This window comes from Paracoccus jeotgali (genome assembly GCF_002865605.1).
Taxonomy (GTDB): Bacteria; Pseudomonadota; Alphaproteobacteria; order Rhodobacterales; family Rhodobacteraceae; genus Paracoccus; species Paracoccus jeotgali.
Genome location: NZ_CP025583.1, coordinates 769,776 through 995,763 on the forward strand (window position 1 = coordinate 769,776; position 225,988 = coordinate 995,763).

The following is a 225,988-nucleotide window of genomic DNA, read 5'->3' on the forward strand; positions in this document are numbered from 1 at the left end:
GAGGTGATCGAGGCCGATCTGGTGATCTCGTTCAAGGTCTTCCGCGAGCGGTTCGGCAGCCGCGTGACCCTGTGGCCCGAGGCGCTGAAGATCGACACCGAATATCTGGACGGCCCGTTCCGGCATCTGCATTCCGGCTGGGCCTTTCGTGACCTGCCCGATGACGACCCCGCCGCACCCGGCTGCGAGGTCGATTTCTTCGTCGATTTCGAGTTCCGCAACGCGCTGCTGGCCCGCTTGATCGGCGTCGTCTTCGACGAGGCGATGTCGCGCATCGTCCGCGCCTTCGAAACCCGCGCCCGCAACCTGTACGGGGCGCCCGCCGCCCGCTGACGGGGCGCCGGGCGGGAACCTCAGGCGGTGCGGAACCGCTTGGGCGAGAAGCTGGCCAGCACCTCGTCCGACACCGGCGAGGGCTGACCCAGCACGCCCGCCGCGCTCAGCGCGGCCAGCGCGGGCGCAGTCTGGATGCCGGTGCCACCCTGACCGGCCAGCCACCAGAAACCCGTGGCGTCGGGATCGAAGCCCACCACCGGCGCCAGATCCGGGGCAAAGCTGCGCAGCCCCGCCCATGACCGCTCGACCCGCGTGACCTCATAGGTGACGTCCTGGCTGAAGCGGTCCAGCCCCTCGGCCAGTTCCATGTCGTCCGACCACGCGTCGCAGGGGTCGGACGGCACCGCATCGCTGGGGCTGAACATCAGCTTGCCGGCCTCGGGCTTGATATACCAGCGGTCGGCAGCGTTCACGACCATCGGCCATGTCTCGACATCGTGACCGGCAGGGGCGGGCAGGATTGCGGCGTTGCGGCGACGCGGCACCAGCCCGACCGGCGCCAGACCCGCCAGGCCGGCCACCTGATCGGCCCAGGCGCCGGCGGCGTTGACCAGCACCGGGGCCTCGAATGTGCCTTTCGGCGTCTCGACCCGCCACGTCCCGCCCTGATGGGTGATCGCGGTGACCGGGGCGCCGGTCTCGATCCGGCCGCCGTTGCGGCGCAGCATCTTGGCGTAACCCTGCAACAGCAGATCGGTGTCGATGGCCTGCGCGCCGCGTTCGATGGCGGCGTGGACCGCCGCCTCGGGTCGCAGGATGGGGCACAGTTGCAGCGCCTCTTCGGTGGTGACCCGGTCCATGCCCTCGGCATCGCGCAGATAGCGTTCCAGATGCTCGGCCTCGTCGGCGCGGGCGACATGAAGCTCTCCCCTCGGGGTCAGAAGGGGCTGGTCGGAGATGCCTTCGGGGTTTTCGAACACCGCCTCGGCGATCTCGTTCAGGCGGGCGACGGCGGGGCCGCCGTAATTGCGGATGAACATCGCGGCCGAGCGGCCGGTCGTGTGATGGCCGATCATGCTTTCCGATTCGAGCAGCGTGACCTGCGCCCCCGACGCGATCAGCGCCCCCGCCGATACCCCGGCAATGCCGCCGCCAATGATGATGACATCCGATTTCATCTCGTCCCCGTTCCTGTCCGACCTGTCCGCGCTGTCCATGCGCCGCCACCTGCGGCCCGGCGCCGAGGCGCAGGTTGGCATGACCCAAGGCCGGTCGGCAATAGCTTGCGACAGCCCCGGTTTCCGGCGCGAAAGATGCGATGCAGCGGGCGGAAAACTTGCACTTTTGCGCGGGATGTCGAATGCTGCCCCCATTGAACCAACTGGGAGACAACAGATGAAGATCATCAAGACCTTCACCGCCGCCTTCACCCTGGCCGCGCTCGCCACCGCCGCGCAGGCCGCGGAAGAGCGTTTCATCACCATCGGCACCGGCGGCCAGACCGGCGTCTATTACGTCGTCGGCCAGTCGATCTGCCGCCTCGTGAACCGCGACACCGCCGAAACCGGCATCAAATGCACCGCGCCCTCGACCGGGGGATCGGTGGCCAACGTCAACGCCATTCAGGCCGGCGACATGACCATGGGCGTGGCCCAGTCCGACATCCAGCACCACGCCTATAACGGCTCGTCCGAGGATTTCGCCGGCGACAAGAAGTTCGAGGACATCCGCGCGGTATTCTCGGTCCATCCCGAGCCCTTCACCGTGGTCGCGCGCAAGGATGCCAATATCGGCAGCTTCGACGACCTCAAGGGCAAGCGCGTCAATGTCGGCAACCCCGGCTCCGGCCAGCGTGCCACGATGGAAGTCGTGCTGGACGCCAAGGGCTGGTCGATGAACGATTTTTCGCTGGCATCCGAACTGAAGCCCGCCGAACAATCCGCCGCGCTGGGTGACAACAAGGTGGACGCCATCGTCTATACCGTCGGCCACCCCAACGGCTCGATCCAGGAAGCCACCTCGACGGTCGAGGCCAATCTGGTCCCGGTCAACGGCCCCGAAATCGACAAGCTGGTCGAGGACAACCCCTTCTATGCCAAGGCGATCATCCCCGGCGGCATGTATGCGGGCAATGACGACGACGTCGAGACCTTCGGCGTCAAGGCGACCTTCGTGACCTCGGCCGATGTGCCGGACGATGTGGTCTATGAGGTCGTGAAGGCGGTCTTCGACAATTTCGACCGCTTCAAGGGTCTGCACCCGGCCTTCGCCAACCTCGAACCCGAGGCGATGGTGAATGAAGGCAACTCGGCCCCGCTGCACCCGGGCGCCGAGAAATACTACCGCGAACAGGGCTGGTTGCAGTAAGACGCGGCCCTGCGGATGCGTCGGGGCGTGAGAGCGCCCCGACCTGAAACCGACTGGACGGCTCTGCTCTTGCGGCGGGGCCGTTTTTTGTAAAGACTGAAATAAAACCGCCATGATGCGGTCGCGATGGACCAGCGTCGCAGCACGGCAAGGATGCGAAAACCGAAAACAGGGGGGACGCCAGATGACACAGGACAACGATCCGACCGGCGGCCCGACCGGCGATCCCCAACCCGGCGCCACGCCGCCCCGCAAGCGGCGCGAGGACTGGCAGATGGACGCCGCCGCGGTCGAGAACGCGGCCTCGGGCGCGGGCGGGCTGTCGCAGGCCGAGATCGACGAACTCGTCGCCTCGTCCGACACCGGCGCGCGCACGCCGCCGGGCTGGGTCGGGCGGCTGATCCTGATCGTCGCCTTCTGCTGGTCGCTGTTCCAGATCTGGATCGCCTCGCCCCTGCCCTTCATGGTCAATTGGGGCATCCTGAACGATACCGAGACGCGGTCCATCCACCTCGCCTTCGCGATGTTCCTGGCCTATCTGGCCTATCCCGCCGAACGCTCGCCGGTGCAGATGGTGCTGGCGATCGGCGTGCCGGTGTTTCTGGCACTTTTGTTCATCAACGGCGCACCGCCCGGCAATGCGTGGTGGATCGGCCTTGTCGCCGCCATGCTGGTCGGGGCGATCCTGCTGGGCAGCCCGAAAAGCCGCATCCCGCCATGGGAGTGGGTGCTGGCCATCGCCTCGGTCGGGGCGGCGCTGTATATCTATATCTTCTACCGCGAGATCAGCGGCCGGGTCGGCGCGCCCATCCGGCAGGATTTCGTTTTTGCCGTGATCGGCCTGCTGCTGCTGCTCGAGGCCACGCGCCGCTCGCTTGGCCCGGCGCTGATGATCGTGGCGACGGTGTTTCTGGCCTACAGCTTCCTTGGCCCCTACATGCCCGACATCATCGCGCACAAGGGCAACTCGCTGTCCGAGGTGGTCAACCACCAGTGGATCACGACCGAGGGCGTGTTCGGGATCGCGCTGGGCGTCTCGACCTCCTTCGTGTTCCTGTTCGTGCTGTTCGGCGCGCTGCTGGACAAGGCCGGGGCCGGTAACTACTTCATTCAGGTGGCGTTTTCGCTGATGGGCCACATGCGCGGCGGACCGGCCAAGGCGGCTGTCGTATCCAGCGCCATGACGGGCCTGATTTCCGGCTCGTCCATCGCCAACGTCGTCACCACCGGCACCTTCACCATCCCGCTGATGAAGCGCGTGGGCTTTTCCGCCGAACGCGCCGGTGCGGTCGAGGTGGCGTCATCCGTCAACGGCCAGATCATGCCGCCGGTCATGGGGGCCGCGGCCTTCCTGATGGTCGAATATGTCGGCATCCCCTATTTCGACGTCGTCAAGCACGCGGTGCTGCCGGCCTCGATCAGCTATATCGCCCTGGTCTATATCGTCCATCTCGAGGCCATGAAGGCCGGGATGGAGGGTCTGCCCCGCGCCTATGTGCCGGGGCCGTGGATGCGGCGACTGGTCGGCTTCGTCTTCGGCGTGCTGGTGCTGTCGGCGCTGTCGATGCTGGTCTATTACGGCATGGGCTGGGTGCGGCCGACCGTTGGCGGCGCGGCGGGTTATGTCATCTTTGCCGCGCTGACGGCCGCCTATATCGGGCTGATGTGGGTCGGCTCGCGCGAGATCCCGCTGCGGATCGACGACCCCAACGCCGAAATCACCGAACTGCCGCTGCCCGGACCGACGGTCCGCTCGGGGCTGCACTATATCCTGCCCGTGGTGGTGCTGGTCTGGGCGCTGATGATCGACCGGCTGTCGCCCGGCCTCTCGGCCTTCTGGGCGACCGCGTTCATGATCTTCATCCTGCTGACCCAGCGGCCGCTGATGCTGATGCTGCGCGGGCAGGACCAGATGGGCGAACGCCGCATGGGCGCCGCCCTGCGCGGTGGGGTGAACGATCTGGTCGATGGCATGATCTCGGGCGCGCGCAACATGATCGGCATCGGCATCGCCACCGCGACCGCCGGCATCATCGTGGGCGCGGTCAGCCAGACCGGCGTCGGCTCGGCACTGGCCGATGTGGTCGAGGTGCTGTCGGGCGGCAACCTGCTGGCGATCCTGCTGCTGACGGCGGTGCTGTCGCTGATCCTGGGGATGGGGCTGCCGACGACCGCCAACTATATCGTCGTCTCGGCGCTGCTTGCGCCGGTGATCGTGACGCTGGGGCAGCAGAACGGCCTGCTGGTGCCGCTGATCGCGGTGCATCTGTTCGTCTTCTATTTCGGGATCATGGCCGATGTGACGCCGCCGGTGGGGCTGGCGAGTTTCGCCGCCGCCGCCGTGTCGGGCGGCGACCCGATCAAGACCGGGGTGGTGGCCTTCTTCTACAGTCTGCGGACGGCCGCGCTGCCCTTCCTGTTCATCTTCAACACCGACCTGCTGCTGATCGACGTGACATGGCTGCAGGGCATCTTCGTCTTCATCACCGCCACCATCGCCATGCTGCTGTTCGCGGCGGCGACGCAGGGCTGGTTCCTGACCCGCAGCAACATCCTGGAAAGCGCGCTGCTGCTGCTGATCGCCTTCAGCATCTTCCGGCCCGGCTTCTGGATGGACATGGTCGCGCCGCCCTGGGACGACCGCCCACCCGCCGAACTGGTGCAGGCGCTGGCCGAGGCGCCGGTGGGCGAGCCCTTCCGGCTCGAGGTGGCGGGGCTGAACGATATCGGCAACCCGGTCACCTTCCGCGTCCAGATGCCCGTCCCCGAGGGCGCCACCGGCGAAGAACGGCTGCAGGCGCTTGGCGTCGATGTGATCCAGAACGGGGCCGAGGTGGTGATCGACAACGTCGCCTTCGACAGCCCGGCGCAGAAGGCGGGGCTGGACTGGGATCAGACGGTGACGCTGGTGCGCCTGCCGGCCGAGACGCCGTCGAAATACTGGATGTTCATTCCCGCCTTCCTGCTGCTGGCGGTGGTGGTCTGGCTGCAACGCCGTCGCATCGGTCCCGAAGACGGCGGCACCGGCGCGGTCCGTGACCCCGCACCCATTCAGCCCCGCGCCGCGGGCTGAGGAAAAAGGAAACCCCATGTTCAAGACCATCCTTCTGCCGGTCGACATCCAGCACGAGATCAGCTGGCGCGAGGCGCTGCCCAAGGCGGTGGCGCTGCTCGCGCCCGGCGGTACGCTGCATGTGCTGGGGGTCGTCCACGATGTCGGTAGCGCCTGGGTCGCCAGCTATCTGCCGAGCGGATACGAGAAACGCGCCCTGAACGAGATGAAGTCGCAGCTGAACGCCCTGGTCGCGCGCGAGCTGCCCGACCTGCCCAACGTCGCCACCCATGTCGGCTATGGCCATGTGGCCGAGACCATCATCGAGAACGCGACCAAGGTCGGCGCCGACCTGATCCTGATGTCCTCGCAACGCCCGGACGAGATGCGGACCTTCCGCGTCGGCTCGCAGGGCGACAAGGTCGTGCGCCACTCGCCGATCAGCGTGCTGGTGTTGCGGTAGGGGGGAGAGCGGGCTGCCCGAGCGGCGGCTGCGGCTTGGGCACCCTTGGCTGAGGGGAGAAGGCTGCGCGGTTCCGCTTGAACCTGTCGCGCTGGCGCTGCGCGGAAGGCTACAGATCCGTCTGCGGCACGCCCGGCGTCGGCTGCGGGACCGTCCGCTCCGGCTCGGCGGGCGGCGCGTCGGGGTCTCGTTTCTGCGGCAGGAAGCGCTGCAACTCGTCCATCGGCGGGGGCGGCGGGGCATCGGCGCGGCGGCGGATGATGATGTCGCCATTGGGCAGCCGCTCGGGGCGCTCGTAATTGCCGATATCGTCCATCATCTTGCCGAGTTCATCGAAGGCCGGCGCGAATTCGTTCATGGTCGAGGCAAGCTCGTCCCCGATCCCCTCGATATGCGGTTGCAGGCGGCGGAACATGTCGCTCATCAGCCGGTCGAGGGGGCTGTCGTCCCGATCGCGCGCGGTGGGCGGCAGGGCGAGGCGGTCGCGCGGCTGGGTCTGCTGGCTGTCAGGGGGCGGCGCGTCCTGTTTCGGCATCTGCCAGCCCTGTGCGCCCGCAGCGCTTGCGACAATCACCGCGCCGGCCATCAGCGCCGCGAACAGCAGCCCGTGACTATGCCCGACACGGCTGACCGCCGCGCGGCTGTGAAGAACGATTCTCGACTGACTTCGCTGTGTCATGCTGACCCCGCCATGCTCTGAACAGAACCGCCGCCGCGCGGTTCCGGTTCCGGTCACGCGCCCGAAGGTGGGTCAATGCGCCGTCCGCATCCCGGCCTTGTGGGCGTCGCGCAGGCGCTGCCAGGCGTCGTTGATGGCGCGGGTGCGGGCCTCGGCCAGGCGGATCGCCTCTTTCGGCAGGCCGGCGGCGATGGCGCGGTCGGGGTGATGCTCGCGCAGCAATTCGCGCCAGCGGCTGCGGGCCTGCGCCAAGGGCGCATCCTCGGGCACGCCCAGCACGATATGGGGCGGGATGACCCGCTGCGGATCGTGGCGGGCAAGGATCACCTGCGCCCGGTCCTGCGGAATTGCAAAGATGCGGGCGATGTCGTCCAGCATGGCGCGCTCGGCCTCGTGCAGGGCGGCGTCGGCGCTGGCGACGATGACCAGCCCCTCCAGCACGTTTTCCAGCACCGGATCGCCCGGCGGGAACATCCGCGCCACGCGCCGCGCCCAGGCGTCGAAGCCGGCCACATCCTGCCGCGCCAGATCGAAGACGCGGGCCGCATTCTTTTCCTCGGATCGCGGGATGGTGAAGACGCGCCGGAAGGCCGCGACCTCGGACCGGTCGACGCGGCCATCCGCCTTGGCCATTTTCGCGCCGAGCGCGATGACCGCGATGGTGAAGGCCACCGATTTTTCCGGCGGCACCGCCGCCCGCCGGGCACCGACAAACGCCGCCATGCGGTCGACGATCCGCTGCCAGAAGCTGCGCGGCCTTGGCAGATCGGGCGCCGGTCGGGGCAGCGACGGCAGGACGGGAAGGGACTGGTCGGTCATGGCGGAATGCTAGCGGCTTTCAGACCCGCCCGCCAGCACCCAAGGCGGGCGCAGGGGGGTCCGCAGCGGCAGGTTCACCGCCGCCTCACGCGCTTGTCACCGGGGCGGGATCAGCCGCGATGGGCGCCTTCGGCAAGACTGCGCACGAAGGCCAGCACCTCGTCCACGGGCTGCCCTTCGCCGATGCGCTTGACGATGGCAGAGCCGACGACGCAGCCATCCGCGATGCCCGCAATCGCCTCGGCCGCCTCGGGCGTGGCGATGCCGAAACCGACCACGACCGGCAGGCCGGCGGCCTTGCGGATGCGGGCCACCTCGGGCGCGATGGTCGCGGCATCGGCGGCCGCCCCCCCGGTGATGCCGGTGACCGAGACGTAATACACGAAACCCGACGTGTTCGCGAGCACGGCCGGCAGGCGCTTGTCGTCGGTGGTGGGCGTGGCCAGACGGATGAAGTTCAGCCCGGCTTCCTGCGCGGGCAGGCACAGCTCGGCATCTTCCTCGGGCGGCAGATCGACGATGATCAGCCCGTCGATCCCGGCCTCGACTGCGTCGGTCAGGAATTGCTGCACCCCGCCCGGACGGCCGAAGACGACATTGTAATAGCCCATCAGCACGATCGGCGTGGTGTCGTTCTGCTGGCGGAAGGCGCGCACCAGATCCAGCGTCGCGGTGACACCGCCGCCTGCCGCCAGCGCGCGGTGACCGGCGGCCTCGATGGTGGGGCCGTCGGCCATGGGGTCGGTGAAGGGCAGGCCCAGCTCGATGATGTCCACGCCCGCCTCGGGCAGACCGGCGAGGATCCGGGCCGAGGTCGCCGGATCGGGGTCGCCTGCCATCACATAGCTGACAAAGGCTTTCTGCTGCGCCTGACGCAGGCGGGCAAAGGTGGCGTCGATTCGGCTCATGCTGCTCTCCCGTTCGTTGGGGCGGGGTTAGCCCGCTGGCGGGCCGGGATCAATCCGGGGATTGGCCCGGGCGCCGCGGGGGCCTAGGAATGGCGGGCAGAGGGACACGCGAAAGGGGCCGCCGGTGCTGACACGCAAGGACTTTCCGCCCGGCTTCCGCTTTGGGGTCGCGACCGCCGCCTATCAGATCGAGGGCAGCAGCTTCGGCGGCGCGGGGCCGTGCCACTGGGACAGCTTTGCGGCCACGCCCGGCAACACCGCCGGCGGCAGCGACGGGTCGCGGGCCTGCGACCATTACCACCGCTGGCCGGGCGATCTGGACCTGGTGCGCGACGGCAATTTCGACAGCTACCGATTCTCGACAAGCTGGGCGCGGGTGATGCCGGACGGGGTCAACGTCCATCCCGAGGGGCTCGATTTCTATGACCGGCTGGTCGATGGCATGGTGGCGCGCGGGATCGCGCCGGTGCTGACGCTGTATCACTGGGACCTGCCCTCGGCGCTGTCGCTTCAGGGCGGCTGGTGCCACCGCGACATCGCCGAGCGTTTCGCCGATTATGCCTGCGCCGTCATGGCCCGGCTGGGCGACCGGATCGAGATGACCGCGACCCTGAACGAGCCGTGGTGCATCGCCTGGCTGTCGCATTTCCTGGGCAAGCACGCGCCGGGGCTGCGCGACATCCGCGCCACCGCCCATGCCTCGCATTATTGCCTGCTGGCCCATGCCACGGCCCTGCAGGCGCTGCGCGCCGACGGGCATGGCAATCTGGGCATCGTGCTGAATTTCGAGACCGCGCACCCGGCCAGCCGCAGCACCGCCGACATGGCCGCCGCCGCCCGGCGGGACGCGATCTATAACCGCTGGTTTCTGGACGCGGTGACCGGGGCCGGCTATCCGGCGCTGGCGCTGGACGGGCTGGGGCCGCATATGCCGGCGGGCTGGCAGGACGACATGGCGCTGATCGCCGCGCCGCTGGACTGGCTGGGGGTGAATTACTACACCCGCTCGATCCTGCGTGGGTCGGACGAGCTGTGGCCGTCGTTCAAATTCGTGCCCGGCCCGCTGCCCAAGACCGGCATCGGCTGGGAGATCCGGCCCGAGGGGCTGACCGAGTTCCTGCTGCGCGCCGCCGCCGCCGCCCCGCACCTGCCGTTATATGTGACCGAAAACGGCATGGCCGGGCTGGAGAGCCAGAAATGCGGCATAGTGGACGACACGACGCGGCAGGGTTTCATCCGCGATCACCTGCAGGCGGCGCTGGACGCGATCAAGGCCGGGGTCGATCTGCGCGGTTTCTACCAATGGTCGCTTCTGGACAATTACGAATGGGCGCTGGGTTACGGGCCGCGCTTCGGGCTGGTGCATGTCGATTACACCACCCAGATCCGCACGCCGAAGGTCTCGTATCACATGCTGCGCGAGGCGCTCAGCCGGTAAGCCGCCGGGCCAGCGCGTGAAACAGCGTGACCGACGGCGCGATCAGATCGTCCGGAAAGTCGTAATCCTGCGCGTGCAGCGGGGGGCGGTCGGCGCCCGCGCCCAGAAAGATCATCGCGCAGCGCCCGCGCGATCCAAAGCGGCCGAAATCCTCGGAGGCGCGCAGCGGCAGATCGGCGTCCGAAAGCTGGAACCCCGCCGCGCGGGCGGCCTCGCCCATCAGCGCCGTCGCCTGCGGGTCGTTGACCGAGGCGGCGAAATCGTCCTGCCAGTCGAAATCCACCGCAAGCCCCCGGTCAACGGCGGCGTCGCGGACAATCCCCATGGCCTGCTGCCGCAGATCGGCCATCCCCTCATCGGTGCTGGTCCGCAGCGTGGCCCAGATCTCGGCCTCGCCCGGTGTGATCCCGAAGGCGGGGACGCCCATCGACAGATGGGTGATGGTGACCAGCCGATAGGCTGCCTCGCCCGGCGACCCCCGCGACAGCGCCAGCAGGGCGGGCAGGATCGCGGCTAGGGCCAGCGTCGGCGTGCGCGCCTTTTCCGGCTCGGACGCGTGGGCGGTGGCGCCGGTCAGCCGCGCCCGCATCCCGACCGAGGCGCAGTTCATCACCCCTGCCTGCAACCGCGCCTGTCCCTGCGCGAGGCCCGGATAGTTGTGGATCGCAAAGCCGTAATCAAATGCGGGCAGCTGGGCATCGGCCAGCATGGCGGCGGCCCCGCTGCCATCCTCTTCCGCGGGCTGGAACAGCAGCCAGACCACGCCGCGCTGCGGGCGTTGACGCGACAGCAGCCGCCCCAGCCCCAGCACGCCGCAGATATGCCCGTCATGGCCGCACAGATGCGCCACCCCCGGCACGGTCGAGCGGTGGGGCAGGCCGTCCGCCTCGGTGATCGGCAGGGCGTCAAGTTCGGCCCGGAACATGACCGATGGGCCGGGTTCGGCACCGCGAAACGCCGCCAGAACGCCGGTGCCGCCGATGCCGGTCCACAACTCATCCGCGCCCAGATCGCGCAGCAGGCCCGCCACGCGGGCGGCGGTGCGATGCTCGGACCCGGACAGTTCCGGGTAGCGGTGCAGGTCGCGCCGCAGATCGGTCAGTTCGGCGATGTCGGCATTGGTCAGCATGTTTCCGACATGACATGCGCGCCCGGTCACGGCAAGATGCGGCCATGAACAGCAGACTGACCGATGTATTCGCCCGAATCGATGCGGCCAACGCCGCCGATCCCAACCTGACCGACGGCCAGCCGGTCGAGCTTCTTTACGGTCAACGCATGACCGCCGAGCAGCGCGCCCTGTATCCCGACGCCGGCGAGGCGCTGCAGATCGCCTGCCGCGGCCAGCATATCGAGCGCTGGCGGCTGCCCCGCAGCGAGTTTCCCGAAGGCCGCAAGGGCTATCTGGACTGGCGCCGCGAACAGGCCCGCCGCCATGCCGACCGCGTCGCCGGCTTCATGCGCGAGGCAGGCTATGACGACGACCAGATCGAGACCGCCGGCCGGATGATCCGCAAGGAAGGGATCAAGCGCGATGATGGCGTCCAGGCCCTGCAGGATGTCGCCTGCTTCACCTTCATGCGGCACTATATGGCGCCGTTTGCCCAGACCCAGTCGCCCAAGGACATGGACCGCATCGTCAATCTGACCGCGCGCAAGATGTCGGCCATGGCCCGCGACCGCGCCCTGCAGGAATTCGACATCCCCGAGCCGCTGGCGTCGCATTTCCGCGATCCCGCGCCCGAGGTAACGGGTTGAACATCAGGCCGCGCGGGCCGACATAAGGGGCGGACGGAACGGGACCGATGGTGCAAGGTTAGACGAGGCAAGACAGAACATGGACGATCCCTACAAGGCGCTGGGCCTGACCAGGAACGCGACCCAGGCCGAGATCAAGAAAGCCTATCGCAAGATCGCCAAGACCGATCACCCCGATCTGAACCAGGACCCCGCCGCGGCCGAGCGTTTCAAGGCCGCCGCGACCGCCTATGACCTGCTGAAAGACCCCGAGCAGCGCAAGCGCTTCGACGCGGGCGAGATTGACGCCCATGGCCAAGAGCGGCAGCAGCAGCGCTTTTATCGCGACTTTGCCGAGCGCGGCGACAACCCCTATCGCCAGTATTCGACGGCCGGGCAGGGCGATTTCTCGGACCTGTTCGAGGATCTGTTCGGCGCCCGCGGTGGGATGGGCGGCGGCATGGGTGGCATGGGTGGCGGCGGCGCAGGCGGGTTCGGGCGCGGCGCGGGCGCGCAGGGGTTTGACATGCGCGGGCAGGATCTGCGGTTCGATCTGCAGATCGACTTCATGACCGCGGCCAAGGGCGGCTCGACCCGAATCGTGCTGCCGGGCGGCGACGCGCTCGAGGTCAAGATCCCCGAAGGGGCGCAGGACGGCCAGACCATCCGGCTGCGCGGCAAGGGCGGCCCCGGCCATGGCAAGGGCGGGCCGGGCGACGCCTATCTGACGCTGCATGTGGCCGATGACCCCGACTGGCGCCGCGACGGCAACGACGTGACCATCACCCTGCCCATCGCGCTGGACGAGGCGATCCTGGGCGGCCGCATCGCGGTCCCGACCCTGGGCGGCGAGGTGGCGATGAACCTGCCGCGCGGCTCGACCACGGGGCAGAAGCTGCGCCTGAAGGGCAAGGGGATCAAGGGCGGCGATCAATATGTCGAGCTGAAGGTGGTGATGCCGCGCCAGATCGACGACGAGCTGGCCGAGTTCATCACGAAATGGCGCGCGGACCACGCCTATGATCCGCGCAAGGGGATGGGGAGCTGAGGATGGCCGACTATACCGCAGAAGACCTGATCGCCGTGATCGATGATCTGACCGATGCGCGGCTGACCCATTATATCCGCATCCGCGCCGTGCAGCCGATGATCTCGGCGCAGGGCACCCGGTTTCGCGAGGTCGACCGTGCGCGGGTCGAACTGCTGTGCAACCTGTCCGACTGCTATGGCCTCGACGATGACGCGCTGTCGCTGGTGATGTCGCTGCTGGACGAGATGCACGGGCTGCGGGGCGAGGTGCAGGCGCTGATGCAGGCGCTGGCGCGCGAACCCGACGATGCCCGCCGCCGGATCAGCGCGCGCATCCGCGAGGTCCGCACCCCCGACGGCAGCCCCGACCGACACTGACAGCGGCCAACGGCGGGAACGCTACTGGCTCTGCTTCAGCAGGCGCTGTTTCTGCCGGTTCCAGTCGCGCTGGGCCGAGGTCTCGCGCTTGTCCGCGACCTTCTTGCCCTTGGCGATGCCGATCTTCAGCTTCACCAGCCCGCGATGGTTGAAATACATCACCAGCGGCACCAGCGTCATCCCCTCGCGCCCGACCGCCGCCCAAAGCCGGGCCAGTTCGCGGCGCGAGACCAGCAGCTTGCGCCGGCGACGCTCGTCATGGCCGAAGACGCCGGCCTGCTTATAGGCGGCGATATAGCTGTTGATCAGCCACAGCTCGCCATCCTCGACGCTGGCATAGGATTCGGCGATGTTGGACTGGCCGCTGCGCAGGGATTTCACCTCGGACCCGGTCAGGACGATACCGACCTCAAGATCGCTTTCGATGAAATAATCGAACCGCGCCCGGCGGTTCTCGGCGATGATCTTGTAGTTGGGGTCTGATTTCGGTGCCATGACCGACCCCAGATAAGCGCAGACCCGGCCGAAGTAAAGGCGTCGCCCACGCGGCGCGACAGGGGCGCGGCAGCGCGCTTCAGGGGCGCGACAGGCTGGAAACCGCGCGCGATCCGCGCCACAACAGGCCGGGGGCCGGCCAGCACCGGCGCGGAAGAAAGGGACAGGCGATGGACGGCAGCAACAGCACGCGGCATGGCGGGCAGATCCTGGTCGATGCGCTGCGCCTGAACGGGGTCGAGCGCGTGTTTTCGGTGCCGGGCGAAAGCTTTCTGGCGGTGCTTGACGGGCTTTACGACAGCGGCATCCAGAACATCGTCTGCCGGCAAGAGGGCGGCGCCGCGATGATGGCCGAGGCCCATGGCAAGCTGACCGGGCGGCCCGGCATCGCCATCGTGACGCGCGGGCCGGGCGCCACCAATGCCAGCGCCGGCGTCCATGTCGCGCGGCAGGATTCGACGCCGATGATCCTGCTGGTCGGCCAGATCGCCCGCGCCGACCGCGACCGCGAGGCGTTTCAGGAACTCGATTACCGCCGCGTCTTCGGCGGTCTGGCGAAATGGGTGGCCGAGATCGACGACATCGCCCGCATTCCCGAATACATGGCGCGGGCCTTTCATCTGGCCATGTCCGGCCGCCCCGGCCCGGTGGTTCTGGCCCTGCCCGAGGACATGCTGTCGGCCTCGGCCACCATCGCCGATCTGCCCGCCGCGCGTCCGGTGATGAACGCGCCCTCGGACAGCGCCGTCGATGCCGTCCTGGATGCGCTGGGCAAGGCCGAACGCCCGCTGATCGTGCCCGGCGGCTCGGTCTGGTCGGCGCGGGCGGCGGATGATCTGGCCCGGCTGGCAGAGGCGTGGCAGGCGCCGGTCGCGGTGCCCTTCCGCCGTCAGGACCGGATGGACAACCGCCTGCCGCAATATGTCGGCGATCTGGGGGTGGGGATGAACCCGGCCCTGGGCGCGGCGCTGCGGCAAGCGGATCTGGTGATCTCGCTCGGCTCGCGGCTGGGCGACACGCTGACCGATGGCTATGCGCTGATGAACCCGGCCGAGGGGCAGGGGCGGCGCATCGTCATGGTCCATCCCGACCCCGACCAGATCGGCACGCTGTGGCGCGCCGATCCCGGCATCTGCGCCGATCCGCAGGCGATGCTGGCGGCCCTTGCCAGCCGCAAGGCCACGCGCAGTTTCGCCGACTGGACCGCCGGCCTGCGCGCCGCCTACGAAGACTGGCAGCGCCCCCGCCCGACACCCGGCGCCGTGCGGATGGAGGAGGTGATCGGCTGGCTGTCCGCAAACCTGCCCGACGACGCCGTGCTGACCAATGGCGCGGGCAATTACGCGGCCTTCCTGCACCGCTATTTCCGCTTCAAGCAGGCGTTCACGCAGCTTGCCCCAACCTCGGGCAGCATGGGATACGGCCTGCCCGCCGCCATCGCCGCCAAGTTGCAGATGCCCGACCGGACGGTTATCTGCCTCGCCGGGGACGGGTGCCTGCAGATGACGGTGAACGAGCTGTCCACCGCTGCGCAGCATGGTGCCAACGTCATCGTGATCGTCGCCAATAACGGGCAATACGGCACCATCCGGATGCATCAGGAACGACACTATCCCGGCCGCGTCTCGGGCACCGGACTTGCCGCGCCCGATTTTGCCGCGCTCGCCCGCAGCTATGGCGGGCATGGCGAGACAGTGACGGCGCAGGCCGATTTCCTCGACGCCTTCGCCCGCGCCAGGGCGGCCGAGCGGCTGGCAGTGATCGAGCTGCGCCTCGACCCCGAGGCGCTGACCAGTTCAAGCACGCTCAGCCAGATCCGCGCGCAGGCGATGGCACGCGACTGAGACGGAACCGGCGCGGCCAAGCGATTGTTAACTCTGTTGCCCCCTGCCGGTGCGGGGGTTACAGACATTTCAAACGCATCGCGTGGGGGTTTTCATGCAGGACGATCCGCAGAGCCTGGTCTCGGTCGAGTGGCTGGCAGAGCATCTGAACGACCCGGGGCTGAGGCTGCTGGACGCCAGCTGGCACATGGCCGCCACCTGCCGCGACCCCCGGGCCGAGTTCGACTCGCGCCGGATCCCCGGGGCGCAGTTCTTCGATATCGACGCGGTGTCCGACAGCGGCAGCGACCTGCCGCACATGGCCCCCCCGCCCGAGGTCTTTGCCGCCCATATGCGCCGGCTGGGGATCGGCCCGGACGATCAGGTCGTGGTCTATGACGACGCCGACACCCACAGCGCCGCGCGGGCGTGGTGGACCTTTCGCCTGATGGGGCATGAGCGGGTGGCGATGCTGGATGGCGGGCTGAAGGCGTGGACGGCGGCGGGCCATGACCTCGCCCATGCAGAGCCGCGCCTGCGCGACCCGGTCGACTATACCCCCAGCCCGCGCCCGGCGCTGGTCCGCGATGCGGCGCAGGTCGAGGTCGCATCCCGCGACGGCGGCGAGCAGATCGTCGATGCCCGCTCGCCCGAGCGGTTTCGCGGCGAGGCGCCCGAGCCGCGTCCGGGGCTGCGCGCGGGCCATATCCCGCAGGCGCGCAACGTGCCGGTCGGCCGCCTTTATGACGACAGCGGCCGCATGAAGCCGCTGCCGGAACTGCGCGCGGCGTTCGAGGAGGCGGGCGTCGATCTGTCCCGCCCGGTCATCACCAGCTGCGGTTCCGGCATCACGGCGGCCTCGCTCAGCCTGGCGCTGGAACGGCTGGGACATCGGGCAACTGCGCTGTATGACGGGTCCTGGGCCGAATGGGGCGCCGATTCCAACCTGAAAATCGCTACCGGAGACGCATGAATGCTGGGTAATCTGAAACCGCAAGCCGCCGACAAGATCCTGTCGCTGATGGCCGACTTCAAGGCCGACACCCGTCAGGGCAAGATCGACCTTGGCGTGGGCGTCTACAAGGACCCCAACGGCCTGACCCCGGTCATGCGCGCGGTGAAGGCGGCCGAGCAGCGGATCTGGGAAAACCAGGCCACCAAGGCCTATACCAGCCTCGCGGGCGACCCGGAATATCGAGATGCGATGCAGCAGATGGTGCTGGGCGACACCGCCTCGGGGCGGGTGGCCTCGGTCGCGACGGTGGGCGGCACGGGCGCGATCCGGCAGGCGCTGGAACTGGTGCGGCTGGCCAACCCGGACACGGTGATCCACGTCTCCGACCCGACCTGGCCCAACCACCTTTCGATCCTGAACTTCATGGGTCAAGCCCATGAGATGTATCCCTATTTCGACAACGACACCCGCGGCGTCGCGTTCGAGGCGATGCTGGACGCGCTGGGTCGCGCCAAAAAGGGCGACGTGGTGCTGCTGCATGGCTGCTGCCACAACCCGACCGGCGCCAACCCGACCGCCGCACAGTGGGACGAGATCGCGGGCGTGCTGGAAAAGACCGGGGCGATCCCGCTGATCGACCTGGCCTATCAGGGCTTTGGCGACGGGATCGAGGCCGACGCGCAGCCCACGCGGATGATCGCCGAGCGCCTGCCCGAGGTTCTGATCGCCGCGTCCTGCAGCAAGAATTTCGGCATCTATCGCGAGCGGACCGGCATCCTGATGGCGCTGAGCGACAGCGACAAGACGCGCGATCTGGCGCAGGGGGCGATGGCCTATCTGAACCGCCAGAACTACAGCTTTCCGCCCGATCACGGCGCGCGGATCGTCTCGACCATCCTCACCGATGCCGAGCTGAAGGCCGACTGGCAGCAAGAGGTCGAAGAGATCCGCCAGACCCTGCTGAGCCTGCGCGAGCAACTGGCGCAAGAGCTGCGCGACCTGACCGGCACCGACCGCTTCGACTTCATCGCGCGTCACCGCGGCATGTTCTCGCGCCTCGGCGCCACGCCCGAGCAGGTCGCCGCGATGCGCCAGATGGCGGGCATCTACATGGTCGGCGATTCGCGCCTGAACATCGCCGGCCTGAACCGCGACAGCGTTCCGGTGCTGGCCCGCGCCATCGTCGAAGCGGGCGTCTGAGGGTGTTTGCGAGCTAGGGCGCGCGAGTTTCAGCGTCTGAAGTGTAGAGTTGGCGCCGGTGCGATTGGATCGCGCCGGCGTTTTTCGTTGTAGTGACCGAGCGGACGGCGGTCCCCGCGCCAAGAGTCGTCTGGGCGACAGCGTTTCAGTAAAAGCAGCTAAACTCTGCGTGGAACGACCGCAGCAAATGGCAGCCGACACAGGGATGAGTGGTCAAGGGTCTGGGGCGATCAGTTGCCAGTCGGGCCGCCTGTTTATGACCCAAGAGCTACGGAGCACCGGCATCTCCGAAACTCCACCAAACTGCAATCGCTCACCACGGTTCAGACGCGGCCCGCTGCCAAGGACGGCCAGTCACGCGGTCCCAACCGGTTATGAAACCCGCTCTAGCTCGTCGGCCCCAGATGCCGCTCGATGTAGGCGCGCAACTCCTCGATCTCTTCCGAGGCTTCCTGCATGGCGCTGCGGGCGGTGGCGAGTTCGGTGGCCGAGAAGGCGAGGCGTTCGTGCAGCGCGGCCTCGCGCTGGCCCCAATCGGTCGTCGCCTGTTCGAGCGCGGTCTCGGCCTGATGCAGATCGGCGGCAAGGCGGTCCAGCACCCCCAGCTCGGCGCGGCCGGGGCGGGTCAGGCGGTGGACCAGCCAGCAGGCGAACCAGCCCAGCAGGAAAGCCGCGCCAAGGGTCAGCGCGATGGCCATCGTCAGATTGTCATGGGTCAGGGTCATGGCGCCTCTGTGTCGGTTGCGGCGTCTTCGGGCCGTGCGGCGGGGCGGGGCGTGTCGGGCGTGGCGTTCAGCACGGTCGCGGGCGGCTCGATCACCGGGGGCGGGGCCAGCGTTTCGGCGCCGGGCAGCGGGATCGACAGCGTGCCGGGCAGTGCGGTCAGGCCGGTGGCATCGGCGCCGTCAGACTCGCCATCCGCCGCCGCCCCGTTGCGGCCAGCGGCGGCGCGTTCCAGGCTTGCGGCGGCGGCCTCGGGCGTGGGGGTGTGGCCGCGCAGCTCTGGCGCGGCGGGCAGGGCGGGGGCGACCGGGTCGGGGGCCAGCAGCGTCACCTCGATCCGGCGGTTCGCCTCGCGGCCCTCTTCGGTGTCGTTTTCGGCCACCGGGCGGGTCTCGCCGTAGCCATTGGCGACGATGTTGGCGACCGACAGCCCCTCATCGCGCAGCCGGTCGAGCAGCGCCGTCGCCCGCGCCCGCGACAGCTTGAGGTTCGATTCGTCGCCGCCCTGCGCGTCGGTATGGCCGGCGATCTCAATCCGGTAATCGGCGCAGTCGGCCAGGATCGGCCGCAACTCGTCCAGCATCGGGCCGACATCACCGACAATCCCCGCGCCGCCCGGCTCGAACCCGATCTGTGATTGCAGCAGCACCGCGTTCAGCCGATCCACGCAGAGCGCGCCCGACGGCAGCGTGATCTGAGGGTCGAGCAACCGGTCATAGCTGATCGAGAGGCTGTATTCCGCCCCCGCCCCCAGCCGGTCGGCAAGCGCGGCAATGGCCTTTTCCGGCGCCAGCGCATCGCCGCTGACCCCGCTCAGGCGGATCTCCTCGCCGGTCACGGTCAATTCGCCCCGTTCCAGCAGGCCCATTGCATCCAGCCCGGCCATGACCCGCGGCGCCCAGCCCGCGGGCAGCGAGGGGTCGAGCGTCAGCGTCCCGTCGGTCGCCCCGATCTGGGCGCGGGCGAGCGACTGGACGGTCTGGCGCATCGTCTCGTCGGGCAGAACGCCGGACAGCCTCGCCTCGCCCTGTTCGGTGATCTCGGCGGTGAACAGCGCCGGGCCCTGGGTCTGCATCTCGGACTGCGAGACGTTCAGCACCCAGCCCGCCGGCAGCTTCGCGGACAGCCCGTCCCGCGCGGTGGTGAGGGCCTCCGTCGCCACCTCCGGTCCGGCAGTCAGGCGGATGTTGCGGTCGGTGATTTCCAGCGTCGCGTCGCCCAGATCCTGCGCCGCCTTGATCCCCGCCGTCGCCGCCTGCACCCAGCCTGCGGGCGCGCCGATGCCCAGCGGACACTCGGCCTCGGCCCCTGCCTGCGCGGCGGCGGCAAGGATCTGGTCGCGGGCCTGTTCGGTATCGGCGGCGCAGGGGGTCAGTTCGGCGGGCGCATCCGCCGCGTGCTGAAAGCGCAGCGCATAGGGCGCGATGACGGGCAGGGGCGCGGTCACGGAAATCTCGGGCGTGATTGCGGCGGGCGCGGCGTTGCGCAGCGCGGCCTCGAGCCGGGGCTTGTCGTCGGGGGTGGCGACCACGGCCTCGATCGCGACCCGGCCCGGAGAGACGGCGACGGTTCCCTGCTCGATCAGGGCCGCCGCGCGCAGCCCGTAATCCATCGCCTCGGTCCAGCCCTCGGGGGCGGGAAAGGCCGCCGTGCCGGTCATGTCGGTCAGCGCCAGATCGGGCTGCGACAGGGCCTTGGCAAAGCCCTCACGCCCGCTGGCCGCCGGGATCAGCCCGATCAGCGAGACCTCGTCCCCCTGCCGCAGCAGCTTCAGCGAGAAATCCGGCGCCTGCAGCATGTCGCGTTTCGCCAGCCGGATCTCGTCGCGGATCTGGCGGTCATCGACGACGCTGCCGGCGGCGGTCAGCACCCGGAACCGCGTCACCTCGTCCGGCGCGGTGCCGGTCAGGCGGATCACCAGCCCGTCGGCGCGCACCGTCACCCAGTCAAAGCCCGCATCCGACAGCGTCGCCCGCATCCGCGTGGCGCGGTCGTCCCGCAGCGCATCGGCCAGATATTCCGCCGCCGTCCAGCTTGCCGCCGCGGCCCCGCCGATCATCAGCAGGGACAGCAGCAGCGGGGCCGCGCGGCGGCGCGGGGGGGGGCTGGGCCAGCGAGGCGGCCGGGGGTTCAGCGGGCGTATCGCTCATGCAGACGGGTTAATGTCGACGGGCGAGGTTGTAAATCGAAACTACCGACACGATGCCGTGTCGCGCGTCCCTCATTGCAGCGCCGCCTGCAGGATCGCCGCCAGCGCCAGCCCCACGGCCAGGATCAGCCCGGCATCGCGGTTCGAGCGGAACAGCCGCAGCTGCACCGCGTCGCTGTCCATGTCCAGCTGGTAAAGCTGCCAGACCAGATGCGCCGCGAACCCGGCAAGGGCGGCCAGCGCCACCCACCAGCCCGCGCCCTCGGCCCCGGTGGCGGCAATGGCCACCGCCAGCAGCGTGACCGAGATCGCGCCGAACACCGCCAGCCAGCGCGGCGCGTCCCGACCGAACAGCAGCGCGGTCGAGCGGACGCCGATCAGGGCGTCATCCTCGGCGTCCTGAAGGGCATAGATGGTGTCATAGAACACCGTCCAGGCGATGCCGGCGAACCACGCGATGACCGGCGCCGCGTCCAGCCGGCCCTGATGGGCGGCATAGGCCAGCATCGCGCCCCAGTTGAAGGCGATACCCAGAAACACCTGCGGCCACCAGGTGAAGCGCTTGGCAAAGGGATAGATCGCCACCGGCAGCAGGCTGAGAAAGCCCAGCCAGATCGCCGCCCCGTTCAGCGTCAGCAGGATCACCAGCCCGATCAGGCTTTGCAGCACCAGCCAGCCCACCGCGCCCCGCAGCGTCACCTGACCCGAGGGGATGGGCCGCTTGCGCGTCCGGTCGACCGAGCCGTCGATGTCGCGGTCGGTGATGTCGTTCCAGGTGCAGCCCGCGCCGCGCATGACCAGCGCGCCGATCCCGCAGGCCAGAACGATCCACAGGTCGACCAGCCGCGGCCGGTCGGCCAGCATCGCCAGCCCCACCCCCCACCAGCATGGCAGCAGCACCAGCCATGTGCCGATGGGCCGGTCGATCCGGCTAAGGCGCAGCCAGGGGCGCCAGCTTGCGGGGGCGTTGTGGTCGACCCAGTTTCCGCTGACGGCATCGCGCACGGCATCTGGTCTTTGCAGGGCGGGTTTCATAGGAAGGTCTCATGTCCAGGGTCCGGCTGTTCATAGATCACCCGCTTGGGGCGGGGCAAGCGGTCGGGCTGACCGCGGACCAGGCGCATTACCTGTTCGGGGTGATGCGGCTGGGGCAGGGCGACCGTCTGACCGTCTTCAACGGCCGCGACGGCGCGTGGTCGGCCGAGATCGCGGTCGCCTCGAAACGCGGCGGGCAGGTGACGGTGCTGGCGCAGACCGCGCCGCAGCAGATGCCGCCGGATCTGTGGCTGCTGTTCGCGCCGATCAAGAAGGCGCGGACGGATTTCATCGTCGAGAAGGCGACCGAGATGGGCGCGGCGCGGATCATGCCGGTCCAGACCGAGTTCACCAATGCCGAGCGCATCCGTCAGGACCGCCTGCAGGCCCATGCCGTCGAGGCCGCCGAGCAATGCGGCGGCACCTTTGTCCCCCCGGTCGCGGATCTGGTGCCGCTGCGTCGCGTGCTGGCCGACTGGCCGCCCGAGCGGCGCATCCTGTGGGGGGACGAGGCCCGATATGGCCCAGCCGATACCCTGGCCGGGCTGGCGCGGGGCCCTTGGGCGGTGCTGATCGGCCCCGAGGGCGGCTTTTCGCCGGCTGAGCGCGAGATGCTGGGGGCGCTGGATGTCGTCACACCGATCAGTCTGGGGCCGCGCATCCTGCGGGCCGACACGGCGGCGGTGGCGGCGCTGACGCTGTTTCAGGCGCATCTCGGGGACTGGTGATGCTGCGGTGCAGCATGGATAAGAGCAGTCCCGGTGCCCTTCGGCCCATGGCTTCAATGCGGCAGATCGTCCCACGCACGAGATAATTCCCGCAAATATCGGTTTTTCGGTAGAAAATGCCCCCTCGCATGAGGTTCCTGCATAGCTGGGTTGCGGTTGTGGGGCTGGTTGCAGGTGCAGCATTGGGCTATGTTGAGTGCAAGCCAAACAGAGATGAACGACCGCGCCGTGACCGATGACTGCCCGGCGCCGACGCAAGAAAGGACGATACCATGACGATGATGACCGCATCCGCCACGACCACCCATGCCAAGGCCCCGCTGGGCCGCGACCTGCTGGCCCGCATCGGCGACACGCTCCGCGACTGGGCGCTGCGCCGCGAGACCCGTCTGCAACTCGAGCGGCTGAGCGACCGCGAACTGACCGATATCGGTCTGTGCCGCGCCGACATCGACGGCGTCGTGAACGGCAACTTCTGACCCCGGCGCAGCCTGACGCTGCGTCACCAGATCAAAACCCCGGCCCGCCCCCGTGCGGCCCGGGGTTTTTTCATGCCGTTTTTTCGCTTTCGGGGCAGGGCTTTGCGCGGCTGCCTCTGGTCAATGCGCCGGGCGATGCCATATTCTGCCATGAACGCGCGCCACATGCGAACCTGTCAAAGGTTTCGGACGTTGGGGCGCAGATGCAGAAAAGGTGACACATGGCCAATCACGCGATCTTCGACCGACCGATGGACGCGCCCATCCCCGCCGGATACGAACAGGCGGTCTTCGGCATGGGCTGTTATTGGGGAGTCGAGAAACTGTTCTGGGAACAGCCCGGCGTGTGGATGACGCAGGTCGGATTCGCCGGCGGCACCACCGAAAACCCCACCTATCGTCAGGTCTGCGCCGGTGGCACCGGCCATGGCGAGGTGGTGCGTGTGGTCTATGACCCGGAGCGGATCAGCTATGACCACCTGCTGAAGCTGTTCTGGGAAAACCACGACCCGACGCAGGGCAACCGCCAGCACAACGACGTGGGCGACCAGTACCGCTCGCTGATCATGTATGATAACGAACACCAGAAGGCGCAGGCCGAGGCGTCCAAGATCGACTACGACAACCGCCTCGCCGTTGCGGGCAAGCGCCACATCACCACGCAGATCCTGCCGCTCGACCGCTTCTGGCCCGCGCCGGAAGCCGATCACCAGCAATATCTGCACAAGGTGCCGGATGGCTATTGCAACATGCGCGGCACCGGCGTCGCCGCGGCCATGCCCGAAGGGCACGAGCTGCCCTGATGGCGACTTGGACCGCCCTGACCCATGTCGCGGGCCGCGAGGCCGCCGAGACGCTGTCCGACCTGTGCGAGGGGCTGACCCCGGAACCCGTCGGCACCGGCATCTTCGAGATCGAGGATGGCCGCGACCGCTGGGAGGTCGGCGCCTATTTCACCGAAGAGCCGGACGAGATCTCGCTGGCGCTTCTGGCCGCCGCGCAGGGGGCGAACCCCTTTGTCATCAGCGAGTTGCCTGATGTCGATTGGGTCGCCCATGTCAAGCGCGAGCTGTCCCCGGTCGAGGCCGGGCGGTTCTTCGTCCATGGCAGCCATGACGCCGACCGCGTGCCCGCCCATGCCGAGGGGCTGCTGATCGAGGCGGCGATGGCCTTTGGCACCGGCCACCACGACACCACGCGCGGCTGCCTGCTGGCGCTGGACCGGCTGGCGGAAAGCGGCTGGGTGCCGCATCGCGTGGCCGATATCGGCGCGGGGACGGCGGTGCTGGCGATGGCTGCGGCACGGCTGTGGCCGGTGGTGGTGCTGGCGTCCGACATCGACCCGGTGGCGGTGGATGTGGCGTCGGCGAATGTGCTGGCGAACGGCTTGGACGGGCGGGTGGTCAGCATTCAGGCGGTGGGCTTCGACCATCCGATGCTGGACGAGGCCGCGCCCTTTGATCTGGTGCTGGCGAATATCCTGAAACAGCCGCTGATCGAGTTGGCGCCGGATATGGCCAGCCACATCGCGCCCGAGGGCCGGGCGATCCTGTCGGGCCTGCTGGTCAGTCAGGCGGACGAGGTGATCGAGGCCTATCGCGCCGCCGGTTTCGTGCTGGAATCGCGCGAGGATCTGGGCGAGTGGACCGCCCTTGTCATGCAGCGCTGCTGATCGCGCCCAAGGAGGCCGCCTTGTCCGACCCCGCCCGGCCGATCCCCGCCGAACCTGCTGGGCGCGATCCCGCGCCGCCTGCCGAGACAATCAGGCCGCTCTGGCCCGCACTCTTCGCCCCGACCAGTGCCGAGTCCGGCGAGGTGGGCGCGGTCCTGCCGGCGCCCGATGTTCCGCTGGCCGCGTTTCTGACCGCGACCGTCCCCGGCACGCCGCAGCCGCCCTGGACCCGACGCGCGGCGCGGCTGCATGTGCATTTCCAGCGCTTGCAGCCGGAATTCGCCGGGCGGCCCTATCTGGCGCTGCTCTGCGCCTGCACCATCGTCTGCCTGCGCCGCGACGCGGGCGACCAGCGCGCGCTGACCCTGTTCCGCCGGATGCTGGCCGAGACGGGGCCGGAACTGGCGGCGGCAATGAACAGCCGCTGGCTGGCCTCGATCTGCGACACCGTGGTGGACACCGCCGATAATGACACCGACCGTGCGGCGGGGATGATCGGCAGCGTCTTTGTCAGCACGCTGAAGCTGGCCGAGACCGAGATCCGGCTGTATCACTCGCCGCGCCCCTGGCCGCCGCAGGCCCGGCTGCGGGCGGGGGGCGAGATCGGCGACGGCTTGCAGACCCTGTTCACACCCACATCGGGCGATATCGACAACATCCTGACCCGGATCGAGCGCGGATTGCAGATCGCCTCGCCCTTGCGGCCGATCCTGACGGCGCTGTTCGACCGTGCGCTGGCGCAGGACAGTTTCCTGTCGCGGATGATCTCGCTGTCGGGGCAGGCGCGTCTGCCCATGGCCCCGGCCGAGCGGGTGGACCGCCTGCGCCGGATCATGACCAAGCTGTGACGCCCGCCGCCGTTGGATATTTCGCGCAGCGGTGCTAACACAGCAAGCTGCGCGGCCCGACCGCCGCCCGATAGAGACGGAGCCGATCATGGACAGCATCCACGCCCCCCGCACCGCTGTCGAGGACGCGATACCCGCGCTGGCGCTGACCGGCGTGATGCGCAGCTTCTCGGGCCGGCAAGTGCTGTCCGACATCTCGCTGACCGTGCCGCAGGGGCATATCACCTGCCTTCTCGGCCCCTCGGGCTGCGGCAAATCGACCCTGTTGCGCCTGATCGCGGGGGTGGACCGGCCCGATGGCGGGCGGATCGAGCTGAATGGCGAACCCATCGCCGATGACGGCATCTTCGTGCAGCCCGAGAACCGCCATATCGGCTTCATGTTCCAGGATTACGCGCTGTTTCCGCATCTGAGTGTGCGCGACAATCTCGCCTTTGGGCTGAAGCATCTGGACCGCGCCGCCCGCGCGCAGCGGATCGACGAGATCGCCGGACGCATCGGCATTACCGCGCTGTTGCCGCGTTTTCCGCACTCGCTGTCGGGGGGCGAGCAGCAGCGGGTGGCGCTGGCCCGCGCGCTGGCGCCGCAGCCGGGCATCCTGCTGATGGACGAGCCGTTCTCGAACCTCGACCGGGGCCTGCGCGAACGTGTGCGCCGCGATACGACCGAACTGCTGCACCAGCTTGGCACCACGGCCATCATCGTGACGCACGACCCGGAAGAGGCGCTGGCCATCGGCGACATGATCGTGCTGATGCGCGACGGCAAGATCGAGCAGCAGGGCACGCCCTTCGACATCTATGACCGCCCCCGTTCCGCCTATGCGGCCGAGTTCATGGGCCCCTGCAACCGGCTGGTCGGCATCTGGCGTCATGGCGAGATCGAAACGCCTATCGGCCGCTTTGCCGGCACGCTCGACCTGCCCGAAGGCTCGCCCGCGCTGGCCTGCATCCGACCGCAGGCGCTGTCGGTCGAGGCGGACGGGGCCGGCATCTCGGCCCGGATCGTGTCCAAGACCTTCATCGGCGAAAGTGAGCAGATCGAGGTCAGCGTCCACCCGCTGTTCAAGCCGCTGCGAATGCACAGCCATGAACGCATCCCGATGGGGGTGGGCGAAAAGGTCAGCCTGCGCCTGAACGGCGCGCAGATCCACATTTTTGAAGACGGCGCGCTGCCGCTGGCGGCCAGCGAGGGCGTGCGCGCGGGGCCGCCGAGATCCTGACCATTTTAATGGTTGACTGTTTGGGTCAACCAATTAAACCTGTCCCCGGAACGAAGCCCCGCCCTGACGGCGCGGCCCTTATCGGAGAGACCGGATGACCCGACCCCACAGCCTGACCGCCGCCCTGCTGGGCAGCGCGATGTTGATGACCACCGCCGGCGCGGCGCTCGCCGCGGATGAGCTGAACCTGTATACCTCGCGCGAGCCGGGTCTGGTCGAGCCGCTGCTGAAATCCTTTACCGAGTCGACCGGGATCAAGGTCAACACCGTCTTCCTCAAGGACGGGCTGGCCGAGCGTGTCGAGGCCGAGGGCGACTCTTCGCCTGCCGATGTGCTGATGGCGGTCGATGTCGGCAACATGGCCGATCTGGTCGACAAGGGGCTGACCCAGCCCATCGAGTCCGACGTGCTGGAGGCGAACGTCCCCGAAGAGCTGCGCGACCCCGACAACAACTGGTTCGCGCTGTCGACCCGCGCCCGCGTCGTCTATGCGGCCAAGGATCTGGACATCGACTCGATCACTTACGAGGATCTGGCCGACCCGAAATGGAAGGGCCGCCTGTGCATCCGCTCGGGCCAGCACCCCTATAACACCGGGCTGTTCTCGGCTTTCCTGACCCATCACGACGAGGCCGAGACCGAGGCCTGGCTGACCGGGATGCGCGACAACCTGGCCCGCAAGGCCGGCGGCGGCGACCGCGACGGGGCCAAGGACATTCTGGGCGGCATCTGCGACATCGCGGTGGCGAACTCGTATTACGTCGGCCGGATGCGGTCGGGCGATGGCGGCGAAGAGCAAAAGGCCTGGGGCGACGCGATCAAAGTGCTGCTGCCGACCTTCGAGAATGGCGGCACGCATGTGAACATCAGCGGCGCCGCCGTGGCCAAGCACGCCCCCCACAAGGAAGAGGCGGTGCAGCTGCTGGAATATCTGGTCTCGGACGAGGCGCAGAAGATCTATGCCGAGGCGAATTACGAACACCCGGTCAAGCCGGGCGCGCCGCTTGATCCGCTGGTCGCCGATTTCGGCGAGCTCAAGGTCGACAGCACCCCCCTGACCGAGATCGTCAAGCACCGCAAACAGGCGAGCGAGCTGGTCGACAAGGTCGGCTTCGACAATTGATCCCCGGCCGCGAACGGGGTAGGGGCGCTGCGGGGTGACCGTATGACGTCCACGACCGAGACTTCGCAACGCCGACATGCCAGGTCCGGCCGCATCCGCGGCCGGGCCTGGATTGCGGCCAGCTATGTCATCGCCGCGCTGGTGGCGATGCCGGTGCTGGCGCTGCTGTGGCAGGCCTCGCGCGGGTCGGCCGGGCTGTGGTCGCATCTGGCCGCGCATGTGCTGCCCCACGCGATCAGCCAGACGGTGACGCTGCTTCTGGGCGTGGGCGTGCTGGTCGCGCTGATCGGCACCACCAGCGCGTGGCTGGTCACCGCCTATGATTTCCCCGGCCGGCGGATGCTGGAATGGGCGCTGCTGCTGCCGCTGGCGGTGCCGACCTATATCATCGCCTATGCCTATCTGGACCTGCTGCACCCGCTGGGGCCGGTGCAGGGCGCGGTGCGGGCGGTGCTGGGCTATGACAGCCCGCGCCAGTTCCGGCTGCCGGACATCCGCTCGATGGCCGGGGCGATCCTGCTGCTCAGCTTCGTGCTGTATCCCTATGTCTATCTGCCGGTGCGGGCGATGTTCCAGACCCAGGCCGCGAACCTGATCGAGGCCGCGCGCACCCTTGGCACCAGCCGCAGCGCGATCTTTCGTCAGGTGGCGCTGCCGCTGGCGCGTCCGGCCATCGCCGTGGGCGTCAGCCTGGCGCTGATGGAGACGCTGAACGATATCGGCGCGTCCGAGTTTCTGGGCGTGAGGACGCTGACCATCTCGATCTATACGACATGGGTGACGCGGTCGGACCTGCCCGGCGCGGCGCAGATCTCGCTGGCCATGCTGATCATGGTCGTGCTGCTGGTCTCGCTGGAACGCTGGGCCCGCCGCCGCCAGCGCTACGCCGCCAACGCGCAGCGCGACCGCAGCTTTGCGCCGCAGCAACTGACCGGGCGGTGGGCGCTGCTGGCCCTGCTGCTGGGCGCGACGCCGGTGCTGCTGGGGTTTCTGGTGCCGGGCGGTTATCTGGCCGTCGAGGCGTGGAAGCGGTTCCATTTCGCCGGGCTTTCGGAGTCGCTGTTCACCGAGGCCCGCAACACCTTCCTGCTGTCGGCCATTGCCACCATTGCGGTGCTGGCTTCCGGGCTGGCCGTGGCCTATGCCGCCCGCGCCTTTCCGCGGCGCGGCCTGCTGATCGCGCAGCGCGTGGCGACGCTGGGTTACGCCATGCCGGGTACGGTGCTGGCGCTTGGCATCCTGATCTGGGTCGCCGGCCTCGACCGCTTCATCGATCAGAGCGCGCGCGAGTTTCTGGGCCGCTCGACCGGCTTGCTGCTGATCGGGTCGGGGGTCGCCCTGGGCTATGCCTATCTGGCGCGGTTCCTTGCCATCTCGGTCGGCTCGATCGAGGCCGGGTTCAGCCGCATCCCGCTCAGCTATGACCACGCCGCGCGGACGCTGGGGCAGGGGGTCAGCGGCAGCATGTGGCGCGTGCATCTGCCGCTGTCGCGCGGCGCCGTGGCGGCCGCCGGGCTGCTGGTCTTTGTCGATTGCATGAAAGAGCTGTCGGCCACGCTGCTGCTGCGCCCGCTGAATTTCGAGACGCTGGCGACGCATCTCTATGGCGAGGCCGCCCGCGGCACCTATGAGGACGCCGCAATGGCTGCGCTGGCCATCGTGCTGGTGGGCCTGCTGCCGGTGATCCTGCTGGCCCGCAGCGGCCCCTCGCGCCGCGACAGCGTCTAGGCGGGCAGGGCCTTCACCGGCCGATCTGCGGCGGCATCAGCCGCCGGGATCGACCTCGACCCCCAGATGCTTGGCGACGGTGAAGATATCCTTGTCGCCGCGCCCGGACAGGTTCACCACCATCAGGTGATCCTTGGGCAGGTCGGGCGCGATCTTGCCGACATGGGCCAGCGCATGGCTCGGTTCCAGCGCCGGGATGATCCCCTCGGTCCGGCACAACAGCTGGAACGCCTGCAGCGCCTCGTCATCGGTGACATAGACATATTCCGCCCGGCCCTGATCATGCAGCCAGGCATGTTCCGGCCCGATGCCCGGATAATCCAGCCCCGCGCTGATCGAATGGCCGTCGAGGATCTGCCCCTCGTCATCCTGCAGCAGATAGGTCCGGTTGCCATGCAGCACCCCCGGGCGCCCGCCGGTCAGCGAGGCCGCGTGCTTCATCCGCGTGTCCACACCATGCCCGCCAGCCTCGACCCCGATGATGCGGACGCCGGGATCGTCGAGGAAGGGATGGAACAGCCCCATCGCGTTCGAGCCGCCGCCGATGCAGGCGATGACGCTGTCGGGCAGGCGGCCCTCGGCCTGCATCATCTGCTCGCGCGTCTCGCGGCCGATGATCGACTGGAAATCGCGCACCATCGCCGGATAGGGGTGCGGCCCGGCCACCGTCCCGATGCAATAGAAGGTGTCGCGGACATTCGTGACCCAGTCGCGCAGCGCATCGTTCATCGCGTCCTTCAGCGTGCCCTTGCCCGAGGTCACCGGCACCACCTCGGCCCCCAGCAGGCGCATGCGAAAGACGTTGGGAGCCTGCCGCTCGACATCGGTGGCGCCCATATAGACGATGCATTTCAACCCGAACCGCGCGCAGACCGTCGCCGTCGCGACCCCGTGCTGGCCCGCGCCGGTCTCGGCGATGATCCGCGTTTTGCCCATCCGCCGCGCCAGCAGGATCTGGCCCAGCACGTTGTTGATCTTGTGGCTGCCGGTGTGGTTGAGTTCTTCGCGCTTGAGATAGATCTTCGCCCCGCCCAGCTCCTCGGTCAGCCGCGGCGCGAAATAGAGCGGGCTGGGCCGCCCGACATAATGCGTCCACAGATCCTGCATCTCGGCGGCAAAGGCCGGGTCCTTCTGCGCACGCCCATATTCGGCCTCGAGCTCAAGGATCAGCGGCATCAGCGTCTCGCTGACGAAACGGCCACCGAAAATCCCGAAGCGCCCCTGATCGTCGGGCCCGTGTTGCAGCGAGTTGATACGGTCGGTCATGCGCGTCTCCTGTCGGTCAGAGCCGTGGTAGCGAAGCCCGCCCGCCCGCGCAAGCCGGGCTTGCGAACCCCGCCGCCACAGGCTAGCACCACGCCGTCGGAGGCGTGGCAGAGTGGTTGAATGCACCGGTCTTGAAAACCGACGAGGGGGCAACTCCTCCGTGGGTTCGAATCCCACCGCCTCCGCCACTTGCCCTTGCGAAAGCGTTCTCCCGATCCGGCTGTGGCCGGATTTTTCCGTTGTTTTCGAGGGTTATGCGGGTGGGGCTGTTAACCGGCCCACGTCCCGAAGGGCGCACAAGCGTTCTCTCCGGGCCGATATTCTCCGCACCTGTTAACCGCCGCGCTTCCGGTGAACAGCTTTAAGTCATTGCTTTAAAGTGATCTTTCGAAGTCCGTGATGCACGCGATTTGGAGAATCCATCTGGATGGCGAATGGAACAGAGATCGAACGCCGCCTGTTGCGCCGCGGTTCGGCTGCAGCTGGGACCAATCTCACCCCGGCCGCTGTTCGTGCTTTGTGCTGAGTCAGCCGCGTGTTACCGTTGTGAAAAAGTGTGAGGCGAGCAGTTGGCCCAGAAGTCAGACATCGAATGGACGGACGCGACGTGGAACCCGGTGACGGGCTGCACCAAGGTCGGTCCCGGTTGTGACAACTGCTACGCCGAGCGGTTCGCAGAGCGCTGGCGTGGAATCTCTGGACACCCCTACGAGCAGGGCTTTGACCTGACACTCTGGCCGTCGAGGCTGAAGCAGCCCGTGCTCTGGAAAAAGCCGCGGATGATCTTCGTGAACTCGATGAGCGACCTCTTTCACAAGGACATCGACCGTACATTCATCGACGCGGTGTTCGACGCAATGGAGCAGGCGGACTGGCACGTCTACCAGGTGCTGACCAAGCGCAGCTCGCTCATGCGCAACTACGTTCGGAAGCGGTATCATGGAGGGCCGGTCCCTCGTCACATCTGGCTCGGCGTTTCTGTCGAGGACGCCGCGCACGCGAGCCGGATCGAGCACCTGAAGCAGATCAATTCCGACGCACGCTTCATCTCGTTCGAGCCGCTGCTCGGACCGGTCGGGAATGTCGATCTGCATGGCGTCGCTTGGGCCATCGTCGGGGGGGAAAGCGGGCCTCGGGCTCGGCCCATGGACGAAAGCTGGGTCCGCCAGATCCGGGACATGTGCGGACGTGACGACGTCGCGTTCTTCTTCAAGCAGTGGGGCGGCGCAAGACCGAAATCCGGCGGGCGCCTTCTCGACGGCGAAGAGTGGAATGGCTTTCCCTGGCAGATCGTTCCCGAACCCATCATTCGCGCCCTGCAGCCCGAGGATGCCTGATGCCGCCCAGGATAGAAAACTATCACGGGCGCGAGCAGTCCTTCATCAAGCATCTGTTTCTCAACAAGTATCTCGAGTCCGCAGCCTACAAGCTTTTCCAAGGCAGATCGCCGGTCTTCAACTTCGTGGACGCCTTCGCAGGCCCTTGGCGGGTATCTGACACCAACAGGTATTCCGACGCTTCGTTTTCTCAGGCCATCGAAACACTGGAAACGGTTCGCAGATCTTTGCTCGATATGGGACGTCCCGGCCTCAAGGTCCGTTTTCGGTTCTGCGAACGGAACCCTGTATCCGTCGCGAAATTGCGGGAGTTCGCAGTCGAAAAGCCGGAGTTCGACATTCAGGTGTTCTCAGGCCAGTTCGAAGACAACCTCGACGGCATACGCGCTGCCTGCCGGGACGGCTTCACCTTCACATTCATCGATCCCACCGGCTGGAATGTTGAATCCGCCAAGGTTTTTGAGTTCCTGCGGAGCCTGAACGGCGAATTCCTGTTCAACTTCATGGCTGAAGAGGTGAACAGGCACGCTGGCTGGGATGGAGTTGCGGCATCCGTCGGTCGTTTCCTGGCAGATCCTGCTTGGAAGGATGCCTTCGAGGCGATGCCGGAGGGCTCGAACGAGACCAAGATCCTGCAGCTCCTGAAGGCCAAGATGAAGGAGGCCCGGGTCGCCACCTACCTGACCGATATGGCTATCCGAAAGCCGCGTGAGGATCGGATCAAGATGCGGTTGATACTCGGCACTCATAGCGGGATCGGCGTAGAGGTTTTCCGGACAGTTCAGGAAAAGGTGGAGAAGGAAGCGGTCCGCACGCGCCACGCCATCCAGACCGAGGAAAGCAGGCAGTCGCAGCTGTTTCCAGAGGACCAGATCATCGCGTTCGAGACCGATCGCGACGGGGTCGGATGCTCTGCTCATGTCGGTTGGGCGACCGAACTCCTGTTGCAGACGGTGTCACAGAGACCGGGGATCGCGTTCGGGCCACTTGCCAGTGAGGTGATGGAGCTAGTGCCGGTGCGGACCACACATCTCAACAAGATCGCGACGACTAACCGAAAGGCCGGCTTGCTGCGTTTCGACCTCCCAAATGGCAAACGGACGCCGAGCCCAGATACAAGACTCTGGACCGGAACGGCGTCGGACAAATAGGCCGGCTGATTTTCACGCCGCCTGATGCTGCCTCCCAAATGTCTCGTGCAGCATGGCCGGGATCAGGGCCTCCACATCCTGCGCGGTGTTGGCGCGGATGGTGCGGGCTTCGTGCGCCTTCGTCTGAAGGCGGTCGAACCACTTCTGGGTCTCCACCGGCGGCGTCGGCACGAGGATCGTCGGAAGCTTCTTGGATGACAGGGTCTTGTTGCGGGCAATCGTGCCGGGCGAGTGCCCAACGATGCTCGAGAAGCCTTCGTACGTTCTGAAATAGGCCATCAGGAAGCCCGGCGTCGCCAACTTCGGATTGACCTCGCAAGTCAACATGCGGTGGTTTCCGACTGTGCCCTCGTCATGCGCTTCCGCAACGGCGATAGCTCTTTCCCAAGCCATGAGGTTGCTGAATACTAGATCGCCCTCTTTCACCCAGAACAGGCTCTGCCAGCTGAACTCAGAACCAGGCATCGTCCGGCGGTGGAATATTCCGTTGTAGAAACTGCGGACGCCTATCTCCGTGTATTCCCGGGTAGCTTCGATCTCGACCTCTCGGCGCACCAGCGGCGCGACCTCGGCCATGGGGCGCAGGGGGGCGCCATCGATGGCGCGCTGGAAGGCTTTCAGCAGCAGCGCCTGCGTTTCGCGCTCGGCCGCCTCGATGGCGTTGCGGCGTTCGTCCACCAGTGCCGCGACCCTGTCGAGCTTTTCGACGATGCGGCGCTGCTCGTCGAGGGACGGACGCGGGACCATCATTCTCAGGAACTTGTCTTCCTTCATGCGCACTCGATTCGTCGATCCTTCGCTTGCCCGACGGCACAGGTCGATGAACTCGGGGGTGCGCGAGTACCACTCGAAGTAGTGCGGCATTACTCTTGAGGCGTCGATGTCGAAGCAAGGGAAATCGTTGCTGACCAAGGCGCCGTCCAATTCCTCGGGAACGATCCCATAGGCGCCGTGGCGAGCATCGATCCGCGAAAGCAGAAATTGGCCGGCCTTGGCACAGTACTGTCGCGCAGCGGCGATTGCGCTGCCCGGAACTTCACCACGAAGTGTCAAGCCCTTTCCCCAGAGTCGCGCCGTGATCTGCTTGTACTTACCGTCAGGTTCGACTGGTACCCAGCTTTCGGATTTGGTCAGGAAGTCCGAAATGGCAATCGATCCCCACATCACACGCGCTCCGCAAGCACGGCCTTGATCTCGTCCATGATGCCAATGATCCGCTGCTCCTGTGCGATGATCGCGTCCACGATCTCGGCCGGCGCACGGTGATCGACGACCTCACCGGAATGGGGGTTCTTGATGTCCAGGTTGCAGGCGACGACACGATCCTGATCGTCGCGCTGGATCAGGTCAGCGGCCGAGACCTTCCAAGCGCGCTCGTTCGGCTCGCGCTTCTTCCACCAGGCGAGGCAGTCCGCAAACTCCTCATAGGCCATCGGTGCGGTCTTCGAGTACTTCTTGCGGCCCTCAGGCAGCGGCATCTCGTAGTACCAGATGTCTTTCGTCGGTCCGGTCGTGTCGAAGAAGATCAGGTTGGCCGGGATGTCCGTGTAGGGCGCGAACACCCCTTCACGCAGCCGGACCACCGTGTGCAGGTTGAACTTCTCGAGCAGGTCCGCCTTGATCCGCGCCGAGATGCCATCGCCGAACAGCGTGCCGTGCGGAACGACGACCGCGGCCCGACCGCGCCCGGCCCGCTTCAGCCGCCGCATGATCAGCTGCAGGAACAGCAACGCCGTTTCGGCCGTGCGCCGGTCCTCGGGGAAGTTGTTGAGGATGCCTGCCTCCTCCTCGCCGCCGAATGGCGGATTGGTCAGGATGACATTGACCCGCTGGTCCTCGCCGATCTCCGCCAGGCGGAAGCGAAGGGCGTTGCCGGGGTCGATGCGCGGGGCATGCAAGCCGTGCAGCAGAAGGTTGAGCTGGGACAGCAGGAACGGCAGCGACTTGGCCTCGCCGCCGAAGAAGCTGTCCTCCTGCAGGATGCGCCGCTTCTCGACCGTATCGGCCTGGCGCTCGAGATGCTGAAAGGCCTCGGTCAGAAATCCCCCGGTGCCGCACGCCGGGTCGAGGATGGTCTCGCCCAGCTTGGGATCGGTCACCTCGACCATGAACCGCACAACCGGACGGGGTGTGTAGAACTCGCCTGAGTCCCCCGCCGCGTCGCGCATCTCTCGCAGCAGCGTCTCGTAGAGGCGGCCGAGGGTATGGACTTCCTCCGACGAGTCGAAATGGATGCCGTCGATCAGGTTGACCACGTCGCGCAGCAGGTAGCCACTTTCCATCCGGTTGGCGAAGCCCTGAAAGACGGTCGCGATCACGTCGCGCCGCTCTCGCCGCCCGTTGTCGCCGCGCAGACCGCGAAGATAGGCGAACAGCCCTGGGCCGCGGGTGCCGTCCGGACGCTCGGTCATTTCGGAAACGAGGAAGGACAGGAGATCGGGGCCGGTGATGCCATCCGCATCCGCCGCCCAGTCGCGCCAGCGATAAGGAGCCTCGATGATCGGGCGATAGTCCTTGCCTGCGAGTTCCGCGCGTCCTTCCTCGATCCGCTCCATGTCGTCCAGGAACTTCAGGAACATGATCCAGGTGAGCATCGGCAACCGATCGAGATCGCCATTCAACCCCTTGTCCTTCCGCATGATCTTGCGGGCGGACTTGATAATGCTGTCGAGACGCTGGGCAGTGGTCAGTTGCTTCGGCGCAGCCTTCTTACGGGCGGTTCTGGCCAAGTTGGATCTCCTTCAATTCAAGCGGTGTAGAGCAGACGCTGCAGCTCGGTGACGGCGCTGCGCAGCTCCTTGCCCCCGCCGAAGCGGGCGGCGATTTCGATGACGTTGCCCCACTCGTTGAACGGGGGCACTTCCAGGATGTCGGGTAGCTTGAACTGGGCACTGCCATGTTCGGCATACTTTTCAAGCACGGCATCCAAGACCTCGCGGGCATCCGGCCCGAAGCGGTCCAGAAACTCGTCCTGCTCTCTCAGCAGACGGTCAGCGCGCTCGCGCCGGGTTCGCAGCGGCGCGTTATATGCCAGATGGCAAAGGAGATCGAACGGATCGGCCTCCGGCTTTCCGACTGCATCAGCCAAGGAGTCTAGGTCGATGCCCTTCTCCTCGAGCCGCTCGACGATTTCCGCCCGGCGTTCGGGGTCAAGCCAGTCCGTGCGCAGTTCCGACGCATTGGGATAGAGCGTGCGAACCTTGTCGCCGGTGTAATCGGTAAGCTGGCGGCAGGCGAGCTGCCGCCCATCGGAATCGAGTTCGTACACGAGGTGCCGGACAATCGCTACCTCGCCGCCGTCGACATAGAACTTGCGGGGCCCGTTCTCGCCCTCGTCCCCCAACTCGACGGGTCCATCCGGGATATCGGGCCCTTCAGGAAGATCGTCCGGATCCGGCGCCACGTCTTCGATCTCGCGCTCTTCCACGATGTCGCCGTCGGCATTGATGACCGCTTCGTCCTCGCGGACGGGATCGCCGTCAAAGGCGGGATCGGCGAACATGCGCGTCGCGGTTCCAGTGTAGTCGATGATGTTGAAGGCGAGCTTGCCGTAGTCGGGCCTGAGGCGGGTGCCCCGTCCGATGATCTGCTTGAACTCGGGCATCGAGCCCACGACCCGCGCGAGCACGACATTCTTGCAGGTCGGGGCGTCCACTCCGGTCGTGAGAAGCTGCGACGTGGTGAGAATGACCGGCGTCTGGGTCTCGACATCCTGAAACTTCGCCCTGTGCGCGCTTCCCACATCGCCTTCGTCGGACGTCACACGGCAGACGTAGTCGGGATGGTCCTTCACGAGATCGGTGTTCAGGGCGGCGAGCGCCTGCCGCATCTCGAGCGCGTGTTCCTGGTCGACGCAGAAGACGATGGTCTTGGCGAAGCGGTCGGTCTCGGCCATAAAGCCCGCCAGATGTCTCGCAATGGCCTGCGTTCGTGCACGCAGCGCCACGACCCGCTCGAAGTCCCGCGTCGAGTATTCGGCGTCGGGGATCTCGCGACCATAGCGATCAAGTTCACCCCGCGTTGGACGCCAGCCGGCAGCGTCGTAGTCCGATATGACGCGATGGACGCGATACGGGGCCAGGAAGCCGTCAGCGATGCCCTGCGCGAGGCTGTACTCATAGAGCGGATCGCCGAAATAGTTGTAGGTGTCGACGTTGTCCTCTCGCCGCGGCGTCGCTGTCATCCCGATCTGGGTTGCGGGCTCGAACCACTCGAGAATTTCCCGCCAGTTGCTGTCGTCGCGCGCACTGCCGCGATGGCATTCGTCAATGATGATGAGATCGAAGAAGTCGCGCGCATACTCTCGGTAGAGGCCTGGACGGTTCTCGTCACGCGCGATGGACTGGTAGATCGCGAAATACATGTCGCGGCTCTTGACCGCCACGCCGCCAGCTATCTTGTGACGGGCGTCGCCAAACGGGCTGAAATCCTTTGCCATCGGATCGTCGACCAGGACGTTGCGATCAGCGAGAAACAGGATCTTCGGGTTCCGGTTCACCCCTTTGGAATTCCAGCGTGCCGACCACAGCTTCCAGCAGATCTGGAAGGCGACGGCAGTCTTGCCCGCTCCGGTGCACAGTGTGAGCAATGCCCGCTTCCTGCCCTGAAGCGCCGCCTGTACGGCGCGGTTCACGGCGATCTCCTGATAGTAGCGAAGCGGTTTGGCTCGGTCTGGAAAGGTGGGCGTCAGCAGCCGTTCGGCCACCTGGTCGTCGACAATGCCCTCGGCACGGCGGAGCCGAGCCCAGAGGTCATCAGGCGCTGGGAAATCAGCAATGGTTCGCTCGATGCCGGTCGTGTAGTCGAACTCGACGATCTCGATCCCGTTGGTCGAATACGCGAATTGAAGACCAAGTATTTCGGCATATTCCTTGGCTTGTTGGAGCCCCTCCGCGGCGTGCCGGTAGCGGGATTTGGCCTCAACGACGGCGATCGGGAAATCCGGATTATATCGGAGAAGATAGTCTGAACGCTTCTGTTTTCCGCGGCGAGCCTTGCCACCGACAAACACGACCCGGCCGTCGGTGAAAGTCCTCTGCTCGTTTATCGCGTGCGGGCGATCATCCCAGCCTGCTTCCTGCAGTTTCGGGACGACGAACTTTCTGCAGGTATCGGCTTCGTTCATGCGCAATCTACTTCGCCCGGTTTCGACATGCCATCGCGCAGCAAACGGCTTGTCAAAGAACTCGGCTCAGATCAACGCGCAATTCTTTGGTTTGGCAGCTCTTTCGCCTGACAACGGCTCGGAGAAGCTACAGCGTGGCCGACTGATGCCGCAAGCCTTATTCCGTCCCTGGCAGCAAGGACTCGCGCTGCCTCGACCAGTCATCAGGGATCTGCACTCGCAGCGACTGAAGCGTCAGGCCCGGTGGATGCCGTGCGTCGAGTATCGCCTCGACGAGATCGGGTGCAAGCTGCGTCAGCCGAAGCACGCGCGTGAGGTAGGAGACAGCGATGCCTTCCTGTGCGGCGAGGTCGGCTACCGTGGCAAAGTCACCGTTGTCGAGCATGCTTTTCCAGCGGAACGCGCGCGCAAGCGCCTTGATGAGCGTATCGTCCGGCCTCCCGCGCGCTTGGGTGTCTGAGGGTCGCTGCATCTCCTTGCGCCCGCCGCGCTTCACGATGCGGAATGGCACGTGGATTGTCACCGTCTCGGGGACCGCCGTCGCGCGGGTCATGCCGCTGCTCCGATGCTGCCGGATAGCATCTCGCGCGCGAGCCCTCCGAGGCCATCCATCCGGAGCCGGACGTTTAACCCGCCTGTGCCGATGTCGACACGCTCGACCAGCAATGTCACGATGCGTGCCTGCTCGGCAGGGAAGAGTTCGTCCCACAGCGGGTCGAGCTGCTGCAATGCCGCGCGGGCGTCGGCCTCGGAGACGCCGTCGGCGTGGGCACGTGCCGCCTTCCAAGTCCCCGCAACAATCTCTGGCTGTCGGAACACGACACGGAGTTGGTCGATGACCGCGGCCTCGATCTCCCCCGCCGGCACGCGACCGACCGGGCATGATCCGGCCCCGTGCTTCAGGACGGTCTGGCTGACGTAGTAGCGGTAAAGCCTGTCGCCCTTGCGGGTGTGCGTTGGCGAGAAGGCCGCGCCATCGGGCCCGAACAGCAGCCCCTTCAGCAGCGCGGGTGTGTCGGCGCGAGTTCGGGCAGCGCGCTTGCGGGGGCTTTCGTGCAGAATGGCGTGGACGCGGTCCCACGTCTCGCGGTCGATGATGGCGTCATGCTCGCCGGGATAGCTCTCGCCCTTGTGCACCGCCTCGCCGATGTAGGCGCGGTTGCTGAGCATGCGGTAGATGTATTTCTTGTCGATCCGGTTGCCGCGCTGCGTCCGGATGCCGAGAGTGCCGACCTCCCGCGCAAGCTCCGTGGCGGAGCCGATCTCGACGAACCGGGCGAAGATCCAGCGGACGTGGTCGGCGCGCTCGTCGTCGATGACCAGCTTGCGGTTCTCGACGCGATAGCCGTAGGGCGGCACCCCGCCCATCCACATCCCCTTCTTGCGAGAGGCCGCGACCTTGTCGCGGATGCGCTCGGCGGTAACCTCGCGCTCGAACTGGGCGAACGAGAGCAGGATGTTTAGCGTCAGCCTGCCCATGGAGGTGGTCGTGTTGAAGGACTGCGTCACGGAGACGAATGTCACGCCGTTCCGGTCGAACACCTCGACCAGCTTGGCGAAATCCGCCAGCGAGCGGCTGAGCCGGTCGATCTTGTAGACGACGACCACGTCGACGAGCCCGTCCTCGATATCCTCCAGCAGCCGCTTCAATCCGGGGCGCTCCAGCGTCCCGCCCGAGATGCCGCCATCGTCATACTGATCGCGGACCAGCACCCAGCCCTCGGAGCGCTGGCTGGCGATGTACGCCTCGCAGGCCTCCCTCTGGGCATGGAGGCTGTTGAATTCCTGCTCCAGCCCTTCTTCGGAGGATTTCCGGGTGTAGACCGCACAGCGCAGCTTGCGGACGACCCTCGATTTTTCGGGCGCCTTCGTCATGTCCGCCCCCTGTGGTTCTTGAGCCCGAAGAAGACCCAGCCGTTCCAGCGCGTGCCGGTGATCGCGCGGGCGATCGCGGACAGCGACTTGTACGGCCGCCCCTGCCATTCGAAGCCGTCGGCAGTGACAGTGACGATCTGCTCGACACCCTGCCATTCGCGCAACAGCCGCGTGCCGGTGATCGGGCGGTCACGGTCGAGGCGGACACTGCGCTTGGATCGGTCGCCGCCGTCCAGTTCCTCGCCCAGCCGTTCCAGACGCCGTATCGTTTCGGGCTTCAGCCCGCCATAGGCGAGTTCCTGGATGCGGTAGGCCAGGCGGGACTCGAGGTAGCGGCGGTTGAAGGGCGGCGGCTCGCTGTCGAACAGGTCGCGCCACTGTTGCTTCAGGTCGGGCGTCGGCGTGGTCTTGAGCGCGGCCAGGCGCGCGGGGATGGGATCGGGCTTGTTCATGCATTTCTCCGGTGCGTTGGAGTTGCATGACGGCATTGGTCGGGCGGATAGTGTAGGCAACGTTCTCCAGTATCGTCAGATACTTCGCGGGCCTCCCGCATCCGCAACCGAACCAGCCCGAGCGCCAGCAGGCCGCACAGCTCGGCGCGGCGCTCGGCGGGCGTCATCTGGTCGGGAGGGAGCGGGTTCGGGCGTTTCATGTCTCGGTGGCCATGTTCGGTGGTACTTACCGATCAAAAGCCACTCGGCAGTCAGGAACGGGACATCACCCCATGAACGATCATGTTGGGCGCTCCTGCCGCTTCAGGTTGCGCTTCGGTCTTGTTTTGTTCGATTGAATCGTCAGACTGGCGTTCCGCAAAGTGTAGTGAGGGCAGCAAGTAGGAGGGCCAGGTGGCAAGGGCATTGTTTCGCGGGGCGCCGGAGCTTTCGCGCCTGTTTATTGAATCTCCAATCCAGTTGATCAGCGAATTTCTTTCGCATTCGCAGTTTTCGGTATTCCTAAGCGATGCAATGGCCGCTGTGCCCGCCCATGCTGAAGATCAAGTCCGTACCGAAAGCATGGCGGAAGCTCTGAAGGCTCTGAAGAGCGACAGAATTAACCTGATCGAGATCGAGGCCCGTCGCGTCATGCTGATGACCGACAAGACGCCTGATGCGATGCTGCGTCGGCTTGCCGAAGACCCGCGGTTCGCTGCGAAGGAAGGGTTGAAGGGGCAGCGCGACGCGGTCGCCAGAAGCCTTTGGGCTTACCTCCATGCCATAGCACTGTTCGAAGCCGCTGAGCGTGCGATGCAGGTGCGGGTCTACCGCGAGCACGGAACGCTATACGAGGCGTGGTCAATCGATGCCTCGATTCCCCTCGCCGCCGCGGGGGTCGACCATAATGCGCTCTCTATGGAAATCGCCGAGCGCCTGCAGCATGACGATGGCTGCAAAGTGGAGGCTGTCGACCTACCCGCCGAAAACGGTGAGAGTCAGGATGTCTTGCTGGCTGTCACCTTCTTCGGCGCCTATGCAAGCCAGAAAACTGTCCAGCCCGACAAGTCGACGAAGCTGCTCTATTTCCGCCCACCTGATGAAATGCTGCTGGTCTATTCACATGCCCGGCGACGGATCGAGGTGTGTTCGCGCGACAGGGTGGAACGCAAGATCGTCGCCAATCTGTTCGCCGCGGATACTCTGAAGCACGACATTTCGAACAAGCCCCTGACCCAGAAGACTTACAACCTCTCTCGCTTCCGAAACTCGCTCAAGCTGCCGATACCCGATGAAGAAGCACATCGGGTCAAGAAGGCGGGCGTCATTGAAGTTCAGGTCGCGCTGGGCGACTGGTCTCGGAAGGTGACCCTCAGTGTCGCGCCGGAGGACGACATCGACGCGATTGCGAGGAGCGTCTTCGGGGCGATCATCCCGAAAGCGGGCGGCGGCTATGTCACGAAGGTCCGCTTCCGGATCGAGCATGTGGACGGGCGCGGGCGAAAGGGTGTCCTTCAGTTCGACGTCTTCGGAAGGAACAAGTCGAACATCCAGAGCGAACGGGATCCCGCCAAGCGAGAGCTGGGCTACGATCTCCTCGAAGCCTGGGGAGTACTGGAACGCATCGGCGACCTTTCGAAGCCGCAGCGCAAGGAGAAGCTTCCGCAGCTGTTGACGCTCTACGACCTCGCGTCCGAGAAGGCGTCCGGCCAGAACCTCGATGAACTTGGTGTCGCGGCCGACGAGTTGACCGGCGCCGGTTTCCTGACACGCAAGGGATGGTCGGATGTCATCCTGTTCGAGGACGATGAGCTTGGCGAAGTCGTTCACAACGTCGAGCGCGACGGCACGAGCGACGAGGCCACGCTGACACTGGTCGAAGGCGGAACGGGGTCGACGGTCCCGGCAGAGGATGTCTCCGAGTACGAGATCCGTTTCGATTACCTGCGAGACGCGCTGCGCGACTTGCTCAAGCCGATGGGCCTGAAAGGTCGCGTGCGCGAACTCGCCGATCATCTCCATCAGTTGGGTGTCGCAACCATCGGTCTGGCCGAAGCGCCGATCTACCTCGCTCGGGCGGCATCGGTCGACAAAGTGCTCGAGGCGTCCGACCGCCTCGTCCGGGGTGAAGGCAACCGCATTCGCGGGATCGTCTTCGTGCCGCAGGACGTTCGGTTTCCCTATTTCGGTTGCCATGTCGTCCTGAGCCTCAGGGATCACGTCGATGCCGATACCGGCATGATCGACGCGGATGCGGTCCGTTCCTCTTATGAGGCTGCGATCGATCCGGCTGCGCGGGGTGCCGCTGTACACTTCCGCAGGCAAGACGATGGTGCCGCTCAGATCACCGTGCCCGGTCAGGATCCGTGGATCGTCACCGGCGCGAAAAAAGTGAAGCTGTTCGAGCGTCTCTACATCGCGCACCGTGATCGGGAAGGCGACGTGAAGCTCGCTGTGCTGAAGAATTACGCCGGGTTTTCCCAGCTCCCTCAGTTGTTTGGCGATGAATGGGGTGAGGTGAACAACCGGTACCTGTATTCGCCCCGGCATGGCCACTGGGCCCTGTGCGAGGAACCCATCTCCGTTTGATCTCCCTTTGGGGGGTCTGACCATCTCCGATTCGGGCCGTCACTAGGGGTGCTCACTCAGTCAGAGGAGCACCCCGATGCCGACTCCCTTCCCCTCGCGCCAGGCAGCCCAGACGAGCTGGACCGGCGCCGCGAAGACCAAGCCCACCACCCTCAACTCGGAATGGCGCTGCACGCGCTGTGACAAGCTGCTCGGCGTCTGCCAGGACTGCCGCATGCACCTGCGCTTCGCGCGGGGGCACGAGTATCTCGTGGGCTTCCCGGTGCAGGCCACCTGCCGCGGCTGCGGCACGCTGAACCACGCGACCGCGCCCGCGCGCTGACGCGCGCATTCACCCAACCCCCTGAAATCGCAGAGACGCGCGACGTCCTGACCTGGCCACGAGAAGGCGCCGGACGCCTGGCCGCAAGGCAGGCGTCCGATGTCTATCGCGTGGCACGAGATCCGTGATCACCTCATGCATTCTTCTTCCAACCTTCACTTCCAGCGCAGTTTCGACGCCGTCCGGCGTGAACAGGCCGCCCTCGCGCCGTTCCGGGATCCGGCGGCCCTGCTGGACGGGCTGCATCGCAAGACCGGCGATCCGGCCCGGAAGAACGTGATCCTCTCCGCGCTCGTCAGGGCGGCGCAGGGCGACGGCCTCGTGTCCGACTGCGCGCTGACTATGCTATTGCTGGCGCTCTGGCCCGGCCTCGACGCCATCCGGCGCCGGTCGATCTGGCGCCGGCTCGGCACCGCCGACGAGGTCGCGTCCGACGTTCTGGCGCGCACCACCGAGGCAGTCCGCAGCCTCGACCTCGGGCGCGTCAACTGGATCGCGGCCACGGTGCTGCGCAACGTGGAGCGCGACATGATCCGCGCCCGCCAGCGCGACCAGGCGCGCGAACATCTCGCCGACGGCGCCGACCCCGACGAGGTGGCGGACAGCGGTGACAGCGGGATCGGCGCGGCCGGGTACGCACGGCTGAACGGCACCGTGCGGAAGTTGCTCGGCGATGACGCCCTGCTGGTGATCCGCGTGGCGATCGAGGGTTTCTCGCAAGCCGAGGTCGCCGTGGAACTGGGCCTGACCGAGGCCGCCGCCCGCAAGCGCTACCAGCGCGCCATGCGCCGGCTGCACGACGCCCTCGAGGAAATCCCCTGAACCGATGTCCCGATCCGGTCCCGCCGGTGGCTTTTCCCATTCGAGCGCCCCGAGCGCCTTCCCTCCAACCGAAAGCAGACACGCATGAACCGCACTGCCGATCTGTCGCTCGAGGATTTCAGGCGTCTTCCGGGGCTCTATCGCCGCTGGGAGCTGACCGAGGTCTGCGAGCCCAACCGTAACTATCAGATCGAGGACGCCGGCGCCCATGCCGACGGGACGCCGCTCTTGGCGATCTACGTCGCCGAGCCCGCGCCCGACGTCCGCGAGGCCGCGTGATGCGCCTCCTCGATCACATCATCCCACGGAGAACCGCCATGCCGGACCAGCCGGACGACATCACCCGTCTTCGCAAGGCGAGTTACGCCCTTGAAGACCTCCCCGAAACCATCGTCTTCCCCCAGCGCCCCAGCGACGAGCCCCGCGAGCCGCTGCCGGTCGTCGAGGCCACCGTCGACGAGATCGCCTTCGCGATCGTGGAGGCGGAGCGCGAGAGCTCGGCCGCCTACCGACGCGCCGACGCGCTGAAGCGGCTCTACAAGCTCGCCCGCGAGGCGGGGTGCATCGGCGCAGATCGCGCCGCCACGGCGGTGATGAAGAAGGAGGGCCAGTGATGGCCCTTCCCATCATCGGTGCCGACGAACGGCTCGCGCAACGCAAGGGCATCAAGGGCGTCATCTTCGGCCGGTCCGGCATCGGCAAGACCAGCCTGCTTTGGACGCTGAACGCCTCGACCACGCTCTTCCTCGACCTCGAGGCCGGGGATCTGGCGGTCGAGGGGCTGGAGATCGACACGCTCCGGCCGCGCACCTGGAAGGAATGCCGCGACTTCGCGGTGTTCATCGGCGGGCCGAACCCGGCGCTGCGCGAGGACCAGCCCTACAGCCAGGCGCATTTCGACGAGGTCTGCGGGCGCTACGGCGACCCGGCCGTGATCGGCAAATACGAGACCGTCTTCATCGATTCGATCACCGTGGCCGGGCGGCTCTGTTTCCAGTGGTGCCGCGGCCAGCCCGAGGCATTCTCCGAGAAAACCGGCAAGCCCGACATCCGTGGCGCCTACGGTCTGCATGGCCGCGAGATGATCGGCTGGTTGACCCACCTGCAGCACACGCGCGGCAAGCATGTCTGGTTCGTGGGCATCCTCGACGAGCGGCTCGACGACTTCAATCGCAAGGTCTTCCAGCCGCAGATCGACGGCTCGAAGACCGGGCTCGAACTGCCCGGGATCGTCGACCAGGTCATCACCATGGCCGACATCCCGGACCCGGGCGGCCAGCCGCAGCGCGCCTTCGTCTGCCAGACGCTGAACCCCTGGGGCTATCCGGCCAAGGACCGCTCCGGTCGCCTCGACAGGGTCGAGCCGCCGCATCTCGGCCGGCTGATGGAGAAGATCCAGCGCCCCGCGGCGCCAGCCTCCGAACGCCTGACCTGGCCGCCGGTGACCCCGGCCGATCCCGCGCCCGCGCAGGAGTCTGGCCATGGCTGAGCGCATCTCGCCATGCCCCGTGTCCCGATCCGGTCGCCGGGGTGGCTTTTCTCCTCTGACGCCGCTGCGCGTCCCATCCTCAACCTGAAAGGAGCCGCGCAATGTCCGGACCCTGGAACGACTTCAACTCCGCTCAATCCAACACCAACGTCATCCCGAAAGGCACGCTCGCCAAGGTGCGGCTCACCCTGCGCCCGGGCGGCTTCGACGACCCCTCGCAGGGCTGGACCGGTGGCTGGGCGCGCCGCGCCGCCACAGGCGCCGTCTATCTCGACGCCGAATACACGGTGGTCGAGGGTCCCTATGCCCGGCGCAAGGTCTGGTCGCTGATTGGCCTCTACAGCCCCAAGGGCCCCGACTGGGCGAACATGGGGCGCGGCCTGATCCGCGGCATCCTCAACTCGGCGCGCGGCGTGTCCGACAAGGACAACTCGCCCGAGGCGCAGGCGCGCCGCCGCATCAACGGCTTCGGCGATCTCGACGGGGTCGAGTTCATCGCCCGCATCGACATCGGCACCGACACCAACGGCGAGGACAAGAACGAGATCCGCGCCGCGGTCACGCCCGATCACCGCGACTACGCCGCGCTGATGGGCACGGTCGCGCCTCAGTTCACCGCCGCCCCGGCCCAGGGCCACGCCCCGCAGCAGCCCACCACGGCCACCCAGCCCAGCCAGCCCGCGTCCGCCCCCGGCAACGCCGGTCGGCCGAGCTGGGCGCAGTAAGGGGGAGACCGGCCATGCGCCTGCGCCCCCGCCAGAAGACCTTCGTCGAGCGCAGCGTGGCTGCGCTCGCCTCCCGCGGCAATACGCTGGGTGTGGCGCCCACCGGTGCGGGCAAGACCATCATGCTCTCGGCGGTCACCGGCGAGATGATCGGCGACGGCGCCAAGGCCTGCGTGCTCGCCCATCGCGACGAGCTAACGGCGCAGAACCGCGCCAAGTTCCAGCGCGTGGTGCCGGGCGTCGCCACCTCGGTCATCGACGCCACCGAGAAGTCCTGGGGTGGCCAGGTCGCCTTCGCCATGGTGCCGACGCTGGCGCGCGCCTCTAACCTCGCCGACATGCCGCGCCTTGACCTGCTGGTCGTCGACGAGGCGCACCATGCCGTCGCCGACAGCTACCGCCGCATCATCGACCGGGTGCGCGAGGCCAATCCCGACGCCCGGATCTTCGGGGTCACCGCCACCCCGAACCGGGGCGACAGGAAGGGTCTGCGCGAGGTCTTCGACAATGTCGCCGATCAGGTGCGGCTGGGCGAGCTGATCGCCTCGGGGCACCTAGTGCCGCCACGCACCTTCGTCATCGACGTGGGCGTCCAGGACGAGCTGCGCTCGGTCCGCAAGACCATGTCTGATTTCGACATGGCGGAGGTGGCGGGCATCATGGACCGCGCCCCCGTCACCGACGAGGTGATCCGGCACTGGAAGGAGAAGGCTGGCGACCGGCAGACCGTGGTGTTCTGCTCGACCGTCGCGCATGCCGAACACGTTACCGACGCCTTCAGGGCGGCGGGCGTTTCCGCCGCGCTGATCCACGGCGATCTGGCGGCCGAGACCCGCAAGGCGATCCTCGCCGACTACGCGTCGGGCGGCATCCGCGTTGTGGTCAACGTGGCGGTTCTGACCGAGGGCTGGGATCACCCGCCCACCTCCTGCGTCGTGCTGCTGCGCCCCAGCTCCTACAAGTCCACCATGATCCAGATGGTCGGCCGCGGCCTGCGCACCGTCGACCCCGAGGAACACCCCGGCATCGTCAAGACCGACTGCGTCGTGCTGGATTTCGGCACCTCCAGCCTGATCCACGGCACGCTGGAACAGGATGTCGATCTCGACGGCAAGACCGAGACCGGCGCGGCGCCGACAAAGGCCTGTCCTGCCTGCGAGGCGGAGATCCCGCTGGCCGCCACCGAATGCCCGCTCTGTGGCGAGGCGTTCCCGCGCGAGGATCTGGATGCGGGCGAAGGCGGCGAAGCTGCGCCGCTGTCGGGCTTCATGATGACCGAGATCGACCTGCTGAAGCGGTCCAGCTTCGCGTGGGTCGACCTCTACGGCACGGACGACGCGTTGATGGCCACGGGCTTCGCGGCCTGGGGCGGCATCTTCTGGCTGGACGGGGTTTGGTACGCCATCGGCGGGGCGAAGGGCGAACGCCCCCACCTGTTGGGTGTCGGCGAGCGCACGGTCTGCCTCGCGCAGGCAGACGACTGGCTGAACACCCACGAGACCGACGAGAGCGCCTTCAAGACCCGGTCCTGGCTGCGCCAGCCGCCGACCGAGAAGCAGCTGCAGTACCTGCCGCCCGAGTGCCGGCATGACTTCGGCCTGACGCGCTACCGCGCCTCGGCGCTGATGACCTTCGGCTTCAACAAGCGCGCTATCCGCCAGTTGATCGACAACTCGGCCAGCCCCGAACGGAGGGCGGCATGATCCATGACCTCCTCCACCCCCATCACGGCCGAGGACCGGCGGCGGCTCTGGCATCCGCGTGGAAGGCTCTGTGCTGTCTGCCGGCAACCCACCCGTGGTTTTGGCTGGTTCGATCCGCACCGAATGAGGCGGCCCCGGCCATCGGTCTGGTTCTGCTCGATGCCCTGCCAGTCCTTCTGGACGCGCTTGGCGCGGGAGCGTTTCGCCATGGTTGACCTGACCGAGGAAGAGCGCGCCGCGATCACCGCCACCATGAAGCGCGTCGCCCTGCTGATGGACGAGATCGGCTGGGCCACCCCGCTTGCCGATCTGACCGAGGCGCAGGTGCGCGCGCTGATCGAGGAAGCCGTCGAGGGCTTCCGCGAGGCCATGTCCGACATCGCCCGGGCGCAGACGCCGGAGGTGCCGTTTTGACCAAGCTCTGCACGAAATGCGGCGTCAAGAAGGACGTCTGCGAGTTCGGACGCCGCCGGCTCAGTCCCGATGGTCGGCAGACCTGGTGCCGGGATTGCCGCCGGGAATACCAGCGTGCCTATGCGCAGAACTTCCGCAATCCCGAGAAGCATCGGGAGGCGCAGCGTCGCTATCGCCTGCGCCACGCCGAGAAATATCGGGCCCACAGCATCGTCAGGCGTGCCGTCAAGGCTTGTCGGATCGTCGTGCCGGTCTGGTGTCAGCGATGTGGCTGCGTGACCGACCTCGAAGCGCATCACCACGACTATGACGCGCCGCTCTCGGTCGAATGGCTCTGCTCGACCTGCCACGGGCTCGCCCACCGCAGCTACGAGGGAGGACAGCATGCTGGACTATAACCGCCGCCCCAGCTTCGCTGACCGGGTCAACGCCGCCGTCGATCAGGCGCTCACCGCCGATCAGGCCATGCGGCCGCCCCGCGACTACCTCGGCGGCTCGCGCCTCGGCCATGCCTGCGAGCGGGCGCTGCAGTTCGAGTTCACGGCGACGCCGAAGGACGAGGGCCAGGACTTCTCGGGCCAGTCGCTGCGCATCTTCGCCATCGGCCATGCGCTCGAGGATCTGGCCGTCGCCTGGCTGCGCGGCGCGGGCTTCGACCTCTATACCCGCAAGGGCAACCGGCCCGATGGCGGCCAGTTCGGGTTCTCCGTCGTGGGCGGGCGCATCCGCGGTCATGTCGACGGCATCATCGCTGCGGGGCCCGAAGGCTTCGAGCTGGCCGTTCCCGCTCTCTGGGAATGCAAGACCATGAACGCCAAGAACTGGCGTGCCTGCGTCAAGGACGGCGTGACGAAATCCAAGCCGGTCTACGCCGCCCAGATCGCGCTCTATCAGGCCTACATGGAAGGGACAGTCCCCGGCATCTCGGCCGCGCCTGCCGTGTTCACCGCGATCAACAAGGACACGGCCGAGATGCACCACGAACTGGTGCCCTTCGACGCCGATCTCGCGCAGCGCATGTCCGACCGGGGCGTGCGGATCCTGCAGGCGACCGACGCGGGCGAGTTGCTGCCGCGCATCGCCACCACGCCCGACTTCTTCGAATGCCGCTTCTGCCCGTGGGCCGAGCGCTGCTGGGGGCTGCCGGCATGAGCGACGACGGCATCCTGCACTTCAACCCGTGGATGGACTTCAACGACGGGCCGCCGTCCGAGAACCCCTTCGGCTGCGACCCTGATCCCGAGCAGATCGCCGTGTTCCTCGACACCGTGTTCAGCTGGTGCGAGGGGCTGATCCCGCTACGCGGCTTCGTCGACAAGGGTCAGGGCCGGGACGGCAAGCCGCACAACATCTGGATCCCGGGCGACGACAGCGCGCCCGAGAAACTCGCAACCTTCGCCGGATGGGCGAACCGCGAGGGTGCCGCCGTCTATGTCATCCCCGGCACGGTCGAGGAACAGGGCCAGGCACGCGCCGCCGACGTGCTGCAGATGCAGGCCATCGTCGTCGATCTCGACGCGGGCGATATCCCGGCCAAGCTCGACCATGTCACCCGCCACCTAGGCGCGCCCACGCTGATCATCGAGAGCGGCGGGCGGACGCCCGAGGGTGCGGCCAAGCTCCATGTCTGGTGGAAACTGACCGAACCCGCCGAGGGCGAAGATCTGACCACCCTCTGCCGCCTGCGCGGCGAGATCGCCGTGAAGGTCGGCGGCGACACGCATTTCCGCTCGGCGCACCAGCCGATCCGGGTGCCCGGCACCGTCTATCACAAGCACGGCCACCAGCGCCTCGTGCAGATCCGCGAACAGCGTGACGTCGAAGTCGACCTTGCGGACTTCGCCGAGAAGGTCGCCGAGATGCCGCCGCTGCCCGGTGTGGGCTTCGAGAGCCACGTTGCCGCGCCGACCGCGAAGCCCGGCATCGACGCGGTGCTCACGACGCCGGTGCGCGAAGGCGCGGTTGACGACTGGTCCCGGTTCCAGGGGGCCAGCGCCGCCATCGGCCATTACGTGCGCCTCGTGCACGAGGGTCGCCTCGACCCGTTCGCGGGCTGGGAGGCGATCTGCGGCTACAACGCCGCCATGCTGCGCCCGTCCTGGCCGCTTGATCGGCTGAAGGCCGAGTCCGAACGGCTCTGGGCGCTGCATGTGAAGCGCAACGGTCCGCCGCTCCTGCGCGCAGCCCACATCGATGCTCCGGCCAGCCCGCTGCCGACATTCAGCCTCGGCGCGCTGCTCGACGACACCAGTCCGATGCCGGAGGACATCATCGGCCCCCGCGTGCTGACACCTGGCGGGCTCCTGGTGCTGGGCGGCGCGCCCAAGGTCGGCAAGAGCGACTTCCTGATCTCCTGGCTCGTGCACATGGCGGCAGGCGTGCCCTTCCTCGGCTTCACGCCGCCCCGGCCGCTGCGCGTGTTCTACCTTCAAGCCGAGATCCAGTATCACTATCTGCGCGAGCGCATGCAGCAGATCGCGCTGCCCGCCACCGTGATCGCCGCCGCGCGCGACACCTTCATCGCCACCCCGAAGCTGAAGCTGCTGCTCGACGCCGAGGGCGTCGCCCGCGTGGCCGAGGCGATCCGGGTCGCATTCCCCGACGCGCCGCCCGACATCATCGTCATCGACCCGATCCGGAACCTCTTCGACGGTGGACCAGACGGCGGCGGCGAGAACGACAACACCGCCATGATGTTCTTCCTGAAGGACCGGGTGGAGCTACTGCGCGAGGCGGTCAATCCGGACGCGGGCGTCATCCTCGCTCACCACACCCGCAAGGCCAGCAAGCACCAGGTCAAGGACGATCCCTTCCTCGCGCTCTCCGGCGCTAGCGCGCTGCGCGGCTTCTACACCTCCGGGCTGCTCATGCACCGGCCCGACGAGGACAGCACCGTCCGCAGGCTGGAAATCGAACTGCGGAACGGCCCCGCGCTGCCGGGCAAGCTGATCGACAAGGTGAAGGGCGAATGGGTCGAGCTGAACCCGATGAACGAGCGCCTGGTGCGCAAGGAGGTTGGCGCCAAGCTCGATGCCGAGCGGCTGCGCAAGCACGATGTCATCCTCGGCATGCTGCTGGATGAGGCGGCGAGCGAGCGCCTCTACACCGCCATGCAGTTCGCCGAGACCTTCGAGAACCGTGGCGGTCTGGGCAGCAAGCACACCATCCGCGAGCGCCTCAGCGTGCTGGCGACCAAGGGCTTCGTGAAGTTCCTGCGCGACCCCTCGGGGTTCGGCTTCCCCATCACCCGGTCGCGGTTCGGCTATCTCTGCGTCGAGGGCATGCAGTTCGGCGCGCCTGTCGAGGATGTCGATCCGGACACCGGCGAGGTCACCACAAGCGCCCGTCCGGTCCTGCCCAGCCACTTCAAGTGCCCCCAATCCGGGCTCTGCCTGCAGGTCGAAAACCCCGCCGTCTGGGTCTACCCGGAGGGGCTCGAGGACGACCTAACTCATATGAGTGAGGCCTGACTCATATGACAGCGCCAACTGTGCACTCAACGAAATCAACGGGTTACGGGCAAATAAGAGTTAGGTCCCTCACTCATGCCCGAAGACTTCATGAAGTCTTATTCCGCAATGATTTCAGCCACTTGTTCTCCCCGGAACAGTTAGGTGTCAAACCCCCATACTACGTATGGGAGGGCCACCCCGCAGGGTTGGCCACTCCTCCCATACGTCTGGGCCAGCCGCGCGCGCCGCCGTGACGCTCCCTTGCGCTTCCCGATCCGACGACGGCGGCCCCGTACCGCCAAGCACCAGACCGCCGTCGTCTTCCACCACCACAGGCCACCGGCAAAGGAGACCCATCATGGCTCAGCCGACTCTGATCCCGAATTGCGACGGCGCAAGGTTTGAATCGCTGCCGCTCGACGCCCCCCGCAACCGCTGCATCCTCGCGCTCGACCTCGGCACCTCGACCGGCTGGGCGATCCGCGGCCACGACGGTCTGATCACCAGCGGCACCGTCTCGCTGCGCCCCGGCCGCTTCGACGGCGGCGGCATGCGCTATCTGCGCTTCACCAACTGGCTGACCGAGATCGACCGGCTCTCCGGTCCTGTCGCCGCCATCTGGTTCGAGGAAGTCCGCCGCCACGCTGGCACCGACGCGGCCCACATCTACGGCGGGCTGATGGCAACCCTGACCTCGTGGGCCGAGCTGCGCGGCGTGCCCTACGAGGGCGTCCCGGTCGGCACGATCAAGCGTCATGCCGCAGGCAAGGGCAACGCCGACAAGGCCGCCATGGTCGCCGCCGTCCGCGCCCGCGGCTTCAGCCCGGTCGACGACAACGAGGCCGACGCCATCGCGCTCCTGCTCTGGGCGATCGAGACGAACGGAGGTGTCGCATGAGATGGCATCCCCACGGCTACGGCGGTCGGCGCCGGGATCCCGAGCAAGTCAAGCGCGAGGGCTGGCGGGAACAGGGCGTCCTCGCGGTCTCTGCCGATGACGACCGCCTCACCTGGCCCGAGCGTGAACTGGTACGCCAGCTGGGCGAGAAGCTCTACGGACCGCGCCCGTCCGACAGGGAGGCGCGCCATGGCTGATCGCGAATGGACCGCCGACTGCGTCGCCGATCATTTCGAGGAGGCGTTCCGCACCCTGCGCAAGCTGCCGCCGGTCAAGGCGCAGGGCTACTTCAACACCTGGCCCGACATCGTGCGGACCAGCCGCGAGATCGCGGCGATGGAGCCGCAGCCGATGCGGGTCTGGCCCTCGGCCGCCGCGATCACCCGGCTCGAGCAGACATTCGACTGGGTGCTCTGGATCGAGGAGGCGGAACGCAAGCTGGTCTGGTCGCGCGCGGCCCGCGTGCCGTGGAAGCAGATCAGCGGCGAGCTGGGCTGCGACCGCACGACCGCGTGGCGGCGCTGGCAACTGGCCCTGACCAAGATCGCTGCGCGGCTGAATGCGCAGTGACTCCAATGTGTTGCAACACTTTTTCCTTCGACATCTGCAACAGATCCATGCTATTCCGAAGGCAAGATGGGGAGAGTGCGCTGGAAAGCTCGCTCTCCCCTTTGCGTTGACTGGGGCCTTCTGGACCCCGGTATCCAGCGAGGGTCCGGCCGGGGTCCAGCCCACGGCAGTTTCCGGTTCCTTCTGGGCGATATTCGTATGCTGGCGGGCGAAGCGCGGGACATCGCCAGCGAGTGGCCTCGATTTTTGGGAAGCCACCCGGAAGCCAGCGCCGCCTGAACCCGCCGGAAACACTGCAAATTCAAACCCTTGAAGCTGGACACCCCTAGTGGCCGCTGGACCCCGCGTGGAGTCCAGTCTGGACCCCGGAGTCCGGAAGCCAGGGGTATCCATCCTGATCCGAGGAATGACCCGACGATGACGCTGAGTTTTGCCCCGGATCGGATCGAGATGTGGCCGCTGGCCAAGCTCCAGCCCTATGCCCGCAATGCCAAGGCGCATGGCGCGGACCAGGTCGCGAAGATCGCTGCCAGCATGGCTGAGTTCGGCTGGACCGTGCCGTGCCTGGTGGCCGAGGATGGTGAACTGATTGCGGGTCATGGCCGGGTGCTGGCGGCAACGCAGCTGGGTCTGACCGAAGCACCGGTCATCGTGCTGGGGCACCTAACCGAAGCGCAGCGGCGGGCATACCGGATTGCGGACAACAAGCTGACCGAACTCGGAACGTGGGACGAGGCGCTGCTGTCGGCCGAACTGAACGACCTGCTGGCCGAGGATTTCGACCTGTCGCTGGTCGGTTTCTCCGACGGCGAGTTGGACAAGCTGCTGGCCTACGTCGCGGAAGACGACGGTGAAGAAGGTGGCGCCGGGGGCTCCGTGCCGCCGGTGACCATTCCCGAGCCGCCGCGCAATCCGGCATCGCGAACGGGCGACCTGTGGATCCTCGGCGATCACCGACTGCTTTGCGGCGACAGCACCAGCGTTTCCGATGTGCGCCGCCTGATGAATGGCGAGCGGGCGATCCTGTTCGCCACCGACCCGCCGTATCTTGTGGATTACGACGGCTCGAACCATCCGACCCGCAACAAGGACTGGTCTGCGTCCTACGGCACGACCTGGGATGACAGTTCGCAGGGGGCCGAGCTTTACGACGGCTTCATCGCGGCCGCTGTCGCCGAGGCGATCACCGAGGATGCCGCCTGGTACTGCTGGCACGCTTCGCGCCGCCAGGCGATGCTGGAGGCCTGCTGGGAAAAGGCCGGGGCCTTCGTCCATCAGCAGATCATCTGGGTGAAGGACCGCGGGGTTCTGACCCGCTCGCACTACCTCTGGAAGCACGAGCCCTGCTTCATGGGCTGGCGCCGTCCGAACCGCCCGCCGAAGGTGGCCGAGCAGACGCTGCCCTCGACCTGGGAGATGCCGTCCTTCGCCAAGGACGAGCGCCCCGACCACCCGACGCCGAAGCCGCTCGACGCCTTCGGCATCCCGATGCGCCAACATGTGGCGCGCGGCGGCCTCTGCTACGAACCGTTCTCCGGCTCGGGCTCACAGATCATGGCGGGCGAAGCCAATGGCCGCCGCGTCTTCGCGATGGAAATCAGCCCGGCCTATGTCGATGTCGCGGTGGAACGCTGGCAGGCCGAGACCGGGCGCGACGCGATCCTCGATGGCGATGGACGGACCTTCGCTGAGGTGAGAACCGAGCGGCTGGGCGACGACGCCGATGCCCCGGCCGATGCGCCAGCAAAGGACGCAGCCCCCGAACCCGCGCGAAAGCGCAAGTCCGCCGCATGAAGCAGTCACGCTTCATGTCTCTGGTCGAGTTCGTCGCCAACGTGATCGTCGGCTACGGCGTCGCGGTCATGACGCAGATCCTGATCTTCCCGATCTTCGGCCTGCACACGACGCTGGCGCAGAACCTGAAGATGGGCGCCATCTTCACTATCGTGTCGATAGCGCGTTCCTTCGCCTTGAGGCGGGTGTTCGAGGCGATCCGGATGCGGACCGCCAAATGATCGACCGCCGCCCCGGCGGGACGGCGGCCATCGACTTGTCGGCGTCCGGCGCGTCAGGCAGCGGGGAGTTTGTAAACGCGCCCCCGGCTCTCGACCTTCTCCGAGGTCACCTCGAGCCCGAGTTTCTTCTTCAGCGCCCCGGCCATCGCGCCGCGCACCGTGTGAGACTGCCAGCCCGTCGCGGCCATGATCTCCTCGATGGTCGCGCCGTCCGGCGCGCGCAGCATGGCGATCAGCGTGGCCTGCTTGGTGCCCTCGCGGGGCGTGCGCGCCTTGGGCGCGGGTTTTGGTTCAGTGGGGGTGTTCGGCGCGGGCTGTTCGCTCGGCACGTCCGTCGCGCCCGCAGGCGCGGTGTTCGCGTCCTCGGACTCAATCCCGATGGCGGCGAGGCCTGCGTCGGTGGCGACCAGCGTGACGCCGTGGCCGTCACCGGTCTCGCGCCAGACGGGTTCGCCCTTGCGCATGTCCGCGTCGGCCTCCTGCAGGAAGCCCTTGGCGAGCATCGCGCCGACCACCTTGGCGGCAGCGCCGCCGCGCAGGCTTTCGGGCAGCGGCAGGGCGCTGCGGTCCTCGCGCCGTGCGGCAGAGCTGAGGATGATGGCTTGGGTGTCGGAAAGCTTGGTCATGGGGTCGTCTCCGTATTCGGGTCCGCGTCATGCGGCGCCTTCTACGACCACGAGCCGCGCGGGGCGCGCGGCGGGAGTTCCGGCAGCGCCGGAGATCAGCGGGCGTGTTCGCCCTCGCCGAAGGCGCTGTCGGTGATGCGCTTCAGGAGGCTGGCGTAGTGTTCGAGGGTACCGACCATGGCCCAGCCCGCCTCGTCGGGGGCGCAGTTGAAATGGTCGTCGCTGAGTGCCTGCAGGCGGGCGAGCATCTCGTCGATCTCGGCCTTCTTGCCGATGAAGGCCGCGAGCGCGGCTTCCTTGTTCCGGCGCGCCTTCTCGGCGCGGAGTTCGTGGCGCGGGGTGGTGATCGGGTTCAGGCGCGTGGTCATCGTGGTGGCTCCTTGGTGAGTTGCATCGCTTCGCTGGAGTGACGTTCGCTCTCTCCGCAGCGCTTATCAACTCGACAAGCGCATGATCTTGAATGATAATCGGAGCCGCCGATGCAGGGCATGAGCGAGCGCCAGTACGCCGCCCATGTCGGCCTGTCGCGGGGCGCGATCCAGAAGGCGAAGACGGCCGAGCGCCTGATCCTCTATCCCGACGGCAGCATCAACGCCGCCGCCAGCGACGCCCGGCGCGCCGAGACGACGGACCCGTCGAAAACGAGAAAGCCGCCCATGCCGAAGCTGAAGCGTGTCCCCGAGGCGGCGGTGGCCGCCGTCGGCGACACGCTCCGCGAACAGGGACTGGCGGTCCCGGCGGTCGGCGGCGGCACGACCTTCCTGCAGGCCAAGACGGCGAACGAGGTGCTGAAGGCGCAGGAACGGCGCATCCGGCTCCAGAAGTTGAAGGGGGAGCTGATCGAGCGGGCCCGCGCCCTGGCGCTGGTGTTCCGGCTGGCGCGGGAGGAACGGGACGCATGGGTGAACTGGCCCCCGCGCGCGGCGGCGCTGATGGCGGCAGAACTCTCGGCCTCGTGCAGCGACGCGACGGGTCAACAGATCACCGTGGAGCCAGCCGCGATGCAGAAGGTGCTGGAGAAACATGTACGCGCCCACCTCGACGAACTCGCCGAGGTCCGGCCCGACTTCCGGTGATGATGATGGCCTGACCGATTTCGACGGCGCGGGTGAGATCCCGCGTGCCTGGGGCAACGGGCTGCGGCCCGACCCGGACCTGACCGTCTCGGAATGGGCGGACCGGCACCGGATGCTCTCGGGCCGAGCCTCGGCAGAACCCGGGCGGTATCGCACGGTGCGCACGCCCTACATGCGCGAGATCATGGACCGGCTGTCGCCCGGCGATCCCACGCAGCGGGTGGTGTTCATGAAGGCCGCGCAGGTCGGGGCGACCGAGGCGGGCAACAACTGGATCGGGTTCGCCATCCACCAGGCGCCGGGTCCGATGCTGGCGGTCCAGCCCACGGTCGAGCTGGCCAAGCGCAACTCGCGCCAGCGGATCGACCCGCTGATCGACGAGAGCCCGGAGCTGCGGGAGCGGGTGAAGCCCGCCCGGTCGCGCGACGCGGGCAATACCATGCTGTCGAAGGAATTCGCAGGCGGCATCCTGATCATGACGGGCGCGAACTCGGCGGTCGGGCTGCGGTCCACTCCGGCGCGCTACATCTTCCTCGACGAGGTCGACGCCTATCCGGCCTCGGCCGATGAGGAAGGCGATCCGGTCACGCTGGCCGAGGCGCGGTCGCTGACCTTCGCCCACCGGCGCAAGGTGCTGCTGGTCTCGACGCCCACCATCCGTGGGCTGAGCCGGATCGAGCGCGAGTTCGAGGCGAGCGACCAGCGCCGGTTCTTCGTGCCGTGCCCGCATTGCGGCGCGATGCAGTGGCTGAAGTTTGACCGGCTGCGCTGGCAGAAGGGCCGCCCGGAGACGGCGGAATATCACTGCGAGGGCTGCGACGCGGCAATCGCGGAGCACCACAAGACGGCCATGCTGGAGGGCGGCGAATGGCGGGCGACCGCCACGGCGGCCGATCCGACCACGGTCGGGTATCACCTCTCGGCGCTCTATTCGCCGATCGGCTGGCTGAGTTGGGAGCGGATCGTGCGGGCATGGGACGCGGCTCAGGGGTCGGACGAGGCAATCAAGGCGTTCCGCAACACGATCCTCGGCGAGACATGGGTCGAGACCGGGGAAGCGCCCGACTGGCAGCGGCTCTACGACCGGCGCGAGCGCTGGACATCCGGCACGGTGCCAGCGGGCGGGCTGTTCCTGACGGCCGGGGCCGACGTGCAGAAGGACCGGATCGAGGTCGATGTCTGGGCCTGGGGGCGCGGTCTGGAAAGCTGGCTCGTCGATCATGTCGTGATTGAGGGCGGGCCGGACCGGCACGACGCGTGGTCGGAGCTGACGGCGCTGCTGGATCGAAGCTGGCCGCATGAACGCGGCGCGCATCTGCGGATCGCGCGGCTCGCCATCGACACCGGCTACGAGGCCCCGGCGGTCTATTCCTGGTCGCGGGCGCAGGGGTTTGGGCAGGTGTCGCCGGTCAAGGGCGTCGAGGGGTTCAACCGCTCGAGCCCGGTGTCGGGTCCGACCTTCGTCGATGCGACCGAGGGCGGCAAACGCCTGCGGCGTGGCGCGCGGCTCTGGACCGTGGCGGTGTCGACCTTCAAGGCCGAGACCTACCGCTTCCTGCGGTTGGCGCGGCCGACCGAGGAGGACATGGCCCAGGGGGCGGCACTCCCGCCAGGATCGGTGCATCTGCCGCATTGGGTCGAGAACGAGTGGCTGAAGCAGTTCGTGGCCGAGCAGCTGGTGACGGTGCGCACGAAGCGCGGCTTCGCCCGGCTGGAATGGCAGAAGCTGCGCGAGCGCAACGAGGCGCTGGATTGCCGGGTCTATGCCCGCGCCGCCGCCTGGATCGCGGGCGCGGACCGATGGCCCGACGACAAATGGCGCGACCTCGAGGATCAGCTCGGGGCCGCCCCCACCGACACCGATCCCGCCGGGCAGATCAACCGGCCGGGACAGGCCCCACAGGGCAAGCGCCGCTCCGACTGGCTCGGGCGGCGCGGAGGGTGGTTTTGACATGGTGAGGACCGGTCCGCGCAGCGGACGCGAGGCTCCGGTGGAGCGTCGCGAGGGACGAACGCACTGAGCGGGAGCGAAGGGCATGAACTGGACGGAAACGGAGCTCTCGGCGCTTCGCCGGGCCTACGCCAGCGGCACGACCCGGGTCAGCTATGACGGCAAGTCGGTGGACTACGGCTCGGCCGAGGATCTGCTCGCCCGCATCCGCACCATCGAGCGCGCCATCGCCGGGACAACCCGACCGCTGCCGGTGGCTGGGCTCGCGGGCTTCTCGCGCGGGGACCGGTGATGTCGGCGACCTGGCTCGACCACGCCATCGCATCGGTGGCGCCGCGCATGGCCGCACGTCGCGTTATGGCCCGGCAGGCCTTCGAGACCCTGACGCGGGGCTATGACGGCGCCGCGCGCGGGCGGCGCACCGAAGGCTGGCGCGCGCCGGGATCCTCGGCCGACACCGAGATCGGCGTGGCCGGGGCGCTCTTGCGTGACCGGATGCGCGACCTCGTGCGCAACAACCCGCATGCGGCGAAGGCCGTGGCGGTGCTGGTGAACAACATCGTCGGCGCGGGCATCATGCCCCGCGCCGCCAGCGGCGACGACACGCTGGACCGCAAGGTGGATACGCTGTTCGAGCGCTGGACGGCGGACTGCGACGCCGATGGTCAGCTCGACTTCTACGGCCTGCAGACGCTGATCTGCCGCGAGATGGTCGAGGCGGGCGAGGTCCTGGTGCGCCGCCGTCTGCGGCGAGCGAGCGACGGTCTGCCTGTGCCGCTGCAATTGCAGGTACTGGAGGCCGACTTCCTCGACGCCACCAAATCCGGCGCCCTCGGCGCGGGGCGGCTGGTGCAGGGGATCGAGTTCGACCCGGTCGGCAAGCGCCGGGCCTACTGGCTTCATGCCGAACATCCGGGCGATGCCTATGGCGCCTTGCAGAACGGTCTGCAGAGCCGCCCGGTCCCGGCGACCGAGATCGCCCACATCTATGAGAAGCAGCGCACGCAGGCGCGCGGCGTCCCGTGGGGCGCGCCGGTGATCCGGTCCTTGCGCGATCTCGACGACTACGAGGTGGCGGAACTGGTCCGCAAGAAGACCGAGGCCTGCGTCACCGCCATCGTCTTTGGCGACGACGAGGCGCAGCAGGGCATCGCGCCCTCGGTGGTCGACGCCGATGGCAACCGGGTCGAGCAGTTCGAGCCGGGGCTGATCGCCTATGCGCGGGGCGGCAAGGACATCCGGTTCAACCAGCCCTCCGCCACCGGTGGCTACGGCGAATACAAGCGCGCCAGCCTGCACACGATCTCGGCCGGGTTCCGGGTGCCCTACGAGCTGCTGACCGGCGACCTCAGCCAGGTCAACTATTCCTCGATCCGGGCGGGGCTCGTCGAGTTCCGCCGCCAGATCGACGCCGTGCAGTGGCAGCTCTTCATTCCGATGTTCTGCGCACCCGTCTGGCGCTGGTTCACGGAAGCCGCGTGGGCGGCGGGGCAGATCCCGTCGCCGACCGTGCCGGTCGAATGGTCGCCGCCAAAGTTCGAGGCGGTCGATCCGCAGAAGGACGCGATGGCGAACCTGCTGTCGATCCGCTCGGGCACCATGACGCTGGCCGAGGTGATTGCGAAACAGGGCCGCAACCCGGATGCGGTGCTGGCCGAGATCGCGGCGACCAACGCCAAGCTCGATGCGCTGGGGCTGGTGCTCGACAGCGATCCGCGCCGCGTCACGAAAACCGGCAGCGCGCAGACCGGCGATCCGGCGAACGATCCCGCCGCTGACGACACCACCGCCGACGACCCAGCTGCCGACGCGGACAATGACCCGGCGCAGGCCGACCAACAGGACTGACCCCATGGACACGATGATCGAACTGCCGGCCATGCGCCGGTCGGCGGAGCTTGCGCCGAACACGGCCGATGCCGACAGCCGCACCGTCGAGGTGGTCTGGTCGGCCGGGGCCCGCGTCCGCCGCGCCACCTTCTTCGGCGAGCCCTATGACGAGGAGCTGAGCCTCGACCCGGCCCATGTCCGCCTCGACCGGCTGAACGCGGGCGCGCCCTTCCTCAAGGTGCACGAGCTCGACACGCTGGATGCGGTGATCGGCTCGGTCGTTCCGGGCTCGGCGCGGATCGAGAACGGCCGCGGCATCGCGCTGGTGCGGATCTCCGAGCGCGCCGATGTCGAACCGATCTGGCGCGACATCCAGGCCGGGCACATCCGCGCGGTCTCCATCGGCTATCAGGTCCACCGCTTCGAGGTCTCGAAGCCCGAGGCCGCGCGCGAACTCTGGCGCGCGGTGGACTGGACGCCCTTCGAGATCTCCGCCGTCGCGGTCGGCGCCGACCCGGCAGCGGGCTTCCGCGCCCAGCATCCCCTTCACGACTGCGTCCTTTACCGCCGGGACGCCCCCACAGAGCAAGGAGCATTCCCGATGACGGACAAGACCCAGACCCCGGCCAGCGACGACGCCAAGGCCACCAGCACCAGCCAGCCGACCGAGCCGGTCGAAACCGAGGAGACCCCCATGACCGACGACAAGACCGGCGCGGCCGAGGCGCAGACGCGCAACCAGCCGAAGCCCCAGAAGCCCGAGGTCTCCGAAACCGACGCCATCGCCACCCGCGCTCGCGAGGCCGAGCGCGACCGCGTCTCCACCATCTACGATCTGGCCGGGCGGCTGAACCTCGAGCGCGGCTTTGCCGAGGATCTGGTCAAGCGCGGCGTCAGTGTCGATGAATCCCGCCGACTGATCCTCGATCAGGTCGCCGCGAAGTCGGACGAGACCCGGACCTTCCCCCATGTTTCCGTCCCCCTCGGCGGCCGGGACGAGCTCATCACCCGCCGCGACGCGGTGGCGAACGCGCTCTTGCACCGCTACAGCCCGACGCTGTTCCCGCTGGAAGACGCCGCGCGCCAGTATCGCGGCATGACCCTGCTGGAGTTGGCCCGCGAAAGCCTCGGCAATGCGGGCGTGAACACCCGCGGCCTCTCGCGCGACGAGGTGGCGACGCGGGCACTGCATTCGACCTCCGACTTCCCCGAGATCCTGTCGGCCGTCACCAACAAGACCCTGCGGCAAGCCTACGAGGCCTATCCCCGCACCTTCATGCTGTTCTGCCGCCAGGTGCTGGCGACCGACTTCAAGGCGATGCACCGGGTCCAGCTGGGCGAGGCCCCTCAGCTGCTCGAAGTCGGCGAGAGCGGCGAGTTCAAGCGCGGCACGCTCGGTGAGAGCAAGGAGAGCTACAAGGTCAAGACCTACGGCCGCGTGGTCGCGATCACCCGCCAGACCCTGATCAACGACGATCTCGACGCCTTCACCCGGATCCCGGCGATGTACGGCAATTCCATCGCGCAGCTGGAAAGCGATGTGGTCTGGGGGATCATCACCTCGAACCCGGCGATGGCGGACGGCAACGCGCTGTTCCACACCACTCACAAGAACCTCGCGGGCACCGGCGCGGCGCTCGATGTCGGCAGCGTTGGCGCGGCACGGGCGGCGATGGCCAAGCAGACCGGCCTCGACAAGAAGACGGTGCTGAACGTCCGCCCCGCCTTCCTGATCGTGCCCGCCTCGCTGGAGCTGAAGGCCGAGCAGCTGGTCGCCCAGAACCTCGTGCCCGCCGCGACGTCCAGCGTGGTGCCGCAATCGATCCGCACCCTCGCGCCAATCAGCGAGCCGCGCCTCGACGCCGCCAGCGAGACGGCCTGGTATCTGGCTGCCAGCCCGAACCAGATCGACACCATCGAGTACGCCTATCTCGAGGGTCAGCAAGGCGCCTACATCGAGACGCGCAACGGCTTCGACGTCGACGGCGTCGAGATCAAGTGCCGCCTCGACTTCGGCGCGAAGGCCATCGACTGGCGCGGCCTCTACAAGAACCCGGGCGCGTAATCCGCACCCCGACATGCTGAACCCTGACACACGGGCGGTCCTGACGGGCCGCCCTTCGTCTTTCCACAAGGATCACCCCCATGAAAAACTACGTCCAGCCCGGCAACACTATCACCCTGACCGCGCCCTATGCCGTTGCCTCCGGCGATGGCCTGCTGGTCGGTTCCATCTTCGGCATCGCCGCCGGGGACGCCGCCCTCGGCGAGCCCGTCGAGACCGCGCTCGTCGGTGTCTTCGACATCACCAAGGTCGGCTCCCAGGCATGGACCGTCGGCGCTAAGGTCTATTGGGACGACACCAACAAGCGCTGCACGACCGTGGCAACCGACAACACCCTTGTCGGCGTGGCGGTCGAGGCGGTGGCGAGCGGCGCGGGCGACACCATCGGCCGGGTGCGCCTGAACGCAACGTTCTGATGAGCGCCTTCGCCGCCGCCGTTGGCGCGCTCTTCGCCGACCCGAACATCGGCCGGGACGCGGTCTACATCGCCGATGGCGGCGCGCCCGTTCTGGTGCGTGCCGTCGCCCGGCGTGCGGATGTCGTCTCCGACTTCGGCGATGCGCGCCTCTGGTCCGAGACCACCCGAATCGACCTGCGCGTCGCCGAGGTGGCGACCCCGCGCCCCGGCGACCGCATCGAGATCGACGGCGACGCCTTCCTCATTCAAGGCGAGCCCGCCCGCGACCGCGAGCGGCTGGTCTGGACAGTGGACTTGCGCCCTGCATGAGACTGAAGCTCGACATCGATCCCGACATCGTCGCGATGATGGCGGCCGAGGTCGCGGCGGGCGAACGCGCGGTGACGGCCGCCATGCGCGAGGCCGGGACCGGGCTGAAGAGCGCATGGCGGTTGCAGATCACTGGCGCGGGGCTCGGCACACGGCTGGCCAACTCGATCCGGAGCCAGAACTTCCCGAGGTCGGGCGAGAGCCTGGACGCCGCAGCGCTGGTCTGGTCCAAGGCCCCGGTCATTGTCGGCGCACACGATACCGGCCCGCTGATCCGCTCGAAAGACGGGTTCTGGCTGGCGATCCCGCTGCCAGCCGCAGGCAAGTCCCTGCGGGGGGGCAGGATCACGCCCGGCGAATGGGAGCGCCGCCGTGGCCTGCGCCTGCGCTTCGTCTATCGCCGGACGGGTCCGAGCCTGCTGGTGACGGAAGGACGGCTGAACACGAAGGGCCAGGCGGTGGTGTCGCGCTCGAAGACCGGGCGCGGCAAGGTCACCGCGCCGATCTTCCTGCTGGTTCCGCAGGTCAAGCTGCCGAAGCGGCTCGACCTCGCGCGGGATGCAGACCGGACGTTGAACAGCGTGCCGGGGCTGATCGTGGCGAATTGGGTGGAGGGGAGGCTGTAGATGGCCTAAGCCGAAAGAAATGGCGGAGTTATCCATGAGGTCAGAAACTGTTCTCGAGAGATTGCTTGAATCTCCCCCGGTCAGATTGAACGCGTTGCCTACCGATCAGGGCATATATGCCTTGTACGATCATGAAGGCGTGGCCCGCTACATCGGAGTGACAGAGATGGGTCTGAGAAGGCGGATCCATGACTACCATGTTGGTGGAGATGGAAATAGCCACAAGTTCTCCACGATATACAATGCGGGGCGCATGTTTCACACGCGGGGCGACCTGTTTACACATGCTGGAGACGGGCGCGCTGCAAAAGAGCTTCGACGTATGTTTTCGAGAAGATATTGCAGTGCAGTCGGTATGCCTCTGCAACATTGTTCGAAAACAGAACTCTACGCTCTCGAAACTCAAGTTAGGCGGATTGCGCCGAAGCATGCGCTTAGTTGGAATGACGCTCGCGCGCTGGATGCTTACGAGCCAACAGAGCTTCTTAACGAATTTCTCAAAGAGATTAGTTGGCCATCTGCAAAGTCGGAGGCCATTGCGCGACAAGCTGGACGTTGGGGCCAGAAGGTAGCCGCAGCAACAGCCTCTGGTGACGTGTAACTTTCATGCCCACCCCGCGCGAAACCATCCTCGCCGCGCTGCACGCGCGGCTCTCGGTGCTGCCCGCCACCGCCCTGCGCGGTGAGGTGCTGCCCGAGCGCGTGCCGGCCGAGGGGCTGCTGATCCTGCGCGATGGCGAGCCAGGGGAGCCGGAGGTCACACTGTCGCCGCTACACTACCATTATCAGCACCGCGCCGAGATCGAGGCGGTCGTTCAGGGCGCCGACCGTGACGCCGCCTTCGACACGCTGACCGCCAGCGTCGGCTCGATGCTTGCCGCCGACCGCACGCTGGGCGGGCTCTGCGACTGGGTCGAGGCGAAAGCGCCGCGGCCGGTCGATCTGCCGGTCGAAGGCGCGGCGAGCCTGAAGGCGGCCGTCATCCCGGTGGTGCTGCACTATTCCACGGCCGACCCGCTGGCCTGACCCAACCGACCACAGGAGACGAACATGGCACGAGCCCAAGGGGCGCGGGCGCTGATGGCGCTTGCGTTCGAAACGACCTATGGAACGCCGCCCGCCAGCGGCTTCACCCGCATGCCCTTCGCCAGCACATCGCTCGGCGCGGAGCAGCCGCTCCTCAACTCCGAGCTTCTCGGCTACGGACGCGACCCGCTGGCGCCGATCAAGGACGCGGTGACGGCTGACGGCGACGTCGTGGTGCCGCTCGACGCAGAGGCCTTCGGCTTCTGGCTGAAGGCGGCGTTCGGCGCACCGACCACCACCGGCACCGGCCCCTGGACGCACGAGTTCCAGTCGCGGTCCTGGACGCTGCCCTCGATGTCGATCGAGACCGGCATGCCCGAGGTGCCGCGTTACGCGATGTATTCCGGCTGCGTGCTCGACCAGATCACCTGGCAGATGCAGCGCTCCGGCCTGCTGACGGCAACTGCGCGGCTGGTCGCACAGGGCGAGACGGTCGGCACGACCACCAGCGCCGGGACACCCGCCGCGCTGGAGCTGAAGCGTTTCGGGCATTTCAACGGGGCGATCACGCGCAACGGGTCCGCCCTCGGCAACGTGGTCTCAGCCGAGATCACCTACGCCAACAACCTCGACCGGATCGAGACGATCCGCTCGGACGGCCGCATCGACGGCGCCGACCCGTCCATCGCCGCGCTGACCGGCCGGATCGAGGTGCGCTTCGCCGACCAGACGCTGGTGACGCAGGCCATCAACGGCGAGGCCTGCGAGATGGAATTCGCCTACGTCCTCCCCTCGGGCGAAAGCTTCACCTTCACCGTGCACGCCGTCTACCTGCCGCGCCCGCGCATCGAGATCTCGGGTCCGCAGGGCGTCCAGGCGACGTTCGACTGGCAGGCCGCGCGCGACAGCGTCGTCGGCCGGATGTGCACCGCCACCCTCGTGAATGAAGTGGAGACGTATTGATGCTCACGCTCGACCTGACCAACGCGCCGCGCTGGCACGACGTCGCCCCCGGCGTCCGGGTGCAGCTGCGCCCGCTGACCACGGCGCTAATGGTGGCGACCCGGAGCGATCCCGCCGTCGAGGCAGTTCCGGAAGAAGCCTCGGACGAGGAACGCGCCGTCGCTTTCGCGAAGGCGCTCGCGCGGCGTGCCGTGCTCGCCTGGGACGGCATCGGGGACGCGGATGGCAACGTGATCGACCCGAGCCCGGAGGCCATCGACGCGCTGCTCGATGTCTGGCCGATCTTCGAAGCCTTCCAGCTGACCTACGTCTCGAAGGGTCTGCTGCTGGAACAGGAAAAAAACGCCTCCGCGCTCTCGCCGAATGGTCCTTTGGCGGGGGCGAGCGCTACTGCGAAGCATGCGCACCCTACGAGGGCCGCGAGCAAGCCTGCCCGGACTGCCCGGCGCGGCTGAACCGTCCGGCAACGCCAGAGGGTTGGCAGGTCTGGGACCTTGTCGGCCGACTCGGCGGCCAACTGCGTGTCCTGCCCGGCGCGGTGACCGGCTGGGACATGTCGGCGGCGCTCGCGCTCGGTGACGCACTCGGCGTGCCGCCGCTCGCCATGGCCGAACTGCTGCCTGTCATCGAAGCGGTGATGGTCGCCAAGCTCAACGAGCAGATGGAGCACTCCCATGGCTGAGAAGAGGGTCAGCGTCCGCCTCGCGGCCGTGGGCGGACGGCAGGTGCGCGCCGAGCTGGAAGGCGTGGGCGAGGCCGGGTCGCGCGGCTTCGGACGGCTGAGCCGGGAGATGGAGGCCGCGAACGCGAGGCTAGCGGCATTTTCCCGTCGCGTTGCCGTAGCCGCTGCCGCCGCAGTTGCAGCTGCCGCCGCGGCGGGCGTGGCGATGATCCGCTCCGGTCTGCAGACGGTCGATGCGCAGGCCAAGCTCGCCCAGTCCCTCGGCACCACCGTCGCCTCGATCCAGACGCTGGAGCGCGCGGGCGAGCTGGCTGGTGTGTCCATGTCCGGCATCGAGCAGGCGACGAAGGACCTGACGCGGCGACTCAGCCAGGCTGCCGCCGGGACCGGCCCCGCCGCGGACGCGCTGGACCGGCTCGGCCTCTCGGCCGCCGACCTGATCGCGCTGCCGCTCGACGCGCGCGTCGGCGCGATCAACGCCGCGATCGAAAGCTTCGTCCCCGTCGCGGAGCGCGCGGCCGTCGCCGGCCAGCTCTTCGGCGAGGAAGGCTCCATCGCCATGAGCCGGATCGACACCGCGACGCTGCGTCAGGCAACGGAGGACGTCCTCGCCTTCGGCGTCGTTGTCTCGGAGCAGGACGCGGACCAGATCGAGCGGACGAACGATGCGATCTCCCGGCTCGGGCTGATCTGGCGCGGGCTGGCGAACCAGCTGGCCGTCGCCGCGGCGCCTGCGCTGGAAGCCGTCGCCAGCGCCATGGCGGCGGTCGCCAGCCGCACCGGACCGCTTGGCATCGCGATCCGCGGCCTCTTCGACAACATCGGTCGCCTGACCACCTATGCCGCCACCTTCGCCGCCTTCCTCGCGGGACGCTGGGTGGCGGGGATGGCCGCTGCGGCCCTGTCAGTTCGCGGCCTCGCCACCGCGCTCGTCGTGTTGCGGGGCGCGCTGATCCGCACCGGCATTGGGGCGCTGATCGTCGGCGCGGGCGAGCTGGTCTATCAGTTCACCCGCCTCGTCTCCGGCGCGGGCGGGTTTGGCGAAGCGATGTCGCTCTTGAAGGACGTCGCCGTCGAGGTCTGGGAGCGGACCCGGATGGGCGCAGCGGCTGCAGGCGCGGCCGCCACGGCGATGTTTTTCGACCTGAAGGCGGACGCCGCCTCGGGCATGCAGAGCGCCATCGAGAGCGTCGTGGGTTTCGGCAACACCGCCGCGAACACGTTCGAGGGCGCCTACGAGGCGATCAAGGCGATCTGGGGTCTGCTGCCCGCCGCCATCGGCGATCTGGCGTTCCAAGCGGCCAACAGCCTGGTCGACGGCGTCGAGGCGATGCTGAACGGCGTGGTCGCGCGCATCAACAGCTTCATCGGCGGCATCAATCAGGGGCTGGAAGCGCTGGGGTCGGAGCGCCGCATCGCGCTGGTGCCGGACCTCGACCTCGGCGAGATCGAGAACCGCTTCGAGGGTGCGGCGACGGCCGCGACCACCGCCGCGCAGACGGCGTTTGACCGGGCGTTCGAGGACAACCCGCTCACCGCGCCCGATCTCGGCCTGACCGAGGCGGCGAACAGGGCGCTCGAGTCCGCCAACCTTTACCGCAGCGCGGCGCGCGACCTGGCGGAGGGGGCCCGTGCGCCCCTCGAAAGCTGGCAGGCCCTGCGCGATGCGGTGCGCGGCACCGATGAGGACGGAGCCGATGCGCTGACCGAGGCCACCGGTGCGGCCGAACGACTGGAGACGGCGCTCGGCGATGCAGGTCGCGCGGCGACAGGTGCAGGCGCGGCGGCCGGGGCTGCTGCTGCGGCAGCAGAGCCCGTGACCGAAGCTGCCGTCACCGGTTGGCAGGCCGTCACGGCGGCGCTGTCAGATTACGCCAGCAAGGCGCGCGAGATCGGCGGCGATATCGGCCAGAGCCTCGTTGGCGCCTTCCAGTCGGCCGAGAACGCGGTGGGCCAGTTCGTGAAGACCGGCAAGCTGAACTTCCGCGATCTCGTCACCTCGCTGCTCGCCGATCTCGCCCAGCTCGCGGCGCGGCGGTTCATCCTCGGGCCGATCGCCAATGCGCTCTCGGGCGTGTTCTCCGGTGCTGGCGGCATCTTCGCAAACGTCCTGCATGCGGGCGGGATGGTCGGATCGGCCGGCCCCTCGCGCTTGGTTCCGGCCCCGGCCTTCTCCGCCGCGCCGCGGATGCATGGCGGCGGCATGGCCGGACTTCGCCACGACGAGGTGCCCGCGATCCTGCAGCGGGGCGAACGGGTTCTGTCTCGACGCGAGGCTCAGAGCTACGGCGCGGGCGGCGGGGTCAACGTCACCATCATGGCGCGTGACGCCGAGAGCTTCCGGCAATCGCGCACGCAGGTCGCGGCGGACATCGCCCGTGCGGTCTCGCTCGGGCGGAGGGGCATGTGATGGCGTTTCACGAGGTCCGGTTTCCCGACGACATCAGCCGCGGTGCCCGCGGCGGGCCGGAGCGGCGCACGCAGATCGTCGAGCTTGCGTCGGGCGACGAAGAGCGCAACGCCAGCTGGGCCAATTCGCGCCGCCGCTATGACGTCGCCTATGGCATCCGCCGCGCGGACGATCTGGCGGCCGTGGTCGCCTTCTTCGAGGCGCGGAACGGTCGGCTCCATGGCTTCCGCTTCAAGGACTGGGGCGACCACAAGTCCTGTCTACCCTCGGGCACGGCATCGCCCACCGACCAGGCGATCAGCACCGGCGACGGCGCAACGACCGCCTTCCAGCTGGTGAAGCGCTACGCCTCCGGGGCGCAGTCCTGGGCGCGCGCCATCGCCAAGCCGGTGGCGGGCACCGTGCGCATCGCCCTCGGCGGGGTGGATCAACCCTCCGGCTGGTCGGTCGACACCACGACAGGTGTCGTCAGCTTTGGCGCGGCACCGGGCGCAGGCGTCGCGATCACCGCGGGCTTCGAGTTCGACGTGCCGGTCCGCTTCGACACCGATGCGCTCGACGTGACGCTCGACCTCGAGCGGCTCGGCTCGATCACCTCCATTCCGCTTCTGGAGATTCGGCGATGAACGACACCGGCAGCTTCGTCGCCGCCGTGTTGCGCGAGCTCGCGGCCTCGACCGCCGTGATCCTCGCCGCCTGGGGCGCGCTCGGCGGCGCCACGAACGCACTGACCACGAGGATGCGGCTGCGCGATGCGCTGCGGCACATCCTGCTCGGCGGGCTAATCGCGGCCGGGATGGGGAGCCTCTCCATGGCCGTGATCACCGCCTGGCTCAGCCTTCCGCCCGAGGCGATCCCTGCGGGCGGGGCGGCGGGCTCGGCGGCGTATCTCGTCGGGGTCTTCGGGCCGGCCTTCATCGAGATGCTGCTCGCCCGGCTACGCCGCGCCAACGAAGGCGACGGCGATGAATGAGCTTCTCCGCCTCGCGCGCTTCCTCCGCTGCGAACCCACCGATCCCCGGCAGGCCTTCCGCCACCGCCTGGCGGTAGGCTTCGCCGTCGCGACGCTGATCCTGATCCTCTCGCTTCTCCGGTAATCTCATGCACATGACCGACCGGGGCCTGCTGGCCCTCGTCCGGCACGAAGGACTCGTGCCCGGGCCCTATCTCGATGTGAAACAGGTCTGGACCTTCGGCATCGGCCACACGGCCGCGGCCGGGCCCCCTGATCCGGCCACCATGCCCCGAGGCATGTCCGCCGATCTCGACGCCGGCATCCGCGAGGCCTTCCGGGTATTCCGCGCCGACCTGGCTGCTTACGAGGCGGCCGTCCTGCGCGCCGTGAAGGTGCCGCTGGCGCCGCATGAATTCGATGCGCTGGTCAGCTTCCACTACAACACTGGCGGCATCGTCAAGGCCGCGCTGACCCGACATCTCAATGCCGGAAATCGCGTTGCAGCCGGCAACGCGTTTCTGAACTGGCGGCGACCGGCCTCCATCATCCCCCGCCGGGAGGCCGAGCGCGACCTGTTCCGCCATGGTCGCTATCCCCGCGGCACGATCCCGGTCTGGTCCGTGGATCGCACGGGCCGCGTGGACTTCTCGCGGCCGATCCGTCGACTGACCGAGGATGAGGCGCTGGCGCTGCTGCGGCGGTCGCCGCTGCCGAGGCCGCCGGTCCTCGACCCCGCACCCGACATGCCGACCGGCTGGCTCGCCCGGCTGGCCGTCTTCTTCGCCACCCTGATCCGGAGGGCCTGATCCCCATGCGCTACGTTCGTCCCAACTCGCTCACCTGGTGGGCGGGACTGCTCGCCATGCTCACCGGCATCGCCTCCCTCGCGCTGCCCGCCACCGGGTCGCTGGGGGAACTGTCCCGGCTCGTCGCGCTGCTCGCCGGCTCTGGCGATGCCTCGCCTGCGGGGCTGATGTTCCTCGGTCTCGGCCTGATCGGTCTGCGCGACCGGATCGAGCGCGGGTTCCGCGGCGATGCTTGAGTTCCTCGCCGGTCTGTTCGTGGGTGGCTGCCTCGGCGTCTTCGTCACAGCCCTCTTCGTCGCTGCCCCGCGCGGGGAGCGGGACGATGGCTGACCTCCTGATCTGGCTGGTCGCGGCCTTGGGCGCGATCGGAGGCGTCGTTCTCGGCCGAGTCTGGGGGCGCGCGGAAGGGGGGCGCGCGGGCAAACGGGAGGCGGAACGCGATGCTATGGAAGACAAGAACGAGCGCGTCGAGCGCGGGCGGGATGCGGTTCGCGATGGTCGCGACGCTGGCGATCCTGCTGACCGGCTGCGCCGCAACGATGGGCGCTGGTGACGCGGGTTGCGCCTCCTATGCCGAGGCGCGGCTCGCCCGACCGCCGGTCGAGATGGTCAGGGAGGTGCCGCCCGCATGGGCGGATTGGATCGCCGATCTCGACGACCGCATGACGGGAACCTGCCGATGAAAACCCTTGCGCCCGCGCTGCAGGCCCATCTCGACGATGGCACGACGACGCTCGCCTGGTGCTGGCGGATCACGCGCGCCGACGGGATGGCCTTCGGCTTCACTGATCACGACCGGAGGCTCAGCTTCGATGGCACCGACTTCGAGCCCGAGAGCGGGCTCACGGCCTCAGAGGTCCGTTCGGGCTCGGACCTGTCCGTCGACGCGCAGGATGCCGAAGGCGTGCTGACCTCGGACCGGATCACCGAGACCGACATCCTCGACGGACGCTGGGACAACGCCGAGATCGAGGTCTGGCGCGTGAACTGGACCAACACCGGCCAGCGCGTGCTGATGCGGCGCGGGGCGATAGGCCAGATCCGGCGTGGGCGGCTCGCCTTCGTCGCGGAGGTCCGCTCGCTCGCGCATGTGCTGGGCCAGACAGTCGGGCGGACCTTCCAGGCGACCTGCGATGCCGCGCTCGGGGACGCCCGCTGCGGCGTCGACCTGGAGGATTCCGCCTACAAGGGCACGGGCACCGTCATCGATCTCCTGCGCGACAGGGCCTTCACCGCCTCGGGGCTCGGCGGGTTCGCTTCCGGCTGGTTCACCTTCGGCACCATCGAATGGACGAGCGGCGCGAACGCGGGGCGGCGCACCGAGGTGCTGGGCCATGACGTAGCGGACGGCATCGCCGTGCTGACCCTGCTCGAGGCGCCGGTGCGCGCGATCGCCGAAGACGATGTCTTCACCATCCGCGCGGGCTGCGACAAGCGGATGGAGACCTGCGGCGCGAAGTTCGCCAACACCGCCAACTTCCGCGGCTTCCCGCACATTCCCGGCCAAGATGCGGTGCTGCGCTACGCCACCAAGGATGGCGGCCACGAAGGGTCCGTGTTGTGATCTCCGCTGATCCCCAGCGCGTCATCACCATTGCGCGGGCCTGGCTCGGCACGCCGTATCACGACCAGGCCAGCCTGTGCGGTGTCGGCTGCGACTGCCTCGGGCTGGCCCGGGGCGTCTGGCGCGAGGTCGTCGGTCCCGAGCCGTTCCCGATCCCGCCCTACTGTCGGGACTGGGGCGAGACCGGACCGCGCGAGGTGCTGGCCGAGGGCGCGCGGCGCATGATGATCAAGGTCTCGCCCGCCGAGGCTGGTCCCGGCACGCTGGTGCTGTTCCGCATGAAGCCCCGCGCCATCGCCAAGCATGTCGGGATCGTGACAGGTCCCAACCTCTTCCTCCACGCCTACGAGCGGCTCGGCGTGATCGAGGAACCGCTCACGCAGTCCTGGCGACGGCGCATCGCCTTCGCTTTTCTGTTCCCGCAACGCTGAGATCCACACATGGCCACCCTCGTTCTCGGCGTCGCCGGCGCCGCCATCGGCGGTTCCATCGGCGGCGCGATCCTCGGCGTCAGCGCCGCCACCATCGGCGGCTTCATCGGCTCGACCGTGGGTTCGGTCGTCGACAGCTGGATCGTCTCGTCGCTGGCGCCGACCCAGCGTATCGAGGGCGTGCGGCTCGACACGCTGCGCATCACCTCGGCGACCGAGGGCGCGGTCATCCCGCGGCTCTATGGCCGGATGCGGATGGGCGGCAACATCATCTGGGCGACCGATTTCCGCGAGGAGACAAAGACCACCACGCAGGGCGGCGGCAAGGGCGGCGGGGGCGGCAAGGTCAAGACGACCGAGTATCTCTACTACGCCAGCTTCGCCGTGGCGCTCTGCGAAGGCCCGATCACCGGCATCGGGCGTATCTGGGCCGACGGCAAGCCGATGGACCTCTCCGGCGTCACCTGGCGCTGGTATCCGGGCGACGAGGCGCAGACCGCCGATCCGTTCATCGCGGCGAAGATGGGCGCGGCCAACACCCCCGCCTATCGCGGCACCGCCTATGTCGTCTTCGAGGAACTGGCGCTCTCGACTTACGGCAACCGCCTGCCGCAGCTGTCCTTCGAGGTGTTCCGGCCGCTCGCGGATCCCGACACCGCCGAGGGGCTGACTCGCGCCGTCACCATGATCCCGGCCTCGGGCGAGTTCACCTACGCGACGCAGGCCATCCGCAAGACCGATGGCGGCGCGACGGTGCCCGAGAACCTGAACGCGCTGGCCGACTCCTCCGACATGGTCGAAGCGCTGGACCGGCTGCAGGCGATGGCGCCCTCGGTCGAGAGCGTCAGCCTCGTGGTGGCCTGGTTCGGCGACGATCTGCGCGCGGGCTCCTGCAAGGTGCGGCCGGGCGTCGAGGTGTCGGCCAAGTCAACCACGCCCGTCAGCTGGTCGGTCAATGGCGTGAGCCGCGCCAGCGCCTTCCTCGTCAGCCGGGACGACCAGGACCGCCCGGTCTATGGCGGCACGCCGTCCGACTTCGCGGTGGTGCAGGCAATCCAGGAGATGAAGGCCCGCGGGCTGCGGGTGACCTTCTATCCGTTCATCCTGATGGACGTGCCGCCCGGCAACACGCTGCCGAACCCCTATTCCGACAACGCCGCCGAGACCGGCCAGCCCGCCTTCCCCTGGCGGGGGCGGATCACCTGTTCGCCTGCAGCGGGGTTCGCAGGGACCGTGGACAAGACGGCCACGGCCGCAAGCCAGGTCGCCGCGCTGTTCGGCGCAGCCACGCCCGCGAGCTTCAGCGTCTCGGGTCAGTCGGTTTCGTGGACAGGCACGCCCGGCGACTGGGGCCTGCGCCGCATGGTGCTGCACTACGCCCATCTCTGCGCGGCGGCGGGCGGGGTCGATGCCTTCCTGATCGGCACCGAGATGCCGGGGCTGACGACGATCCGCTCGGGCGCGGCCACCTATCCGGCCGTGCAGGCGTATCGGGACCTGCTTGCGGATGTGCGCTCGATCCTCGGGGCCGGGACCAAGATCGGCTATGCTGCCGACTGGTCGGAGTATTTCGGGCACCAGCCGGGCGACGGCTCGGGTGACGTGTTCTTCCATCTCGACCCGCTCTGGGCCGATCCGGAGATCGATTTCGTCGGCATCGACAACTACATGCCGCTGTCGGACTGGCGCGACGGGTTCGAACATCTCGACGCGGCCGAGGGCTGGCCCGCGATCTACGACCGGGCCTACCTGCAGGGGAACATCGCCGGTGGAGAAGGTTTCGACTGGTTCTATGCCAGCGCCGCCGATCGGTCGGCGCAGGTCCGGACCCCGATCACCGACGGTGCTGCCAGCAAACCCTGGGTCTTCCGCTACAAGGATCTGCGGGCCTGGTGGTCGAACGCGCACTACAACCGGCCGGGCGGGGTGGAGAGCGGGACGCCGACGGCGTGGGCGCCGCAGTCCAAGCCCATCTGGTTCACCGAGCTGGGCTGCCCGGCCATCGACCGGGGCACCAACCAGCCAAACGTCTTCTTCGACCCGAAGTCGTCCGAGAGCTTCACGCCGCACTACTCCCGCGGCTGGCGCGATGACGCCATCCAGCGCGCCTATCTCGAGGCGACCTATCTCTGGTGGGGCGAGGCCGCGAACAACCCCCTGTCCTCGGTCTACGGCGGCCGGATGGTGCATGTGCCGGAATGCGCCGCCTGGACCTGGGACGCGCGGCCCTATCCGTTCTTCCCGGCGCTGACCGACGTCTGGACGGACGGCGCGAACTGGCGGCTCGGTCACTGGCTGACGGGGCGGCTCGGCGCTGTGTCGCTGGCGGCCCTCGTGCGGCACCTCTGCCTGCGCGCCGGGCTGCCCGAGGCGCGGATCGACGTCATCGGCCTCTGGGGCGCGGTCGAGGGCTACGCCATCACGGCGCTGGAGAGTCCGCGCGCGTCGATCACCACGCTGTCGCGCCACTTCGGCTTCGACGCCGTGGAGACCGAGGGCGTGATCCGTTTCATCATGCGTGGCCGGGCCTCTGTCGCGACCCTCGCGCCCGACGATCTGGTGGCGGCCCGAGAGGGCGACGTGCTGGAACTGACGCGCGGCCAGGAGACCGAACTGCCGCAGGCGCTGAAGTGGCAGGTCGCCCGCGCCGACGAGGATTACGACGCGGCCCTCGTCGAGGCGCGGCGCATCACCGTCGACACGACACGGATCGCCTCGGAGAGCTTCCCGATGGCGGTGCCGCCCGAGGAAGCCGAGCGGCGCTGCCGCCGCGCGCTGATGGAGGCGTGGGTGGGGCGCGAGACGGCGGCATTCCGTCTGCCGCCCTCGCGGCTCGCGCTCGATCCGGCGGACCCGATCCGGCTCGCCCATGACGGGCGGCTGGTCGACCTGCGGCTCGTCTCCATCGCCGACGCGGAGGCTCGCGGCATCGAGGCGGTCCGCCAGGATCGCGCGACCTACGACCTGCCGCCCGGCGATCCCCGCGCGGCGTCGCTGACGCGCGCCGTGGTGTTCGGCGCGCCGGATGCGCTGCTGCTGGACCTGCCGCAGCTCACCGAGGACCAGCCCGCGCATCGGCCCCTTATTGCGGCGCACGCGGTTCCCTGGCCCGGCGAGATGGCAGTTTTCCGCAGCCCCTCCACGGATGGCTTCGAGCTGCTGACGACGTTCGGCAGTCGCGCCCGGATTGGCCAGCTGGTCTCCGACTTCTACGCGGGCCCCACCTCGCGCTTCGATTTCGGAAATGCGCTTGTGGTCGATCTGCTCACCGGCACGTTGGAAAGCGTCACCGACCTGACCCTGTTCGGGGGCGCCAACGCGCTTGCCATCGAGAGCGCGCCTGGGGTCTGGGAGATCGTGCAGGCCGGCGCGGCCGAGCTGCTCGCGCCCGGTCGATATCGGCTCACCCGGCTTCTGCGCGGACAGCGCGGCACGGAAGGTGCCATGGGCAACCCGGCGCCCGCCGGCGCGCGGGTGGTGGTGCTGGACGACAGCCTCGCGTCGCTGCCGATCGCCGAGGCCGATCTTGGCATCCCGTGGAACTGGCGCATCGGCCCGGCCAGCCGCCCGGTCAGCGACGAGACCTATGTGGCGCAGACCTTTACCCCCGCGGGCGCGGGACTGCGGCCCTTCTCTGTCGCCCATGTCGAGCAGCCGTGGCGTCGCCCACGCACGCCCGGCGATCTGACCATCCGCTGGACGCGCCGGTCCCGCGCTCTTTCCGCCGACAGCTGGGGCGGGCTGGAGGTGCCGCTGGCGGAGGAACTGGAAACCTACGAGGTCGAGATCCTCGACGGCGCAGCCGTGAAGCGGGTGCTGAGCGCGGCCACCACCAGCGCCGTCTACACCGCCGCCCAGCAGAGCGCCGACTGGGGCGCGCCGCTCGCCCCCGGCGACACCGTCAACATCCGCATCTACCAGCTCTCCGCCCTCGTCGGGCGGGGCGCGCCGAAAACCGTCACCCTCACGTTCTGAGGCCATCCCATGTCCGACGCCACGACCCATCTCCTGCTGCCCTACATCCTCGCGGCGCAGGCCCAGAAGCATGTCACTCACAACGAGGCGCTGCGGATCCTAGACGGGCTCGTCCAGCTCTCCGTTCTAGACCGGGATTTGACCGCGCCGCCGGCTTCTCCCGCCGATGGCGACCGCTACATCGTCGGCTCGGGCGCGACCGGCGACTGGGCTGGCTGGGATCTAAACGTGGCTCTGTTCACGGATGGTGCCTGGCTGCGCCTGCCTCCTCGCACCGGATGGCGGGCGTGGGTCGAGGACGAGGGCCTGCTGCTCGTCTACGACGGGTCTGGCTGGATCGGGACAACGCCGGACGTGCTGCAGAACCTTGCGCTTCTTGGGCTGGGGACGACGGCAGATGCGTCGAACCCGTTCTCGGCAAAGCTGAACGCCGCGCTCTGGACCGCTAGGACCGTGGCCGAGGGCGGGACCGGCGATCTCTTCTACACCATGAACAAGGAGGCGGCAGGCGGCGATCTCGGGCTGACCCTCCAGACCGGCTTCGTGACCAAGGCGCTGGTCGGGCTGTTCGGCTCGGACAGGTTCCGGCTCGCCGTCTCGGCCGACGGCAGTACCTTCTTCGACGGGCTGAGCGTCGACAACGCCACCGGCATCGTCGACCAGCCGCGGCTGCCGCGGTTCAAGGCGTACACCAACTACGACAACTATGTCGGCGTAGGAACCTGGACGAAGATCGGCCTGAACAACACCGATTATAACGATCAGGGGGCGTTCGACGCCGCGAACAACCATTTCGTGGCGCCTTCGGATGGCACCTACCTCTTCGGCGCGACGCTGCTTTACAAGATCAACGCCAGCGCCACGGCCCGCATGCGCGGGCGGCTCGTGCTGAACGGCACGACGGAAATCCGCGGCTCCCTCGGCGAAATCTCCGCCACCCATGTCTCGCTAGCCACCGCGATCTGGCTGCAGACCATGGTCCCGCTCACTGCGGGCGACACCGTCGAGTTGCAGGGGTATTTCCGGGTCGCGGACGGCTACTTCGCGGCTGACCACACCTCGTTCTGGGGCGCGAAGATCGGCTGAGCGGCAACAACGGGATTGCACACGCCCCTTTGACCTGTGCGGCGCTAGCGGAAAGAAATGCCTTGAAGCTCTAGTTGGTGGAGGTTGCATATCGAGACACGAAAGCGCTGCTCGTGCCTCGCGAGCCTGCGCAAATGCCCAGAACAAAGGCTGCCAAATGCTGACAAGACGACACTTCGTTCGATCAACCACAGCGCTGTTTTCAGCGTCGGTCTCCGGCCCACTCCTCGCCGATACCTGGCCCACCGAGGCGCAGAAGGCTGCCTGGGATGCACAGGTGACGCCTCCAAATTATGTCCCCGAAACCTCCAATCCTTGGGGTCTGCACCCGCGGTTCCTGCCGCAACGAGTCGTCGCGAAGGACGGTCTCGTACCGGGAGATATCCATGTCGATGCGGTCGCGCGATATCTCTACCATATCGAGGAGGGTGGAACCGCTATGCGTTATGGCGTGGCGATCGGGCGTGGCGACCTCTACGAACCGGGTATCTATACGATACAGCGCAAGGTCGAGTGGCCGCACTGGACCCCGACCCAGAACATGATCGAGCGGGAACCGGAGATTTATGCGCAGTTCGAGGGTGGTGTGGAACCCGGGCCCGAGAACGCGCTCGGATCGCGGGCCATGTACCTCTACGTCGGGGATCGCGACACATATTTGCGGATTCACGGTACCCCGTTTCCGCAAAGTATCGGCAGCCGAGCCAGCTCGGGTTGCGTCAGGATGGTGATGGCGCACATCAACAGTCTCTATCCACGTGTCGAGATCGGCTCGACGGCGTATCTCTATTCGGCGGAAGGCAGCCTTGCGGCACCAGAGGTTGGCGACCTGTGGTGATGCGCGCCGAGCGACGGATGCTGCCGTTCGCATTCGTCAGGCCTGCGCCTGCCGACAGATAGCCGCTCCGTTTCTTGCCCGAAGTGGCAGGAGCGTTGTCTCGACCTGACCGCGATGCTCGTACCAGTAACACCCGTCGTCAGGCAGCAGGCGGACGGTTGAGAGATCCTGACCGTCCGCCGCCAATTCGAGAACGATCTCGGGAACGCCGGACTCGGGTTCAGTGGCAGGCAACTGGCCGACCTCCTGCGAGCCGCAGCTTGCGGTCAGAAAGAGTGCGACGACAGCCATCTTCATCCGTGTCCGAGTAATACTCAGCATTGTTGTTCCTTCCGCTTATGCCACTCCTCGCGACGGTTTTCATGGGTAGTGCTAAAACCGCACGGATCACCGCACTTTCTAGCAAAAATACAAACTGAAATACCACCGTATTTTGCTCTTGAAGCTCTAGCTACTGTAGGGGCTATGTCATGGTGATGCACCCGAATCCAGAGGTCCATTCATGCCGTCCGACACCCATCACCACGATCACGATCATGCCGAAGACGACCAGGCAAACGGCGGCAACTGTTGCGGGAGCGCGGGAACGTGCGGCGACATCGAGCCGACGACGCCCGCGCCGACGGGCGGGCGCAGTTTTCAGGTGTCCGGCCTCGATTGCGCCGAGGAGGTCGCGATCCTGAACAAGGTGGTTGGCCCGAAGATCGGCGGGGCCGAGCATCTCGCGTTCGACGTGATCAATGGACGGATGACTATTCTCGACAGCGCCAAGAGTGTATCGGACGGCGAAATTGCAGAACTGGTCGCAAGCACCGGCATGACCGCCAAGCCCTGGGATGCCGAAAACGCGTCGGTCGACCAGGCGGCCCATCTTGCACGACAGCGGCTGTTTACGGCGCTCAGTGGCGGCTTCTGGGCCGCGGGATTTCTGTGGCACATCATCGAGACCGGCATGGGGGGGGCACTCGGCCTCTTCGCAGGGCACGGCGAAGCGCCGATGCCACTGGTCGAGGCAGGGCTATTCGCGGTTGCGATCCTGTTCGGTGTCTGGCTCGTGGCACCCAAGGCATGGTCGTCCGCACGGAGGCTGTCGCCCGACATGAACCTGCTGATGGTGGTCGCGGTGGCCGGTGCCATAGGGCTTGGCGAATTCTTCGAGGCGGCGACGGTTGCGTTCTTCTTCTCGCTCTCGCTCTACCTCGAAAGCTGGAGCGTCGGGCGTGCGAGGAATGCGGTCTCGGCGCTCTTGGATCTTGCACCACCGACGGCGCGCGTGATCCGCGAAGACGGAAGCGAGGCCGACGTTCCGGCGGCTCAAGTCGCCGTAGGCTCAAGCTTCATAGTACGCGGTGGCGACCGTATCCCCCTCGATGGTGAGGTGACGGACGGCGCGGGCGCGGTCGATCAGGCGCCAATCACCGGAGAGAGTGCGCTGGTCCCAAAGGAACGAGGCGACGAAGTCTATGCCGGCACGATCAACGGCGAAGGCACATTGACGGTGCGCGCCACGAAGGCCGCCTCGGACACCGTCTTGGCCAAGATCATCCGCATGGTCGGCGACGCCCATGCCCGCCGCGCGCCGGTGGAGCAATGGGTGGCGAAGTTCGCCCGCATCTACACGCCTATCGTCATGGCTCTCGCCATTGCAATTGCCCTGCTGCCGCCGCTCATTTTCGGTGGGGCCTGGGATTATTGGTTCTACAATGCACTCGTACTGCTAGTGATCGCCTGCCCGTGTGCTCTGGTCATCTCGACACCGGTCTCCATCGTCGCCGCACTCACCGCCTCAGCGCGGGCCGGAGTGCTGATCAAGGGCGGTGCATATGTTGAGGCACCGGGCAAGACCACTGCACTGGCCATGGACAAGACCGGCACGATCACCATGGGCGTGCCCGAGGTGGCGGCGGTGCATCCGCTGGGTAGAGCATCGGCGCAGGATCTGATGAGCCTCGCCGCGGGGCTCGAGGCACGTTCCTCGCATCCCTTGGCGCGCGCCATTCTCGCGCGGGCAGAAGCCGACGGCATCAAGGTGTCCGCCGCAGAAGATACCCGAACCGTTCCTGGTAGGGGACTTGAAGGACGCACTGACGGCCGGTCGATCTGGCTAGGGTCGGACCGGTTTGCCGAGGAGAAGGGTTTCGGCGACGCCATTCCGAAGGATTTGCGCGACCGCATCGAAGGGGCTGGCAGCACCCTTGTTGCCGTGGGCGACGACACCGGCGTGACCGGCATCCTGGAATTGCGCGACCGTATCCGCCCCGACGCCGAGGGCATCGTGGCACAGCTCCACGCGCAAGGCGTGAAGACCATCGTCATGCTGACGGGCGATAACGAGCGGACGGCGCGCGCCGTTGCAGCCGAGGTCGGCATCGACGAGGTCCGCGCCGAGCTTCTGCCCGAAGACAAAGTGACAGCCATCGAAGAACTGGTCGAAACGCATGACATGGTGGCCATGATCGGCGACGGGGTGAACGACGCCCCCGCCATGGCGCGGGCGCATTACGCCATCGCGATGGGTGCTGTTGGTTCGGACGCGGCAATCGAGACTGCGGATATTGCCCTGATGACCGACGACCTCGGCAAGGTGCCTTGGCTGATCGGTCATTCGCGCCGGACAATGTCGATTATCCATCAGAACATCGGTATTTCCTTGGCGACCAAGGGCGTTTTCGTTGTCGCTACCGCGTTTGGAGTGGCATCGATGTGGGGCGCTATTGCAGCCGACGTAGGAGTGTCATTGCTGGTGGTGGCCAACGCCCTGCGCCTGCTGAACAGCCAAGAGGCTAAGGCGCCGCCGTCCGGCGGTGAACAGGTTGGCCCACAAATGGCAAAGGCCGCGCTTGCCCACGGACATTGATCACGCAGCATTTGCAAGGTAACGTAATGTCCATATCAGACCTCACGAAAGAGGCATCGAGCAGTGAAAACCATCCGATTTCCCCGCCGCGCCGTCCTGTTAGGCGGGCTGGCAGCGTTTTTGTCCGGCTGTGCCAGCAAGTTCCGCAGCTATGGCGGACCCGAGGTGACCCGTGTTCGGCTCTACAAGGGGCAGCGCTTGCTTGTTCTCGACGGAGCCGATCGAGTATTGCAAACCTATCCGGTCGGACTGGGTTTCGCGCCCGAAGGTCACAAGCAATTCGAGGGAGACGGTCGGACCCCGGAGGGCAACTACGTTGTCGATAAGCGCAACCCTGAAAGCACTTATCATCTTTCGGTTGGCATCTCTTATCCGAATGAGGCCGACATCGCTTTTGCCGAGGCGCAGGGCCGATCCCCCGGGGGCGACATCTTCATCCATGGTGGTCCACGACCCGGCATCGACCCAACGGACGTCCGCGACTGGACAGCTGGCTGCATCGCGGTCACAGATCGGCAGATCGAGGACATCTATGCAATGGTGAAGGACGGAACACCTATCCACATCTTTGCATGACGGTGTTTCTCATGCGGCGGTAGCGCGCCGTCGCATTGGTCGCCATTGCCCAGCTCCACGAAGCCAAGATGAGCGCCAGCAGCATCCAGTCCCCGAAGCTCGCGTAGAGTGTCGGCGGTCGCGCGGAGGGCAGGCTAGCGTCGATGATGCCCGTTTCGCCGGTATCGAGCCGCGCAACGATCTCTCCGTTCGCGTCGATGACCGCGGAGATGCCCGTATTCGCGGCTCGGATGACAGGAAGGCCTTCCTCTACGGCGCGCATCCGTGCGGAAGCCAGATGCTGCTCCGGTCCGATGCTGGTGCCGAACCAGGCGTCGTTCGTCGCGTTGAAAATCCAGTCAGGTCGGAACAGGTCGTCGACCACATGGCCTGGGAAGATGATCTCATAGCAGATCGCTAGGGCGACCAGCGGCACACCCGGAAGTGCAAGCGTTCGTGGGCCCGGTCCGGGCGTAAAGTCGCCGAGCCCCGCCGTCAGCCGCTCGATGGGCAACCAGCCGCGGAATGGCACATATTCGCCGAAGGGTACGAGATGATGTTTCGCGTATCCGGTCAGGATTCTGCCGATCGCGCCAAAAGCCTAGACCGTGTTGCAATATCGGGTGCCATCTTCGCTCGGTACACGGTCCGGCACACCGGTGAGCAGCACCCTGCCGTCTGGTAGCGCAGCGGCAATGCGATCCCGTGCCTCCGTATCCTCATCGAGGAAACCCGGAGAGGCGGTTTCCGGCCAAAGAAGAACGTCGAAATCGCCGGGCTGGGTTGAAAGCTCAAGATAGCGCGCGAAGGTCGCCTCGCGGTTCTCGGGCGCCCATTTCTCCTCTTGTGGAATGTTGCCCTGGACGATGCGCAGGTCGACACCGGGTGGCTGTTGTGCATCCGACTGGAGGCGAAGCGTGCCGACAGCCCACATCGTCGCGATGCCCGCCAGCGCCATGAGCGAAACGGTCAATCGTTGCCGCCCGGACGCCATGACAGCCGCGCCGGGAAGTGCCGCGACGAACACGGTGAGAAAGCTTAGCCCATAGCTTCCGACCCAGGCGGCGGGTTGGCGAGGAGCGGCGTAATCGACCAAAGCGTAGCCGGCGAGGTTCCATGGAAAACCTGTCAGAACGTGACCGCGCAACCACTCGGCCACGGTCCAGGAGGTCGCGAACAGGAGGCAGGCCAAGAGACTGCCCATGGCTCCACGCCGCGCGATTTCGGCGAAAAGCGCGGCGGCAATGGCCGGGAAAATCGCGAGACCTGCGGACAATCCCGCGACGGCCGGGATCGCCATCGCCCCGAACCGCTCGGCCTCGACGTAGAAACTCTCTGCAATCCACGAAATCCCGAAACCGAACTGGCCGAGACCAAACGCCCAGCCGACGAGGAAAGCGCGCCCGAAGGAGAGATCGCGAAGCCCGACAAACAACGCGGAATAGGCAACGGGAACAAGCAGGAGAATCGAAAGAGGCGGGAAAGTCAGAACCGTCAGCGCCCCGGCGGCGAAACCAAGCGTCATCCGCGAAAGCAAACAGGGGCGCAGAGCGATGCGGTTCAGAATTTCCGTCTTCACGACTTGATCGGACGCCGCGCGCTGATCCATGGCGCGGCGAGCAAGAGCCCTACGCCACTGACGACAAATACATCGGCCATGTTGAAGGCAGGCCAATGTGTTGTGCCAATGTAGAAATCGAGAAAGTCTGTTACAGCCCGATAGCGCACACGATCGATGACATTGCCCAGCGCTCCGCCAATGATCGCGCCGTAGGCAAGTGTTTCGGCCGCATTTTCGACGCGAAACAGCATGACAGCAAGCCAAACACAGATGGCAAGAGCGAGAGCGGTGAGGCTCCACCACGGCGCGCCGCCCAGCATCCCGAAAGTCACGCCGTCATTACGAGAAAAGACGAGGTTGAATCCCGGAAACACGGAAATCCCGGCGCTAAAAGTGGCGGCATTCGCAACGACAATGGCTTTGGTGATCTGATCGATTGCGAACGCAGCAAGCGCGGCAAAGACGCCGATCACTTTGGGTAGTGACATTGCCTCACCCCAACCAGACATCGAGAAACAGCATCAGAACGAGCCCGACAGCCAGGCCGAGCGTCGCCCTGTTCTGATAGCCGCTGCGATGGGTTTCGGGGATAATCTCGTGGCTGATGACGTAGAGCATTGCGCCCGCGGCAAAGGCCAGTCCCCATGGAAGCAGCGGTTCCGACAGTGTGATGATGCCGGCCCCGAGCAGACCGCCAATCGGCTCGACCATGCCAGTCAGCGCCGCAATGCCCCAGGCGCGCAGCTTCGGATATCCCTCGCCCAGCAGCGACACCGCGACGGCCAATCCTTCGGGCGCGTTCTGCAAGCCGATGCCGATGGCGAGTGGGAGGCCACCTTCCATGCCACCGGAGCCGAACCCGACCCCGACCGCGAGACCCTCGGGAAAGTTGTGGATCGTGATCGCGATGATGAACAGCCAGACCCGCCGCAATGACGCCGCTTCGGGCCCTTCGCGTCCCGTCTTGAAATGCTCGTGCGGCAGCTTTTCGTTCATCAGGGCGACAGCCCCCATGCCCAGAAGGATCGAGACGCATACGATGGCCGCAGGCATCGCGCCGTTCTCGAACATCGGCTCTGCGGCATCTAATGCCGGGATGATCAGCGAAAAGAACGAGGCTGACAGCATGACACCGGCAGCGAAGCCGAGCGACAGATCGCGCGTGGCCCGGGACGGGATGCGCCCGAACAGCACGGGAGCTGCTCCGACTGCCGTGAGCGAACCGGCGGCGAGACTTCCGAGAAAGCCGAGCATTATCGGGGACAGATTTTCCATGGGCGGGCCAGATTATCCTTCGGCGTAGCTTGAAAAGACTTCCGTCGCCCCGTCCTCGCGGATGAGGAAGACATCATAGGCTTCGCGGTCATCCTCAGGCCCCATACCGGGCGAGCCATAGGGCATCCCCGGAACGGCGAGGCCTACGGCGTCCGGGCGCTCCTCGAGAAGGCGGCGGATGTCAGCGGCCGGGACATGGCCCTCGATCACGTAGCCATCAATGAGCGCGGTGTGGCAGGAGACCATGCGCTGCGGCACGCCGTTGTCGAGCTTGAAGCGAACCAGCGATCCACCGAACATGTCCTGGCCGGTCGGCGCAAAACCGTTTTCTTCGAGATGGTTCATCCACGAGAGGCAGCAGCCGCATCCGTTCGTCTTGCGGACGTCGATCGCCGTTGCCTCTGCGAGGGCCTGTGCCGCCGGGGAAAGGGCGAGCGTGATGGCCAGAGCTTGGGTCATGCGTTTCATGGATCAGAGCCTTTCGGTTATCGTTTCGGCAATCTCGCTGCCGAGGTTTTCATTCAGAAGCGCCCGCGCCTCGGCCAGACGCGAGAGCGCGGCGGTATCATCCGCTTCGCGCTCGGCTGCTTCGGCGAGCCGGTCGTCAGAGAGGGGGTCAGTCGGGCGCCCATCCACGAGCACCTCATAGTGCAGGTTCGGACCTGTCGCCGTGCCAGTCGCGCCGACGCGGCCGATCACGTCTCCCGCCGCAACGCGTTGGCCTTGTGCCAAGTCTTCCGGCACGGCGCTCAGATGCGCGTAGCGCGTCATGGTGTCGGAGCCGTGCAAGATTTCGACCACGCGACCATATCCGCCGCGCCAGCCGATGAAATTGACCCGCCCCGGTGCCGTCGCTTGAACCGGTGTCCCACGTGCCGCTGCGAAATCGACGCCGGTGTGCATCCGGACGTTGCCAAAGACCGGATGCGTGCGGCGTCCGAACACCGAGCTCAGGCGCGCACCCTCGACCGGCTGTGCGAAGACGCGCAGCACCTCGCCATCGACGTAGATCGTCGCCTGACCGCTGCCGTCGTCCGGCCATACGATCTCGTAAAGCGAACCGCCGATCTCCAGTGCGGCGAAGGCGAGTTCGGGCTGTCCGATCCTGTCCTCGCCGACCCGCGCCTCACGCCAGAGAAGCCTTAGTGCTTCGCCGCCGGCCATCTCGCGGCGGAAATCCACGGTCCCACCCAGCATCTGCGCAAGGTCCACGGAAAAACGGGCGGGTATGCCGGCTTCGTCGAGTGCCGCGAAGATCGAGCTGTCGATCACGGCTTTGCCGGCAAGGGTTACGATTTCCGGATCCGGAGTCACGACCTGTGTGGACAACTGCTCGCCGAAAACCACCTCGATCCGAACCCCGTCCTCGACGGCAAGTGAGACGGTGCGGGGGCTGCCGTCCATGGTCGAAGCGACAGTGACCGAGTGCCCCGGCCGCAGCCGTCGCAGATCGTATTCCGCGCCAAGCGCGAGGGCAACTTCGGCTCTGTCAGAAGCCGCAAGTCCAGCTTCGGACAGCAAGAAATCGAGCGTCTCGCCTGGTGCAATGTCGCGCGACCACGTCGACAGCGGTGGCTCGATCGCCCTTACCGGCCTGTCGGCAAACGCGACCTGCAGAAGGGGCAGCGGGCTGAGGTCGGATGCATCGTCTGCCCATGCCGCCGCGGGCAGCATCACGGGGATGTCAACGTTCTGGGGGGCTTCAGGACCTTGGGGCATCCAGCTACCTGCCTGGGCAAGTTCCGGCGGCACGGGTTCTTTCGACAAAAGATCGGAGATCGCGATAGCTGCCCCGGGAACCGTCCCCGCAATTGCGACACAAGCCGCCAAAGTTCTGAGCCTCATGTCGCCCCCTCCATTTCTTCTTCCAGCGCGCGGCGAATTTTCGGCACCGCGAATTCTCTGGGTTCGTGATAGTCGATCATGGTGACGAACCGCCCAGAGGCTGCGAACAGGAAGACGCTCGCGCTGTGGTTCATCGTGTAATCGCCGCTCTCCGTCGGCACCCTTTCGTAGGTGGCGTGGAAGCCGTCCGCGACGCGCGCTATCTGCTCCTCCGGCCCCGTCCAGCCGCGAATCGCCGGATGGAAGTAGCCGACATATTCGGCCATCGTTTCGACAGTGTCGCGCTCGGGATCGACCGTGATGAAAACCACGTTCATCTCGTCGGCCTCGTCTCCCAGATCGTCGAGCCATCCCGAAATGTCCGAGAGCGTGGTCGGGCAGACATCGGGACAGTAGGTGAAGCCGAAGAACGCCATCGTCGGTCGCCCGATCAGGGTTTCCGGCCCGACCGCGTTGCCCTCATGATCCGTCAGACGGAAATCCATCGCGGTCAGAGCCACAGGCCGCTGCCCGATAGGCTCAGGTCCACCGGGGCCATCGACCTGCCACCAACCGGCAAAGAGCATCAGGGCGACCACCCCGACACCAGCCGCGCCGTACCCTAGGATCGCCCGTCGCCGCATCAGTCCTCCGGCCCCCGCGCGGAGATGCCGAGGATCGTCACCTCGACCGTCACTTCGCCTCCGTCGTCGAAAAGCAGGGTCAGCGGAAAGGTTTCCCCTTCCGTCATCGGTTCTTGCAGCCGCATCAGCATTGCGTGCAGGCCCCCCGGTTCGAGCGCGACGCTCTCGCCCGGGGCGATCGCGATTTTCCCCGCCGGGCTCATGGAACTCACACCCTCGGCATTGGTCTTCGTCTCGTGAATTTCGGGCATCATCGCGAGCGGTGTTGTAAGGCCGATCAGCGTCACCGGCTCGTCGCCAGTGTTGCGGATCGTCATGTAAGCGGCCCCGGGACGGTTCACCCCGATGGAGGCGCGGGACCACGCGTTCTCGACGACAACATCCTCGGGTCCGGCCAGCGCGGGCACTGAGAGGCCTCCAAGGGTCAAAAGCGCCGCCAGTATGCTGGTCAAAATATACTTTTTCATCGTTTTGATCCTGCCCTTTCCATTCAGCTTTGCGCGGCAGCGACTTCGGCAGCCACCAATCGCCGCAGTTCTGCCTCCCCGAATGGATCGAGCGGCTTGCCGTTCACGAAGAATGTGGGCGTCTGGCGAACTCCCACGGTCTCTACATCGGCACGATCCTGATTCAGGATCGCCACGACATCGGGTGCCAGCATTTGCGTGCGCGCGGCCTCGGCATCGAGTCCGGCCGTGGCGGCGATCTGAAGGATCAGGCCAGGCGCCGGGGCACCGTGTGACGCCCATCTCGGCTGTTCCCGCAGAACGGCCTCGAGCACCGGCACGTAAACGTCCTGCATGTGCGCCGCCTCGAGCACGCGGATGGCTTCCTCGGATGCCGCGCCGTGGAAGGGCGTGTAGCGGATCACGACGCGGACAGCATCCCCATGCTCGGCCATGATGTCCTTCAAGAAGGGGTGAAAGGCGCGACAGGCCTCGCAGGCCGGATCGAAGAATTCGACGATCGTGACGGGCGCTTCCGCAGGCCCGAGGATGGGCGAGTAGGGGCGGATCATCGCGTCCGCGAGTTCCGGCGCAACAGGCTCCGCTTCGGCCACCGGGCCGGGGCGGGTTGCAAACCAGGTGGCTCCGCCGAAACCGGCGACGCCGAGGGCGAGAACGGACAGGATCAGGCCGCGTCGGTTCATGTTCGTGTGTCCTTCAATGAAAGGGCCGACAGCGCCCCGATCAGCGCGAAGGCGGCGAGCGCCATCAGCGGGATCGGGATGCCGAAGACCAGTTGGTTGTCATCGGTGCAAGAGGGGCCGGTGGCCGTGCAGGGCTGGATGCGTTCGGGAACAAGACCGACGTACAGCCCCATGTGCCAGAGGGCGATTGCGCCGCCGCCAAGCGCCAATGCGATGCCGTAGCGCCCCACGCGGCCGTCCCGCCACCAAAGGCCGAGCCCGAGGACAATGGCCAAGGGGAACATGAAGGCGCGCTGGAACCAGCACAGCACACAGGGCGTCTGCCCCAGCACCTCGCCGATGAAAAGCACGGCAAGCGAGGCGACGAGCGCGATGATCCACGCTAGCCCGAGGGCTGTTTCTCCGGATATGCGGTTCATTTCGGTCAGATCCTCTCTTCCAGATCGGCGAGAATCTCCTCGGCGGAGGTGCCGTAGGGCCACGAGTCGGCGAAGCCCGCGTCGGGATCGAAGAGGAACAAATGCGACGTGTGGCCCATCGTGTAACCATCCGGCGCCGCAGCCTCTTCGACGCGTTCAAAGAAGATCGGAAACGTCTCGGATGTGGCGGCGATCTGTTCCGGCGTGCCGGTCAGACCGATGATGCCCGCATCGAACAGCGGGACGTATTCGGCGAGTGCGGCGGGCGTGTCCCGTTCGGGGTCGATGGTGATGAAAATCGGCTGGACCTTGGCGGCATCGTCGCCCAGACTGTCCATCACCGCCGCGACCTCAGATAGGGTCGTCGGGCAGACGTCGGGGCAGTTGGTAAAGCCGAAAAAAACAAGCATCCAGCGCCCCGCAAAGTCCTTCTCGGTTCGAACCATACCCTGGTGGTCCGTCAGTTCGAATTCAGCGAAGAAAGGCGGCTCGGCGTCAGTTCGGGCGCTGTCGGCACGATAGTCGGACCAGAGTAAAAGCCATACGAAGGCAAGCGCTGCCACGCCTGCCAAAACCCAAAGAAACTTCTGTGCCGATGTAAGAGACAATCCTGTTCGCCTGCCATTGATCCTTGTGTGTCTGCGCGTCTACATCCTCTAGCCACTGAAGGTTCAAGCATGAAGATGGCGCCTTGATGCGACATCACGCGCCTGTGAATCCCGCACTTGCCCGCTCACACCGCAAAACCTACAAGGACTGTATACTTTTTCTGGAGGCGAGAATGCTCACGATCGGCACTCTGTCAAAGAAGACCGGCACGAAGGTGCAGACCATCCGGTACTACGAGCAGATCGGGCTCATGCCCGAACCTGGCCGGACCGAGGGCGGACAGAGGCGCTACGACGGTTCACAACTCGATCGCCTGTCCTTCATCCGCCACTCGCGGCAACTCGGCTTCTCGCTCGATGCGATCCGCGAGCTGCTCGACCTCAGCGACCATCCCAATCGGCCCTGTGATGAAGCTGATGCCATCGCGCGTCGCCAGCTCAAACGGGTGGAGCAGCGCATGGCCCGCCTGAAGGCGCTGCGCACGGAACTGAAACGCATGGTCCACGAGTGCAGCGGCGGGCGGACAGCGGATTGCCGGGTGCTGGAGGTATTGCGGGACCATTCTGAATGTCTGACCGAGCACGACGAGATTGGGGCCTGATTGGACCATGCCGATGTCGCGGCAGGAACTTAGACCAGCCGCAGGAGTTCTTCGATCGTAAACCACGAGCCGAAAACGAGAAATGGCCGCAGAACAAGATTCAAAAGAGAGACGCACGCTCTGGATCGTTCTGGCGCTCAATATCGGTCTGGCCGTGGCTTTTTTTGCAACCGGTGCGTTCGGCGATTCCAGCGCCTTGATCGCCAACGGCCTCGACAACCTTTCCGACAGCTTCGTCTACGCTATCAGCCTGTTTGCGCTGTCCCGGTCCGGCAAATGGAAACGCGGAGCGGCGAACATCTCCGGTGGGCTGCTGATCCTGTTCGCTGCAGGCATCCTCTACGATGCATGGCGCCGCTACATCGGCGGGTCAGATCCGCTCGGGACGATCATGATCGCCATGGCCCTGATCGCCGCGGCGATCAACGCGGTCTGCGTCTGGTTGCTCGCCCGACTCCGCGAACCGGACGTCAACATCCGCGCGGCGAACACCTTCAGCTGGAACGACTTCGCCGCGAACCTCGGGATCGTCGTGGCTGGCGGTCTCGTCGCCTGGCTGGGAACGAACTGGCCGGACCTGGTCGTGGGTGTGGTCGTGGCCGGGATCGCGGCGTGGGGCGGTATCGACATCCTGCGCGATGCACACGGCGAACACCACAAAGCCGTTCATGCCGACGACCGGTAGCGATTGATCGCCTTCTGAGAAAAAGGACTTGAAGCTACAGTCGCTGGAGCATTTATGTAGATCCTCGCCAGACTCGAGGAGATGCATCTTGCCCGCCGTTGACCCCTTGCTGACAGCCACGCGGCTGCTGGATTTCGAAGCCGCTCCTATTGCGGATCTGGTCGCGGGCCGCGGCTGGCAGGATTTTGGCGAGCATGACCGGATCGGTGCCGCCTATGATTTCGTCCGAAACGAGATCGCTTTCGGCTACAATCGTGCCGACGACATCCCGGCCTCAGAAGTGCTGTCGGACGGCTACGGCCAGTGCAACACCAAGGGCACGCTGCTCATGGCGTTGCTACGTGGCCTTGGCATTCGGTGTCGCCTGCATGGCTTCACCATCCACAAGGCGCTCCAGCGCGGTGTCGTGCCCGAGTGGGTTTATCCGCTGGCCCCCGCGGAAATCCTCCACTCCTGGGTAGAGGTCGAGACCGAGAATGGATGGATCAATCTCGAAGGGTTCATCCTGGACACGCCCTTTCTGAAATCGCTGCAACGGGCGTTCATCGAGATGGAAAGCCTTTGCGGCTACGGGGCCAGCACCGACTGCTTGAGCGGCCCACCGGTCGAGTGGACCGGCGACGACACATATATCCAGAAGACCGGCATCGCCCGCGATCTCGCAACATACGCTATACCAGACGAGTTCTACCGGGGGCATCGCCAGGACTTCGGCGCCTTGCGCGACTGGCTCTATCGCCACGTCATCCGCCACTGGATGAACAGACGCGTGCGCGCAATTAGGCGGGGCAAGGTGCCGCAAATCCCCGGCCTCGCTCGCCCGAACCATCTTCATGAGGAGACGCACCGTGCCGCATGATCACGGCCATGCCCACATCGATCCCGCATCCGGTGACCGGCGCGTGTCCATCGCGATCTGGGCGAACGCCCTTCTGACCGTCGCACAGATCGCGGGCGGCGTCGTTTCGGGCAGTCTCGCGCTGATCGCGGATGCGCTGCACAACTTCTCGGACATGGCGTCGCTGGTGATCGCTTTCGCGGCGCGCAAGATCGCGCGGCGGCCCGCCGACGAACGCATGACCTTCGGATACGGCCGGATCGAGATTGTCGCTGCACTGATCAACTACACGACACTCATCCTCGTCGGCGTTTACCTGATCTACGAGGGCGGTATGCGCATGATCGATCCGCCCGAGGTTCAGGGTTGGACCGTTGTGATCCTCGGCGGCGTGGCGCTCGTGGTCGACGCTCTGACTGCGGCGCTCACCTGGTCCATGCAGAAGGGCAGCGTGAACATCCGCGCGCTCTTCCTGCACAACCTCTCGGATGCGCTCGCCTCGGTCGCCGTGATCGTCGGCGGCACGCTGATCATTCTCTACGACCTGCGCTGGGTCGATCCCGCAATCACCATCGGTATCGCGCTGTATATACTGTATCTCGCACTGACCGAGATCGGCGGCCCGATCCGGACACTGATGCTGGGCAGCCCGCCGGATATCGACAACTCGGCCGTGATTGCCGCGATGCGGGACGTGGACGGCGTTACGGATGTCCACCACGTGCATCTATGGCAGATGCAGGAACACGAGGCGGCGCTCGACTGCCACGTGGTCGTCGCCGAAGATGGATGGACAAGAATCGAGGCCATCAAGGGCGAGATCAAAGCACGACTGAGCGAGCGCTTCGGCATCGCTCATTCCAGCCTCGAATTCGAGAATGAAAGGAACGCCCACACCAACGCCAACCTCTACGGTCACGGTAGTAATGGCCATGAATGATCAGGAGCACGAATTGACGGAAGAACGATATTATCTCGCACCTTCATACACTTAAGCGCAGGGCAGGCAGTGTCAGCTTGGTGGAGAAGGTTGGATATCAGGCCCATCCCCTCCGCCATTATCCCCATTGCGAACCAGTGACACCGCCCTGACGGGCACGGTTTTTTCCGTGTTATCAAAGCGGTTTACAGGGGCCGACCGAACCTCATAGACGCGCCGTCTGGCCAAAACTGGGCTCAGAATGGCCCTCAGTCTCAGTTTGGGCGAACCTCGCCCGTTCCGGTTCGGTCCAGTTTTCTCATTACCTTTCAATGGCCTGCTTCCAAACCCCGCCAAAACCCAAATCGGCGATCCGAAAGATAACGATGGCAACGTAGACGGAACACGCGGTAGGCGCGTTGCTCGGGATGCCAGCGTAAGCAGGCGGATTGCTGGGGTTGGTTCGCATCCCAATCCCCCATCGAAACCGCTGATGACAAACGATTTTGGCACCGCTAGCGTTCAAGAACCTCGGATTGGTTCAGATCGATGCGGAGGCTGAGCTAAACCAGATACCGAGAACAATCCCAAGATGACTGCATGAACCCATTTGACATCATTCCAGACACCCACGGCCAATCCGCCAAACTCGACGCTGCCCTCACTAGACTGGGGTGGAGGCGGAGTGCTCTCGGATGGACCCATCCGGATCCGGATCGACAGATCGTCTTTCTGGGAGACTTCATCGACCGTGGGCCGGATAATCGGGCTGTTCTAAAGACCGTTCGCGAACTTGTCGATGCAGGCAAGGCCAAGGCGATCATGGGCAATCATGAGCTCAACGCTCTGCATTTCCACACGACGCATCCCGATGATGGCGAGCCGCTTCGTGCGCATTCGCCAAAAAACATCCGGCAGCACCGGACGTTCCTCGACCAGTTCCCGCCCGGCGATCCGCAGACGCGCGACGTTCTGGACTGGATGCGCAGCCTGCCTCTGTTTTTCGAGGAGGACGGGTTTCGTGCCGTGCACGCCTGCTGGATTGACGCCTCAATGGATCGGCTCAAGACGCTGACCGGGAATGGCGTATTGACTGAGGATCAGCTGATCCGGGCTGCAGATCGCAATGAGGCCGACGAGATGTTCATCTTGGCCGAGCAGATCACGAAGGGGCCAGAGCATCGCTTGCCCGATGGCTGGTCGTTCACGGATAAGGACGGGACGGAGCGGGATCATGTGCGCCTGCAATGGTGGAATGCCGCCGCACACACCTGGCGCGACATCGCGATCTCTGTGCCATCGGTTGAGGACCTGCCTGTCGATAGCTTGCCGGAGACGCTTTCGGCACAGACCTATCCAGCCACTGCGCGACCGGTGTTCTTTGGCCATTATTGGCTGAGTGGCGACCCGGTCCTGCAGGCACAGAACGCGCTTTGTCTCGACTATTCTGCGGGCAAGGAAGGCCCACTGGTCTCTTATGATATGTCCGACCCGGTCGGACCGCTTTCGAGGGACAAGATCCGGGTGCATCCGGCGGTCAGCTAAAGCGTGTGGCTCTCAATCAAACACCCGACCCGGTTGCTCGGCCCACGGCATTTCCGCAATGCCGCAAAGGTCGAAGATCGACAGCACAGTGGGCTCGCGCCGCAGAACCAGCCGTTCCAGCACCGATGGTGAGAGCCATGCCAGCCGGATCACGCGGCTGACATAGCGGTCCGAGATGCCTTCCGCTCTGGCGAGATCGGCGATGGTGTTGACGTCGCCGCGCTCCAGCTTGCGCCGCCAGTCCCACGCGCGGCCGATGGCGCGCAGCAGGCGGGCATCCTGTCCGCGATCCATGGCGACCTCGATCTCTTTGGGTGGCAGAATGCGAGGGCGGCCGCCGCGATTGCGCAGGGTGAGCGGAATGTGGACTCGCAGGGTTTCGGGCTCTGCCATCACGCCACCTCCGGCTTGGACGGAGCCATCAACGCGGCAATCGCACCCAAGCCCTCATGGCGGAGATCGACCGACAATCCGGCCTCGCTGGCGGTGACTCGCGCCACCAGAAGCCGGACCACGCGCGCCTGCTCGGCCGGGATCAGCGCGTTCCACATCTCGTCGAACTGGGTGAGCGACGCGCTGATTGCGTCCTCACCAAGGTCCGGCCGATCTTTGCGCAGGGTCCGCGACACCCGTGCGGCAACCTCCGGCGTTCGCAGCAGGCGACGGATTTCGCCGACCACGGCATCCTCGACCATGCCGCCGGGCAGCCGCTGCGGCCCGCGCAACTCGGCTTTCGGCCGTTTCTTGATCACGTCCATCGAGACATAGTAGCGATAGCGGCGCGTACCCTTCTTGGTGTGGTGCGGGGTCATCGCCACGCCGGTCTCGGTGAAGATCAGTCCGCGCAGCAGCGCCGGTGACGGTTCCTGAGCCGCGGCCTTCCTAAGATACCGGTTGTTCGCAATCGCCTCGTGCACGTCGTCCCAGAGCTTTTCGTCGATGATCTCATCATGCTCGCCGGGATAGGCTGTGCCTTTGTGGACGGCGAGGCCGCGATAGGCCTTGTTGTGCAAAGTCTTGAGCAGCGAGGTCTTGTCGTAAGGCCTGCCGGTCTTGGTCAGGATCGCGCGTGCGTCCAACTCGCGGACCACCTGCGCCGTGGAACTGGACCGGGCATAGAGCGTGAAGATCGTCCGCACCGTCTCAGCCTCGGCCGGGTCCACGATCAGCTTGCGGTCCTTCACGTTGTAGCCCAGCGGCACCGGCCCACCCATCCAGATGCCCTTTTTGCGCGACGCAGCGACCTTGTCGCGGATCCGCTCGCCGATGACCTCGCGCTCGAACTGGGCGAAGCTGAGCAGGATGTTCAGTGTCAGCCGCCCCATGGACGTGGTGGTGTTGAAGGACTGCGTGACGGACACGAAGGTGACGCCGTGCTTGTCGAAGATCTCGACCAGCTTTGAGAAATCCATCAGCGCGCGGCTGAGGCGGTCAATCTTGTAGACCACGACGATGTCGATCAGCCCGTCCTCGATATCGGCGATCAGGTGCTTCAGCGCGGGCCTCTCCAGCGTCCCGCCCGAGAATCCGCCGTCGTCATACCGGTCGCGCAGGCAGACCCAACCCTCCGCCTTCTGGCTGGCGATATAGGCCTCGCAGGCCTCCCGCTGGGCATCGAGGCTGTTGAATTCCATGTCGAGCCCTTCCTCGCTCGACTTGCGGGTGTAGATGGCGCAGCGCAGGCGGCGGGGCGGTTGTGGCTGTGGTTGGCGTGTCATTTGCTGATCCTCGGGCGTGGGGTGAAGCCGAAGAATTTCCAGCCATTCCAATTCGCGCCGGTGATGGCCCGCGCCGCGCCAGAAAGCGATTTGTACCGACGACCTTGCCACTCGAAGCCCTTTGTCAGCACCGTGACAGTGTGCTCGACGCCGTTCCATTCCCGGACCAGCTTGGTGCCTGGCAAAGGCCGTCGTGGGTCGGTCATCACCTGACCGGGTTCGCCAGAAGCCACCTCCGCTGCAAGCGCATCCAGCGTCCGCCGTGTGTCACGGCCAATGCCGCCAAGGGCCAGTTCCTGGATGCGGTAGCCAAGCCGCAGCTCGAGGTTCTGGCGGCTGGTGTTCGGCGCGGGCGCGTCAAAGATCGCCGCCCATTTCTCACGCAGCTCCGGCACGGTCATGGCCTTCAGCGCCACCAGGTCCGCCAGGACAGCGTGATCCTGCGCAGAGCCAAGGCATGTTCTCTTTCCTACTGATTTCATTTTGGTTTTCGTCATTCGTCCTCTCCAACTCGGGTTCGCAACTGGTGACGACGACGGCGAACAAGGGCGAGGATGTCCAGCGAACTGTCTCCTTTGTCCGGAGATTTTTCGGTAATTGTCCGTGGGTTGGCGCGATCTATGGCTGCGGCGAGGATCTGGGCGACTTCCGCCAGCCGCTCATTGGTGGTGAGCTTGTCAGGCGGAGGGGCGAAATTGACGTTGGTATCGGGCATGGCGGGCGAACCTCAGGAGCTGTTTTGCCCTGTGATGGTCGCTGTGAGGATGGGGTTTCAAGTTAAAACAACAGGTTGTCGAAGGAGAGTGAAAGTAAGCGAAACCTTGCGTTTATTCAATTACCAGCGTCGATGGTAAGCGTCCGGCCTGACCGCTACCCGCGCCATTTCCAAGGCAGCAGGTCATCGACCTTTGTGATCTTGTAATCAGGGATACGGGCCAGGGTGTCGGCGAGCCAGGCATGGGGATCGATGGCGTTGAGCTTGGCTGTTTCGATCAGGGTGTAGGCGATGGCGGCGGCCTTTCCACCTGCCTCGGAACCGACGAATAGGTAGTTTTTCCGCCCGAGGGCGATGGCGCGCATGCCGCGTTCGGCGGCGTTGTTGTCGAGCTCGAGGATGCCGTTGTCGAGGTAGGGGCGCAGGCGTTCCATCCTGGTGAGGGCGTATCGGATGGCGGCCGCTAGGGGGGATTTCCCCGAGATCGTGGTGAGTTGCATGGCCAGCCAGACTTCCAGGTCATCGAAGACCGGGGCGGCATGTGCCTTACGGAGTTCGGCGCGGCGGTCCGGTGGCGAACCTCGGGCTTCCTTCTCGACGGCATAGAGCCGGGCGATGCGGCCGATGGCCTCCTCAGCGATCGGCGAACCTTGCGATCGGTGGATGTCCACGAACTTGCGCCTGACATGGGCCATGCAGGCGACCTCGCGGATGGCGCCGGAACGGTAGAGATCCTCGAACCCGGCATAGCCGTCGGCATGCATCCAGCCGCGGAAACGGGCCAGATGATCCTTGGGGTGCTGACCCTTGCGGTCGCCCGAGAAGCGATACCATGCGGCAGGCGGAGCATCGCCATCCCATGGGCGCTCATCGCGGGCATAGGTCCAGAGCCGGGCCGTCTGGGTCTTGCCGGTGCCGGGCGCCAGCATCCGCACCGGCGTATCGTCGGCGAAGATCGCCTCGGCCGACAGGACATGGCGCCCGATGGCCTCGGCCAGTGGCTCCAGAAGGGTGGTGGTCTTGCCGACCCAGTCGGCCAGGGTCGATCGGTCGAGATCGAGCCCTTCGCGGCCGAAGATCTGGCTCTGGCGATAGAGGGGGAGATGGTCGGCATACTTGCTGACCAGCACATGGGCCAGCAGACCCGGCCCGGGCGACCGCGCTCGATCGGGCGCGACGGCAGCGGGGCCTGGACGAAGCGTTCGCAGCAAGCGCAGGTCAGCCGGGGCGGACAATCCGGTTCACGATGAAGCGCCCAGGAACATACTCCAGCTCTTCCGTGACGTCCTCGCCGATCCGGCGCAGGCGACCGCCGCAATCGGCACAGGCATCGGCGCCGGGCATCAGTTCCACCTCCATCCGGGGGATATGATCCGGGATCGGACGGCGCTTGGGTTTGCCCTTCTCCTCGATGTCCGGCAGACGCATCCGCGCCGTCATCGCGGCGGCCGCGATCTCGCTGGCCTCAAGAGCCAACTGAAGCTGTTCTGCCGTCTCCGAGGACGCGCCGAACCGGTGTGCCCGGTGCCCGGCCAGTTGGTGCCGCAGCTTCTCGATCAGGATCGCCTGCGCCTTCACCTCGGCCAGAAGCCGCGCGGTGAAGCTGCGCAACTCCTCGGGATCTTCCGGCAGGGTCAGGGTCTGATCGAGCATGCAAGGAGTTTATCCCACGGGATTCCTTATGGGAATCATTCTCTTGTGGCCCCCCCCTGATTATCCCGCTGCCAAGGGCCGCCACGTTCGCTCCGGGGCACGCCAGTCGATCCCTTCCAGGAGCATCGACAACTGCGCCGGTGTCAGCGCCACCTTCCCTCCTTGGCCGAGGGCCAGACGAACCGGCCCCGCTCCAGCCGCTTCATGAACATGCAGGCCCCCTGGCCATCCCACCAGATGACCTTCACCAGATCACCGCGACGGCCGCGGAAGACGAAGAGATGCCCGCCGAAAGGATCCTGCTTCAGCACCGCCTCGGCCTGCGCCGCCAAGGAAGCAAAGCCCTTGCGCATGTCGGTGACCCCGGCAGCCAGCCAGACCCGCGTGTTGGCCGGAACCGGGATCACGCCGAAAGTCCCCGGATCAGCCGCGCCAGCGCCTCAGGATCATAGCTGCCGCTGATCCGCATCCGGTGACCGCCCGCCAGCTCGATCTCGATGTGGTTCTCGGCGGCAGGTGCCGCCGGAGTAGACCTGGTCTCCGCGACGATCTCTACGGGCAGAAACCGCGCCTCCTCTGCTGGGGGCGCAACCGAGGTGGGGTCCGGCGCATAACGGGGATCGCGCAGCCACTTGAAGATCAGGTTCGCGTTCACCGCGTAGCGCCGCGCCACCTGAGCCACGGAAACGCCCGGCGCCGCCGTCTGGAAACAGATCGAACGCTTCTCCTCATCCGTCCAAAGTCGCTTCGTCCGACGCGCCACGCCATCACCATAGTGTCCACTATCAATGGTGGACACTATCCGCCTCTTTCACCACGCGGCAGGGCGGTCAGGCCGGACGCTTACCGTCGATGTGCCGAAAGGTGTAATTCACCGGAAAAGCCACGCGGCACTCCACCATGACCGGTGCGCAGTGGTGACCGACCTCAAATTGGCAGGCAGCGCGGCCACATTAAATGCAACCGCGTCAAGCTTGATACTGCAAAACAGATAGTGCAGCCTCGGCCCTCGAAAGATGATGCGAAAGTGCAGGCTCAAGGTGTCTGAGACGACGTATCATCATGAGGAGATTGCCGGAGCGAACTCTGGCAGCAAGCGAGAAGCAAATCTCATTGATCCATTCGCCCACGAATACAGCCCAAGCTTCGTTATCTTCGAAGGCCGCTGCGGCGATAAGTGCAATGCGCACGTCGTTTTCCGGATCTTCATCGAATAATCCTTGCCGACGCTTGATACGTGTGAGAACGCAAATGTGCCGAGCAAGATCTTCATTTCGAGCGGCTGCTCCGAGAGTCGAAAGAGCTGCAAGAACTTGAAATGATGTTGGCTCTTCCTCCCCAGTCTTTACGATGTAGTCAAGCCGCTTGAGCGCATTTGCGGCTAGCGACGCGACTTCGTCGACATCCCCGGATATGTAAGCGATGTTGATTGCCCTGAGAAAGGTGCTAGGGCTCAATACTTCGGCCGAAAAAACCTTCCGAGCATCTTCCAATATTTCTTCTGCTAGCGGCGTGATTGCTCTGCAAGTTCCTTCCAATGGACCAGGGAGAAAAGGACGCGGCCATCTTTCTGCTTGGCTGAGTTTAGAATCAGGCCCGATGAGTAGTGCTCTCAGTGCTTCCGATTCGATATCTTCGTTGTGAACCTGCGCAGCTACATGAAGTCGACCAATCATCTCCGCACGTAGTTGCTCAGCCGTCGCATACTCAGGCAGCCAGCGTGGCTCGCGCCGAAGGTCAATCAGCTCTTGAAGGAACGCGATCTGAGGCGATCCACTTTCCGTTAACCATTCTTCAACCCCCAATGGGTCGGATCCTACATCATTCAGAGCACGAACGACGAGGGACGCATGGGCGAGAGCGGCCTGCCGACGAAAAAACGGAGGCGCATCTGGAAACACGCGCTCCCTTGCGATTACCCCGATGGATGAAGCGAAAACTGCCGAAAGGGCCTTATATGGGCTAACGTTGCCGACATCTTCTGCGAGGATCGCATCAACAATACGGATCGCCGTATCTTCAAGTTCAGAAAAGTCTGCCATATTAGCAAAATAAACTTCGACGGCCGCAATTCGAGATATGGGATCACCATGAGCTGCAAGCCACTCGAAAAGGTCTCGAACTTCGTTGATAGCCAGCGGCGTCAATGAAATCTTCCCTGTGATCTCAGAGTGTCCACAGATCAGTAGCGCCCAACGCAAGCCGTCTACACCCTTCTGGCCTACGAGCTGTTCGATAAGTGGCCGGGCGACTTCTTCGAAGTACTCCACGGTTGTCGTTTGCGCCTCGAGTTTTCCAACTAGACGCGTATAGTATTTGGCTTGATTGGGTGCGAATAAGCGAAAGTCGGCGCGACGACGCTCCAAGCCATTCCTTAGAGCCACATCCATCATTGATGGCATGGCCTCGATGTCCTCCATCAGACTGGCGAACGCGTCGTCACTCAGCGGCGCTTTATTGAGCTCCAGCCTCCGACTTCTGACCCAATCGGACGGAAGAAGAAACATCTCTGAAACCCGATCCAACCATGCGATGCGGATCGAGCTATCACTTGCAAGTGGCGAGTGATCGTCTAGATGAAAAACTGTTTCTTCTCTGAAAAGCTTGAAGTGAAGCGTCCAATTGTCGCCTCGTTCGACAACAATACTCCAGATCACTTCGTTTTCATCAGCGATATCAGCAGCAACACCAAGAACATCTATGGCCGAACGTAATGTATCGTAGAGAGCGGAACGCTCGAAAGATGGGCCGTCGGGTCCAAGCCTTACACCTCTTCGGATGCCGACCCCCCACTTCTGGAGCATATCCTCATCCAAGAGGACATCGTGCCTCATCATTGGCGGAACGGCTTCGAGCGCCCGTTCGAACAAGAGCCGCGCGTATAAGTTTGTATCAATTGTCATCAAACAACTCGTCGGTGGAATCGGATTCCCGGAGGTGACACACGAGTGCGTTGATCCGTGCCTTCACATCGGCAAGAACGTCAGCATAAAGCTCCGGCTCTTCCTCCTTCAAGCCCGCAAGTACGCGATCCTCAAGCCATTCACCGTAGGCAACTGCGACATGTTTATCGCGCCCCGTTGCAAGCATTACGAGCATTGAGAGCCAGGTGCGTCTTGTCCGCTCCAGTATCTCCCCTTTTTCATTCATCCGATGCGCCCACCACGAGGGGTCACCTAGATCAAAGAGCCAGTCTGAACGGGCTCGGCATGCGGCATGATCGCCACCACCCTCCCAAGCAAGTAAAATTGCGTGAAGGCAATAGGCTGTGATACGATCTAGCCATGGAGCCTCTGAAGGAAGCTGAAGTGCATCGCTCATTCGAACACGCGCGACACTTTCTCTCACTGCTCGAAGTTCAGCGGTCTCGATTAGGACGCCGTCCTTCACATCGGCTTCCATAACTAACTCGGACAGTTCTTCCCTGTCGACAGGGGCAAGCGAATAGCCTGACTGTCTGAGCATCGTCCGCGCCTCCCGCCAGTCCAACAGGCTGATCGAACCTCTCGCGCGAAGTATATCAAGCAACGACCAAGAGGTGAGGATTGGTATTGAGCCTTGGTCAGATGCCATATTTATGTGTGCGTTAACGAAGCGGTCGTCAAAAACACAGGCGTCGACTTCACCAGCCAATTTAAGCGTGGCCATTGACGGGTGCGTGAACCATCGCGGACTATGATCTTGATCGTCCCGCACTGCACACCCAAGCTGGATCCAGCCGTCTTGGATGCCCAGCGATAACCAAGCCCTAAGTCTTTCAACGATCGAAAGCGCTTCTTCGGCGCGCGCGTCATGCTCGATGAGTTGGCGTGCCTCCTCCATCTCCGAAGCTGGGACCACCACATCAAAACCGGCCCGACGTAGAGGGTTTAGCAGGTTCGAGTGGGAAAGCAGTGACGCTGCGGTATCATCAAGTAGCAGAATTGAGTTTTTCGGAACCTCTCTTTTTGTAGCGCCCTCGGGTCGCTTGTGCACTCGACGAGCTGCGGCAATCGCTCCTTCCGTGAGCACACCGTGCACGGACAATGCATCGACGATGTCGGCAGTGGAACAAACATGTTGATCATATTCCCCGAGTTCTGCTGCGACAGACATAGCAGAACCAACCTTCCAGATAGGTCCACCAACAACAACGATCTGCTCTCGGCCATCGTCCTGAATTGTTGCCGCCTGAGTAAAAAGTTCGGCCAAGGTGCGCCCTACTTCCCGAAAAAGCGACTCGGACGCCGGACCGGTTGCCTCGTGTATCCTTACGGTCCCATCAGTGACTGATCGCTGCAATGCATGAGCGGCATGAACTTGGCTCGGTTGGTGAAAGCGTAACTGCGTCCGCTCCTCAAAGAGCCATGCCAAGGTCTCATGCGACACGAGCACCCTGTCGAAGGTCTTGCGACATGCTTCCAGAAACCCAATCATTGAAATAGTTAGGAGTGCGACGGGATCGAGCGCGATGGATCGAAGGTCTCCAGATGCTGGCCTAGCTTTTCCGGAGGTGGTGAGAACCATAGTTTTCTTGCGGACATCCGACTGGTTCGCATTCCACAGCGCTTGAGAAAGGACCAACTGCGTCAAAGACCGGTTGAGCGACTGAGCCACCAGAAACAGTGGAATTTCTCCCCGCAGGGCTTTCTCGATGATGCGCGTCTCTCGTGCCTCCCACTCGGGCATTTTCTTGACAATCTGGTCGAACGACGCTCGTTGCACCGGCCCCTCCCCATCGGAAGATTCTGAGAGCTCTGCCGCTCGCGCAATCCAGCTTGCTACGGTAGCGTCATCTTCCCAGCCCGCACTCGTTGCAGCATGGTAACATGCTGCAAGGATGGCAGGGTCGTCCAGTGCGCCGTTAGCGGCTTGGCGAACAAGAGCCTCCCCACGCGAAGCTCCGATGAACTGTGCAATTTGGCCCGCCTGCAGCAATTCGACTGCTGACCGCTCGTCACGATACGACCACTGCTCCTCGACGTAGGCCTGAAGAGCCTCCCAGTCACCGGCCGTGATCTTTAGTTGGAGAAGCAACAGGCGCGCTGCTTCGCTGTCATTCTCACTTCGGAGGGCATTGAGCGCCTTGGCCGCCTCCTGAAGCCTCCCCAGCTCAAAGAGTATTCGAGCGTGGAGAATCTGCATTTGTCGGTCCGCCCTGAGGACGGGGTAGATATCAAACACCTCGAGCGCTTTGTCTTGCTGGCCGGACTCGTAGAGGGCGATCACTAACATGCGCGCATCGCCAGCATCTCCACTGCGCTCAACAAGCCGTTTCCCTAACTCAATTACCTCGCCAAACGCCTCGCGCTCAGCATAAGCAGCAGTTAAAGCCCGTAGATCAACGATTGAACCGGAGCGCTCGAAGTTCGCTTTATGTGCTGCAAGAACTCCGTCTTGACCTCCAGTCAAGTCGATTAGCGTATGAAGGCGCGCCGATATCGCGTGATCCATGCCGGCTCTCTCGGCCTCTGAAAGGCGCGCTCGCGCACGCGTTTTCTCTCCAGAACGCGCGAGCATCTCCGTTTCCATGCCAAGGACGATTGTCGCATCCAGATGACGGAGCAGATGCTCTCGATGTCGTTCAATATATTTGACGCCATCCATTGGTTCATCTCTTACCATCGCCATGGCGATCCGGGCAGCTGCGTGCTCGAAGCGCTTCCCACCGGTCAGAGCGACCTGGCGTTCAATTTCTCGATCGACAGCTGCCAAGTCGACGTCAATACCGCATTGCTTGGCCCACAGAAACCTTCTCAGAAGAGGTTCCGGTTCGGCGAGGCACTCCTCAAGTCTCCGTCGAGAATCCTCTTGCGTTGATGGATCTTTTAGGTCGAGCCACATGCTCCAGTCTGAACCGAGCCGTGCTGCAGTCGAGAGATCGAGACCACCTGCGAGATCGGCCAATCGCGAAAAACATGCAGACGCACACCTACGGAGTTGAAAACTATGCGGATCGTCCTTCAAGGGCAGGCTATCCAGACTAATCAGCGCAGTGTGATGGACAATGTCAAACTTCGCGTCCGGGATTGCGCCCGCGAGGTAAATTCCTGCAACTACTCCATTGAGGGCCGCGCAGCGTTCGAGCCGGGAAATATCGATCCGCTCAGCGAGATCGAATGAAAGTTGCCACTGTTCTTCTTTATGCAGTCGAGCTAGATGATGTAAAAGAGCTCCATCATCGAGGTCGAATGGCTCTGTCGCAGTCTTGGACAACCACTCGGATGCTACATCAAGGCCCCGATCATGAAGGATCGCGAGGTAGCTTGCTCCACGAGAAATCTGGGTTTCGTACGGTGCGATGTCATTCAGAGCCTCATCGAGTTCACCCTCGGCCGCCCGAATTCGAAACCGCGCTATGGCGACCAGTTCGCCGTCTAGCTCTGGGTGGCGGGACAGAATTGCCCTGGCTTCGCCTGGTTCCATCGGTGCTAAGATCCGGGCACACCACGAAATAGTATTTCGTCGATCATCAGAAGAGGCAATTTGGAACTCGCCTTGCTCAACTTCCCTAACAAGCGCACGTGCCTCGGCAACGGCATCTACCTCGGGGAAAAGCCGCCGTTGCTGTAGCCTTTCTAATTTTTGACGGAGTGCACTGTCCAGTGTTTGAGTGTCTTCTAGGGCCTTAAGTGACAAATCGGAGCGCATTTTTGCAATAGATTCTTGCGTAAGCTTGTGCCCCAGTTCCGAGGCGCCCTGCATTTCATCAACCTTCGCACCTACCGTCTGGAGCGCATCGACCAATTGCGTAGTGGCCGCACGTCCTTGATCTGGTCGTCGCAGAAATGAAAGAATAGCTTTGTAAACTTCATTCTCTCTACTGCCCGGTCTGTTGATCGTCTGATGGGTTTCATCTACGATAGTCGGGAGGTCGACAAGGCCCGCATCCGCACTTTCGGGCGTTACGACCTTTGCTGAGAGGAGCCCACCGAGACGGGTTCGCAGACCTTCGGCGAGTCCAAGCGTTAAAACCTGATTGTCGCGCACATACTTCCGAAACCAGCCGCTTAGATCTCGGAGCTGGGCTGTCCCTAGCCGCAAATCCTGAATTGCTTCCGTTGGCAAAATTGGTGCTGCCCAGGATAACTTTGAAGCCAGCGAGGAGCCGCGGTGAGGAGTACCCAAGAACGCAATCCGGCGTACCCTACATCCAAACGCTTCCGCATCCCGATCCGCCCGGTCGCGTTCGATGCACCGGAGAACTTGAATAGCAACCAATCCACCCATGCTGTGGCCCACGAATGCGATTTCGCCGCGCTGCAATTGCGGTTCGCTGCGCAGCTGGTGCCAAATGTTTTGCCCTCTGTCCTCCAATGGAAGGGCATGGCCCGTCCAGTTACTCACGGCTGCATCATACTCGACAGCCCATACTGCCACATCGTCCAAATCATCGTGGAGCCAAAGAGGCCAATAAACTCTCTTGCCCGATATGCTGACAGACCATGTGCCGTCGATCGACCCACTCAGCCCGTGAAAAAAGACTACGTGACATTGAGCAAGTTCAGCGTTTCCACCTAGCAGCCTGAGCGTGGACATTAAGATCTTCCTACCGCTGCAATGCTGCTCGTTGCAGTAAATTCCGAAATCGAGGCCATTTTAGTAAGAACGCGTGCTGCTGCTAGAGAGACGATCCACCTTTTTTGATGCGCCAGATTTCGCATGGTTTCTTTCGAGATCCGATGAGTTGAGACAGCATCAAGAAATTTGGACAATATATGAGGCAGAAAATTTTTAGGTCTGTTGGCGATTCCCAGTTCAGATATGCTGCGCTGTGGCAGCGTATCTAGGTTCGGATTATAAGTCTGGATCTTCAATGTCTAGTCGCCCCCTGTGCCACCCCATCCGTATCCAGCCGCAGCGCCGCTCTCCACAACGGCGTCTTAGTGAACGTCCTCTCGCGCGTCCGAAGCAACCCCTTGGCTCGGTTCTCTTCCAGCAACCCGGTCCAGCACAAAGGCCGAAGCACCTGAATATACAGACCGCTCAGCACATCGTCGAAACCAACGGCAGGGTCGTGCGCGCCGAACAGCACCTGCCGGAGGTCAGCGCCGGTTGCGCCGTCCTCGGTCTCGACGTTTAGCACGTTCAGGAACAGGTCCCAATTGCCCAAGATCGGCTCGTCTTCGAAGCGCGAGAAGCGGGCGTGGTTGACCTCGAACAGGTAGAAGGGTGTGACGATGCCGAAAATCCGACCGGGATGCCCGACCAATTCCTGGCCTGCCTTGGTCAGTTTGAACTGCCCCTTGTAGTGCCGTCCGATCTTCAACGCGATCATCACGTCGTGCAGATCCATCAGCGGCCCAAAGTCGATCTCGTTCAGCACCTTGTTGATGGCGAAGAGTTCTTCCTCGGTATAGCCGGGCCAGTGGAACTCCCGCGCCGCCCAATGAACGAACACCCGCTTGAAGGCCTTCGACGGCGTGAGCCCGATCCCGCCATGTTCGGCCATGTAGGCGAAAGTCTTTTCCAGCGCCCGCACCATCGGCGAATGCGCCAGCGCGGGGTTTGCATCGTCGATCTGGCGGACTTCGATCATCTCAAATCTCCCGCGCGAACCAGCGGATCCGGCCGATGATGTGGATTTCCTCGGCACTGCGCTCGTAGGGACTGTAGAAGCTGTTGTCCGAGATGACCCGCACGGCAGGCGGATCGCTGTTGGGCACATGCTCGAGCCGCTTAGCCACCAACCCCATGCCGTCGTCCAGCACGAAGATCCCGGGCGGGTTCGGCGCGCGCCGGGTCATGTCGACCAGCACGGTGTCGCCGTCCAGCAGGGTCGGCGCCATGCTGTCGCCCTCCACATGCATGATGCGCAGCTGCGACGGGCTGGCCTTGAGGCTGCCCTTTATCCAGGATCGGCGGAAGTGATAGGCGCGGCCCGGTGTGTCGTGATTCTCGGTCACCACGGCACCACCGCCCATAGAGGGGCGTGGGCTGGCATGGGCGATCGCCACGAACGTCTCATCGGGGTTCTCGATGAAGGGTGGCTCGCCTTCGACCTCACCGATGCCATGGATCAGCCATTCCCGCTCGACCTTCAGCACGCGGGCGACCTCGGCCAACTTGTCTATTCCCGGTCGTGCTGAGCGGCCGCGCAGGATGTCGTAGACGAAGGATCGATTGACCCCGGCCATCTCTGCGACATGAGCGGGGCTTAGCCCGAGTTGCTGAGCCCGGGCGCGAAGGCGGTCGGAGAGCGTGTGATGCTCGGTCATGTTTTCCCCAGAGGGCTGTGGATCAAATAGGATAAAACAGGATTGATCGGAGGTCGTCAAGGATTTAGAACAAACCCTAAACATTCAATGGCGGGAATCGGGGGTCAGATGGAGATCGAGAAGGCGTATTTTACTCTGCCGGAGATCCTCGATCGCTGGTCCATCTCCGAGGCCGACCTGATCTATCTGGCGGAGAACGACAAGCTGCGGCTGTCGGTGCGTGTCTTCGGTGTGCCGTTGGAACTGGGCGACTACGAGGAGACCCATGAGGGTGAGCACTTTCGTGTGCCCACCGAGCAGAGCTACTACAGTGGGCTGCTTGAGCTGCATGCGCGGGATGTGTTCCAGATATTTCGGACCGCCGAGTTGACAGTGAGCGACTTCCGAACGCCCCGGTCGGACTATGCTTCGATCTGGGGAGATCGAGACGGCGTGCCCCTCACCATTGAGGATTTGCTGCTAAGGCGCGAGGAACGTGACCGTTTCGAAGCTGAGACAGGGTTCTCCGGCGCAGAGACCGGGCCGCAGCTGCCTGTCTTCATCGCGTCGTTTGACTATCACGAGGTGCGCTGCGGCGGGCATCAGTTCCGCCTTGGCCCGATCCAGGCGCAGGTTGTCCGTGCGCTGCATGAGGCTGCGCGCCGGGGTGAAGCATGGCAGAGCGGCAAGGCGATCCTGTCGGCTGCGGGATCAAAGAGCCTGAAGATGTCCGACGTGTTCAAATCCCAGAAGCAGTGGCGATCGCTGATCGAATCAAACGGTCGCGGAAACTACCGTCTGAACTACGGTTGATTCCGGTCCGTCCCGTTCGAGCGCGTGCGTCCCTCCGGCTCCGCAGTGGGATGCGCAGGGGGATGAGAGTGGGATGACAATCCCCCGCCACGGCGTTCGCCGCTGAGTTGCAAGGCTCAAACTGATCCCCCTCCGTATCCCACTTCGATCCTGACGACATCCCACAGCAGGATTTCGCATCTTTCTCCCAACGCAGCGAGCGACAGGAGACGAAAATGCAGCTCAAACACCTCAATCAGAAAGAACTGGCCCGGCGGTGGAACATCTCGCACCGCACGCTAGAGCGGTGGCGGTGGGCCGGTGAAGGCCCACAGTTCATGAAGCTGGGCGGCCGTGTGGTTTACCGCATGGAGGATATCACCGCATTCGAGCAGGACCAGCTGCGCCACAGCACCGGCGCGAATGCCCATGTCGGTGCCGCATGATGGTCCGGATCGATGATTTCGCAGCCGACCGGGTGGTGCCGTTCTGCGCTGCTACAAGTCTGGACGAGGTCGGGCTCTGCGCATGGATTGCTCAGGCCGAGCCCGGCGAGACGCTGATCTATCACCGCGGGTTTCTGGCGGTGGATGCCACAGCAGTTCTCTCGAAGCTGTCTGCCGACCGTCAGCGCGCCTTGCGTCAGGTCGCGGCCGCCGCCCTGCGCGCGGCCGAGCAGAACCTTGTCCATCTCGTCCAGGCGCGGATCGGCCCCGACCACTTCGCCTACATCGCCATCGCCCGGCCCAAACCCCGATCCAGCGGTACCGCCCTGTCGGTCCGGCTGCTCGAGGCCGCGTGATGCCCGCCTTCCAATCCTTTTTCAACGATCACGGAGACCATTTCATGCCATTCCCCGAGAACACCCCCACGCCTGACGATCTGCCATCCCTCAGCGCCGCCGAGGTTGCGGCGCTGCCGGTCGAGTTGCTGGCGATCCTGCAGCGCGAAATCGACGAGCGTCTGAAGCGCGACAAGACCGCCAAGACCCGCTTCGATGCCGGATTGGCCGTCCGCTATGCTACCCGGGCCGCCGAAGAACGGCAGGTTTCGGGCAAAGACACCGGCACGGTCCGCTTTGATGACGGCGATTTCACCGTGGTCGCTGATCTGCCGAAGCGGGTGGATTGGGATCAGGAGCGGCTCGCCGACATGGTCGCTCGGATCCAGGATGCCGGGGACGATCCTGCCGAATATGTCGATCTCGCTTACAAGGTGCCGGAGCGTAAATACGCGGCCTGGCCCGAGGCCATCCGGCAGGGTTTCGAGCCCGCACGCACCGTCCGGCCCGGCACGCTGAAGGTCGAGATCCTCGCGCAGGGGGCTGACCAGTGAGCCTCCCCATCATCAGCGCCGACCAGCGGCTTGCCGAGCCGCGCGGCATCAAGGGCTGCATTTTTGGGAAATCCGGAATAGGGAAAACTTCCCTCCTCTGGACCCTCGATCCTGACCGCACCTTGTTCATGGATCTCGAAGCGGGCGATCTGGCCATCGAGGGCTGGGCAGGTGACAGCATCCGTCCGCGCACATGGACGGAGTGCCGAGATTTCGCGGTATTCATCGGTGGGCCCAACCCGGCGCTCCGCGACGAGCAGCCCTACAGCCCGGCGCACTATGCCGCCGTCTGCGAACGCTTTGGTGATCCGGCAGCGCTCGATCGCTACGACACCATTTTTGTCGACTCGATCACCGTCGCCGGGCGGCTGTGCTTCGGGTGGTGCAAGGGGCAGCCAGAGGCGCTGTCGGAGAAGACCGGCAAGCCGGATGTCCGTGGCGCTTACGGTCTGCACGGCCGCGAGATGATCGGCTGGCTCACGCATTTGCAGCACACGCGCGCCAAGAACGTCTGGTTCGTCGGGATCCTCGACGAGAAGCTCGACGACTTCAATCGCAAGGTGTTCCAGCCGCAGATCGATGGCTCAAAGACCGGGCTGGAGCTGCCGGGGATCGTCGATGAGGTGATCACCATGGCCGAGCTGACCTCCGATGGCGGCGATCCGTACCGCGCCTTCGTCTGCCAGACGATCAACCCCTGGGGCTTTCCGGCGAAGGATCGCTCCGGCCGCCTGGCTCAAGTCGAAGAGCCCCATCTCGGCCGCCTGATGGCGAAGATCCGAACGCCCGCGATACCGGCACCCGACCGGCTGACCTACGCGCCACCACCCGCCGATCCGGCCAATGACGAGCAATCCCAACCGCAATCCTGAAAATAGAAGGAGGTTCCCCATGGGTTCCTGGAACGATTTCAACGACGCGCAGAGCAACACCAACCTCATCCCGAAGGGCACGCTGGCCAAGGTGCACCTGACGATCCGCCCCGGCGGGTTCGACGACGCCTCACAGGGCTGGACCGGCGGCTATGCCACGCGCGGCTCCACTGGGGCTGTTTATCTCAACGGCGAGTTTACCGTGACCGAGGGCCAATATGCCCGCCGCAAGATCTTCACGCTGATCGGGCTTTACAGCCCCAAGGGGCCGGACTGGACCAACATGGGCCGCAGCCTCGTGCGCGGCATGCTGAACTCGGCGCGCGGGATTTCCGACAAGGACATGTCCCCCGAAGCGCAGGCGGCGCGGCGGATCAGCGGCTTTGCAGATTTGGACGGCATCGAGTTCATCGCGCGCATCGACATCGGCACGGACGCCAGCGGCGACGACAAGAACGAGATCCGCAGCGCGGTCACGCCCGATCATCGCGACTATGCGCAGGTCATGGGCGCGGCGCCGTCGCTGGGCCAACAGTCGCCAGCCGCCAATACCGCACCCTCCCCGCAACCTGCCGCTGCACCTATGCCGGGTCGCCCGGCATGGGCGCAATAGGGGGTAGCGCGATGCGCCTTCGTCCGCGCCAGAGCCTCTTCGTGGAGCGCAGCCTCGCTGCGCTCTGCGATCACGGCAACACGCTCAGCATCGCCTCGACCGGTTTCGGCAAGACCATCGCGCTGTCCGCCGTCGTTGCGCGCTCCATCGAGGGCAGCGAGGCCAAGGCGTGCATCCTCGCCCATCGCGATGAGCTGACATCGCAGAACCGAACCAAGTTCGGCCGGGTCGCGCCCGAGATTACCACTTCGGTGATCGATGCCGGGAGCAAGGACTGGGCCGGTCAGGCGACCTTCGCCATGGTGCCGACGCTGACCCGCCCCGCCAATCTCAAGGCGATGCCCGCGCTTGACCTGCTGGTGATTGACGAAGCGCACCACGCGGTCGCCGACAGCTATCGCCGGATCATCGACCACGCGCGCACTGCCAATCCCGATTGCCGGATCTTCGGCGTCACCGCCACGCCGAACCGGGGCGATCGCAAAGGTCTGCGCGAGATCTTCGACAATGTCGGTGACCAGGTCAGGCTTGGCGAGTTGATCGCCTCCGGCCATCTCGTGCCGCCCCGCACCTTTATCATCGACGTCGGAGTGCAGGACGAACTGCGCGCGGTGCGCAAGACACTGTCGGATTTCGACATGAACGAGGTGGCGGGCATCATGAACCGCGCCCCGGTCACCGACGAGGTGATCCGGCATTGGCGCGAGAAGGCCAGCGATCGTCCCACGGTCGTCTTCTGCTCCACCGTTGCTCATGCCGAGAACGTCGCCGCAGCGTTCAACGATGCGGACATCGCTGCGGCTGTCATCCATGGCGACTTGGACGGGGCGACCCGGCGCAGGATCCTGGCCGCCTATGCGTCGGGCGAGATCCGGGTGATCGTCAACGTCGCCGTGCTCACGGAAGGCTGGGACCATCCGCCCACTTCCTGCGTCGTGCTGCTGAGGCCGAGTTCATACAAGTCCACCATGATCCAGATGATTGGCCGTGGCCTGCGCACGGTTGATCCGGAGGAATACCCGGGCGTCATCAAGACCGACTGCATCGTGCTGGATTTCGGGACGTCGAGCCTGACCCACGGCACGCTGGAACAGGACGTAGACCTGGACGGCCGCGAACCGGTGCCCGGGCCAGCCCCGAGCAAGACTTGCCCGGAATGCGAGGCGGAGATCCCGCTCGCCGTCACCGAATGCCCATTCTGTGGCGCTGACCTGTCACGGGAGGGCTCGGCCCCGATCGACAGCTTCATCATGTCCGAGATCGACCTGCTGAAACGCTCCAGTTTCGCATGGGTTGACCTCTTCGGCGACGATGCGGCCCTGATGGCCAACGGGTTCAACGCATGGGGTGGGATATTCTTCCTCGAGGGCCGTTGGCACGCTGTCGGCGGCGGCAAAGGTCAGGCGTCCCGGCTGCTTGGTGTGGGCGAACGTGCGGTTTGTCTCGCGCAGGCCGATGACTGGCTGAACACCCATGAAACGGACGAGAGCGCATTCAAATCGAAGGGATGGCTGAAACAGGCCGCGACCGAAAAGCAGCTGCAATACCTGCCGACGGAATTTCGCAGCGACTATGGCCTCACCCGTTATCGCGCCTCGGCGCTGATGACCTTCAAATTCAACAAGCGCGAAATCCGCCAGCTGGTTACACGGGCCGCCCCGTCCCTCGGGAGGGTCGCGTGAGCTATGTCGCGCAAATCCCATCCTCGCCCGAACCGGCTGCGGATTGCCCGGAGCGTATTCGGCTCTGGAAGCCGCGCATCAAGCCTTGTGCCGTCTGCCTGCGCCCTGCGCGCAGCTTAGGTTTTTTCAACCCAAACCAACCTCGCCCCCGCGAACATCGCTGGTTCTGCTCGATGCACTGCCAGTCGTTCTTCGCGGCCCGCCACCGGAAAGGACTGACCATGCAGGGAACCACTGACGAAGAACGCCTCGCAATCGCGCTGGTGATGAAGCGGCTTGGCACGACCATGGACGAGATCGGCTGGAACAAGCGGCTCTGCGATCTGGATGCGACCGAAGTCACCGCGCTGATCGAGGAGGTCCTGGAAGGCTACAGCGCCGAGATGTCGCGCATCGCCGCCGGGGGCGAGGTGCCGTTCTGATGCTGGATTTCAACCCACGCCCTTCCGTGGCCGAGCGGATCAACACACTGGTGGACGCAGCCCTCATTGCTGAACGTGAGGCCACGCCACCCCGGACCTATCTCGGCGCGTCCCGCCTCGGGCATGCTTGCGAACGCGCGCTGCAGTTCGAGTTCGCCGGTGCGCCCAAGGATGAGGGGGCCGATTTCGGCGGGCAGACGCTGAGGATTTTCGCGATGGGTCATCAACTCGAGGATCTGGCGATCCACTGGCTGCGCGCGGCCGGGATCAATCTGGTCACCCAAAAACGCGATGGCGGCCAGTTTGGGTTCGAAGTCGCGGGCGGTCGTATCCGGGGCCACGTCGACGGGATCATCGCCGATGCCCCGGCAGCGCTTGGCATGCGAGTTCCCGCGCTTTGGGAATGCAAGACCATGAACGCGAAGAACTGGCGCGCTTGCGTCAAGGACGGGGTGACTCTCTCCAAACCCGTCTATGCCGCCCAGATCGCGATCTACCAAGCCTACATGGAACCTTCGGTGCCGGGAATTTCGACCGCACCTGCGCTGTTCACGGCGATCAACAAGGACACGGCCGAGCTTCACCACGAATTGGTGCCTTTCGATGCCGATTTGGCGCAGCGCATGTCCGACCGCGCAGTGCGGATACTGCAGGCCACCGACGCGGGCGAGTTGCTGCCTCGCATCGCCGCCAATCGCGACTTCTTCGAGTGCCGGTTCTGCGCCCATGCCGAGCGGTGTTGGGGGCTGGCTGCGTGACTGACGAGCCCACCAAACCATCCGACAGCGAGCAGGACACACCGATGCGCGACGACAGGACGCCCGACACCTCCAAGGAAAACATCATGCATTTCAATCCGTGGCGCGACTTCAACGATGCGGCCCCGCAGATTGACGTGTTCGGCGACGAGCCCGATCCCGAGCAGATCGCCCAGTTCATGCAGGTCGTCTTCGGTTACTGCGATGGCCTGATCCCGGTCCGCAGCTTCATCGACAAGGGTCAGGGCATCGATGGCCGCCCGCATAACATCTGGCTTGAGGCGGATCAGGCCGCGCCCGAAAAAATGACGACCTTCGCCACATGGGCCTCCCGCGAAGGCGCAGCGGTCTATGTGATCCCCGGCACCGTGGCCGCGCCCGGTCAGGCCAAAGCCGCCGAAATCCTGCAGATGCAGACCGTCGTGGTCGATCTGGACACCGGAGACATTGCCGCCAAGCGCGCCCATCTCGAGCGCCACCTTGGTGCGCCAACCATGGTTGTGGAGAGCGGTGGCGTGACACCCGAAGGGCAGCGGAAAGCCCATGTCTGGTGGACGCTGACCGAGCCTGCCGAAGGCGATGATATTCGCCGTGTCTGCCGCCTGCGCGGTGACATTGCCGCCAAGGTCGGCGGCGACATGCATTTCCGCTCCGCCCACCAGCCGATCCGGGTAGCGGGTTCGGTCTATTACAAGAACAGCCTCAAGACGCAGGTGCGGATCGTTGAGTTGAACGCCGACCGCGAGCGTGATCTGGCCGAGTTCATCGAAGCGGTCACTGACATGCCGCCCGCGCCGGGGGTGTCGCTGCAGCCCGAGTTTACGCATCCTGACAAGCCCGCCATGGACGATGTGCTGGTCACGCCCGTGCGCGAGGGGGCGCAGGACGATTGGTCCCGCTTCGAAGGGGCATCTGCCGCGATCGGGCACTTCATCCGTATGGTCCACGAGGGCCGGATGACCACGGACGAGGGCTGGGAAGGTATCTGCGGCTACAACGCCGCGATGCTTCGGCCGCAATGGCCGGTCGAACGGCTCAAACGCGAGTCCGAGCGGCTCTGGGACCGGCATGTCGAGAAATACGGACCGCCGCTGGTCCGGTTGGAGTCTGGCGCACCGGGGCCGCAGGAGATGCCCGCCTTCACGCTTGGTGCGCTGCTGGACGACCAGAGTCCGATGCCGGAGGACATCATCGCGCCGCGCGTGCTGACGCCGGGCGGACTGCTGGTGCTGGGCGGCGCGCCCAAGGTTGGCAAAAGCGACCTGCTGATCTCCTGGCTCGTCCACATGGCTGCAGGCGTGCCGTTTCTCGGCTTCACGCCGCCGCGACCGCTGCGGATCTTCTATTTGCAGGCCGAGATCCAGTATCACTATCTGCGCGAGCGGCTGAAGCAGATTGCCCTCCCCCCGGAGGTGCTGGCCGCTGCGCGCGATACTTTCGTCGCCACACCCAAGCTCAAGATGCTGCTCGACAACGAAGGAAGCGTGCGGGTTGCCCGCGCTGTCCAGACGGCTTTCCCCGATGCGCCGCCGGACATCCTTTGCGTCGACCCGATCCGGAACCTCTTTGACGGCGGTCCCGATGGCGGCGGCGAAAACGACAACACCGCCATGATGTTCTTCCTGAAGGAACGGGTCGAGGTCCTGCGCGACCATATCGACCCCGACTGCGGGGTCATCCTGATCCATCACACCAAGAAGCTCAGCAAGCAGCAGGTGAAAGACGATCCTTTCCTCGCGCTTTCCGGCGCCAGCGCGCTGCGCGGGTTCTATACCTCCGGCCTGATCCTGCACCGGCCCGATGAGGATTGCTCGCAACGAAAACTGGAGATTGAGCTCAGGAACGGTCCTGCTTTGCCGCCAAAGGTGATCGACAAAGTCGGCGGCCAATGGGTCGAGATCAACCCGATGAACGAACGCCTCGTCCGCCAGGAAGTTGGTGCGAAGCATGATGCCGAGCGAGACCGAAAGCGCGATGTCATCCTGTCGATCCTGATCGACGAGGCAGCGGAGGGCAAACTCTACACCTCGACCCAGTTCCGCGAGGCGTTTGAGAACCAGCGCGGCCTGGGCAGCCAGTTCACCATCCGCGACCGCATCAATGTGCTGGCCACCAAAGGCGACATCCGCTTCCTACGCGACGGCACAAAATTCGGTCACTCCGTGGTCCGGTCGCGCTTCGGCTACCTCTGCGCCGAAGGCATGGTGTTCGGCCGCAAGGGCCGGGTCGAACCGGAGACCGGAGAGGTCCTGGACAGCGTCATTCCGGTAGTCCCGAGCCACTATAAATCGCCCTCCAACGGGCAGTGCATGGACCTCGTAGACCCTTCCGATTGGTCGATCCGGGAGGATGAAAATGCCTGATTTTGGCTTGTACGTCCTCTGTTCGACCTCAGGACAAACATGTTCGACCTCCGCCGTTGTTCGTCCTCAATCCAATGAAATCAATCACTTGGAGCAAAAAGAGGTCGAACAAGTTCGTCCTCTTGTACGTCCTCTGTACGTCCTCGAAACCCAAATGAATTCAGCATCTTACGCTGATTGGAGGACGAACAATGAAAGCCCCCATACTACGTATGGGGAGGCCAACCGGCAGGTTTGGCCTCTCTTCCCATACGTCGACGGGTATCCGCGCGCACGGGCTCTGACGCTCCCTGCACATCCCGATCCGACGACGGCGGCCCGTACCGCCAAGCACATGACCGCCGTCGTCTTCCACCCCCGCAGCCAACCCGAAAAGGAGACCACGATGGCTGAAGCGACTCTGACCACCAGGATGCGGGAGGCAATCCCCGATCTGCCGCCTGCTTTCCGCGCCGACCGCACATTGCTCGCGCTCGATCTCGGTACGACGACAGGCTGGGCCCTGCATGGATCCGACGGGCTGATCACCAGCGGCACCGTGTCCTTCCGTCCCGGCCGCTTTGACGGCGGCGGCATGCGCTACCTGCGCTTCAGCAACTGGCTGGGCGAGTTGGACCGGCTGTCCGGGCCCATCGCCGCCATCTGGTTCGAGGAAGTCCGCCGCCACGCGGGCACCGACGCAGCCCATGTCTATGGAGGTCTGATGGCCACCCTGACTGCATGGGCCGAGCTGCGCGGTGTGCCTTACGAGGGCGTTCCCGTCGGCACCATCAAGCGGTTCGCCACCGGCAAGGGCAACGCCAACAAGGAGGCCATGATCGCCGCTGCCCGGTCGCGCGGGTTCAGCCCAGCTGACGACAATGAGGCCGATGCTATCGCGATCCTGTTCTGGGCGCTGGAGACCAAGGGGGGCATGCAATGAGCGGAATGCGGTTTGTGCCCAAGGGCTATGGTGGGCATCGCCGCAGCCCCGACGATGTGAAGCGCGATGGCTGGCAAGAGCAAGGCCTGCTGGCCGTGGCCATCGACGATGATCGCCTGACCTGGCCGGAACGGGAATTGGTACGGCAACTCGGCGAGAAGCTGTACGGGCACTGCCCGCGAGATCGAAAGGTATCGCAATGACGGACTGGACACCTGACCTCGTGGAAGAACGGCTGGCCGAGGCCGCCTTCGTCCTCAAACGCCTGCCTGAGCCGCGCAGGCAGGGGTACTTCAGCACATGGCCCGAGATGGTCTACAGCTTCGCCGACAAAGTGGGCCAGGAGCCGAGGCCCATGCGCGTGTTGCCCTCGCCGCTGGCGATCAGCCGGATGGAGGAAACGCTGACCTGGACCGCCTGTCTCGAGCCCATCGATGGCAAGATCGTCTGGATGAAGGCGCATGGCGAACGCTGGAAGGAGATCTGCTGGGCGGTTGGTCTGCAGCGCTCTGCAGCCCACCAGCACTGGCAATTCGGCATTTCCGTTATCGCGCTCACCCTCAACAGGCGACGGTTCAACCGCAACATGTCGAAGCGCCGCGTGATCGAACTGGCCGCTGGCGCGTAAGCGCCCGCAGCTACTAGGAAAGTGTCCGCCGGACAGTTTTCGATGAGACAGAAAGCCCGGCTGGGGGTTAGAAAAGGGATATACTCGGGAGAGGCGCGCGCGGGACGGCCCGCGCCGCTGGACCCCGGGGTCCAACCAAGGGTCCAGCCGGGGTCCAATCTGCTAACTAATTGAATTCGCGGTTCCTTCTGGGCCACTTTTGTATGCTGGCGGGCGAAGCGCGCAATATCGCCAGCGACAGGGCGGTTTTTTTGGGAAGCCACCCCGGCGGGCATCAACCCGCGAGCTGCTGAAAACCACACCAAAACAAACTCTTGGAACCGGACACGTCCGGTGGCCGCTGGACCCGTTGCGGAGTCCAGGCTGGCTGCCGGTGTCCGGAGTCCAGGGTTCCACCGAATTGAGGCGAACCGATCATCATGACCTTGAGCTTTGCCCCGGACGCGATCGAGACCTGGCCGCTGGCCAAGCTCCAGCCCTACGCGAAAAACGCGAAGGCGCATGGCTCGGATCAGGTCGCGAAGATCGCCGCCAGCATGGCGGAATTCGGCTGGACGGTTCCGTGCCTGGTCGCGGACGACGGCGAGTTGATCGCGGGCCATGGCCGGGTGCTGGCGGCAACCCAGCTCGGGCTGACCGAAGCGCCAGTGATCGTGCTCGGGCATCTGACCGAGGCGCAGCGGCGGGCTTACCGGATCGCGGACAACAAGCTGACCGAACTGGGCACCTGGAACGAGGCGCTGCTGTCTGCGGAACTGAACGACCTGCTGGCGGAGGACTACGATCTGTCTCTGGTCGGTTTTTCCGATGGTGAGTTGGACAAGCTGCTGGCCTATGTGCCGGAGGAGGATGGCGACGAAGGTGGTGCCGGGGGCTCTGTGCCGCCGGTGACCATTCCCGAGCCGCCGCGCAATCCGGCATCGCAAACCGGCGACCTGTGGATCCTCGGCGATCATCGGTTGCTCTGCGGCGATAGCACCAGCGCTGCCGATGTACGCCGCCTGATGAATGGCGAGCGGGCGATCCTGTTCGCGACCGATCCGCCGTACCTCGTCGACTACGACGGCTCGAACCATCCGACACGGAACAAGGATTGGTCGGCGTCTTATGGCACCACCTGGGACGACAGCAGCCAAGGTGCGGAACTGTACGATGGCTTCATCGCCGCTGCAGTGGCTGAGGCAATCGCCGAGAACGCGGCCTGGTATTGCTGGCACGCCTCGCGTCGTCAGGCGATGCTGGAAGCCTGCTGGGAGAAGGCTGGGGCATTCGTTCACCAGCAGATCATCTGGGTGAAAGACCGCGGTGTCCTGACCCGGTCGCACTACCTCTGGAAGCACGAGCCCTGTTTCATGGGCTGGCGCCGCCCCAACCGGCCGCCGAAGGTTGCCGAGGAAACCCTACCGTCGACTTGGGCGCTGCCCAGCTTCGCCAAGGACGACCGGCCCGAGCACCCAACGCCGAAACCACTCGACGCCTTCGGGATTCCGATGCGCCAGCATGTGGCGCGGGGCGGTCTCTGCTACGAGCCGTTCTGCGGCTCCGGCTCGCAGATCATGGCGGGCGAGGCCAACGGCCGCCGCGTCTTCGCGATGGAGATCAGCCCGGCTTATGTCGATGTCGCAGTCGAACGCTGGCAGGCCGAAACCGGTCGCGAGGCTATCCTCGATGGGGACGGTCGGACCTTCGCCGAGTCCAAAGCCGAGCGGCTGGGCCAGCCCGCGAAGGACGAGGAGGCGGCCGCATGAAGCAATCGCGCGCCATGTCGCTGGTCGAGTCCGTCGCCAATGTGACCGTCGGCTACGGAGTCGCGGTCGCAACCCAGATCGTTGTCTTCCCGATTTTCGGGCTGCACACGACTCTGGCGCAGAACCTGAAGATGGGGTCCATCTTCACCATCGTGTCGATCGGCCGTTCCTTCGCCTTGCGGCGGCTGTTCGAGGCGATCCGGGTAAAAGCGACGAAGCCGCCGCTGACAAGGCGACGGCTTCCCTATAGTAGGGACTTCAGCGGCGAGGCGGATCGAAATCAGCGCTCGATACGATAAACCCGTCCCCGGTTCTCAACCTTCTTCGAGGTGATCTCGAGGCCGAGCTTCTTTTTCAGCGCCCCGGCCATCGCGCCGCGCACCGTGTGCGATTGCCAGCCCGTCGCTGCCATGATCTCCTCGATGGTCGCGCCGTCCGGCGCGCGAAGCATGGCGATCAGCGTGGCCTGCTTGGTGCCCTCGCGCGGCGTGCGCGTCTTTGGCGCGGCCTCCGGTTCGGTCGGAACGTCCTGCGCGAGAGTGTCGGTCGGCGCGTCCGTCGCGCCCGCAGGCGCGATGTTCGAGTCCTCGGGCTTGATGCCGATGGCGGCGAGGCCTGCGTCGGTAGCGACCAGCGTGACACCGTGGGCGTCGCCGGTCTCGCGCCAGACGGGCTCGCCCTTGCGCATGTCGGCTTCGACCTCTTCGAGGAAGCCCTTGGTGAGCATCGCGCCGACCACCTTGGCGGCGGCCCCGCCGCGCAGGCTGTCGGGCAGCGGCAGGGCAATGCGGTCCTTATTCTGGGCCGCGCGGGACAGGATGATCGTCTGGGTGTCGGAAAGCTTGGTCATGAGGGTCGTCTCCGTTCTCGGACCGCGACCGTCGCGGTCTTCTACGATCCCAAGCCGCGCAGGGCGCGCGGCCGGAGTTCGGGCGAAGGCCGAGGTCAGATCAGCCCGAGATCCCGCAGGAGTGCTGCAGCATCAGGCAGCCGGTCGGTGGCGACATCGATGGCGATGGTCATGCTGTCGGCGGTGAGGCGCGCGGGAATGTCGGCTTCCTCGCGGAACGATGCTTCGATTTCGTCGAGAACCGCCGGGATGCGGCTGGTGTCCCAGGGCTCGTTGAGGCCGCGAATGGCGATGCGGATGGTGCTGGTTTCCATGGCGTTGGCTCCTGTCATTCGGCGTGCTCGCCTTCGCTGAAGGCGCTGTCGGTGATGCGCTTCAGGAGGCTTGCGTAATGCTCAAGCGTGCCGACATGGCCCCAATTCACCTCGTCGGGGTGGGCGTCGAAATGGTCGTCGCTCAGGCTCGACAAGCGGGCGAGCATCTCGTCGATCTCGGCCTTTTTGCCGATGAATGCGTTGAGCGCTGCCTCCTTGTTCCGCGCAGCCTTCTCTGCACGCAGTTGGTGGCGGGGTGTGGTGATCGGGTTCAGGCGGGTCATCGCGGTCGCTCCGTGCTGAGTTGCATCGTTTTCGTAGGATCACGTTCGCTCTGGCGCAGAGGCTTATCAACTACATAAGCACATGATTTTGAATGATAATCGGAGCGCGCAATGGAGGGTCTGAGCGAGCGCCAATACGCCGCCCGCGTCGGCCTTTCACGCGGGGCGATCCAGAAGGCCAAGGCCACGGGACGCGTGGTGCTGCACGGCGATGGCAGCATTGACGCGGTGGCCAGCGATGCCCTGCGCGCTGAGGCGACCGATCCGTCCAAGACACGGAAAGCACCGCAGCCAAAGCTCAAACCCGTCCCGGAGGCGGCGGTATCTGCCGTAGGCGAAACGCTGCGCGAACAGGGAATGGCAGCCCCGCCTGTCGGCAGCGGCACCACGTTCCTGCAGGCAAAGACGGCCAATGAAGTGCTGAAGGCGCAGGAACGCCGTATCCGGCTGCAAAAGCTGAAGGGCGAGCTGATCGACCGGGCCCGCGCTCTGTCGCTGGTGTTTCGGCTGGCGCGGCAGGAGCGCGACGTCTGGGTGAACTGGCCCGCCCGTGCGGCGGCGTTGATGGCGGCTGATCTGGGTGTGGAGCCCGCAGCAATGCAGAAGGTTCTGGAGAAACATGTCCGTGCCCAGCTCGACGATCTTGCCGAGGTCAAACCCGATCTCCGGTGAAACGGACGACATGCTGGAATTTGACGGCGCTGCGGAAATCCTGCGCGCCTGGGGTGCTGGCCTCACGCCGGATCCGGACCTGACCGTGTCCGAATGGGCGGACAGGCACCGGATGCTCTCGGGCCGCGCGTCAGCTGAACCGGGCCGGTATCGAACCGCGCGCACGCCCTACATGGGCGAGATCATGGATCGGTTGTCTCCTGGCGATCCGACACAGCGGATCGTGTTCATGAAGGCCGCGCAGGTCGGTGCGACAGAGGCAGGTAACAACTGGATCGGCTTTGCGATCCACCAGGCGCCGGGCCCGATGCTCGCGGTGCAGCCGACGGTGGAACTGGCCAAGCGGAACTCGAGGCAGCGGATCGATCCGCTGATCGACGAAAGCCCGGAGTTGCGGCAGCGGGTGAAACCCGCGCGCTCGCGTGACGCGGGCAATACGATGCTGTCCAAGGAATTCGCGGGCGGCATCCTGATCATGACCGGGGCGAACTCGGCCGTAGGTCTCCGCTCGACCCCGGCGCGGTACATCTTCCTCGACGAGGTCGATGCCTATCCAGCCTCGGCCGACGAGGAAGGCGATCCGGTCACGCTGGCCGAGGCCCGGTCGTTGACCTTCGCCCACAGGCGCAAGGTGTTTCTGGTTTCGACGCCGACCATTCGGGGGATGAGCCGGATCGAGCGGGACTATGAGGCCAGTGACCAGCGCCGGTTCTTCGTGCCCTGTCCGCATTGCGGCGCGATGCAGTGGCTCAAATTCGAACGGCTGCGTTGGGAAAAAGGGCAGCCGGAGATGGCTGAATATCACTGCGAGGGCTGCGACCAGCCCATCGCAGAGCACCACAAGACGGCGATGCTGGAAGCAGGCGAATGGCGCGCGACGGCCGTTGCGGCTGATCCCGGTACCGTTGGTTATCACCTCTCGGCCCTCTATTCGCCGATCGGCTGGCTGAGCTGGGAGCGGATTGTGCGGGCCTGGGACGCGGCGCAAGGGTCGGACGAGGCGATCAAGGCGTTCCGCAACACGATCCTCGGCGAGACATGGGTCGAGACCGGCGAAGCCCCTGACTGGCAGAGGCTCTATGACCAGCGCGAACGCTGGAAACCGGGCGTTGTCCCGGCGGGCGGGTTGTTCCTGACCGCCGGTGCCGACGTCCAGAAAGACCGGATCGAGGTCGATGTCTGGGCCTGGGGCCGTGGGCTGGAAAGCTGGCTGGTTGATCACATCGTGATCGAGGGCGGGCCCGACCGGCATGAGGCTTGGGGCGACCTGACCGAACTGCTTGGCAAGACATGGCCACATGAACGCGGCGCGCATCTGAAGATCGCGCGACTTGCCATCGATACCGGCTACGAGGCTCCGGCGGTCTATGGCTGGTCGCGGGCGCAAGGGTTTGCACAGGTCGCACCAGTCAAGGGCGTCGAAGGCTTCAATCGCGCCAGCCCGGTGTCGGGCCCAACTTATGTGGACGCGACCGAGGGCGGCAAGCGTCTGCGCCGAGGTGCACGCCTCTGGACCGTGGCGGTGTCGACCTTCAAGGCCGAGACCTATCGCTTCCTGCGGCTCGAGCGGCCGACCGAGGAGGAAATTGCCGCCGGGGCGGCATTCTCACCCGGCACGGTTCACCTGCCGCACTGGATCGAAAACGAATGGCTGAAGCAGTTCGTCGCCGAGCAACTGGTCACCGTGCGCAGGAAGCGCGGCTTCGCCCGGCTGGAATGGCAGAAGCTTCGGGAACGCAACGAGGCGCTGGACTGCAGGGTCTATGCCCGCGCTGCCGCTTGGATCGCGGGCGCGGATCGCTGGACCGACGAGAAATGGCGCGACCTCGAGGATCAGCTTGGGGTCATCGACGCCTCTGCGGATCCGGCGGGGCAGATCAACAGGCAAACGCAGACGTCGCAGGGCAAACGCCGATCCGACTGGCTCGGACGGCGCGGAGGGTGGTTTTGAACATGACGGATTGGACGGAAACCGAACTTTTTGCGCTGCGCCGCGCCTATGCCAGCGGCACGACCCGGGTCAGCTATGACGGAAAATCCGTGGACTATGGCTCGGCCGAGGATCTGCTGGCGCGCATCCGCACCATCGAACGCGCCATCGCCGGGACGACAAATCCATTGCCGATCGCCGGGCTCGCGGGCTTCTCGCGCGGAGATCGCTGATGTCGGCGAACTGGTTTGACCATGCGATTGCCACGGTGGCTCCGCGCGCAGCGGCGCGCCGCGTTCTTGCCAGGCAGGCGTTTGGAACCCTGACGCGGGGCTACGATGGTGCCGCGAAGGGGCGGCGCACTGAAGGCTGGCGCGCGCCAGGCACTTCGGCTGACACAGAAGTCGGCGTGGCCGGGGCGCTCTTGCGCGACCGGATGCGCGATCTGGTGCGCAACAACCCGCACGCGGCCAAGGCCGTGGCGGTGCTGGTGAACAACATCATCGGAGCGGGCATCATGCCCCGGGCGGCCAGCGGTAATGACAAGCTGGACCGAAAGGTCGATGCACTCTTCGCGCGGTGGTCGGACGCCGCTGACGCGGACGGTCAGCTCGACTTCTACGGGCTGCAAACCCTGATCTGCCGCGAGATGGTCGAAGCGGGCGAGGTTTTGGTGCGCCGACGCCTGCGCCGGGCGAGCGACGGCTTGCCTGTCCCGCTGCAATTGCAGGTGCTTGAGGCCGACTTCCTCGACGCCACCAAATCAGGCGCGCTCGGTGCAGGACGCCTGGTGCAGGGGATAGAGTTTGACCCGCTCGGAAAACGTCGGGCTTATTGGTTGCACGCCGAACATCCGGGCGATGCCTATGGCGCGATGCAGAACGGTCTGCAGAGCCGCCCGGTGCCGGCCAGCGAGATCGCCCATGTGTATGAGAAGCAGCGCACACAGGCGCGCGGCGTGCCCTGGGGCGCGCCGGTGATCCGCAGCTTGCGCGATCTTGACGACTATGAGGTTGCCGAACTGGTCCGAAAGAAAACTGAGGCCTGCGTGACCGCCATCGTCTTCGGCGATGACGAGGCGCAGCAGGGCATCGCGCCGTCTGTGGTCGATGCCGATGGCAACCGGGTCGAGCAGTTCGAACCGGGCCTTATCGCCTATGCGCGCGGGGGCAAGGATATCCGGTTCAACCAGCCCTCGGCCACGGGTGGCTATGGCGAATACAAGCGGGCGAGCCTGCACACGATCTCGGCCGGGTTCCGGGTGCCCTATGAATTGCTGACCGGCGATCTCAGCCAGGTGAACTATTCCTCGATCCGGGCGGGGCTCGTGGAGTTCCGCCGCCAGATCGACGCCGTGCAATGGCAGCTGTTCATTCCGATGTTCTGCGCCCCGGTTTGGCGCTGGTTCACCGAGGCCGCGTGGGCCGCAGGGCAGATCCCATCGCCGGACGTACCGGTCGAATGGTCGCCGCCCAAGTTCGAAGCGATCGATCCGCAGAAGGACGCAATGGCCAACCTGCTGTCGATCCGCTCCGGCACCATGACGCTGGCCGAGGTAATCGCCCGGCAGGGGCGCAACCCTGACGCCGTGCTAGCGGAAATCGCCGCCACAAACGCCAAGCTTGATGCACTCGGGCTGGTGCTCGACAGCGATCCGCGCCGCGTCACCAAGACCGGCAGCGCACAGACCAGCGATCCGGCGAATGATCCTGCCAATGACCCGGCGAGCGATCCGGAAGCCGACTCCAATACGGACCCGGCGCGGCCCGACTCCGACGAACAGGACTGACCAACATGGACACGATGATCGAATTACCGGCCCTGCGCCGGTCGGCGGAGCTTGCGCCAAACTCAGCTGATACTGACGCCCGCACCGTTGAGGTGATCTGGTCGGCGGGCGCGCGTGTTCGCCGGTCGACCTTATTCGGCGAGCCCTATGACGAAGAGCTGAGCCTCGACCCGACCCATGTGCGGCTTGATCGTCTGAACGCGGGCGCGCCCTTCCTGAAGGTGCATGAGATCGACACGCTCGACGCCGTGATCGGCTCGGTCGTGCCGGGTTCGGCGCGTATCGAAAACGGTCGCGGCATTGCGCAGGTCAGGATTAGTGAGCGCGCGGACGTCGAACCGATCTGGCGGGACATCCAGGCCGGGCACATCCGCGCGGTCTCCATCGGCTACCAGGTCCATCGCTTCGAAGTGTCCAAACCTGAAGCGGCCCGAGAACTCTGGCGGGCGGTCGACTGGACGCCCTTCGAGGTGTCCGCCGTGCCCGTTGGGGCAGATCCCGCCGCAGGGTTTCGCGCCCAATCCCCACTTCACGACTGCGTCCTCCATCGCCGGGACGTCCCAGCCACCCAAACAGGAGCCATCCCGATGACGGACAAACCCAACGCCCCGGCCGCAGAGGCCAAAGATCAGCCCAGCGACCCAATCGCGACCGAGGACACTACCATGACTGAACCGAAGACGCCTGTGGCCGAACCGAAAGCTGTTGCCAGCGAAACCCGCGCGCAGCCGAAGCCGCAGAAGGCCGACACTGCGGCCGCACCCGATACCGAAGCCGTCGCGACCCGGGCCCGCGACACCGAACGCGACCGAGTCTCCACGATCTATGACCTGGCGGGCCGCCTGAACCTCGAGCGCAGCTTTGCCGAGGATTTGGTCAAGCGCGGGACCGAAATCGGCGAAGCACGCCGTCTGATCCTCGATCAGGTCGCCGCCAAATCTGGGGAAACCCGCACCTTCAGCCAGGTGTCGATCCCGCTAGGTGGCCGAGATGAGCAAATCACCCGCCGCGATGCTGTGGCGAATGCGCTGCTGCACCGCTATAGCCCGACGCTCTTCACTCTGGAAGATCCCGCCCGCCAGTATCGTGGCATGACGCTCATGGAACTGGCCCGCGAAAGCCTCGGAAATGCGGGCGTGAACACGCGCGGCCTGTCGCGTGACGAGGTGGCAACGCGCGCGCTGCATTCGACCTCGGACTTCCCCGAGATCCTGTCGGCGGTCACCAATAAGACCTTGCGCCAGGCCTATGATGCCTATCCCCGGACCTTCATGCTGTTCTGCCGTCAGGTGCTGGCCACCGACTTCAAGGCGATGCACCGGGTCCAGCTCGGCGAAGCGCCGCAACTTCTGGAGGTCAGCGAGAGCGGCGAGTTCAAGCGCGGCACGCTCGGCGAGAGCAAGGAAAGCTACAAGGTCAAGACCTATGGCCGGGTCGTCGCCATCACGCGCCAGACGCTGATCAACGACGATCTCGACGCCTTCACCCGGATCCCGGCGATGTATGGCAACTCGATCGCGCAACTGGAGTCGGACGTGGTCTGGGGCATCATCACCGCCAACCCGGCAATGGCCGATGGCAACGCGCTGTTCCACACCACCCACAAGAACCTCGCAGGCACCGGGGCGGCGCTGGCGGTCGAGGCGGTTGGTGCGGCCCGCGCTGCCATGGCCAAGCAGACCGGCCTCGACAAGAAGACGGTGCTGAACGTCCGGCCCGCCTTCCTGATCGTGCCCGCATCGCTCGAATTGAAGGCAGAGCAGATGGTCGCCCAGAACCTAGTGCCCGCAGCGACGTCGAACGTCGTGCCGCAGTCAATCCGGACGCTCGCGCCGATCAGCGAGCCCCGGCTCGATGCGGCGAGCGAGACCGCTTGGTATCTGGCGGCCAGCCCGAACCAGATTGACACCATCGAGTACGCTTATCTCGAGGGCCAGCAGGGCGCATACATCGAAACCCGCAACGGCTTCGACGTCGACGGGGTCGAGATCAAGTGCCGCCTCGACTTCGGCGCCAAGGCCATCGACTGGCGCGGTCTTTACAAGAACCCGGGCGCATAACCGGGTCATCCCTGACATCTCACCTCCGCCGGGCGGCCCAATCGGGCCGCCCGTTCCCTTTTGCAAAGGATCCCGCAATGAAAAACTACGTGCAGCCCGGCAACACCATCACCCTGACCGCACCCTATGCGGTCTCATCCGGCGACGGCCTGCTTGTCGGCTCCATTTTCGGCGTGGCCTCCGGGGATGCTGCCAACGCCGAAACGGTCGAGGCCGCGCTCGTCGGCATCTTCGACCTGAAGAAGGTCGCCAGCCAAGCCTGGTCCGCCGGTGACAAAGTCTATTGGGACAACACCAACAAGGAAGCCACCAAGACCGCCACAGCGAACACGCTCATCGGTGTGGCGACCGAAGCTGTCGCTGGCGGCGCGGGCGACCTGATCGGCCGGGTGCGCCTGAACGCGAGCTTCTGATGACGGCATTTACCGCCGTCGTTGATGCGCTGTACGCGGATCCCAACATCGGACGAGAGGCGGTCTACACTTCCGATGGCGGCGCACCCGTTCTGGTGCGCGTTGTTTCCCGGCAGGCTGATGCGATCACCGACTTCGGCGACGCGCGGCTCTGGTCGGAAACGACCCGGGTCGATCTACGCGTCGCGGAGGTTCCGGCCCCACGTCCGGGCGACCGATTGGAAGTCGACGGCGAAGCCTTCCTTATTCAGGGCGAGCCCACCCGCGACCGGGAACGGTTGGTTTGGACTGTGGACCTGAGGCCCGCGTGAAACTGAAGGTCGACATCGATCCGGACATCGTGGCCATGATGGCAGCCGAGGTCGCGGCGGGCGAACGCGCCGTGACAGCTGCCATGCGCGAGGCCGGGAGCGGGCTCAAGACTGCCTGGCGCACACAAATTACCGGCGCGGGGCTTGGGCGACGGCTTGCCAACTCGATCCGTAACCAGAACTTCCCGCGGTCGGGCGAAAGCCTTGATGCGGCGGCATTGGTCTGGTCCAAAGCCCCGGTGATCGTCGGCGCTCACGATACCGGCCCGCTGATCCGCTCGAAGGACGGCTTCTGGCTGGCAATCCCGCTGCCCGCCGCAGGCAAATCCACGCGCGGCGGCCGGATCAACCCCGGCGAATGGGAACGGCGGCGCGGTCTGCGCCTGCGGTTTGTCTATCGCCGGACGGGTCCGAGCCTGCTGGTGGCGGAGGGACGGCTGAACACCAAGGGCCAAGCGGTGGTGTCGCGCTCGAAGACCGGGCGCGGAAAGGTCACCGCGCCGATCTTCTTGCTGGTGCCGCAGGTGAAGTTGCCGAAGCGGCTGGATCTCGCGCGGGATGCAGACCGGGCGTTGGACATGGTGCCGGGGCTGATCGTGGCGAATTGGGTGGAAGCGAGATAGACAGCGCCCCAAACCAACATCGACGCGAAGCCCGCGATCCGATATGCGCTTGAGATAGATTGGGATATCGCCTTCGATGGAAACGAATAATGGGATTGGATGCAGAGTCTTCGGTTTGGCTGACTGGTTTTTGGGGCTTCGCTCCCGAAGAGGAAGGAATTCTCGGCTTTACTGACCCCAAGGACAGAGACCGGTTGTTCTCAATGATCGAGGATCGCCAACTGGTTTGCATCTATGGCGCGGCGAGCCCGGAGACCGATAGCAAGATCGTTCACCATCTGCTGGGTGTGCTGGAGGTGGAGAGAACCGCAATCGATTCTTGGGACAAGATGTCCGAAGCGGCTAAGGAACGAAACATCCGTCTCGGGCGCCAAGACAAGTGGCGGAATGCCATGCCCGTGCGACGCGCCTGGCGGACATCACACACACTCGACGTCAAACAGGTCTTCCCAAAGAGCTATGATCCGAGCAATGGCCGATACCTTGCACGCTTCGGAACTTGGCTGGTCCCCGAGGAAGCTCGTTGGCTTTTGGAAAAGGTCCCGTTTGTTGAAACCAACGTCTATGGCGAGCCGCCTGTCCAAGTTGAAGAAGATGCAGCCGCCGTCGCTTCAATTGCCTCGTTCTTGAAGCCATCGAAAGGCATTTTCGGGGCGTTTGGTGACCGCTCCTATGAAACTCAGGATAAGCCGCATGAATTGTATTTGGCGCGCTTTCCCGATGGGGCTGACCTGCTGGCGGGACGGCCAGTTCCCAGAGGCGCAGGGCTGGTGAAGATCGGGATAAGCGGAGATATCAAGAACCGCCTAAAGGCTTTGAATCTCAGTTTTCCTCAGTCATCGACCATTGGGTGGAAGATTATCCGTACCGCCAAGTTTCCAAATCGTGCAAGCGCCGGTGATGCCGAAACCGCCTTCAAATCGCACGCCGTTGAGGAGTTTGGCGCGACATCGTTGGGCAAGGAATTCTTCGTGATGGACCTGAACAAGGCGGAATCCCTGTTCAATTCCTTGTCGCCCGCTTCCGGTCTTGATCTTCGGCTTACGACAAAACGGAAATAGTGAGGCCTCAATGCCCACCCCTCGCGAAACCATCCTCGCCGCGCTGCACGCGCGGCTCTTGGCGCTGCCTGCCACGGCCTTGCGCGGCGAGGTGCTGCCTGAGCGCGTGCCGACGGATGGCTTGCTGATCCTGCGCGACGGGGAACCGGGGGAGCCGGAGGTGACGCTGTCGCCGCTGCGCTACCACTACCAGCATCGCGCCGAGATCGAGGCGGTTGTGCAGGATGCCGACCGCGATGACGCTTTCGACACACTGACCGCGGGCATCGGCATAGCGCTCGCCGCCGACCGCACGCTGGGCGGCCTCTGCGACTGGATCGAGGCTGAAGCGCCGCGCCCGGTTGATCTGCCGGTCGAGGGTGCGGCGAGCCTGAAGGCCGCCGTCATTCCGGTGGTGCTGCACTATTCAACGGTCGATCCGCTCGGCTGATCCCCAAAGTTCAAGGAGAACACGATGGCACGAGCCCAAGGGGCGCGGGCGCAGATGGCGCTTGCGTTCGAGACGACCTATGGAACGCCGCCGGTGGGTGGCTTCACCAAGATGCCCTTCGCCAGCACCTCGCTTGGCGCGGAGCAGCCGCTGCTGAACTCGGAATTGCTGGGCTACGGCCGCGATCCGCTGGCGCCGATCAAGGATGCGGTGACGGCCGATGGCGATGTCGTCGTGCCGCTCGATGCCGAGGCCTTCGGCTTCTGGCTCAAGGCAGCTTTCGGCGATCCAATCACGACCGGCACCGGCCCCTGGACCCATGAATTCCAGTCTGGGTCCTGGTCGCTGCCCAGCATGTCCATCGAGACCGGCATGCCCGAAGTGCCGCGCTTTGCGATGTATTCTGGATGCGTGCTCGACCAGATCAACTGGCAAATGCAGCGATCTGGTCTGCTGACCGCGACGGCGCGGCTGGTGGCGCAGGGCGAGACCGTGGGCACGACGACCAGCGCCGGGACGCCAGCTGCTCTTGAATTGCAGCGCTTTGGCCATTTCAACGGCGCGATTACGCGCAACGGATCGGCGCTCGGCAACGTGGTTTCAGCCGACATCACCTATGCCAACAACCTCGACCGGATTGAGACCATCCGCTCGGACGGGCGTATCGATGGGGCAGACCCGTCTATTGCCGCTCAGACCGGCTCCATCGAGGTGCGTTTCGCCGACCAAACGCTGGTGACGCAGGCGATCAATGGCGATCCCTGCGAGCTCGAGTTTGCCTACGTCCTGCCCTCTGGCGAGAGCTTCACCTTCACCGTGCACGCCGTCTATCTGCCGCGCCCCCGGATCGAGATTTCCGGACCGCAGGGCGTGCAGGCCACCTTTGACTGGCAGGCCGCGCGTGACAGCACGGTCGGCCGGATGTGCACCGCCACCCTCGTGAATGACGTGGAGATCTATTGATGCTGACCCTCGATCTGACGAATGCACCCCGCTGGCACGACCTCGCGCCGGGCGTCCGGGTGCAGCTGCGTCCACTAACCACGGCGCTAATGGTTGCGACGCGCAGCGACCCCGTAGTGGAGGCGGTCCCCGAGGCCGCATCCGACGAGGAACGCGCTGTTGCCTTCGCCAAGGCGCTGGCGCGCCGGGCAGTTCTCACTTGGAAGGGCATCGGCGACGCAGATGGCAATCCCATCGACCCCAGTCCCGAGGCCATCGACGCGCTCCTCGACATCTGGCCGATCTTCGAGGCTTTCCAACTGACCTATGTCTCCAAAGGCTTGCTGCTGGAACAAGAAAAAAACGTCTCCGCGCTCTCGCCGAATGGTCCTTCGGCGGGGGCGAGCGCTACTGCGACGCGTGCGAAGCGACCTGCGAAGGCTGCCCGGCGCGGCTGAACCAACCCATCACATTTGAGGGCTGGCAGGTCTGGGACCTCGTTGGCCGTCTTGGCGGCCAGCTGCGTGTGCTTCCCGGCGCGATTGTCGGCTGGGACATGTCGGCGGCGCTGGCGCTGGCCGATGCTCTCGGCGTGCCACCTGCCGCAGCAGCTGAACTGTTGCCCGTCATCGAAGCGGTGATGGTCGCCAAACTCAACGAACAGATGGATCATTCCAATGGCTGAGAAGCGCGTTTCTGTCCGCCTTGCTGCGGTAGGCGGCCGACAGGTGCGCGCCGAGTTGGAAGGCGTGGGCGAAGCCGGGGCGCGCGGCTTCGGCCGCCTTAGCAGGGAAATGGAAGCGGCCAATACACGGCTCGCGGCGTTTTCCCGCCGTGTCACAGTGGCCGCCGCTGCCGCCGTGGCCGCCGCTGCTGCTGCTGGCGTGGCGATGGTCCGATCCGGGCTGCAGACCGTCGACGCGCAGGCCAAATTGGCTCAGTCTCTCGGGACCACGGTCGCCTCGATCCAGACGTTGGAGCGGGCGGGTGAGTTGGCGGGCGTCTCCATCTCCGGGATTGAGCAGGCGACCAAGGATCTAACACGCCGCCTCAGCCAGGCCGCCGCCGGGACCGGACCCGCTGCCGATGCGCTGGAGCGGCTGGGGCTGTCGGCTGCCGATCTGATTTCCCTGCCGCTGGATCAGCGAGTGGAGGCGATCAACGCCGCCATCGAAAGCTTCGTGCCCGCCGCAGAACGCGCCGCCGTCGCGGGCCAGCTTTTCGGCGAGGAAGGCTCTATCGCAATGTCGCGGATCGACACCGCGACGCTGCGCCAGGCGACAGAGGATGTTCTGGCCTTCGGTGTCGTCGTATCGGAGCAGGATGCCGATCAGATCGAACGGACGAACGATGCGCTCTCGCGGCTCGGTCTGATCTGGCGCGGGCTGTCGAACCAGCTGGCCGTCGCAGCAGCCCCCGCGCTGGAAGCCGTGGCCAACGCCATGGCGGCTGTGGCAAGCCGCACCGGTCCGCTCGGCATCGCGATCCGGGGCCTGTTCGACAACATCGGCCGTCTAACCAACTATGCCGCCACGTTTGTGGCTTTTCTTGCAGGGCGTTGGGTCGCCGGGATGGCGGTTGCTGCCCTGTCGGTCCGTGGGCTCGCCACCGCGCTGGTCCTGCTGCGCGGCGCACTGATCCGCACCGGCATCGGGGCGTTGATCGTCGGCGCGGGCGAACTCGTCTATCAGTTCACCCGCCTCGTGTCTGGCGCGGGCGGATTTGGCGAGGCAATGTTGCTCCTGAAGGACCTCGCCGTCGAGGTCTGGGACCGCATCAAGATGGGGGCTGCGGCGGCGGGCGCTGCCGCCACGGCGATGTTCTTCGATCTGAAGGCCGATGCCGCCTCGGGCATGCAGAGCGCCATCGAGAGCGTCGTGGCTTTTGGCAACACGGCTGCAAACACGTTTGAGGGCGCCTATGAGGCGATCAAGGCCATCTGGGGCATGCTGCCAGCCGCCATCGGCGATCTGGCGTTTCAGGCGGCCAACAGCCTGATCGATGGCGTGGAAGCGATGCTGAACGGCGTCGTCTCGCGGATCAACACGTTCATCGGCGGGATCAACCAGGGGCTGGAGGCGCTCGGCTCCGAACGGCGTATTTCTATCATCTCCGATCTTGATCTGGGTCAGATCGAGAACCGCTTTGAGGGTGCCGCGACGGCCGCGACGACCGCTGCCCAGACTGCCTTTGATCGGGCTTTCGAGGACAACCCGCTCGCCGCACCCGATCTCGGGCTCACCCAAGCGGCCAATACTGCGCTTGCCACCGCAAATACCTATCGCGGTGCCGCGCGCGATCTGGCCGAGGGGGCACGCGCGCCGCTCGCCAGTTGGCAGGCGTTGCGCGATGCGGTGCGGGGCAGCGATGAAGGTAGCGCGGACGCGCTGACCGAGGCGACCAACGCGGCGGCGCGGTTCGAGACAGCCCTTGGCGATGCCGGACAGGCGGCCACGAGTGCGGGCGCAGCGGCCGGGGCTGCTGCCACTGCAGCCGAACCTGACACCGACGCCGCAGTTTCCGGCTGGCAGTCGGTCACCGCAGCGCTCAGCGACTATGCCAGCAAGGCACGCGAGATTGGCGGGGACATCGGCCAAGCGCTGGTCGGCGCATTCCAGTCGGCAGAGAACGCGGTTGGCGAGTTCGTCAAGACCGGCAAGCTGGATTTCCGCGATCTCACCACCTCGCTGCTGGCCGATCTCGCCAAGCTGGCGGCGCGTCGGTTCATCCTCGGGCCGATCGCCAATGCGCTTTCCGGCGCGCTTGGGGGTGCGGGCGGGATTTTCGCGAACATCTTGCATGCAGGCGGCATGGTAGGTGCCTCCGCGCCAGGCAGAATGGTTCCGGCGATGGCCTTTGCGGCTGCGCCCCGGATGCATTCCGGCGGTGTGGCGGGGCTGCGCCACGATGAAGTCCCGGCCATCTTGCAACGCGGCGAGCGCGTGCTGTCTCGCCGCGAAGCTCAGAGCTACGGCGCAGCCGGTGGCGTGAATGTCACCATCATGGCGCGCGACGCCGAAAGCTTCCGACAGTCGCGGACACAGGTCGCGGCCGACATCGCTCGCGCGGTGTCGCTCGGGCGAAGGGGCATGTGATGGCGTTTCACGAAGTCCGGTTTCCCGACAATATCAGCCGGGGTGCGCGCGGCGGGCCCGAGCGGCGGACCCAGATCGTCGAACTCGCTTCTGGCGACGAGGAGCGCAACGCCAGTTGGGCCAATTCGCGTCGCCGCTACGATGTCGCCTATGGCATCCGCCGCGCCGACGATCTGGCGGCCGTGGTTGCCTTTTTCGAGGCGCGCAACGGTCGGCTACATGGGTTCCGCTTCAAGGACTGGGGCGACTACAAGTCCTGCCTGCCTTCGGGCACGCCATCGCCGACGGATCAGTCGATCGGCACCGGCGATGGCACGACGACCGCCTTCCAATTGGTGAAGCGCTACGCGTCCGGCGCACAATCCTGGACGCGCGCCATCGCCAAGCCTGTGACCGCAACTGTTCGCATCGCGCTTGGCGGGGTGGAGCAGCCCTCCGGTTGGTCCGTCGACACAGCGACCGGCGTCATCACCTTCAGCGCCGCGCCGGGCTCCGGTGTCGCGATCACCGCAGGCTTCGAGTTCGACGTGCCCGTCCGCTTCGACACTGACGCGCTCGACGTGACGCTTGATCTCGAGCGGCTGGGCTCGATCACCTCCATTCCACTTCTGGAACTCCGCCGATGAAAAGCATCACCCCCGATCTGCAAGCGCATCTGGGCGACGGGACAACAACGCTATCCTGGTGCTGGCGCATCCTCCGCGCCGACGGCGCGAGTTTTGGCTTCACCGATCACGACCGGACGCTGACGTTCGACGGCACGAACTTCGAGCCGGAAAGCGGGCTGACGGCTTCAGAGGTGCGCTCGGGCTCGGACCTGTCGGTCGATGCGCAGGATGCTGAGGGCGTTCTGACCTCCGACCGGATCACCGAGACCGACATTCTGGATGGCCTCTGGGACAACGCCGAGGTGGAGGTCTGGCGGGTGAACTGGGCGGACACCGGCCAACGCGTGCTGATGCGACGCGGCGCCATCGGCCAGATCCGACGCGGGCGGCTCGCCTTTGTCGCCGAGGTCCGCTCGCTCGCCCATGTGCTCGGCCAGACGGTCGGACGGACGTTTCAGGCGACCTGCGATGCCGCACTCGGCGACGCCCGTTGCGGCATCGATCTGGAGAACTCCGCGTTCAAGAGCACGGGTGGCGTCATTGATCTCCTGCGCGACCGGGCCTTCACAGCCTCAGGGCTCGGCAGTTTTTCGTCCGGCTGGTTCACCTTCGGCACCGTCGAATGGACAAACGGCACGAATGCCGGTCGGCGCGCCGAGATCATCGCACATGACGTGACAGACGGCATCGCAGTGCTGACACTGCTCGAAGCACCAGTGCGGTCTATCGCGGGCGGTGATGCTTTCGCGATCCGCGCAGGTTGCGACAAGCGTATCGAGACCTGCAGCACGACGTTCGCCAACACTGCCAATTTCAGGGGTTTCCCGCACATCCCGGGGCAGGATGCGGTGCTGAGATACGCCACGAAGGATGGCGGGCATGAGGGGACGGTACTTTGAACGCTGATCCCGCACGCGTCATCGCCATCGCGCGCTCTTGGCTGGGCACGCCGTATCACGACCAGGCCAGCCTTCGGAGTGTCGGCTGCGACTGCCTTGGATTGGCCCGCGGCGTCTGGCGCGAAGTCGTCGGGCCAGAGCCGTTCCCAATCCCGCCCTACAGCCGGGACTGGGGCGAAACCGGACCGCGCGAGGTTCTGGCCGAGGGCGCCCGGCTCATGATGCCAGAGATTGCACCCGCTGACGCCGGTCCCGGCGTGCTGGTCCTGTTCCGGATGACGCCCCGCGCCATCGCCAAGCATGTCGGGATCCTCACCGGGCCCGACACCTTCCTCCACGCCTACGAGCGCCTCGGCGTCATCGAGGAACCGCTCACTCAAGCCTGGCGGCGGCGCATCGCCTTCGCTTTCCTGTTCCCGCAACGCTGAGATCATCCCATGGCGACCCTCGTTCTCGGTGCCGCTGGCGCTGCCATTGGCGGCAGCATTGGCGGCGCAATCCTCGGCGTCAGCGCTGCCACCATCGGTGGCTTCATCGGCTCCACCATCGGCTCGGTCGTGGACAGCTGGATCATCTCGTCATTGGCGCCAACCCAGCGGATCGAAGGTGCGCGGATGGACAATCTGCGCATCACCTCGGCCACCGAAGGCGCGGTGATCCCGCGCCTCTATGGCCGCATGCGGATCGGCGGCAATATCGTCTGGGCAACCGATTTCCGCGAGGAGACCAAGACCACCACGCAGGGGGGCGGCAAGGGTGGTGGCGGGGGCGGCAAGGTCAAGACAACCGAATACTTCTACTATGCGAGCTTTGCAGTCGCGCTCTGCGAGGGTCCGATCACCGGCATTGGCCGGATCTGGGCCGATGGGAAACTGCTGGATACCGCCGGGATCACTTGGCGCTGGTATCCGGGAGACGAGAACCAGGCGGCCGATCCGTTCATTGCGGCGAAGATGGGGGCAGTAAGCACACCGGCCTATCGCGGCACGGCCTATGTCGTTTTCGAGGACCTGCCGCTCGGCAACTATGGCAACCGCATCCCGCAGCTAAGTTTTGAGGTGTTCCGCCCGCTTGCCGATCCGGACACGGCGGAGGGGCTGACACAAGCGGTCACCATGATCCCGGCGTCTGGCGAGTTTGCCTATGCCACGCAGGGCATCCGGAAGGGCGGCGGAGGGTCGTCGGAGCCAGAGAACCTGAACGCGCTGACCGACACTGCCGACATGGTGGTCGCTCTGGACCGACTTCAGGCGATGGCCCCGAAAGTCGAGAGCGTATCGCTGGTGGTGGCCTGGTTTGGCGACGATCTGCGCGCGGGCTCATGCAAGGTGCGGCCAGGGGTCGAGGTATCCGCCAAATCGACCACGCCGTCGGCTTGGTCCGTGAATGGCGTCAGCCGCGCCAATGCCTTTCTGGTCAGCCGCGATGATCAGGATCGCCCTGTCTATGGCGGCACGCCCGCCGATTTCGCGGTGGTGCAGGCGATCCAGGAGATGAAGGCGCGTGGGCTGCGCGTCACCTTCTACCCGTTCATCCTGATGGATGTCCCGCCCGGCAACAGCCTGCCGAACCCGTATTCCGACAACGCCGCTGAGACGGGGCAGCCCGCGTTTCCCTGGCGCGGCCGGATCACCTGTTCTCCGGCTGCTGGTTACGCTGGGACGGTGGACAAGACCGCCACGGCCGCCACGCAAATCACGGCGCTGTTCGGTTCGGCCACGCCCGCGAGCTTCAGCGTCTCGGGCAACAGCGTCAGTTGGACCGGATCGCCCGGCGACTGGGGTTTGCGCCGCATGGTGTTGCACTATGCCCATCTCTGCGCGGCAGCGGGCGGGGTCGATGCCTTTCTGATCGGCACCGAGATGCCGGGCCTGACGACCATCCGCTCGGGCGTAACCACCTATCCGGCGGTGCAGGCCTATCGGGACCTTCTTGCGGACGTCCGCTCCATCCTCGGATCGGGTGTGAGCCTTGGCTATGCGGCCGACTGGAGCGAGTATTTCGGGCACCAGCCGGACGACGGCACCGGCGACGTTTTCTTCCACCTCGATCCACTCTGGGCCGATCCGGAGATTGATTTCGCCGGGATCGACAACTACATGCCGCTCTCCGACTGGCGCGACGGGTTCGAGCATACGGACGCGGCTGACGGCTGGCCCGCGATTTACGACCGCGCCTATCTGCAGGCGAACATCGCGGGCGGCGAAGGCTTCGACTGGTTCTATGCCCGCGCGGCTGACCGATCCGCGCAGGTCCGGACCGCGATCACCGACGGTGCCGCCAGTAAGCCATGGGTCTTTCGATACAAGGATCTGAGCGCCTGGTGGTCGAACCCGCACTACAACCGTCCCGGAGGCGTCGAGAGCGGCACGCCGACGGCATGGGTGCCGCAGTCCAAACCGATCTGGTTCACCGAGCTCGGCTGTCCCGCCATCGACCGGGGCACCAACCAGCCGAACGTGTTCTTCGACCCGAAGTCATCCGAGAGCTTCACGCCGCATTTCTCGCGGGGCTGGCGCGACGACGCCATCCAGCGCGCCTATCTCGAGGCGACTTACCTCTGGTGGGGCGTCCCGGCGAACAACCCCTTGTCCTCGGTCTACGGCGGCCGGATGGTGCATGTGCCCGAATGCGCCGCCTGGACCTGGGACGCGCGGCCCTATCCCTTCTTCCCGGCGCTGACCGACGTCTGGACGGACGGCGCGAACTGGCGGCTGGGGCATTGGCTGACCGGAAGGCTGGGAGCGGTGTCGCTCGCAGCGCTCGTCCGGCATCTATGCCTGCGCGCCGGGCTCCCTGAGGACCGGATCGACGTCACCGGCCTCTGGGGCGCGGTAGAGGGCTATGCCATCGGCGCGCTGGAGAGCCCGCGTGCCTCGATCACCACGCTGTCGCGGCATTTCGGCTTCGACGCAGTGGAGACCGAGGGCGCGATCCGCTTCATCATGCGCGGCCGGGCCTCCGTCGCCACCCTCGGGCCTGACGACCTGGTGGCACCCCGCGAGGGTGACGTGCTGGAACTGACACGCGGCCAGGAAACCGAACTGCCGCAGGCGCTCAAATGGCAGGTCGCCCGCGCTGACGAGGACTACGAGGCTGCGCAGGTCGAGGCGCGCCGCATCACCGTGGACACGACGCGGATCGCGTCCGAATCCTTCCCCATGGCGGTGCCGCCCGAGGAGGCCGAGCGCCGCTGCCGCCGCGCGCTGATGGAAGCCTGGACCGGGCGGGAAACGGCGGCGTTCCGTTTGCCGCCGTCGCTGCTGGCGCTCGATCCGGCCGATGTCGTCACATTGGACCATGACGGTCGGCACATCCCGCTGCGGCTGGTCTCCATCGCGGATGCCGAGGCACGCGGGATCGAGGCCGTTCGCCAGGACCGGGAAGCCCACGACCTTCCGCCCGGATCGCCACGCCCGTCCTCGCTCTCGAAAGCCGTTGTGTTCGGCGCACCCGAGCTGGCGCTGCTGGACCTGCCGCAACTGATAGAGGATCAACCCGCGCATCGGCCCTTCGCCGCAGCGCACGCCGTTCCCTGGCCGGGCGAAATGGCGGTGTTCCGCAGTCCCTCTACCGATGGCTTCGAGCTGCTGACGACATTTGGCGGCCGGGCCCGGATCGGAACGCTGGTCTCGGATTTCTTCGCAGGCCCCACCTCGCGCTTCGATCTCGGCAATGCGCTGGTGGTCGACTTGCTGACCGGCACGCTGGAAAGCGTCACGGACCTGACATTGCTCGGCGGCGCGAACGCGCTCGCCATCGAGAGTGCGCCCGGCGTCTGGGAAATCGTGCAGGCGGGCGTTGCGGAACTGATCGCCCCCGGCCGGTATCGGCTCACCCGGTTGCTGCGCGGCCAGCGCGGCACGGAAGCAGCCATGTCCAATCCGGCTCCGGCAGGCGCGCGGGTTGTGGTGCTGGACGACGCTCTCGCCTCATTGCCAATCGCCGAAGCCGATCTCGGGCTGCCATGGAACTGGCGCATCGGCCCGGCAAGCCGCTCTGTCAGCGACGAGACCTACGTTGCGCAAGCCTTCACGCCGGTGGGCGTCGGGCTACGGCCGTTCTCCGTGGCCCATGTGGAGCAGCCATGGCGCAGGCCGCGCACGCCCGGCGATCTGACCATCCGCTGGACACGAAGGTCCCGCGCGCTTTCCGCCGACAGCTGGGGCGCGGCCGACGCGCCACTAGCAGAGGAAACCGAGGCTTACGAGGTCGAACTCCTCGACGGCGCAACGGTCAAGCGCACGCTGACAGCGACCGCGACCAGCGTGGTCTACACGTCCGCCCAGCAGACCGCCGACTGGGGTGCGCTGCTTGGGCCCAGCAACACGCTCGACATCCGCATTTTCCAGATCTCTGCCATGATTGGGCGAGGTGCGGCCAAAACTGTCACGCTCCAACTCTGAGGACCACTATGTACGACACCACGACCAACCTCCTGCTCCCAAACATTCTTGCAGCGCAGGCCCAGAAGCATGTCACCCACAACGAGGCACTGCGCATACTCGACGGGCTGGTTCAGCTTTCCGTCCTCGACCGCGACCTGACCGCGCCGCCCGGCAGCCCCGCCGATGGTGACCGCTACATCGTGGCCAGCGGGGGCACCGGTGACTGGGCGGGGTGGGACCTGAACGTGGCGTTGTTCTCAGACGGCGCATGGCTGCGCCTGCCACCCCGGACTGGCTGGCGCGCATGGGTTGAGGATGAGGACTTGCTGTTGGTCTACGACGGCGCGGCGTGGATCGGCTCAACCCCGGAAGCGCTCCAGAACATGGCACTGGTCGGCGTCGGTACCACTGCCGACGCCTCGAATCCGTTCTCGGCCAAACTCAACGCTGCGCTCTGGACGGCCAAGACCGTGGCCGAGGGTGGCACCGGCGATCTCTTCTACACCATGAACAAGGAGGCCGCGGGCGACGATCTCGGGCTGACGCTCCAGTCGGGCTTCGTGACCAAGGCGCTCGTGGGCCTCTTCGGCTCTGATCGCTTCCGCGTCGCGGTGTCCGCCGACGGCAGCACCTTCTTCGATGGTCTGACCGTCGACAACACGAACGGCATCGTTGATCAGCCGCAACTGCCGCGCTTCAAGGCGTACACGAACTACGACAACTACATGGGCGTTGGGACCTGGACGAAGATCGGTCTGAACAACACCGACTATAACGATCAGGGCGCGTTTGATGCCGCGAACAATTGCTTCGTCGCGCCCGTCGACGGGACTTATCTCTTCGGCGCGACCCTGCTTTACAAGGTCAATTCCAGCACTTCGGCCCGCATGCGCGGTCGGCTCGTGCTGAACGGCGCGACGGAAATCCGGGGCTCCTTCGGCGAGAGCTCCGCCACCCATGTCTCGTTGGCCACCGCGATCTGGCTCCAGACCATGGTGCCACTGACGGCGGGCGATACCGTTGAGCTTCAGGGGTATTTCCGCGCTCAGGATGGGTATTTTGCGGCCGACCACACGTCCTTCTGGGGCTGCAAGGTCGGCTGAGCGGCGGAAGGAGGATCCGATGACACCACCTCGATCTGATCTGGGCTTTGTGCGCATGCCCGACGCCGAGTTTGAGGCAATGTTGGCACGCGCTGCCGAGAAAGGCGCCAAACGCGCGCTCGCCGATGTCGGCCTCGATGGCGAAGAGGCAGCGCTCGATATCCGGGACCTGCGATCCTTGCTCGACTGCATCCGGCTGGTGCGCCGCACCGCAATGCAGACGGCAGTCCGAATAATCACCACCGGCGTGATGTTGGCGCTGCTGGCGGGTATCGCGATCAAGCTCAAGATCTTCGGCGGGGCCCCGTAGCTCCGCCGCATCCCAATCCGTTAGCCCAACCGACCCGCCCATGTGGCGGGTTTTTTCGTTTCTGGAGGATACCATGACTACGACCTTTTACGACCATTGGCACGATGTGCCGGAGAAAGCCTGGCGCTGGACCAACTTCTCGCCTGCCGAAATTGCCTGCCGCGGCACCGGCAAGCTGCTGATCAACGAGCCCGCGCTCGACAAGCTGCAGGCGTTGCGCGACCGTCTGGGGAAACCGCTGATCGTCCGCTCTGCCTATCGCAGCCCGGAGCACAACCGCGCCGTTGGCGGCGCAACCCGCTCGAAGCACATGGAAGGCGCGGCCTTCGATATCGCAATGTCGAACCACGACCCGTTGGCCTTCGAGGCTGCGGCACGAACAGTGGGATTTCTCGGATTCGGCTTCTATCCGCGCTCGGGTTTCATCCATGTTGATCTCGGCCCGGCGCGCCAATGGGGCGAGCGCTTCCCGGTCCGGGCGACCGCATTCGCCGAGGATACGCCGCCCGCGCGCGAGGTTCTGGCTGAAAGCCGCACGATGAAAGGTGGCGGAGCGGCCGGGGTGGCGACGCTGGGCGCGGCGGGGGTCGAAGTCGCACAGAGCGTCCTGTCCGAGACCGGGTCCGCCGTCCTGCCACTGGTGCCATATCTGGACTCGTTGCGCTGGGTGTTCATCGCGGTGGCGCTCGTTGGCATTGCTGTCACGATCTACGCCCGCCTCGATGATTGGAAGCGGGGGCAGCGATGATCACCACCATTCTCGGCGGGATCGCAGCCAGCACATGGGCGCGGGCCATTTTGCGCTACGGTGCCATCGCCGTCGCCATTGTCCTGTTCCTGCTGTCGATCCGCCGCTCCGGCGAGCACGTCGGGCGGATCGCTGAAGTCTCGAAACCACGGAGAAGGCCAATGAAATCCAACGCCAGATGCTGGAGGCTGCAGCTCGCCGTCCTCGTGATCGGTGCGAGCTGGTTGACCGGTTGCGCAACGGCGGGTTTTGAAGCGAACGGCTTGGCGGCATGTCCGCCGGTCGTGGAATACAGCAGGGAGTTACAGGCGCGGGCGGCCGAGGAATTGGCGATGCTGCCGGATCGGTCGGTGGTCGTCGAGATGATGGGTGATTACGCCGTTATTCGAGATCAGGCGCGCGGCTGCAGATAGAGTCAGCGCATCTTGGTCTTCAGCGCAGTCTGCAGAGTATCGATCACTCGGAATGCTTGATATCCTTTTCGCCAATTTCAAGCTGCCTGCTGTCTGAGAGCAGCCAAGCCGCAAGAACTTCAACCGTTGCGGCCAATTGGTCGGTCTTGCGCAATGAACACTCCCACACTGTTGCGACCCGCCATCCTGTCTCTATCAACTGGTCCCGTATGGCAGCGTCCCGGATCACATTCGCGTCGAACTTCGCCTGCCAGAACTCTGAACGTGTCGATGGAGTGGTTGTGTAACGACAGCCCTCATGGCGGTGCCAGAAGCAGCCATGCACGAAGACGATTGCGTGATGCTTCGGAAACACGAGGTCCGGTCGCCCGGGGACATTTTTCGAATGCAGCCGGTAACGGAAGCCACGCGCATGAAGTGCCCGCCGAAGCACCAGTTCGGGCTTCGTGTCCTTCCCCTTGATCCCGGCCATCATCCGGGAGCGGGTCTGTTTGTCTACGATATCGGTCACGTGCACCCTGGTCTTCGGTCTGGAACCTGGTATACACCGACTGAATGAATTTCGTCAGGAGCCGGATTTGTCAGCCACTTTCGGCATTGTCGATCTGTTTGCCGGTCCAGGCGGACTTGGCGAGGGCTTTGCCTCCCTCGTCGAGGATGGACATGCGCCGTTCCGGATCGGCATCTCGGTCGAGAAAGAGGCATCGGCTCATCGCACCCTGACGCTGCGCGCGTTCCTGCGTGAATACCAGGCGCTTCACGGCGCCTTGCCCGACCAGTTCATCGATTTTCATGCGGGGCTTGTCCCCGAGCCGGATTGGTCAGCAGTCGACGCCGAAGCGTGGCAGCTTGCCATTGATGAGGCTCGTGCACTCGAACTCGGCACTGAGGCAGCTGCGACGGCGATTGACGGTGCCATCGCGAAGCTGCGCAAAAACCATGACGATACGATTCTGATCGGCGGACCGCCCTGTCAGGCTTATTCCCTGGTCGGGCGTGCGCGGGCCAAGGGCAAGATCGGCTATGTGCCTGAAGAAGATGAGCGGCACTACCTGTTCCGAGAGTACATCCGCGTGCTCGACAGGCTTCGTCCCGCTGCTTTCGTGATGGAAAACGTCAAGGGCATGCTCTCCTCGACTGTTGAAAGCCGACTTGTCTTCGAGATGCTGATGGAGGACCTGTCCTCGCTTGGTACGGGCCAAGGTCATCACTACGATCTGCTGGCAGTCCGCGTGGTAGATGGAAAAGCCAGCCTGCAAGAAGCAGCGCGACCGTCCGATTTCATTGTGCGTGCTGAGGAATTCGGGGTCCCGCAAAGACGCCACAGGGTGATCATCGTCGGCATCCGCTCCGACCTTGCGGGCAAGGCTGCGAGCACCGAGATTGCTGTTTCGGGTCTGCCGCGAACGGTCAGCGACGTTATCGGGACGATGCCCAACCTGCGCAGCGGCATTAGTCGGGGTCGAGACGATTCATCGGCGTGGCGAGACGAGGTTGTCGAAGCGGCGAAACTACTGGCCAAAATCCATAAGGGGAAAGAGAATGCTCCGCTTCGGGAGGCATTCTCATCCGTTGCCAAGCGAATGAAGTCGGAAGCGCAGAGACGTCGGACAGCGTCATGCCAGCCGGATGGCTATGGCACCTCAAACGATGAATTGCTGCGCTGGATTGAGCGGCCAGAATTGCGCACCATTGCCCAGCACGAAACACGCGGGCACATGCCCTCGGATCTTGGAAGGTATCTGTTCGCCGCTGTGTTCGGGGCAGTGCGTCGCTACAGCCCGAAGGCCGCCGATTTTCCCCTCGCGCTTAGCCCGGATCATCGGAACTGGCACAGCGGCGTCTTCAACGACCGATTTCGAGTCCAACTGGCCGATGCGGCAGCCACTACGGTAACCAGCCATATCTCCAAGGATGGACATTACTTCATCCATCCTGACCCTATGCAGTGCCGCAGCCTGACCGTGCGCGAGGCCGCTCGGCTACAAACCTTTCCTGACGACTATCTGTTCCTCGGCAATCGGACCCAGCAATACGTCCAAGTGGGGAATGCCGTACCTCCCTTCCTCGCACGGCAAATCGCAGCTTTGCTAGGGACAGTCCTATCCTGAATACTGGGCATAAAGTCAGATTTTGGCACACTGAACTCGGGTTAATACGCCGCTTGCTTTAAAGAAGGCATCACCCTTGCCAGTCAGGGACTCCGCCCCAGGATCGTCCATGATGACTCGGCTTTCGGTAGAGCTTTTGACGCGCAATGCGATTTGCGCGGGGAGGTTTGACCGCAAGTTGGTGCTGATTACCGAGGCATCTGGCTTCTGGGTGGCAATTATTACGTGAATTCCCGCAGCGCGGGCTTTCTGAGCAAGACGCTTCAAATGTCCTTCAATTGTCTTTTTTGCGTCCGGCTCTGATGTCAAATCAGCGTATTCGTCTAAAACGATAATCCACCTCGGAATTCGCTCACCCTCGGCTACATTTGCGTTGAAGTCTCCGATCGTTCTGACCTTCGCGTTCTTGAAACTTGCATAACGGGCCTGCATTTCCTCTACGGCGCGGAGAAGAATCCCGATTGCATCCTCTTCGTCCCAGCCAATCTCTCCATCGAGATGTTCAGATTCTGAAAGATGCTCGAGCTCGGTTCCCTTCGGATCGATTAGCTGCAGCCTTACTTCATCCGGTGTGTAGTGCTGGGTAATACCGGCTAGGATTGTATTGAGGGCTTCAGATTTACCACTCCCGGTGGTGCCGCCGATGAGGAGATGCGGCGAGTTGGAGGAGGTGAAGTCGATTTCAACGACGTTTCCGAAGCGATCCTCTCCCAAGGGCACCCTGAGGCCAAACTCAGGACGTTTCCAGCGCGACCAGAGATCCGATGCTTCCACAAAATACCGGTCCTTGTCCAACTTGGGTACATCAATGGTGACGTAGCCCTTGTCTATGTCGAACCGCATATCCTGAGCGGCGTCCAGCTCCAGGGCAAGCTTGAGGGCGTCATGCTGGGCAGACAGCTTGTTCGGTGCCACGCCCTTTCCTGGACGAACCCTGAAGAGAATTGATGCGGGGTGACGTTGCCCCCTCTGCCTAATCCAGTTTGAGGTAGACTCTGGCCTAACCGAAAGGACCAGAGATGAAGCGCAGCAGGTTCACCGAGGATCAGATCATCGGCATTCTGAAGGAGCACGAGGCGGGGGATTTCCGTTGCCGATCTTTGCCGTAAGCACGGCGTCAGCGATGCGACCGTTTACAAGTGGAAAGCCAAGTATGGCGGCATGGATGTCAGCGAGGCGAAGCGTCTGAAGGCGCTTGAGGATGAGAACGGCAGGCTGAAGAAGCTGCTGGCCGACTCCATGCTCGACAATTCGGCCTTGAAGGATCTGCTCGGAAAAAAGTGGTGACGCCCGCCGCGAAGCGGCAAGCGGTCGCGCATCTAGTGGCAAGTCACGAGATGAGCGAACGGCGGGCGTGCCGGGTGATCGGCTGTTGCCGGATGACCATGCGGTATGAGGTGGTCCGCCAAGACGACCCTGTGCTGCGCGAGCGGCTGAAAGAATTGGCAAAGGTCCGGCGCCGGTTCGGGTATCGTCGGTTGCATGTCTTCCTGCGGCGCGAGGGCCACGAGGTCAACCACAAGCGCCTGTTTCGCATCTACCGCGAAGAGCAGTTGCATGTCCGTCGCCGGGGCGGGCGCAAGCGGGCCATGGGCACACGGGCCCCGATGGTGCTGCCTTTGCTGCCAAACCAGCGCTGGTCGCTGGACTTCGTGTCAGACCAGCTGACCGATGGCCGCCGGTTCCGGATCATGACCGTGGTCGATGACTGCACGCGGGAATGCTTGGCGCTGATCGCGGACACGTCGCTCTCGGGGGCAAGGGTGGCGCGGGAACTGGCGACGCTGTTCGACACCCGCGGCAAGCCTCAGACGGTGGTCAGTGACAATGGAACCGAGTTCACCTCGAATGCGATCCTCAAATTCGTGGATGACCGCAAGTTTGACTGGCATTACATCGCGCCCGGAAAGCCGACCCAGAATGCCTTCATCGAAAGCTTCAACGGTCGCCTGCGAGACGAACTCTTGAACGAAACGCTGTTCCCGTCCCTGCACCATGCCCGCGCAACGCTGGTCGCCTGGCGCACGGACTACAACACCGAACGCCCCCCACTCCCGCCTCAGCTGGCAGACCCCAGCCGAGTTTGCCGAAACCTTCACCCCGCAACGGGGCCTGACGCTGCGCAATCCGCAAAGCTCCGCGCCAGCCCCCGTTGCCCAACCCGCCCAAATGGGCAAAACTCAGTCCCGGAGTCTCGCTCACGCTGGATAAAAGTTGGGGGCAACGTCAATATGTCTGTATCGAGCCGGTAAGCCATGTTGCGGGGGCGAGTTCATTTTTTCGGGGTGCTGGAAGAGAACTTTGGAGACTGCAACCGCGCCAACAAGTGCGGGCTTCCGTTTCGCTTCTTTTTTCCGATCTTAATAATGCATGAGCTGACAGGATAGAGTTTTACCATCGCCACCCGCACAAGGCCTTTGGCGGCTAACCACCGGTCGTGGTCCACTCATTATAAATCGACGCAACGCAACCGGATCAGCAGGAGCAAAAAGGAGCTTAAAAAGCGCGAGCTCCGTCCAAGCGATGGGGGGCACGTCAGAGTTGCCTGAAGCTCTTGGGCGAGCGGATCATGTCCCGAGACCACCGACCGCCATACCGCCGAAATCCAGAACCGAATCGCCATCATGAACCGCCTCTCGGCCCTCGGCAGGGCCAAAATCGAGGCCATGGCATGAAGGACCACGGGAAAGGGCCCTTCACCCCGAGAGCTCATTTTCGCAACAACTCCGACACACGGTATCGGTGACGGCGTGCAGATTGAGTTCATACCGCCTCAAACCGATCAGGCGGCCACCCACCCAGTTTTTTCGTAGTCAGGCTCGAAACTGGGCGATGCGTCTTGGAATAAGTTGCAGCGCCTTCCCTTTCATGATGTTGCTTTTTGTTTTGGCTTAAGGTCTGTTTAGCGGGAACGTGAATGACTGGGGTTCCGCCTTAACTGGGTCGAACCGGAGAGGACTTAGTGAACAAGATTTCTGCCAGCGCCGCCGCCTGTTTCGCCGCCATTCTCGCCGCCGCACCGTTGCTTGCCGCTCCGTTAACCGATGAGCAGCGCGCTGCCATTGAAGAAGGTGTTGCCGCCTACGAGCCCCGCATGATGGATGTCGCGCAGCAGATCTGGCAGAATCCGGAATTGGGTTATTTGGAAACAGAGACCGCTGCCCTGTTGATCTCCGAACTTGAAGGGCACGGTTTTCTGACGGAGGCAGGCGTCGGAGACATGCCGACCGCCTTCGTCGCCCGTCGTGGCAGCGGCGATGGACCTGTCATCGCCATTCTCGCCGAAATGGACGCGCTTCCAGGCTTTTCGCAGGCAGCTGTCCCGCATGAAGAGGCTGTCGCAGGCCTTTCCAGTGGCCATGCATGTGGTCACCACCTCTTTGGCGCTGGCTCGGTTGCAGCCGCCATCGCACTGGCAGATTACGCCGAGGCCCAGGGCCTGGCTGGTGAAGTCAGGCTCTATGGCACCCCCGCAGAAGAAGGCGGCTCCGGAAAGGCTTACCTGGCCCGCTCGGGAGCTTTAGACGATGTGGATGCGGTGCTGCATTGGCACCCCGGCGGCTCCAATAGCGCTTCACAGGGAGCATCACTTTCCAATGTGAGCGCCAAGTTCCGTTACCGCGGTCAGGCTGCCCATGCCGCACTCGCCCCCGATCAAGGACGCTCCGCGCTTGATGCGCTGGAAGCAACCACATTCATGATCAACCTCATGCGCGAGCATGTTCCTCAGGAGGCGCGAATTCACTATGTGATCTCGAACGGTGGGGCCGCTCCAAACGTTGTGCCTGACTTCGCCGAGCTATATCTCTATGTGCGCCATCAGGATCCCGCCGTAGTGGCTGATATCTACGCGCGCATCCAGCGGGCAGCTGAGGGTGCCGCAATGGGCACTGAAACAGAGGTCGAGTTTGAGCGGATCAGCGGCGTTTATTCGGTCCTGCCCAACGACACCCTCGGCCGACTGATGGACCAGAACCTTCGGGCCGCCACGCCTATCGAATGGGACGCTGACGAAACCGCTTTTGCCAGGGAACTTCAGGCGACGCTTCGCAAGCAGCCGGACATCTCGGAGGCATTCGAGATCGAAGACTACGACTTCGGGGGAGTTGGCTACTATTCTTCGGATGTTGGCGATGTTAGTTGGATCGCCCCAACCGTTGGCCTTAGCACCGCAACCTTCGTGCCGGGAACACCGCAGCATTCGTGGCAAGCAGTTGCCGCAGGCGGCATGTCCATCGGCCACAAAGGAACGGCTTACGCTGCGCGCGCGCTGGCAGCGACGGGGGCAGAGTTGCTTCAGACGCCTGAACTGATCGACCAGGCCAAGGCGGAGTTCCTTAATGCCTGGGGAGAAGGCTTCGAGTATGAGGCACTGGTCGGCGATCGAATGCCTCCCCTCGACTATCGGGTGGAGTAGGAACGGAGGGAAGTAGGCACGGCATTTCGTCAGCTTAAGAAGCAGTCATCCATCGTCTTCGCGGCGTCGTAGGGTGAGTTTCCGTCATCGCCCCTCAGTGACCGGCGATGCTAGACAGGGTGCAAACCGGAACGGATAAGCTATGGTCCAGGTGAAAGCATCTGCGTGGAGACAACCTTGAGCATTGAAAAGACCCTGTTCACTGCGGCCGACAAGATGCGCGGCGCCATGGATGCTGGAGAATACAAGCACATCGCCTTGGGCCTGCTATTCCTGCGCTACGTTTCCGAGGCCTTCGAACGGCGCCAGTCCTATATCCTCGAAGACGGTGGCGATCCCGAGGATCGCGATGAATACCTGGCCGAGAACACCTTCTATGTGCCGCCGTCTGCCCGCTGGTCCACCCTCGCGGAAAAGTCCAAGGACGCACGCATTGGCGTCATGATTGACGACGCCATGCGACTGATCGAAGCCGAGAACACTAGCCTCAAGGGCGCGCTGCCGAAGGTCTTCGGCCGCGAGAGCATCGACCGTGCGATGCTGACCGGGCTGATCGACCTGTTCTCGAACCTGAAACTTGAAGGCACCGGCGCTGATTTTGACCTGATCGGCCGCATCTACGAATACTGCATCGGCGAGTTCGCCAGCAGCGAGGGCAAACGCGGCGGCGAATTCTACACTCCGAAATCTGTAGTCGACACGCTGATCGAGATGATCGAGCCGACCCGCGGCCGCGTCTACGACCCCTGCTGCGGCACCGGCGGCTTCTTTGTCCAGTCCGAGAAGTTCATCGACGCCCACCAAGGCCAACGCGACGACATCGCCATCTACGGGCAGGAGCGGAACCATACCACCTTTGGCCTCGCCCGCATGAACCTCGCCATCCGCGGCATCTTTGCCGACATCCGCTGGAATTCGGAAGGCACGCTGCTGCGCGACGAGTTCCCGGACGAGCGCTTCGACTACATCCTCGCCAATCCACCCTTCAACATCTCGGACTGGTCCGGCGACCTGCTGCGAGAGGATCACCGCTGGCGCTTCGGCGCGCCACCAGTCGGCAACGCGAACTTCGCCTGGATCCAGCACGTCCACGCGCACCTATCCTCGGCAGGCATCGGCGGCGTAGTCATGGCCAATGGTTCCATGTCCTCGATGTCGGGGGGCGAGGGCGAGATCCGGCAGGCGCTGGTTCAGGGCGACGCGGTGGACTGCATGGTCGCACTGCCGGGGCAGCTGTTCTATGGCACGCAGATCCCGGCCTGCCTGTGGATCCTCGCACGTGACAAGTCGAACGGCATCGCCATGGACGAAAAGCTGCGCGACCGGCGCGGCGAGGTGCTGTTCATAGACGCCCGCAAGATGGGGGCGCTGGTCCCCGGCTCCCGTAAGCAGAAGGAGTTGTCGGCCGAGGAGATCCGCCGCATCGCCGCCACCTATCACGCCTGGCGGGGCGAGGCGCGCGAGGGCAGCTACGAGGACGTGCCCGGCTTCTGCAAGTCCGCCACGCTGGAGGAAATCGCCGACCACAACTTCGTCCTGACGCCGGGCCGCTATGTCGGCGCGGGTGCAGCCGAGGAGGACGACGAGGCTTTCGAGGAGAAGTTCGAGCGGCTGATGGGCACCCTGCGCGAGCAGTTCTCCGAGGGGCGGCGGTTGGAGGCGGAGATCGAGACCCGGTTGGGGGCGTTGGGATGAGCGCAGAATGGTCCTCAACTTCTCTAGGGGCGCTTATCGACATAAAGCACGGATTTGCGTTCAAAGGAGAACACATAACAGATCAGGAGACACAGAATCTGTTACTGACACCGGGGAATTTTGCCATCGGCGGCGGATTCCAACCTAGAAAACAAAAGTTCTACTCAGGGAAAATCCCCGATGATTATATTTTAGCGGTTGGCGATCTTATCGTTACAATGACCGACTTAAGCAAGGAAGCGGATACTCTCGGTTATAGCGCTTTGGTGCCAAAATCATCTTTTTTGATGCTCCACAATCAGCGCATCGGAAAGGTTGTCCCTAAGTCTGAAGATGCGCTTCTTGGCTTTTTGCACTGGGTGATGAGAACGCCGGATTACAGGAACGAGATACTTGCCAACTATTCCGGTTCCACGGTCAAGCACACGTCCCCCACCAAGATCCTGGCTTACAAGTTCAATCTGCCCCCACTCGCTGAACAAAGCGAGATCGCGGCTACACTTGATGCGCTGGAGGACAAGATCAAGCTGAACCGCAAGACGGCGGCGACGCTAGAGGGGATGGCGCGGGCACTCTATCGCTCGTGGTTCGTGGATTTCGACCCGGTGCGCGCCCGCGCCGAGGGCCGCACCCCCGCCCACATGGACCCCGCCACCGCCGCGCTGTTCCCCGACAGCTTCGGCGAGGATGGGCTGCCGGTGGGGTGGACGCTGTCCAGCATCGGAGAGGTAGCCGAGATCGTCGGTGGCTCGACCCCGTCGACCAAAGAGGACAGATTCTGGGTCGGCGGCGAGCACGCCTGGGCAACGCCGAAGGACTTGTCGAACCTTGGGCAAGCCTTCCTGTTCGACACCGAGCGGAAAGTGACGTCGGCGGGACTGGCGAAGATCACCTCGGGCCGGTCGCCTGCCGGAACGCTGCTTTTGTCCTCTCGCGCGCCCATCGGATACCTTGCCTTGGCCACGATGCCGGTTGCGATCAATCAGGGCTTCATCGCAATCCGGGAAACTGAGGCCATTTCCGGGATCGAAGCCTATTTCTGGTGCGGCGAGAGCATGGACCTAATCCACGCGAACGCCAATGGCTCGACCTTCCAAGAAATCTCGAAGAAGAACTTCCGCCCCCTGACCTATGCTCTAGCTCCGGCCGCGATCCGGACCGCCTACAATGAGCAGGCTGGGCTGTGGTTTGCGCGGATGAAGGAACTGATGGACGAAAACCGCACGCTCGCTACGCTACGCGACACGCTCCTCCCCCGCCTCATGTCCGGCGCGCTTCGCGTCGGCGCGGCGCGCGCGCTGGTCGAGGAGGTCGTCTGATGTTCCGCGTCGATCGCACAGCCAACCGCATCTCGCGCCTGACCCAGAAGCGCTTCGGCGACCTCGCCCTGCGCGAACGCGACCACCTGCAGGAATGGCTCGTCCATCAGCCCGATGCCTTGGGCGAGGACCTGTTGATCCTGCAGAAGGAGTTCGACGGCTTCGACGAGACCCGCGAACGGCTGGACCTGCTGGCACTCGACAAGGCCGGCAACCTCGTGGTGATCGAGAACAAGCTGGACGATTCCGGCCGCGACGTGACCTGGCAGGCGTTGAAATACGCTGCCTATGTATCGGGCTTGAAGAAGACCCAGATCGCGGAAATCTTCCAACACTACCTTGACCGTCACGGTGGCGGCGGTAGTGCGACCGATATTATCTGCGAGTTCCTCGAAGTCGAGGATTGGAACGAGGTGGTCCTGAACCCCGGCAGCGGCCAGCGGATCATGTTCGTCGCCGCCAACTTCCGGCGCGAGGTCACGGCAACCGCGCTTTGGCTCATCGGCCGCGGCATCGCCGTGCAATGCTTCCGGGTGACGCCCTATGCTTTTGACGACGAGCTCTTCCTCGACCTGCAACAGATCATCCCTCCGCCCGAAGCTGCCGATTACATGATCAACGTGGCCTCGAAAGAGGCCGAAGAGACCAGTTCGATGACCGGTCAGAGCCGGCGCCATAACATCCGACGCGAGTTCTGGGAGGTGGCGCTGGAACGCTTGCGCACCGATGGCGTCACGATGTTCGCCAATATCAGCCCGGGCAAGGAGAACTGGCTGAATGCCGGGTCCGGGATTGGGGGGTGTCCCTTTATGCTTCTGTTCCTACAACAAGGGGCAAAGGTGCAGTTGTATATCGGCAAGTCGGATCGAGAGCAGAACAAGCGCATCTTTGACTGGCTTCATGCCAAGAAGGACCAGATCGAGGCGGAGTTCGAAGCGCCGCTGCAGTGGCGCCGGCTGGACAAGCTGAAGGCAAGCTTGATCTTGTTTGAGACGAGTTTCGATGGCCTTGACCGAGAGAACTGGCCCGAGATCGCGGCCTGGATGTCGGAACATATTCGCAAGCTGGAGGCCGCCCTACGTGGTCCGCTGACCGAGCTTGCGCGGAACCCGACGCTGCTGAACCGGCAGGACGTGTGATGGCTTGGATCAGTGAGGCGGAGCTTGAGACGCACTTCATGGAAAGCCTTGCGCCGCTGGGGTATGCGTTGTGGCATGGCGCAGACCTCTCGCCCGAGACACGGCAGCCGCTGCGGCGCAGCTTTCGCGAGACGATCCTCGCGCCGGTGTTGCTGGACAGCCTGCGCCGCCTCAACCCCGACGTGCCGACGCTCGCGCTCGAGGACGCAGCCCGGCGAGTGACCGATACTGTCTTCGCCACCGATCTCGTGCAGGAAAACCGCCGCTTGCATGATCTGCTGGTTCATGGGGTGCCCGTGACATTTGTGCAGGCCAACGAGGACCGGAATGCTCGCGTCCAACTTGTCGACTGGACGAATACTGTCAACGACTGGCGAGCGGTCCAGCAGTTCGACGTGGCCGGTAAGACTGCCCGCATTCCGGATGTCGTGTTGTTCCTGAATGGCATGCCGCTGGTCGTTGTCGAGCTGAAAGGCGTGGCAGGTGCCGACATTTCCGCCGCCTGGAACCAGATAGAGACCTACAAGGCCGACATCTCCGATCTGTTCCGCACGAACCTGCTAGCCGTGGTCTCGGACGGACTGCATGCCCGCTACGGCTCGCTTTCAGCTGGTTTCGACCGGACCATGAACTGGCGGACAATCGACGGACAGTCTCTGGTTCCGAAGGGCTCCGCTCTGGAGCTTGCCACTCTCACGCATGGGCTGCTTGCACCACAGGTTCTGCTCGACATGCTGCGCTGGTTCGTGGTTTTCGAGAACGAAGGAAAGGGGCCAATCAAGAAAATCGCTGGCTATCACCAGTTCCACGCCGTGCGGAAGGCCTGCGACGCGATACTGGCGGCGCGCCGCAGCGATGGCAAGGGCGGGGTCATCTGGCATACGCAGGGTTCTGGGAAGAGCCTGCTGATGGCCTTCCTGTCCGGCCGTCTGATGCACCATCCGGGCATGCAAAACCCCACACTGCTGGTGCTGACGGACCGCAACGACTTGGACAATCAGCTCTTCGCGACGTTTGCCCGCTGTAAGGAGTTGCTAGGCGAGAAACCAGAGCAGGCCGACAGCACCGAGGATCTGCAGCGCCTGCTGGACCGAAATGTCGGTGGCATCATCTTCTCGACCATCCAGAAGTTCCGGCCCGAGGCGGGCGAGGCCGTTCCAGAGCTCACCGCGCGCTCGAATGTTGTCGTGCTGGTCGACGAAGCCCACCGCACCCAATACGGTTTCGAGGCGAAGTTGAACAAGGAAACCGGGGAAATCCGGCATGGCCTTGCCTATCAGCTTCGTCAGGCTCTGCCGAATGCGGTATATGTTGCCTTCACCGGGACGCCTATCGAACTGGTCGGCGCAGATACGCGCGGCGTTTTCGGCGATTACATCGACATCTATGACATCGCGCAGGCCGTGGCTGATGGCGCCACCGTCCCCATCTACTACGAGGCGCGGGTCGCCCGAATCACGCTTGACGAGAACGTGGCGGCGACGTTGGACGATGAGTTCGACGAAGCGACAGAGGCTCTGGCCGAGGATGCAGCCGGCGCCGCTGCCAGGAAGTGGGCGCGTGTCGAGGCGCTCGTGGGGGCGGAACGCCGCTTGGAGACGGTCGTGCAGGACATCCTGACCCATTTCGACGCGCGGCTGGCGGCGATCGACGGAAAGGCAATGATCGTCTGCATGAGCCGTCGGATCTGCGCCGAGGTTTATGATCGGATCGTCGCTGCGCGGCCGGAGTGGCACAGCGATACGGATGAGGCTGGCTGCGTGAAGGTGGTGATGACTGGCTCTGCCGCCGATCCCGCTGCGCTCCAGCCGCATATCCGCTCCAAGGCGCGGCAGGAGGCGATCCGTGGGCGCTTCAAAGACCCTAGCGACCCGCTGAAGCTAGTGATCGTGCGCGATATGTGGCTAACGGGTTTCGATGCGCCTTGCATGCATACGCTCTATGTCGACAAGCCCATGAAGGGCCACGGCCTCATGCAGGCGATCGCGCGGGTAAACAGGGTGTTTCGAGACAAGCCGGCGGGGCTGGTCGTGGACTACATCGGCATCGCGGCGGAGTTGAAGGCAGCGCTGGCGCATTACTCGCAGACTGACCAGGCACAGACGGGGATCGACGAGCGCGAGGCCGTGGCGGCCTTCCTCGATGCGCTTGACGTGGTGCGCGCCCAGTTCCACGGCTTCGACTATAACCTCGCAGTGACCGGCACACCGGGTGAGCGTCTCACTATGCTGCCGGGCGCGATCGAGCATATACTCCTCAAGGACCGGAATGCGGACGGCACACACGAGGCCAAACGCTTTCATAACGCGACCGCCAAGCTGATTACGGCCTACAAACTCGCCTCGGGCAGCCCGCAAGCAACCGAACACGCCGAAGAGATCGCCTTCTTCGCCGCCGTCCGGTCCTCTCTTTCCAAGCTGGACGTAGCTGGCGTGGGGCGTGATGGTGGCACCGACTTCGCCATTCAGCAGCTGATCAACAATGCCGTAGCCTCGACCGAGATCGTCGACATCCTCAGCGCTTGTGGCTTCGACCGCCCCGACATCAGCGTGCTCTCCGAGGAGTTCATGCTGGAACTCCAGAACATGCAGCATCGCAATCTCGCGGTTGAGGCGCTCAGAAAGCTCTTGACAGGTGAGATATCGGCCCGCACCCGCACGAACGTTGTTCAGAAGGAGGCATTCTCGTCCCGCCTCGAACAGGCCATCGCCCGGTATCACAACCGCAGCGTAGATGCGCTACAGATTATTCAGGAACTTATCGCTCTTGCCAAGGACCTGCGCAGCCAGCCCGAGGATGGCCTGAACGCGGCCGAGCGGGCATTCTACGACGCGCTGGCCCGCAACGAGAGCGCAGTGCAGCTCATGAGCAACGAGGAACTTCGCGTCATCGCCACCGAGCTAGTTTTGACCGTTCGCAAGAATTCCGGAGTGGATTGGTGGAAGCGCGAGAATGTGCGGGCAAAAATGCGGGTCGCGATCAAGCGGATATTGAACCGTCACGGATACCCGCCGGACCTTGCTTCCGACGCTGTTAAGCTGGTCCTGAGGCAGGCGGAAGCACTCGCATTGAGACAAGAGGATCCTGTGCCCGAGAACAGCCTCGACCGGGATGCTCATAGCCGTCAGCTGGCGGATTAGAGTATTCTTGTATTCCTCCTTAATCCGTCTCCGCATTAACACGTGGAAGGCAATTGGGATGCTCCGTTCTTTAGAGAAGGTGGGTGTTGTCAGGGGCCAATCCAAAACGAGAGAGGCCAGCGAACTCCCGGGAACAGGAAAAACCAGAGGAAAGAAATCGGTTCAGGCCAAAGGAGAATGAGCTAGTATGAGCCTCAGTCAAACGCAGATTATTCGATCTCTCGGCGAAGCTCTGGCTTGGTTTGAAAAGGAATTGGCTTGGGGTGCCCCAATGGGCGAGCTTCGACATCTGACCGGACGGATCGGGGAACTCTATGCCGCAATGGTCACTCGAGGGCAGATGGCCTTGGCGGTAAATCAATCGGGCTATGATGTCGTTTCTGATGAGGGAGAGCGGATCTCCGTCAAGACTTTCACCTCATCTAGTCATATCAACTTCAATGCGAGCACTCTAGAACTTGCTGATCGTGTAATGGTCCTTCAAATCGTCATTGACGAGGGCGAACCTTCGATACGAGAATTGTTGGATTGTTCAGTTGAAGAATTGAAGCCAAAACTGAAGAACCTTGAGACCAATTCTTATCTTCCTGTCCATCTCCTGTTGACACCTAAAGACGGCGCAGCAGTTGTCTTGGCCGATCTGAAGGTGGTCTCCTCGGGTTTTCGGAGCGGTTTCCGCGTTGATCAACTGGAAAATGGCACAATACAGGTATGGCATGACGGAAAGCTTGAGCCTCAGGCCAAGCCTGTCCTTCGAAAGCTTGCAGGCGAATTAGGCGTCGAAATCCTGAATTCTGTCGGAAATATAAAAAACACCCGTTCGTTGGGGTCTGATGTCCTGAAGGCATTGGCTGATCAACCACCGTTGACTACCTCGTCGTGATCTCCCCTTCAAGGTTGATCTCCCGAACGTCGAGGAGCTGTCGGAGGTCGTGGTAAGCGAGTCTGAGTGACCTGCCACTGAACTTTCATCCAGCCGCGACCGGAGCCCGGTTGTGTTGGATGTCACTGAGAACTGACCCATCAGCGATCAAGATTGTCACTGAGAATTGACCCATGTGGAAACTTCCCCCTGACGGGATTTGTCGGGTAAGCGTCCGGCCTGACCGCTACCCGCGCCATTTCCAAGGCAGCAGGTCATCGACCTTTGTGATCTTGTAATCAGGGATACGGGCCAGGGTGTCGGCGAGCCAGGCATGGGGATCGATGGCGTTGAGCTTGGCTGTTTCGATCAGGGTGTAGGCGATGGCGGCGGCCTTTCCACCTGCCTCGGAACCGACGAATAGGTAGTTTTTCCGCCCGAGGGCGATGGCGCGCATGCCGCGTTCGGCGGCGTTGTTGTCGAGCTCGAGGATGCCGTTGTCGAGGTAGGGGCGCAGGCGTTCCATCCTGGTGAGGGCGTATCGGATGGCGGCCGCTAGCGGGGATTTCCCCGAGATCGTGGTGAGTTGCATGGCCAGCCAGACTTCCAGGTCATCGAAGACCGGGGCGGCATGTGCCTTACGGAGTTCGGCGCGGCGGTCCGGTGGCGAACCTCGGGCTTCCTTCTCGACGGCATAGAGCCGGGCGATGCGGCCGATGGCCTCCTCAGCGATCGGCGAACCTTGCGATCGGTGGATGTCCACGAACTTGCGCCTGACATGGGCCATGCAGGCGACCTCGCGGATGGCGCCGGAACGGTAGAGATCCTCGAACCCGGCATAGCCGTCGGCATGCATCCAGCCGCGGAAACGGGCCAGATGATCCTTGGGGTGCTGACCCTTGCGGTCGCCCGAGAAGCGATACCATGCGGCAGGCGGAGCATCGCCATCCCATGGGCGCTCATCGCGGGCATAGGTCCAGAGCCGGGCCGTCTGGGTCTTGCCGGTGCCGGGCGCCAGCATCCGCACCGGCGTATCGTCGGCGAAGATCGCCTCGGCCGACAGGACATGGCGCCCGATGGCCTCGGCCAGTGGCTCCAGAAGGGTGGTGGTCTTGCCGACCCAGTCGGCCAGGGTCGATCGGTCGAGATCGAGCCCTTCGCGGCCGAAGATCTGGCTCTGGCGATAGAGGGGGAGATGGTCGGCATACTTGCTGACCAGCACATGGGCCAGCAGACCCGGCCCGGGGCGACCGCGCTCGATCGGGCGCGACGGCAGCGGGGCCTGGACGAAGCGTTCGCAGCAAGCGCAGGTCAGCCGGGGCGGACAATCCGGTTCACGATGAAGCGCCCAGGAACATACTCCAGCTCTTCCGTGACGTCCTCGCCGATCCGGCGCAGGCGACCGCCGCAATCGGCACAGGCATCGGCGCCGGGCATCAGTTCCACCTCCATCCGGGGGATATGATCCGGGATCGGACGGCGCTTGGGTTTGCCCTTCTCCTCGATGTCCGGCAGACGCATCCGCGCCGTCATCGCGGCGGCCGCGATCTCGCTGGCCTCAAGAGCCAACTGAAGCTGTTCTGCCGTCTCCGAGGACGCGCCGAACCGGTGTGCCCGGTGCCCGGCCAGTTGGTGCCGCAGCTTCTCGATCAGGATCGCCTGCGCCTTCACCTCGGCCAGAAGCCGCGCGGTGAAGCTGCGCAACTCCTCGGGATCTTCCGGCAGGGTCAGGGTCTGATCGAGCATGCAAGGAGTTTATCCCACGGGATTCCTTATGGGAATCATTCTCTTGTGGCCCCCCCCTGATTATCCCGCTGCCAAGGGCCGCCACGTTCGCTCCGGGGCACGCCAGTCGATCCCTTCCAGGAGCATCGACAACTGCGCCGGTGTCAGCGCCACCTTCCCCTCCTTGGCCGAGGGCCAGACGAACCGGCCCCGCTCCAGCCGCTTCATGAACATGCAGGCCCCTGGCCATCCACCAGATGACCTTCACCAGATCACCGCGACGGCCGCGGAAGACGAAGAGATGCCCGCCGAAAGGATCCTGCTTCAGCACCGCCTCGGCCTGCGCCGCCAAGGAAGCAAAGCCCTTGCGCATGTCGGTGACCCCGGCAGCCAGCCAGACCCGCGTGTTGGCCGGAACCGGGATCACGCCGAAAGTCCCCGGATCAGCCGCGCCAGCGCCTCAGGATCATAGCTGCCGCTGATCCGCATCCGGTGACCGCCCGCCAGCTCGATCTCGATGTGGTTCTCGGCGGCAGGTGCCGCCGGAGTAGACCTGGTCTCCGCGACGATCTCTACGGGCAGAAACCGCGCCTCCTCTGCTGGGGGCGCAACCGAGGTGGGGTCCGGCGCATAACGGGGATCGCGCAGCCACTTGAAGATCAGGTTCGCGTTCACCGCGTAGCGCCGCGCCACCTGAGCCACGGAAACGCCCGGCGCCGCCGTCTGGAAACAGATCGAACGCTTCTCCTCATCCGTCCAAAGTCGCTTCGTCCGACGCGCCACGCCATCACCATAGTGTCCACTATCAATGGTGGACACTATCCGCCTCTTTCACCACGCGGCAGGGCGGTCAGGCCGGACGCTTACTTTGTCGGGGGTCACTGGAGTGATCGACATGGATATATTGAGCGTCATTCGACGTTGGGCACTTCGGGACAAGTTACCGATCCGCGAGATTTCACGGCGGGCTGTCGCGCAATACTATCAGGCGTTACCTGCGTGCCGGGATCGTGGAGCCCAAGTTCAAGGCACCATCGAGGCCGAGCAAGCTTGATCCTTACGCAGAGAAGCTGTCGGGCTGGTTGTTGGCGCAGCAGCGCAAGCCGCGCAAAGAGCGACGAACGGCGAAGCAGATGCACGCTGATCTGGTTCAACTTGGATTTGATGGCTCCTACGAGCGGGTCTCGGCCTTTGTCCGCGCCTGGAGATCGGACCGGGCGCGCGCGCAGAACACCACAGACCGCGGGACATTCGTGCCACTGGTGTTCAAGCCGGGCGAGGCATTCCAATTTGATTGGAGCGAGGACTACGCAATCATCGGGAGTGAACGGATCAAGCTGCAGGTCGCACACATCAAGCTGTCGCACAGCCGCGCGTTCTTGGTCGAGGCGTATTTGCTACAGACACATGAGATGCTGTTCGATGCGCACTGGCATGCGTTCAGGGTCTTCGAAGGCGTGCCGGGCCGCGGGATCTACGACAATATGCGCAAGGCGGTAGACCGCGTGGGCGCTGGCAAGAAGCGCGACGTGAACGCGCGCTTCATGGCGATGACCAGCCACTACGTGTTCGAACCTGACTTCTGCAATCCGGCGGCGGGATGGGAGAAGGGCCAGGTCGAGAAGAACGTCCGCGATGCGCGCAGCCGGATGTGGCAGGTAATGCCATCCTTCCCTGATCTCAACGCGCTGAACCGGTGGCTGGAAGAGAGGTGCAAGGCGCTATGGACCGAGACCGGACACGGCCGCTTGCCAGGCAGCATCGCTGAGATCTGGGAGGCTGAGAAATCGTCGCTGATGCCTTTGCCCACGGCGTTCGATGGCTATGTCGAGCAAAATAAGCGGGTGTCACCGACCTGCCTCATCACGTTTGATCGCAATCGCTACTCTGTGCCCGCCAGTTTTGCGAACCGGCCCGTCAGCCTGCACATCTACCCCGAACGGCTGGTTGTCGTTGCCGAAGGGCAGGTCGTCTGTGAGCACCGGCGCATCATTGAAAGGTCGCACCGGCAACCGGGCCGCGTCATCTATGACTGGCGCCATTACCTCGCCGTGGTCCAGCGCAAGCCGGGCGCGCTTCGCAATGGCGCCCCGTTTGTCGAAATGCCGGAGGGCTTTCGTGAGTTGCAGAATCAGATGCTGCGCAGGCCCGGCCGCGATCGGGAGATGGTCGACGTCCTGTCATTGGTGCTGCATCACGACGAACAGGCCGTGCTTTGCGCGGTGGACATGGCACTGAAGGCCGGCGTGCCGAGCAAGACCCACGTGCTGAACCTGCTGCACAGGCTGGTGAGCGGCACGTCGGGCGAAAAGCCGGACGTGATGCCGCCTCCGGCCTTGATGTGAGGTGCTCCCCGGAAACTGGACACTGACGTAAGCTCGAGTTTTCTGTCTGCTGATCTTCGCCACGAAGGAGATCGATGATGACGAAACGAAAGCAGCATGCGCCTGCATTTAAGGCCAAGGTGGCACTTGAGGCGCTGAAAGGCGAAGAAACCGTGTCGGAACTGGCGAGCCGGTTCGGCGTGCATCCGACAATGATCAATCAATGGAAGCGCGCGCTGTTGGATGGCGCGTCCGGTGTTTTCGAGCGCGGCAGCCGCAAGGCACCGGTGATTGATGAAGATCAGGTCCGGGACCTGCACGCCAAGATCGGGGAGCTGGCGGTGGCCAATTCTTTTTTGGAAAGAAAGCTCAAGCCCTGGGGCGGGACGTGAGGCGCGGCATGATCGAGCGCGACCATCCGGACTTGTCGATCGGCCAGCAATGCGCGCTGCTGTCGATTCCGCGGTCGTCGTTCTACTACGCACCGCAGGGTGAGACGGAGCAGAACTTGGCGCTGATGCGGTTGATCGATGGACAGTTCCTTGAAACGCCGTTCTTCGGCGTTCGCCAGATGACGTGGCACCTGCGCAATCAGGGTCATGCCGTGAACGAAAAGCGCATCCGCCGGCTCATGCGCCTGATGGGGCTGATGCCAATCTATCAGAAGCCCAGCACCAGCAGGCCGGCGAAGGGGCACAAGACCTATCCTTATCTGCTGCGCGGGCTGCGTGTGGGCAGACCAAACCAGGTCTGGTGCGTGGATATCACCTACCTGCCAATGCGCCGCGGCTTTCTCTATCTGGTGGCGATCATGGACTGGCACACCCGGATGGTGCTGTCCTGGCGGATCTCGAACACGCTGGACGCCGACTTCTGCGTCGAGGCGCTGAACGAGGCTATCTATCGGTTCGGACCGCCGGACATCATGAACAGCGATCAAGGATCTCAGTTCACGTCGTTTGCTTGGATAGACCGCTTGCGCCGGTCGGGTATCCGCATCTCGATGGATGGCAAGGGGCGCTACCTGGACAACATCTTTATTGAACGCCTCTGGCGCACGCTAAAATACGAGTGCGTCTATCTGCATGCCTGGGAGACCGGGTCCCACGCCCGCGCCGGCGTCCGCAAATGGATCGAGTTTTACAATCACCGCCGCCCGCACAAAGCCCTTGGCGGCCGACCACCAGCAGTGGTCTACTCACTGCAAATCGAAGCAACCCAACCCGATCAGCAGGAGCAAATCAGAGCTTAAAAAGCGCCAGATACTGTCCAAGCAATGGGGAGCACCTCAATGCTGAGCAAGGAGCCCGAAGCGAACGTCGCACGCTACGATGGGCTGCGCACGTCCGGAGGCAAACGCCATGCGTCATGATCCCGCCGGAGCTGCCATCGTCATCATGCTCCGCAGTCTGAAGATGCCAGGCATGGCCCAAGCAGTTCACGACCTCATGGAACAAGGTGCGCCTGCATTCGACGCGGCGATCCCGATCCTGTCGCAGCTGCTGAAGGCCGAAATGGCTGAGCGTGAAGTGCGGTCGATCTCCTATCACATGAAAGCCGCGCGCTTCCCGGCCCACAAGGACCTTTCTGGCTTTGACTTTGCGGCCAGCGAGGTCAACGAGGCCCTTGTGCGGCAACTTCATCGATGCGAGTTCTTGGATGCCGCAGAGAACGTGGTCCTGATTGGTGGGCCCGGCACCGGGAAGAGCCATGTCGCCACGGCCCTCGGTGTTCACGCCATCCAGCATCACCGCAAACGTGTGCGCTTCTTCTCGACTGTCGAACTGGTCAACGCGCTGGAACAGGAAAAGGCACTGGGAAGGGCCGGCAAGATCGCCGAGGCGTTGGTGAAAACCGAATTGGTGATCCTCGACGAGCTGGGATACCTGCCGTTTAGCGCCGCGGGCGGCGCGCTCGGGTTCCACCTGCTCAGCAAACTCTACGAGCGCACCAGCGTCGTGATCACCACAAACCTGAGCTTCAGCGAATGGGCCAGCGTCTTTGGCGACGCCAAGATGACCACAGCGCTCCTCGATCGCCTTACCCACCGTTGCCACATTCTGGAGACCGGAAACGACAGCTACCGCTTCAAAGCCAGCTCGGAGACCGCGAAAAGAAAGAGAAAGGAGGCACAGACATTGACCACGTCATGAACACACCGACATACTGACAGGCGGGTCAAATCTCGATGACAATGCTGGGTCAGTTCTCAGTGACATCCAACAAACGCTAAAAACGTCTTGCGATGTCCGTCGCCTGCTTCATACTCTCCGCCGCCTTGGTGTTATCGCCATCCCTCCAGAAGACAGTATCGTCCAGCAGTGACTGCTCCGTCTGCGGCGGGACGGTGATAATTATGATACCGAGGCCATAGTAGGAGTTGTAGTCAATAGACGATAGGACTGCGGTCTTTAGGTGATCAGATAGCGTGGAATTGCCAATTCGGTGACGAATTATCCCAATATAATCCTCGAGCGACTTGCCAAGAATGCGGGCTTCCCGATCGACACCAACGACAAATTTATCCCCAACTTTTCTCGGCGAAATCTTATCTAGAGCAAGTGCGCGATCAGCATCGGCTTGATTATCCGATACACCGATTAATATCTTTCCAGCGCGGGCAGGCCCATTGTTCGCAATGGCGCATATCGTCTGGATAATGCGGTCGACAAGCCCTTCGTTGAATTCTCTTTTTTCTCCTAGAGCTACCAAGCCCTGCTTCAGCTCATAGTATGATAACTCCGTAGAGGATCTGCGTATGGCGGAATCGATATCTACGGACGCGTGATTCGAGTATATCTCGGCCGACTGGTCTTGGTTCAGAAAATGAGGGCCGATGATCCCTTTGATCGTGTTGACATTAGTCCTCCTCTCTTCAGGCGAGGTAGCCCGACGTGACGTTTCGATCCTATTAGTCAGATTTACTAACTGCCTCTTGAGCGCCGGATAATCACTGATCTTCTTCTTCTCCGCGATAATCATCTCATGAAATGCCACGAAGATCACCGAAAAAACAGCGGGGAAAGCGTTCGTGTTCCGTCTCTCGAATATTATGTTGCGGAGCTTCTCCGGACTTCCTGTGTTGCAAACTTCTTCAATCTGCTGTATGCAGAATTTTATCTCATCCATTAGCTTTTCGGCGCCGTAAACCTTGAGCGCGTCAAGAACCGAGTTCGAACGCTCGGTTCCACTTTCATATATGTTATCAAGTTCGGCTTTAGACCGTTCGATCATTGACCCCGTGACGATGCAGGCTGCTATATCCGCAATGCACTGTTCATCCATGCTGTCCCGAAGATGCGTTGATCGAAGGATTCCCTGGTCAACCCAGAAGACTTCCTCCGCGCGCACCAAGTAACCGTGTTTGGTCATCGGCAGATCGATCGAGATACTCGGCATCTTCGCGAGAGGAAGCGATGCTTCGGACTCGTCGCCCCGGACAGTGCAAGCAATTGTCCTCACCAATTCGGAGAATTCGTTTTGAATTCCCGCCTGACGCCGCTCTTGATCGCTCAGCCGGTGACCATAAGAGTTGATGCGATCGAATACATCATCAATCTCGCGCTCCGACGCCTTCCTCATGATGGAAATTGCGAGAGAATAATCCAAAAGCACGCCGACTTCTCTCGCTCCAATAACGTCGTCCTGCGACAACGGCTCAAACAGATTTCCCTCTCTACGCGCTTGGGCAGTCGGAAATTTGGAGACGTCAAAATACTTGCCGTCCACGGTCGGGAAGGACCCCTCGATGAACGAGATAATGGCATTCAGGCGCTGCAACCCATCAATGATTTCATACCGGTTCGGATCGTCGTCGCGTTCCGCGACCAGAATGGCCGGGATTGGATATTTCTTCAGGATGGATTCGACAAGCTTTTGCTTCTCTTCCAGCGTCCAAACCAGTTTGCGCTGATACCTCCGATTAACAAAAAGCCGATCGTCATTGTGCCAACCATACACTGACTGGACTGGGGTAGGTTGAGCAGCAACGTCGGCCAAAGCGTGATCTCCTGGTTGTTTCAGAGTTTCTCGCCTGTGCATCAGTTTTCGTCAAGCTTGCTGCCGCCACTCGGTTCAGCTGCTTCCGCCTCCGCGTCGATCTCCCGCCGAAGATGTGGCGTCAGCGACGAATGTCCACATTGGCTCGATGCAGCGGTTGCCATGCCGCACCGCCGTCAGGCTGCTTACCGCCCGTTGCAGCCGTCATGTCGGTGCGCAAACACCAGTTGTTCTGATGCATCCATTGCTGAGCCCTCCATCCCTCGGCTCGATGGGATGAGCCGCTGAAACGAACTCCTGCGCGCTAACAAGAAGAGTGTGGCGCCGCTCATATCGCCGTTCTTCGGCCGGTTCGTGGCGCGGTATAAACGATACCCCATCCACACGGTTCACCCTTCGCGCAAGTTGCGGCACAAGGTGGGACCTGAAAGGACCTGCCGATGCCGCAAATGCGCCCTGTGCCACGCGAAACCCTCCCGTCGTTCCTGTCTCGGCTGGCAGCATCAAGGGGAGTGGACACGCCGGAATTCGCCCACGATCTCGGAGGGGCGTTCAAAAGGTTTCTCAGAGGCGACCCAGAGGTCGTGAACAGCTTGGCCAACTGGGCAGGGCTGCGAGACCGCGACGTGAAGGAGATGCTCTCCTGGACCGGCATGCCGATAGGAAAGGTCCGTCTGCAGTTCCGGGGTGAGCCTGTCGGTTCTCGTGCATTGCTCAACCCTGTCGTTGAAGGTTGCCCCACGTGCTTGCGGGAAGACGCACAAGGAAATCTTTCCGAACCGCTAACTCGCATGGCCCTGAGAGGTGACTGGCAGATGCGCGAAGTATCTGTCTGCCGGCGCCATCGTAAGTTGCTCGTTCCGCTCTGGACGGAGACGCGGCCCGTCCAGAGGTTCGATGCGCAGGGTCAGTTGTCGAGAATCCTCGACAGGATCATGGCCGGTGACATGGATGGAGACAGTGTCGAGCTGTCCCGATTCGATGACTGGCTGGACGATCGGCTGAGCAGCACAACCGATCCGACCTGGCTGGCGGCGCAAGCGACGGCTGCAAGTGCATCATTCTGCCGGTTGTTCGGACAGGGGCTGTTGCCCCATGCAGGTTCCGACGCCTCTATTCGACACCGGCACGAAGCGGCGGCCGCTGGCTTTTCGATCGTAGAACATGGCCCAGAGGCGATCGTGGCGCATCTTGTGGCGTCCTCAACCGGCGCAGCCACTGTATCCGACCCCGTTCGCCAGGCACATGGCAAGCTGATCTTCGCGCTGGAATCCCATTTATTGGACGAACCGTCATTTGACGTTTTCCGAGATATTCTCCGGGAGGCAGTGTTGGAGATATGGCCTGTTGCCGCGGGAGAAAAGGTGTTGGGCGCAGTTCTGAATGGACGCAGGCTACACTCCGTCAGTTCGGCCGCAGCAGAAGCAGGAATTGACCCGGTCCGCCTGCGTCCGATGCTGATCGAAGCTGGTGCATTGACGGCTGATGATCCCCGGCCTGACTCACGTGCCGTCTTCGATGCCAAGGGATACGCGCAACTTCTGGCGAATATCCCATCGCTGGTGACCACGAAAGCAATGTGTGCGCTACTCGGCACGACGAGGGTAGAGCTGGATGCGCTGAAGAAGGCGGGAGTTCTCTCCCCGCGCACGGCGCTGGCTGGGGCACGGCGGAAGTGGCTTCCAGATGACGGGTTGTCGCTTCTCGAAGAGTTGCGGAAATGTGCTGTCGATGTCTCGACGCCGGTCGATGCTCGGGACTGGATCGCCATCCAGTCCGCACAGGCTAGGTCGGGAGTCCGTGTCGCAGACATCATCAACGGCATCCGCTCGGGTGATATCGAAGTGCGGCATGTTCAGCCAAGCGCAGGATATCATGGCTATCAGGTCTCAGCGGCCGCGATATCTTCTTACGGCGATCGTATTCAGGCGCGCGAAAGCCTGTCGGGCGAGCTTTCCCTGGCCGAGTTTGGTAGAAGCGTCGGCATACGAGAGATGGAACGGCTCATGGCGCTGATCGAAGCAGGTGAGATTCCGGCGAGACACGTGATCCATCCCACCACCCGCCGTCCGCAGTGGCGGGTCACAAAATCGGCAGTCGAGACCTTCCGCCGCCGATTCCTGACCCCCAGCATAGTCCAGAACGAGTTCGCCTTGTCGATCAATGCCGCGCGGGCAATCCTTCGTGCGGGCAGCATTGCCCCCTATGAACCGAAAGGGCGGAAGCTCGGAGATCTCTACCTCCGAGACGATGCGTTGCCCCTGATCAGCCGCGCATCATCATAACCCGCTGTAGTGACGGACGATTTATAATACCTTCCGTCGAGGTCACGTTTCTTCTTGACAGGGGGTGTGCACGAAAACCGCATTTTGTGCACAGATATGATCCATCGTCAACAATGGAAAGTTTGGTGACCCCGGCAGGATTTGAACCTGCAACCTGCCCCTTAGGAGGGGGCTGCTCTATCCAGTTGAGCCACGGGGCCGCCTGCGTTCTTTTGACCGGATAGGAGCGTTTTGGCAAGATGCTTGCCTGCGGCCTCTGTCATGCGCTAACTCGAAGAAACGGCAAGCGGGGCCAGCCATGTCTCAACCCAAGAAACGCCGCCCGCTGACCTTGCGGGACGTGTCCGAGGCTTCGGGCGTGTCGGAAATGACAGTCAGTCGGGTGCTGCGGAACCGTGGCGATGTCTCGGCGGCGACGCGGGAAAAGGTGCTGACGGCGGCCAAGACCTTGGGTTACGTCCCCAACAAGATCGCCGGCGGGCTGGCCAGCCAGCAGGTCAACCTGGTCGCCGTGGTCATCCCATCGCTCGCCAATCTGGTCTTTCCCGATGTGCTCAGCGGCATCTCGGCCGAGCTGGACGACACGCCGCTGCAGCCTGTCATCGGCGTCACGAATTACTCGCCCGCGCGCGAGGAGACGGTGCTTTACGACATGCTGTCCTGGCGGCCCTCGGGAGTCATTCTGGCGGGGCTGGAGCACAGCCGCGGGGCGCGGGCGATGCTCGAGGCGGTGGCGGTTCCGGTGGTCGAGATCATGGATGTCGATGGCGATGTGATCGACTGCGCGGTGGGCATCTCGCATCTGCAGGCGGGGCGCCAGATGGCGGCCGAGATACTCGCCGCCGGTTATCGCCGGATCGGTTTCATCGGCACCCATATGCCCGAGGATCATCGGGCAAAGAAGCGCCTCGCGGGGTTCGAGGCGGCGCTGGCCGAGGCCGGGGTCGCGCTGGCAGCGCGCGAGTTCTATCAGGGCGGCTCGTCGCTGGCGAAGGGGCGCGAGTTGACCGAGCGCATCCTCGCGCGCGAGCGGGATCTGGAGTTTCTTTATTATTCCAATGACATGATCGGCGCGGGCGGGCTGTTATGGGCGCGCGAGCAGGGTTATGATATACCGGGCAAGCTGGGGCTTGCGGGGTTCAACGGCGTCGATCTGCTGGACGGGCTGCCGATCCGGCTGGCCACGACCGATGCCCGCCGGCAGGATATCGGGCGCCGGGCCGCGCGGATCGTGGCGGGGAAAGAGCCGCGTCCCGAAGGCGGCAAGCTGATCCTCGCGCCGCATTTCCTGCCCGGCGAGACGATCCGCGCGCCGGGGTCGGGGATCGGTGTGCGTCAGGAGTGAGCAGACGCCATGGCGCGTGGGGCAGGGAATATCCGGCGCGCGCGTGCAGAGGCCGATTCCTGATCTGACGGTTTCGACTGATGCTGCGATCCTCTCGCAAATCTCTTGCGGTAGCGTCAGACGGCGGGCTTACCGCGCAAGTTGCAGATACGACGGCTCGGTCCGCCGAACACTCCTCGCACCTGGCCGCCGCCAATCAGGCGGCGCGGGCGGGGCCGATCCGTCCGCGCCCCAGCCGCCTCGCCCTCAGATCGCGCGGCGGCGCATTTCGTCGATATAGATTTCGCGCAGGCGGGCGGCGACGGGGCCGGGCTTGCCGCTGCCGACGGGGGTGCCGTCGATCTCGACCACCGGCATGACGAAGGCTGAAGCCGAGGTGATGAATGCCTCGTCCGCCGATTTCGCCTCGTCGGGGGTGAAGGCGCGTTCCTCGACGCTCATCTGCGCCTCATCCGCGAAGCGCAGGACCGCCTGACGGGTGATGCCGTGCAGGATGTCGTGGGACAGTTCGCGAGTGATGATTGTGTTGCCGCGCAGGATATAGGCGTTGTTCGAGGTGCCCTCGGTCACCGTGCCATCCTGCACCAGCCAAGCATCATCCGCGCCTTGTGCCTTGGCCGCCATCTTGGCCATCGACGGGTAGAGAAGCTGCACCGTCTTGATGTCGCGACGGCCCCACCGCTCGTCCGGCAGGGTGACGATCTTCAGCCCCGTCCGGGCGGCGGGGTTGTCGGCGAGGCCGGGCTTGGACTGGGTAAAGGCCACCACGGTCGGCGGCGTGTCGGCGGGCGGATAGGCGAAATCGCGGTCGCCCGGATTGCCGCGCGTGACCTGCAGGTAAACCAGCCCCTCGTCGATCCCGTTGCGCTGCACCAGCTCGCGGAAGGCGGTCAGGTATTCGTCGTCCGACAGCGGGTTGCGGATTTCCAGCGCATCCAGCGAGCGCTTCAGCCGCGCCTGATGCCCCTCGAAATCGATCAGCTTGCCGTCCAGCACGCTGACCACCTCGTACACCCCGTCGGCCATGACGAAACCGCGATCAAAGACCGAGACGCGCGCCTCGGCTTCGGGAAGATAGTCGCCATTCAGGTAGACGGTGCGGGACATGGACTGCTCCTTGGTTGCAGATTTCCGCAATGTCATGCGCCTGACGGGCAGGGGCGTCAAGCACCGGGCGCGACCACGCGCCGCAGGCGAAGGTTGACAGAGGCGGGGGCGATGGGGCAAACAGACAGGGCGTCAAGCATTCGTGATCGTGACGCAACGGCATACGCAGGGCGCGCGACGAGGAGGTCGCCCGCCCGACGCGGGAGGAGACAGACCCTTCGCGCCCGCGAGGGGTCTGTTTCATTGGCAGCGTCTTCATCGGCAGCGTCGGGTCACGGTCTCGCCCGCAGCGCCCGACCCGCGTCCCCTAGCGCCTTCCGGCTTGGCCTCGGCGCCGGTCAGGTGCAGTCTGGCGCCGATTCACCGCGACAGGAGCCGACATGGACACCCGCTTTCACCTTGCCTATCACGTCCGCGACCTTGACGAGGCCCGCGCCTTTTACGGCGATCTGCTGGGCTGCACCGAGGGGCGCAGCACCGATAGCTGGGTCGATTACGACTTTTTCGGCCACCAGATCAGCCTGCATCTGGGCGAGCCCTTCGCCACCACGCGCACCGGCAAGGTGGGCGACCATCTGGTGCCGATGCCGCATCTGGGGCTGGTCATGCGCCATGACGACTGGACGAAGCTGGCCGACCGGCTGGAAGCCGCGGCCGTCCAGTTCATCCTGCCGCCGCAGACGCGCTTCGCCGGCGAGCCGGGCGAGCAGTCGACCATGTTCTTTGCCGATCCCTCGGGCAATCCCATCGAGATCAAGGGCTTTCGCGACTGGGACGGGCTGTTCGCGCAGTAGCGCCGCCCGATGACGCCCGGAACGCTCACGCTGGCGTGCGCGTTGACCGGCTGATTCGTCGCCGCAAGGTGATGTGCAACCCGCTCTCTAGCCAGTCATAAAGGACGCATGAAAAAGCTGTCTCTCGCTGTCGCGCCCGTTCTCGCCCTTCTTGCCACCGCGCCCGCGGCCCTGGCCGAGAAGATCCCGCTCAACACCATTTCCAACTATCTCAACAGCCTGACCACGCTGCAATCCGAGTTCACGCAGGTGAACCCGGACGGCTCGATCTCGGCCGGGACGGTTTATATCCAGCGCCCGAACCGGGTCCGGTTCGAATACAAGAACTCGAACCAGCTCATGCTCGCCTCGGGCGGGCAGGTGGCGGTGTTCGACGCGAAATCGAACCAGGGTCCGCAGATCTATCCGCTGAACCAGACCCCGCTGTCGCTGATCCTCGGGCAGAACGTGAACCTGTCGCGGGCGGGCATGGTGGTCGGCCATAGCGAGCGGAAGAACACCACCGTCGTCAAGGCGCAGGACCCCGCCCATCCCGAATACGGCAATATCGAGATGGTCTTCACCGCCCCGACCGAGCTGCGTCAATGGGTCGTGACCGACGATACCGGCAAGAAAACTACGGTGATTCTGGGCGAGATGAAAAAGGGCGTCAGCTTCAAGCCCTCGACCTTCGCGCTGGAAAGCGAAGTCCAGCGCCGCAAGTAAGGCGCAGGCGGGGCAGGGCCGCTGGCCCTGTCCTGGCCTAGCGGCAGCTGCGAAGCTGGGCGTGATACATCTCGGCCCGGCCCTGCACGCGGGCGGCCACGTTCACCAGCCAGCCCTTGCTGAGATAGGACCCCCGCGCATAGCCGGACCGCCCCTCGTGATAGGCGAGGTATTGCGCGCGCGCGTCCCATTTCGAAATCCCCAGCCGGCGCGCGCTGCCATCCATATACCAGCCCATGAAATCGGTCGCGTCGTTGATATTGTCGCGCCGCGCCCGGCGGTTGCCGGTCTGCTGCAGATACTCCTCCCACGTCCCGTCCAGCGCTTGGCTATAGCCATAGGCCGAGCTTTGGCGTCCGATCGGGATGATGCCGAGGGCGTATTGATGCGGCGTGCGCGCGTCGCCGATGAATTTCGATTCCTGATGGATCGAGGCCATCTGCACCGCCACCGGCACGCCCCAGCGTTTCTCGGCCCGCAGCATGGCGCGGTGATAGGCGGGACGCTCGCGGACAATGTTGCAGGCATTGTCCAGATCGCGCGGGGCCGAGAAATTGCCGCCTCCGCCGCAGGATGCGACCAGCATCAGGATCGCAAGTTTCAAAAACCTGTTCATGGCTGCCTCTGCTCTTTTTCGCGGATGCTACAGGCATCGGGTCAGGATGAAAACCGCCCCGCAACCGCCTGACGGGTTTCCGCCTGTATGCGCGGCAATGACGCCCCTGCGCCACCGCGGCGCGATCAAACCGGCGTGAAGCGGGCGTCAGGCGGTCAGCCCCTTCAGCTCATAGATCAGGTCGAGCGCCTCGCGCGGGGACAGGCTATCGGGCTGGATCTCGCGCAGGCGGTCATCGACGGGGCTGGGGGCCGTGCGGGCGGGGGCCGGGGCAGGCGGCGCGGCGCGGAACAGCGGCAGGTCGTCGATGATCGCGGCCGGACGCGCCGCGCCCTCTCGCTCGCCGGATTCGAGGCTGGTCAGGATGTCGCGGGCGCGGGCGACGGCCGCGTCGGGCAGACCGGCCAGCCGGGCCACCTGAACGCCATAGGACCGGTCGGCCGCGCCCCGGATCACCTCGTGCAGGAAAATCACGTCGCCTTCCCATTCGCGGACCGCGACGGTGGCGTTCTCGACCCCGTCCAGCCGGGCGGCGAGGGCGGTCAGCTCGTGGTAATGCGTCGCGAACAGCGCCCGGCAGCGGTTGACAGCGTGCAGATGCTCCATCACCGCCCAGGCGATGGACAGCCCGTCCCAGGTCGCGGTGCCGCGCCCGATCTCGTCCAGGATCACCAGCGCGCGGTCGTCGGCCTGATTGAGGATCGCCGCCGTCTCGACCATCTCGACCATGAAGGTCGAACGTCCCCGCGCCAGATCGTCGGCGGCACCCACCCGGCTGAAGAGCTGGCTGACCAGCCCCAGATGCGCCCGCGTTGCCGGCACGAAGCTGCCCGCCTGCGCGAGAATGGCGATCAGCGCGTTCTGGCGCAGAAAGGTCGATTTCCCGGCCATGTTCGGCCCGGTCAGCAGCCAGATTGCGGGCGTCTCGCCCTCGGTCAGGGCGCAGTCATTGGCGACGAAGCTTTGCGATTTGCGGCGCAGCGCGGCCTCGACCACCGGATGGCGGCCGCCTTCGATCAGAAAGGCGCGGCTGTCGTCGATGACGGGCCGCGTCCAGTCCTGCTCCGCCGCCAGATCGCCCAGCGCGGCCGCCAGGTCGATCTCGGCCAGCGCGCGCGCCGCCTGTCCGACCGGCCCTGCCTGCGCCAGCACCGCGTCGCGCAGCCGGGCGAAGATGCCGCGTTCGATCTCCAGCGCGCGGTCGCGGGCGTTCAGGATGCGGGTTTCCAGCTCCGACAGCTCGACCGTGGTGAAGCGGATCTGGTTGGCGGTGGTCTGGCGGTGGATGAAGATTTGCGACAGCGGCGGGGCCAGCATCTTTTCGGCGTGAGTCGCGGTGGTCTCGATGAAATAGCCCAGAACGTTGTTGTGCTTGATCTTCAGGCTGCCGACGCCGCTGCGGGCGACGTAATCGGCCTGCATCTGCGCGATCACGCCGCGTCCCTCGTCGCGCAGGCGGCGGGTCTCGTCCAGATCCGCGTCAAAGCCGCTGGCGGTGAAGCCGCCATCGCGGGCCAGCAGCGGCGGTTCGGCCACCAGCGCGTCGTCGAGCAGGTCGATCAGCGCCTCGTGCCCGGACAACGCGCCGACCGCCTCGGCCAGCAGCGGGGGCGCGTCATCGCCCAGCAGCGCCGCGACCGCCAGCCCCTGCGTCAGCCCGGCGCGGATCGCCGACAGATCGCGCGGCCCGCCGCGTTCCAGCGCCAGCCGCGACACAGCGCGGTCCATGTCCGGCACCCGCGCCAGCGCCTCGCGCAGGCGCGCGGTCAGCCCGGTATCGGCCAGCAGCCAGCCCACCGCGTCATGCCGCGCCCGGATCACGCCCATATCGCGCGAGGGCGCGCTGATCCGCCGTTCCAGCAGCCTTGCGCCCGCCGCCGTCACGCTGCGGTCGATGGCGGCCAGCAGCGAGCCCTCGCGCCCGCCCGACAGCGCCTGCGTCAGTTCCAGATTACGCCGGGTGGCCGCGTCGATCTGCATCGCGCCCTGCGCATCCTCGCGCAGCGGCGGGCGGATCAGCGGCATCTGCGCCTTTTGCGTCATGTCGAGATAGGCCGCCAGCGCCCCCATCGCCGCCAGTTCGGCCCGCGAAAAGCTGCCGAAGCCGTCCAGCGTCTCGACCCGGAACAGCGCCGCCAACCGCCGCGCGGCCGCGGCGGAATCGAAACTCGCCGCCGGCAGTTCGGTCAGCACGCTGCCTTGATCGGTGGCCAGATCGTCAAGGCCGCTGCCCTCGACGGCCAGCAATTCGCGCGGCGCAATGCGGGCCAGTTCCGGGGCCAGCCGCGACGACGGGCAGTTCATCACCCGCAGCGTCCCGGTCGAGATATCGACCCAGGCCAGCGCCGCGTCGTCGCGCACCGTGGCGTAGGCGGCGAGAAAGTTGTGCCGCCGCGCTTCCAGCAGCGATTCTTCGGTCAGCGTGCCGGGCGTGACCAGCCGCACGACATCGCGGGCGACGACCGATTTGCTGCCCCGCTTGCGCGCCTCGGCCGGGTCTTCCATCTGCTCGGCGATGGCTACGCGAAACCCCTTGCGGATCAGCGTCAGCAGATAGCTTTCGGCGGCGTGGACGGGCACCCCGCACATCGGGATCGGCTGGCCCTGATGGGTGCCGCGCCGGGTCAGCGCGATATCCAGCGCCGCCGCCGCCGCCACCGCGTCGTCGAAGAACATCTCGTAGAAATCGCCCATGCGATAGAACAGCAGCGCGCCCGGATTGGCCTCGCGGATCGCCAGATACTGCGCCATCATCGGGGTCGGCTGGTCGGTCATCGGGGCCTCCTTCGCCGCCCGCTTCTAGCCTATCGGCGCGGGCGAATGAAAGGGCGGGCGCGGCTGCGCTCAGGCGGTCAGGCGGGTGCCGTCATGGCCGGTGATGGTCAGGTCCAGCAGGCTGCCTTCGGGCATGTCGCGGTCGAAACGCACCTCGGCGAAATGCGCGGTCCGACCCAGGCGCGGGCCCTCGGTCAGGATGCGGTGGGTGACGCCCCGCTGCGCGTCCAGATGCGCCAGCAGCGCCGCGTCGCCGGCGGCACGCAGACGCGCGGCGCGGTCGCGGATGGCGGTGCCGTCGACCGCCGGCATCCGCGCGGCGGGCGTGCCATTGCGGGCGGAATAGGGGAAGACATGCAGGAAGGTCAGCCCGCAATCGCGCACCAGGTTCAGCGAGTTCTGGAACATCGCCTCGGTCTCGGTCGGAAAGCCCGCGATGATGTCGGCGCCAAAGACGATATCGGGGCGCAGGCGGCGGGCATCCTCGCAAAAGCGGATGGCGTCGTCGCGCAGATGGCGGCGCTTCATCCGTTTCAGGATCATGTCGTCGCCCGCCTGCAGCGACAGGTGCAGATGCGGCATCAGGCGGGGTTCGGTGGCCAGCGCCTCCATCAGCCGGTCGTCGGCCTCGATCGAATCGATGCTGCTGATCCGCAGGCGCGGCAGGTCGGGCACCAGCTTGAGGATGCGCATGACCAGATCGCCCAGACGCGGCGCGGCGGGCAGATCGGCCCCCCACGAGGTCAGATCGACGCCGGTCAGCACGACCTCGTTGAAGCCTCGGTCGCGCAGGCGCTTGATCTGCTCGACCACGACCCCTGCGGGCACGCTGCGCGAATTGCCGCGGCCATAGGGGATGATGCAGAAGGTGCAGCGATGGTCGCAGCCGTTCTGGACCTGCACATAGGCGCGATGGCGGCCGAACCCGTCGATCAGGTGCCCGGCGGTCTCGCGCACGGCCATGATGTCATCCACGATGACGCGTTCGGTCTGACCAATCAGGTCGGGGGTCAGCCGCGCCCAGCTTTCTGGCTGCATCTTTTCGGCATTGCCCAGCACCCGCGTCACCTCGGGCATGGCGGCGAAGGTTTCGGGCTCGGTTTGGGCGGCGCAGCCGGTCACGATGATGGGCGCGTCGGGGTGGTCGCGGCGCAGGCGGCGGATGTCCTGACGGGCCTTGCGGACAGCCTCGGCGGTGACGGCGCAGGTGTTGACGATGACCGCGCCGGTCAGGCCCGCCGCCTCGGCCATCTCGCGCATCGCTTCGGATTCATAGGCGTTCAGCCGGCAGCCATGGGTCGAAAAGACCGGCGGGTTGTGGTCCGGCCCGCTCATCCGCGCCACACGCCGTCGAAGATATGGGCGGTGCGCGCGGTCATCCAGACCCCGTCCTCGCGCCAGTCGATCATGATCTCGCCCCCCGGCACATGCACCGTGACCTGCCGTTCGGTCAGCCCGCGCCGGGCCGCGGCCACCGCCGCCGCGCAGGAACACGACCCCGAGGCCAGCGTCGGCCCGGTCCCGCGTTCCCAGATCCGCAGCCGGATCGCGTCGCGCGACAGCACCTGCACGATTTCGACATTGGTCCGTTCCGGGTAAAGCGGGTGGTGTTCGTGTTCCGCGCCAAAGCGTTCCAGATCGACCGCGTCGGCATCGGGGACGAAAAAGGTCAGATGCGGGTTGCCCATGCCGGTCGCGACCGGATCGCCGGGGATCGGCAGATGGTCGATGTCGACGTCATGCGACAGCGGGATCGCGCGCCAGTCGAGCACCGGCGGCCCCATGTTGACACGGGTCAGGCCCGCGCCCGCATCCTCGGCCTCAAGCACTGCGTGATCGGTCCGCAGCCGCAGGCGGGGCTTGCCGGTCGCGTCGATCAGCCAGCGCGCGATGCAGCGCGTGGCGTTCCCGCAAGCGGCCGAGCGCGAACCATCGGCGTTGAAAAACACCAGCCGCGCATCCGCGCCCGCGTCGTCGTGATCGACGGTCGCAAGCTGGTCGAAGCCGACGCCGAAACGGCGGTCGGCCATGGCCGCCACGGTCGCGGCATCGGGCGCGTTCATGCCGTGACGCAGGTCGAGGACGACGAAATCATTGCCGAGCCCGTGCATCTTCATGAAGGGCAGGCCGGGGGTGCGCGCGTGTTCCATGCGCCGCATATAAGGCCGCAAAAAGTTTTTCGCCAGAACCGATCTTTTGCGCTTGACCCCATCGGCGGCCAAATCTAGGTAAGCGCCCTGAAGAGTGGGCCCGTAGCTCAGTTGGTAGAGCAACTGACTTTTAATCAGTGGGTCACAGGTTCGAATCCTGTCGGGCTCACCATTTTCATCAACAGCTTGCGGGGCGGTCGTCGCCCTGGCGTTGCGGCGGATCGCGCGTTATTGCGCCCGCCGGATGGGTGGTCATTGCCTCTTCGCTGCGTGACCTAAATCCCCGCTTTGGCTCCGCCCCGGTTACTCTTGCCCGACGCAGATCTGCTGCAGCGTGATCCAATCGCGTTCGTCCAGCGCGGGCGGATAGGGGTGGCTGCGGAAGGGATCGGATTCGGTCAGCGCGACGGCGCGGGTGCCGCTGTCGGGCAGCGTCTCGGCATAGGGGCTGCTGGGCAGCTTGGCCGCCGCGAACCCCTCCAGCAGCCGTCGTTCCGAGGCGCGCTTCGGGGGCTGGGACAGCAGCGCCTCACCATAACCCTGCCAGACATCGGGGCGCAGCGTCCCGCGCGTCAGCAGGCCGAGGATCTGCGAAAACGGCACCTGCGCCAGCGCCTCGACCATCGGATCGGTTTCGGCGGCGGTCAGATAAGCGGCGAGCATGTGGCCCGCCAGCGCCTCGGGCTCGGACTGGTCGCGGATCAGCGCGTGATCGACGGCAAGGACATGGCCGGGCAGCATGATGGCGCCCGGCAACCCCTCGCGCAGCACGGCGATGCGGGCGCCCGCCGGCAGACCGATGCGCTTGGCTAAGAGATGCAACGAGCCAGCGGCCGCGGGATCGGCGCAGGGCGCGCCCGTGGTCCGGCTCATGTCGCGCAGGATGGCGAGGCCGATCTGCTGACGCTCGGCCGCAGGCGTGATCCGCGCCGCATGGCTGCGCATCGCGCCGGGCAGCCACACCGCGCCGGCCAGCAGCATCACCAGCACCGCGCCCGCCATCAGCCCGCCGCGCAGGCGCCCCGGATGGGGCCGCCGCGCGGCGATGGCGGCCTGCACGCGGCCGATGGCGTCGATCATCCAGCGATCATCGACCTCCAGCGATTCAAAGGGGCCGTCGCCTTCGGCCGCGACGGGAACATAGACCGCCGGACGGGTGCCGGGATTCATCCGTTTCACCGCCGGCAGCGACCAATGGGCCAGCGGCGCGTCGGATTTGGGATCGGAGAGGATCAGCGTCGCCTCGCCGATCGAGACGACCACCTCGCGCAATTGCGCGTCCGGCGCCGGGCGCCAGCTGCCCGGTGCTTCCAGCCGCTGAAACTGCCTGAGCGCCGTCGAACGCATCCTGCCCTGCCCTGTTTTCAGGCCAGCATGGGATGCACCGGGCGCGGCGTCAATCGTCGCTGCCGATCTTCATGCCCTTGTCGCGGGCGAGATCCCGCATCCGGTCCTGCAGTTTCTCGAAGGCGCGGACCTCGATCTGACGAATGCGCTCGCGCGAGACCTCGTAGCGGCCCGAGAGTTCCTCGAGCGTGAGGGGATCGTCGCGCAGTCGCCGCTCCATCAGGATGTCCTTTTCGCGGTCGTTCAGCACGTCCATCGCCTCGATCAGCATCTCGCGTCGGGTGTCGAGTTCTTGGCTTTCGGCATAGGATTCCGCCTGGTTGGCGTCCTCGTCTTCCAGCCAGTCCTGCCATTGCGCGGTGGAATCGCCGTCGGCCGAGCCGATGGTCGCGTTCAGCGACGCGTCCGCCCCGGCCATGCGGCGGTTCATCTCGATCACTTCGCGTTCGGTGACGTTCAGGTCATGGGCGATCTGGGCCACGTTTTCCGGGCGCAGATCGCCTTCCTCCATCGCACCGATGCGGTTTTTCGCCTTGCGCAGGTTGAAGAACAGCTTTTTCTGGCCCGAGGTGGTGCCCATCTTGACCAGCGACCATGACCGCAGGATGTATTCCTGGATGCTGGCCCGGATCCACCACATCGCATAGGTCGCCAGCCGGAAGCCGCGTTCGGGGTCGAAGCGCTTGACCGCCTGCATCAGCCCGACATTGGCCTCGGAAATCACCTCGGCCTGCGGCAGGCCGTAGCCGCGATAGCCCATGGCGATCTTGGCCGCCAGACGCAGGTGGCTGGTCACCATCTTGTGCGCCGCCTCACTGTCGCCGTGATCGACCCAGGCCTTGGCCAGCATGTATTCCTCTTCCGGCTCGAGCAGCGGAAACTTGCGGATTTCCTGCAGATAGCGGTTCAGCCCCTGTTCGGGGCTGGGCGCGGGAAGTCTGGTGTAATTGGCCATGTCCTGTCCTCTCAGCGTCTCAACGCTGCGTCGCGGCATCGGTTCCGCGCAGTTGCGCCAGCAAAAGCTGCATATCCTGCGGCAGATCGGATTGCAGGTCCAGCCGCTGACCGCTGACCGGATGGATGAACCCCAGACGCGCCGCGTGCAGCGCCTGACGGGGGAAGGCCTGCACGGCCTCGGCCACCTCACCCAGCGCGCGGACCGAGGCGCGGCGGGCGCCGCCATAGACCGGGTCGCCGATCAGCCCCAGCCCGGCATGGGCCATGTGAACGCGGATCTGGTGCGTGCGCCCGGTTTCCAGCCGACACTCGACCAGCATGGCAGCGGGCGGTGTGCCGAACGCCTCGAGCATCCGGGCCCGCGTCACCGCGTGGCGGCCGCGCTCGCCGTTGAAATGCACCGCCTGCCGCTGGCGGTCATGCGGGTGACGGTCCAGCCGCGAGGTGATCTTCAGCACCCCGCCCGGCTCGAAACTGACGCCGCGGGTGCCGCGCAGCCGGGCGTCGCCGGGGTCGATGATGCCATGCGCCAGCGCCAGATAGGCGCGGTCGACGCTATGCGCCTCGAACTGGGCGGCGAGGCCGTGATGGGCGCGGTCGGATTTCGCCGCGACCAGCAGGCCGGATGTATCCTTGTCGATGCGGTGGACGATGCCCGGCCGCATCTCGCCGCCGATCCCCGACAGGCTGCCCGCGCAGTGATGCAGCAGCGCGTTGACCAGCGTGCCGTCGCGGCTGCCGGGGGCGGGGTGGACGACCATGCCCGCCGGCTTGTCGATCACGATGATGTCATCATCTTCATACGCGACGGTCAGGTCGATCTGCTGCGGCAGGGTCTCTACACTTTCCGGCGGGGGCAGGGCGATGCGCCAGACCTGTCCCGGCAGGACGCGGACGCGCGGCCCCGCCGCCACCCCGTCCGGCCCCGACACCGCGCCGTCGGCGATCAGCCGGGCGAGACGCGAACGCGACAATGCCGCTTCGGCTGGCACAAGTGCGGCAAGCACCTTATCAAGGCGGTCGGACATACCTTCTGGAACGGTCAGGACAAGATCACTCATGACAGGCGACATAAACCAGCCGCGCGACCTGCGCGAGACGGAACTGCGCGATCCCTCGCGCGAACTCGAGCCGGGGCAGCAGATCATTCCGCATGTGCTGTTTCTGAAATTGCTGGTCGGCGGGCTGGCGGTGGCGATGGTGCTGGGGCTGGCGGTCATCGCCGTGGTGATGTGGCTGCAGCTGCGCACCCCGCCGCTGCCGCAACTGCCCGCGACCATCAGCCTGCCCGAAGGCCAGACCGCCGAGGCCGTGACCTTCGGCCGCAACCTGCTGGCGGTGGTGACCGACGCGGGCGAAATCCTGGTCTATAACCGAGACGGCAGCCTGCAGCAGCGGGTGACGCTGGATCAGCCGGCGCAATAGCGCCGGCGAGACGCCCCGAACCGGCGCGCGGGGTCAGCCCTGCGCGTCGCTCGGCGTCGAATTGCCGCGCGGTGCTGCGTCGAGCGCGTCGAGCCGGGCCTTCAGCTCGGCATTTTCGGTGCGGGCCTTGATCGCCATGTCGCGGACGGCGTCGAATTCCTCGCGCGTGACCAGATTACGCTCGGCAAGCCAGCGGTCGATCCACGAGTTGAAGGCGGTCTCTGCTTCGGATCGCGCGCCCTGGGCCACGCCCATCGCGTTTGTCATCATCCGTGACATGTCGTCGAAAAACTTGTTCTGGCCGGTCATTGCTGCCTCTTGAATGCGCTGTGGCGGGTCGCGCCTATATGGGGCAGCCCGCCCGCGCGTTCAACGGCTGACATGGGCGCGCGCCGATCACGGGGCGCGCGGGGCAGGGGCGGCACGGGCCGGGATCGCAGTTGACACCGGGGGCGCGGCGGCTAGCGTGCGCGCAGCCCCGAACGCCCCTGCCGGGCACGACAAGGACCGCCATGATCGCCTTTCCCGATATCAGCCCCGAGATCTTCACCATCCGGCTTGGCGGGATCGAACTGGCGCTGCGCTGGTATGCGCTCGCCTATCTGGCCGGTCTGGTGCTGGGCGCGCTGGCGATCTGGCGGCTGATGAAATCCGATCACCTGTGGGGCGACGCCGCCCCCATGCCGGCGAACCGGGTCGAGGATCTGCTGACCTGGGTCATCGCCGGGGTGGTGATCGGCGGGCGGCTGGGCTTCGTGCTGTTCTATCAGCCCGGCTATTACCTGTCCCACCCGTTCGAGATCGTGAAGGTCTGGCAGGGCGGCATGTCCTTTCACGGCGGCTTTCTGGGCACCGTCATCGCCGCCTGGTGGTGGGCGCGGCGCAACGGCGTCGATCCGCTGCGGCTGGCCGACGCCATGGCCATCGCCGCGCCGATCGGGCTGTTCTTCGGCAGGCTCGCGAATTTCGTCAATGCCGAGCTGTGGGGCCGCCCCACCGACATGCCCTGGGGCGTGATCTTCCCCGGCGCGGCGGCCCAGGACTGCCCCGGCGTGGTCGGCCCCTGCGCCCGCCACCCCAGCCAGCTCTACGAGGCCGGGCTGGAAGGGCTGGTCCTGGGGCTGGTCCTGCTGGTGCTGCTGCGGCGCGGCGCGCTGCGGCGGCCGGGGCTGCTTCTGGGCGTGTTTCTGGCCGGCTATGCGGCGGCCCGCATCTTTGTCGAGTTCTTCCGCGTGGCCGATGTCCAGTTCATCACCCCCGACAACCCGCTGGGCCGGGTGGCGCTGGGGATGAGCATGGGACAGCTTTTGTCGCTGCCGATGCTGGCGCTGGGGCTGTGGCTGGTCGTCCGCGCGCTTAACCGCCCGCCCCGATGACGCCTCTGGCAGCGGTGATCGCGGACGAGATCCGCAGCAGCGGCCCGATGAGCCTGTCGCGCTATATGGAGCTGTGCCTGCTGCATCCCCGGCACGGCTATTACTCGACCCGCGACCCCTTCGGCGCGCAGGGCGATTTCGTCACCGCGCCCGAGATCAGCCAGATCTTCGGCGAGCTTCTGGGGCTGTGGCTGGCGCAGGTCTGGCTGGATCAGGGCCGACCCGCCCCCTTTACGCTGGCCGAGATCGGGCCGGGGCGCGGGACGCTGATGCAGGATGCGCGGCGCGCCTTGCGCGTCGTGCCCGGCATGGGCGATGCCGCACGGCTGCATCTGGTCGAGGCCTCGCCCCATCTGCGCGCGGTGCAGCAGCAGCGTCTGGGCGCGGTGACGCATCTGGACGACATTACCCAACTGCCGCAAGCGCCGCTGTTCCTGATCGCGAACGAGTTTCTGGACGCGCTGCCGATCCAGCAGTTCCGGCGCGTGGCAGGCGGCTGGGCCGAATCGCTGGTCGGGCTGGCGGGGGATGGCACGCTGCGCCCCGGTCTGGGGCCGGTGCTGGATCTGGACCTGCCGGGCGAACCCGGCGACGTCATCGAGCGTTGCCCGGCCGCCCCGACCATTATCGGCCAGATCGCGGCGCGGGTCGCGCAGCATGGCGGTGCGGCGCTGCTGGTCGATTACGGCGGCTGGAACGGGCGCGGCGACACGTTTCAGGCGCTGTCCCGGCACAAACCCGTCGATCCCTTTGCCGCGCCGGGAACCGCCGATCTGACCGCGCATGTCGATTTCGCGCCGCTCGCCATGGCCGCCGCGGCCGAGGGCTGCGCGGTGGGCTTCACCAGCCAGGGCGAGCTGCTGACCGCGCTGGGGATCGAGGCCCGCGCCGCGCGGCTGACGGCGGCGGGCGACAAGGGCGCGGCCGAGGCTGCAAGACGCTTGACCCATCCCGATTCGATGGGACAGTTGTTCAAGGCGCTGGCCATCTGGCCGGCCGCCGCGCCGTCCCCGCCGGGCTTTTTGGCCCTTGGCGGGGCGGCCCTAGCAGGCAGGGGCATATGAAACTGACGCTGGACATTCTGACCCATCCGCTGCTCGACGGGGTGCGGCACGGGTTCTTCACGCGCCGGGGCGGCGCGAGTTCCGGCCTTTATGCCGGGCTGAATTGCGGGCGCGGCTCGAACGATCAGCAGGATGTGGTGGAAACCAACCGCAGCCGCGCGGCCGAGGCGATGGGGGTCAGCCTGTCACATCTGGCCGGGGTCTGGCAGGTCCATTCCGCCGATGTGGCGACCATCGACAGCGCCGATGACATCCCCGCGCTGACCCGGACCAAGGCCGATGCGCTTGTCACCGCAACGCCCGGCATCGCGCTGTCGGTGCTGACCGCCGATTGCCAGCCGGTGCTGCTGGCCGACAGGCAGGCGGGCGTCATCGGTGCCGCCCATGCCGGGTGGCGGGGATCGCTGGACGGCGTGCTCGAAGCCACGGTCGCCGCCATGCAGGCGCTTGGCGCCAGCCGCATCAAGGCGGTGATCGGCCCCTGCATTTCGCAGCGGGCCTATGAGGTCGGCTGGGAGTTTATGGAGAACTTCACCGACGAAGATCCCGGCTATCAACGCTTTTTCTCGGGCGGCCCGAACGAGCAGCCGATGTTCGACCTGCCCGGCTTCGGCCTGTCGCGGCTGCGCGAGGCGGGCGTCGAGGCGGCGTGGATCGGGCATTGCACCTATGCCGATTCCGAGCGCTTCTTTTCCTATCGCCGCAGCACCCACCGGGGTGAGGCCGATTACGGCCGGCTGATCTCGGCCATCACCCTGTGATCTTCTAGGGCTTCGGCGCGGCCATGGGGGAAAACGGCACGCCCGGCTCGTCCTTGGCGCAGCGGATCACCAGCGAGGTCTTGACCGAGGCGACATTGGGCGCGGCAGTCAGCTGCTCGGTCAGGAACTGCTGAAAGCGGGGCAGGTCGGGGGCCACGCATTTCAGGATGAAATCGATCTCGCCGTTCAGCATGTGACACTCTCGCACCAGGGGCCAGTCGCGGGCGCGGTCCTCGAAGGCGGCAAGGTCGCGCTCGGACTGGCTGTGCAGCCGGACCATGGCAAAGACCGCGACATCGAAGCCCAGCGAATGGGCGTCGATCTGGGCGTGATAGCCGCGGATGAAGCCCGCCTCTTCCAGCACCCGGACCCGGCGCAGGCAGGGCGGCGCGGAAATGCCGACGCGGCGGGCCAGTTCGACATTGGTCATGCGGCCATCGGCCTGCAGCTCGGCCAGGATCTTGCGGTCGATCTCGTCAAGCTTGTGGGCGACCATGGCGCTTCCTGTCCTTGTTTCGCGCCTGAAACTATCGAAGCCGCGCGTCCCGCGCAATATTCTTTCGCAGCCCTGCGGGGCATGGCCGCAGGCACCCGCGCGAAGGCCGCAGCCGATTGCGGCGGCGGCCCGGCTGCTTTACTCAGGTCTGCACCGATCAAACGCCTCGGAAAGGACGCCAGATGACCGAACAGCACCGCAAACTTCTGATCATCGGCTCGGGCCCGGCGGGCTATACGGCGGCCATCTATGCCGCCCGCGCCATGCTAAAGCCGCTGTTGATCCAGGGCATGCAGCCGGGCGGCCAGCTGACCATCACCACCGAGGTCGAGAACTGGCCCGGCGATGTCGAGATCCAGGGTCCCGAACTGATGGTCAAGATGGAGGAGCACGCCCGCGCCATGGGCGCCGAGGTGATGTTCGACACCGTCGCCTCGCTGGACCTGTCGCAGCGCCCGTTCCGCGCCACCTGCGAATCCGGCGCGGTCATTACGACCGAGGCGCTGGTGCTGGCCACCGGCGCGCAGGCCCGCTGGCTGGGCCTGCCGTCCGAAGAAACTTTCAAGGGCTTTGGCGTCAGCGCCTGCGCAACCTGCGACGGCTTCTTTTATCGCGGCAAAGAGGTCGTGGTCATCGGTGGCGGCAACACCGCCGTGGAAGAGGCCCTGTTCCTGACCAATTTCGCCAGCAAGGTCACGCTGATCCACCGCCGCGACGAATTGCGCGCCGAAAAGATCCTGCAGCAGCGGCTGTTGAAGAACCCCAAGATCGAATGTGTCTGGGACAGCGAGGTGCTGGAGGTTCTGGGCGAGGATGATCCGCGCGGCGTTTCGGGCCTGCGCCTGCGCAACGTCAAGACCGGCGCGGAGTCGCAGATGGATGTGTCGGGCGTGTTCGTCGCCATCGGTCACTCGCCGGCGTCCGAACTGGTCAAGGACCAGCTGCGCCTGCAAGAGGGTGGCTATGTATGGGTCGAGCCGGGCACGACGCGCACCTCGATCCCCGGTGTCTTTGCCGCGGGCGATTTGACCGACCATGTCTATCGGCAGGCAGTGACGAGCGCGGGCATGGGCTGCATGGCGGCGCTGGATGCCGAACGCTGGCTGGCCGAGGTCGGCGACGCGGGCGAGCCGACGCCGGACGCGGCGCAGATCCAGACGCCCGAAGAAGCCCCGGCGGGCTGAGGGCATGTCCCGCAGCGTCACCGTCAACGACAAGATGCAGCAGGGCTACAGCTATCGGCTGACCGAACCCGAGGGCGAGAATTTCGCCGACGGGTTCGACCCAGACCTGTCACCGGCCGAGATGCTGGAGCTGGGCGTCTTCGGCGGCTGCTACATGACCGATTGCCGCGACGAGTTTCCCGCCGCGTGGTTCGAACACTCCAAGCTGTCGCCGGGGAAGCCCGACGACAGCCTGAATTATTTCGGGATCCACGCCAGCCAGCCGCTCTCGGTCTGGCGGGACAAGGGTTGGCTGCATCAGGACGACCCGCGCGGCTGGTTCCAGTGGTATTGCCGGTATTACATGGGCCGCCGTCACCCGGACGACGACCGCCAGATCGGCCGCTGGCGGGCGATGCGCCGCCATGTCGGGCAATTGCGCAGCGCCTGCGACACCGGCGATCTGTCCTGCCGCCCGCGCCAGCGTCAAGCGCTGCTCCATTGGGCCTATGACAGCCGCAAGCTCTAGTCAGGTGCGGCCAGCGTCCTGAGCCGCCGTCGCGCGATCCAGCGCCGCGGTCAGCACCTGCTTTTTCAGCCGCATCCCCTCATCCCCGCCAGCCGGGTGCAGGCCCGCGGGTTCCGCCTTGCCGCGCGCCTCGCGCCGCTGCCGGTCGGCCAGATCGCGGGCGCGGTCGCGCCGGTCGCGCAGGCGCCGCACCAGATCGGCAAGCTGGCTGCCGCCAAGCCGGGTCAGGTCGCCCATGCTTTGTTCGACAAGGGAAAGCTCCTCCTTGTCGAGGGCGCGAAGTTCATCCTGGCTCAGTCGGTCCATGGCGGCTGCCTTTCTGATTGGTTGGGTGTCACGTCAACGCCGCAGTCTGGGGTTGTGTTCCTTTTGCCCCGTTGTCAGCACCGGGCGCAGCGGCTATGCGACGGGCAGCCCGCAACCGGGGATGTCCGGCTGTGCAACGCGACCGCGAACAGGAACGACGCCGCCATGACCGAAAACAGCAATCACCTGCCGATCCCCGAACTTTTTGTCGCGCCGCAATCCGCGGCGGCGCTGAAGGATGTCGCCGGCGACATGCCCAGTTGGGACCTGACAGAGCGCCAGCTGTGCGATCTGGAATTGCTGATGAACGGCGGGTTCTCTCCGCTGAAGGGGTTTCTGACCCAGGCCGACTATGATGGGGTCGTGAACGAGATGCGGCTGGCAGATGGCCGGCTGTGGCCGATGCCCATCAACCTCGACGTGTCGCAGGCCTTTGCCGACCGGATCGAGCCCGGCACCGATATCGCGCTGCGCGATCAGGAAGGCGTGATCCTGGCGGTGATGTCGGTCACCGACAAATGGGTGCCGAACAAGTCGCACGAGGCCGAAAAGGTCTTTGGCGCCGATGACGTGGCCCACCCGGCGGTCAACTATCTGCACCACACCGCCGGCCCGGTCTATCTGGGCGGCCCGGTCAAGGGTCTGCAGGCGCCGACGCATTACGATTTCCGCGCCCGCCGCAACAGCCCGAACGAGCTGCGCGCCATGTTCAAGAAACTGGGCTGGCGCAAGGTCGTGGTGTTCCAGACCCGCAACCCGCTGCACCGGGCGCATCAGGAACTGACCTTCCGCGCCGCGCGCGAGGCGCAGGCCAACCTGATGATCCACCCCGTCGTCGGCATGACCAAGCCGGGCGATGTCGACCACTTCACCCGCGTCCGCTGCTACGAGGCGGTGCTCGACAAATATCCGCAGGCGACCACGACGCTGTCGCTGCTGAACCTCGCCATGCGCATGGGCGGCCCGCGCGAGGCGGTCTGGCACGGGCTGATCCGCAGGAACCACGGTGCCACGCATTTCATCGTCGGCCGCGACCATGCCGGGCCGGGCAAGAACTCGGCCGGCGAGGATTTCTACGGCCCCTATGACGCGCAAGAGCTGTTCCGCAAGCACGAGGACGAGATCGGCGTCAAACTGGTCGATTTCAAGCACATGGTCTATGTGCAGGAACGCGCCCAATACGAACCCGCCGACGAGATCGAAGATGGCGTGACGGTGCTGAACATCTCGGGCACCGAGCTGCGCCGCCGCCTGCGCGAGGGGCTGGAAATCCCTGAATGGTTCAGCTTTCCCGAGGTGGTGCGCGAACTGCGTCGCAACTCTCCGCCGCGGGCGCAGCAGGGCTTTACGGTGTTCTTCACCGGGCTCTCCGGCTCGGGCAAATCGACCGTCGCCAACGCGCTGATGGTCAAGCTGATGGAGATGGGCGGCCGCCCGGTCACGCTGCTGGACGGCGATGTGGTCCGCAAGCATCTGTCGTCGGAACTGGGGTTCAGCAAGGAACACCGCGACATCAACATCAAGCGCATCGGCTATGTCGCGTCCGAGATCACCAAGAATGGCGGCATCGCCATCTGCGCGCCGATCGCGCCCTATACCGCCACCCGCCGCGCCGTGCGCGAGATGATCGAGGCCGGCGGCGCCTTTGTCGAGGTGCACGTCGCGACCCCGCTGGAAGAATGCGAGCGCCGCGACCGCAAGGGCCTCTACAAGCTGGCGCGCGAGGGCAAGATCAAGGAGTTCACCGGCATCTCGGACCCTTACGAGGAACCGCAGGCGCCGGAACTGCGTCTGGATACGACCAATATCGACGTCGACAACGCGGCCCATCAGGTTCTGCTGAAACTGGAACAGCTTGGGCTGATCGGCCTGAAATAAGGCCGCAACCGCAGTATTGCGCCGGGCCGGAACGGCCCCGCGCCCGCACAAAGGCTCGGTCGTGGGCGAAGCCGTCAACATCCTCTGCATGAAATGGGGCACGCTGTATGGCGCGCAGGATGTGAACCGCCTGTTCGCGCAGGTGCGGCGCAACCTGCCGCGCCCGCACCGCGTCATCTGCTTCACCGACGACACCCAGGGCATCGACCCCGGCGTCGAGTGCCTGCCCCTGCCGGAACTGGGCCTGCCTGCGGGCAGCCGCGACACCCGCTGGCGCAAGCTGGCCCTGTTCCGCCGCGACCTCGCGGGGATCGAGGGGCAGGTGGCGCTGTTTCTCGACCTCGATCTGGTGGTGGTGGACGATCTGTCGCCGTTCTTCGATCTGCCGGGCGAGGTGGTGATCCTGCGCGACGATGATCTGTTCCGCCCAAAGCCGCTGCGCCGCCTGAACCGCACGCGCGACCGCTTTCTGCACATGGTGGGAAACACGTCGGTCTTTCGCTTTCGGATCGGCGCCCATCCCGAAGTGCTCGACAGATATCTCACTGATCCGGCCGCTGCGGCAGAGGAATACGAACACGAACAACAGCTTGTGAGCGATGTTCTGAACCAGCAGGGCCAACTGTCTTACTGGCCGCGCGGCTGGTGCGTCAGCTTCAAGAATGATTGCGTCGGGCGATTTGCGCGCAGCTGGTTGCGCGACCCGGTGCTACCACACGGCGCGCGCATCGTGGTCTTTGCCGGCAGTCCGAAAATGGCCGAAGTCATGTCCGGGCAGGGCAGCCGATGGTATCGCCGGATTGGCCGGCTCGACTGGGTGAAACAAGCGTGGGAGACCGCATGAGCAAGGTCCATATCGTTACCGGATCGGACGACAACTATGCGGCCGGTGTCATGGGGCTGATCGCCTCGGCCGCCGCGCATATCCCGGACCTGCGCGTGACGGTGCTCGATCGCGAGATCAGCCCGGACAACCGCGCGCGCATCGACGCGCTTGGGCCGCGCCTGAACATCGACGTTCAGCGGATCGAGATCGCGGCCGACGCTCTCGCCGATCTGCCGGTGCTGCGCGGGCACCTGACCTCTGCGACCTATCTGCGACTGCTGATCCCGGAGCTGTTGCCCGATGAGGATCGCGTTCTGTATATGGATTGCGACATGGTGGTTACCGGCAATCTGACCGACATCGCCTGCATGGAAATGGGTGACGCGCCCGTCGCGGCGGTGCCCTGTCCATCGCCCATGGCAGCAGAACTGAGCGCGACGGAACTCGCCAAGGGGCAGTATGTGAACGCCGGGCTGCTGGTGATGAACCTGCCGATCTGCCGGCGCGAGGACATGGCCGGCGCCTGCCTGCGGCTGCTGGCCGATCCGGCCAAGCCCCTGCTGAGCGAGGACCAATCAGCGCTCAACATGGCCTGCCGCGGCCGGATCATCCTGCTGCCGCCCGAATACAATGTCTATTCCGACCCTGCCGCGTGGAGCGATCCGAGCCTGATCCCGGCAGAGCCGAAGGTGATCCATTATGTCGTGGGCATGAAGCCGTGGAACGGGCCGGTACCACTTGGTGCCGTCTGGTCGGCCTATGTCGCGCCCATCGCCGATCTGATGCCGCAGCTAAAGCCGACGCGGCGGCGCCGGCGTCTGTCGCGGCTGAACGGACAGCGCAAGATGGTTCTGGGCCTGCTGACCGGCCGACGCAAATATCTGAACAAGTTTCAGGCGCAGCGGCGGATGGCGGAACTGTCGCGGGAGCTCAGCGCGCGGGTCTGAAGCAACGCGGAAAAGGCGCCAGATGCGAAAGCGCCGCCCCCGGAGCAAGGGCGGCGCAGTCGTCAGCCGGGATATGTCGCGTCAGTGGACGCTGACGGGGCTGAGATCGTTCTGCCGGGCCAGGAAGAAGGCCAGCTTTCGGTCCTTGACCAGAGCCAGCCGCTCTCCATCGATCCCGTGGACGGCATAGAGGCTGTCGGTGCCGGGCACCTGCTGGCGCACCTCGTCCGGCAGGCTGTCGAGTTCGACCCGGCGGATATAGACGATATTGCCTTCGTCCCCCGGCAGATTTTCAAATTTGGTATTCATGGCGATCCCCTTCTATTTGCGGCTGATCGGAATGGTCTGGACGACATTCGGTTGCGGTTTGCGCTGCAGCGAGATGGACAGAAGGCCGTTTTCCAGCCTTGCGCCGCCGACCTCGACCCCTTCGGCCAGCACGAAGCTGCGCTGGAAGGCGCGGGCGGCGATGCCGCGATGCAGGAACACGCGCTCGGCCTCGGTGTCGGGCTGGCGGCCGGCGACGGTCAACTGCCGGTTTTCCAGCGAGATCGTCAGATCCCCCTCGGCAAAGCCCGCGACGGCCAGCGTGATGGTGAACCCATCGGGCGCGTGGTGTTCGATGTTATAGGGCGGATAGCCCTCGGTCCCCTTGGCGGCGCGTTCCGCCAACCGCTCGATCTGGTCAAAGCCCAGAAGATGCGGATGCGAGGCCAGTGTCAGCTTCGTCATGTGTCTCAAGCCCTTGTGCAGCGACTCGTCGTCGGTTGGGCCCCATCATGGCGACCCTTGCGATCAATATGTGGTCGCGGACTGGCCGCGACAAGATGTGCCGGGGATCAAGCGCCAGCCTGCAGAAAACACTTAACTTTTGCTGCAGCGCGGCTATAATCGCGCAGCGCCAGCCAGGAACCCGCCGCCATGACCTTCCAGCCCGAGATGAACCACGACGAAATCGCCCGCACCCGGCTTGCGGTGCTGCGCCGGGAACATCGCGATCTGGACGAGGCGATCGGGGCGCTTGTGGTGCAGCCGACGGCGTCCTCGCTGACGCTGCAACGGCTGAAGAAGCAGAAACTGGCGCTCAAGGATCAGATCGCGCGGCTGGAAGACGAGCTGACGCCGGATATCATCGCCTGAGGCGCCGCCGATTGTTGCGTCCCGCGACGGCGCGATTATAGTGCGGTTTTTGCGACGGGGGCGAGATGGAGTTGAGCGAGCAGGCCGGCGTTCCGGTGGGCATCATCATGGGCAGCCAGTCCGATTGGCAGACCATGCGCGAGGCGGCGGCGATCCTGGACGAGCTGGGCGTGGGCCATGAATGCCGCATCGTCAGCGCGCACCGCACCCCCGACAGGCTGTGGAGCTATGGCCGCGCGGCGGTGGATCGCGGCTTGCGGGTGATCATCGCTGGCGCGGGCGGTGCGGCGCATCTCCCGGGGATGATGGCCTCGAAAACGCGGCTGCCGGTGATCGGCGTGCCGGTCCAGACAAGGGCGCTGTCGGGCGTCGATTCGCTTTATTCCATCGTCCAGATGCCCAAGGGGTTTCCGGTGGCGACCATGGCCATCGGCGCCGCGGGGGCCGCCAATGCCGGGCTGATGGCGGCGGCGATCCTGGCGCTGGACGACCCGGCGCTGGCCCGCCGCCTCGATGCTTGGCGCGAGGCGCTGTCGCAGTCGATCCCGCAGGAGCCTTCGGATGACTGACCCCAAGCCCGCGAATGACCCCCTGCCGCTGGGGTCGGTGATCGGCATCCTCGGCGGCGGCCAGCTTGGGCGGATGCTGTCGATGGCGGCGGCGCGGCTTGGCTATCTGACCCATATCTATGAACCGGGCGCCGCGCCCGCCGCAGAGGTGGCCTATGCCCTGACGACGGCGGAATATGACGATGCCGAGGCCCTGCGCCGCTTTGCCGGCGCGGTCGATGTCATCACCTATGAATTCGAGAATGTACCGGCCAAGTCATTGGATCTGCTGGAATCCCTGCGCCCGATCCGGCCCAACCGGCGGGCGCTGTCGGTGTCGCAGGACCGGCTGACGGAAAAGCAGTTTCTGACCGGTCTGGGCCTGCGGACCGCGCCCTTTGCCGATGTCGGCGATCGCGATGCGCTGCCTGCGGCCCTGGCGGAAATCGGCACGCCCGCAATCCTCAAGACCCGGCGGCTCGGCTATGACGGCAAGGGGCAGATCCGGTTCTCGGATGCCGGGCAGGGCGACTGGACCGGCGCGCCGTCGGTGCTGGAGGGATTCGTCGATTTCTCGGCCGAGATCAGCGTGATCGTGGCGCGGGGGATGGACGGGCAGGTGGCGGCGTTCGATCCCGGCTTGAACCTTCATCAGGGCGGCATCCTGCGTCGGACCACGGTTCCCTGCGGTCTGCCTGCCTCGGTCGTCACCGACGCGGTGCTGCTGGCGGCGCGGATCGCGGCGGCGCTGAATTATGTGGGCGTGATGGGGGTCGAGCTGTTCGTGACCGATCAGGGTCTGATCGTGAACGAGATCGCGCCGCGTGTGCACAACTCGGGCCACTGGACGCAGGCGGGTTGCGCGGTCGATCAGTTCGAGCAGCATATCCGCGCCATCGCCGGTCTGCCGCTTGGCGACGGGCAGCGCCATGCGGATGTGGTGATGGAAAACCTGATCGGCGACGACATGGACCGGCTGCCAGCGCTGCTGGCCGCGCCGGATACGCAGATCCATCTCTACGGCAAGGCCGAGGTTCGGGCGGGCCGCAAGATGGGCCATGTCAACCGGATCGTCCGGTGACGGCGGCGCGGCCCCGGCTGGCGGTGCGCGCGGCGATCCTGCATCGCGAGCGGCTGCTGCTGGTCAACGCCTATCCCGGCACGCGCTCGGACCTGTGGTGCCTGCCCGGCGGCGGGGTCGAGCCGGGCGCCTCGCTGCCCGACAATCTGTCCCGGGAGGTGCTGGAAGAGACAGGGCTGGTGGTGCTGATCGGCGCGCCGATCCTGATCAACGAATTCCACGACCCCGCGCGCGGCTATCACCAGATCGAGCTGATATTTCGCGCCGTGCTGACCGGCGATGACGCGGTGTCGCTCGCCGATCCCGAAGGCATCGTGAACCGCTTTCGCTGGGTGACGCAGGACGAGCTGGCCGGGCTGCGCCACAAGCCCGATTCGCTGGCCCGCGCCGTCTGGTCCGATCGTGCGGCAATGTATGATCCGCTGGAGCGGATCGTGCCGTAAGACCGGCAGGGCGAGGCTTCAGCGACGGACCTGATCCATCCGGCTGACCAGCTCCGCCACCCGTTCCGCATTCGAGGCCGCGAGTCCTCCATCGGCGTTGAACAGGTTGTTTTCAAACCCGATCCGCGCCTTCCCGCCCTGTTCCAGCGCCGCCAGCAGGCAGTCGGTCTCTGCCGGGCCAAAGGCGCAGACCGCCCAATCGGCCTGCAGCCCCAAGGCGCGCTGCCGCGACAAGGGCGCGTCGAGATCGGCGGGGGACGAGACCTGCCCCTCGCTATAGCGCCCCAGCACATGCAGAAGCTGCGGGGTCTCGCCGGGGATGGTGCCGTCCTTGATCAGTTCGGCCAGCCGGTCGACCTCGCTCACGTCATACAGGATATGCTGCACCGCAATGCCCGCCGCGTCGCAGTCATGGAAGAAGGCGCGGGTCAGGCCCGCGTCCGGCTCGGCCGTGATTTCGCGCAGCGCGACCGAGACCATGGCGGGCTGCAATTCCGCCACCAAAGCACGCTGCTCGGCGGGGCTGTAGCGGCCGACGGCCTCGGTGGTGATCTGGATCGCCATGCCGGGGACCTGCCGGGACAGTTCCGCGATCAATTCGCGATAGAGGCCGGCGTCGAGCACGTGGTGGCCATCCGCGTCGCGGACATGGGCGTGAATGCCGCCCGCGCCCTCGGCATGGCAGGCGGCGGCGCAGGCGACGAGTTCGGGGATGGTGACGGGCAGGGCCGGGTGGTCGGCCTTGCCGCGACGCGCGCCGTTGGGCGCGACCATGATGCGCGGCAGGCTCATGCCGGCAGCGCGGGATGGGGGCTGGGATGGGTCACGCGGGGTCTCTTTCCGGGTTGTCTGGGGCCGCGTCGGGCGGTCCCGCAAAGGTCGCGCGCATCCTGACCCGCCGGGCGCGCCGGATCAACCCCGGCTGCGGCGGCCCGCCCGCAGGTCACCCCTGCGGCAGCATCTCGGACAGATAGCGCATCATGTTACCGCCCATCACCTTGGCGATCTGCGCCTCGGTCAGCCCGGCATCCAGCAGCGCCTGCGTCAGCGCCGCCAGCCCCGCCACATCGAAAGGCGCATCGACCGAGCCGTCGTAATCCGACCCCAGCGAGACGTGATCCTCGCCCGCGACCGCAATGGCGGCCCTGATCGCGCCCGCGATATCGGCGGGAGTCTTGCCGCAGACCACGTCGGACCAATAGCCGATGCCGATCAGCCCGCCCTTGGCGGTGATCTGGCGGATCAGATTGTCGTCAATATTGCGGGGCGTGTCGCAATGGCTGCGGATGCCGGTATGGGACAGGATCGGGCGCGTGCCGTCGATGGCCAGCACGTCGCGGATCAGCTGCGGGCTGGCATGGGCGAGGTCGATGATCATGTCGCGGGCCATCATTTCGTCCACCCCCTGCCGCCCGAAAGCGGTCAGCCCCTGATCGCCCTGCCCATGCAGGCTGCCGCCGATCCGGTTGTCAAAGAAATGCGTCAGCCCGAGCAGCCGGAACCCGGCATCGTAAAGCGTGTCGAGATTGGCGAGATCCCCCTCGAGCGGGTGCGCGCCTTCTGACCCAAGCAGGATGCCGACGCCCCGGCCCCCCGCCGCGCGATCCGCCAGCACCGCATCCAGATCGGCGCGGGTCAGGATCAGGCGGAGCTGGTCGGGCGCCGTGCGGGCATAGCGCTGCAGCGCCTCGGCCTGCACCAGCGCGCGCTGCTTCAGGCTGGTCCAGCTGCGGATGGGGCGAAGCTGGCCGATGAACAGCGGGGTGATGTTGTCGGGCGCCTCGGCGCTGTTCTGGCTGTAGTTCTGGCCGCGCGGGCTTTTCGTGACGGTGGTATAGACTTGCACGGCGACGTTGCCCTCGGCCAGGCGCGGGATGTCAGTATGGCCGCGCGTGCCGCGTTCCAGCAGGTCGCGGTCCCACAGCAGCGCGTCGGCGTGCCAGTCGCCGATCACCAGACGGTCATGCAGGGCCCGGGCCTCGGCGCTGACCGGCCAGCCCTCGGGCGGGGCGGTGACGGGGTTGAGGTTGCGTTCCAGAAACCCCGGCGCGAACACGAAGAACGCCGTCGCGGCAAGGATCGTCAGGGCGAGAAGGGCGATCAGGGTCTTGCGCAGCATCGGGCGTTCCTTTGCAATCGGGCCTGCGCCGTAAGGCGCGCCCGGCCAAGGGGAAACCCGCCGGGCGTGCCGCGTCATTTGGGGCGGCGTGTCACCGCCGCCCGCCTTGCCGTCAGTCCGGCAGCGCCTCGAGCTGGTCGATGAAGTCCTCGATCATCTGCAGACCCTTGTCCCAGAAGGCCGTGTCGGACGCGTCCAGACCGAAGGGCGCCAGCAATTCCTTGTGATGCTTGGACCCACCGGCCGAGAGCATGTCGAAATACTTCTGCTGAAAGCCCTCGGGCGCGGCCTGATAGGCGGCGTAAAGCGCGTTCACCAGCCCGTCGCCGAAGGCATAGGCATAGACATAGAAGGGCGAGTGCACGAAATGCGGGACATAGGACCAGAAGGTCTCGTATCCCGGCATGAACTCGAAGGCCGGGCCGAGGCTTTCGGTCGCCACATCCATCCAGATCGCGTTGATGTCGTCGGGGGTCAGCTCGCCCTCGGCCCGCGCGGCGTGCAGGCGCAGCTCGAAATCATAGAAGCTGATCTGGCGGACGACGGTGTTGATCATGTCCTCGACCTTGCCGGCCAGCAGCGCCTTTTTCTGCGCCGGATCGGTGGTCTCGGCCAGCAGCTTGCGGAAGGTCAGCATCTCGCCAAAGACCGAAGCCGTTTCCGCCAGCGTCAGCGGCGTGGAGGACAGCAGCTCGCCCTGCTGCGCGGCCAGCCGCTGATGGACGCCGTGGCCCAGCTCATGCGCCAGGGTCATCACGTCGCGCGGCTTGCCCAGATAGTTCAGCATCACATAGGGGTGCGCGGTGGTCACGGTCGGATGGGCGAAGGCGCCGGGCGCCTTGCCGGGCTTGACGGCGGCGTCGATCCAGCCGCGGTCGAAGAACGGCTCGGCCAGTTCCGCCAGACGCGGCGAAAAGCCCGCATAGGCGTCCAGCACGGTCTGGCGCGCCTCGTCCCAGCCGACGCTGCGCGGGGTTTCGGTCGGCAGCGGCGCGTTGCGGTCCCAAACCTGCAGCTTGTCCAGCCCCAGCCAGCGGGCCTTCAGCTTGTAATAGCGGTGCGAGATGCGCGGATAGGCGCGGGTGACGGCGTCGCGCAGCGCCTCGACCACCTCGGGCTCGACATGGTTGGCGAGGTGGCGTCCATATTCGGGCGAGGGCATCTTGCGCCACTTGTCCTCGACGGCCTTTTCCTTGGCCAGCGTGTTGTGGATGCGGGCGAACAGCTTGACCCTGTCGCCAAAGACCTGCGCCAGCGCGCGGGCCGCCGCCTCGCGCCGGGCGCGGTCATGGTCGGTCAGCAGGGTCAGCGCGGCCTCGAGCTGCATCTCTTCGCCGTCGATCTGGAAGGTCAGACCGGCCATCGTCTCGTCGAACAGCCGGTTCCATGCGGCGGCCCCGACGACGGAGTTGTCGTGCAGGAATTTTTCCAGCTCATCGGAGAGCTGGTGCGGACGCATGGCGCGCATGCGGTCGAAGACCGGCTTGTAGCGCGCGGGACCGTCGGGCGCGGTGAACAGCGCCTGATAATGATCGTCGGGCACGCGGTTGAATTCGAGGCTGAAAAACACCAGCGGCGTGGTCGCGTCGGTGATCCGGGCCTGAATGTCCGACATCTGCTTTGCCCGGGCGGAATCGGTGGTGTTCTGGTAATAGCGCAGCCCGACATAGGACATGATGCGGCCGACGAGGATGTCGATTTCCTCGTATCGCTGGATCGCGTCCAGCATGCCGGGCGCGTCCAGCGCGGCCAGCTTGCCTTCGTAATCGGCGGCGAAAGCTGCGGCCTTTTCCTCGACCGCCTCCAGATCGGCGGTCAGTTCGGGCGCGTCGGGGGCGGGGTAGAGGTCGGTCAGATCCCAGTCGGGCAGGGCGCCGAACTCGGTCTGGGTCGCGGACAGCCCGGCCGAGGGGCCGGCGTCGCGGACGGTGTCATGCAGGGGGCGGCGGAGAAACTCGCGGTCAGGGCGCATCGGGACTTCCTTTCTGTTGTCCCTGATGTGCAGGCTGCGGGTCGCGGGATCAAGCCCCGCTGTCCATTGCCTGGGCCTCGGCGTCGACAAGCTCCGGGTCGGTCGCGGTGTCGTGCGATTTTATGGGCGCAGCAGGCGATTCGGGTTCGGCGCTGTCGCCATAGACCAGTTCGAGGAAGGCGAGCAGAAAGCGGTCCTGCAGCTCGGGCCGTTCCATCATCACCTCGTGGTGACCGTCGGGCAGTTCCAGCAGCCTCGCATCGGGCCATTCGGCGGCGCGTTTGCGGATCGCGGGGGCCGAGACGATCATCTCGCGCGAGCCGAGCGTGATCAGCGCCGGCAGATCGGGGGCGGGCAGGGTTGCCAGCCGGCGACATTCGCGCAGCGCCTCGCCCACCCAGCGGAAGCTGGCCCCGCCAAGGGTCAGCTCGGGCCAAGCCGCCGCCTCGCGCAGCAGCCGCGCCCAGCTATCGGCATCGCCCGTCAGCATGTTGTCGCGGAACGGCTCGTCCAGCACATAGGTGCCCTCGCCGCCGGTGCCAAAGGCCGCGCGTCCGCCGCGCCCCAGCCGACCGGCAACGCCGGACAGGCCAAGGGCGAAGCCCTGCGGGATGGGCGCGTGATTGATGCCCCACATCGGCGCCGAAAAGGTCGCGGTGGACACCGGCAGCCCGTTTTCCAGCGCCGCAAGCCCGATGGCGCCGCCCATGGAATGGGCCAGCAGATGCCACGGCTCGGGCAGATCGAGCGCGGTCGCGGCCTCGACCATGGCCAGCACATCCAGCTGATATTGCGCGAATTCGTCGATATGGCCCAGCCGGTGCCGGTCCTGCAGCCGGTCCGCCAGCCCCTGACCGCGCCAATCGATGGTCAGCACGTTCAGCCCGGCATCGGTCAGCCGGGCGGCAAAGGGGCCGTATTTCTCGACATATTCGGTGCGGCCGGGGAACAGCAGCACCGTGCCTGCGGCGTCGGTGGCCCGCCACAGCGCCGCGCGCAGGCGGATGTCGTCATCGCTGCGCAGCCAGAAGGCCTGCGCCGGACGCTGCGTCGTGTCGTCGAACTGATGGAAGGGGGCAGATGTTGGCGTCATGCCGGTGCTGTAGCACAATCCGCAGCGGTTGGAAGCGCGCATTGGCGCCCCCGACCGCGCGGGATCGCGTCAGGCGATCAGGACAGCGCCGAGCCCAGCTTCATCGCCAGCCCGATATTGCCGTCGATGCCCAGCTTGCCCGACATATAGGCCATGGTCGGATTGACCGAGCCGTCCAGCAGCCCCTCGAACGTCTCGCGGCTGGCGGTCAGGGTGACGTCGGCCTCTTCATCGCCGGCGCGCGCGCCCTCGGAATCGACCATGATCGAGCCCTCGTCCTTGATGACGAATTTCGCGGTACCGTCCGCAAAGCCGCCCAGCTTTTCGTTCAACGCGGCGACGGCGCCGGGGATCACATTGCTCATCGGTTTCTCCTTCTTCGGCTGGCGGGTCCCAGCCTGTCGGTTTACAAGACCTGTATGAACAGGCGCGTCCCGATTTTCCATCATGCCCTTGCGGCAATTGCCACCGCTATCTGCACGACCGGCGCTTTTGCCGGCGGGGCGGTCGCCGCTGCCGCCGATCCGGCGCTGTTCGACATGCTGGCCAGCCAGAACGGCGACGGCTGGATCAAGGCCGAGGCCGAGATCCTGACTGCGTGGGAGGATACCGGCTCGGACGCGCTGAACCTGATCCAGCAGCGGGGCGAGGATGCGCTGGATCAGGGCGACTACGTTGCGGCCATCGGGCATCTGACCGCGCTGACCGACCACGCGCCCGAGCACGCGATGGGCTTTCAGCTGCGTGGAATGGCCTTCTGGCTGAACGGCGATTACGGCCCCGCCGCCGCCGATCTGGCCCGCGCCCTGACGCTCGAGCCGCGGCAATATCTGGCGCTGACCCAGCTTGGCACCATGCTTGAAGAACTGGGCGATATCGACCGCGCCGCCGATGCGCTGCGACGCAGCCTGTCGATCAACCCCCACCAGCAGGACGCCCGCGACGCGGCGGCCCGGCTTGACACGGCCGATAGCGGCACGTCCATCTGACGGCGCCAGAAAAGGGGCAGCGATGTCACGTATCACGGCCGTTCTCGGCCCGACCAATACCGGCAAGACGCATTATGCCATCGACCGGATGCTGGCCCACCGCAGCGGGGTCATCGGCCTGCCGCTGCGGCTGCTGGCGCGCGAGGTCTATGACCGCATCGTCAAGGCGCGCGGGACGTCTGTCGTGGCGCTGGTCACGGGCGAGGAACGCATCGTGCCGCCGCGCGCGCAATACTGGGTCGCCACCACCGAGGCCATGCCCGAGATCGGCGCGGATTTCGTCGCCGTGGACGAGGTGCAGCTTTGCGCCGATCCGCAGCGCGGGCATGTCTTCACCGACCGGCTGCTGCATGCCCGCGGCCTGCACGAGACGCTGCTTCTGGGCGCTGACACCATGCGCCCGGCCATCGCGGCGCTGGTGCCCGGCGTGCAGTTCATGCGGCGCGAGCGCTTCTCGACGCTGACCTGGACCGGGTCGAAGAAGATCAGCCGGATGCCGCCGCGCTCGGCCATTGTCGGGTTTTCGGTCGATGACGTCTATGCCATTGCCGAGCTTCTGCGCCGTCAGAAAGGCGGGGCGGCGGTGGTCATGGGCGCGCTGTCGCCGCGCACGCGGAACGCGCAGGTGGCGATGTATCAGTCGGGCGAGGTCGATCACCTGGTCGCCACCGACGCCATCGGCATGGGCCTGAACCTCGACATCCGCCATGTCGGTTTCTTTTCCACCGTCAAGTTCGACGGTCGCCGCATGCGGCCGCTGTTCCCCCACGAGATGGGCCAGATCGCCGGCCGCGCCGGACGCCACACCGAACCCGGCACCTTCGGCGTGACGGGCGAGGCCACACCGCTCGACCCCGGCCTGATCGACGCCATCGAAAACCACCGCTTCGCGCCGATCAGCCGGCTCAACTGGCGCAACCGCAGGCTGGAATTCGGCACCATGGACCGGCTGATCGCCAGCCTCGAGACCGCGCCCGACAGCGAATGGCTGACCCGCGGGCGCGAGGCCGACGATCTGGCCGCGCTGAAGACCCTGCGCGAGATGCCCGAGATCATCGACCGCGTGACCCAAGGCCCCGATGTGCGGCTGCTGTGGGATGTGTGCCGCATCCCCGATTTCCGCAGCATCTCGCCCGCTGAACACACCAGCCTGCTGCTGCGGATCTTCACCTTCCTGCAGGACGGCCCGATCCCGGCCGAGTGGCTGGCCCGCGCCATCGAGCGCATCGACCGCACCCAGGGCGACATCGACACGCTGTCGAAACGCCTCGCCTTCATCCGCACCTGGACCTATGTCGCGCAGCGAACCGGCTGGGTCGCGGATGAATCATATTGGCGCGACGCGACGCGCACTGTAGAAGACCGCCTGTCAGATGCGCTTCACGTCGCGCTGACGCAACGATTTGTGGACCGGCGCACTTCGGTATTGATGCGCCGGCTCAAGCAGAAGGAGACCCTCGTGGCCGAGGTGAACGACAAGGGTGAAGTCAGCGTCGAGGGCGAATTCGCCGGCCGGCTCGAAGGGTTCCGGTTCCGTGCCGACACGACCCAGAACGCGGAAGAGGCAAAGATGCTGAACCGCGCCGCATACGAGGCGCTGCGCCCGGAATTCCATCTGCGCGCGGATCGCTTCTATAACGCCCCTGACACCGAGCTCGACTTCACCGAGCAGGGCGGGCTGATGTGGGGGACCGCCGCCATCGGCAAGCTGGCCAAGGGCAGCGAGCCGATGAAGCCGGGGATCGAGGTCTTCGTCGATGACGAGGCCGGTCCCGAGATCGCCGAAAAGGTCCGGCGCAGGCTGCAGCATTTCATCGACCGCAAGCTGGCGACGCTGTTCGAGCCGCTGCTGGCGATGCAGCGCGACGAGGGTCTGACCGGGCTGGCGCGCGGTTTCGCCTTCCGTCTGGTCGAGCAGCTTGGCCTGATCCGGCGCGAGGACGTCGCCGCCGAGGTCAAGGATCTGGACCAGGAGGCGCGCGGCCTGCTGCGCAAGCACGGCGTCCGCTTTGGTCAGTTCACCATCTTCCTGCCCGCGCTGTTGAAACCCGCGCCGACCCGGCTGCGCCTGCTGCTGTCGGGGCTGTGGGACGACATGGCCGAGCTGCCCGAAAGCCCGCCGCCGGGGCTGGTCACCATCCCCAACATCCGCGACGTGCCGCTGCGCGTCTACACGCTGTCGGGCTATCGCCCCGCCGGCGACCGCGCCATCCGCATCGACATGCTGGAGCGTCTGGCCGACATGCTGCGCACGCAGGACACGCGCGGCGGCTTCGAGGCCACCGCCGACATGCTGTCGATCACCGGCATGACGCTGGAACAATTCGCCGGGCTGATGGAAGGTCTGGGCTATGCCGCCGAAAAGGGCGAGCGCCCCAAGGCCCGCGCCGAGGCGACGGAAGCGGCCGAACCCGCGCCCGCCGCCGAACCGGCTGCCGATTCCGAGCATCCGTTGACCGAGGAGGAATCCGTCCTCGCCACCGAAACCCGCGCCCGATGGGAGGCCGAACAGGCCGCCCGCAAACAGGCCGCGGCAGAGGCGGAAGCGAAATCCGCTGAAGGGGCGGATCAGGCGCAGGGGCGCGAGGCAGGCGATTCGCAGGCGGTGGCGCCCGAGGGTGGGCAGGCTGGCGCGGCGGGTGAAGCGGCTTCCAGCAACGCGGCTGCGGGCAAGGCCGACGAGGGCGATACTGTCGAGGGCGATCCTGCCACGGGCGGGACTGTTGAAGCTGCTGCTCCGCGAGAGGCGGTTAAGCCTGACGCTGCTGTGAGCCAGGCACTTAGCGATGACGCTGCGCCCGCCGAGGCGCCCGCTGGCGATGCTGCCGGCGCGGCCTCGGGCGAAGCTGCACCGGCCGAGCGGGTCGCGGCAGATACGCCGACCTCTGACGCCGCTTCGGCTGACAAGGGTAAGGCTGAAACGGCGGAGCCTGCTGACGCTGCCCGAGCGGAAGGCGAAGCCGACGAAGGTCGCAATGCGGGCGCTGCCGAAGGTGGTGAACCCAAAACCGACGCCGCAGACGCTGGCAAATCCGCCGACGACACGGCCGAGGCTGGCCGATCTTCTGCCGACACTCCCGACGCTGACGCCGCGCAAGCGGCAGAGACCGAGACCTTCTATACCTTCCGCTGGCAACCCCGTCCGCGGGGGCAGCGGCCGGCGCAGAACGCTCGGCGGCAGGGGCGGCGGGACGATGCGCCTGCGGCCACAGCCCCGCGCGGGCGCGGACCGAAGCCCGAGGGCGCGCGGGCAGAGGGCAAGCCGGGCGGCAAACCCGGTGGCAAGCCGCAGCGTAGCGAGCGCGGCGACAAGGGCGACGCGCGTGGCGGCAAGCCCGGCCGGGGCAAGTTCGACCGCAACGAGCGCGACCAGAAGCCGAAAAGCTTCACCGCCCGCCCCCCGCGCAGCGAAAAACCGATCGACCCCGACAACCCCTTTGCCGTCCTCGCGGCGCTGAAGGACAAGAAATAGGGTCTCGGGCTAAGCCTCTGGCCAACGCCGAATGAAAACGACCCTCTGCCCGCCGCGTCCCTGACGCTGCGGGCATTTCCATTTGACGAGAGTCGGCTTGCCGTGCCGCGCGTCGCATCAATCCGTCAGCCGAGGATGAGGTACCCGATCAGCAGAAAAAGGGCTGCCATCCCAATGGACTGTAGCCAAGTGCTGACCCGCCCGAGTTCAGCCGGCGCCTGCCAATGCCGTCGCAGAAGCCGCCGATATGCCCGCAGCACCCGCGCGACGGCTGCATGAAGAGAGGTCGGGGTTTCGTTGGGGTCGAGCATGGGCGAACCCTATCACCGTCAGCGCCGAGGAAAACGAGATATTGAGGGTTCGGTGGTGTCAGTCGCGCCCAAATTCCAAGCGAGTCGCAACTCGGCGGGTGCCCGTGTAAGCACTTGACCGCAGCACCGCCAGACCCGCCACCAGTGCCACCTCCGACACAACGTCCCGCCGCAAGTTATCACTGCCCGGACCTGCCGAAGGCTCCGACGCAGCCGCCCCCGGACCAGCTAACGCGGCATACCCGCGCCCCCAAAGAAAAAGGGCCGCCCCGAAGGACGGCCCATCTTCCCGAGCGCACAGAACCTCCGCGAAGCGGATCAGTTCTTGGCGTAGTATTCGACGACCAGGTTCGGCTCCATCACGACGGCATAGGGCACGTCGCCCAGCATCGGGGTGCGCACGAAGGTCGCGGTCATCTTGTTGTGGTCGACTTCGAGATAGTCCGGCACGTCACGCTCGGCCAGCGCCACGGCTTCCATCACGATGGCCAGCTGACGCGAACGCTCGCGGATCGAGACGACGTCGCCTTCCTTGACGCGATAGGACGCGATGTTGACGCGCTTGCCGTTCACCTCGATATGGCCGTGGTTCACGAATTGACGGGCGGCAAAGATCGTGGGCACGAATTTCGCGCGATAGACGACGGCGTCCAGACGACGCTCGAGCAGGCCGATCAGGTTCTCGCCGGTATCGCCGCGCACACGCTCGGCCTCGCCATAGATGCGGCGGAACTGCTTTTCGGTCAGGTCACCGTAATAGCCCTTGAGCTTCTGCTTGGCGCGCAGCTGGGTGCCGAAGTCCGACAGCTTCTGCTTGCGGCGCTGACCGTGCTGGCCGGGGCCATATTCGCGACGGTTGACCGGCGATTTCGCGCGGCCCCAGATGTTTTCGCCCATGCGGCGGTCGATCTTGTACTTGGCAGACGTGCGTTTGGTCACGGCTGATCTCCTTTTGTGTGTTTCAAAAGGGCGTTGTCCTCTGGCATACGCCTGACAGGGTTCCCCTTGCGGGGTCCACCAACACCAATGAAGCGGCGCTTATAGACCGCGCAGGGCTGGTGTCAACCGCCAATCCCGCCGCCAAGCGCGGCCTTGCCGACAGCCGGGGCTTGCGCTAACCGGGGCAGGCTGTTTCAACAAAGGCCCACCATGCGTCTGACCCGATATTTCCTGCCCGTTCTCAAGGAAGACCCGAAAGAGGCGCAGATCGTCAGTCACCGGCTGATGCTGCGTGCGGGGATGATCAAGCAGCAGGCGGCGGGGATCTATTCCTGGCTGCCGCTTGGCTACAAGGTGCTGCGCCAGGTCGAGCAGATCGTGCACGAGGAACAGCAGCGCGCGGGCCATATTCCGCTGCTGATGCCGACGCTGCAATCGGCCGATCTGTGGCGCGAAAGCGGGCGTTACGACGATTACGGCGAAGAGATGCTGCGCGTCACCGACCGCCACAAGCGCGACCTGCTATACGGTCCCACCAACGAGGAGATGATCACCGACATCTTCCGCAGCCATATCAACAGCTACAAGGATCTGCCGCTGACGCTCTACCACATCCAGTGGAAGTTCCGCGACGAGATCCGGCCGCGCTTCGGCGTCATGCGCGGGCGCGAGTTCCTGATGAAGGACGGCTATAACTTCGACCTGACCAAGGAAGCCGCGCTGCACGCCTATAACCGGCATCTGGTCAGCTATCTGCGCACCTATGAACGCATGGGCCTGCAGGCGATCCCGATGCGCGCCGATAGCGGTCCCATCGGCGGCGACGACACGCACGAGTTTCTGGTGCTGGCCGAGACCGGCGAATCCGAGGTCTTCTATGACAGCCAGATCGCCGATCTGCGCTTTGGCGACCGGCAGATCGACTATGACAGCGTCGAGGAATGTCAGGCGGTGCTGGACGAATTCACCAGCCGCTATGCCCGCACCGACGAGACCCATGACGAATCCGTCTTCAACCAGATCCCCGAAGAGCGCCGCCGCAGCGCCCGCGGGATCGAGGTCGGGCAGATCTTCTATTTCGGCACCAAATATTCCGAACCGATGGGCGCCACGGTCGTCGGCCCCGACGGCGCGCGGGTGCCGGTGCACATGGGCAGCCACGGCATCGGCGTCAGCCGCCTGCTGGGCGCCATCATCGAGGCCAGCCATGACGAGCGCGGCATCATCTGGCCCGAGGGCGTGACCCCCTTCCACGCCGGGATCGTGAACCTGAAACAGGGCGATCCGTCGGTCGACTCGGCGTGCGAGGCGCTGTATCGCGACCTGACGGCGAATGGGCTGGATGTGCTGTATGACGACCGCGACGAACGGGCGGGGGCGAAATTCGCCACCATGGACCTGATCGGGCTGCCCTGGCGCATCACGGTCGGCCCGCGCGGGCTGAAGACCAACACGGTGGAACTGACCTGCCGCCGCACGGGTGAATCTCAAGAGATGTCGCCCTCCGAAGCGGTGGCGCGTTTGCAGGCGATCTATCAGCCGGTGTTCGACGCGGCGTTCTGAATGCGCGGCGGCGGGGCTTGGCCCCGCCTGCCGGGGGCTACCCCTCGGCTGCCAGCCGCGCCGACAGGGCCGCGACGGCGTCCTGATCCGCCTTGTTCGAGGCGAACAGCGTCGCTTGGCTGGCATGGATCAGCGCGTCGGGCAGGATCTTCAGGTGGTTGGCGCGCAGGGTTTCGCCGCTGCTGGTGATGTCGGCAATCGCCTCGGCGGTCAGGTTGGCGACGGTGCCCTCGGTCGCGCCCTGGCTGTCGACAAGCTGATAGTCCGCGATTTCCTGTTCCGACAGGAAGGCCCGCACCAGCCGGTGATATTTCGTCGCGATCCGCAGCCGAAAGCCGTGATCGGCACGGAATTGCCGGGTGATCGCCGCCAGATCGTCCAGCGTCTCGCAGTCGCGCCAGCAGGCCGGCACCGCCAGCACCAGATCGGCATGGCCAAAGCCCATCGGCATCAGCGCCTGCACGTCCGACCGCCAGCCGGCCAGCTTTTCGCGCACCAGATCCGATCCGGTGACGCCCAGATCGATCCGGCCCGAGGCCAGTTCGCGCGGGATTTCGCCCGCCGACAGCAGCACCAGCGACAGATCCGCGCCCTCGACCCGGCCGGCATATTCGCGTTCGGACCCGCTGCGCGACAGGGTGATGCCGCGCTTGCCGAACCAGCGGAAGGTGTCGTCCATCAGCCGCCCCTTGGACGGCACGCCCAGTTTCAGCACATTGCCTCCAGTTCCGCGATCAGGCCCGGGCGGATGATGCCGCCGACGGCGGGGATGGCGCGACCCGTGCCCAGGGACGCCCCCAGCTGCGCAGTCAGCGCGTCATAGCGCCCGCCCGAGGCGATGGGCGGCCAGTCAGGCTTTCCCGGCGCGGCAAAGCTGAAGGTCATGCCGTCGTAATATTCCATCGTCGCGCGGCCGTGGCTGGCGTCAAAGCGGATCTGCGCCGGATCGATGCCGCGCGTCGCGATCCGGTCCAGCCGGTCGGCAAGCCGCGTCACCGCTGCATCGATGGCGGGCATCTCGGCGGCGATGTCGCGTAGCTCGCGCAGCGCCTCGGGGGCGGGGCGGCGACGGCGAACAGGCGGTCGAGGCGCTTGGTCCACTCGGCGGGCAGGGGCGTTTCCTGCGCCTCGGCGTTCAGCAGCGCGATCCGCGCCTCCATCTGCGGGCCGGTGCGCAGGCCGGTCCAGGGCGCGTCGCTGGCGGGAAAGTCGCGCGGCGTCACCTGCGTCGAGAAGCGCTGCAGCAGCCGCGAAAACCGCCGCGGCCGCCAGACGTGATGCAGCAACGCGGCGCGGCGGGCATCGGACAGGGGCAGGGCGCCCACGGCGTCCAGCAGGATGTCCATGTCGCCCATCACCGCGACCGGACTGTGCGGGGCCAGCAGGCGGTGGAACAGCGCAAACAGCGCCGCGTCGGCGTCGGGATCGTCGGCAAAGACCTCGAAACCCGCCTGCAGATACTCGTTTTCGCGCGGGTGCGCGGGGCGAGTGTCGCCCTGATCCTGCTTTCGGAAGATCTCGCCCAGATAGCAGTAACGCGCGGGTTCCGCCCCGCCGGCCATGTGCATCCGCACCACGGGCACGGTGAAGTCGGGCCGCAGCACCATCTCGCCCCGGACCGGGTCGGTTGTGACATAGGCGCGCGCGCGCATGTCCTCGCCATACAGATCCAGCAGCGTGCCCGCGTCGAGCAGGATGTCGGGCGCGACCTCGACCGCGCCTGCGGCACGGAACTCGGCCAGCAGGCGCTGACCGACGGCCTGCCGGTCGGATTTGCTTACCATCGCGCCAGCATCTCGCGGACGGCGGCGACCAGATCCTCGCGCGGGGCCTCGGTCTGGGCGGGCTGGGATTTCCATTCCTCGTGGCTGACCTCGGCCGCGAGGCGTGCGCCGAGGATCAGGTCCTTGATCTGGACCACGCCGCGCGCGGCCTCGTCCCCGCCCTGGATGACCGCCACCGGGGCGTTGCGCTTGTCGGCGTATTTCAACTGGTTGCCGAAGTTCTTGGGGTTGCCCAGATAGACCTCGGCCCGGATGCCGGTGTCGCGCAGCTCGGCCGCCATGGCGTGATAATCGGCCATGCGCTCGCGATCCATGACCGTGACCACCACCGGCCCGCGCGTGTCGCTGCCGCTGAGCCCCTTGGCGCGCAGCGCGGCCAGCAGACGGTCGACGCCGATGCTGACGCCGGTTGCTGGCACCTTCTGGCCGGTGAAACGCTCGACCAGACCGTCATAGCGCCCGCCCCCGGCGACGCTGCCGAACTGCCGCTTGCGGCCCTTGTCGTCGAGGATCTCGAAGGTCAGTTCGGCCTCGAACACCGGGCCGGTATAATAGCCAAGGCCGCGCACGACCGAAGGGTCGATCACCGCCCGATCCTCGCCCACGCCAAGCGCCGAGAGCATGTCCGCGATCTGCGCCAGCTCGTCCACGCCTTCCGCGCCGATCTTGGACGCGCCGACCGCCGCGCGCAGATTGGCCAGCGTTTCCGCGTTATCGGCGCCTTTCGAGGTCATGAACGCCAGCAGCGGCTGGGTCTGCGTGTCATCCAGACCGACGCCCTCGATCATCGCACCGCTGTCATCCTTGCGGCCCACGGTCAGCAATTGCCGCACGCCATCCGCGCCGACCTTGTCGAGCTTGTCGATCTGGCGCAGCACGTCGTCGGCCTGATCGGGCCGGATATTCGCGGCTTCGAGCACGCCGTTCAGCACCTTGCGATTGTTGATCCGCACGATGTAGTCGCCGCGCGCGATCCCCACCGCCTCGAGCGCATCGGCCAGCATCGCGCAAAGCTCGGCATCGGCGGCGACCGAGGCGCTGCCGACGGTATCGGCATCGCATTGATAGAACTGCCGGAAGCGGCCGGGGCCGGGCTTTTCGTTGCGCCAGACCGGCCCCATCGCATAGCGGCGATAGGGGCTGGGCAGGTCGTTGCGGAACTGCGCTGCGACCCGCGCAAGCGGCGCGGTCAGGTCATAGCGCAGCGCCAGCCAGTCGCCGCGCCCGCCGCCGGGGACGTCTTCCTCTTGCCAGGCGAAGACGCCGGCATTGGGACGGTCCACATCGGGCAGGAACTTGCCAAGCGCCTCGACGGATTCGATGGCCGAGGTTTCCAGCGGCTCGAACCCGTGCAGGTGATAGATCGCCGCGATGCGGTCCAGCATCGCCTTGCGTTCGGTCACGTCGGCGCCAAAATAATCGCGGAAGCCCTTGGGCGTCTCGGCCCGGGGGCGGGGCGTTTTCTTCTTGTCCTGCGGCATGGAAGCTGTCCCTGATCGTTGCAGGCGACTTAGCGGAGATGGATGGAATGAACAAGTTGCAGCCTCTGGAAGAGGCGATCGCGCATCTGACGCGGGTGGTCGAGGATCTGTCCGACGTCGTGGCGCGGCAGGAATCGGAGCTTGCGCGGATGCGCGCGCGGGTCGGGATGCTGCTGGAACGCGAGGCCGAACGCGAGGTGGCCGAGGGCAGCACCATCCCGCTGGGCGACCAGAAACCGCCGCATTGGTGATGGCGCGACAGGGCGCTTGCAGATTTTTCTTGCCCGGTGCGGCGAGTCGCGTATAAATAACCGAACGGTCGGTCAGTAATTCTGAAACTGATCGGCGCCATGAAGGGAGAGAGCATGGCCGAGGCATTCATCTGTGACGCAATCCGCACCCCCATCGGACGCTATGGCGGCGCGCTGTCGAGCGTTCGGGCCGACGATCTGGCCGCGGTGCCGCTGGCGGCGCTGATGGCGCGGAACCCGGATGTGGATTGGTCCAGTGTCGACGATCTGATCTATGGCTGCGCCAACCAGGCGGGCGAGGATAACCGCAACGTGGCGCGCATGGCCGCCCTGCTGGCCGGGATGCCGGTCGATGTCCCGGGCACCACCGTCAACCGGCTTTGCGGCTCTGGCATGGATGCGGTCGGCATGGCCGCACGCGCGATCAGGTCCGGCGATTGCGACATGGTCATCGCCGGCGGGGTCGAGAGCATGTCGCGCGCCCCCTTCGTCATGCCCAAGGCCGACACCGCCTTCAGCCGCAGCAACGCGGTCTATGACACCACCATCGGCTGGCGCTTCGTCAATCCCCGGATGAAATCCGAATACGGCGTCGATTCGATGCCCCAGACCGCCGACAACGTGGCCGAGGATTATGCCGTCAGCCGCGAGGATCAGGACGAATTCGCCGCCCGCAGCCAGGCGCGCTGGGCCGCCGCCGAACAGGCCGGACTGTTCCGCGACGAAATCACCCCCGTCACCATCCCGCAGCGCAAGAGCGATCCGATCGTCGTCGACACCGACGAACATCCGCGCCCCGGCACCACGGCTGAAAAGCTGTCAGGCCTGAAGGGCGTCAACGGGCCGGACAAGACCGTGACCGCCGGCAACGCCTCGGGCGTCAATGACGGCGCCTGTGCACTGCTGATCGCCAGCCGCGAGGCGGCCGAGCGCAACGGGCTGACGCCCAAGGCTCGCATCGTGGCCATGGCGGCGGCTGGTGTGCAGCCGCGGATCATGGGCATCGGCCCGGCCCCGGCGGCCCGCAAAGTGCTGGAACGCGCCGGGCTGGAGCTGTCCCAGATGGACGTGATCGAGCTGAACGAGGCCTTCGCCAGCCAGTCGCTTGCGACACTTCGCGACCTCGGACTGCCCGACGATGCACCCCATGTTAACCCCAATGGCGGGGCCATCGCGTTGGGTCATCCGCTTGGCATGTCGGGCGCGCGGCTGGTCACCACGGCCATGTATCAGTTGCAGCGCAGCGGCGGGCGCTATGCCCTTTGCACCATGTGCATCGGCGTCGGCCAGGGCATCGCCATCATCATCGAACGCGTCTGAGGAGGAACTGCCATGTATGCACAGCTCGTCAAATCCGAGGGCCAGAAATCGCGCGATGAGATGTCGCCCGAAGAACTGGCCTTTCAGGACCGCATCGACCGCGGCGAAAAGATCGAACCGAAAGAGTGGATGCCGGAAGGCTATCGCAAGACGCTGATCCGCCAGATCGGCCAGCACGCCCATTCCGAAATCGTCGGCCAGCTGCCCGAGGGCAACTGGATCACCCGCGCCCCCACCCTGGAACGCAAGCAGATCCTGCTGGCCAAGGTGCAGGACGAGGCCGGGCACGGGCTGTATCTGTATTGTGCCGCCGAAACGCTTGGCGTCAGCCGTGACGAGCTGCTGGAAAAGCTGCATTCCGGGGACATGAAGTATTCGTCCATCTTCAACTATCCGACGCTGACCTGGGCCGATATCGGCGCGGTTGGCTGGCTGGTCGATGGCGCGGCGATCATGAACCAGGTGCCGCTGCAGCGCACCAGCTATGGCCCCTATAGCCGGGCGATGATCCGCATCTGCAAGGAAGAAAGCTTTCACCAGCGTCAGGGCTATGACCTGCTGCGCCGGATGATGCAGGGGACCGAGGCGCAAAAGCGCATGGTGCAGGACGCGCTGAACCGCTTCTGGTATCCGGCGCTGATGATGTTCGGCCCGTCCGACAAGGACTCGGTCCATTCGGCGCAGTCGATGGCGTGGAAGATCAAGATCAACACCAATGACGAACTGCGCCAGAAATTCGTCGATCAGACCGTGCCGCAGGCCGAATATCTGGGCCTGACCATCCCCGACCCGAACCTGAAATGGAACGAGGAAAAGGGCGGCCACGACTTCAGCGAGCCGGACTGGTCCGAGTTCTTCGAGGTCATCAAGGGCAACGGTCCCTGCAACAAGGAACGTCTGGGCGCGCGCGTCAAGGCGTGGGACGACGGCGCATGGTATCGCGAGGCGATGATGGCCCATGCCCGCAAGCGTGCCGCACGCCGCACCAGCGTCGCCGCCGAATAACGCAGCCGCAACGCTGCGCGTGACCGGGGGGCGGCGACGCTGCCCTTCCAAACTCAGCCAGGGCAAGGGGAGGATATCCGATGTCCAGCGAATGGCCTCTGTACGAGGTGTTTATCCGGGGCCAGCACGGCCTCAACCACCGTCACGTCGGCAGTCTGCACGCCCCTGACGCCGAACTGGCGATCAAGCATGCCCGCGACGTCTATACCCGCCGCAACGAGGGCGTTAGCATCTGGGTCGTCAGATCGTCCGAGATCTCGGCCAGCAGCCCGTCGGAAAAGGGCCCGCTGTTCGAGCCGGCGAATGACAAGGTCTATCGCCACCCCACCTTCTACGACATCCCCGACGAAGTGGGGCATATGTGATGCCGTCGCTTCCCGATGTCATGACCCCCGACGCAGCCCGTCTGGCGGCCCGGCAGGCGAATGAGGGCAGCGGCCACGCGCCCGCGCCCGACGCCGATCAGGACGCGCTGTTCGAGTTCCTGCTGCGGATGGGCGACAACGCCCTGATCCTCGGCCATCGCAATTCCGAATGGTGCGGCCACGGTCCGGTGCTCGAGGAGGATATCGCGCTGGCCAACATGGCGCTCGACCTGATCGGGCAGACCTCGCTGTGGCTGGGGCTGGCCGGCGAGGTCGAGGGTAAGGGCCGCTCGGCCGACGATCTGGCCTATCTGCGCGACGCCTGGGATTTCCGCAACCTGCTGCTGGTCGAACGCCCCAACGGCGATTTCGCGGCGACGCTGATGCGGCAGTTCCTGTTCGACGCCTTCCATTATCACCAGCTGACCGGGCTGCTGAAATCCGCGGATCAGCGCGTGGCAGATATTGCCGCCAAGGCGTTGAAAGAGGTCAGCTATCATCTGGAACGCTCGGCGGAACAGGTGATCGCGCTGGGTGACGGCACGACCGAAAGCCACCGCCGGATGCAGGATGCGCTGGACGATCAGTGGAACTACGCGCTCGAGATGTTCCTCAGCGACGAGACCGACAAGGCGATGGCCGATGCCGGCGTGGCGCCCGATCCGGCCAGCCTGCGCGCGGCCTGGGACGATACCGTGACCTCGGTCCTGACCGAGGCGACGCTGACCATCCCCGACAGCACCTATGTTCAGAAGGGCGGCAAGCAGGGCACCCATACCGAGCATCTGGGCTTTATCCTCGCCGAGATGCAGTTCCTGCAGCGGGCCTATCCCGGCGCGAGCTGGTAGGATGCGCGCCGCCGTCTCGCAGATCTGGGACTGGCTGTCCGAGGTGCCGGACCCGGAAATCCCGGTGATCTCGCTGACCGATCTGGGGATCATCCGCGATGTGGAGTGGCAGGACGACACGCTGGTCGTCACCGTCACGCCCACCTATTCGGGCTGCCCCGCCACCGCGGTGATCAACCTCGATATCGAGAACCACCTGCGCGCCAAGGGGATCGAGAAGCTGCGGCTGGAACGCCGGCTGGCGCCGCCCTGGACGACCGACTGGATCAGTCAGGAAGGCCGCGACAAGCTGCGCGACTACGGCATCGCGCCGCCCATCGACGGGACCGCGCCCGATGGCGACGTCGCCGGGCGGATCACCGCGCTGACCGGGCAGGGCAACCTGACCGTGCCGTGCCCGCGCTGCGGGTCGAACCAGACGCGGCGCGTCAGCCAGTTCGGATCGACGCCCTGCAAGGCAAGCTGGGTCTGCAACGCCTGCCTGGAACCCTTTGACTATTTCAAATGCCATTAGAGGAACCGTCATGGCTCGATTCCTGCCTCTTGAAGTCACCGATATCCGCCGTGACACCCGCGACGCTGTCGTGGTCACCCTGAAGCCTCAGCCCGAGGATGCGGAGAAGTTCAACTTCACCCAAGGCCAGTACCTGACCTTTCGCCGCGAATTCGACGGCGAAGAGCTGCGCCGGTCCTATTCGATCTGCGCGGGTCTCGATGACGGCGTGCTGCGCGTGGGCATCAAGCGCGTCGACGGCGGCGCATTCTCGACCTGGGCGAATGAGGAACTCGCGCCGGGGATGGAGCTGCACGCCATGCCGCCGATGGGGCGGTTCCACACCGACCTCGACCCCCAGGCCAGCCGGCAATACCTGGCCGTCGCCGCCGGGTCGGGGATCACGCCGGTCCTGTCGATCATCCGCACGACGCTGGCGCGAGAGCCGAAAAGCCGGGTGACGCTGGTCTATGCCAACCGCGCCGTCAGCTCGATCATGTTCCGAGAAGAGCTGGAAGACCTTAAGAACACCTATCTGGGCCGGCTGTCGATCATCCATGTACTGAAATCCGAGGGGCAGGAGATCGACCTGTTCACCGGCCGCATCGACGCCGAAAAGATGCAGGCGCTGTTCGACAACTGGATCGACCCGGCCAGCATCGACACCGCCTTCATCTGCGGGCCCGAAGGCATGATGCTGACCGTCTCGGACAGCCTGCGCAAGGCGGGGCTGGATGACAGCCAGATCAAGTTCGAGCTGTTCGCCTCGGGCCAGCCGGGCCGGGCGCGCAAGCGCGCGGTCAGCAAGGACACCGCCGACACCGGCGTCAGCACCGAGGCCGTGGTGACGCTGGACGGCGCGACCCGGACCTTCCAGATGCCGAAACAGGGGCAAAGCCTGCTCGAGGCCGCGCTGGCCGCCGATCTGGACGCGCCCTTCGCCTGCAAGGCCGGCGTCTGCTCGACCTGCCGCGCCAAGGTGCTGGAAGGCGAGGCCGAGATGGCCGTCAACCACGCGCTGGAGGATTACGAGGTCGCGCAGGGTTATGTGCTGACCTGTCAATGCTATCCGCTGACCGACCGTATCGTCGTCAGCTATGACGAATAAGGGGCAGCCATGACCGAGATGAATATCGACGATTATCTGGCCCAGGGCGGGAAACTGACCTCTCCGGCCAATGTCCCGCCGCGCTACCGGGGCGAGCTGATGCGGCTGATGGCGTCCTTCGTGGACAGCGAACTGGCGGGGGCGGCGGGCTTTGCCGACACGATCAACGACGCGCCCGGCATCCGCAACCGCATCGCCGCGGCCCGGATCACCCAGCAAAAGCTGGAACATGCGGGCAAGGTGCTGGCGGTGATGGGCGAATTCGGCGCCGATATGGCGCGCTATGACCGCCGCCACGACTGGGCCGCGCGGATGGACCGCGACGCCGACCTCGCCCCCGCCCGCCACGGCGACGACATGCGGCTGTCGGTGTTCCACTATCCGATCCAGGGCTATGGCGACGCGGTGGTGATGAACGTGCTGATGGGGCTTGCGACCATCGTGCAGCTCGATGAGCTGAAAGCCTCCAGCTATACGCCCTTGGCCGAGGTGTTCCGCGACATCGCCCCGCGCGAGGCCCGCCATGTCGAGCTGGGCCTGAACGGTCTGCGCGAGATCCTGACCACGGACGAAGGCCGCGCCGAGGCCGCGCGATCGGTCGAATACTGGCGGCCGCGGGTCGAGGCGAGCTTTGGCAAGGCGGCCTCGAAACGCTATGAGACGCTGTCGCGCTTTGGCCTGCGTCATCATCCCAACGAAGAACTGCGCGAGACCTGGGCGCAGCGGGTCCGCGACCTGCTGATGCCGATGGGGCTTGCCTGAAAGGACCGGACATGAACATTCAAACCCAGCCTCGGCTGTTGCAATCCTATGTCTGCGGGCAATGGCGGACCGGCAGCCGCGACGGCAAGCCGCTGCTGAACGCGGCGACCGGCGAGGTCGTGGCCCTGATCGACGCCAGCGGATTCGCGCATGCCGAGACGCTCGATTACGGGCGCAGCAAGGGCGGTCCGGCGCTGCGCGCGCTGACCACCCATCAACGCGCGCTGATGCTGAAGGAAATCGGCCTGAAGCTGCTGGACATGAAGGAGGATTTCTACGCCGAAAGCCTGTGGACCGGGGCCACCCGCGCCGATGGCTGGGTCGATATCGAGGGCGGCATCGGCACGCTGCTGACGATGGCCTCGAAAGCCCGGCGCGAGCTGCCGAACGTCCATGTCATCCCCGACGGCCCGGTCGAGAAGCTGTCGCAAGATGACAGCTTTTCCGCACAGCACATCCTGTCGCCGATGGAAGGGGTGGCGATCCACATCAACGCCTTCAACTTCCCGGTCTGGGGGATGCTGGAAAAGATCGCGCCGAACCTGATCGCCGGGATGCCCGCGATCGTGAAACCGGCCAGCCAGACTGCCTATCTGACCGAGCTGATGGTGCGCCGCATCATCGACATGGACATCCTGCCCGAAGGCGCGCTGCAGCTTGTCGCAGGTTCGGCGGGCGATCTGCTGGACCATGTGACCTGTCAGGACGTCGTGACCTTTACCGGCTCGGCCGAGACCGGGCGGAGGCTGCGCACCTCGCCCGCGATCATCGAGAACTCGGTCCGCTTCACGATGGAGGCCGACAGCCTGAACGCCTCGATCCTGGGCAGCGATGCCGGGCCGGGCAGCGAAGAGTTCGACCTGTTCATCCGCGAGATCCAGCGCGAGATGACCAGCAAGGCCGGGCAGAAATGCACCGCCATCCGTCGCGCCATCCTGCCCGCGCAGCATGTCGACGCCGCCATCGCCGCGCTGTCGGAACGTCTGGGCAAGACCGTCACCGGCGACCCGGCCGACAAGCAGACCCGCATGGGGCCGCTCGCCAGCCTCGACCAGCGCGAGGAGGTGCGCGACCGCATCGCCGAATTGCAGCGCAGCGCGCGCATCGTGCTGGGCGACCCGGATGAGGTGCAGGTCGGCTCTGGCGACACCAAGCGCGGCGCCTTCGTCAACCCGGTGGTGATGCTGGCCGAAGACCCCGCACAGGCCGCCGCCCATGATGTTGAAGCGTTCGGCCCGGTCGTCACGCTGATGCCTTACGAGAGCAACGAGCAGGCCGTGTCGTTGGCGCGGCAGGGCAAGGGCTCGCTGGTGGCCTCGGTCTTTACCAACAGCAACGAGGTCGCGCATGATCTGGTGCTGGGGATCGCGTCCTATCACGGCCGCGTGATGATCGGTAACCGGAAGAGCGCCAAGTCATCGACCGGGCATGGCAGCCCGCTGGCCCCGCTGATCCATGGCGGCCCCGGCCGCGCGGGTGGTGGCGAGGAGTTGGGCGGCATGCGCGCGGTCAAGCACTACATGCAGCGCAGCGCGATCCAGGGCCCGCCCGAACTGCTGACCGCCGTCACCGGCATCTGGTCGGACGGTGCCGACGCGCAGCAGGGGCAGCACCCCTTCCGCAAGCCGGTGTCGGAACTGCGACTGGGCGACCAGATCGTCACCCCCGCCCGCGAGGTGACGCAGGAGGATGTCGAGCATTTCGCCCATTTCACCGGCGACACCTTCTATGCGCATATGGACAGCGAGGCCGCCAAGGCGAACCCCTTCTTCGACGACCGGGTGGCGCATGGCTATCTGATCGCGTCCTTCGCGGCGGGGCTGTTCGTCGATCCCGATCCGGGCCCGGTGCTGGCCAATTACGGCGTCGACAATCTGCGCTTCCTGATCCCGGTGTATTTCGGCGACACGCTGCAGGTCCGCCTGACCTGCAAGGAGATCAATCCGCGCGAGAACGCCGAACATGCCGAGGTGCGGTGGGATTGCCGGGTGACCAACCAGAAGGACGAGGTCGTGGCGCAGTATGACGTGCTGACCATGGTCGCCAAGGAATGGCCGTAAGCTGAACGCGCCTTGCAATGAAAAAAGGCCCCGCGTTCGCGGGGCCTTTTGCGTCATGTCGTCAGGATCAGCGGTTGTCGCCCATGAACTGCAGCAGGAACATGAACATGTTCAGGAAATCCAGATACAGGTTCAGCGCGCCCATGATGGCGGCCTTGCCCAGGAAATCCGCGTTCGAGTTCGCAAGCTCAAGATAGGTGTTCTTGATCCGCTGCGTGTCAAAGGCGGTCAGCCCGGCAAAGATCAGCACGCCGATGACCGAGATCGCGAACTGCATCGCGCCCGACTGCAGGAAGATGTTGACGATCGAGGCCACGATCAGCCCGATCAGCCCCATCAGCAGGAACGAACCCATCCCCGACAGGTCACGCTTGGTCGTGTAGCCATAGATCGACAAGCCAGCAAAAGCGGCGGCCGTGGCGACGAAGGTGGTGGTGATCGAGATGCCGGTATAGCGCAGGAAGATCCAGCTGAGCGACATGCCCATCAGCATGGCAAAGCCATAGAAGATCGCGGTCGCGGCCTGGGTCGACAGGCGATAGACGGCCGCGCCGAAGGCGAAGACCACCAGCAGGGGCGCGAACATCAGCACCCATTTCAGCGGCGTGGTATAAATCAGGCGACCGATCTCGGTCAGGGTCCCGTTCTGAACGGCCAGCTGGTTCAGCCCGAACGCCGCCGCTGCCGTCACCAGCATCGCCGTCGCCATCAGGCCATAGACCTTGTTCATATGCTCGCGCAGACCCACATCGATATCCGCGCGGGTCGCGGCACCCGTCCGGCCATGCGCCCGGCGCAGGGTATCGTATTCAGCCATCAATCTCTCCATCACTGATGTTGGCGGTGCGTCGGCACCAGAAACTGTCTCGCATATATTGGCGCGTTCGGCCACGTTTTCAACGTATCCTTGCTGAAAATGCGCGTCATCGGATCAGGTATCGCGGCGTCAGCGATACGCGCTTAGGCTGAAACCAGCGGCGGGGCGGGTCGCAGCGCAGTCGACGACAGTCGCCATGGGCGCCGCATTGGCCGAATGGCATGGACAGCGTTCAGAAAATTCCGCCGAACCGGCGCCCGCCGCAGCACGTCGGCAGGTAACAGCCGGAAATGCCCGAATTTAGCCGTGATTCGCGAAAACAGCGAAACGAGCGGCTTGCGAGGACGCGAAAAACGTCGCAACATCACACGCAGGACGCGAGAGGCGGTTTTTTACCTGTCCTTTTGGACAACTCTAGCGTGTCAGGCCTATTTGCAGGTCGCCACGAGCCGTTTTCAAGGTGTATTACTAGCATAGATTGAATGAGGTGTTTTGATGAAGCATGAAGTGGATGTGCATGTTGGCACACGAATTCGTCATCGCCGGTGGTTGATCGGCATGACACAGCAGCAGCTTGCGGATCAGGTGGGGATCAAGTTCCAGCAGATCCAGAAATACGAGACCGGCGCGAATCGGGTGTCGGCGTCGCGTCTTTGGGACATCGCCAAGGCGCTGGATGTCCCGGTCAGCTTCTTCTTTGAAGGGCTCAGCGACGGGCGCGCGCAGGCGGGTGTGGATGACGATATCCTCGCCAACAAGGAGGCGCTGCAACTGATCCGCGCCTATTACGCCATGCCCGAGGCGCAGCGCCGCCAGATCTTCGAACTGGCCCGGGTGCTGTCCCACGCCGCCTGAACAGGCGACTGTTCCGCCCCCGTGTTCCGCGTTAAGAGAGGCGCGGAACAGGTCGGGGACAGCTATGGATCAGGACGACATCTTTGCCACGGCAGCGGCGATGGCGGACGCGGCGCGGCGCGCCACGCTGCCCTTGTTCCGCAGCGCCGATCTGCGCCCAGACAACAAGCTGACGACGGGTTTCGACCCGGTGACGCGCGCCGACCGCGAGGCCGAACAGGCCATGCGCGCGGTGCTGGCGCAGCGTCGGCCGGATGACGCGATCATGGGCGAAGAGTTCGGCGACACCCCCGGCACCAGCGGGCTGACCTGGGTTCTGGACCCCATCGACGGGACGCGGGCCTTCATCTCGGGCGCGCCCAGCTGGGGGACGCTGATCGGGCTGATGGATGCCAGCGGCCCGGTCTATGGCATGATCGACCAGCCCTTTACCGGCGAGCGGTTCGAGGGCGGTCTCGGGCGCGGGCGGCTGGTCTCGGCCCTGGGCGAGCGGGCGCTTGGCGTGCGGCGTGGGGTTGCGCTGGCGCAGGCGACGCTGCTGTCCACCTTCCCCGAGATCGGGACCGCGCAGGAATATGACGGCTTCCGCCGCGTGTCCGACAGCGTCAGGCTGACGCGCTATGGGCTGGACTGCTATGCCTATGCGCTGCTGTCCATCGGTCAGGTCGATCTGGTGATCGAGGCCGGGTTGCACAGCTATGACGTGGCCGGGCCGATTGCGGTCGTGCAGGCTGCGGGCGGTGTGGTCACCGACTGGCAGGGCGGGCCGGCGCATCACGGCGGGCAGATCGTGGCCGCAGCGACGCCCGAATTGCACGCGCAGGCGCTGGCGCTGTTGCAGGGCGAGGCGGGCCGGCTGGAAAGCGCAACACTTTACCCCATCGAGCGGGAGGGTTCATGAACGACGACCAGAACCGGCCCGACCCGACGACGCCCGACCCCAGCCGCGACATGCGCCCCGGTCTCACCCGACCGGACCCCGCCGATCCGCGCCCGCCCGAGGACAATTCCGGCGAGGATTTCGTCCCGCCGCGCGAATTGTTCGACCAGGTGCTCGACGCCATCGAGGCGGGCGATCAGGACCGGCTGGACACGCTGCTGGAACCGATGCACGCCGCCGACGTCGCGGATGTGATCGAGAACCTGTCGCCCGCCCGGCGGCGGCAATTCCTGACACTGTGGTCGGGCGAGATCGACGGCGACATCCTGTCCGAGATCGACGAGGCGATCCGGGACGAGGTGGTGCTGCAGCTTCCGCGATCCGTCCTTGCCGATGCCGTGCGCGAGATGGACAGCGACGACATCGTCGACCTGATCGAGGATCTGGACGAGCCCGAACAGCGCGAGGTGCTGGCGGCGCTGGACGATTCCGACCGCGCGGCGGTCGAGCAGTCGCTGACCTATCCGGAATATTCCGCCGGGCGGATGATGCAGTCCGAGGTGGTGACCGCGCCCGAGCACTGGACCGTCGGCGACGCCATCGACCATCTGCGCAACGAGGACGATCTGCCCGACCAGTTCTATCACGTCGTGCTGGTCGATCCGCGCCGCCGCCCGCTGGGCTATGTGGCACTTGGCCGGCTGCTGTCCTCGCCCCGCACAGCGATGCTGCGCGACATCACCGAGGACAGCTTTCGCCCGATCAGCGCCCTCGCGAAAGAGGCCGACGTCGCCTATGCCTTCAACCAGTATCACCTGATCTCTGAACCGGTGGTCGACGAACATGACCGGCTGGTCGGCGTCATCACCATCGACGACGCGATGGAGGTTCTGGACGACGAGCATGAAGAGGACATCCTGCTGCTGGCCGGTGTCAGCGAGGAATCCTCGATTGCCGACAGCGTGGTGGAAACCGTCCGGCAGCGCGCGCCCTGGCTGACCGTCAACATCTTCACCGCGCTCATGGCAGCGACGGTGATCTCGCTCTTCGAAGGGGCGATTGCGCGGCTGGTGGCGCTGGCGGTGCTGATGCCGATTGTGGCCTCGATGGGTGGCAATGCGGGCACGCAGACGCTGACGGTGGTGGTGCGGGGTCTGGCGACGAAAAGCCTGACGACGGCCAATACCTGGCGCATCATCCGGCGCGAGGCCGTGGTCGGCATGGTCAATGGCGCCATGTTCGCGGTGATGATGGGGGCGGTCGCCTATATCTGGTTCCGCGATCCGGGGCTGAGCGCGGTCATAGCGGTCGCGATGGTGGTCAACCTGACCGTTGCCGCGGTGGGCGGGGTGCTGGTGCCGCTGACGCTGAACAAGCTGGGGGCCGATCCGGCGCTGGCCTCGCCGACATTCGTCACGACTGTCACCGATGTGGTGGGGTTTTTCGCCTTCCTCGGGATGGCGCAGTCCTTCCTGCTATAGCCCCGGCCGGTCGCGCGGAAAAAAGCCGCTCGTTAACCAAAGAATCGTTGATCGGGGCGGTGTTCTCCCTCAGGTTGTTCACCACGAGCCTGATGATACAAGATCTGGTAAGAACCACTGGGTTTTCGCAACAGACGTTCAGGGGCAGGGACCGCAAACAGGCGCATCCCGTCCGCAGCACGCGGGCGGGATGCTACCCCCGCAATCACGCCCCGCGCGCGCCGGACAGCGCCTGTCCGATTTCGTCCAGAACCGCCGGATCGTCGATGGTCGCGGGCATCCGGTAATCCTTGCCATCCGCAATACTGGTCATGGTCGCGCGCAGGATCTTGCCCGACCGCGTCTTGGGGAGGCGGTCGACGACCAGCACGCGGCGGAAGGCCGCGACCGGGCCGATCGCCTCGCGCACCATCCGCACCACCTCGCCGGCGACCTGTTCGGGCGTCGAGGTCACGCCCTTTTTCAGGCAGACAAAACCGAGCGGGGATTGGCCTTTCAGATCGTCGGCCACGCCGATCACGGCACATTCGGCGACATCGGGGTGGCGGGACAGCACCTCCTCCATCGCGCCGGTCGAGAGGCGGTGACCGGCCACGTTGATCACGTCATCGGTGCGGGCCATGACATAAAGATAGCCGTCCTCGTCCAGATAACCCGCGTCGCCGGTCTCGTAATAGCCGGGGAAGCGCGAGAGGTAGGAGGACCGAAACCGATCCTCGGCGTTCCACAGCGTCTGCAGCGTGCCGGGGGGCAGGGGCAGCTTGATCGCGATGGCGCCGAGCGTGCCGGCGGGCACCGGCTCGCCCCCCTCGTCCAGCACCTGGATGTCATAACCCGGCATGGCCACGGTGGGGCTGCCCAGCTTGATCGGCAATTCCTCGATCCCCAAGGGGTTCGCGGCGATCGCCCAGCCGGTTTCGGTCTGCCACCAATGGTCGATCACCGGCACGCCCAGATGTTTCTGCGCCCATTCGATGGTGTCGGGGTCGGCGCGTTCGCCGGCCAGAAACAGCGCCTGCAGATCATGCAGCTTGTAGCGGCGGATATATTCGCCGTCCGGGTCTTCGCGGCGGATGGCGCGGATCGCTGTGGGGGCGGTGAAAAAGCTCTTGATCCGGTTGTTCTGGATGGTGCGCCAGAAGACCCCGGCATGGGGGGTGCCGACGGGTTTGCCCTCGAACACCACGGTCTGCGCGCCCACGATCAGCGGACCATAGCAGATATAGCTGTGCCCCACGACCCAGCCCACATCCGAGGCGGCCCAGAAGCGGTCGCCGGCCTCGATCCGGTAGATGTTCTTCATCGACCAGGCCAGCGCCACCAGATGCCCGGCGGTGCCGCGCACCACGCCCTTGGGCTGGCCCGTCGTCCCCGAGGTATAGAGGATATAGGCTGGGTGGTTGCCCTCGACCGGGACGCAATCGACCGGCTCGATCCCGTATTGGAAGCCATACCAGTTGAAGTCGCGGCCCTCGATCAGCTGCGCGACCTCTTCCTCGCGCTGGAAGATGACGCAGAAATCGGGCTTGTGGCTGGCCAGGTCGATGGCCTTGTCGAGCAGCGGCTTGTAATGGACGACCCGCCCCGGCTCCAGCCCCGCCGAGGCGGCGATGATGGCGCGGGGCTGCGCGTCGTCGATGCGGACCGCGAGTTCATGGGCGGCAAAGCCGCCGAAGACGACGGAATGGATCGCGCCCAGTCGGGTGCATGCCAGCATCGCCTCGATCGCCTGCGGGATCATTGGCATGTAGATGATGACCCGGTCGCCCTTTTCGATGCCCTTGGCCCGCAGCGCACCGGCCAGCGTCGCCACCCGGCGCTGCAGCTCGGCAAAGGTGATGCCCTTGGTCGCGTTGGTGATCGGGCTGTCGTGATAGATGGCGATCTGCTCGCCGCGCCCGGCCTCGACATGGCGGTCGACGGCGTTCCAGCAGGTGTTCACCAGCCCGTCGGAAAACCATTCATAGATCGGCGCCTTTTCGTCAAAGAGCGCGCGCGAGGGCGGGCGGAACCAGTCGATGGCCTCGGCGGCCTGCATCCAGAAGGCTTCGGGATCGGCCTTCCATTCGTCATAGACGTCCTGATAGCGCATGTCGCGGTCTCCCCCCTGCTACGACGTTGTTACGCGACTTGGGCAACATCACGCAACAACGGGGAGACCGCGGCGCCGGTCTGCGACAGATGGTCGCCGGTCAGCCGTAATGGGCGACCGGCGTGCCGGCGATGGCGGACATGTTCAGCAATCCCCGCGCGGTGATCGAGGCGGTGACGATATGGGCGCGGTTGCCCATGCCCATCAGGATCGGCCCGACCTCTAGCCCGTTGGCCTTCTGCTTCAGGATGTTGCGCACGCCGGATGCGGTGTCGGTGCCGGAAAAGATCAGCACATTCGCCGCCCCTTCCAGCCGCGAGGCGGGCAGCAGGCGGGACCGGATTTCGGGGTCGAGCGCGGCATCGACATGCATCTCGCCCTCGAAATTGAAATCGACGCCGCGTTCTTCCAGAATCCGCAGCGCCGCCCGCATCCGCTGGCCGGAATCGGTGTCAAGGTTGCCGAACTGCGAGTGGCTGCACAGCGCGACATGCGGCTCCAGCCCGAAGCGGCGGACATGGCGCGCCGCCCCGATGGCCGACAGCGCGATCTGTTCCGGCGTCGGCTGGTTGTTGACCTGCGTGTCGGCGATGAACAGCGGGCCGTCTTCCAGGATCATCATCGACAGCGCGCCCTGCGCCGACAGCCCGTCGCGGCCAAGCACGTTGGTGATATAGTTCAAATGCCAGCTATATTGCCCGAAGGTGCCGCAGATCAGGCTGTCGGCCTCGCCCCGGTGAACCATAACGGAACCGATGGCGGTGGTGTTGGTCCGCATGATGGCGCGCGCCAGATCCGGGGTCACGCCGCGCCGGGCCATCAGCTCGTGATAGGTCTCCCAATATTCGCGATAGCGGGGGTCATTTTCGGGGTTCACGATCTGGAAATCGACCTCGGGCCGGATCGGCAGGCCGGCGCGTTCGGCGCGCATCTCGATCACCTCGGGGCGGCCGATCAGGATCGGCAGATCAGTGGTCTCTTCGAGCATGGCGTTGGCGGCGCGCAGCACGCGCTCGTCCTCGCCCTCGGCGAAGACGATGCGCCGCTGCGCCTGGGCCGAAGCCTCGAAGACCGGCCGCATGATCATGGCCGAGCGGAAGACCGAACTGTCGAGCTTGCGCTTGTAGGCGTCGATATCGTCCAAGGGCCGGGTCGCCACGCCCGACTCCATCGCGGCGCGGGCCACGGCGGTCGAGACGACACCGATCAGGCGCGGATCGAAGGGTTTGGGGATCAGGTAGTCCCGGCCGAAGGTCAGCTTTTCGCCGCTATAGGCCGCTGCCGCCTCGGCCGCCGTCGTGGCGCGGGCCAGGGCGGCAATGCCCTCGATGCAGGCGATCTGCATCTCGTCATTGATCTGCGTCGCGCCCACATCCAGCGCGCCGCGGAAGATGAAGGGGAAACACAGCACGTTGTTGACCTGATTCGGATAATCGCTGCGCCCGGTGGCGATGACCGCGTCGGGGGCCACCTCGCGGACCAGTTCGGGCATGATCTCGGGCGTCGGGTTCGCCAGCGCGAATATGATCGGACGCGGCGCCATCCGCGCCACCATCTCTTGCGTCAGAACGCCGGGGCCGGACAGGCCCAGGAACAGATCGGCGCCCTCGATCACCTCGCCCAGGCTGCGCTTGTCGCTGTCCTGCGCATAGGCGGCCTTTTGCGGGTTCATGTCCTCGGCCCGGCCCTGATAGACCAGCCCGTGAATGTCGCACAGCCAGACATTCTCGCGCTTGACGCCCAGCTTCAGCAGCATGTTCAGACAGGCGATCCCCGCCGCACCACCCCCGGCCGAGACGACGCGCAGATCCTCCCACCGCTTGCCGGTGACGCGCAGCGCATTGGTCGCGGCCGCGCCCACCAC

Annotated in this window: 217 protein-coding genes, 3 tRNA genes and 9 pseudogenes (2 of these 229 only partly in view); 153 read left to right on the forward strand and 76 right to left on the reverse strand. The window is 65.4% G+C overall.

The window, feature by feature from the left end; genetic code table 11:
• A protein-coding gene (locus CYR75_RS03885; protein WP_101498923.1) for a type II toxin-antitoxin system RatA family toxin crosses the window boundary here: on the forward strand, window positions 1–333 show its 3' portion. The gene continues 147 nt to the left of window position 1, outside the view; 333 of the gene's 480 nt are visible here — the last part of the coding sequence; the start codon falls outside the window, past its left edge; it ends in the stop codon at window positions 331–333.
• Between the two features lie 20 nt (window positions 334–353).
• Here CYR75_RS03885 and CYR75_RS03890 read toward each other — a convergent pair whose 3' ends face one another.
• Window positions 354–1,493 carry an NAD(P)/FAD-dependent oxidoreductase gene (locus CYR75_RS03890; protein ID WP_225972827.1) on the reverse strand — a complete coding sequence of 380 codons (1,140 nt, stop codon included), beginning with the start codon at window positions 1,491–1,493 and terminating at the stop codon, window positions 354–356.
• Window positions 1,494–1,671: 178 nt separating this feature from the next.
• Here CYR75_RS03890 and CYR75_RS03895 point away from each other — a divergent pair, with 178 nt between their 5' ends.
• The 3 genes from CYR75_RS03895 (at window position 1,672) to CYR75_RS03905 (ending at window position 6,158) form a co-directional block, all read left to right on the forward strand.
• Window positions 1,672–2,643, forward strand: a complete 972-nt coding sequence (locus CYR75_RS03895) for a TAXI family TRAP transporter solute-binding subunit (protein WP_101498925.1) — start codon at window positions 1,672–1,674, stop codon at window positions 2,641–2,643.
• A 274-nt stretch (window positions 2,644–2,917) separates the two neighbouring features.
• The gene (locus tag CYR75_RS03900; protein ID WP_101500860.1) at window positions 2,918–5,716 is read left to right on the forward strand and encodes a TRAP transporter permease; all 2,799 of its coding nucleotides are present in this window, start codon (window positions 2,918–2,920) and stop codon (window positions 5,714–5,716) included.
• A gap of 16 nt (window positions 5,717–5,732) precedes the next feature.
• Window positions 5,733–6,158 (forward strand): universal stress protein, encoded by a 426-nt coding sequence (locus tag CYR75_RS03905; protein ID WP_101498926.1) that lies wholly within the window; start codon window positions 5,733–5,735, stop codon window positions 6,156–6,158.
• Window positions 6,159–6,267: 109 nt separating this feature from the next.
• Here CYR75_RS03905 and CYR75_RS03910 read toward each other — a convergent pair whose 3' ends face one another.
• The 3 genes from CYR75_RS03910 to trpA form a co-directional block, all read right to left on the reverse strand.
• Window positions 6,268–6,837 carry a hypothetical protein gene (locus tag CYR75_RS03910; protein WP_101498927.1) on the reverse strand — a complete coding sequence of 190 codons (570 nt, stop codon included), beginning with the start codon at window positions 6,835–6,837 and terminating at the stop codon, window positions 6,268–6,270.
• A 72-nt stretch (window positions 6,838–6,909) separates the two neighbouring features.
• Window positions 6,910–7,656, reverse strand: a complete 747-nt coding sequence (locus CYR75_RS03915) for a molecular chaperone DjiA (RefSeq protein WP_101498928.1) — start codon at window positions 7,654–7,656, stop codon at window positions 6,910–6,912.
• A 110-nt stretch (window positions 7,657–7,766) separates the two neighbouring features.
• On the reverse strand, window positions 7,767–8,564 hold the full coding sequence (trpA, locus tag CYR75_RS03920) for a tryptophan synthase subunit alpha (protein WP_101498929.1): 798 nt from the start codon (window positions 8,562–8,564) through the stop codon (window positions 7,767–7,769).
• Between the two features lie 124 nt (window positions 8,565–8,688).
• Between trpA and CYR75_RS03925 the strand changes: the two genes are divergently transcribed.
• A complete protein-coding gene (locus CYR75_RS03925) occupies window positions 8,689–10,002 on the forward strand; it encodes a GH1 family beta-glucosidase (protein ID WP_101498930.1) in 1,314 nt (437 codons plus the stop codon).
• On the opposite strand, the gene CYR75_RS03930 is transcribed toward CYR75_RS03925, so the two are convergent.
• Window positions 9,992–11,131, reverse strand: a complete 1,140-nt coding sequence (locus tag CYR75_RS03930) for an amidohydrolase (RefSeq protein ID WP_101498931.1) — start codon at window positions 11,129–11,131, stop codon at window positions 9,992–9,994. The two genes, CYR75_RS03925 and CYR75_RS03930, sit on opposite strands and share 11 nt — an antisense overlap.
• A 44-nt stretch (window positions 11,132–11,175) precedes the next feature.
• Between CYR75_RS03930 and CYR75_RS03935 the strand changes: the two genes are divergently transcribed.
• From CYR75_RS03935 to CYR75_RS03945, 3 genes are all read left to right on the forward strand, one after another.
• Window positions 11,176–11,760: a DUF4202 domain-containing protein gene (locus CYR75_RS03935; RefSeq protein WP_101498932.1), complete on the forward strand. Its 585-nt coding sequence runs from the start codon at window positions 11,176–11,178 to the stop codon at window positions 11,758–11,760.
• A 79-nt stretch (window positions 11,761–11,839) separates the two neighbouring features.
• Window positions 11,840–12,787: a DnaJ C-terminal domain-containing protein gene (locus CYR75_RS03940; RefSeq protein WP_101498933.1), complete on the forward strand. Its 948-nt coding sequence runs from the start codon at window positions 11,840–11,842 to the stop codon at window positions 12,785–12,787.
• A gap of 2 nt (window positions 12,788–12,789) precedes the next feature.
• Complete coding sequence (locus CYR75_RS03945) at window positions 12,790–13,146, forward strand: hypothetical protein (protein ID WP_101498934.1); 357 nt, start codon at window positions 12,790–12,792, stop codon at window positions 13,144–13,146.
• 21 nt (window positions 13,147–13,167) lie between these two features.
• Here the strand turns inward: CYR75_RS03945 and smpB are convergent, their stop codons facing one another.
• Entirely contained in the window at window positions 13,168–13,641 is a 474-nt protein-coding gene (gene smpB, locus CYR75_RS03950) for an SsrA-binding protein SmpB (protein WP_101498935.1), read from the reverse strand.
• Window positions 13,642–13,811: 170 nt separating this feature from the next.
• On the opposite strand from smpB, the gene CYR75_RS03955 reads away from it, so the two are divergent.
• The 3 genes from CYR75_RS03955 to CYR75_RS03965 all read left to right on the forward strand — a co-directional run bounded on the left by CYR75_RS03955 (window position 13,812) and on the right by CYR75_RS03965 (window position 17,619).
• The gene (locus CYR75_RS03955) at window positions 13,812–15,485 is read left to right on the forward strand and encodes a thiamine pyrophosphate-binding protein (protein ID WP_101498936.1); all 1,674 of its coding nucleotides are present in this window, start codon (window positions 13,812–13,814) and stop codon (window positions 15,483–15,485) included.
• 94 nt (window positions 15,486–15,579) lie between these two features.
• Window positions 15,580–16,437 carry a 3-mercaptopyruvate sulfurtransferase gene (gene sseA, locus CYR75_RS03960; protein ID WP_101498937.1) on the forward strand — a complete coding sequence of 286 codons (858 nt, stop codon included), beginning with the start codon at window positions 15,580–15,582 and terminating at the stop codon, window positions 16,435–16,437.
• Window positions 16,438–17,619, forward strand: coding sequence for an amino acid aminotransferase (locus tag CYR75_RS03965; protein WP_101498938.1), 1,182 nt, complete (start codon window positions 16,438–16,440; stop codon window positions 17,617–17,619). It begins immediately after the preceding gene.
• A 386-nt stretch (window positions 17,620–18,005) separates the two neighbouring features.
• Here the strand turns inward: CYR75_RS03965 and CYR75_RS03970 are convergent, their stop codons facing one another.
• The 3 genes from CYR75_RS03970 to ubiA form a co-directional block, all read right to left on the reverse strand.
• The gene (locus CYR75_RS03970) at window positions 18,006–18,344 is read right to left on the reverse strand and encodes a hypothetical protein (RefSeq protein WP_192876680.1); all 339 of its coding nucleotides are present in this window, start codon (window positions 18,342–18,344) and stop codon (window positions 18,006–18,008) included.
• A complete protein-coding gene (locus CYR75_RS03975) occupies window positions 18,341–20,401 on the reverse strand; it encodes an OmpA family protein (RefSeq protein WP_101498939.1) in 2,061 nt (686 codons plus the stop codon). The genes CYR75_RS03970 and CYR75_RS03975 overlap by 4 nt, the downstream gene beginning before the upstream one ends.
• A gap of 162 nt (window positions 20,402–20,563) precedes the next feature.
• Entirely contained in the window at window positions 20,564–21,526 is a 963-nt protein-coding gene (gene ubiA / locus CYR75_RS03980) for a 4-hydroxybenzoate octaprenyltransferase (protein ID WP_101498940.1), read from the reverse strand.
• Window positions 21,527–21,537: 11 nt separating this feature from the next.
• On the opposite strand from ubiA, the gene CYR75_RS03985 reads away from it, so the two are divergent.
• From CYR75_RS03985 to CYR75_RS04020, 8 genes are all read left to right on the forward strand, one after another.
• A complete protein-coding gene (locus CYR75_RS03985) occupies window positions 21,538–22,254 on the forward strand; it encodes a 16S rRNA (uracil(1498)-N(3))-methyltransferase (RefSeq protein WP_101498941.1) in 717 nt (238 codons plus the stop codon).
• Window positions 22,255–22,526: 272 nt separating this feature from the next.
• The gene (locus tag CYR75_RS03990; RefSeq protein WP_225972829.1) at window positions 22,527–22,733 is read left to right on the forward strand and encodes a DUF1127 domain-containing protein; all 207 of its coding nucleotides are present in this window, start codon (window positions 22,527–22,529) and stop codon (window positions 22,731–22,733) included.
• Between the two features lie 221 nt (window positions 22,734–22,954).
• Window positions 22,955–23,536, forward strand: a complete 582-nt coding sequence (gene msrA, locus CYR75_RS03995) for a peptide-methionine (S)-S-oxide reductase MsrA (RefSeq protein ID WP_101498942.1) — start codon at window positions 22,955–22,957, stop codon at window positions 23,534–23,536.
• The gene (locus CYR75_RS04000; RefSeq protein ID WP_101498943.1) at window positions 23,536–24,405 is read left to right on the forward strand and encodes a 50S ribosomal protein L11 methyltransferase; all 870 of its coding nucleotides are present in this window, start codon (window positions 23,536–23,538) and stop codon (window positions 24,403–24,405) included. Before msrA ends, CYR75_RS04000 begins: the two co-directional genes overlap by 1 nt.
• A gap of 20 nt (window positions 24,406–24,425) precedes the next feature.
• Entirely contained in the window at window positions 24,426–25,253 is an 828-nt protein-coding gene (locus CYR75_RS04005) for a hypothetical protein (RefSeq protein ID WP_158644566.1), read from the forward strand.
• Between the two features lie 88 nt (window positions 25,254–25,341).
• Window positions 25,342–26,475, forward strand: a complete 1,134-nt coding sequence (locus CYR75_RS04010) for an ABC transporter ATP-binding protein (protein ID WP_225972830.1) — start codon at window positions 25,342–25,344, stop codon at window positions 26,473–26,475.
• 94 nt (window positions 26,476–26,569) lie between these two features.
• Window positions 26,570–27,598, forward strand: coding sequence for a Fe(3+) ABC transporter substrate-binding protein (locus tag CYR75_RS04015; protein ID WP_101498945.1), 1,029 nt, complete (start codon window positions 26,570–26,572; stop codon window positions 27,596–27,598).
• Between the two features lie 42 nt (window positions 27,599–27,640).
• The gene (locus CYR75_RS04020; RefSeq protein WP_101498946.1) at window positions 27,641–29,326 is read left to right on the forward strand and encodes an ABC transporter permease; all 1,686 of its coding nucleotides are present in this window, start codon (window positions 27,641–27,643) and stop codon (window positions 29,324–29,326) included.
• Window positions 29,327–29,362: 36 nt separating this feature from the next.
• Here the strand turns inward: CYR75_RS04020 and trpB are convergent, their stop codons facing one another.
• Entirely contained in the window at window positions 29,363–30,592 is a 1,230-nt protein-coding gene (gene trpB, locus CYR75_RS04025) for a tryptophan synthase subunit beta (protein WP_101498947.1), read from the reverse strand.
• Window positions 30,593–30,690: 98 nt separating this feature from the next.
• Here trpB and CYR75_RS04030 point away from each other — a divergent pair.
• The 3 genes from CYR75_RS04030 (at window position 30,691) to tcmP (ending at window position 33,080) form a co-directional block, all read left to right on the forward strand.
• Window positions 30,691–30,780, forward strand: a tRNA-Ser gene (locus tag CYR75_RS04030).
• A 381-nt stretch (window positions 30,781–31,161) separates the two neighbouring features.
• The gene (locus CYR75_RS04035) at window positions 31,162–31,929 is read left to right on the forward strand and encodes a DUF5131 family protein (protein WP_101498948.1); all 768 of its coding nucleotides are present in this window, start codon (window positions 31,162–31,164) and stop codon (window positions 31,927–31,929) included.
• Window positions 31,929–33,080, forward strand: coding sequence for a three-Cys-motif partner protein TcmP (gene tcmP, locus CYR75_RS04040; RefSeq protein ID WP_101498949.1), 1,152 nt, complete (start codon window positions 31,929–31,931; stop codon window positions 33,078–33,080). Before CYR75_RS04035 ends, tcmP begins: the two co-directional genes overlap by 1 nt.
• A gap of 12 nt (window positions 33,081–33,092) precedes the next feature.
• On the opposite strand, the gene CYR75_RS04045 is transcribed toward tcmP, so the two are convergent.
• The 6 genes from CYR75_RS04045 to CYR75_RS04070 form a co-directional block, all read right to left on the reverse strand.
• Window positions 33,093–34,244 (reverse strand): restriction endonuclease subunit S domain-containing protein, encoded by a 1,152-nt coding sequence (locus tag CYR75_RS04045; RefSeq protein WP_101498950.1) that lies wholly within the window; start codon window positions 34,242–34,244, stop codon window positions 33,093–33,095.
• Window positions 34,244–35,809: a class I SAM-dependent DNA methyltransferase gene (locus CYR75_RS04050; RefSeq protein WP_225972831.1), complete on the reverse strand. Its 1,566-nt coding sequence runs from the start codon at window positions 35,807–35,809 to the stop codon at window positions 34,244–34,246. The genes CYR75_RS04045 and CYR75_RS04050 overlap by 1 nt, the downstream gene beginning before the upstream one ends.
• 17 nt (window positions 35,810–35,826) lie before the next feature.
• Window positions 35,827–38,205, reverse strand: a complete 2,379-nt coding sequence (hsdR, locus tag CYR75_RS04055; RefSeq protein WP_192876681.1) for an EcoAI/FtnUII family type I restriction enzme subunit R — start codon at window positions 38,203–38,205, stop codon at window positions 35,827–35,829.
• Window positions 38,206–38,362: 157 nt separating this feature from the next.
• Window positions 38,363–38,758 carry a hypothetical protein gene (locus CYR75_RS04060; protein ID WP_101498952.1) on the reverse strand — a complete coding sequence of 132 codons (396 nt, stop codon included), beginning with the start codon at window positions 38,756–38,758 and terminating at the stop codon, window positions 38,363–38,365.
• Window positions 38,755–40,080: a recombinase family protein gene (locus tag CYR75_RS04065; protein ID WP_101498953.1), complete on the reverse strand. Its 1,326-nt coding sequence runs from the start codon at window positions 40,078–40,080 to the stop codon at window positions 38,755–38,757. The genes CYR75_RS04060 and CYR75_RS04065 overlap by 4 nt, the downstream gene beginning before the upstream one ends.
• Window positions 40,077–40,532: a DUF2924 domain-containing protein gene (locus CYR75_RS04070; protein WP_101498954.1), complete on the reverse strand. Its 456-nt coding sequence runs from the start codon at window positions 40,530–40,532 to the stop codon at window positions 40,077–40,079. Before CYR75_RS04070 ends, CYR75_RS04065 begins: the two co-directional genes overlap by 4 nt.
• A gap of 393 nt (window positions 40,533–40,925) precedes the next feature.
• Between CYR75_RS04070 and CYR75_RS04080 the strand changes: the two genes are divergently transcribed.
• From CYR75_RS04080 to CYR75_RS04150, 17 genes are all read left to right on the forward strand, one after another.
• A complete protein-coding gene (locus CYR75_RS04080) occupies window positions 40,926–43,100 on the forward strand; it encodes a hypothetical protein (RefSeq protein ID WP_158644567.1) in 2,175 nt (724 codons plus the stop codon).
• Between the two features lie 76 nt (window positions 43,101–43,176).
• Window positions 43,177–43,422, forward strand: coding sequence for a hypothetical protein (locus CYR75_RS15950; RefSeq protein WP_158644568.1), 246 nt, complete (start codon window positions 43,177–43,179; stop codon window positions 43,420–43,422).
• Window positions 43,423–43,521: 99 nt separating this feature from the next.
• Window positions 43,522–44,244 carry an RNA polymerase sigma factor gene (locus tag CYR75_RS04085; RefSeq protein ID WP_101498957.1) on the forward strand — a complete coding sequence of 241 codons (723 nt, stop codon included), beginning with the start codon at window positions 43,522–43,524 and terminating at the stop codon, window positions 44,242–44,244.
• An 84-nt stretch (window positions 44,245–44,328) separates the two neighbouring features.
• Window positions 44,329–44,523: a hypothetical protein gene (locus CYR75_RS04090; protein WP_018303655.1), complete on the forward strand. Its 195-nt coding sequence runs from the start codon at window positions 44,329–44,331 to the stop codon at window positions 44,521–44,523.
• A 38-nt stretch (window positions 44,524–44,561) separates the two neighbouring features.
• Complete coding sequence (locus tag CYR75_RS04095; protein ID WP_101498958.1) at window positions 44,562–44,858, forward strand: hypothetical protein; 297 nt, start codon at window positions 44,562–44,564, stop codon at window positions 44,856–44,858.
• On the forward strand, window positions 44,858–45,733 hold the full coding sequence (locus CYR75_RS04100; protein WP_101498959.1) for an ATP-binding protein: 876 nt from the start codon (window positions 44,858–44,860) through the stop codon (window positions 45,731–45,733). The genes CYR75_RS04095 and CYR75_RS04100 overlap by 1 nt, the downstream gene beginning before the upstream one ends.
• A gap of 101 nt (window positions 45,734–45,834) precedes the next feature.
• Window positions 45,835–46,458 carry a hypothetical protein gene (locus CYR75_RS04105; protein WP_101498960.1) on the forward strand — a complete coding sequence of 208 codons (624 nt, stop codon included), beginning with the start codon at window positions 45,835–45,837 and terminating at the stop codon, window positions 46,456–46,458.
• Between the two features lie 14 nt (window positions 46,459–46,472).
• Window positions 46,473–48,161 (forward strand): DEAD/DEAH box helicase, encoded by a 1,689-nt coding sequence (locus tag CYR75_RS04110; protein WP_101498961.1) that lies wholly within the window; start codon window positions 46,473–46,475, stop codon window positions 48,159–48,161.
• Window positions 48,162–48,368: 207 nt separating this feature from the next.
• On the forward strand, window positions 48,369–48,575 hold the full coding sequence (locus CYR75_RS04115) for a DUF6511 domain-containing protein (RefSeq protein ID WP_045683641.1): 207 nt from the start codon (window positions 48,369–48,371) through the stop codon (window positions 48,573–48,575).
• On the forward strand, window positions 48,572–48,973 hold the full coding sequence (locus CYR75_RS15955) for a hypothetical protein (RefSeq protein WP_139206505.1): 402 nt from the start codon (window positions 48,572–48,574) through the stop codon (window positions 48,971–48,973). Before CYR75_RS04115 ends, CYR75_RS15955 begins: the two co-directional genes overlap by 4 nt.
• Window positions 48,960–49,727 carry a PD-(D/E)XK nuclease family protein gene (locus CYR75_RS04120; RefSeq protein ID WP_101498962.1) on the forward strand — a complete coding sequence of 256 codons (768 nt, stop codon included), beginning with the start codon at window positions 48,960–48,962 and terminating at the stop codon, window positions 49,725–49,727. Before CYR75_RS15955 ends, CYR75_RS04120 begins: the two co-directional genes overlap by 14 nt.
• Window positions 49,724–52,045 carry an AAA family ATPase gene (locus CYR75_RS04125; RefSeq protein WP_225972832.1) on the forward strand — a complete coding sequence of 774 codons (2,322 nt, stop codon included), beginning with the start codon at window positions 49,724–49,726 and terminating at the stop codon, window positions 52,043–52,045. Before CYR75_RS04120 ends, CYR75_RS04125 begins: the two co-directional genes overlap by 4 nt.
• 340 nt (window positions 52,046–52,385) lie before the next feature.
• Window positions 52,386–52,925, forward strand: a complete 540-nt coding sequence (locus tag CYR75_RS04130) for a hypothetical protein (RefSeq protein ID WP_225972833.1) — start codon at window positions 52,386–52,388, stop codon at window positions 52,923–52,925.
• Window positions 52,922–53,122: a hypothetical protein gene (locus tag CYR75_RS04135; RefSeq protein WP_071796301.1), complete on the forward strand. Its 201-nt coding sequence runs from the start codon at window positions 52,922–52,924 to the stop codon at window positions 53,120–53,122. Before CYR75_RS04130 ends, CYR75_RS04135 begins: the two co-directional genes overlap by 4 nt.
• Window positions 53,115–53,495, forward strand: a complete 381-nt coding sequence (locus CYR75_RS04140) for a DUF6362 family protein (protein ID WP_018303644.1) — start codon at window positions 53,115–53,117, stop codon at window positions 53,493–53,495. Before CYR75_RS04135 ends, CYR75_RS04140 begins: the two co-directional genes overlap by 8 nt.
• A 417-nt stretch (window positions 53,496–53,912) precedes the next feature.
• The gene (locus CYR75_RS04145; RefSeq protein WP_101498964.1) at window positions 53,913–55,289 is read left to right on the forward strand and encodes a site-specific DNA-methyltransferase; all 1,377 of its coding nucleotides are present in this window, start codon (window positions 53,913–53,915) and stop codon (window positions 55,287–55,289) included.
• Complete coding sequence (locus CYR75_RS04150) at window positions 55,286–55,510, forward strand: DUF7220 family protein (protein ID WP_090734990.1); 225 nt, start codon at window positions 55,286–55,288, stop codon at window positions 55,508–55,510. Before CYR75_RS04145 ends, CYR75_RS04150 begins: the two co-directional genes overlap by 4 nt.
• A 53-nt stretch (window positions 55,511–55,563) precedes the next feature.
• Here the strand turns inward: CYR75_RS04150 and CYR75_RS04155 are convergent, their stop codons facing one another.
• Together CYR75_RS04155 and CYR75_RS04160 are read right to left on the reverse strand one after the other, a co-directional pair.
• Entirely contained in the window at window positions 55,564–56,136 is a 573-nt protein-coding gene (locus CYR75_RS04155) for a DUF3489 domain-containing protein (RefSeq protein ID WP_090734992.1), read from the reverse strand.
• A gap of 95 nt (window positions 56,137–56,231) precedes the next feature.
• On the reverse strand, window positions 56,232–56,504 hold the full coding sequence (locus CYR75_RS04160; RefSeq protein WP_036751164.1) for a hypothetical protein: 273 nt from the start codon (window positions 56,502–56,504) through the stop codon (window positions 56,232–56,234).
• Window positions 56,505–56,615: 111 nt separating this feature from the next.
• On the opposite strand from CYR75_RS04160, the gene CYR75_RS04165 reads away from it, so the two are divergent.
• From CYR75_RS04165 to CYR75_RS04275, 25 genes are all read left to right on the forward strand, one after another.
• Window positions 56,616–57,212, forward strand: coding sequence for a hypothetical protein (locus CYR75_RS04165; protein WP_101498965.1), 597 nt, complete (start codon window positions 56,616–56,618; stop codon window positions 57,210–57,212).
• Window positions 57,160–59,163 carry a phage terminase large subunit family protein gene (locus tag CYR75_RS04170; protein WP_101498966.1) on the forward strand — a complete coding sequence of 668 codons (2,004 nt, stop codon included), beginning with the start codon at window positions 57,160–57,162 and terminating at the stop codon, window positions 59,161–59,163. The genes CYR75_RS04165 and CYR75_RS04170 overlap by 53 nt, the downstream gene beginning before the upstream one ends.
• An 85-nt stretch (window positions 59,164–59,248) precedes the next feature.
• Window positions 59,249–59,455 (forward strand): phage head-tail joining protein, encoded by a 207-nt coding sequence (locus tag CYR75_RS04175; protein ID WP_101498967.1) that lies wholly within the window; start codon window positions 59,249–59,251, stop codon window positions 59,453–59,455.
• Window positions 59,455–61,011: a phage portal protein gene (locus CYR75_RS04180; protein ID WP_090734999.1), complete on the forward strand. Its 1,557-nt coding sequence runs from the start codon at window positions 59,455–59,457 to the stop codon at window positions 61,009–61,011. The genes CYR75_RS04175 and CYR75_RS04180 overlap by 1 nt, the downstream gene beginning before the upstream one ends.
• A gap of 4 nt (window positions 61,012–61,015) precedes the next feature.
• The gene (locus CYR75_RS04185) at window positions 61,016–63,058 is read left to right on the forward strand and encodes a prohead protease/major capsid protein fusion protein (protein ID WP_101498968.1); all 2,043 of its coding nucleotides are present in this window, start codon (window positions 61,016–61,018) and stop codon (window positions 63,056–63,058) included.
• 80 nt (window positions 63,059–63,138) lie between these two features.
• Window positions 63,139–63,474 carry a DUF2190 family protein gene (locus tag CYR75_RS04190; RefSeq protein ID WP_101498969.1) on the forward strand — a complete coding sequence of 112 codons (336 nt, stop codon included), beginning with the start codon at window positions 63,139–63,141 and terminating at the stop codon, window positions 63,472–63,474.
• Window positions 63,474–63,785: a head-tail joining protein gene (locus CYR75_RS04195; protein WP_101498970.1), complete on the forward strand. Its 312-nt coding sequence runs from the start codon at window positions 63,474–63,476 to the stop codon at window positions 63,783–63,785. The genes CYR75_RS04190 and CYR75_RS04195 overlap by 1 nt, the downstream gene beginning before the upstream one ends.
• A complete protein-coding gene (locus CYR75_RS04200; protein ID WP_101498971.1) occupies window positions 63,782–64,411 on the forward strand; it encodes a DUF6441 family protein in 630 nt (209 codons plus the stop codon). The genes CYR75_RS04195 and CYR75_RS04200 overlap by 4 nt, the downstream gene beginning before the upstream one ends.
• Before the next feature lie 34 nt (window positions 64,412–64,445).
• Window positions 64,446–65,012, forward strand: coding sequence for a hypothetical protein (locus CYR75_RS04205; protein WP_090735085.1), 567 nt, complete (start codon window positions 64,446–64,448; stop codon window positions 65,010–65,012).
• 5 nt (window positions 65,013–65,017) lie between these two features.
• On the forward strand, window positions 65,018–65,437 hold the full coding sequence (locus tag CYR75_RS04210) for an acyl-CoA transferase (protein WP_090735009.1): 420 nt from the start codon (window positions 65,018–65,020) through the stop codon (window positions 65,435–65,437).
• A 24-nt stretch (window positions 65,438–65,461) separates the two neighbouring features.
• On the forward strand, window positions 65,462–66,400 hold the full coding sequence (locus tag CYR75_RS04215) for a phage tail tube protein (protein ID WP_090735011.1): 939 nt from the start codon (window positions 65,462–65,464) through the stop codon (window positions 66,398–66,400).
• Complete coding sequence (locus tag CYR75_RS04220) at window positions 66,400–66,855, forward strand: hypothetical protein (protein ID WP_090735013.1); 456 nt, start codon at window positions 66,400–66,402, stop codon at window positions 66,853–66,855. The genes CYR75_RS04215 and CYR75_RS04220 overlap by 1 nt, the downstream gene beginning before the upstream one ends.
• 83 nt (window positions 66,856–66,938) lie before the next feature.
• Complete coding sequence (locus tag CYR75_RS16330; protein ID WP_158644569.1) at window positions 66,939–67,082, forward strand: DUF7697 family protein; 144 nt, start codon at window positions 66,939–66,941, stop codon at window positions 67,080–67,082.
• Complete coding sequence (locus CYR75_RS04225; protein WP_090735014.1) at window positions 67,075–69,492, forward strand: phage tail tape measure C-terminal domain-containing protein; 2,418 nt, start codon at window positions 67,075–67,077, stop codon at window positions 69,490–69,492. Before CYR75_RS16330 ends, CYR75_RS04225 begins: the two co-directional genes overlap by 8 nt.
• Window positions 69,492–70,118 (forward strand): DUF2460 domain-containing protein, encoded by a 627-nt coding sequence (locus CYR75_RS04230; RefSeq protein WP_090735016.1) that lies wholly within the window; start codon window positions 69,492–69,494, stop codon window positions 70,116–70,118. Before CYR75_RS04225 ends, CYR75_RS04230 begins: the two co-directional genes overlap by 1 nt.
• Window positions 70,115–70,465 (forward strand): hypothetical protein, encoded by a 351-nt coding sequence (locus tag CYR75_RS04235; protein ID WP_090735018.1) that lies wholly within the window; start codon window positions 70,115–70,117, stop codon window positions 70,463–70,465. The genes CYR75_RS04230 and CYR75_RS04235 overlap by 4 nt, the downstream gene beginning before the upstream one ends.
• Window positions 70,458–70,589 (forward strand): hypothetical protein, encoded by a 132-nt coding sequence (locus CYR75_RS16585; protein ID WP_264080903.1) that lies wholly within the window; start codon window positions 70,458–70,460, stop codon window positions 70,587–70,589. Before CYR75_RS04235 ends, CYR75_RS16585 begins: the two co-directional genes overlap by 8 nt.
• A gap of 4 nt (window positions 70,590–70,593) precedes the next feature.
• Window positions 70,594–71,253 (forward strand): lysozyme, encoded by a 660-nt coding sequence (locus CYR75_RS04240; RefSeq protein ID WP_101498972.1) that lies wholly within the window; start codon window positions 70,594–70,596, stop codon window positions 71,251–71,253.
• Window positions 71,254–71,258: 5 nt separating this feature from the next.
• Window positions 71,259–71,489 carry a hypothetical protein gene (locus CYR75_RS04245; protein ID WP_101498973.1) on the forward strand — a complete coding sequence of 77 codons (231 nt, stop codon included), beginning with the start codon at window positions 71,259–71,261 and terminating at the stop codon, window positions 71,487–71,489.
• A 204-nt stretch (window positions 71,490–71,693) separates the two neighbouring features.
• Window positions 71,694–71,936, forward strand: a complete 243-nt coding sequence (locus CYR75_RS04250; RefSeq protein WP_158644570.1) for a hypothetical protein — start codon at window positions 71,694–71,696, stop codon at window positions 71,934–71,936.
• Window positions 71,933–72,817 (forward strand): DUF2163 domain-containing protein, encoded by an 885-nt coding sequence (locus tag CYR75_RS04255; protein WP_101498975.1) that lies wholly within the window; start codon window positions 71,933–71,935, stop codon window positions 72,815–72,817. The genes CYR75_RS04250 and CYR75_RS04255 overlap by 4 nt, the downstream gene beginning before the upstream one ends.
• Window positions 72,814–73,248, forward strand: coding sequence for an NlpC/P60 family protein (locus CYR75_RS04260; protein ID WP_101498976.1), 435 nt, complete (start codon window positions 72,814–72,816; stop codon window positions 73,246–73,248). Before CYR75_RS04255 ends, CYR75_RS04260 begins: the two co-directional genes overlap by 4 nt.
• 9 nt (window positions 73,249–73,257) lie before the next feature.
• Window positions 73,258–77,223: a baseplate multidomain protein megatron gene (locus CYR75_RS04265; RefSeq protein ID WP_101498977.1), complete on the forward strand. Its 3,966-nt coding sequence runs from the start codon at window positions 73,258–73,260 to the stop codon at window positions 77,221–77,223.
• A 9-nt stretch (window positions 77,224–77,232) separates the two neighbouring features.
• Complete coding sequence (locus CYR75_RS04270; protein ID WP_090735027.1) at window positions 77,233–78,309, forward strand: DUF2793 domain-containing protein; 1,077 nt, start codon at window positions 77,233–77,235, stop codon at window positions 78,307–78,309.
• Between the two features lie 157 nt (window positions 78,310–78,466).
• Window positions 78,467–79,147, forward strand: a complete 681-nt coding sequence (locus CYR75_RS04275) for a L,D-transpeptidase (RefSeq protein WP_090735029.1) — start codon at window positions 78,467–78,469, stop codon at window positions 79,145–79,147.
• A 36-nt stretch (window positions 79,148–79,183) separates the two neighbouring features.
• On the opposite strand, the gene CYR75_RS04280 is transcribed toward CYR75_RS04275, so the two are convergent.
• Window positions 79,184–79,468: a hypothetical protein gene (locus CYR75_RS04280; RefSeq protein WP_040610620.1), complete on the reverse strand. Its 285-nt coding sequence runs from the start codon at window positions 79,466–79,468 to the stop codon at window positions 79,184–79,186.
• 181 nt (window positions 79,469–79,649) lie between these two features.
• Between CYR75_RS04280 and CYR75_RS04285 the strand changes: the two genes are divergently transcribed.
• Complete coding sequence (locus tag CYR75_RS04285; RefSeq protein WP_090735031.1) at window positions 79,650–82,004, forward strand: heavy metal translocating P-type ATPase; 2,355 nt, start codon at window positions 79,650–79,652, stop codon at window positions 82,002–82,004.
• Between the two features lie 63 nt (window positions 82,005–82,067).
• The gene (locus tag CYR75_RS04290; RefSeq protein WP_090735033.1) at window positions 82,068–82,580 is read left to right on the forward strand and encodes a L,D-transpeptidase family protein; all 513 of its coding nucleotides are present in this window, start codon (window positions 82,068–82,070) and stop codon (window positions 82,578–82,580) included.
• On the opposite strand, the pseudogene lnt reads toward CYR75_RS04290, so the two are convergent.
• From lnt to CYR75_RS04340, 10 genes and pseudogenes are all read right to left on the reverse strand, one after another.
• Window positions 82,561–84,168, reverse strand: a pseudogene (gene lnt / locus CYR75_RS04295) (apolipoprotein N-acyltransferase). The gene CYR75_RS04290 and the pseudogene lnt overlap by 20 nt on opposite strands.
• On the reverse strand, window positions 84,135–84,593 hold the full coding sequence (lspA, locus tag CYR75_RS04300; RefSeq protein ID WP_090735086.1) for a signal peptidase II: 459 nt from the start codon (window positions 84,591–84,593) through the stop codon (window positions 84,135–84,137). The pseudogene lnt and the gene lspA overlap by 34 nt, the downstream one beginning before the upstream one ends.
• A 19-nt stretch (window positions 84,594–84,612) precedes the next feature.
• Window positions 84,613–85,395: a ZIP family metal transporter gene (locus CYR75_RS04305; RefSeq protein ID WP_101498978.1), complete on the reverse strand. Its 783-nt coding sequence runs from the start codon at window positions 85,393–85,395 to the stop codon at window positions 84,613–84,615.
• A 12-nt stretch (window positions 85,396–85,407) separates the two neighbouring features.
• Entirely contained in the window at window positions 85,408–85,863 is a 456-nt protein-coding gene (locus CYR75_RS04310) for a DUF411 domain-containing protein (protein ID WP_090735037.1), read from the reverse strand.
• Between the two features lie 3 nt (window positions 85,864–85,866).
• Complete coding sequence (locus CYR75_RS04315) at window positions 85,867–87,240, reverse strand: M23 family metallopeptidase (RefSeq protein ID WP_090735039.1); 1,374 nt, start codon at window positions 87,238–87,240, stop codon at window positions 85,867–85,869.
• Window positions 87,237–87,863, reverse strand: a complete 627-nt coding sequence (locus CYR75_RS04320; RefSeq protein ID WP_090735040.1) for an SCO family protein — start codon at window positions 87,861–87,863, stop codon at window positions 87,237–87,239. The genes CYR75_RS04315 and CYR75_RS04320 overlap by 4 nt, the downstream gene beginning before the upstream one ends.
• A complete protein-coding gene (locus CYR75_RS04325) occupies window positions 87,863–88,330 on the reverse strand; it encodes a copper chaperone PCu(A)C (protein WP_090735042.1) in 468 nt (155 codons plus the stop codon). Before CYR75_RS04325 ends, CYR75_RS04320 begins: the two co-directional genes overlap by 1 nt.
• A gap of 23 nt (window positions 88,331–88,353) precedes the next feature.
• Window positions 88,354–89,013 (reverse strand): DsbA family protein, encoded by a 660-nt coding sequence (locus tag CYR75_RS04330; protein ID WP_090735043.1) that lies wholly within the window; start codon window positions 89,011–89,013, stop codon window positions 88,354–88,356.
• Window positions 89,010–89,432: a disulfide bond formation protein B gene (locus CYR75_RS04335; protein ID WP_090735045.1), complete on the reverse strand. Its 423-nt coding sequence runs from the start codon at window positions 89,430–89,432 to the stop codon at window positions 89,010–89,012. Before CYR75_RS04335 ends, CYR75_RS04330 begins: the two co-directional genes overlap by 4 nt.
• 5 nt (window positions 89,433–89,437) lie before the next feature.
• On the reverse strand, window positions 89,438–90,004 hold the full coding sequence (locus CYR75_RS04340; protein ID WP_090735046.1) for an SCO family protein: 567 nt from the start codon (window positions 90,002–90,004) through the stop codon (window positions 89,438–89,440).
• Between the two features lie 209 nt (window positions 90,005–90,213).
• On the opposite strand from CYR75_RS04340, the gene CYR75_RS04345 reads away from it, so the two are divergent.
• The 5 genes from CYR75_RS04345 to CYR75_RS04365 all read left to right on the forward strand — a co-directional run bounded on the left by CYR75_RS04345 (window position 90,214) and on the right by CYR75_RS04365 (window position 94,629).
• On the forward strand, window positions 90,214–90,642 hold the full coding sequence (locus CYR75_RS04345; RefSeq protein WP_007426244.1) for a MerR family transcriptional regulator: 429 nt from the start codon (window positions 90,214–90,216) through the stop codon (window positions 90,640–90,642).
• A gap of 82 nt (window positions 90,643–90,724) precedes the next feature.
• Window positions 90,725–91,327 carry a cation transporter gene (locus CYR75_RS04350; protein WP_090735048.1) on the forward strand — a complete coding sequence of 201 codons (603 nt, stop codon included), beginning with the start codon at window positions 90,725–90,727 and terminating at the stop codon, window positions 91,325–91,327.
• An 88-nt stretch (window positions 91,328–91,415) separates the two neighbouring features.
• On the forward strand, window positions 91,416–92,186 hold the full coding sequence (locus CYR75_RS04355) for a transglutaminase-like domain-containing protein (RefSeq protein ID WP_101500866.1): 771 nt from the start codon (window positions 91,416–91,418) through the stop codon (window positions 92,184–92,186).
• On the forward strand, window positions 92,176–93,105 hold the full coding sequence (locus CYR75_RS04360) for a cation diffusion facilitator family transporter (RefSeq protein ID WP_090735052.1): 930 nt from the start codon (window positions 92,176–92,178) through the stop codon (window positions 93,103–93,105). The genes CYR75_RS04355 and CYR75_RS04360 overlap by 11 nt, the downstream gene beginning before the upstream one ends.
• Before the next feature lie 579 nt (window positions 93,106–93,684).
• Entirely contained in the window at window positions 93,685–94,629 is a 945-nt protein-coding gene (locus CYR75_RS04365) for a metallophosphoesterase (protein ID WP_101498979.1), read from the forward strand.
• A gap of 12 nt (window positions 94,630–94,641) precedes the next feature.
• Here the strand turns inward: CYR75_RS04365 and CYR75_RS04370 are convergent, their stop codons facing one another.
• The 11 genes and pseudogenes from CYR75_RS04370 to CYR75_RS04425 all read right to left on the reverse strand — a co-directional run bounded on the left by CYR75_RS04370 (window position 94,642) and on the right by CYR75_RS04425 (window position 107,912).
• A complete protein-coding gene (locus CYR75_RS04370) occupies window positions 94,642–95,022 on the reverse strand; it encodes a hypothetical protein (RefSeq protein ID WP_101498980.1) in 381 nt (126 codons plus the stop codon).
• Window positions 95,022–96,347, reverse strand: a complete 1,326-nt coding sequence (locus tag CYR75_RS04375) for a recombinase family protein (RefSeq protein WP_101498981.1) — start codon at window positions 96,345–96,347, stop codon at window positions 95,022–95,024. The genes CYR75_RS04370 and CYR75_RS04375 overlap by 1 nt, the downstream gene beginning before the upstream one ends.
• Window positions 96,344–96,844: a DUF2924 domain-containing protein gene (locus CYR75_RS04380; protein WP_101498982.1), complete on the reverse strand. Its 501-nt coding sequence runs from the start codon at window positions 96,842–96,844 to the stop codon at window positions 96,344–96,346. The genes CYR75_RS04375 and CYR75_RS04380 overlap by 4 nt, the downstream gene beginning before the upstream one ends.
• The gene (locus CYR75_RS15965) at window positions 96,841–97,062 is read right to left on the reverse strand and encodes a hypothetical protein (protein WP_158644571.1); all 222 of its coding nucleotides are present in this window, start codon (window positions 97,060–97,062) and stop codon (window positions 96,841–96,843) included. The genes CYR75_RS04380 and CYR75_RS15965 overlap by 4 nt, the downstream gene beginning before the upstream one ends.
• 155 nt (window positions 97,063–97,217) lie before the next feature.
• Window positions 97,218–98,715: pseudogene (gene tnpC, locus CYR75_RS04385) on the reverse strand (IS66 family transposase).
• Window positions 98,716–98,775: 60 nt separating this feature from the next.
• A pseudogene (gene tnpB, locus CYR75_RS04390) lies at window positions 98,776–99,122 on the reverse strand (IS66 family insertion sequence element accessory protein TnpB).
• Entirely contained in the window at window positions 99,119–99,514 is a 396-nt protein-coding gene (tnpA, locus tag CYR75_RS04395; RefSeq protein ID WP_101498326.1) for an IS66-like element accessory protein TnpA, read from the reverse strand. Before tnpA (CYR75_RS04395) ends, tnpB (CYR75_RS04390) begins: the two are co-directional and overlap by 4 nt.
• A gap of 169 nt (window positions 99,515–99,683) precedes the next feature.
• Window positions 99,684–101,618: a hypothetical protein gene (locus CYR75_RS15970; protein WP_158644572.1), complete on the reverse strand. Its 1,935-nt coding sequence runs from the start codon at window positions 101,616–101,618 to the stop codon at window positions 99,684–99,686.
• Window positions 101,608–106,233, reverse strand: coding sequence for an HTH domain-containing protein (locus CYR75_RS15975; RefSeq protein WP_158644573.1), 4,626 nt, complete (start codon window positions 106,231–106,233; stop codon window positions 101,608–101,610). Before CYR75_RS15975 ends, CYR75_RS15970 begins: the two co-directional genes overlap by 11 nt.
• A 274-nt stretch (window positions 106,234–106,507) precedes the next feature.
• Window positions 106,508–107,233 (reverse strand): hypothetical protein, encoded by a 726-nt coding sequence (locus tag CYR75_RS04420; protein WP_101498987.1) that lies wholly within the window; start codon window positions 107,231–107,233, stop codon window positions 106,508–106,510.
• A 1-nt stretch (window position 107,234) separates the two neighbouring features.
• Entirely contained in the window at window positions 107,235–107,912 is a 678-nt protein-coding gene (locus CYR75_RS04425) for a LexA family transcriptional regulator (RefSeq protein ID WP_101498988.1), read from the reverse strand.
• Window positions 107,913–108,020: 108 nt separating this feature from the next.
• On the opposite strand from CYR75_RS04425, the gene CYR75_RS04430 reads away from it, so the two are divergent.
• The 15 genes from CYR75_RS04430 to CYR75_RS04500 all read left to right on the forward strand — a co-directional run bounded on the left by CYR75_RS04430 (window position 108,021) and on the right by CYR75_RS04500 (window position 120,325).
• Window positions 108,021–108,704 (forward strand): hypothetical protein, encoded by a 684-nt coding sequence (locus tag CYR75_RS04430; protein ID WP_158644574.1) that lies wholly within the window; start codon window positions 108,021–108,023, stop codon window positions 108,702–108,704.
• A 215-nt stretch (window positions 108,705–108,919) separates the two neighbouring features.
• Entirely contained in the window at window positions 108,920–109,129 is a 210-nt protein-coding gene (locus CYR75_RS04435) for a helix-turn-helix transcriptional regulator (RefSeq protein WP_101498990.1), read from the forward strand.
• Complete coding sequence (locus CYR75_RS04440; protein WP_225972835.1) at window positions 109,126–109,485, forward strand: hypothetical protein; 360 nt, start codon at window positions 109,126–109,128, stop codon at window positions 109,483–109,485. Before CYR75_RS04435 ends, CYR75_RS04440 begins: the two co-directional genes overlap by 4 nt.
• Before the next feature lie 44 nt (window positions 109,486–109,529).
• The gene (locus CYR75_RS04445; protein WP_101500868.1) at window positions 109,530–110,018 is read left to right on the forward strand and encodes a hypothetical protein; all 489 of its coding nucleotides are present in this window, start codon (window positions 109,530–109,532) and stop codon (window positions 110,016–110,018) included.
• Window positions 110,015–110,890, forward strand: a complete 876-nt coding sequence (locus CYR75_RS04450; RefSeq protein WP_101498991.1) for an ATP-binding protein — start codon at window positions 110,015–110,017, stop codon at window positions 110,888–110,890. Before CYR75_RS04445 ends, CYR75_RS04450 begins: the two co-directional genes overlap by 4 nt.
• The gene (locus CYR75_RS04455) at window positions 110,862–111,503 is read left to right on the forward strand and encodes a hypothetical protein (RefSeq protein WP_225972836.1); all 642 of its coding nucleotides are present in this window, start codon (window positions 110,862–110,864) and stop codon (window positions 111,501–111,503) included. Before CYR75_RS04450 ends, CYR75_RS04455 begins: the two co-directional genes overlap by 29 nt.
• 11 nt (window positions 111,504–111,514) lie before the next feature.
• Window positions 111,515–113,185: a DEAD/DEAH box helicase gene (locus tag CYR75_RS04460; protein ID WP_101498993.1), complete on the forward strand. Its 1,671-nt coding sequence runs from the start codon at window positions 111,515–111,517 to the stop codon at window positions 113,183–113,185.
• Window positions 113,182–113,607 (forward strand): DUF6511 domain-containing protein, encoded by a 426-nt coding sequence (locus CYR75_RS16335; protein WP_225972837.1) that lies wholly within the window; start codon window positions 113,182–113,184, stop codon window positions 113,605–113,607. Before CYR75_RS04460 ends, CYR75_RS16335 begins: the two co-directional genes overlap by 4 nt.
• Window positions 113,607–114,365: a hypothetical protein gene (locus tag CYR75_RS04470; protein WP_101498995.1), complete on the forward strand. Its 759-nt coding sequence runs from the start codon at window positions 113,607–113,609 to the stop codon at window positions 114,363–114,365. The genes CYR75_RS16335 and CYR75_RS04470 overlap by 1 nt, the downstream gene beginning before the upstream one ends.
• 44 nt (window positions 114,366–114,409) lie before the next feature.
• Window positions 114,410–116,728 (forward strand): AAA family ATPase, encoded by a 2,319-nt coding sequence (locus CYR75_RS04475; protein WP_192876682.1) that lies wholly within the window; start codon window positions 114,410–114,412, stop codon window positions 116,726–116,728.
• Window positions 116,729–117,062: 334 nt separating this feature from the next.
• Complete coding sequence (locus CYR75_RS04480) at window positions 117,063–117,650, forward strand: crossover junction endodeoxyribonuclease RuvC (RefSeq protein ID WP_450091376.1); 588 nt, start codon at window positions 117,063–117,065, stop codon at window positions 117,648–117,650.
• Window positions 117,647–117,853 carry a hypothetical protein gene (locus CYR75_RS04485; RefSeq protein ID WP_450091377.1) on the forward strand — a complete coding sequence of 69 codons (207 nt, stop codon included), beginning with the start codon at window positions 117,647–117,649 and terminating at the stop codon, window positions 117,851–117,853. The genes CYR75_RS04480 and CYR75_RS04485 overlap by 4 nt, the downstream gene beginning before the upstream one ends.
• On the forward strand, window positions 117,850–118,278 hold the full coding sequence (locus CYR75_RS04490; RefSeq protein ID WP_101498998.1) for a DUF6362 family protein: 429 nt from the start codon (window positions 117,850–117,852) through the stop codon (window positions 118,276–118,278). The genes CYR75_RS04485 and CYR75_RS04490 overlap by 4 nt, the downstream gene beginning before the upstream one ends.
• Window positions 118,279–118,697: 419 nt before the next feature.
• On the forward strand, window positions 118,698–120,026 hold the full coding sequence (locus tag CYR75_RS04495) for a site-specific DNA-methyltransferase (RefSeq protein ID WP_101498999.1): 1,329 nt from the start codon (window positions 118,698–118,700) through the stop codon (window positions 120,024–120,026).
• The gene (locus CYR75_RS04500) at window positions 120,023–120,325 is read left to right on the forward strand and encodes a DUF7220 family protein (RefSeq protein ID WP_404825360.1); all 303 of its coding nucleotides are present in this window, start codon (window positions 120,023–120,025) and stop codon (window positions 120,323–120,325) included. The genes CYR75_RS04495 and CYR75_RS04500 overlap by 4 nt, the downstream gene beginning before the upstream one ends.
• Here CYR75_RS04500 and CYR75_RS04505 read toward each other — a convergent pair.
• From CYR75_RS04505 to CYR75_RS04515, 3 genes are all read right to left on the reverse strand, one after another.
• Window positions 120,307–120,876, reverse strand: a complete 570-nt coding sequence (locus CYR75_RS04505; protein ID WP_101499000.1) for a DUF3489 domain-containing protein — start codon at window positions 120,874–120,876, stop codon at window positions 120,307–120,309. The genes CYR75_RS04500 and CYR75_RS04505 overlap by 19 nt on opposite strands.
• Window positions 120,877–120,971: 95 nt before the next feature.
• The gene (locus CYR75_RS04510) at window positions 120,972–121,190 is read right to left on the reverse strand and encodes a hypothetical protein (protein ID WP_101499001.1); all 219 of its coding nucleotides are present in this window, start codon (window positions 121,188–121,190) and stop codon (window positions 120,972–120,974) included.
• Window positions 121,191–121,204: 14 nt separating this feature from the next.
• Window positions 121,205–121,474 (reverse strand): hypothetical protein, encoded by a 270-nt coding sequence (locus CYR75_RS04515; RefSeq protein WP_101499002.1) that lies wholly within the window; start codon window positions 121,472–121,474, stop codon window positions 121,205–121,207.
• 111 nt (window positions 121,475–121,585) lie between these two features.
• Here CYR75_RS04515 and CYR75_RS04520 point away from each other — a divergent pair, with 111 nt between their 5' ends.
• From CYR75_RS04520 to CYR75_RS16685, 22 genes are all read left to right on the forward strand, one after another.
• On the forward strand, window positions 121,586–122,146 hold the full coding sequence (locus CYR75_RS04520; RefSeq protein WP_101499003.1) for a hypothetical protein: 561 nt from the start codon (window positions 121,586–121,588) through the stop codon (window positions 122,144–122,146).
• A gap of 10 nt (window positions 122,147–122,156) precedes the next feature.
• Window positions 122,157–124,097 carry a phage terminase large subunit family protein gene (locus tag CYR75_RS04525; protein ID WP_404825361.1) on the forward strand — a complete coding sequence of 647 codons (1,941 nt, stop codon included), beginning with the start codon at window positions 122,157–122,159 and terminating at the stop codon, window positions 124,095–124,097.
• Between the two features lie 2 nt (window positions 124,098–124,099).
• On the forward strand, window positions 124,100–124,309 hold the full coding sequence (locus CYR75_RS04530) for a phage head-tail joining protein (RefSeq protein WP_101499005.1): 210 nt from the start codon (window positions 124,100–124,102) through the stop codon (window positions 124,307–124,309).
• On the forward strand, window positions 124,309–125,865 hold the full coding sequence (locus CYR75_RS04535) for a phage portal protein (protein WP_101499006.1): 1,557 nt from the start codon (window positions 124,309–124,311) through the stop codon (window positions 125,863–125,865). Before CYR75_RS04530 ends, CYR75_RS04535 begins: the two co-directional genes overlap by 1 nt.
• A gap of 5 nt (window positions 125,866–125,870) precedes the next feature.
• Window positions 125,871–127,925, forward strand: a complete 2,055-nt coding sequence (locus tag CYR75_RS04540; protein ID WP_101499007.1) for a prohead protease/major capsid protein fusion protein — start codon at window positions 125,871–125,873, stop codon at window positions 127,923–127,925.
• A 77-nt stretch (window positions 127,926–128,002) separates the two neighbouring features.
• Window positions 128,003–128,338 (forward strand): DUF2190 family protein, encoded by a 336-nt coding sequence (locus CYR75_RS04545; protein ID WP_101499008.1) that lies wholly within the window; start codon window positions 128,003–128,005, stop codon window positions 128,336–128,338.
• Window positions 128,338–128,649: a head-tail joining protein gene (locus CYR75_RS04550; protein ID WP_101499009.1), complete on the forward strand. Its 312-nt coding sequence runs from the start codon at window positions 128,338–128,340 to the stop codon at window positions 128,647–128,649. Before CYR75_RS04545 ends, CYR75_RS04550 begins: the two co-directional genes overlap by 1 nt.
• Window positions 128,646–129,272 (forward strand): DUF6441 family protein, encoded by a 627-nt coding sequence (locus CYR75_RS04555; RefSeq protein ID WP_101499010.1) that lies wholly within the window; start codon window positions 128,646–128,648, stop codon window positions 129,270–129,272. The genes CYR75_RS04550 and CYR75_RS04555 overlap by 4 nt, the downstream gene beginning before the upstream one ends.
• Window positions 129,273–129,361: 89 nt before the next feature.
• Window positions 129,362–130,333: a GIY-YIG nuclease family protein gene (locus CYR75_RS04560; RefSeq protein ID WP_225972838.1), complete on the forward strand. Its 972-nt coding sequence runs from the start codon at window positions 129,362–129,364 to the stop codon at window positions 130,331–130,333.
• A gap of 10 nt (window positions 130,334–130,343) precedes the next feature.
• Complete coding sequence (locus CYR75_RS04565) at window positions 130,344–130,763, forward strand: acyl-CoA transferase (protein WP_101499011.1); 420 nt, start codon at window positions 130,344–130,346, stop codon at window positions 130,761–130,763.
• Window positions 130,764–130,787: 24 nt separating this feature from the next.
• Window positions 130,788–131,726 (forward strand): phage tail tube protein, encoded by a 939-nt coding sequence (locus CYR75_RS04570; protein ID WP_101499012.1) that lies wholly within the window; start codon window positions 130,788–130,790, stop codon window positions 131,724–131,726.
• A complete protein-coding gene (locus CYR75_RS04575; RefSeq protein ID WP_101499013.1) occupies window positions 131,726–132,163 on the forward strand; it encodes a hypothetical protein in 438 nt (145 codons plus the stop codon). Before CYR75_RS04570 ends, CYR75_RS04575 begins: the two co-directional genes overlap by 1 nt.
• Before the next feature lie 98 nt (window positions 132,164–132,261).
• Entirely contained in the window at window positions 132,262–132,390 is a 129-nt protein-coding gene (locus CYR75_RS16590; protein WP_264080904.1) for a DUF7697 family protein, read from the forward strand.
• Window positions 132,383–134,800 carry a phage tail tape measure C-terminal domain-containing protein gene (locus CYR75_RS04580; RefSeq protein WP_101499014.1) on the forward strand — a complete coding sequence of 806 codons (2,418 nt, stop codon included), beginning with the start codon at window positions 132,383–132,385 and terminating at the stop codon, window positions 134,798–134,800. The genes CYR75_RS16590 and CYR75_RS04580 overlap by 8 nt, the downstream gene beginning before the upstream one ends.
• The gene (locus CYR75_RS04585) at window positions 134,800–135,426 is read left to right on the forward strand and encodes a DUF2460 domain-containing protein (protein WP_101499015.1); all 627 of its coding nucleotides are present in this window, start codon (window positions 134,800–134,802) and stop codon (window positions 135,424–135,426) included. Before CYR75_RS04580 ends, CYR75_RS04585 begins: the two co-directional genes overlap by 1 nt.
• Window positions 135,423–136,307 (forward strand): DUF2163 domain-containing protein, encoded by an 885-nt coding sequence (locus CYR75_RS04590; RefSeq protein WP_101499016.1) that lies wholly within the window; start codon window positions 135,423–135,425, stop codon window positions 136,305–136,307. Before CYR75_RS04585 ends, CYR75_RS04590 begins: the two co-directional genes overlap by 4 nt.
• Entirely contained in the window at window positions 136,304–136,735 is a 432-nt protein-coding gene (locus tag CYR75_RS04595; protein ID WP_101499017.1) for an NlpC/P60 family protein, read from the forward strand. Before CYR75_RS04590 ends, CYR75_RS04595 begins: the two co-directional genes overlap by 4 nt.
• Window positions 136,736–136,744: 9 nt before the next feature.
• Window positions 136,745–140,713, forward strand: coding sequence for a baseplate multidomain protein megatron (locus CYR75_RS04600; RefSeq protein WP_101499018.1), 3,969 nt, complete (start codon window positions 136,745–136,747; stop codon window positions 140,711–140,713).
• A gap of 8 nt (window positions 140,714–140,721) precedes the next feature.
• The gene (locus CYR75_RS04605) at window positions 140,722–141,798 is read left to right on the forward strand and encodes a DUF2793 domain-containing protein (RefSeq protein ID WP_101499019.1); all 1,077 of its coding nucleotides are present in this window, start codon (window positions 140,722–140,724) and stop codon (window positions 141,796–141,798) included.
• A gap of 55 nt (window positions 141,799–141,853) precedes the next feature.
• Window positions 141,854–142,108 carry a DUF6127 family protein gene (locus tag CYR75_RS04610; protein ID WP_225972839.1) on the forward strand — a complete coding sequence of 85 codons (255 nt, stop codon included), beginning with the start codon at window positions 141,854–141,856 and terminating at the stop codon, window positions 142,106–142,108.
• Window positions 142,109–142,181: 73 nt separating this feature from the next.
• Window positions 142,182–142,856 carry a YcbK family protein gene (locus CYR75_RS04615; protein ID WP_101500871.1) on the forward strand — a complete coding sequence of 225 codons (675 nt, stop codon included), beginning with the start codon at window positions 142,182–142,184 and terminating at the stop codon, window positions 142,854–142,856.
• Entirely contained in the window at window positions 142,853–143,269 is a 417-nt protein-coding gene (locus CYR75_RS16685) for a hypothetical protein (protein ID WP_318778998.1), read from the forward strand. The genes CYR75_RS04615 and CYR75_RS16685 overlap by 4 nt, the downstream gene beginning before the upstream one ends.
• A gap of 43 nt (window positions 143,270–143,312) precedes the next feature.
• Here the strand turns inward: CYR75_RS16685 and CYR75_RS04630 are convergent, their stop codons facing one another.
• Window positions 143,313–143,780: a very short patch repair endonuclease gene (locus tag CYR75_RS04630; protein ID WP_101500872.1), complete on the reverse strand. Its 468-nt coding sequence runs from the start codon at window positions 143,778–143,780 to the stop codon at window positions 143,313–143,315.
• A gap of 67 nt (window positions 143,781–143,847) precedes the next feature.
• Between CYR75_RS04630 and CYR75_RS04635 the strand changes: the two genes are divergently transcribed.
• Entirely contained in the window at window positions 143,848–145,380 is a 1,533-nt protein-coding gene (locus tag CYR75_RS04635; RefSeq protein WP_192876683.1) for a DNA cytosine methyltransferase, read from the forward strand.
• A gap of 15 nt (window positions 145,381–145,395) precedes the next feature.
• Here CYR75_RS04635 and CYR75_RS04640 read toward each other — a convergent pair whose 3' ends face one another.
• Window positions 145,396–146,295 (reverse strand): FtsK/SpoIIIE domain-containing protein, encoded by a 900-nt coding sequence (locus CYR75_RS04640; RefSeq protein ID WP_225972840.1) that lies wholly within the window; start codon window positions 146,293–146,295, stop codon window positions 145,396–145,398.
• 104 nt (window positions 146,296–146,399) lie between these two features.
• Here CYR75_RS04640 and CYR75_RS04645 point away from each other — a divergent pair.
• The 8 genes and pseudogenes from CYR75_RS04645 (at window position 146,400) to CYR75_RS04680 (ending at window position 157,973) form a co-directional block, all read left to right on the forward strand.
• A pseudogene (locus tag CYR75_RS04645) lies at window positions 146,400–147,591 on the forward strand (IS3 family transposase).
• Between the two features lie 319 nt (window positions 147,592–147,910).
• Window positions 147,911–148,055, forward strand: a pseudogene (locus CYR75_RS16340) (IS5/IS1182 family transposase); the annotation flags it as partial.
• Window positions 148,056–148,342: 287 nt separating this feature from the next.
• Window positions 148,343–149,797 carry an amidohydrolase gene (locus tag CYR75_RS04655; RefSeq protein WP_225972841.1) on the forward strand — a complete coding sequence of 485 codons (1,455 nt, stop codon included), beginning with the start codon at window positions 148,343–148,345 and terminating at the stop codon, window positions 149,795–149,797.
• Window positions 149,798–149,974: 177 nt separating this feature from the next.
• The gene (locus tag CYR75_RS04660) at window positions 149,975–151,492 is read left to right on the forward strand and encodes a type I restriction-modification system subunit M (RefSeq protein WP_225972842.1); all 1,518 of its coding nucleotides are present in this window, start codon (window positions 149,975–149,977) and stop codon (window positions 151,490–151,492) included.
• Entirely contained in the window at window positions 151,489–152,811 is a 1,323-nt protein-coding gene (locus CYR75_RS04665) for a restriction endonuclease subunit S (protein WP_101499025.1), read from the forward strand. The genes CYR75_RS04660 and CYR75_RS04665 overlap by 4 nt, the downstream gene beginning before the upstream one ends.
• Window positions 152,811–153,950 carry a DUF4268 domain-containing protein gene (locus CYR75_RS04670; RefSeq protein ID WP_101499026.1) on the forward strand — a complete coding sequence of 380 codons (1,140 nt, stop codon included), beginning with the start codon at window positions 152,811–152,813 and terminating at the stop codon, window positions 153,948–153,950. Before CYR75_RS04665 ends, CYR75_RS04670 begins: the two co-directional genes overlap by 1 nt.
• Window positions 153,950–157,090: a type I restriction endonuclease subunit R gene (locus tag CYR75_RS04675; RefSeq protein WP_101499027.1), complete on the forward strand. Its 3,141-nt coding sequence runs from the start codon at window positions 153,950–153,952 to the stop codon at window positions 157,088–157,090. Before CYR75_RS04670 ends, CYR75_RS04675 begins: the two co-directional genes overlap by 1 nt.
• 187 nt (window positions 157,091–157,277) lie before the next feature.
• Window positions 157,278–157,973: a DUF6998 domain-containing protein gene (locus CYR75_RS04680; RefSeq protein ID WP_101499028.1), complete on the forward strand. Its 696-nt coding sequence runs from the start codon at window positions 157,278–157,280 to the stop codon at window positions 157,971–157,973.
• 226 nt (window positions 157,974–158,199) lie between these two features.
• On the opposite strand, the pseudogene tnpC (CYR75_RS04685) reads toward CYR75_RS04680, so the two are convergent.
• From tnpC (CYR75_RS04685) to tnpA (CYR75_RS04695), 3 genes and pseudogenes are all read right to left on the reverse strand, one after another.
• A pseudogene (tnpC, locus tag CYR75_RS04685) lies at window positions 158,200–159,698 on the reverse strand (IS66 family transposase).
• Between the two features lie 60 nt (window positions 159,699–159,758).
• A pseudogene (gene tnpB, locus CYR75_RS04690) lies at window positions 159,759–160,104 on the reverse strand (IS66 family insertion sequence element accessory protein TnpB).
• A complete protein-coding gene (tnpA, locus tag CYR75_RS04695; RefSeq protein WP_101498326.1) occupies window positions 160,101–160,496 on the reverse strand; it encodes an IS66-like element accessory protein TnpA in 396 nt (131 codons plus the stop codon). Before tnpA (CYR75_RS04695) ends, tnpB (CYR75_RS04690) begins: the two are co-directional and overlap by 4 nt.
• A 76-nt stretch (window positions 160,497–160,572) precedes the next feature.
• Between tnpA (CYR75_RS04695) and istA the strand changes: the two are divergent.
• From istA to istB, 3 genes and pseudogenes are all read left to right on the forward strand, one after another.
• Window positions 160,573–162,016, forward strand: a pseudogene (gene istA / locus CYR75_RS04700) (IS21 family transposase); the annotation flags it as partial.
• 80 nt (window positions 162,017–162,096) lie between these two features.
• Window positions 162,097–163,253 (forward strand): IS3 family transposase gene (locus CYR75_RS04705; protein ID WP_225972681.1). Its coding sequence is split into 2 segments (ribosomal slippage): window positions 162,097–162,352 and window positions 162,352–163,253, totalling 1,158 coding nucleotides; the frame shifts between segments, so codons are not numbered across the junction.
• A gap of 109 nt (window positions 163,254–163,362) precedes the next feature.
• The gene (gene istB, locus CYR75_RS04710) at window positions 163,363–164,154 is read left to right on the forward strand and encodes an IS21-like element helper ATPase IstB (protein ID WP_101499029.1); all 792 of its coding nucleotides are present in this window, start codon (window positions 163,363–163,365) and stop codon (window positions 164,152–164,154) included.
• Between the two features lie 76 nt (window positions 164,155–164,230).
• Here the strand turns inward: istB and CYR75_RS04715 are convergent, their stop codons facing one another.
• A complete protein-coding gene (locus CYR75_RS04715; RefSeq protein WP_192876684.1) occupies window positions 164,231–166,000 on the reverse strand; it encodes a GmrSD restriction endonuclease domain-containing protein in 1,770 nt (589 codons plus the stop codon).
• 449 nt (window positions 166,001–166,449) lie between these two features.
• On the opposite strand from CYR75_RS04715, the gene CYR75_RS04720 reads away from it, so the two are divergent.
• Window positions 166,450–168,285 (forward strand): TniQ family protein, encoded by a 1,836-nt coding sequence (locus CYR75_RS04720; RefSeq protein ID WP_225972908.1) that lies wholly within the window; start codon window positions 166,450–166,452, stop codon window positions 168,283–168,285.
• A gap of 123 nt (window positions 168,286–168,408) precedes the next feature.
• Here CYR75_RS04720 and CYR75_RS04725 read toward each other — a convergent pair.
• Window positions 168,409–168,485: transfer RNA gene (locus tag CYR75_RS04725), tRNA-Arg, on the reverse strand.
• Between the two features lie 98 nt (window positions 168,486–168,583).
• Between CYR75_RS04725 and CYR75_RS04730 the strand changes: the two genes are divergently transcribed.
• Window positions 168,584–169,630 carry a LacI family DNA-binding transcriptional regulator gene (locus CYR75_RS04730; RefSeq protein ID WP_101499032.1) on the forward strand — a complete coding sequence of 349 codons (1,047 nt, stop codon included), beginning with the start codon at window positions 168,584–168,586 and terminating at the stop codon, window positions 169,628–169,630.
• A 246-nt stretch (window positions 169,631–169,876) separates the two neighbouring features.
• On the opposite strand, the gene CYR75_RS04735 is transcribed toward CYR75_RS04730, so the two are convergent.
• Window positions 169,877–170,737, reverse strand: coding sequence for a D-amino-acid transaminase (locus tag CYR75_RS04735; RefSeq protein ID WP_101499033.1), 861 nt, complete (start codon window positions 170,735–170,737; stop codon window positions 169,877–169,879).
• 380 nt (window positions 170,738–171,117) lie between these two features.
• On the opposite strand from CYR75_RS04735, the gene CYR75_RS04740 reads away from it, so the two are divergent.
• Window positions 171,118–171,531: a VOC family protein gene (locus CYR75_RS04740; RefSeq protein ID WP_101499034.1), complete on the forward strand. Its 414-nt coding sequence runs from the start codon at window positions 171,118–171,120 to the stop codon at window positions 171,529–171,531.
• A 108-nt stretch (window positions 171,532–171,639) separates the two neighbouring features.
• On the forward strand, window positions 171,640–172,236 hold the full coding sequence (locus tag CYR75_RS04745; RefSeq protein ID WP_101499035.1) for a LolA family protein: 597 nt from the start codon (window positions 171,640–171,642) through the stop codon (window positions 172,234–172,236).
• A gap of 37 nt (window positions 172,237–172,273) precedes the next feature.
• Here the strand turns inward: CYR75_RS04745 and CYR75_RS04750 are convergent, their stop codons facing one another.
• The 4 genes from CYR75_RS04750 to dapF all read right to left on the reverse strand — a co-directional run bounded on the left by CYR75_RS04750 (window position 172,274) and on the right by dapF (window position 177,777).
• Window positions 172,274–172,852: a transglycosylase SLT domain-containing protein gene (locus CYR75_RS04750; protein ID WP_101499036.1), complete on the reverse strand. Its 579-nt coding sequence runs from the start codon at window positions 172,850–172,852 to the stop codon at window positions 172,274–172,276.
• A gap of 147 nt (window positions 172,853–172,999) precedes the next feature.
• Window positions 173,000–175,627, reverse strand: coding sequence for a DNA mismatch repair protein MutS (gene mutS / locus CYR75_RS04755; protein ID WP_101499037.1), 2,628 nt, complete (start codon window positions 175,625–175,627; stop codon window positions 173,000–173,002).
• A gap of 69 nt (window positions 175,628–175,696) precedes the next feature.
• Window positions 175,697–176,962 carry a tRNA (N(6)-L-threonylcarbamoyladenosine(37)-C(2))-methylthiotransferase MtaB gene (mtaB, locus tag CYR75_RS04760; protein ID WP_101499038.1) on the reverse strand — a complete coding sequence of 422 codons (1,266 nt, stop codon included), beginning with the start codon at window positions 176,960–176,962 and terminating at the stop codon, window positions 175,697–175,699.
• Window positions 176,959–177,777 (reverse strand): diaminopimelate epimerase, encoded by an 819-nt coding sequence (gene dapF / locus CYR75_RS04765; RefSeq protein WP_158644575.1) that lies wholly within the window; start codon window positions 177,775–177,777, stop codon window positions 176,959–176,961. Before dapF ends, mtaB begins: the two co-directional genes overlap by 4 nt.
• A 96-nt stretch (window positions 177,778–177,873) precedes the next feature.
• Here dapF and CYR75_RS04770 point away from each other — a divergent pair.
• Window positions 177,874–177,949: transfer RNA gene (locus tag CYR75_RS04770), tRNA-Lys, on the forward strand.
• A gap of 131 nt (window positions 177,950–178,080) precedes the next feature.
• On the opposite strand, the gene CYR75_RS04775 is transcribed toward CYR75_RS04770, so the two are convergent.
• Genes CYR75_RS04775 through CYR75_RS04785 form a run of 3 tightly spaced genes read right to left on the reverse strand, consistent with a single transcriptional unit; the run spans window position 178,081 to window position 181,109 of the window.
• Window positions 178,081–179,124 carry a hypothetical protein gene (locus CYR75_RS04775; RefSeq protein ID WP_101499040.1) on the reverse strand — a complete coding sequence of 348 codons (1,044 nt, stop codon included), beginning with the start codon at window positions 179,122–179,124 and terminating at the stop codon, window positions 178,081–178,083.
• 49 nt (window positions 179,125–179,173) lie between these two features.
• Window positions 179,174–180,079 carry an RNA polymerase sigma factor RpoH gene (gene rpoH / locus CYR75_RS04780; protein WP_101499041.1) on the reverse strand — a complete coding sequence of 302 codons (906 nt, stop codon included), beginning with the start codon at window positions 180,077–180,079 and terminating at the stop codon, window positions 179,174–179,176.
• A gap of 19 nt (window positions 180,080–180,098) precedes the next feature.
• Window positions 180,099–181,109 (reverse strand): RluA family pseudouridine synthase, encoded by a 1,011-nt coding sequence (locus tag CYR75_RS04785; protein ID WP_404825362.1) that lies wholly within the window; start codon window positions 181,107–181,109, stop codon window positions 180,099–180,101.
• A gap of 31 nt (window positions 181,110–181,140) precedes the next feature.
• On the opposite strand from CYR75_RS04785, the gene CYR75_RS16345 reads away from it, so the two are divergent.
• Complete coding sequence (locus tag CYR75_RS16345) at window positions 181,141–181,506, forward strand: DUF6476 family protein (RefSeq protein ID WP_225972843.1); 366 nt, start codon at window positions 181,141–181,143, stop codon at window positions 181,504–181,506.
• Between the two features lie 33 nt (window positions 181,507–181,539).
• On the opposite strand, the gene CYR75_RS04795 is transcribed toward CYR75_RS16345, so the two are convergent.
• Window positions 181,540–181,815, reverse strand: a complete 276-nt coding sequence (locus CYR75_RS04795) for an accessory factor UbiK family protein (RefSeq protein ID WP_101499043.1) — start codon at window positions 181,813–181,815, stop codon at window positions 181,540–181,542.
• A gap of 203 nt (window positions 181,816–182,018) precedes the next feature.
• Between CYR75_RS04795 and lgt the strand changes: the two genes are divergently transcribed.
• The 3 genes from lgt to pgeF are packed head-to-tail and all read left to right on the forward strand — an operon-like array spanning window position 182,019 to window position 184,707.
• Window positions 182,019–182,882 carry a prolipoprotein diacylglyceryl transferase gene (gene lgt, locus CYR75_RS04800; protein ID WP_101499044.1) on the forward strand — a complete coding sequence of 288 codons (864 nt, stop codon included), beginning with the start codon at window positions 182,019–182,021 and terminating at the stop codon, window positions 182,880–182,882.
• The gene (locus CYR75_RS04805) at window positions 182,879–183,946 is read left to right on the forward strand and encodes a class I SAM-dependent methyltransferase (RefSeq protein WP_101499045.1); all 1,068 of its coding nucleotides are present in this window, start codon (window positions 182,879–182,881) and stop codon (window positions 183,944–183,946) included. The genes lgt and CYR75_RS04805 overlap by 4 nt, the downstream gene beginning before the upstream one ends.
• Entirely contained in the window at window positions 183,943–184,707 is a 765-nt protein-coding gene (gene pgeF, locus CYR75_RS04810; protein WP_192876685.1) for a peptidoglycan editing factor PgeF, read from the forward strand. The genes CYR75_RS04805 and pgeF overlap by 4 nt, the downstream gene beginning before the upstream one ends.
• 4 nt (window positions 184,708–184,711) lie before the next feature.
• Here the strand turns inward: pgeF and CYR75_RS04815 are convergent, their stop codons facing one another.
• The gene (locus CYR75_RS04815) at window positions 184,712–185,203 is read right to left on the reverse strand and encodes an Lrp/AsnC family transcriptional regulator (protein WP_101499046.1); all 492 of its coding nucleotides are present in this window, start codon (window positions 185,201–185,203) and stop codon (window positions 184,712–184,714) included.
• A gap of 182 nt (window positions 185,204–185,385) precedes the next feature.
• Between CYR75_RS04815 and trxB the strand changes: the two genes are divergently transcribed.
• On the forward strand, window positions 185,386–186,387 hold the full coding sequence (trxB, locus tag CYR75_RS04820; RefSeq protein WP_101499047.1) for a thioredoxin-disulfide reductase: 1,002 nt from the start codon (window positions 185,386–185,388) through the stop codon (window positions 186,385–186,387).
• A gap of 4 nt (window positions 186,388–186,391) precedes the next feature.
• Window positions 186,392–186,895 carry a hypothetical protein gene (locus CYR75_RS04825; RefSeq protein WP_192876686.1) on the forward strand — a complete coding sequence of 168 codons (504 nt, stop codon included), beginning with the start codon at window positions 186,392–186,394 and terminating at the stop codon, window positions 186,893–186,895.
• On the opposite strand, the gene CYR75_RS04830 is transcribed toward CYR75_RS04825, so the two are convergent.
• Complete coding sequence (locus CYR75_RS04830) at window positions 186,896–187,201, reverse strand: hypothetical protein (protein ID WP_101499048.1); 306 nt, start codon at window positions 187,199–187,201, stop codon at window positions 186,896–186,898.
• 165 nt (window positions 187,202–187,366) lie between these two features.
• Here CYR75_RS04830 and CYR75_RS04835 point away from each other — a divergent pair, with 165 nt between their 5' ends.
• From CYR75_RS04835 to CYR75_RS04845, 3 genes are all read left to right on the forward strand, one after another.
• Window positions 187,367–189,079: a bifunctional sulfate adenylyltransferase/adenylylsulfate kinase gene (locus tag CYR75_RS04835; protein WP_101499049.1), complete on the forward strand. Its 1,713-nt coding sequence runs from the start codon at window positions 187,367–187,369 to the stop codon at window positions 189,077–189,079.
• A 61-nt stretch (window positions 189,080–189,140) separates the two neighbouring features.
• On the forward strand, window positions 189,141–189,923 hold the full coding sequence (locus CYR75_RS04840; RefSeq protein WP_101500878.1) for a hypothetical protein: 783 nt from the start codon (window positions 189,141–189,143) through the stop codon (window positions 189,921–189,923).
• Window positions 189,920–190,852: a glycosyltransferase family 8 protein gene (locus CYR75_RS04845; protein WP_158644576.1), complete on the forward strand. Its 933-nt coding sequence runs from the start codon at window positions 189,920–189,922 to the stop codon at window positions 190,850–190,852. Before CYR75_RS04840 ends, CYR75_RS04845 begins: the two co-directional genes overlap by 4 nt.
• An 81-nt stretch (window positions 190,853–190,933) precedes the next feature.
• On the opposite strand, the gene CYR75_RS04850 is transcribed toward CYR75_RS04845, so the two are convergent.
• Together CYR75_RS04850 and CYR75_RS04855 are read right to left on the reverse strand one after the other, a co-directional pair.
• Complete coding sequence (locus CYR75_RS04850) at window positions 190,934–191,161, reverse strand: DUF1150 family protein (protein WP_101499051.1); 228 nt, start codon at window positions 191,159–191,161, stop codon at window positions 190,934–190,936.
• A 12-nt stretch (window positions 191,162–191,173) separates the two neighbouring features.
• Window positions 191,174–191,584 (reverse strand): Hsp20 family protein, encoded by a 411-nt coding sequence (locus CYR75_RS04855; RefSeq protein WP_101499052.1) that lies wholly within the window; start codon window positions 191,582–191,584, stop codon window positions 191,174–191,176.
• Between the two features lie 189 nt (window positions 191,585–191,773).
• Between CYR75_RS04855 and CYR75_RS04860 the strand changes: the two genes are divergently transcribed.
• The 4 genes from CYR75_RS04860 to CYR75_RS04875 all read left to right on the forward strand — a co-directional run bounded on the left by CYR75_RS04860 (window position 191,774) and on the right by CYR75_RS04875 (window position 194,064).
• Complete coding sequence (locus tag CYR75_RS04860) at window positions 191,774–191,992, forward strand: YdcH family protein (protein WP_101499053.1); 219 nt, start codon at window positions 191,774–191,776, stop codon at window positions 191,990–191,992.
• A 65-nt stretch (window positions 191,993–192,057) separates the two neighbouring features.
• On the forward strand, window positions 192,058–192,561 hold the full coding sequence (gene purE, locus CYR75_RS04865) for a 5-(carboxyamino)imidazole ribonucleotide mutase (protein WP_101499054.1): 504 nt from the start codon (window positions 192,058–192,060) through the stop codon (window positions 192,559–192,561).
• A complete protein-coding gene (locus CYR75_RS04870; protein WP_101499055.1) occupies window positions 192,554–193,621 on the forward strand; it encodes a 5-(carboxyamino)imidazole ribonucleotide synthase in 1,068 nt (355 codons plus the stop codon). Before purE ends, CYR75_RS04870 begins: the two co-directional genes overlap by 8 nt.
• Window positions 193,618–194,064, forward strand: a complete 447-nt coding sequence (locus CYR75_RS04875) for an NUDIX domain-containing protein (RefSeq protein WP_101499056.1) — start codon at window positions 193,618–193,620, stop codon at window positions 194,062–194,064. Before CYR75_RS04870 ends, CYR75_RS04875 begins: the two co-directional genes overlap by 4 nt.
• An 18-nt stretch (window positions 194,065–194,082) precedes the next feature.
• Here the strand turns inward: CYR75_RS04875 and CYR75_RS04880 are convergent, their stop codons facing one another.
• The 5 genes from CYR75_RS04880 to CYR75_RS04900 form a co-directional block, all read right to left on the reverse strand.
• Entirely contained in the window at window positions 194,083–194,856 is a 774-nt protein-coding gene (locus CYR75_RS04880; protein WP_101499057.1) for a BKACE family enzyme, read from the reverse strand.
• 151 nt (window positions 194,857–195,007) lie between these two features.
• Window positions 195,008–196,183, reverse strand: a complete 1,176-nt coding sequence (locus CYR75_RS04885) for a dipeptidase (protein WP_101499058.1) — start codon at window positions 196,181–196,183, stop codon at window positions 195,008–195,010.
• 112 nt (window positions 196,184–196,295) lie between these two features.
• Window positions 196,296–198,155, reverse strand: coding sequence for a M3 family oligoendopeptidase (locus CYR75_RS04890; protein WP_101499059.1), 1,860 nt, complete (start codon window positions 198,153–198,155; stop codon window positions 196,296–196,298).
• Window positions 198,156–198,204: 49 nt separating this feature from the next.
• Window positions 198,205–199,248 (reverse strand): alpha/beta hydrolase, encoded by a 1,044-nt coding sequence (locus CYR75_RS04895; protein WP_101499060.1) that lies wholly within the window; start codon window positions 199,246–199,248, stop codon window positions 198,205–198,207.
• A 77-nt stretch (window positions 199,249–199,325) separates the two neighbouring features.
• Complete coding sequence (locus CYR75_RS04900; protein ID WP_101499061.1) at window positions 199,326–199,613, reverse strand: SCP2 sterol-binding domain-containing protein; 288 nt, start codon at window positions 199,611–199,613, stop codon at window positions 199,326–199,328.
• 54 nt (window positions 199,614–199,667) lie between these two features.
• Here CYR75_RS04900 and CYR75_RS04905 point away from each other — a divergent pair, with 54 nt between their 5' ends.
• Window positions 199,668–200,237, forward strand: coding sequence for a tetratricopeptide repeat protein (locus CYR75_RS04905; RefSeq protein ID WP_101499062.1), 570 nt, complete (start codon window positions 199,668–199,670; stop codon window positions 200,235–200,237).
• 22 nt (window positions 200,238–200,259) lie between these two features.
• A complete protein-coding gene (locus CYR75_RS04910) occupies window positions 200,260–203,709 on the forward strand; it encodes a helicase-related protein (RefSeq protein WP_225972844.1) in 3,450 nt (1,149 codons plus the stop codon).
• Between the two features lie 125 nt (window positions 203,710–203,834).
• Here CYR75_RS04910 and CYR75_RS15980 read toward each other — a convergent pair whose 3' ends face one another.
• Both CYR75_RS15980 and rpsD read right to left on the reverse strand, forming a co-directional pair.
• Window positions 203,835–204,020: a hypothetical protein gene (locus CYR75_RS15980; RefSeq protein WP_158644577.1), complete on the reverse strand. Its 186-nt coding sequence runs from the start codon at window positions 204,018–204,020 to the stop codon at window positions 203,835–203,837.
• Window positions 204,021–204,338: 318 nt separating this feature from the next.
• Complete coding sequence (gene rpsD / locus CYR75_RS04915; protein WP_101499063.1) at window positions 204,339–204,959, reverse strand: 30S ribosomal protein S4; 621 nt, start codon at window positions 204,957–204,959, stop codon at window positions 204,339–204,341.
• A gap of 210 nt (window positions 204,960–205,169) precedes the next feature.
• Here rpsD and proS point away from each other — a divergent pair, with 210 nt between their 5' ends.
• Window positions 205,170–206,522, forward strand: coding sequence for a proline--tRNA ligase (gene proS / locus CYR75_RS04920; protein WP_101499064.1), 1,353 nt, complete (start codon window positions 205,170–205,172; stop codon window positions 206,520–206,522).
• A 37-nt stretch (window positions 206,523–206,559) separates the two neighbouring features.
• Here the strand turns inward: proS and hisG are convergent, their stop codons facing one another.
• From hisG to hisS, 3 genes and pseudogenes are all read right to left on the reverse strand, one after another.
• Window positions 206,560–207,201 carry an ATP phosphoribosyltransferase gene (gene hisG, locus CYR75_RS04925; protein ID WP_101500879.1) on the reverse strand — a complete coding sequence of 214 codons (642 nt, stop codon included), beginning with the start codon at window positions 207,199–207,201 and terminating at the stop codon, window positions 206,560–206,562.
• Window positions 207,202–207,230: 29 nt separating this feature from the next.
• Window positions 207,231–208,306: pseudogene (locus CYR75_RS04930) on the reverse strand (ATP phosphoribosyltransferase regulatory subunit).
• Entirely contained in the window at window positions 208,300–209,787 is a 1,488-nt protein-coding gene (gene hisS, locus CYR75_RS04935; protein WP_101499065.1) for a histidine--tRNA ligase, read from the reverse strand. Before hisS ends, CYR75_RS04930 begins: the two are co-directional and overlap by 7 nt.
• A gap of 47 nt (window positions 209,788–209,834) precedes the next feature.
• Here hisS and CYR75_RS04940 point away from each other — a divergent pair, with 47 nt between their 5' ends.
• The 9 genes from CYR75_RS04940 to paaZ all read left to right on the forward strand — a co-directional run bounded on the left by CYR75_RS04940 (window position 209,835) and on the right by paaZ (window position 217,999).
• Window positions 209,835–210,038, forward strand: coding sequence for a SlyX family protein (locus CYR75_RS04940; RefSeq protein ID WP_101499066.1), 204 nt, complete (start codon window positions 209,835–209,837; stop codon window positions 210,036–210,038).
• Window positions 210,039–210,152: 114 nt separating this feature from the next.
• Window positions 210,153–211,358 (forward strand): 3-oxoadipyl-CoA thiolase, encoded by a 1,206-nt coding sequence (gene pcaF, locus CYR75_RS04945; RefSeq protein WP_101499067.1) that lies wholly within the window; start codon window positions 210,153–210,155, stop codon window positions 211,356–211,358.
• 12 nt (window positions 211,359–211,370) lie between these two features.
• Entirely contained in the window at window positions 211,371–212,363 is a 993-nt protein-coding gene (paaA, locus tag CYR75_RS04950; RefSeq protein ID WP_101499068.1) for a 1,2-phenylacetyl-CoA epoxidase subunit PaaA, read from the forward strand.
• An 80-nt stretch (window positions 212,364–212,443) separates the two neighbouring features.
• The gene (paaB, locus tag CYR75_RS04955; protein ID WP_101499069.1) at window positions 212,444–212,728 is read left to right on the forward strand and encodes a 1,2-phenylacetyl-CoA epoxidase subunit PaaB; all 285 of its coding nucleotides are present in this window, start codon (window positions 212,444–212,446) and stop codon (window positions 212,726–212,728) included.
• Window positions 212,728–213,576, forward strand: a complete 849-nt coding sequence (gene paaC, locus CYR75_RS04960; protein WP_101499070.1) for a 1,2-phenylacetyl-CoA epoxidase subunit PaaC — start codon at window positions 212,728–212,730, stop codon at window positions 213,574–213,576. Before paaB ends, paaC begins: the two co-directional genes overlap by 1 nt.
• A 1-nt stretch (window position 213,577) precedes the next feature.
• The gene (paaD, locus tag CYR75_RS04965; RefSeq protein WP_101499071.1) at window positions 213,578–214,090 is read left to right on the forward strand and encodes a 1,2-phenylacetyl-CoA epoxidase subunit PaaD; all 513 of its coding nucleotides are present in this window, start codon (window positions 213,578–213,580) and stop codon (window positions 214,088–214,090) included.
• A gap of 10 nt (window positions 214,091–214,100) precedes the next feature.
• The gene (gene paaE, locus CYR75_RS04970; RefSeq protein ID WP_101499072.1) at window positions 214,101–215,177 is read left to right on the forward strand and encodes a 1,2-phenylacetyl-CoA epoxidase subunit PaaE; all 1,077 of its coding nucleotides are present in this window, start codon (window positions 214,101–214,103) and stop codon (window positions 215,175–215,177) included.
• Between the two features lie 9 nt (window positions 215,178–215,186).
• Complete coding sequence (locus CYR75_RS04975; protein WP_101499073.1) at window positions 215,187–215,939, forward strand: Phenylacetic acid catabolic protein; 753 nt, start codon at window positions 215,187–215,189, stop codon at window positions 215,937–215,939.
• Window positions 215,940–215,950: 11 nt separating this feature from the next.
• Window positions 215,951–217,999 (forward strand): phenylacetic acid degradation bifunctional protein PaaZ, encoded by a 2,049-nt coding sequence (gene paaZ, locus CYR75_RS04980; protein ID WP_101499074.1) that lies wholly within the window; start codon window positions 215,951–215,953, stop codon window positions 217,997–217,999.
• Window positions 218,000–218,066: 67 nt separating this feature from the next.
• Here the strand turns inward: paaZ and CYR75_RS04985 are convergent, their stop codons facing one another.
• Window positions 218,067–218,816 (reverse strand): Bax inhibitor-1/YccA family protein, encoded by a 750-nt coding sequence (locus CYR75_RS04985; RefSeq protein WP_101499075.1) that lies wholly within the window; start codon window positions 218,814–218,816, stop codon window positions 218,067–218,069.
• Between the two features lie 495 nt (window positions 218,817–219,311).
• Between CYR75_RS04985 and CYR75_RS04990 the strand changes: the two genes are divergently transcribed.
• From CYR75_RS04990 to mgtE, 3 genes are all read left to right on the forward strand, one after another.
• Window positions 219,312–219,671, forward strand: a complete 360-nt coding sequence (locus tag CYR75_RS04990) for a helix-turn-helix domain-containing protein (RefSeq protein ID WP_101499076.1) — start codon at window positions 219,312–219,314, stop codon at window positions 219,669–219,671.
• A 64-nt stretch (window positions 219,672–219,735) separates the two neighbouring features.
• Window positions 219,736–220,572, forward strand: coding sequence for a histidinol-phosphatase (gene hisN, locus CYR75_RS04995; protein ID WP_101499077.1), 837 nt, complete (start codon window positions 219,736–219,738; stop codon window positions 220,570–220,572).
• A 50-nt stretch (window positions 220,573–220,622) separates the two neighbouring features.
• A complete protein-coding gene (gene mgtE, locus CYR75_RS05000) occupies window positions 220,623–222,032 on the forward strand; it encodes a magnesium transporter (RefSeq protein ID WP_101500880.1) in 1,410 nt (469 codons plus the stop codon).
• A 205-nt stretch (window positions 222,033–222,237) separates the two neighbouring features.
• Here the strand turns inward: mgtE and CYR75_RS05005 are convergent, their stop codons facing one another.
• Window positions 222,238–224,124 (reverse strand): propionyl-CoA synthetase, encoded by a 1,887-nt coding sequence (locus CYR75_RS05005; protein ID WP_101499078.1) that lies wholly within the window; start codon window positions 224,122–224,124, stop codon window positions 222,238–222,240.
• A 100-nt stretch (window positions 224,125–224,224) separates the two neighbouring features.
• Window positions 224,225–225,988: the 3' portion of an NADP-dependent malic enzyme gene (locus CYR75_RS05010; RefSeq protein ID WP_101499079.1), read on the reverse strand. 516 nt of this gene lie beyond the right edge of the window; the window shows 1,764 of its 2,280 coding nt (coding positions 517–2,280); its start codon lies beyond the right edge, outside the window; the stop codon is at window positions 224,225–224,227.

Coding starts and splice junctions, on each gene's coding strand:
- CYR75_RS04190 (WP_101498969.1), top strand. CDS start 63,139: ATGAAAAACTACGTCCAGCCCGGCAACACTATCACCCTGACCGCGCCC.
- CYR75_RS16585 (WP_264080903.1), top strand. CDS start 70,458: ATGAATGAGCTTCTCCGCCTCGCGCGCTTCCTCCGCTGCGAACCCACC.
- paaD (WP_101499071.1), top strand. CDS start 213,578: ATGCGCGCCGCCGTCTCGCAGATCTGGGACTGGCTGTCCGAGGTGCCG.
- CYR75_RS04675 (WP_101499027.1), top strand. CDS start 153,950: ATGGCTTGGATCAGTGAGGCGGAGCTTGAGACGCACTTCATGGAAAGC.
- CYR75_RS04480 (WP_450091376.1), top strand. CDS start 117,063: ATGACCGCCGTCGTCTTCCACCCCCGCAGCCAACCCGAAAAGGAGACC.
- trxB (WP_101499047.1), top strand. CDS start 185,386: ATGACCGAACAGCACCGCAAACTTCTGATCATCGGCTCGGGCCCGGCG.
- CYR75_RS04305 (WP_101498978.1), bottom strand. CDS start 85,395: ATGGAAAATCTGTCCCCGATAATGCTCGGCTTTCTCGGAAGTCTCGCC.
- CYR75_RS04750 (WP_101499036.1), bottom strand. CDS start 172,852: ATGAACAGGTTTTTGAAACTTGCGATCCTGATGCTGGTCGCATCCTGC.
- rpoH (WP_101499041.1), bottom strand. CDS start 180,079: ATGGCCAATTACACCAGACTTCCCGCGCCCAGCCCCGAACAGGGGCTG.
- CYR75_RS03975 (WP_101498939.1), bottom strand. CDS start 20,401: ATGATCGGCGGGGCCGCGGCGGCAAGCTGGACGGCGGCGGAATATCTG.
- CYR75_RS15980 (WP_158644577.1), bottom strand. CDS start 204,020: ATGCTCGACCCCAACGAAACCCCGACCTCTCTTCATGCAGCCGTCGCG.
- CYR75_RS04815 (WP_101499046.1), bottom strand. CDS start 185,203: ATGGTCGCCCACAAGCTTGACGAGATCGACCGCAAGATCCTGGCCGAG.
- CYR75_RS05005 (WP_101499078.1), bottom strand. CDS start 224,124: ATGCGCTATCAGGACGTCTATGACGAATGGAAGGCCGATCCCGAAGCC.
- CYR75_RS04910 (WP_225972844.1), top strand. CDS start 200,260: ATGTCACGTATCACGGCCGTTCTCGGCCCGACCAATACCGGCAAGACG.
- CYR75_RS04850 (WP_101499051.1), bottom strand. CDS start 191,161: ATGAATACCAAATTTGAAAATCTGCCGGGGGACGAAGGCAATATCGTC.
- pgeF (WP_192876685.1), top strand. CDS start 183,943: ATGAAACTGACGCTGGACATTCTGACCCATCCGCTGCTCGACGGGGTG.
- CYR75_RS15970 (WP_158644572.1), bottom strand. CDS start 101,618: ATGACAATTGATACAAACTTATACGCGCGGCTCTTGTTCGAACGGGCG.
- tcmP (WP_101498949.1), top strand. CDS start 31,929: ATGCCGCCCAGGATAGAAAACTATCACGGGCGCGAGCAGTCCTTCATC.
- CYR75_RS04240 (WP_101498972.1), top strand. CDS start 70,594: ATGCACATGACCGACCGGGGCCTGCTGGCCCTCGTCCGGCACGAAGGA.
- CYR75_RS04220 (WP_090735013.1), top strand. CDS start 66,400: ATGCTCACGCTCGACCTGACCAACGCGCCGCGCTGGCACGACGTCGCC.
- CYR75_RS04380 (WP_101498982.1), bottom strand. CDS start 96,844: ATGACGAAAACCAAAATGAAATCAGTAGGAAAGAGAACATGCCTTGGC.
- smpB (WP_101498935.1), bottom strand. CDS start 13,641: ATGGCACCGAAATCAGACCCCAACTACAAGATCATCGCCGAGAACCGC.
- hisG (WP_101500879.1), bottom strand. CDS start 207,201: ATGGACGACACCTTCCGCTGGTTCGGCAAGCGCGGCATCACCCTGTCG.
- CYR75_RS04155 (WP_090734992.1), bottom strand. CDS start 56,136: ATGACCAAGCTTTCCGACACCCAAGCCATCATCCTCAGCTCTGCCGCA.
- CYR75_RS04420 (WP_101498987.1), bottom strand. CDS start 107,233: ATGATCGAAGTCCGCCAGATCGACGATGCAAACCCCGCGCTGGCGCAT.
- CYR75_RS04475 (WP_192876682.1), top strand. CDS start 114,410: ATGCGCGACGACAGGACGCCCGACACCTCCAAGGAAAACATCATGCAT.
- CYR75_RS04045 (WP_101498950.1), bottom strand. CDS start 34,244: ATGTGGGGATCGATTGCCATTTCGGACTTCCTGACCAAATCCGAAAGC.
- CYR75_RS04615 (WP_101500871.1), top strand. CDS start 142,182: ATGACTACGACCTTTTACGACCATTGGCACGATGTGCCGGAGAAAGCC.
- CYR75_RS04195 (WP_101498970.1), top strand. CDS start 63,474: ATGAGCGCCTTCGCCGCCGCCGTTGGCGCGCTCTTCGCCGACCCGAAC.
- CYR75_RS04010 (WP_225972830.1), top strand. CDS start 25,342: ATGGACAGCATCCACGCCCCCCGCACCGCTGTCGAGGACGCGATACCC.
- CYR75_RS04150 (WP_090734990.1), top strand. CDS start 55,286: ATGAAGCAGTCACGCTTCATGTCTCTGGTCGAGTTCGTCGCCAACGTG.
- CYR75_RS04455 (WP_225972836.1), top strand. CDS start 110,862: ATGACGAGCAATCCCAACCGCAATCCTGAAAATAGAAGGAGGTTCCCC.
- CYR75_RS04905 (WP_101499062.1), top strand. CDS start 199,668: ATGAACAGGCGCGTCCCGATTTTCCATCATGCCCTTGCGGCAATTGCC.
- CYR75_RS04895 (WP_101499060.1), bottom strand. CDS start 199,248: ATGACGCCAACATCTGCCCCCTTCCATCAGTTCGACGACACGACGCAG.
- CYR75_RS04590 (WP_101499016.1), top strand. CDS start 135,423: ATGAAAAGCATCACCCCCGATCTGCAAGCGCATCTGGGCGACGGGACA.
- CYR75_RS04210 (WP_090735009.1), top strand. CDS start 65,018: ATGCCCACCCCGCGCGAAACCATCCTCGCCGCGCTGCACGCGCGGCTC.
- proS (WP_101499064.1), top strand. CDS start 205,170: ATGCGTCTGACCCGATATTTCCTGCCCGTTCTCAAGGAAGACCCGAAA.
- CYR75_RS04600 (WP_101499018.1), top strand. CDS start 136,745: ATGGCGACCCTCGTTCTCGGTGCCGCTGGCGCTGCCATTGGCGGCAGC.
- CYR75_RS04665 (WP_101499025.1), top strand. CDS start 151,489: ATGAGCGCAGAATGGTCCTCAACTTCTCTAGGGGCGCTTATCGACATA.
- CYR75_RS04115 (WP_045683641.1), top strand. CDS start 48,369: ATGGTTGACCTGACCGAGGAAGAGCGCGCCGCGATCACCGCCACCATG.
- CYR75_RS04735 (WP_101499033.1), bottom strand. CDS start 170,737: ATGTCCCGCACCGTCTACCTGAATGGCGACTATCTTCCCGAAGCCGAG.
- CYR75_RS04740 (WP_101499034.1), top strand. CDS start 171,118: ATGGACACCCGCTTTCACCTTGCCTATCACGTCCGCGACCTTGACGAG.
- CYR75_RS04105 (WP_101498960.1), top strand. CDS start 45,835: ATGTCCGGACCCTGGAACGACTTCAACTCCGCTCAATCCAACACCAAC.
- CYR75_RS04515 (WP_101499002.1), bottom strand. CDS start 121,474: ATGACCCGCCTGAACCCGATCACCACACCCCGCCACCAACTGCGTGCA.
- CYR75_RS03970 (WP_192876680.1), bottom strand. CDS start 18,344: ATGACCCTGACCCATGACAATCTGACGATGGCCATCGCGCTGACCCTT.
- CYR75_RS04425 (WP_101498988.1), bottom strand. CDS start 107,912: ATGACCGAGCATCACACGCTCTCCGACCGCCTTCGCGCCCGGGCTCAG.
- CYR75_RS03930 (WP_101498931.1), bottom strand. CDS start 11,131: ATGCTGACCAATGCCGACATCGCCGAACTGACCGATCTGCGGCGCGAC.
- CYR75_RS04830 (WP_101499048.1), bottom strand. CDS start 187,201: ATGGACCGACTGAGCCAGGATGAACTTCGCGCCCTCGACAAGGAGGAG.
- CYR75_RS16590 (WP_264080904.1), top strand. CDS start 132,262: ATGTCGGCGGCGCTGGCGCTGGCCGATGCTCTCGGCGTGCCACCTGCC.
- CYR75_RS04805 (WP_101499045.1), top strand. CDS start 182,879: ATGACGCCTCTGGCAGCGGTGATCGCGGACGAGATCCGCAGCAGCGGC.
- CYR75_RS03915 (WP_101498928.1), bottom strand. CDS start 7,656: ATGACCGACCAGTCCCTTCCCGTCCTGCCGTCGCTGCCCCGACCGGCG.
- mutS (WP_101499037.1), bottom strand. CDS start 175,627: ATGACCGACCAGCCGACCCCGATGATGGCGCAGTATCTGGCGATCCGC.
- CYR75_RS04375 (WP_101498981.1), bottom strand. CDS start 96,347: ATGACACGCCAACCACAGCCACAACCGCCCCGCCGCCTGCGCTGCGCC.
- CYR75_RS04985 (WP_101499075.1), bottom strand. CDS start 218,816: ATGGCTGAATACGATACCCTGCGCCGGGCGCATGGCCGGACGGGTGCC.
- CYR75_RS16345 (WP_225972843.1), top strand. CDS start 181,141: ATGACAGGCGACATAAACCAGCCGCGCGACCTGCGCGAGACGGAACTG.
- CYR75_RS15965 (WP_158644571.1), bottom strand. CDS start 97,062: ATGCCCGATACCAACGTCAATTTCGCCCCTCCGCCTGACAAGCTCACC.
- mtaB (WP_101499038.1), bottom strand. CDS start 176,962: ATGAGCGGGCCGGACCACAACCCGCCGGTCTTTTCGACCCATGGCTGC.
- CYR75_RS04090 (WP_018303655.1), top strand. CDS start 44,329: ATGAACCGCACTGCCGATCTGTCGCTCGAGGATTTCAGGCGTCTTCCG.
- CYR75_RS03945 (WP_101498934.1), top strand. CDS start 12,790: ATGGCCGACTATACCGCAGAAGACCTGATCGCCGTGATCGATGATCTG.
- CYR75_RS04230 (WP_090735016.1), top strand. CDS start 69,492: ATGGCGTTTCACGAGGTCCGGTTTCCCGACGACATCAGCCGCGGTGCC.
- CYR75_RS04110 (WP_101498961.1), top strand. CDS start 46,473: ATGCGCCTGCGCCCCCGCCAGAAGACCTTCGTCGAGCGCAGCGTGGCT.
- CYR75_RS04560 (WP_225972838.1), top strand. CDS start 129,362: ATGGGATTGGATGCAGAGTCTTCGGTTTGGCTGACTGGTTTTTGGGGC.
- CYR75_RS04100 (WP_101498959.1), top strand. CDS start 44,858: ATGGCCCTTCCCATCATCGGTGCCGACGAACGGCTCGCGCAACGCAAG.
- CYR75_RS04125 (WP_225972832.1), top strand. CDS start 49,724: ATGAGCGACGACGGCATCCTGCACTTCAACCCGTGGATGGACTTCAAC.
- CYR75_RS04435 (WP_101498990.1), top strand. CDS start 108,920: ATGCAGCTCAAACACCTCAATCAGAAAGAACTGGCCCGGCGGTGGAAC.
- CYR75_RS04085 (WP_101498957.1), top strand. CDS start 43,522: ATGTCTATCGCGTGGCACGAGATCCGTGATCACCTCATGCATTCTTCT.
- CYR75_RS15950 (WP_158644568.1), top strand. CDS start 43,177: ATGCCGACTCCCTTCCCCTCGCGCCAGGCAGCCCAGACGAGCTGGACC.
- CYR75_RS04325 (WP_090735042.1), bottom strand. CDS start 88,330: ATGAAAAAGTATATTTTGACCAGCATACTGGCGGCGCTTTTGACCCTT.
- CYR75_RS03935 (WP_101498932.1), top strand. CDS start 11,176: ATGAACAGCAGACTGACCGATGTATTCGCCCGAATCGATGCGGCCAAC.
- CYR75_RS04350 (WP_090735048.1), top strand. CDS start 90,725: ATGGCCGCAGAACAAGATTCAAAAGAGAGACGCACGCTCTGGATCGTT.
- lgt (WP_101499044.1), top strand. CDS start 182,019: ATGATCGCCTTTCCCGATATCAGCCCCGAGATCTTCACCATCCGGCTT.
- msrA (WP_101498942.1), top strand. CDS start 22,955: ATGGCCAATCACGCGATCTTCGACCGACCGATGGACGCGCCCATCCCC.
- CYR75_RS04245 (WP_101498973.1), top strand. CDS start 71,259: ATGCGCTACGTTCGTCCCAACTCGCTCACCTGGTGGGCGGGACTGCTC.
- CYR75_RS04160 (WP_036751164.1), bottom strand. CDS start 56,504: ATGACCACGCGCCTGAACCCGATCACCACCCCGCGCCACGAACTCCGC.
- CYR75_RS04335 (WP_090735045.1), bottom strand. CDS start 89,432: ATGAACCGCATATCCGGAGAAACAGCCCTCGGGCTAGCGTGGATCATC.
- CYR75_RS04890 (WP_101499059.1), bottom strand. CDS start 198,155: ATGCGCCCTGACCGCGAGTTTCTCCGCCGCCCCCTGCATGACACCGTC.
- paaC (WP_101499070.1), top strand. CDS start 212,728: ATGCCGTCGCTTCCCGATGTCATGACCCCCGACGCAGCCCGTCTGGCG.
- CYR75_RS04580 (WP_101499014.1), top strand. CDS start 132,383: ATGGCTGAGAAGCGCGTTTCTGTCCGCCTTGCTGCGGTAGGCGGCCGA.
- CYR75_RS04870 (WP_101499055.1), top strand. CDS start 192,554: ATGACTGACCCCAAGCCCGCGAATGACCCCCTGCCGCTGGGGTCGGTG.
- paaE (WP_101499072.1), top strand. CDS start 214,101: ATGGCTCGATTCCTGCCTCTTGAAGTCACCGATATCCGCCGTGACACC.
- CYR75_RS04775 (WP_101499040.1), bottom strand. CDS start 179,124: ATGCGTTCGACGGCGCTCAGGCAGTTTCAGCGGCTGGAAGCACCGGGC.
- CYR75_RS04060 (WP_101498952.1), bottom strand. CDS start 38,758: ATGACCCGCGCGACGGCGGTCCCCGAGACGGTGACAATCCACGTGCCA.
- CYR75_RS04180 (WP_090734999.1), top strand. CDS start 59,455: ATGTCGGCGACCTGGCTCGACCACGCCATCGCATCGGTGGCGCCGCGC.
- CYR75_RS04825 (WP_192876686.1), top strand. CDS start 186,392: ATGTCCCGCAGCGTCACCGTCAACGACAAGATGCAGCAGGGCTACAGC.
- CYR75_RS04130 (WP_225972833.1), top strand. CDS start 52,386: ATGGCTCAGCCGACTCTGATCCCGAATTGCGACGGCGCAAGGTTTGAA.
- CYR75_RS04845 (WP_158644576.1), top strand. CDS start 189,920: ATGAGCAAGGTCCATATCGTTACCGGATCGGACGACAACTATGCGGCC.
- pcaF (WP_101499067.1), top strand. CDS start 210,153: ATGGCCGAGGCATTCATCTGTGACGCAATCCGCACCCCCATCGGACGC.
- CYR75_RS04255 (WP_101498975.1), top strand. CDS start 71,933: ATGAAAACCCTTGCGCCCGCGCTGCAGGCCCATCTCGACGATGGCACG.
- CYR75_RS04070 (WP_101498954.1), bottom strand. CDS start 40,532: ATGAACAAGCCCGATCCCATCCCCGCGCGCCTGGCCGCGCTCAAGACC.
- CYR75_RS04680 (WP_101499028.1), top strand. CDS start 157,278: ATGAGCCTCAGTCAAACGCAGATTATTCGATCTCTCGGCGAAGCTCTG.
- CYR75_RS04575 (WP_101499013.1), top strand. CDS start 131,726: ATGCTGACCCTCGATCTGACGAATGCACCCCGCTGGCACGACCTCGCG.
- CYR75_RS04270 (WP_090735027.1), top strand. CDS start 77,233: ATGTCCGACGCCACGACCCATCTCCTGCTGCCCTACATCCTCGCGGCG.
- CYR75_RS04145 (WP_101498964.1), top strand. CDS start 53,913: ATGACGCTGAGTTTTGCCCCGGATCGGATCGAGATGTGGCCGCTGGCC.
- mgtE (WP_101500880.1), top strand. CDS start 220,623: ATGCGCCCCGGTCTCACCCGACCGGACCCCGCCGATCCGCGCCCGCCC.
- CYR75_RS04000 (WP_101498943.1), top strand. CDS start 23,536: ATGGCGACTTGGACCGCCCTGACCCATGTCGCGGGCCGCGAGGCCGCC.
- CYR75_RS04880 (WP_101499057.1), bottom strand. CDS start 194,856: ATGAGCCTGCCGCGCATCATGGTCGCGCCCAACGGCGCGCGTCGCGGC.
- CYR75_RS04570 (WP_101499012.1), top strand. CDS start 130,788: ATGGCACGAGCCCAAGGGGCGCGGGCGCAGATGGCGCTTGCGTTCGAG.
- CYR75_RS04565 (WP_101499011.1), top strand. CDS start 130,344: ATGCCCACCCCTCGCGAAACCATCCTCGCCGCGCTGCACGCGCGGCTC.
- CYR75_RS04330 (WP_090735043.1), bottom strand. CDS start 89,013: ATGAACCGACGCGGCCTGATCCTGTCCGTTCTCGCCCTCGGCGTCGCC.
- CYR75_RS04175 (WP_101498967.1), top strand. CDS start 59,249: ATGAACTGGACGGAAACGGAGCTCTCGGCGCTTCGCCGGGCCTACGCC.
- ubiA (WP_101498940.1), bottom strand. CDS start 21,526: ATGAAACCCGCCCTGCAAAGACCAGATGCCGTGCGCGATGCCGTCAGC.
- paaB (WP_101499069.1), top strand. CDS start 212,444: ATGTCCAGCGAATGGCCTCTGTACGAGGTGTTTATCCGGGGCCAGCAC.
- CYR75_RS04345 (WP_007426244.1), top strand. CDS start 90,214: ATGCTCACGATCGGCACTCTGTCAAAGAAGACCGGCACGAAGGTGCAG.
- trpB (WP_101498947.1), bottom strand. CDS start 30,592: ATGACCGACCGTATCAACTCGCTGCAACACGGGCCCGACGATCAGGGG.
- CYR75_RS03895 (WP_101498925.1), top strand. CDS start 1,672: ATGAAGATCATCAAGACCTTCACCGCCGCCTTCACCCTGGCCGCGCTC.
- CYR75_RS03965 (WP_101498938.1), top strand. CDS start 16,438: ATGCTGGGTAATCTGAAACCGCAAGCCGCCGACAAGATCCTGTCGCTG.
- CYR75_RS04445 (WP_101500868.1), top strand. CDS start 109,530: ATGCCATTCCCCGAGAACACCCCCACGCCTGACGATCTGCCATCCCTC.
- CYR75_RS04520 (WP_101499003.1), top strand. CDS start 121,586: ATGGAGGGTCTGAGCGAGCGCCAATACGCCGCCCGCGTCGGCCTTTCA.
- CYR75_RS04610 (WP_225972839.1), top strand. CDS start 141,854: ATGCCCGACGCCGAGTTTGAGGCAATGTTGGCACGCGCTGCCGAGAAA.
- CYR75_RS04015 (WP_101498945.1), top strand. CDS start 26,570: ATGACCCGACCCCACAGCCTGACCGCCGCCCTGCTGGGCAGCGCGATG.
- CYR75_RS04095 (WP_101498958.1), top strand. CDS start 44,562: ATGCCGGACCAGCCGGACGACATCACCCGTCTTCGCAAGGCGAGTTAC.
- paaA (WP_101499068.1), top strand. CDS start 211,371: ATGTATGCACAGCTCGTCAAATCCGAGGGCCAGAAATCGCGCGATGAG.
- CYR75_RS04785 (WP_404825362.1), bottom strand. CDS start 181,109: ATGTCCGACCGCCTTGATAAGGTGCTTGCCGCACTTGTGCCAGCCGAA.
- CYR75_RS15975 (WP_158644573.1), bottom strand. CDS start 106,233: ATGTCCACGCTCAGGCTGCTAGGTGGAAACGCTGAACTTGCTCAATGT.
- CYR75_RS04365 (WP_101498979.1), top strand. CDS start 93,685: ATGAACCCATTTGACATCATTCCAGACACCCACGGCCAATCCGCCAAA.
- CYR75_RS04470 (WP_101498995.1), top strand. CDS start 113,607: ATGCTGGATTTCAACCCACGCCCTTCCGTGGCCGAGCGGATCAACACA.
- CYR75_RS04165 (WP_101498965.1), top strand. CDS start 56,616: ATGCAGGGCATGAGCGAGCGCCAGTACGCCGCCCATGTCGGCCTGTCG.
- CYR75_RS04540 (WP_101499007.1), top strand. CDS start 125,871: ATGGACACGATGATCGAATTACCGGCCCTGCGCCGGTCGGCGGAGCTT.
- CYR75_RS04280 (WP_040610620.1), bottom strand. CDS start 79,468: ATGCTGAGTATTACTCGGACACGGATGAAGATGGCTGTCGTCGCACTC.
- CYR75_RS04370 (WP_101498980.1), bottom strand. CDS start 95,022: ATGGCAGAGCCCGAAACCCTGCGAGTCCACATTCCGCTCACCCTGCGC.
- CYR75_RS04200 (WP_101498971.1), top strand. CDS start 63,782: ATGAGACTGAAGCTCGACATCGATCCCGACATCGTCGCGATGATGGCG.
- CYR75_RS04525 (WP_404825361.1), top strand. CDS start 122,157: ATGCTGGAATTTGACGGCGCTGCGGAAATCCTGCGCGCCTGGGGTGCT.
- CYR75_RS04315 (WP_090735039.1), bottom strand. CDS start 87,240: ATGAGGCTCAGAACTTTGGCGGCTTGTGTCGCAATTGCGGGGACGGTT.
- CYR75_RS04975 (WP_101499073.1), top strand. CDS start 215,187: ATGACCGAGATGAATATCGACGATTATCTGGCCCAGGGCGGGAAACTG.
- CYR75_RS04720 (WP_225972908.1), top strand. CDS start 166,450: ATGCGCCCTGTGCCACGCGAAACCCTCCCGTCGTTCCTGTCTCGGCTG.
- CYR75_RS04990 (WP_101499076.1), top strand. CDS start 219,312: ATGAAGCATGAAGTGGATGTGCATGTTGGCACACGAATTCGTCATCGC.
- CYR75_RS04605 (WP_101499019.1), top strand. CDS start 140,722: ATGTACGACACCACGACCAACCTCCTGCTCCCAAACATTCTTGCAGCG.
- CYR75_RS03910 (WP_101498927.1), bottom strand. CDS start 6,837: ATGACACAGCGAAGTCAGTCGAGAATCGTTCTTCACAGCCGCGCGGCG.
- CYR75_RS03990 (WP_225972829.1), top strand. CDS start 22,527: ATGACGATGATGACCGCATCCGCCACGACCACCCATGCCAAGGCCCCG.
- sseA (WP_101498937.1), top strand. CDS start 15,580: ATGCAGGACGATCCGCAGAGCCTGGTCTCGGTCGAGTGGCTGGCAGAG.
- CYR75_RS04530 (WP_101499005.1), top strand. CDS start 124,100: ATGACGGATTGGACGGAAACCGAACTTTTTGCGCTGCGCCGCGCCTAT.
- dapF (WP_158644575.1), bottom strand. CDS start 177,777: ATGGAACACGCGCGCACCCCCGGCCTGCCCTTCATGAAGATGCACGGG.
- purE (WP_101499054.1), top strand. CDS start 192,058: ATGGAGTTGAGCGAGCAGGCCGGCGTTCCGGTGGGCATCATCATGGGC.
- CYR75_RS03900 (WP_101500860.1), top strand. CDS start 2,918: ATGGACGCCGCCGCGGTCGAGAACGCGGCCTCGGGCGCGGGCGGGCTG.
- CYR75_RS04065 (WP_101498953.1), bottom strand. CDS start 40,080: ATGACGAAGGCGCCCGAAAAATCGAGGGTCGTCCGCAAGCTGCGCTGT.
- CYR75_RS04495 (WP_101498999.1), top strand. CDS start 118,698: ATGACCTTGAGCTTTGCCCCGGACGCGATCGAGACCTGGCCGCTGGCC.
- CYR75_RS04215 (WP_090735011.1), top strand. CDS start 65,462: ATGGCACGAGCCCAAGGGGCGCGGGCGCTGATGGCGCTTGCGTTCGAA.
- CYR75_RS04795 (WP_101499043.1), bottom strand. CDS start 181,815: ATGACCGGCCAGAACAAGTTTTTCGACGACATGTCACGGATGATGACA.
- CYR75_RS04460 (WP_101498993.1), top strand. CDS start 111,515: ATGCGCCTTCGTCCGCGCCAGAGCCTCTTCGTGGAGCGCAGCCTCGCT.
- CYR75_RS04250 (WP_158644570.1), top strand. CDS start 71,694: ATGCTATGGAAGACAAGAACGAGCGCGTCGAGCGCGGGCGGGATGCGG.
- CYR75_RS04885 (WP_101499058.1), bottom strand. CDS start 196,183: ATGCTGCGCAAGACCCTGATCGCCCTTCTCGCCCTGACGATCCTTGCC.
- CYR75_RS04585 (WP_101499015.1), top strand. CDS start 134,800: ATGGCGTTTCACGAAGTCCGGTTTCCCGACAATATCAGCCGGGGTGCG.
- CYR75_RS04440 (WP_225972835.1), top strand. CDS start 109,126: ATGATGGTCCGGATCGATGATTTCGCAGCCGACCGGGTGGTGCCGTTC.
- CYR75_RS04275 (WP_090735029.1), top strand. CDS start 78,467: ATGCTGACAAGACGACACTTCGTTCGATCAACCACAGCGCTGTTTTCA.
- CYR75_RS04235 (WP_090735018.1), top strand. CDS start 70,115: ATGAACGACACCGGCAGCTTCGTCGCCGCCGTGTTGCGCGAGCTCGCG.
- istB (WP_101499029.1), top strand. CDS start 163,363: ATGCGTCATGATCCCGCCGGAGCTGCCATCGTCATCATGCTCCGCAGT.
- CYR75_RS04140 (WP_018303644.1), top strand. CDS start 53,115: ATGGCTGATCGCGAATGGACCGCCGACTGCGTCGCCGATCATTTCGAG.
- CYR75_RS04320 (WP_090735040.1), bottom strand. CDS start 87,863: ATGCGGCGACGGGCGATCCTAGGGTACGGCGCGGCTGGTGTCGGGGTG.
- CYR75_RS04860 (WP_101499053.1), top strand. CDS start 191,774: ATGACCTTCCAGCCCGAGATGAACCACGACGAAATCGCCCGCACCCGG.
- CYR75_RS04545 (WP_101499008.1), top strand. CDS start 128,003: ATGAAAAACTACGTGCAGCCCGGCAACACCATCACCCTGACCGCACCC.
- CYR75_RS04205 (WP_090735085.1), top strand. CDS start 64,446: ATGAGGTCAGAAACTGTTCTCGAGAGATTGCTTGAATCTCCCCCGGTC.
- CYR75_RS04285 (WP_090735031.1), top strand. CDS start 79,650: ATGCCGTCCGACACCCATCACCACGATCACGATCATGCCGAAGACGAC.
- CYR75_RS03955 (WP_101498936.1), top strand. CDS start 13,812: ATGGACGGCAGCAACAGCACGCGGCATGGCGGGCAGATCCTGGTCGAT.
- CYR75_RS04670 (WP_101499026.1), top strand. CDS start 152,811: ATGTTCCGCGTCGATCGCACAGCCAACCGCATCTCGCGCCTGACCCAG.
- CYR75_RS04430 (WP_158644574.1), top strand. CDS start 108,021: ATGGAGATCGAGAAGGCGTATTTTACTCTGCCGGAGATCCTCGATCGC.
- trpA (WP_101498929.1), bottom strand. CDS start 8,564: ATGAGCCGAATCGACGCCACCTTTGCCCGCCTGCGTCAGGCGCAGCAG.
- CYR75_RS04310 (WP_090735037.1), bottom strand. CDS start 85,863: ATGAAACGCATGACCCAAGCTCTGGCCATCACGCTCGCCCTTTCCCCG.
- CYR75_RS04510 (WP_101499001.1), bottom strand. CDS start 121,190: ATGGAAACCAGCACCATCCGCATCGCCATTCGCGGCCTCAACGAGCCC.
- hsdR (WP_192876681.1), bottom strand. CDS start 38,205: ATGAACGAAGCCGATACCTGCAGAAAGTTCGTCGTCCCGAAACTGCAG.
- CYR75_RS04550 (WP_101499009.1), top strand. CDS start 128,338: ATGACGGCATTTACCGCCGTCGTTGATGCGCTGTACGCGGATCCCAAC.
- CYR75_RS04135 (WP_071796301.1), top strand. CDS start 52,922: ATGAGATGGCATCCCCACGGCTACGGCGGTCGGCGCCGGGATCCCGAG.
- CYR75_RS04490 (WP_101498998.1), top strand. CDS start 117,850: ATGACGGACTGGACACCTGACCTCGTGGAAGAACGGCTGGCCGAGGCC.
- CYR75_RS04900 (WP_101499061.1), bottom strand. CDS start 199,613: ATGAGCAATGTGATCCCCGGCGCCGTCGCCGCGTTGAACGAAAAGCTG.
- CYR75_RS04120 (WP_101498962.1), top strand. CDS start 48,960: ATGCTGGACTATAACCGCCGCCCCAGCTTCGCTGACCGGGTCAACGCC.
- CYR75_RS04265 (WP_101498977.1), top strand. CDS start 73,258: ATGGCCACCCTCGTTCTCGGCGTCGCCGGCGCCGCCATCGGCGGTTCC.
- CYR75_RS04485 (WP_450091377.1), top strand. CDS start 117,647: ATGAGCGGAATGCGGTTTGTGCCCAAGGGCTATGGTGGGCATCGCCGC.
- paaZ (WP_101499074.1), top strand. CDS start 215,951: ATGAACATTCAAACCCAGCCTCGGCTGTTGCAATCCTATGTCTGCGGG.
- hisS (WP_101499065.1), bottom strand. CDS start 209,787: ATGCCGCAGGACAAGAAGAAAACGCCCCGCCCCCGGGCCGAGACGCCC.
- CYR75_RS04730 (WP_101499032.1), top strand. CDS start 168,584: ATGTCTCAACCCAAGAAACGCCGCCCGCTGACCTTGCGGGACGTGTCC.
- CYR75_RS04170 (WP_101498966.1), top strand. CDS start 57,160: ATGTACGCGCCCACCTCGACGAACTCGCCGAGGTCCGGCCCGACTTCC.
- CYR75_RS04225 (WP_090735014.1), top strand. CDS start 67,075: ATGGCTGAGAAGAGGGTCAGCGTCCGCCTCGCGGCCGTGGGCGGACGG.
- CYR75_RS04940 (WP_101499066.1), top strand. CDS start 209,835: ATGAACAAGTTGCAGCCTCTGGAAGAGGCGATCGCGCATCTGACGCGG.
- CYR75_RS04505 (WP_101499000.1), bottom strand. CDS start 120,876: ATGACCAAGCTTTCCGACACCCAGACGATCATCCTGTCCCGCGCGGCC.
- CYR75_RS03905 (WP_101498926.1), top strand. CDS start 5,733: ATGTTCAAGACCATCCTTCTGCCGGTCGACATCCAGCACGAGATCAGC.
- CYR75_RS16685 (WP_318778998.1), top strand. CDS start 142,853: ATGATCACCACCATTCTCGGCGGGATCGCAGCCAGCACATGGGCGCGG.
- CYR75_RS04535 (WP_101499006.1), top strand. CDS start 124,309: ATGTCGGCGAACTGGTTTGACCATGCGATTGCCACGGTGGCTCCGCGC.
- CYR75_RS03890 (WP_225972827.1), bottom strand. CDS start 1,493: ATGGACAGCGCGGACAGGTCGGACAGGAACGGGGACGAGATGAAATCG.
- CYR75_RS04855 (WP_101499052.1), bottom strand. CDS start 191,584: ATGACGAAGCTGACACTGGCCTCGCATCCGCATCTTCTGGGCTTTGAC.
- CYR75_RS04020 (WP_101498946.1), top strand. CDS start 27,641: ATGACGTCCACGACCGAGACTTCGCAACGCCGACATGCCAGGTCCGGC.
- CYR75_RS04185 (WP_101498968.1), top strand. CDS start 61,016: ATGGACACGATGATCGAACTGCCGGCCATGCGCCGGTCGGCGGAGCTT.
- CYR75_RS04500 (WP_404825360.1), top strand. CDS start 120,023: ATGAAGCAATCGCGCGCCATGTCGCTGGTCGAGTCCGTCGCCAATGTG.
- hisN (WP_101499077.1), top strand. CDS start 219,736: ATGGATCAGGACGACATCTTTGCCACGGCAGCGGCGATGGCGGACGCG.
- CYR75_RS04835 (WP_101499049.1), top strand. CDS start 187,367: ATGACCGAAAACAGCAATCACCTGCCGATCCCCGAACTTTTTGTCGCG.
- CYR75_RS03940 (WP_101498933.1), top strand. CDS start 11,840: ATGGACGATCCCTACAAGGCGCTGGGCCTGACCAGGAACGCGACCCAG.
- CYR75_RS04745 (WP_101499035.1), top strand. CDS start 171,640: ATGAAAAAGCTGTCTCTCGCTGTCGCGCCCGTTCTCGCCCTTCTTGCC.
- CYR75_RS03985 (WP_101498941.1), top strand. CDS start 21,538: ATGTCCAGGGTCCGGCTGTTCATAGATCACCCGCTTGGGGCGGGGCAA.